The following is a 227,229-nucleotide window of genomic DNA, read 5'->3' as shown; positions in this document are numbered from 1 at the left end:
CGTCGCCCTCCTCCTCGTCCTCAAGGCCGTCACCCCGCTCTGAACCCGGTGGCGCCCGGACCGGCCCCCGGTCTACCGTCCTGCCCATGGCCAAACGTCGTTACGTGGCCCGGGGCGTCCCCGGCGGCTACCGGATCCGGGACAACAAGGCCGGCCGCTGGTGGGGCGACCACTACGAGCTCTGCCCCGACGCGCTGCTCGCCGAGCTCAACGGCGCCGCCGACCCGGCCCGCCTCACCGTCCTCCTCAGGGAGCACCGCGCCCGGAAGCGCTGACCGCCCCCTGCCCGCACCCTGAGTTGTCCCTGAGGTGCGGCCTCCGTGCGCGTAGACACACAGCTCAGCGGGCATCGGGGTCGTAGGGGGCAGTCGTCGCGCGTGAGAGGGTTGGGGATTGCCCGTCGGGGATCAGGATCACGCGGGGATCGACCCGACCCTCGATTCGCACTGGCGGCATGAGGTCGAGCACCGGCAGTGGTACGCGCTCCACCTCTGCGAGCGCCGCGTTCACCTTGGCCCAGCTTCCGTTTGTGGACCACTCGACGAAGTACTTGGAACAGGTACTGGTTGAGCCGTACTTCGTCTGGAAGTTGGGCCAGGAGAGGCCGGTCCGGGCCTTCGCGAAGATCGCGTCCACGGATCGGCGAACCCGCTCGCGGTAGCCCTGGGGCAGTAGGTGGCGGATCGACTCCCACTGCTTGTCGGAAAGATCGGCGGCCGGGATGTCCAGGCCAGCTGACGCGTACCAGGCCTGGACATTGCAGGGGGCGCCACCCCGACGGACCGGGACCGGGCCCTCGATGTGCACCTTCACGTCGAGCAGGGTCAGAATCTGCCCCTGCTGCCACAGGGGTATGTCCGTTAGCTGGTGGTGTGCCATCCCGGCGAGTGCCTTGAGATCGCGAGCGTGTTGGTCGGCCTCCTCTACCTCGGCCAGCCAAGCAGCAGCATCGGCCCGCATCTCCTCCAACTGGCGGAGTTCCTCATTCAGGGCCCTGGTGGCGGTCACGATGGCATCCGGAGGCTGCTGTTCCTTGGCCGAAGCGACGATCACAGCCGCGATCGACGCCTTCATGCTGTCGACCTGCTTGTCGAGGTCGGCAATCCGATCCGCGTGGGCCGTCCGGTCACCGTTGGACAGGCCGACCCATTCAGCGGCCAGCGCCGTCAGCCTCTGCGAATCACCGAATAGAGCGACCACCTCCGACCAGACGCGCTGTTCGACCACCTCCGCGTCGACATACGAGCAGTCGCAGACGGCCTCGCCAGGGATCCTGTCGTTCTTGCCGCTGCACCGATAGTTGCGGCGGCCAGCCGCGACGGACTCGCGACTGATCCCCGTGTACGGCGCTCCGCAGAGACCGATCAGCCGTCCGGAGAGTGAGTAGGTGGCGTGGTTGTGGCTGCTGGAGTTCTTCCGTGTACCGGACGCTCGGCGAAGAGCGGCGGCTTCGTTCTCGCCAAGGATGCGGGGGAGCGGGATGGCGACCGTCTCACCCCAGATCGGGTTGCCGTCGGCGTCCTTGATGGCGTGCCTTCCTCGGAATACGACCTCGCCGTCGAGGACGGCACGAGATAGGACGCGATCCCGGAGATTGGCCACCGACCAAGGCCTTCCCGAACGACACGTGTGTCCTGCCGCATTGAGTCGGATGGCAGCCTGCCGAAGGTTCAGCCCGGATTCCACCATGAGCCCATGGACGAGGCGGACCAAGCCGGCCTCGCCTTCGTCGACGACCAAGTATGAGCCCTTGAGCCCCTTGTCCTCGATCCGGTAGCCGTACGGGGGCCTGCCGCCGATGTGTGGTGATCCGCCCTCCTCCGCCTTCTCCTGGAGTCCTCCCTGCGTGCGGGAACGGATGTTCTCCCACTCGGTTTCCGCGTAGTCCGCCTCACGGCGCATCTGCGCGCGGCCCTCGGGAGTGGTGTTGTCGATGTTGCGGTTGGTGATGGCGACGAAGATGCCGATGTCCTCCAACGCCCAGACCCAGCGACAGAACGCCCGCCCGACCCGTCCGATCCGGTCGCCCCTCTCGACAACCACCACGTCGAACTCGCGGCGCTCGGCGTCGACCATCAGTCGGTCGAAGTCGGGTCGCTCACCCATCTCCTTGGACCCAGAGACACCTTCGTCTGCGTAGGTGCTGATGTGAGCCCAGCCCTTGTCCGCGATGTGACGGCTGTTCTTCCGGGCCTGACTGGCGATGCCGTAGCCGAGTCGCTGCTCCTCGGTGCTCACGCGGAGATAGTCGACCGCGCGGCGTTGGTGGGGAGCGGTCGCACGGCTCGTGACGTCAAGTGGCCCGAGCTCGCGCGTGATTGAATTAGTCATGTCGACTCCAGTAAGTCGGCCAAGCCCCGGGACGGTAGCCGCCGTCGCCGGGGTGCTTCTTGTATCGGCAGAGTAGCTCTGCGCCTGACGATTCAGCTGGTGCTTGGCGTTCTTTCCTTCGAACGAGCGCGCACGTCGAAGAGGATCCGCAGCAGGCGAGTTCGTACGGCCGGAGTCAGGTGCTTGTCGGACCTCCACGTGACCTTTGTGCCCGTCGCGACATGCTCGTCGAGTCGACTGAGATTTTCCGGAGGAGTTCACGGCTGATCCGGAGATCCTCCGCGATCCTGGTGGCGATGAGCGTGGCCCCGGCAGCCGAGTATGTGGGCCCAGGCTCGCAAGCGGAGGTCTGCCAGTCCGGGCAGACCGCCGAGGCGCCACGCCGTTGCAATGAGTCCCCGAATGTGAGGGGTGCCCGGCAATGCCCGGATCTCTGCCGCAGGTTCGATGCGGCGGTCGACGGTGCCACGGCTTCAACGCTCTTGCTCGTGTACTTGGCGACGCAGGCGGCCATGGCGTTGTCCCTGATCCGGCACCCGTCGCCGTGGTCAAGGGAAACTACGTCCTCGCCGATGTCGCCCAGGAGGCCAACACCACCGGGCGCCACGTCGCCCTCTTCCCTGTGCGCGAAGACTGGCACAAGGCCCGCGAGGACGCCATGCTGGAGAGCAGCAGCGCCGAGGACATCCACGGCGGCGAGCTGGAGGTATCCCAGCTTTGGCATGGTGCTCCGCGCCTGATGGGAGACGGTGTGGCGGGCGATGACCATTCGGGTCCCGAGCGTCCGCACTTGCTCACGCTCGGCATGGCCGGTTACACCGCCAACGGGATCGTCGGTCGGCCTTCGCTGGGCACCGCGGAGAAGGATAAGGCGATCCTGGAGAGCCTCTCCAGGTCGGCTGCGGCTCATCTCGCCATCATTACCAAGGGCTGAGATCGGGTCTCCCCCGTGAGGAGGGGAAGGACCCGGAGCGGTCCCTGAGGTGCGGCCTCCGAGTGAGTGGACACGCAGATAAGCGGGCATCGGTGGCCGTAGGGGGCAGTCGTCGGACATGAGAAGGTGCCGGACATGAAGGTGATCGACTTCGTTCTTAACGTGATCTGGCTGATCTTCTGCGGCATCTGGATGGCGATTGGCTACGTCATCGCAGGAATCATTTGTTGCGTTTTGATTATTACATTTCCATTTGGCATTGCCGCGTTCCGGCTGGCCGGGTTCGTGATCTGGCCGTTCGGGCGGACGGCCGTGGAGCGGCCGGACGCCGGGGCGCCGTCGTGCGTCGGGAATGTGATCTGGCTGGTGTTCGCCGGGTGGTGGCTGGCGCTGATGCACCTGGTCACCAGCATCCCGCTGTTCCTGTCGATCATCGGGATCCCGTTCGGGTGGGCGAACCTCAAGCTCATCCCGGTGTCGCTGATGCCGCTGGGGCGGGAGATCGTGTCGACGGACGAGCCGTGGGGCGGGCGGTAGCGGACGGAACGGAAAGGGCCGGCGGGTGTTCCCGCCGGCCCTTCCGCGTTCCGGGCGCCGGGTCGGGGCGCCGGTGTCAGGGCGCCGGTGTCAGGCGCCGGCGAGGGCGGTCAGGGTGGTGCGGGCGGTGCCGAGGGAGGTGGTGGCGAGGTCGCGGTAGGGGGTGAGGGCGGGGATGTCGGTGGCGCGGGTGAGTTCGGCGTGGACGAAGCGGAGGTGGGCGTCCGGGACGCCGAGGTGCTCGGTGAACCAGGCGCGCAGGTAGGGGGTCTGGAAGTCGAAGGGCTCGCGCGGGGTGCCGGGGCCGTAGCCGCCGCCCCGGGCGGTGACCACGACGACGCGGGTGGCGGTGAGGCGGCCGGTGTGGGCGCCGGGGAAGGTGATCCGGTCGATCCAGGCCTTGAGGGCGGCGGGGACGGTGAAGTTGTACATCGGGACGCCCAGCAGCAGGGTGTCGGCGGAGTGCAGCTCGGTGATCAGGGGGTGGGTCAGTGACCACTCGTGCTGTTCCTCGGGGGTCGTCGCGAGGGTGTGGACGTCGGACAGCGGGACGGGGACGGACCGGCGTTCGACGCGGATGCCGAGCGAGGCGTAGCCGGCGCCGACGAACGGGACCGGGTCGGCGGCGAGGTCGCGGTGGCGGTAGCCGGCGTCGGGGTGGCGGGCCTGCCAGGCGCGGGCGAAGCGGGCGGTCAGGCGGCGGCTGACGGACCGGTCGAGCGGGCTCGCGCTGGAGTCGAGGTGGAGCAAGGCGGGCATGGGAGGGCTCCTGGTCACCTTCGGGGAGTGGGCATCGTCAACCCCGTGACGAGGGTGCGGACGGAAAGGTGACCGATGGACGGGCGCGAGGAGCTGGCGGTGCGGTTCGAGGCCGAGCGGGGGCGGCTGGGGGCGGTGGCGCGGCGCATGCTCGGGTCGACGGCGGAGGCCGAGGACGCCGTGCAGGAGGCCTGGCTGCGGCTGGAACGGGTGGACGCGGCGGAGCTGGAGAACCTGCCGGGGTGGCTGACCACGGTGGTGTCGCGGATCTGCCTGGACGTGCTGCGGGGGCGGCGGACGGAGCCGGTCGTGGTCGAGGAGGCGGTGGACGGCCCGGAGGCGGAGGCGGAGCTGGTCGAGGAGGTGGGCCGGGCGATGCTGGTGGTGCTGGACCGGCTGGGCCCGGCGGAGCGGGTCGCCTTCGTGCTGCACGACGGCTTCGCGGTGCCGTTCGAGCAGATCGGGCCGATCGTCGGGCGGAACGCGGTGGCCGCGAAGAAGCTGGCGAGCCGGGCCCGGCAGCGGGTCCGGGGCACGGGGGAGGCGACGGGCGGGGACGCGGCGGGCTCGGCGCGGCGGGAGGTGGTGGAGGCGTTCCTGGCCGCCGCGCGCGGCGGCGACCTGGACGCGCTGCTCGCCGTGCTCGCCCCGGAGGTGGTGCGCCGGGCCGACCCGGCCGCCCTGCCCGCCGGGCGGCCGGTGCTGCTGCGCGGCGCCGGGGCGGTGGCCCGGGAGACGCGGGTGATCGGGCGGCGGGCGCGGTTCGCGGTGCCGGTGCTGGTGGACGGCGAGCTCTGCGCGGCGATCGCACCGGACGGGCGGCTGCGGCTGCTGCTGCGGTTCGAGGTCGCGGACGGCCGGGTGGCCGGGTTCGAGGTGGTCGCCGACCCGGCGCGGCTGGCGGCGCTGGAGCTCTCGCTGCCCGGCCGGGACGCGTCCTAGCGCGGCTCGTCGGCGAGCTGGACGATCATCTTGCCGGTGTTGGCACCCCTGAGCATGCCGCGGAAGGCGTCGACGACGTGCTCGAAGCCCCGGACGACCGTCTCGTCGGAGCGGACGGCGCCGGAGCGCAGGTGCGGGACGAGGAAGTCGTACAGCTCGGGGCGGGCGTCGAGGTGGTTCCGGACCAGGAAGCCCTCCAGGCGGAGGCTCTTGCCGACCACGTCGAAGAGGTTGCGCGGCGCGGGAGGCGGCGTCCGGAGGCTGTTGTACTGGGCGACCGCCCCGCACCAGGCGATCCGGCCGCCGTCGCGCAGGGTGTCGATGGCGGCCTCCAGGTGGTCGCCGCCCACGTTGTCGAGGTAGACGTGCAGTCCGTCCGGGGCGGCCTCGCGCAGCCGGTCGGCGATCGGCGCCTCGTGGTAGTCGAAGGCGGCGTCGAAGCCGAGCTGCTCGGTGAGGTGGCGGACCTTGGCGGCGGAGCCCGCGCTGCCGACGATCCGGCCGGCGCCGAGCAGCCGGGCGATCCGGCCGGCCGCGGTGCCGACGCCGCCCGCGGCCGCCGAGACGAAGAGCGTCTCCTCGGGCCGCAGCCGGGCGATCCGGGTCAGGCCGACCCAGGCGGACAGCCCGGTGCCGCCGAGGATGCCGAGGTGGGCGCTGAGCGGGACGCCCGCGAAGTCCGGCAGGACGGTCGCCTCGCCCGGGGTGACGGTCGAGAGGGTGCGCCAGGCCCGGCGGTGGTGGACGAGGGTGCCGACGGGCAGCGCGGGCGTCCGGGACTCGACGACCCGGCCCAGGGCGCGGCCCTCCAGCGGGGCGTGCAGCCGCCAGCCGCCGGTCTCGTCCATCTCCTCGCGCATGTACGGGTCGACGGACTGGTGGATGTTCTCGACCAGGGCCTCGCCGGTGGTGAGCGGCGGGACGGTCTCGTCGAGGAAGGCGAAGTTGTCGGCGATGGGCTCGCCGGTCGGGCGGGAGACGAGGTGGACGACGCGGGCGGTGGGGCGGGACACGGGGGCTCCAGGGGGTGCGGACGGGGCGGTGGCGATCACCGGGGCGGTGAAGATCACCGTAGGGAGCCGGCGGGCGGCCGGGCAGGGGCCGCCGTCGATGGACGGCCCTGTTCCATGAACGGAATCGATGGATCCGGTAGCGTCGCCGGTATGACCGATCTCGCCCCGCACGAACTGCGCGTCCTGGTCGCCGTGGCCGAGGAACGGGGCTTCACGGCCGCCGCCGCGCGCCTGGACAGCAGCCAGTCCGCCGTCTCGCACGCCGTGCGCGCCTGCGAACGGAAGCTCGGCGCGGTGCTGTTCGAGCGCGGGCGCCACGGTGCGCGCCCGACCGAGGCCGGGGAGCGGGCGGTCGCGTACGCCCGGCGGATCCTGCGGCTGCTGGCGGTGATGGGCCCGGAGGTGCGGGCGACCGGTGCGGGCGACCGGGCCGGGGAGGTCACCGGGACGCTGCGGATCGCCGCGTTCCGCAGTGTCGCCGCCCATCTGCTGCCGCCGGTCCTGGCCCGGCTGACCGCCCGTCACCCGGGACTGACGCCGCGGGTGCGGATCGTCCGGGAGATCGGCCGGGGCACCGCCGGGGAGGTCGCGGACGGACGGGCCGACCTCGGCCTCGCCACCCTCGACCCCGCCGCGCCGCCGGCCGTCCCCGGCCTGGTCGCGGCCCGGCTGTTCGAGGAGACCTACGCGCTCGCGCACCCGGCCGGGCACCCGGCGCCGCGCGGGCTGCCGCTGGTCGACTGGGACGAGAACTGCGGCTCCTACACCCGGGACTGGTGGGGACGGCAGGAGTGGATCCCGCCCTCGACCATCGACGTCGAGGACGACACGGTGGCCGTCTCCCTGGTCTCCCAGGGCCTGGGGATGGCGATCATGCCCCGGACCGCCCTGCTCGGCGCCCCGCCCGGGCTGGCCGTCACCGACCTCGGCCCGAATCCGCCGAGCCGGTACGTCGGGTACGTGACGACGCCGGAGCTCGCGGGCACGGCGGCGGTGCGGGCGCTGGTCCGGGAGCTGCGGGAGCTGCGCGGCGGGGCGCTGCCCGAGGGGCTGGCGGCGGCCTGAGGCGGGATCAAGCCCCGGGGTGCTCGACGTGCTCCGGCTCGACGCGCTCCGGCTCGACCTGCTCGGGTTCGACGCGTTCGGGCTCCGCGCGGTCCACCGCCGCGCGGAGCCCGGCGAACTCCGCCGCCAGCGCGTCCAGGGTGTAGTGGGCGTTGAGGCCGCTGGGGTTGGGGAGCACCCAGACGGCGGTGTCGCCGATGCCCTGCTCCTGCCGTCCGATCGACGCCGTCCGGCGGCCGAAGGCGGTGCGGTAGGCGCCGATGCCGAGGACCGCCAGGGCGCGCGGCCGCAGCCGCAGCACCCGCTCGACCAGCGCCGCCCCGCCCGCGCGCAGCTCCTCGGCGGTCAGCTCGTCGGCCTTGGCGGTGGCACGCGGGGCGACGTTGGTGATGCCGAGGCCGAGGTCGAGCAACTGCCGCTGCTCGTCCGGGCGGAACTGCCGGGGCGTGAAGCCGGAGCGGTGCAGCGCGGGCCAGAAGCGGTTGCCGGGCCGGGCGAAGTGCCGGCCGGTGGCGCCGGACCACAGCCCGGGGTTGATGCCGCAGAACAGGACGCGCAGACCGGGGGCGGTGATGTCCTCGATCGTGCTGTCACGGGCGGCGAGCAGCTGCTCGGCGGTCGGCTTGGCCACCGCGCCCGGCGCGGGGGCCCTGGTCGGCTTCTCGGTCACGGGTCCAGTCTGCCGGTGCGGACCGTCGCCCGGACGCCCGCCCCCGCGGCCGGAGTCGGAGCCGGCCCGCTCGCCGCCAGCGACCTGGTCCGCCGCCGCTCCCGCAGCCACCGCACGCCGTACACCGCGGCCGCCGCGTACGCCCAGCCGACGAAGACGTCCACCAGGAAGTGCTCCGCGCCGTACACCAGGGCGAAGGTCATCGCGAGCGGGTAGGCGACCAGCAGCACCCGCAGCCACCGGGCGGCGGTCGGCCAGAAGAAGAACAGCAGCATCGCCGGGTACGCCGAGTGCAGCGAGGGCATCGCCGCGACGTCGTTGGCGAACTGGCTGCCGTTCTCGAACACCGAGGCGGCCCGGGGCAGTCCGATCCCGCCGAGCACGTCCGAGACCACCCGGGTCAGGGCCGGCAGGTGCCCCTCCTGGGAGGCCAGCCACGGCGGCACCGCCGGGTAGAGGATGTACGTCGCGAAGCCGGCGAAGGTCAGCACCAGGTAGCAGGTGAGCAGGTGCCGGAACCGGTCGTGGCGGCGGCGCCAGAGCACCGCGAGCACCACGAAGACCGTGAAGAAGTGCGACATGTAGACGGTGACCGAGGCGTAGTCGTACCAGTGCGGCGAGCCGGGCGTGTACAGCCCGTGCTGGAGCCGGACCGTCAGGGTCTCCCCGAAGCCGAGGAGTTCGTCGGCGCGCTGCTGCGGCCACAGGTACGGGCCCCAGGGGGTGTGCGCGCCGTAGCCCCGCAGCAGCGAGTACGCCCAGACGACGGCCATCACCGGGACCCAGTCGCGCAGCACCAGCAGGAAGCCGCGCGGACCGTGCCCGCTGTGCACACCGGCGGCCAGCAGCGCGCCGATCAGCCACAGGAAGACCAGGTCATTGGTGTACGGCAGGCCGTAAGTACGCAGGTACCACAGCAGGGCGGCGAGGTAGAGCGGCCACGCCAGCAGCCGGAGACGGGCGGCGGCGCCGGTGCGCGGCCCGCTCCGGGAACCGGTGGCCGGACGCAGCCGCCCGGCGCTCGCGGACGGGGTGGGCGGCGCCGGGCGGAGCATTCTGGTCATGCCGGTCGAAGCTAGCAAGGCATTCTTGGAGAACTCTCGGTGCGAACGTCCGGTCCGTTCAGGAAGGGTTCAGAATTGCCCCGGTTGGTGCAGTGCGGGGAGGGCCGACCGGGTGGTCCCGGGTCGGCCTCAGGACACGATGCCCAACTCGTGCGGGGTGTTGTTGAACCGTCGGCCGCCCTGCTCGGTGACCGTGACGATGTCCTCGATCCGCACCCCGAACCGGCCCGGCAGGTAGACGCCCGGCTCGATCGAGAAGCACATGCCGGGCACGAGGGGCTGCTGCTCGCCCTCGACCAGGTACGGCGGCTCGTGCGTGGTGATGCCGATGCCGTGGCCGGTGCGGTGGATGAAGTACTCGCCGTACCCGGCCTCGGTGATGACCCGGCGGGCGATCCGGTCGATCTCCTGGCAGGCGATCCCGGGCCGGACGGCCTCGAACGCGGTCTGCTGCGCCTGCCGGACCACGTCGTGGACCTTCCGCACCTCGTCCGGGACGTCGGTGCCGACATGCACGGTGCGGGTGGTGTCGGAGCCGTAGCCGTCCTTGAGGCCGCCGAAGTCCAGGACGACGGTGTCGCCGGTCCCGATGATCCGCTCGCCGGCCTCGTGGTGCGGGTTGGCGCCGTTGGGGCCGGAGCCGACCACGGTGAAGTCGACCTGGCTGTGCCCGTACTGGATCAGCAGCGCGCTGAGGTCGGCGGCCACGTCGGTCTCCCGGCGGCCGGCGAACTCCACCTCCAGGATGCCCCGGTAGGCGGCGTCGGCGGCGCCGCCGGCCGCGGCGAGGCGCTCCAGCTCGTCGGGGCCCTTGACCGCGCGCAGCATCGGCAGGGTCTCGGTGAGCGAGGTCCAGCCGGTGCCCGGCAGGGCGGACTGGAGGCCGAGCAGGTGCATCGCCCAGGTGTTGTCGGAGACGCCGTAGCGCCCGGCCGGGTCGAGCAGCGGGACGGCGGCGGCGTACGGGTCCTGGCCGTCGGTCCAGTCGAGCAGCCGGACGGCGGGGGCGCCCTCGGCCCGCTCGGCGTCGGGGCGCTCCAGGGCGGGGACGATCAGTACGGGCTCGCGTCCGGCGGTGAGGACGAGGGCGGTGAGGCGTTCGGTGATCGCGGTCGGCCGGTAGCCGGTCAGGTGGACGAGGTCGGGGCCGGGGCCGACGACCAGTCCGGCGAGTCCGGCGGCGGTGGCCGCGGCGGTGGCCCGGTCGAGGCGGGTGCGGTAGTCCTCGGCGGTGAAGGGGCGGGGCATGCGGGACTCTCCAGGCGCGGGCATGCGGGTCTCCTGACTGTGCGGGGCGGTCGACGGGCGGGCCGGGTTGCGCGTCGACTCCAGCACGGGTGGTGCGTGTTCGTCACGGGCGCGGGTCGTTACGGGCGGCGCGAGTCGGCCACGGCCGGCGCGGGTTCGTCACGGCCGGTGCGATTGCGTCACGGCCGGTGCGAGTCGGCGTAGTGCCGGAGGAAGAGCGCCTCGACGTTGGCCATGTGCTCGATCTCGGAGGGGGCGACGCTCTCGTTGGGCGCGTGGATGAGGCAGCGCGGCTCCTCGACGCCCATCAGGATGATCTCCGCCTCCGGGAAGGTCCGGGCGAACACATTGCAGAGCGGGATCGAGCCGCCCTGCCCCAGGAAGGACATCGGCCGCCCGTAGACCTCCTGCATCGCCTTGTCGAGCGCCGTGTACGCCGGTCCGCCGGTGGCGGCGCGGAACGGCGAGCCGGTGCTCTCCGGGGCCACCTCGATCCGCACGCCCCACGGCGCGGCGGCCTCCAGGTGGGCGGTGAGCGCGTCCCGGGCCGTGCCCGGGTCGGTCCCGGGCGGGACGCGCAGGCTGACCCGGGCCCGGGCGGTGGCCGGGATCGCGGCGGCGGACCCCACCACCGGCGGGCAGTCGATGCCGAGCACGGTGACGGCGGGCCGGGCCCACAGCCGGTCGGCGACGGTGCCGGAGCCGGTCAGCCGGACCCCGTCCAGCACGCCGGCGTCGGTGCGGAACTGCTGCTCGTCGTAGCCGACCCCGACCCAGGTGCCGGTGCAGTCCAGCCCGTCGATCCGGGTGCCGCCGTCGGCGTCGCGCAGCGAGTCGAGGACCCGGATCAGCGCGGCCAGCGCGTCCGGGGCCGGGCCGCCGAACATGCCGGAGTGCATGTCGCCGCCGAGCGCGGAGACGGTGACCACCACGTTCGCCAGACCGCGCAGCGAGGTGGTGGCGGTCGGGACGCCGACGGCGGCGTTCCCGGTGTCGCAGACCAGCAGCGCGTCGGCGTGCAACTCGCCGGCGTGCGGTGGTACGTAGGCCTCCAGTCCGCCGGTGCCCTGCTCCTCCGAGCCCTCCACGACCAGCTTGAGGCCGACCGGCAGGTCGTCGCCGAGGGCCCGCAGCGCGGTGAGGTGCATGACGATGTTGCCCTTGCAGTCGGCGGTGCCGCGCCCGTACCAGCGGCCGTCGCGCTCGGTGAGCTCGAAGGGCGGGGAGGTCCAGGCGGCGTCGTCGAGCGGCGGCTGGACGTCGTAGTGGGCGTAGAGCAGGACGGTCGGCGCGCCGGGCGGCGGCGGGCGGTGGCCCACCACGGCGTGGCTGCCGTCCGGGGTCTCCTCCAGGTGGACGTCGCGCAGTCCGGCCTCGGTGAAGGCCGCCGCGACCCACTCCGCGGCCCGGCGGCAGTTCTCCGGCGGGTACTGGCGCGGGTCGGCGACGGAGGGGAGGGCGACCAGCTCGGCGAGGTCGGCCTTGGCCCGCGGCATCAGGTCGGCGATCCGGCGGGCGAGTTCGTCGGTCATGGGGGGCTCCTCCGGGAGCTGGGAGCTGGGAGCTGGGAGCTGGGGGCCGGGCGTCGGGCGTCGGGTGCGGACGGTGCCGTCAGTTGCGGACGGTGTCGTGGAGCTTGAGGTCGGCGATCTTGTCCTTGATGGCGGCGAGCTTGTCCGGGCAGTACACCGAGAGCACGATCGACTCGGCGAAGACCACCTCGCGGTCGGAGAGCACCGGGCGCTGGCCCGGGCCGCCCGCGCCGTTGGACATGCCGTACGTCCACTGCGCCTGCTTCAGCGCGTCGGCCGGGTCCTCGCAGACGGCGCCGCCGTCCTCGCCCAGGGTGTGCACGATCTGGTTCTGCGTCGGCACCGGGTAGCCGGCCGCGCTCAGTGCCGAACTCAGCTGCTCGGCCTTGCGGTTGGCCTCGTTGGTCTGGTGCAGCTGGGTGTAGGTGAGCAGGCCGGTGATCAGCATGCCGACCAGCAGGACGATCGCGCCGAGGTAGATCCAGCGGTGCCGGGAGGCCATCAGGCCGGTCATGCCGCACCTCCGTCGTTGCGGGGCCCGTCCGCCCCGGCTCCGCCGAGTTCGGCGGCCTCCTGGGCGGCGAGCTCGGCCTGCGCCTCGGGCGAGCGCCACTCGGGCTTGCGCAGCCGCAGGAACAGGTAGGGGATCAGCAGACCCAGGACCACCAGGCCGCCGCCGACGATCAGCACGTACGACCAGACCGAGCCGCTGCCGAACTGCGAGGACGGCACGAAGCCGATCGCCATCGCCGCCGCCGAGGCCACCAGGCCGGTGACGGCGATCGGGACCAGCGCCGGCGCGTGGTAGCCGCGCGGGTGGTCGGGCTGGGTGCGGCGCAGCCGGATCGCCGCCGCGAACATCAGCAGGTAGACGATCAGGTACACCTGGGTGGTGATCACCGAGAAGACCCAGTAGGCACTGGAGACGTTCGGGATCAGCGCGTAGGCGAGGGCGATGACGGTGGTGACCACACCCTGGGTGACCAGCAGGTTCTGCTGGACGCCCTCCTTGTTGAGCCGCTGCAGGAACGGCGGGAGGTAGCCCTCCTGGCGGGAGATCAGCAGCAGGCCCTTGGACGGCCCGGCGAGCCAGGTGAGCATGCCGCCGAGCGAGGCGGAGACCAGCGCCACGGCGATCACCGGGGTCAGCCAGCCGATGTGGAAGTACTGGAAGAAGGAGTCGAAGGCCTGCATCACACCGGCCGTCAGGCTCAGCTCGGCGGACGGCACCACCCAGCTGATCGCCAGCGCCGGGAGGATGAAGATCGCCAGCACCATCCCCGAGGCGGTGAACATCGCGCGCGGGAACTCCTTGGCGGGGTCGCGCAGCGAGGAGACGTGCACCGCGTTCATCTCCATGCCGGAGTAGCTGAGGAAGTTGTTGACGATCAGCACCAGGCTGGCCAGGCCGGTCCACTGCGGGAACAGGTGCGCGGCGTTCATCGGCGCGGCGGACTGGTTGCCCTGGCCGAGGAAGACCATGCCGAGCACGACGAGCAGCGTGCCGGGGATCAGCGTCCCGATGACCAGGCCCATCGAGGAGAGCCCGGCCACCGCCTTGGTGCCCCGGGAGGACACCCAGACGCCGGCCCAGTAGAGCACCATGATCACGATCGCGGTGTACAGGCCGTTGCTCGCCAGCGCGGGGTTGACGACATAGGCGATGGTCGAGGCCACGTACGCGAGCAGGGACGGGTAGTAGAAGATCGTCATCGCGAACTGGCACCAGACGGCGAGGAAGCCGAGCGGCTTCGACAGGCCCTCCGACACCCAGCGGTAGACGCCGCCCTCCCAGCCGGACGCCAGCTCGGCCGAGACCAGCGCGGTCGGCAGCAGGAAGACCACGGCCGGGAGCAGGTAGAGGAAGACGCAGGCGAGGCCGTAGACCGCCATGGTGGGCGCGGCGCGCAGGCTGGCCACCGAACTGGTGGTCATCAGGGCGAGCGTCAGCCAGGACATCCGGGGCGCGTTCGCGATCCTGGTGGCCACCGCACCGCCGCGCTCGCGGGCCGTCCGCGTCGAGGGGCCGTCCGGTGCGCCGCCGGACGGGCCGCCGGACGGGCCGCCGGGACTGCCCCGGCCGGACGACGGTATGTCCATGGAACTCATGGGTCCTCCTGGGGTGGCCCGACAGCACTGGTCCGGGGGTGGCCCCGGGGCGGGCCGTACCCGGCCAGTTCACCCGGTTGGCGATGCGGGCGCATGCGGCGTGCGTCCGCCCGGGTGAGCGGGGGTCAGGAGGGCGGTGGGCGTCGGTGTCCCGTGTCGGGGTCCCGTGTCGGGGTCACGCCGCCGTCCGGTCCGGCCAGGTGGCGCGGCGCAGCGTCCGGCCGGCCGTCGCCGGGGCCAGGCCCGCGGCGAGCAGCGCGGCCACCGTGCCGAGCGCGGCGGCGGGGGACAGATGGTCGAGCAGGAGTCCGCTGCCGACCATCCCGGCCGGCATTCCGATCGTGAACATCGTCATCGTCGCGGCGATCACCCGGCCCCGGAGGGCGTCCTCGACCTGCTGGAACACCAGGAGGTCGATCATCACCCGCAATGTCGGGACGCCCAGGCCCACCAGGAACAGCCCGGCGAAGACGGTGGCCGGTCCGCCGGGCAGCAGTGGGGCGAGGATCACCGGGACGGTCAGCCAGGACACCGCGAGCAGCAGCACCCCCGGTCCGGCCAGCCGGTGCAGCCGGCGCACCAGGACGGCTCCGACCAGCGCTCCGACCGCCTCGCCGGCCAGCGCCAGGCCGATCCCGGCGTCCGAGGTGCCCTGGCCGCGCAGGACGACCATCACCGGCAGCAGCATCGCGGTGCCCGCGAGGTTGATCAGCAGGACGACGGCGAGGATCGGGCGGAGCAGGGCGCTGCGCGCCAGGTAGCGGTAGCCGGCGAGGGCGGCGCCCTTGGCGGACCCGGTGTCCTCGGTACCGCCGGTGCGGTCGGCGGCGGTCGCGTCCCCGGCCTGGGATTCCGGACGGCCCGGGAAGCGGACCAGGACCGCCACGACCAGCGCGAGCAGCGAGGTGAGGGCCGTGCCGACGAACGGCGCCGCCCGGCCCAGCCCGAACAGCGCGCCCGCCAGCGGCGGCCCGATCAGGCCCGCGCCGCTCATCCGCGCCTCGTCCTGGGCCAGTGCCTGCCGCAGCTGCTCCGGCGGGACCACCGAGCGCACGGCGAGCAGCCGGACCGGCCCGGTGTAGGCGATGGTCGCGCCGATCACCACGGCGACCAGCAGGCTGTGCGCGACCGTGAGCCGGTCCAGGGCCATGGCGAGCGGGACGCTGGCGCAGGCGATCAGCCGGGTGCTGTCGCCGATGATCAGGATCCGACGGCGGTCGTACCGGTCGGCGACCGCGCCGCCGTGGATGCCGAAGAGCACGGAGGCGCCGATCTGCAGCGCCCCGAACGCGGCGGCGAGCGTGGAGGAACCGGTGAGCGCCAGCAGCAGCAGCGGGTACGCGGTGTCGATGATCTGCAGGCCGAGGGTGGAGCCGGCCTGACCGGCCCAGAGGGCCTGGAAGCGCCAGTTGCGCCGGAGCGGGACGGGCGGGGGAGGCAGGGGTGCTCGCGTCGCCCCGTTCGTGATCGCGCTCGTGGTGCCCGTGCTCATTCGCCCGCCCCTCGGTCGGTCGCCGATCACTGCGGCGTAACCATTCACGACATCGTGAATGATGGCGTGATGGTGAGTGCTTGCGCAAGGGTGAAAGTGTGATTGCCCGGAGCGTCGGCCATCTGCGAGGGTGAGGCCGTGGTCGAGAACGCCGAGAACGCCGAGAACGCCGAGAGCCTTGAGAACGACTTGAACGCTGCGGGCGGGCACGATGCCGGTCCCGCCGTGCTCAAGGAGCGCCGGGTGGAGGACGCCGCCACCCTCAAGGCCCTGGCCGACCCGCTGCGGCTGGCGATCCTCGACGTCCTGATGGCCGCCTCCGGAACCGGCCCGCTGGCCGCGAAGGAGATCGCGGCCGCGCTCGACGAGCCGCAGACCAAGCTCTACCGCCACATCAAGCAGTTGGAGAAGGCCGGGCTGATCCGGGTCGCGGGCACCCGGCTGGTCTCCGGCATCGTCGAGAGCAGGTACAGCGCGGCCCAGGAGTCGCTCCGGCTCGCCCCGGAGATCTTCTCGCCCGACTCCCCGACCCGGGTCGACGCCTACGACGCGATGCTCGCCGCGATGGACCGGGTCCGCGGCGACTTCCGCGCCGCCGCGACGGCCGGCCGGGTCGACTTCTCCCGGGACGACTCGGGCGCGCTGTCGGGTCTCTTCTCGCACTTCAGCTACCGGGTCGCCCCCGAGCGGCTGCTCCGGCTCCGCGGCCAACTCGCGGCGGTGTTCGACGAATTGCACGCCGAGGGGAACAGCACCGCCGAGGACGCGGTGGACGTGACCCTGTTCACCCTGCTGTACGGCGCCGGCCCCGCCCCGGCGGCCGGCGCGGCTCCTGCCCCGACCCCGACTTCGGCCCCTGCCTCGGCCCGGCCGCCGGTCGCCGGCTCCCGGAACGACGGCGGGCGGGGCACGGAATCGTAAACGCCGGGCGGACTGTCGGTGCCATGGTTCAGGATGACTGAATGTCATACGAACTTCAGGCGCTGATCGGCCCGGCGGAGCTGGTCGCGGTGGCGGCCGCCGAGGTTCCGGCCGCCCGCCCGCGGCCGCTCGCCCAGGGGCTGGCGCTGATACCGGCGACCCCCGAGTTCCTGGCCGCCTTCCGCGGCGGTGACGGAACTCCGTCCGGCCCGGGGGCCCCGTCCGCCGCGGCGGCTCCGCGCGCGGTCGGCACGGCCCCGTTCGACTGGTTCCCGGACGGTCTCGAACGCCGACTCGCCGCCTGGTCCAAGGCCGCGCCGATCGCCTGCGTCGAGGCCGACTACTTCGGCGGCACCGGCACCCAGCGCGCCGCCGTCTGGGCCGACGGCCGGCTCGACCTCGGCCCGGTCGCCAGCGGCGAGTTCGAACCCTTCCCGGCCGAGGGCAGCCCGATCTCCCAGGTCCTGCGGCGGCTCGGCGCCCGGGTGGGGGAGGGTGGCGGCGACCGCGACGAGTTCGACGCGGTCGGGCTCGGCGTCCACCGGGCCACGGCCTCCTGGGTCTCCGGCGGCTGACGCCCGGTCGGCCGGACGCCCTCCCGCCCACCGCGCGCTCTCCCGCCCACCGCGTGTCGTCGCGTGTCGCCGCGTGTCGTGCACCGTTCGGCGTACACGCGGTGGCTGGGCCAATGGGGCTGCCCCACGGTGTGAATCAGGCACGACGCCCGATCTCCGGATCAGGCCTGCCGCCCGATCTGTACCGAGAGGAAAGCATCCCCCATGCGCACCACCTGGATGGCCGCCGCGCTGACCGCAGCCCTCGCGCTGACCCCGGTCGCGACAGCCTCCGCCGCCGTCGGCAACGGAGCCGACGCCCCCCACCGCACCACCTTCTCCGTGACCCCCGTGACCGTCCCCGGCCTCCTCGACGTCCCGGCGCCCCCCACCGCCCCGATGTCCCTGGCGGGTCTCCCCGCACTGCCCGCACTGCCCGGAATGCCCGCAATACCTGCGGCGCCCGGGATCCCGCCGGCCCCCGGCGCTCCTGCGGCGCCCGCCGCCCCCGCCGCCCCCGCCGCCCCCGCCGCCCCCGCCGCCCCCGGAGCCCCCGGCGCGCCCGCCGCTCCTGCGGCTCCGGGACTGCCGGACGCCCCAGCGCTCCCCGCCGACGCCCCCGACCCGACCTCCGCCCTCGGCGGTGTCCTCGATCTCGTCGGCGGCCTGCTCTCGGCGGTCCCCGCCCTGCTCGGCGGAGTCGACCTCGGTGCCGTCCAGCAACTCCTCGCCTCGCTGGAGAGCACCCTCCAGGGCCTGCTCGGCCAGCTCCCGACGCCACCCACCCTCCCCACCCCGCCGCCGACCGTCACCGCCCCGGGCTTCGCACCCCCGGCCCTGACGCCCCCGACGGCCGCCACCCCGGCCCCGCCGGCCTCGCTGACGGACCGGCTCGCTGCCCTCCGGTCCCAGGCCAAGGCCCTCGGCGACGCGGCGGCCGCCGCCGCTCCCGCCCGCTGACAGCGACAGCCGCCTGTTGACGACGGCCCCGGCCGGAAGCCCACCAGGGCTCCCGACCGGGGCCGTCCGCTGCCCGGACTGCCCGGACCCTCCACCGCCGACCGGGATCAGGAGCGGTGCCAGCCCGCGTAGGCGCCGCCGGCGGCGAGGAGTTCCGCATGGCTGCCCACCGCCGAGACCCGGCCCTCCTCCAGCAGCACCACGCGGTCGGCCCGGGCCGCCGTCGACGGCCGGTGGGCGATCACCAGGGTGGTGGGCCGTCCGGTCGCGGCGAGGACGGCCGCCTCGGTCTCGGGGTCGAGGGCGCCGGTCGCCTCGTCCAGGACGAGGACCGCCGGATCGGTCAGCACGGCCCGGGCCAGGGCGAGCAGTTGCCGCTGTCCGGCCGACAGGTCCCGGCCGCCCTCGGCGAGGCGGTGCCCGTACCCGTCCGGGAGTCCGGTGATCATCGCGTGGGCGCCGACGGCCCGGGCCGCGGCCTCGATCTCGGCGTCACCGGCCCGGGGGCGCCCGTAGGCGATCACCTCCCGGACGGTGCCGGGCAGCAGGCTGTTCTCCTGCGGCACGATCGCCACCCGCTGCCGGTACTCGGTGACATCGAGGTCGCGGATGTCCGTCCCGTCCAGTCGGACGGCGCCGCCGGTCACGTCGTAGAAGCGCGAAACCAGCTTCGCCAGCGTCGACTTGCCCGCGCCGCTGGCGCCGACCAGCGCCACGGTCTCCCCGGCGCGGATCGTCAGCGACAGTCCGCGAAGCACCGGCGGCCGGTCGGGGGCGTACCCGAACTCCACCCGGTCGAGGACGAGTTCACCGGGCGACCGGGCCGGCAGCGGCAGCGGCCGGGCAGCCGGCGTCGGCGCGGTCGGCTCGGCCGCCAGCTCCCGGAGCCCGCGCAGGCCGACCGCCGCCTGCTGGTAGCCGTCCAGCGCCTGGACCAACTGCTGGACCGGCGCGAAGAGCAGGTCGAGGTAGAGCAGGCAGGCCAGCAGCGCGCCCGCCGACATCGAGCCCTCCCGCACTCGCTCACCGCCGACCAGCAGGACGAGTGCGGCGGACAGCCCGGCGAGCAGCTGCCCGAACGGCCAGAAGAGCGCCAGCGCCCGCTGTGCCCGGCCCCGGCTGCGCCGGTAGCCGTCGCTGTGTTCGGCGAACCGCGCGCGCCGCTCGTCCTCCCGGCGGAACGCCTGGGTCACCCGCATTCCCGCCAGGTTCTCCCGCAGGTCGGAGGTGACGGCGCCGGCCCGCTTCCGGGCGGCGCCGTACGCGCGCGAGGAGGCCCGCCGGAACAGCACGGTCGCCAGTGCCATCAGCGGCAGCATCGCGCACGCCGGCAGGCCGGCCGCCGGGTCGAGCGCGAGCAGGACAGCCACCGTACCGATCAGGGTCAGGCCGCCGATCACGGCCTGGACCAGGCCGTCCCGCAGGAACCCGGCGAACGCGTCCACGTCCGTGGTCGTCCGGGCCAGCAGCCGGCCCGCGCCCTCGCGTTCGTAGAAGGCCAGCCCGAGGCGCTGCAGATGGCCGAAGGCGGTGGTGCGCAGCCGGTGGAGCAGCAGTTCGGCGGTGCCGGCCGTGGTGCGGATCGACACCGACTGGATCCCCGCCCCGACCAGCACCGCCAGGGTGCCGAGGGCGGCGACGGCGGCGAGCACCTCCGGCCGGTCCCGGCTCACACCGGAGTCGATGCCGGTCCGGACCAGGAAGGGGGTCAGCAGGACTCCGGCGGTGTCGGCGGCGACCAGCAGCAGTGCGAGCAGCAGCGGTCGGCGCAGCGGCCGGAGCAGCAGGCCGAGGGTGAGTTCCCGGTCGGCGTCGGGCAGTTCGAGTACCTCGGGTCCGGCCGTCCGGTCCGGCGTGCCGGGCGCGGCGGCGGCCCGCCCGCCGCCGTCCGGTCCGGCCGCGTCGAACAGCCGGCGGAACAGCGGGCTGCGGGAGCGCAGTTCGGCCTCGGTGCCGAAGTCCGCCAGGCGTCCGCCGTCCAGCACCGCGATCCGGTCGGCGAGCGCCAGGGTGGACGGGCGGCGGGCGAGGAGCAGACCGGTGCGTCCGGCCAGGACGGTGCGCAGGGTGGTGTGGATCCCGGCCTCGGTCCGGGCGTCCACGGCGGAGGTGGCGTCGTCGAGGACCAGCACCGGAGGGTCGTCGAGCAGCGCCCGGGCCAGCACCAGGCGCTGCCGCTGGCCGCCGGACAGCGGCAGGCCGCCTTCGTTGAGGCGGGTGCGGTAGCCGTCCGGCAGGGCGGTGACGAAGTTGTGCGCCCCGGCGGCCCGGGCCGCGGCGGCCACCTGGTCCTCGGTCGCCTCCGGCCGTCCGTAGGCGATATTGGCGTGGATCGTGTCGGCGAACAGGAAACCGTCCTCCGGGACGACGCCGACGCCCGCGCGCAGTGAGCGGAGGGTCAGCGCGCGGACGTCCTCGCCGCCGACCCGCACCGCCCCGTCGTCGGCGTCGTAGAACCGGGTCAGCAGCGCGGCCAGCGTCGACTTGCCGGAGCCCGGCAGCCCGACCACGGCCACGGTGCTGCCCGCCGGCACCGTCAGGGCGAACCTGTCCAGGACGGGTTCGCCCGCGCGGTAGCCGAAGCGGACCCGGTCGAACTCCACGGCCGGCGCGGCGGAGCGGGGCAGCTCCACGGCGTCCGCGGCCTCCACGACCCCCGGGCGGGTGTCGATCACCTCGAAGACCCGCCCGGCACCGGCCCTCGCCTGCTGGACCGTGTTCAGCAGGCCCGCCATCATCCGCACCGGACCGACCAGGAGCGCGAGGTAGCCGGTGAAGGCGAGGAAGGCACCGAGCGACAGCCGGCCGTCCATCACCAGCCGGCCGCCGACCGCCAGCGTGCCCAGCTGCCCGAGCACCGGCAGGGCGCGCAGCCAGGGGTCGTAACGGGCCGTCAGTCGGATCGCGTGCCGCCGGGCCAGGAACAGTCGGTGCGCCGCCGCGTCCAGCCGGCCCAGCTCCCGCCGCTCCTGGCCGAACCCCTTGACCACCCGGACGGCCGCGACGGCGTGGTCCACCACCTCGGCCACCTCGCCGGTCAGCTGTTGGACCTTCCGGTCGGCCGGGAACAGCCGGCGCCGGGCCCGGGCGGCGGTGAACCACAACGGCGGGAAGGTCAGCGCGGTCACCGCGGTGAGCATTGGCGACAGGGAGGCCATCCCGACGAGTGCGCCGGCCGCCATCAGCAGGTTGCCGAGCTGGGTGGGGGCCATGGTCAGGAATCCCTGCACCAGGGCGGTGTCGCTGTCGGCCCGGGAGACCGTCTGGCCGCTGCGCAGCCGGTCGTGGCCGGCGCCGTCCAGCCGGGAGAGCGCGTCGAACAGCTCGGTGCGCAGGTCGTGCTGTACGGCGAGGGCGAGCCGGGACGAGTGCTTGCGGCGCTGGTAGGAGAGCAGGTAGACGGCGAACGCGAGCGCTGTCAGCAGGAGGACCAGCGGCAGCAGCGGCCTGCGGTCGGCGAGTACCGCCTCGTCGAGCGTGATCCGCTGCAACTGCGGCACGGTCACCATGACGGCCACGCCCGCGGCCGAGGAGCCGCAGGCGAGGGCCAGCCGTCCGGGGTGGCGCAGGCAGTGGCCGAGCAGGCGTCGGGCCCAGCCTCCCCGGCCGGTCGGGACCGTCACAGCAGCACGTCCGGGTCGGCCGGCGGGGCGGGGGAGGGCGCGGCGTCCAGCTGGACCAGCCCGCGTTCCGCCAGTTCGGCGAGGAGCCGGGCGACGGCCTCGGGCCGGGCGCCGAGGCGGTCCGCGACGGTCGCGGCGTCGGTGCTCCCGTCGGCCAGCCGGAGGCAGCTCTCGACGGCGCGGCCGATCCGGTAGACCCGGGTCTCCAGGTTGGGCAGCCGCTGCAGGAGCAGGCACAGGCCCTCCTCGCCGTCCGGTGTGCCGCCGGGCGCCGCCAGCCAGGTGTCGACGGCCTCCCGCACCCGGGGCAGGCCCTCGACGGAGACGGCCGCGGCCAGTTCGGCGGCGTCGAGCCGGAGCAGCCGCAGCTGGCCGCTGCGGACCGGGCCGGGGGCCGGTGTGCCGCCGTCCCGCGGGGCCGGGGGCGGCAGGTAGGGGGTGCCGCGGTGGTGGCCGAGGTCGAGACCCAGCCAGGCGGCGGCGGCCTGGATCCGCCACAGCACGGCCGGTACGCCGGGGCGCAGGGCAGGGCCGTGCTCCTGGACGTGGCGGGCGAAGGCGGCCGCCGTCGCGACCAGTCCGCGCGCGGCGGACGGGTGCCGGAGCGGAGCGGCGGAGCGGGCGCGCTCCTCGTGCGCGAAGCGGGTGTACTCCTCGTCGAATCCGGCGCCGAGGAGTTCGGCGGTCAGGGGCAGCAGCAGGCGGAGTTCCGCCGACGAGGGCCCGTCGGCGGCGGGGTCGGTGGACCGTCCGCCGCGCCGGGCGGCGTCCTGGAAGATCCCGGCGTACCGGTCGGCCCAGGCGTCGAGGTCGGTCTCGCCGTCGAGGAGTTCCCGACCTGCGGCGCCCACCCGGGCGGCCTCGGCCGGGTCGGCGCAGACCCGGCCGAGCAGGTCGGCGAGGCCGGTGCGGTCGGTGGGGTCCGCCACGACGTAGAGGTTGCGTCCGTGCTCGGCCCGGTCGCCGGTGCTCTCCTTGCGGATCAGTTCGCGGGTGGCGATCGCTGCGGTGCCGGTGGCGAAGCACTCGCGGAGCTTGGTGGGGATGTGCTGGCGGATCGGGAAGTCGTGTTCGAGGAGTGCGACGGCGGTGCAGGCCCGGAGGTAGCCGGGGACGCGCTCGACCGGGACGAAGGGCAGCAGCCAGAACCGGTCGGTCAGGCCCAGGGCGTCGATCCGGGCGCGGAGTTCGGCCGGGACGCTGCCGCCGACCAGGGCCGCGACGTACGGTCGGGGCCCGCGCATCAGGGCCATCGCCTCGACCAGGTGGCGCAGCCCGGTCCTGGCGTTGGCCTTCCCGTAGTACCCGATCACCGGGGTGCCGTCGCAGAGCCGCGCGGGGTCGGGGACGTCGGCGCCGGCGGCCGCGGCCCCGGCCGCCAGGGCGGCCAGGTCGAGCGGGGCCGCGCCGGGGTGGAACAGCTCGGTGGGGACGACGGGCTGGACGGCGCCGGTGAAGCGGGAGCGGTCCACGCCGAGGCCCGGCAGCGGGCCGGGGGCGGCGACGATCGCGGTGGCCCCGAGCAGGGCCTCCTTGTAGGTGGTCTGAAGGTCCCCGTGGTTCATCAGCCGGTTGCGGTCGGTACCGGCGGAGCGCAGGACGTGCGGCACTCCGGTCCACAGCGAGGCCAGGTGGGCGGCGACCCCGCAGGGCTCCAGGTAGTTGGAGTAGACCACCTCGCAGTCGTGCGCGCGGATCACCCGGGCGGCGGCGCCGGCGAGCCGGGAGACGGTCGCGTCGGTCTGCGGGATGTGGCGCATCGCGGTCGTCGGAGGGGTGAGCGGCACGACGGTGACGGAGGTCGCCGCGGCCGCACCGGCGATCCGGTACGTGTCGGCGACCTCGAAGGCGTTGGTCACCACGTGCACCTCGTGGCCCCGGCGGACGAGAGCCCGGGCCAGCAACGCCGCCCGGACGGCGACACCGCCCTGGGTGGGCGGGAATTTCACGACGAAACAGATGCGCATGTCAGCTCTCGGCGGGGAGGAGGACGTTGATGCGGACGAGCTCGGCGATCAGCCGGGCCGCGGCCGGGCCGTACTCGGCGAGTACGGCGGAGGCAGGTGTCCCGGCCTGGAGCCGGGCGACCGCCGCGTGGGCGCCGGCGGCGAGGCGGACGGTGGCGATGTCGGAGCGGCCGGTCCGCACCAGCAGCAGGTGGCTGGGGGTCGGGCGGCAGGTGAACGCGGCGGACTCGCCGGAGGCGGTCGCGGTCGACGGTGCGGTCCCGGTTCCGGTCGCGGTCCCGGTTCCGGTCGCGGTCGATGGTGCGGTCGCGGTCGCGGCGATGAGGGCCGGCAGGTCGCTGGCGTAGGAGCACAGCATCGCGTGGCCGGCCAGGTGGTGGACGCCGGGGCCGGGCGAGGTCGTACCGGCTCCGGCCGCCGCGGGGCCGGGGAGCGGTTCGGCCCGTCGGTGGGCCGGTCCGTCAAGGGCCTGGGCGAGGCGGGCCTGCGCCAGTAGCCGGCCGCGGTCCTCGTCGTGCCGGGCGGCCTCGGCGAGGCACTGTCCGCACGTGTCCCCGAGGCCGGGGGAGGCGGTCCGCAGTTCGTCGCGGAAGCGCCCCTGGTCGGCGAGGCCGAACGGGATGTCGAGCTTGGCGCGGTCGGTGTGCGCCCCGAGCGTCTCCACGATCCTGGTCAGGGTCGGGTACGGCGTCCGGGCCCGTGAGTACCGCTTGCGGGCGGAGATCCGTGCCGAGACAGCGATCCGGTCCGGTGCGACGCCGGCCCGGAAACTCCGGGCCTCGTCGGGGGTGAGCCCGCGTGCGGCGAGGTAGCCGTCGGGGTCGTCCTGGTAGCGCTCGCGCTCCTGGCGGGAGGCCATCAGCAGGGAGATGAGCTCGAATCCGATGCGGGTGTCCACCGGTCAGCCCTTCCGGCGCGGGGCGGTCGCGCGGCGCGGGTCCGTTGTCCGGCGCCGGTCGGTTGTCCGGCGCAGTTCGGTGGCCCGGCGCAGGTCGGTGGCGATCTCTTCGGTGCGGTCGAGCCGCTGGTCCCGTTCGAGCATCACCGCGGGCACCGGGTGGAACTCCAGCAGGGCGCCCAGCAGCTCCCAGACCGGCTCCGGCACCGGCATGGAGTGGGTGTCGAAGTAGGTGCCCTCCTCCTCGACCCCGCCCGCCAGATGGACCTGGACGACCCGCTCGTACGGGATCTCCCGGATGAAGTCGAGGGCGTCGAAGCCGTGGTTGCGCGCGTTGTAGGTCAGGTTGGTGAGGTCGAGCAGCAGGTGGCAGCCCGAGGCCTCGACGATCTCCGTCACGAACTGGGCCTCGGTGAGCTCGTCGCCCCAGCTGAAGTGGTAGGCGATGTTCTCCAGCAGGAACGGCCTGCCGACCCGCTCCACGGCCCGCCGGGCGCGGCGGGCGACGTGCCGGGCGCTCTCCCGGGTGCGGGGCAGCGGCAGCAGGGTGCCGAGTTCGGCCGTCGAGGTGCGGGTGAAGCAGAGATGGTCGCTGAACCACGGGGCGTCGAAGCCTTCGACCACCGCGGCGAGCTCCTCCAGATAGGCGTCCCACCGGCCGTCGTCCCCGACCGACCCGATGGACATCTCGATGCCGTGCGGGACGACCGGAATTTCCGGGATCCGCTCCAGCAGGGAATCGATGGATTCCCGCTTCCTGGTCGCCCCCATGTAATGCTCGGATATGACCTCGACCCATTCGACCAGCCCCGGGTCGGTGGCGATCTCGTGAATCGGTTCCCGGTACCCGATACCGGTCCCGAGTTCGGGCACCGCTGTACTCATGGCTGTACGGACCTCATTTCGGACTGAACGGTGGGGCGGGTGGCCCGCCGGTCCCCGAGCGGGACCGGCGGGCCACCCGGGCATGGGCTACCAGCACTCGCAGGAGCAGTAGCGGCCCATGTTGACGTCGATCGACGGCAGCTCCGGGAGCAGCTCGATCGTCAGGTCCAGCTCGTTCTCGACCTCGGTCGCCGGAGCGGCCTCGAGCAGGGTCGTCGCCATTTCCATCCCCTTTCGTACAGTCCTCCCGATCGGTCGGGCGACCGGCCGGGACGTCATTACCGTATGACATTGCACGGGTGGGGGCAATGGTTTTCCTGATCCGCCCGAAATTTCTTTCCAAAGCATTCAGAAGATTGCTCTGCTGGCTTTTCCGGGCATGCCGAAGAAATGCCCGAGGGGATCCCTGGGGCATGGCGCGAGAATGTCAAAAAATGAATACCAGAGAATTCGTCGAGGTATTACCGGGCGACCGGTGGGGCGTCAGTGCGCGGCGAGCCGGGCCGACCACGGGTGCGCGGGCGCGCCCGGCGGGGCGAGGCGCGGCGCGAGCCAGGCCCGCTGCTCCTCGTCGAGCAGCGGGGCGAGGTCGGCGAAGTCCGCATCGTCCTTGGGGCGCCCGTCGCGGGCCTTGAACAGGAGGACGACCTCGGGCGAGAGGTACGGCATTCCGCCGGGTGCGGTGCGGGTGAGCACTTCCAGTGGACGACGGGTGCGGCGGCCGCGGTGGAACACCCAGTCCGCGCCGTCCGCGGCGCCGAACACGATCTCGACGGGTCCGGTGTCCAGGGACAGCGTCTCGCGGCCCGGCTCCAGCGTTTCCCCCGGACTCCAGGGGCGTCGCGCGCCGTCCTGCTGGTCGGTCACGGTGAGCGGACGGTCCGCGAAGTGACGGGCGAGCAGCTCGGACTCCCGGGCCAGCACCAGTACGTCGACGTCCGCGTGGGCGCGCCGGACGCGCCCCACCTCCAGATCGACGGCCCATCCGCCGGCGATCCACCACGAGCCTTCGAAGCCGGCGAACAGCCGGCCCGCTTCCAGGAGTGGAGCAGATGCCTCGACACTCCTGTGATCTTTCCCCCGATTAATCACCGCTGTAACATATCACATGTCAAACACCTTCCGTCTCCTCCATCTCCTCCACCTCCCCGGTCACACCGGCCCCGGAGTGCGACGAGGGCGCGGTGACGAGGCTGTCCTCGTCACCGCGCCCTCGACACGATCGCCGCACCGGCGGCGCCCCGCGACTAGCGGTAGTTCACGTACTGGAGCGCGAAGTCCAGGTCCTTGCCCTTGAGCAGGGCCTGCACGGTCTGGAGGTCGTCACGGCTCTTCGAGGTCACCCGGAGCTCGTCGCCCTGGACCTGCGCCTTGACGCCCTTCGGGCCCTCGTCCCGGATGATCTTCGCGACCTTCTTGGCATCGTCCTGGGAGATGCCCTCCTTCACGTCCGCGAAGATCTTGTACTCCTTGCCGGACAGCTGCGGCTCCTTGGCGTCCAGCGCCTTGAGCGACAGGCCGCGCTTGATGAACTTGCTCTGCAGCACGTCCAGGATCGCCTTGACGCGCTCCTCGCCGTTGGCCTTCATCTCGATCGTCTCGCCGGAGCGCTTGATCTCGGCGCCGACGTTCTTGAAGTCGAAGCGCGTGGAGATCTCGCGGGAGGTCTGGTTGATCGCGTTGTCGACCTCCTGCCACTCGACCTTCGAGACGATGTCGAAACTGGAGTCGGCCATGGGTGTTGGTCTCCTTGATGTTCTGGCTGCACTGACACGGCCCGCCCCACCGGGCGCCCGCCGTCCCAGCCTATCCAGCCGACCCCCACCCCCGCCCGGGACGCCCGCACCGCACCCGCCCGTCCGGCTCCGCGGAACCGGGTGGCGAACCACCCCCCAGCATCGGGTAAGGTTTACCCAGTCGAACGGGGCAAGCCCCCGGGAGACAAACATCCTGGCTGGTTGCCCGAGCGGCCAAAGGGAGCAGACTGTAAATCTGCCGCGCAAGCTACGCAGGTTCGAACCCTGCACCAGCCACAGGATAAAGAGAGGCCCCCGATCTGCGGAGACGCGGATCGGGGGCCTCTCTCGTTTCGGTCCGGGAGCGGGGCGGCGATGCCGTGGCCGGTCGGGCTGCGGGCGGTGCCGAGGTGGCGGGGGTGGGGCCTTGACGCGCTGTGGGGCGCGATCGAGGGCCGGGGTGCCCCTGATGTGCTGGTGTGTTCGAGGGTGCTGCCCGGGTCCGGTCGGAGCTCTTCGACCGGGTGGCCGAGCCCCCCGAATCACGGGGACGTGAGCAGCAGGGTGGCGGCGGTGGGGGTGTCAGGGGCGGTGTGGGTGGGGGTGGGGTGGGTCGGGGGGAGGGGTGGGGGTGGGGTCGGGGTGATCCAGATGGAGCGGAGGCCGGTGGCGTGGGCGCCGCGGAGGTCGGTGGCGGGGTTGTTGCCGACCATCCAGTCGGTGGGGGCAAGGGTGCGGCCGAGGCGGGTGGCGGCGAGGTGGAAGATCGCGGGGTCGGGCTTGCGGGCGCCGGCCTCTTCGGAGACGACGACGGTGTCGACGGCGGGGAGCAGGCCGGTGCGGGTGAGTTTGGCGCGCTGGATGTCGGTGCAGCCGTTGGTGACGACGGCGATGGGCCAGCCGGCGGCGCGCAGGGCGGCGAGAGCCTCGGGGGTGCCGGGGAGCAGGTGGGTGCGGGCGGCCTCGTGGGCGACGTGTTCGTCCCAGAGGTCGGCGCCGGTGTGCGGGAGGCCGTAGCGGGCGGCGATCCGGGCGAAGCCGGTGGGGGAGCGGTCGGCGCGGAAGAGGGTGAAGACGGTGGGGGCGGCCTCGGGCGGGAGGCCGTGGGTGGCGCAGAAGGCCGGGGTCCAGGCGTCGGGGCCGCCGTCGCGTTCGACCAGGGTGTGGTCGAGGTCGATCAGGAGGAGGGGTGGTGGCGGGGAGTGGGTGGCCATGTGCGGAGAGTAGTGGATCACTCGGGGGTCGACTTATTGCGAACTACTTGCAATTACCTCAAGCAGGCAGCACAGTGGTGGGGCAGGGTGGGGTCGGACCGTTTCGGCTTGCCTGTCGAGCAGTCCCGGCCGTGCGGAAGCGCGCCGGGAGTCCTCCTTCACAGCTGATCGTCTTCCCAACCGGCGCCCGCCGGGACAGCGGTCCGCCCACCCCGCCCAAGCCCGCCTCCAAACCCGCCCCGGGTCCACTTCCGAGCCCGTTCCCGAGCGCGTCAAGAAGGCGTCAGGAGCGGTACGGGGAGCGTCAGGAACCCGTACGGACCAGCGGTGACACCGGGCACGGCCCGCAGGATCGGAGCAACCGATCGACTGCGGAGGTCCCGTCCGATGTCCAGCCCCCTCCCCCCGGCCCTCGCCGCCGAGCCCGAGCCGTCGGACACCGGCGCCGCGGCGTCCGACGGGAGCGGCGACGAGCGCCACCGGCTGACGGTGTCCGGCGGGCTGGCGGCGCTCTCCCTGGACGCGATGGCCTCGGTGGCCTACGGGCCGGAGTCGATCGTGCTGGTGCTCGCGGCGGCCGGGGCGTACGGGCTCGGGTTCACCCTGCCCGTCACGGCGGCGATCGCGGTGCTGCTGGCGGTGCTGGTGGCCTCCTACCGGCAGGTGATCGCGGCGTTCCCGGACGGCGGCGGCTCCTACGCGGTGGCGAAGGCGCACCTGGGTCGACGGACGGCGCTGACGGCCGCGGCCTCCCTGGTGATCGACTACGTGCTGAACGTCGCGGTGTCGGTGACGGCGGGTGTGGCGGCGCTGACCTCCGCGGTGCCGGGCCTGCACGAGGACCGGGTGTGGCTGTGCCTGGGCGTGCTGGCGCTGGTGACGGCGGTGAACCTGCGCGGGATCGCCGAGTCCGCCCGCTGGTTCATGGCGCCGACGGCCGTCTTCGTGCTGTCGATCCTGGCGATCGTCGTGGTCGGCCTGTTCCGGGACGCGCCCGCGAGTACCGAGGCCGCCGCCGGGCACGCCTCGGTGCTGACGGAGAACGCCACGACGGTCGGCGCGCTGCTGCTGCTCAAGGCCTTCGCGGCCGGCTGCTCGGCGCTCACCGGCGTGGAGGCGGTGGCGAACGCCGTCCCGTCCTTCCGCGCGCCGGGCGTGAAGCGCGCCCAGCGCACCGAGGTCGCACTCGGCGCGCTGCTCGGCGTGATGCTCATCGGACTGGCCGTGCTGATCGGCCGCTTCCACCTCCAGCCGGTCGAGGGCGTCACCGTGCTCGCCCAGCTCGCCGACGCCTCGCTCGGCCACGGTGCCGGCTTCTACGTGGTCCAGCTCGCCACCGTCGTCCTGCTCGGCCTGGCCGCCAACACCTCCTTCGGCGGCCTGCCCGTCCTGCTCCACCTGCTGGCCCGCGACAACCACCTGCCGCACGTCTTCGCGCTGCGCGCCGACCGTCAGGTCCACCGCCACGGCGTACTGTTCCTGGCCGCCGTCTCGGCCGTGCTGCTGGTCGCCTCCGGCGGCGACGTCAACAGCCTGGTCCCGCTCTTCGCGATCGGCGTCTTCGTCGGCTTCACGATCTGCCAGGTCGGCATGGTCCGCCACTGGGTGCTGGAGAAGCCGGCCCACTGGCAGGCCAAGGCCGCCCTCAACGGCTTCGGTGCGCTGCTCACCGGCACCGCCGCCCTGGTCGTCACCGGCACCAAGTTCACCGAGGGCGCCTGGGGCATCTGCCTGGCCCTGCCCCTGCTGGTCCTGCTCTTCGAAGCCGTCCACCGCAGCTACGCCCGGATCGGCGAGCGCCTGGAACTCGGCCGCGTCCCCGGCCCGCTCACCCCGCAGCGCAGCCTGGTCGTCGTCCCGGTCACCGCGATCACCCGCCTCACCCGCGACGGCCTCTCCGCCGCCCTCTCCCTCGGCGACGAGGTCATGGCCGTCACCGTCGTCCACGACCCCGCCGAGACCGAGACGCTGCGCCGGGACTGGGAACTGTGGGCCCCGGGCGTGCCACTGGTGGAGATCCCGGACGGCCACCGCCGACTGGGGCAGCCGATCGCGGACTTCGTCAACGAGCTCGCCACCGAGCACGCCTACGACCGCCTCACCGTCCTCATCCCCGAGGTCGAACCGGCCCGGCCCTGGCAGCGCGCGCTGCAGAACCGCCGGGGCGCCGTCATCGACCGGGCCCTGCGCCGTCACACCGACGCGGTGGTCTGCCGGCTCCGGATGCGGATGTGACCGGACGTGGATGCTCAGGACGCCGAAGCAACCGGACGCGGATGCGACGGGGGCAGAAGTACAGGGGGGCGAATTGATGCTTTATGCCCGTATGTAAGCGAGCCGATCGTCATATCTTGACGATGTCTTAACGGCCCCTCCGGCAGCCCCCGAAATGCCCCCGCCCCGCCCGGAACGCCCCACCCATAGCGGCTTCTACCTGCGGAAACACCCCGCCGCTCGGGCGTGCCGGGCGTCCCGCGCACGCCACGACGGCCCATTGCGCGCCCGGTGTGCGCCCTTACGCTCGCCCATGTGTTCAACCTGCCCCAGGCGCTCAAGCGCCTAGTGATCGGCCGGGCCATGCGCAGCGAGGAGCTCGGCGAAACGCTGCTCCCCAAGCGCCTGGCCCTGCCGATCTTCGCCTCCGACCCGCTCTCCTCGGTCGCCTACGCGACCCAGGAGATCCTGCTGGTGCTCACCGTCGGTGGCGCCGCCTTCCTCAACCTGACCCCGTGGGTCGCGGCCGGCGTGGTCGCGCTGATGGCGGTCGTGGTGATGTCCTACCGCCAGGTGGTGCACGCCTACCCCAGCGGGGGCGGCTCCTACGAGGTGGTGTCGCGCAACCTGGGTGCCAACTCGGGCCTGGTGGTGGCCGCCTCGCTGCTGGTCGACTACGTGATGACGGTCGCCGTCTCGGTGGCCTCCGGCGTGGACAACATCATCTCCGCGCTGCCCTCGCTGGCGGACCACCGGGTGGAGCTGGCGGTCGGCTTCGTCGTCCTGCTGATGGCGGTGAACCTGCGCGGTGTCCGGGAGTCCGGCAAGGCCTTCGCCGCGCCGACCTACCTGTTCATCGGCGGCATCCTGCTGATGGTGGTCACCGGGCTGGTCCGGGTGGCGCTCGGCGACGCCCCGGTGGCGGCCAGCGCCGCGTACGGGATCGTGCCGGAGGACGGCAAGGACACCCTGGCCGGGCTGGGGCTGCTGATGCTGGGCCTGCGCGCTTTCGCCTCCGGCTGCACGGCGCTGACCGGTGTGGAGGCGATCTCCAACGGCGTGCCGGCGTTCCGGGCGCCGAAGTCGAGGAACGCCGCCGCGACGATGGCCGTGATGGGCACCACGGCCGTGGTGATGTTCATCGGCATCACCGCGCTGGCACTGGTCTCCAAGGTCCACATCGCCGACAACGCCTGCCACCTCACCGGCTTCCCCGGGGACTGCGCGACCGCGCCGCAGCAGACCGTGATCGCCCAGCTGGCGGCGGCGATCCTCGGCGGGGACGGCAGTGTCCTCTTCTACTTCATCCAGGCGGTCACCGCGCTGGTGCTGATCCTGGCGGCCAACACGGCGTTCAACGGCTTCCCGCTGCTGGCCTCGATCCTGGCCGAGCACCGCTACCTGCCCCGGCAGATGCACACCCGCGGTGACCGGCTGGCCTTCTCCAACGGCATCATCGCGCTCGCGGTGGTGGCCGGCGGCCTGCTCTGGCTGTACGACGCCGACGTCACCAGCCTGATCCACCTCTACATCCTGGGCGTCTTCACCTCCTTCACGCTGTCGCAGATCGGCATGGTGAAGCACTGGAACCGGGCCCTGGCCACCGAGACCGATCCGGCGGTGCGGGGCGCCGCCCAGCGGTCCCGGGTGATCAACTTCTTCGGCGCGGTCACCACCGCGCTGGTGCTGGTGATCGTGCTGCTGACCAAGTTCACCCAGGGCGCCTGGCTGGCCGTGGTCGCGGCGGCGGTGCTGTGGGTGATGATGCGCGGCATCCGCCGGCACTACGACGGCGTCGCCGAGGAACTGGCGGTGGACGACCCGGAGGCCGAGTCGGCGCGGCCGTCCCGGGTGCACGGCATCGTGCTGGTCTCCAAGGTGCACAAGCCCACCCTGCGGGCGATCGGCTACGCGCAGGCGTTCGCGGCGGACTCGCTGGAGGCGCTCACGGTCGCGGTCGAGCCGGACGCCACCGGGGAGCTGGAGCGCCGCTGGGAGGAACTGGCCCTGCCGGTGCCGCTCAAGGTGCTGGACTCGCCGTACCGGGAGATCACCAAGCCGGTGGTCCAGTACGTGCGGGACCACCGGCGGACCAGCCCGCGGGACGCGGTGGCGGTGTTCATCCCGGAGTACGTGGTCGGGCACTGGTGGGAGCACCTGCTGCACAACCAGTCGGCGCTCTGGCTGAAGAGCCGGCTGCTGTTCACCCCGGGGGTGATGGTGATCAGCGTGCCGTGGCAGCTGACCTCCTCCAACCGGGCGAACCGGCCCTCGGGGCGGGCCCCGGGCGCGGTCCGGCGCGGTGAGCCGGCGGTGCGGCGCGAGCGGGAGAAGTTGCAGGCCCCCGAACACGCGTAGGCACCGAAGGACGAGGTACGAGGCCCCGGACAGCACCCCGCTGACCGGGGCCCCGCCATGTCCGGAGCGGGCCCGGTCACAGCCCGGACAAGCCCCCGTATGGAGCCCGTCAACAATCGAACGGGCGCCGTATGGAGAGCGTCAAGAACGCCGTTGACGCTCCGTGAGCGCGGTTGGCTGGGCCTTGCCGGCCTCTCCGCCGGCGCGCCGTGCCGGCACCTGAACGCGGGCCGCGGCCACCTCCGAACCACCGTGGTGGAGTCCATGTCCGATCTCATCTACGTCGTCGTCACGGTCGCCGTGTTCGGCGTCATCGCCCTGATCGCGCGGGGGGTGGAGAAGCTGTGAGCGCGGAGAACATCGCAGGTCTCATCGTGGCCGTGGCCCTCGTCGGCTACCTCGTTCTCGCGCTGATCTACCCGGAGAAGTTCTGACATGAGTTCGACTCTCGCGGGCTGGCTGCAGGTCCTCGCCCTGGTGGGCGCGCTGGCCCTGTGCTACCGCCCCCTGGGCGACTACATCGCCCACACCCTCACTTCGAAGAAGCACCTGAGAGCCGAGAAGGCGCTGTACAAGGTGATCGGCGTGGACGCCGACGCCGACCAGCGCTGGCCGGTCTACCTGCGTTCGGTGCTGGCGTTCTCGGCGGTGTCCGTCCTCTTCCTCTACACCCTGATCCGGGTGCAGCAGTGGCTTCCGCTGGGGCTGGGCGTCGAGCAGATGCCGGGCCACCAGGCGTGGAACACCGCGATCTCCTTCGTGGCCAACACCAACTGGCAGTCCTACAGCGGTGAGGCCGCGATGGGGCACCTGGCCCAGATGGCCGGTCTGGCGGTGCAGAACTTCGTCTCCGCGGCCGTCGGCATCGCGGTGGTCGCCACCCTGATCCGGGGCTTCACCCGCAACCGCACCGACCGGCTGGGCAACTTCTGGGTGGACCTCACCCGGGTCAGCGTCCGGTTGCTGCTGCCGGTCGCGATCGTGTTCGCGCTGGCCCTGGTGGCCACGGGCGTGGTGCAGAACTTCCACGGCTTCCACGAGGTGGCCACGCTGGCGGGCGACCCGCAGTCGGTCCCGGGCGGGGCGGTGGCCTCGCAGGAGGTCATCAAGCTGCTGGGCACCAACGGCGGCGGCTTCTACAACGCCAACTCGGCGCACCCGTTCGAGAACCCGACCGGGCTGAGCAACTTCCTGGAGATCTTCCTCATCCTGGTGATCCCGTTCGCGCTGCCGCGGGCGTTCGGCCGGATGGTCGGCGACAACCGCCAGGGCTACGCGATCGTCTCGGTGATGGGCCTGTTCTGGGTCGCCTCGGTGGCGCTGATGACCCTGGCCGAGTCGCAGCACGCGGGCTCCGCGCTGCAGTCGGCGGGCGGGGCGATGGAGGGCAAGGAGCAGCGGTTCGGCATCGCGGCGTCCAGCCTGTTCGCGGCCTCGACCACGCTGACCTCGACCGGTGCGGTGAACTCCTTCCACGACTCGTACACCGCGTTCGGCGGCGGGCTGACGATGTTCAACATGATGCTGGGCGAGATCGCGCCCGGCGGTGTGGGCTCGGGCCTGTACGGGATGCTGGTGCTGGCGATCGTCGCGGTCTTCGTGGCCGGTCTGATGGTCGGACGCACCCCGGAGTACCTGGGCAAGAAGCTGGGCGGGCGGGAGATGAAGTTCGCCTCCCTCTACATCCTGACCACGCCGACGCTGGTGCTGGTCGGCACCGGTGTCGCGATGGCGCTGCCGGGTCAGCGGGCCGGGATGCTGAACTCGGGTGCCCACGGCTTCTCCGAGGTGCTGTACGCGTTCACCTCGGGCGCCAACAACAACGGTTCGGCGTTCGCCGGCATCACGGTGAACACGGACTGGTACGACACCGCGATCGGGCTGGCGATGGTGTTCGGCCGGTTCCTGCCGATGGTCTTCGTCCTGGCCCTGGCCGGCGCGCTCGCCCAGCAGCAGCCGGTCCCCGCCACCCCGGGCACCCTGCCCACCCACAAGCCGCTGTTCGTGGGCCTGCTGTCGGGCGTCGTCCTGATCGTCGTCGGCCTCACCTACTTCCCGGCCCTGGCTCTCGGGCCGATCGCGGAAGGTCTCTCCTGATGTCGTCCACCATGACCGAAGAATCCGAGCGGGCCGGGAAGCCGGCCCCGCAGCCGGAGACGTCGTCCGCCGAGGCGCCGCACAGAGTGTCCGGCGGCCTGCTGGACCCGAAGCTGATCGTGGCGTCCCTGCCGGACGCCGTGAAGAAGCTCGACCCCCGGGTGATGGTCAAGAACCCGGTGATGTTCGTGGTCGAGGTCGGCTCGGTCGTCACCACGGTCGCCGCGATAGCCGACCCCAGCGTGTTCGCCTGGTCGATCACGGTGTGGCTCTGGCTGACCACGGTCTTCGCCAACCTGGCCGAGGCCGTCGCCGAGGGCCGGGGCAAGGCGCAGGCGGACACCCTGCGCCGGACCAAGACCGACACCATGGCCCGCCGCCTCACCGACTGGCCGCGCTCGCGGGCCGAGGAGGAGGTCGCCGGTACCGCGCTCGCGCTCGGTGACCACGTGGTGGTCGAGGCCGGCCAGATCATCCCCGGTGACGGCGACGTCGTCGAGGGCGTGGCCTCCGTCGACGAGTCGGCGATCACGGGCGAGTCCGCGCCGGTGATCCGGGAGTCCGGCGGCGACCGCTCGGCCGTGACCGGCGGCACCAAGGTGCTGTCGGACCGGATCGTGGTGAAGATCGCCTCGGAGCCCGGCAAGTCCTTCATCGACCGGATGATCGCCCTGGTCGAGGGCGCCGCCCGGCAGAAGACGCCGAACGAGATCGCGCTCAACATCCTGCTGGCCTCGCTGACCATCGTCTTCCTGGTGGCGGTCGTCACCCTGCAGCCGATGGCCACCTACGCCGGTGCCCCGCAGTCGATGATCGTGCTGGTCGCGCTGATCGTGGCGCTGATCCCGACCACCATCGGCGCGCTGCTCTCGGCGATCGGCATCGCCGGCATGGACCGGCTGGTCCAGCGCAATGTGCTGGCGATGTCCGGCCGCGCTGTCGAGGCGGCGGGCGACGTCAACACCCTGCTGCTCGACAAGACCGGCACCATCACCCTCGGCAACCGCCAGGCCGCCGAGTTCCGGCCGGCCGAGGGCGTGGGCATCGGGGACCTCGCGGACGCGGCGCAGCTGTCCTCTCTGGCGGACGAGACGCCGGAGGGCCGCTCGATCGTCGTCCTCGCCAAGACGGAGTACGGCCTGCGGGCCCGTGCCCAGGGCGAGTTGGAGCACGCCACCTGGGTGCCGTTCACCGCCCAGACCCGGATGTCGGGCGTCGACCTCGACGAGGACGAGGGTGTGCTCCAGGTCCGCAAGGGTGCGGCGGGCTCGGTCGCCAACTGGGTCACCGAGAACGGCGGAACGGTCGGCAAGGACGTCTCCGCCCTGGTCGACGGCATCTCCGAGGCCGGTGGCACCCCGCTGGTCGTCGCCACCAGGACCGGTGACGCGCCGGCCCGGATCCTCGGTGTGATCCACCTCAAGGACGTGGTCAAGGAGGGCATGCGGGAGCGGTTCGACGAGCTGCGCCGGATGGGCATCAGGACCGTCATGATCACCGGCGACAACCCGCTGACCGCCCGGGCGATCGCGGAGGAGGCGGGCGTGGACGACTTCCTCGCCGAGGCCACCCCCGAGGACAAGATGGCCCTGATCAAGAAGGAGCAGGCCGGCGGCAAGCTGGTCGCGATGACCGGCGACGGCACCAACGACGCCCCCGCCCTCGCCCAGGCCGACGTCGGTGTCGCGATGAACACCGGGACCATGGCGGCCAAGGAGGCCGGCAACATGGTCGACCTGGACTCCAACCCCACCAAGCTGATCGAGATCGTCGAGATCGGCAAGCAGCTCCTGATCACCCGCGGCGCGCTCACCACCTTCTCCATCGCCAACGACGTCGCCAAGTACTTCGCGATCATCCCGGCGATGTTCGCGGCGGTCTACCCGGGCCTGGACAAGCTCAACATCATGCAGCTGCACAGCCCCCAGTCCGCGATCACCTCGGCCATCATTTTCAATGCCCTGGTCATCGTCGGCCTGATCCCGCTGGCCCTGCGCGGGGTGAAGTACCGCCCCTCCGACGCCAGTTCCCTGCTGCGTCGCAACATCGGCCTCTACGGCCTCGGCGGCCTGGTCGTCCCGTTCGTCGGCATCAAGCTGATCGACCTGGTCGTCCAGTTCGTCCCCGGCCTCAACTAGCAAGAGAGGAGAACGCATCATGTCCAAGCCCCTGCCCACCGCCGTGCGCACCCACCTCACCGCGCTGCGCGCCCTGCTGGTCCTGACGGTGCTCCTCGGCATCGCCTACCCGCTGCTGGTCACCGGCATCTCCCAACTGGCCTTCGCCGACAAGGCGAACGGCTCGATCGTCAAGGTCGACGGCAAGGAGGCCGGCTCGAGCCTGCTGGGCCAGAACTTCAACCTCCCCAAGCAGAACCCGGACGACCCGGACGAGGCCCCCCGCCCCGACCCGCAGTGGTTCCAGCCCCGCCCGGGCGCCTACGACCCCAAGGCCTCCGGCGCCTCCAACCTGGGCCCCAACAGCGAGGACCTCGCCAAGAACATCGAGGACCGCCGCCAGGCCGTCGCCGCGTTCGACGGCGTCGACCCGGCGAGCGTCCCGGTGGACGCCCTCACCGCCTCCGGCTCCGGCCTGGACCCGCACATCTCCACCGCCTACGCCCAGGAGCAGGTCGAGCGGGTCGCCAAGGCCCGCAACCTGCCGGTGGACACCGTCCGCAAGCTGGTCGACAAGAACACCGACGGCCGCCCGCTCGGCTTCCTCGGGCAGCCGGGCGTCAACGTCGTCCTGCTCAACAAGGCGCTGGTGGAACAGAAGTGACGACAGATCGGCCGATCGGCTGAGACGGGCCGGTCCGGTCCGGGGCGAGTGCCCCGGGCCGGGCCGGCCCGCCGTCCGTCCCCCGTACGACCCGTCCCCCGTACGACGCAGAAGACGAAAGAGCAGCGCCCATGGCCCGCGACCTCACCCCCGGCACCGGCCACCGACGCGGTCGGCTGAGGGTGTACCTCGGTTCCGCTCCCGGTGTCGGCAAGACCTATCGGATGCTGGACGAGGCCCGGCGCAGACAGGACCGGGGCGCGGACGTCGTCGTCGGCTGGATCGAGTGCCACGGGCGCCGCCACACCGAGGCGATGCTCGACGGCCTGGAGGTCGTGCCGGGCGTCCACCGCGCCTACCGGGACACCGACTTCGAGGAGATGGACCTCGACGCGGTGCTGCGGCGGAAGCCCACGGTGGTCCTGGTGGACGAACTGGCGCACACCAACGTCCCCGGCGGCCGGCACGGCAAGCGCTGGCAGGACGTCGAGGAGCTGCTGGACGCCGGGATCGACGTCATCACCACGGTCAACATCCAGCACCTGGAATCGCTGAACGACGTCGTCCAGAAGATCACCGGCATCCCCCAGCGCGAGACCGTCCCGGACGAGGTGGTGCGCCGGGCCGACCAGATCGAACTCGTCGACATGGCCCCCCAGGCGCTGCGCCGCCGGATGGCCCACGGCAACGTCTACAAGGCGGAGAAGGTGGACGCGGCGCTCTCGAACTACTTCCGGGTCGGCAACCTCACCGCCCTGCGCGAGCTCGCCCTGCTCTGGGTGGCCGGGCGGGTCGACGAGGGCCTGCGCGACTACCGGGCCAGCCACAACATCGACCGGGTCTGGGAGACCCGCGAACGCGTCGTGGTGGCCCTCACCGGCGGCCCCGAGGGCGAGACCCTGGTCAGACGCGCCGCCCGCATCGCGGACCGGACGGCGGGCGGGGACCTGCTCGCCGTCCACGTCACCCGCAGCGACGGCCTGGCCGGCGCCTCCTCCGGCGCCCTCGCCCAGCAGCGGCAGCTTGTCGAGAGCCTCGGCGGCAGCTACCACGTGGTCGTCGGCGACGACATCCCCACCTCGCTGCTCGCCTTCGCCCGCGCCCACGACGCCACCCAGCTCGTCCTCGGCACCAGCCGCCGCGGGCGTGTCACCCGCTTCCTCACCGGCCCCGGCATCGGCGAGACCACGGTGGACGCCTCCGAGGACATCGACGTCCACATGGTCACCCACGAGTTCACCGGCCGGGGCCGGCTGCCCGCCCTCGGCCGGCGTCACTCCCGGCGGCGCACCGTCGCCGGCTTCCTGGCCGGCCTGATCGTGCCCTCGTTGCTGACCCTGGTCCTGTCCCAGTTCCACGACGCCGTCAACCTCACCACCGATGCCCTGATCTTCCAGCTCGGCGTCGTCGTGGTCGCCCTGCTCGGCGGCGCCACCTCGGCCCTGCTGGCCTCACTGGTCGCCTCGGTGCTGCTCAACTACTTCTTCATCCCGCCCGTCCACGCCTTCACCATCGGCGAGACCAACAACATCATCGCCCTGGTGGTCTTCGCGGCCGTCGCGCTGACCGTCTCCACCGTGGTCGACCACGCGACCCGCCTCACCGCCCGCGCCGCGCGCGCCACCGCCGAGGCCGAGACCCTCTCCACCCTGGCCGGCAGCGTCCTGCGCGGCGCCGACGCCCTGCCCGCCCTGCTGGAGAAGTCCCGCACCGCCTTCGGCATGAGCTCGGTGGCCCTGCTGGGCCGCACCGGCGGCGAGGTGCTCGCCTCCTGCGACACCGCCGCCGAGGCGAAGGACGCCGTAACGAAGGGCACCGGGACGAAGGGCACCGAGGCCGAGGACGCGGGCAGCGGCGCCGACGCCCCCGTCACCACCGAGGTCCCCGTCGGCGCCGACGCCGTCCTCGTCCTCACCGGCCGCCGGCTGCCCGCCGCCGACCAGCGCGTCCTCACCGCCTTCGCCGCCCACGTCGCCGCCGCCCTGGAACGCGACCGCCTCGCCGTCGTCGCCGCCGAGGTCGAACCCATCAAGGCCGCCGACCGGATGCGCACCGCCCTGCTCGCCGCCGTCAGCCACGACCTGCGCACCCCGCTCGCCGCCGCCCTCGCCTCGGTCGGCTCGCTGCGCAGCCCCGACGTCGAGTTCTCCCCCGAGGACCAGGCCGAACTCCTCGCCACCGCCGACGAGTCCCTCGTCAAACTCACCCGTCTGGTGGACAACCTGCTCGACATGAGCCGCCTCCAGGCCGGCGCGCTCACCCTCCACCTCGCCGAGACCCACCTCGACGAGATCCTGCCCCGCGCCCTCGACTCGCTCGCCGACCCGTACGCGCCCGTCCAGCCGCTCGACCTGGAGACCGTCCCGCCGGTGCTCGCCGACCCGCCACTGCTGGAACGCGTCCTCGCCAACGTCATCACCAACGCCCTGCGGTACAACGCCCCCGGCGCACCGGTCCTGGTCGCCGCCAGCCACCACGCCGGACGGGTCGAACTGCGGGTGATCGACCGCGGCCCCGGCATCGCCCCCGAGGACCGCGACCGGGTCTTCCTGCCCTTCCAGCGCCTCGGCGACACCGACAACACCACCGGCGTCGGCCTCGGCCTGGCCCTCTCCCGCGGCCTCGCCGAAGCCATGGACGGCAGCCTGGAGGTCGAGGACACCCCCGGCGGCGGCACCACCATGCTGCTCACCCTGCCCGCCGCCCCGGCCCGGCCGCTGCCCGCCGGTCCCCTGCCCGCCGTCCCGGTACCCGCCGGTCCCGTGCGCACCGGTCCCGGGCCCGCCCAGCACCCCGGGGAGGCCCCCGTATGAGCGAGATCCTGGTCGTCGACGACGAGCCGGCGCTGCTGCGCACCCTGCGGATCAACCTCGGCGCCCGGCAGTACGCCGTCCGCACCGCCGCCACCGGCGGCGAGGCCCTGGCCCGCGCCGCCAGGACCGCCCCCGACGCCGTCCTGCTCGACCTCGGCCTGCCCGACCTCGACGGCATGGACGTCATCCGCGGCCTGCGCAGCCGCAGCGCGGTGCCGATCATCGTGCTCTCCGGCCGGACCGACGCCGCCGACCGGATCGGCGCGCTGGACGCCGGCGCCGACGACTACCTCACCAAGCCGTTCCTGATGGACGAACTGCTGGCCCGGCTGCGCGCCGTGCTGCGCCGCCCGCCGGTCACCGTCGGCCCCGCGGCGCCCGTCCCGGTGATCGGCGACCACACCGTGGACCTCGCCGCCACCACCGTGACCGGGCCGGACGGCCCGGTGCGGCTCACCCCGACCGAGTGGCGGATCCTGTCCCTGCTGCTGGCCCACCCGGGCCGGCTGGTGCCCGGCCGGCGGATCCTGCGCGAGGTCTGGGGCCCGGCCCACGAGGAGCGGGGCAACTACCTGCGGGTCTACCTGGCCGGCCTGCGGCGGAAGCTGGAGCGCGATCCGGCCCGGCCGCGCCATCTGATCACCGAGCCGGGGATCGGCTACCGCTACGAGCCCTGAACGAACCCCGAACGGACCCGGGCCGCCGAGGAGCGTCAACGGCACGTCAGGAGCGGTGGCCCCGGCGCCAACAGGGCGTCAAGAACGGCCGGAGCGGCCGTCCGGGGGCATAGCGTCGGTGGTGAGGAAGCGGCCCCGCTCCGTGGGGGATGCCTGGGGCCGCTCCGCCGCTCCGGCGGCCACCCGGGTGGGGGAGGGGCGCGCGATGCCGGCATCGCGCGCCCCGATCACCCGTCCGGCGGACGCCCGGCCGGGCCGCGGCCCGGCACTCCCCGGCGCCGCCCGGTTGGCTTCAGCCCCCGTCCGTGCCGTCCGACTGCCGGGGCAGCGCCAGCGCCACCGTGTCGGCGAACTCCCGTACCGCGCTGGTCCGGCTGACGACCCGCCCGCTGTGCACCACCAGCCGGCTGTGCCCGCCCGCCAGCGCCCCGGACAGGCTGTCCCCGCGCACCGCCAGCAGCTCCGCCGGGAAGCCGGCGTCCACCCGCACCGGCGCCAGCCCGAGCGCCAGCCGCGCCTGGTTGGAGACCGCGTCGTACGCCGCGTCGGGGTCCAGCACCCCGGCCGCCGCCAGCAGGTACGCGGCCTCCAGCGGGTCGGCCCGACCGACCGGGTTGGCGCCGTCGCGCAGCGAGCCGCTGCCGGCCGCCAGCGGCACCCGGGCCTTCAGCAGGTCCCGCAGCGGCGCGGGCCGCAGCCCGCCCGCCGGGCCCTCCAGCCCCGAACAGCCGCCGTTCTGCGGCAGGCAGACCACCCTGACCCCGCTGTTGGCCAGCACCGTCGCGGCGCCCGGCGCGAGCGATCCGCAGGGGCCGACCACCACCCGGGGCCGCAGCGGGGCGAGCGCCCCGGCCAGCCGGGCCAGCTGCAACGGATCGGCCGCCGTGGTGTGCAGGTCCACCGGACAGTCCGCCTCCCGGGCGGCCTCCAGCAGCAGTTGGACGTAGCCGGCCGGGTCCGGGTCCAGCTCGGGGCAGCCGCCGGCGGCGGTGGCGCCCAGCTTGAGCGCCTCCCGCAGCTGGGCCCGGCCGTCCGCCCCGGCCCGGCCGGTGAGCAGCCGGGGCATCGCGACGGCCTGGAGGTCGGCGAGGCCGCGCAGCGCCTGCTGGGAGGTGAGGACCGCCTCCAGCCGGCGCAGCCCGTGCACGTCGCCGATCCGGACGTGGGTGCGCTGGGCGGTGGCGCCGTAGCCGAGCGAGGTCAGGGCGGCCTCGGTGACCCGCCGGGTGAGCTCGGCGGGGGTCTCCGGCGGCGGGGTGGGCAGCGCGGCGGAGTAGGCGACGTCGTAGTGCGCGTGCGCCTCGGCCGGGGCCGGCAGCAGCAGATAGCCGCGCAGGTCGATCTTGGCCCCGGTGGTGACGGTGGGGCCGCCGGGCACGGCCGGCAGGGGGCCCAGGCCGCCCGCGGTGCCGACGGCCTGGATCCGGTCGCCGCTGATCCGTACGTCCACCACCCGGCCGTCCGCCAGCCTGGCCCCGGTGAGCAGCAGGACGGGCCCGTGCCCGAGCGGGTTGGCGGCCGGTCCGGGTCCGGGGTGCGGTCCGTCGGCGGCTGCGCTGTCCATCGCCCGGCTCCTTCTGGCGTCCGGTTCCTGCTCGGGTCAATGAGCGACGAGCCTACGGCGGGCGGACCCGGGGCGCCGGGAGGCGGGCAATAGTCGTATCGGCTCGGGGCGCGCCGCCGGGGGGCGGGTCGAACGCCGGACCTTCGATCGCTCGCCCGTGCGCCCCGCCGACCTGCGGACTTCGCCGCGGGATACGGATTTCACCTCTGGGCGCGGAACGTGTAATCTCTTCCTCGTTCGCCCCTATAGCTCAGTCGGTAGAGCGTCTCCATGGTAAGGAGAAGGTCTGCGGTTCGATTCCGCATGGGGGCTCTGGTGAGAAGGAGTCGGCTTCGGCTGTGCTCCGGATCACTGTGGCGGTGTAGCTCAGTTGGTAGAGCAAGCGGCTCATAATCGCTGTGTCACCGGTTCAAGTCCGGTCACCGCTACCCCGCGTAGTCGGTCGGGGGATCATCTCCCGGTCGGCTACTGTTGTCTGTGTTCTTATTCATTGTCCAAGGAAGGCACTCCCGTGGCTGCCACCGATGTCCGCCCGAAGATCACGCTGGCCTGCGTGGAGTGCAAGGAGCGGAACTACATCACCAAGAAGAACCGGCGTAACGACCCGGACCGTCTTGAGATGAAGAAGCACTGCCCCCGCTGCAACTCGCACACCGCGCACCGCGAGACCCGCTGACCCTCTTGCAGGGCGACGGGCCTGTGTAACCAGGTCTACGACTCCGGGCCGCATCCCTCACTGGGGGGTGCGGCCCGGAGTCTTTTGTGTTCGAACCGTCTGTCCGCCGCGTTTCCTAGGAGCTGCCGATGGCACTCGACCCTTCCTTCATCGGGCGGACCTATCCGCCCACCGAGCCCTACGAGGTCGGCCGGGAGAAGATCCGCGAGTTCGCCGTCGCCGTGGGTGACGCCAATCCCGTGTACCGCGACCCGGAGGCGGCCAAGGCTCTCGGCCACCCGGACGTGATCGCGCCGCCGACCTTCCCGATCGTGCTCACCATGCGGGCCTCCGGCCAGGTGGTCCAGGACCCGGAGCTGGGCCTCGACTACAGCCGGGTCGTGCACGGCGACCAGAAGTTCAGCTACACCCGCCCGGTGCGGGCCGGCGACCGGCTGACCGTCTCGGTCACCGTCGACAACATCAAGTCGCTGGCCGGCAACGACGTGCTCACCGTGCGCGGCGAGGTGGCGGACGAGTCCGGCGAGCACGTGGTGACGTCGGTCATGACCCTGGTGGCCCGGGCCGCCGACGAGAAGGCGGGGGAGTGATCCCGATGGCGATCGGATACGACGAGGTCGAGGTCGGCACCGAGCTGCCGGCGCAGTCCTTCCCGGTGACCCGGGCCGCGCTGGTGCAGTACGCGGGCGCCTCCGGCGACTTCAACCCGATCCACTGGAACGAGAAGTTCGCGCTGGAGGTCGGCCTGCCCGACGTCATCGCGCACGGCATGTTCACCATGGCCGAGGCGGTCCGGGTGGTGACCGACTGGGTCGGCGACCCGGCCGCGGTGGTCGAGTACGGCGTCCGGTTCGTCCGTCCGGTGCCGGTGCCCAACGACGGCACCGGCTCGGTGGTGGAGGTCACCGGCAAGGTGGCCAAGCTGCTCGACGACCGCAGGGTCCAGGTCGACCTGCTGGCGACCTACCAGGGCCAGAAGGTGCTCGGCATGGCCAAGGCGGTCGTCCGGCTCGGCTGAGCCCGCGCCCCTTCCCGCCCCGCACCCCGGGGCACCCCGCCCGCTCCGGCCCGGCCCCGCCCCGGGTCGGGCGGGGGCGGGCTCCCCGTACCCTGGGGGCGTGCTGGAAGAACTCGACGCCCCCCTCGCCCCGCTGACCACCCTGCGGCTCGGCGGCCCGGCCCGCCGCCTGGTGACCGCGCACACCGACGACGAGGTGGTCGCCGCCGTCCGCGCCGCGGACGCGGCGGGGCAGCCGCTGCTGGTGCTCGGCGGCGGCTCCAACCTGGTGATCGGCGACGCCGGCTTCGCCGGCACGGTCCTGCGGATCGCCACCACCGGCTTCGCCCTGGACGGCACCGTGCTGGAGCTGGCGGCCGGCGAGGTCTGGGCCGACGCGGTGGTCCGCGCGGTCGGGGCCGGACTGGCCGGGATCGAGTTCCTGGCCGGCATCCCCGGCTCGGCCGGTGCCACCCCGGTGCAGAACGTCGGCGCCTACGGCCAGGAGGTCGCGCAGACGATCACCGAGGTGGTCGCCTACGACCGCCGCGCCGACGAGCTGGTCACCCTCTCCAACGCCGAGTGCGCGTTCTCCTACCGGCACAGCCGCTTCAAGGCGGACCCCGAGCGCCATGTGGTGCTGCGGGTCCGCTTCGGACTGGAGGACGCCGCCGGGCTCTCCACCCCGGTCCGCTACGCCGAGGTCGCCAAGCACTTCGGGGTGGCCCAGGACGAGCGGGTCGACCTGCGGGAGGCGCACGCGGCCGTGCTCGGGCTGCGGGCCGGCAAGGGCATGGTGCTGGACCCGGCGGACCACGACACCTGGTCGGCGGGCTCCTTCTTCACCAACCCGGTGCTGGGCCCCGAGCAGTACGCGGCCTTCCTGGCGCTGGCCGCCGAGCGCGAGCTGACCGCCCCCGCCTACCCGGCGCCGGACGGGCACACCAAGACCTCGGCCGCCTGGCTGATCGACCGGGCCGGCTTCGGCAAGGGCTACGGGAGCGGTCCGGCGACCCTCTCCACCAAGCACACCCTGGCGCTCACCAACCGCGGCGCGGCCACCACCGAGGACCTCCTCGCGCTCGCCCGGGAGATCCGGGACGGGGTGCGGGAGGCCTTCGGGGTGGAACTGGTGAACGAGCCGGTGATGGTCGGCGTCAGCCTCTGAGCCGCCCGGCGCCGCTGCCCGGCCCTCAGGCCGTCAGCCAGGCGTCGATGTCCGCCAGCAGTTCCTTTCGCACGCTGTCCGGCGCGACCGAGCCGCGCACCGACTGCCGGGCCAGCTCGGCCAGCTCGGGGTCGGAGAAGCCCAGCACGTCGCGGGCCAGCCCGTACTGGTCGGCGAGCCTGGCCCCGAACAGCAGCGGGTCGTCGGCGCCGAGCGCCAGCGGCACCCCGGCGTCGAACAGCCGGCGCAGCGGGACGTCCTCCGGACGCTCGTAGACGCCCAGCGAGACGTTCGAGGACGGGCAGACCTCGCAGGTCACCTGGCGGTCGGCCAGCCGCTGCATCAGCCGCTCGTCCTCGGCGGCCCGCACACCGTGGCCGATCCGGCCGGCGCCGAGGTCGTCCAGGCAGTCCCGGACGGACTCCGGGCCGGCCAGCTCGCCGCCGTGCGGGGCGGCCAGCAGCCCGCCCCGGCGGGCGATGTCGAAGGCCCGGTCGAAGTCGCGGGCCAGGCCGCGCCGCTCGTCGTTGGACAGGCCGAAGCCGACCACGCCCCGGTCGGTGTAGCGGACGGCGAGCCGGGCCAGGGTCCTGGCGTCCATCGGGGACTTCATCCGGTTGGCCGCGACCAGGACCCTGATGCCGACCCCGGTGGCGGCGGCGGCCTGCTCCACCGCGTCCAGGATGAGTTCCAGGGCCGGGATCAGTCCGCCCAGCCGGGGCGCGTAGGAGGTCGGGTCGACCTGGATCTCCAGCCAGCGGGAGCCGTCCCGCCGCTCGTCCTCGGCGGTCTCCAGGACCAGCCGGCGGATGTCCTCCTCGTCGCGGAGGACCGAGCGGGCGGTGTCGTAGAGGCGCTGGAACCGGAACCAGCCGCGTTCGTCGGTGGCCCGCAGCCGGGGCGTCTCACCGGAGCTGAGCGCCTCCGGCAGCCGGACCCGGTGCTTCTCGGCCAGTTCCAGCAGGGTGGCCGGGCGCATCGAGCCGGTGAAGTGCAGGTGCAGGTGGGCCTTCGGGAGGTCCCTGACGTCTCGCGGGTTCAGCAGGCGTTCCATTCACGAATCCTGCCGTATCGGGACCCCCTACGGGAACCGCCCTCTTTCCGGCCCCCGAAGGGGTGAAAAGAGGGCGGTCCGGTCAAGCGGTGTTGACGTCACGCCCGGGGCGCGTCGTCGGACCCGAGGGTTCAGCGGGCCTCGGCCAGCAGCTTCTGGATCCGGCCGACACCCTCGGCGAGGTCGGCGTCGCCCAGGGCGTAGGAGAGCCGCAGGTAGCCGGGGGTGCCGAAGGCCTCGCCGGGAACGACCGCGACCTCGACCTCGTCCAGGATCAGCGAGGCCAGCTCGGCGGAGGTCTGCGGACGCTGCCCGCGGATCTCCTTGCCCAGCAGCGCCTTGACCGACGGGTACACGTAGAAGGCGCCCTCGGGCTCGGGGCAGAGCACGCCGTCGATCTCGTTGAGCATCCGGACGATGGTGCGGCGGCGCCGGTCGAAGGCGGTGCGCATCTCGTGGACGGCGGAGAGGTCGCCGGCGACGGCGGCCAGGGCGGCGCGCTGGGCCACGTTGGAGACGTTCGAGGTGGCGTGCGACTGCAGGTTGGTCGCGGCCTTGATCACGTCCTTGGGGCCGATCACCCAGCCCACCCGCCAGCCGGTCATCGCATAGGTCTTGGCGACACCGTTGACCACGACGGTCTTGTCCGCGAGCTCCGGCAGCAGGGCCGGCAGCGAGACGAACTCCGCGTCGCCGTAGACCAGGTGCTCGTAGATCTCGTCGGTGAGCACCCACAGCCCGTGCTCCAGGGCCCAGCGGCCGATCGCCTCGGCCTCGGCCCGGGTGTACACCGCGCCGGTCGGGTTGGACGGCGAGACGAAGAGCACCACCTTGGTGTTCTCGGTGCGGGCGGCCTCCAACTGCTCGACCGAGACCTTGTAGCCGGTGGTCTCGTCGGTCACGACCTCCACCGGCACACCGCCGGTCAGCTGGATCGACTCCGGGTAGGTGGTCCAGTACGGCGCCGGGACGATGACCTCGTCACCCGGGTCGAGGATCGCCGCGAACGCCTCGTAGATCGCCTGCTTGCCGCCGTTGGTCACCAGCACCTGGGAGGCGTCCACCGCGTAGCCGGAGTCGCGCAGCGTCTTGGCCGCGATCGCCTCCTTGAGCTCCGGCAGGCCGCCGGCCGGGGTGTAGCGGTGGTTCCTCGGGTCGCGGCAGGCCTCGACGGCCGCCTCGACGATGTAGTCCGGGGTGGGGAAGTCCGGCTCGCCGGCGCCGAAGCCGATGACGGGCCGGCCGGCCGCCTTGAGGGCCTTGGCCTTGGCGTCCACGGCGAGGGTGGCGGACTCGGCGATCGCGCCGATCCGGGCGGAGACGCGGCGGTCGGCGGGACGGACGGAACGGTCGGGCTGCGGGGTGGAAGCGCTCATGCCTGCATCGTCGCAGACCGCACACCGCCCGGGCATGGCGGTTTCACGATATGTACGGGACCGTCCGGATGGCGGCCGGGTGGGGCCTCTGTGACGGCCCGAAAAGAAGAGGTTCGACCAAACGCCCTTCCACCCCGTACACTCACTGATCGACGGCCACCGAACGAACCGGAGCCTCCACCGCCGCACCGGAAACGGTGCGGGAATCGGCGGAAGATACGGTAGGTTGGTCGTCACTACTGGGGCCGCGAGGTTCCGTAGGGCAATAGCTCAATTGGTAGAGCACCGGTCTCCAAAACCGGCGGTTGGGGGTTCAAGTCCCTCTTGCCCTGCTGCTTGATCCGTACTCAGCCCGTTCGCTCCACAGAGCGAGCGGGCTTGATGCGGAGAGGGCGCCGATCAGCACCGCTAGCCGGCCGCTCGTGCCTCTTCGGGTACGCAGTCGACGCTCGGCAGGACCCGGATTCAGGTGAGGACGAGTGACGGAGACCACGGGCTCCACCGCAACGCCTGAGAGCGGCAACCCCGAGGGGGCCGACGGCGCTGCCGAGACCACCCCTGCGGAGGGTGATTCGCGCCGCAAGCGCTCTGGCGAGAAGAAGTCCGGCAAGCGGGCCAAGAAGGGCGTCTTCGCCCGTCTCGCCCTCTTCTACCGGCAGATCATCGCCGAGCTGCGCAAGGTCGTCTGGCCCAGCCGCAACCAGCTGGTGAGCTACACCTCGGTCGTGGTCGTGTTCGTCGTGGTCGTGATGGCGTTCGTCTCCGGCCTCGACTACGGCTTCTCCAAGGCCGCCCTCTGGATCTTCGGCTGACCAAGCCGTTCCACCTGTGCGTACAACCTCCCGACCCGGGCCGGTCCTCGGCCCGGGTCGAGCTGTCTGCGTCGGAGGTACGGGGCCGCTACCGTTGACTCGGTACTGTTGAAGTCTTCGAGGCGAACTTCCGGCGACCGCGTGAGCGGAGCGGAGTCGGAACGTCGCGGAGCGTGCCACCTTCACCATCTCCAGGAAAGAAGCAGCCACCGTGTCTGAGTCCCCCCTGTACGACGCCGACGAGACCGTCCTCGAGGCGGATGTCGCCGCCGAGGACGCGGCCGAGCTGGCTGACGCCGTCGAGTCCGACGAGCAGCAGATCGTGGACGCGGTCGACGCCGACGAGGACGAGGTCGAGGCGGACGACGAGGCCGAGGCCGGCGAGCCGGCCGAGGAGGTCGCGCTGCACGTGGAGACCGAGGAGGAGCTCGTCGAGGACGCCGCCGACGAGAGCACCGAGGACGACGAGGACGAGGCCGTCGCCGAGGAGACCGAGGACGCCGAGGAGGCCGCCGAGGAGGAGGCCGTCGAGGTCGACCCGGTCGCCAAGTTCCGCGAGGACCTCCGGTTCATGCCGGGCGAGTGGTACGTGATCCACACCTACGCCGGCTACGAGAACCGGGTGAAGCAGAACCTCGAGCAGCGCGCGGTCTCCCTCAACGTCGAGGAGTACATCTTCCAGGCCGAGGTGCCGCAGGAGGAGGTCGTCCAGATCAAGAACGGCGACCGCAAGACCATCCGCCAGAACAAGCTCCCCGGCTACGTCCTGGTGCGCATGGACCTCACCCCGGAGTCCTGGGGCGTCGTGCGCAACACCCCCGGTGTCACCGGCTTCGTCGGCAACGCCTACGACCCGTACCCGCTGACCCTGGACGAGGTCGTCAAGATGCTCGCCCCCGACGTCGAGCGCCAGGCGGCCAAGGAGGCCGGCAAGCCCTCGCCGGTCAAGCCCAGCGAGATCCAGGTCCTCGACTTCGAGGTCGGCGACTCGGTCACCGTCACCGACGGTCCGTTCGCGACCCTGCAGGCGACCATCAACGAGATCAACCCCGACTCGAAGAAGGTCAAGGGCCTGGTCGAGATCTTCGGCCGGGAGACCCCGGTCGAGCTCTCCTTCGACCAGATCCAGAAGAACTAGTCCCACAGTCTTCGGATTCGGGGCGGGCCCTCGGGGCCCGCCCCGAATCCGTTTTGTTCCAGCGACGCCTAGGCGTTAGCCTGGTCCGATGTGTGTGCTGGCGACCGGGTGTCGCCCCGTGTCCGCACACACCAGCAATCACCTCTCGGAAGGACCCGGAGAGACATGCCTCCCAAGAAGAAGAAGGTCACGGGGCTCATCAAGCTCCAGATCAACGCCGGCGCGGCCAACCCGGCGCCGCCGGTCGGCCCCGCGCTGGGTCAGCACGGCGTCAACATCATGGAGTTCTGCAAGGCCTACAACGCTGCGACCGAGTCGCAGCGCGGCATGATCGTGCCGGTGGAGATCACGGTCTACGACGACCGTTCCTTCACCTTCATCACGAAGACGCCGCCGGCCGCGCGCCTCATCCTGAAGGCCGCGGGTGTCGACAAGGGCTCCGCCGAGCCGCACAAGACCAAGGTCGCGAAGCTCACCGCCGCCCAGGTCCGTGAGATCGCCACGACCAAGATGCCCGACCTGAACGCCAACGACCTGGACGCCGCGTCCAAGATCATCGCCGGCACCGCCCGGTCGATGGGCATCACGGTCGAGGGCTGATCACCCTTCTCGTCCCCGTGGTAGGGCCCGCGCAGGCCCGTGACACCACAACTCCATTCACCATTCAGGAGCAGCTATGAAGCGCAGCAAGGCCCTGAAGGCCGCAGACGCCCAGGTCGACCGCGAGCGCCTTTACGCCCCCCTCGAGGCCGTCCGCCTCGCCAAGGCGACCAGCACCAGCAAGTTCGACGGCACCGTCGAGGTCGCCATGCGTCTGGGTGTCGACCCGCGCAAGGCCGACCAGATGGTCCGCAGCACCGTGATCCTCCCGCACGGCACCGGTAAGACCGCTCGGGTCCTGGTCTTCGCGACCGGCGAGCGTGCCGAGGCCGCGCGTGCTGCGGGCGCCGACATCGTCGGTGCCGACGAGCTCATCGACGAGGTCGCCAAGGGCAAGCTGGACTTCGACGCCGTCGTCGCCACCCCGGACCTCATGGGCAAGGTCGGCCGCCTCGGCCGCGTGCTCGGTCCCCGTGGCCTGATGCCGAACCCGAAGACCGGCACCGTCACCCCGGATGTCGCCAAGGCTGTCAACGACATCAAGGGCGGCAAGATCGAGTTCCGCGTCGACAAGCACTCGAACCTGCACTTCATCATCGGGAAGGCCTCCTTCACCGACGAGCAGCTGGTCGAGAACTACGCCGCCGCGCTGGACGAGGTGCTCCGCGCCAAGCCGTCCGCCGCCAAGGGCCGCTACATCAAGAAGACCGCGTTCTCGACCACCATCGGCCCCGGCATCCTGGTGGACCCGAACCGCACCCGTAACCTCCTCACCGAGGAGGACCCGGCCGCGGTCTGATCGCAGCCGACCTTCGTACGGCGGGCCCGTACCCCCTTCACCGGGGGTGCGGGCCCGCCGTCGTTTCCCGATCGATACCCCCTGCCGGGGGAACGGCCGCACGGTCCGTCGTACGCTCGGCCGGTCCGCCCGCGCGTTCCCGGCCGAGGGAGCCCGCCGCCGTCCGACCGCCGGAGTGTGCCGTGCCCGCCCTTCGCCCCGCCGCCAAGGGGGCGGCCCTGCTGCTGCTCGCCGCAGGCCTCACCGCGTGCAGTGTGCTGGCCGTCTCCGGCGACCGCACCCCGATCAGCGACCGGCCCACCGTCCGGCCGCCCCGGCAGGTGCTGCTGTCCGCCTCGCAACGGCTGGACGACGCGGGCGGGGCGAGGATCCAGGCGGTCGAGGAGGGCCCGGCGGGTCGGCGGAGCGCGAGCGGCGCGGTGTCCTGGGGCGCCCACGACTCGGCCGAGCTGACCGTGACCGACGAGCTGGGCACCGGCCGGTTGCGGGGCCGGGACGGCGCCCTGGACCTCGGATACACCGGCGCGGCGCCCCGGACCGCGGACCGGGACCGGGCGGAGTCGCTGGACCCGCGTGCCGTCGCGGGCGGACAGAGCGGCTGGTCCGGCGGCTGGATCACGGGCCTGCTCGCCAATCCGGGCGGGTCGGCGCGGCTGATGGCGCTGGCCGGCAAGCTCACCCCGCTGGGCGGCGAGGAGCTGAACGGCGGGACGGTCGCGCACTACCGGGGCGCCGCGCCGGTGGCGGACTACTTCGGCGCCGAGGAGGGCGTGAGCCCGGCCCGGCTGAACGAGAAGCTCGACTACTACGAGCGGCGCGGGGTCGCCGCCGTCGAGTACGACTTCTGGGTGGCGCCGGGGGACCGGCTGCTGCGGGTGCGGTCCACGGTCAGGGGCGCGTCCGGCGCCGTGGTCACCACCACGGACATCGCCGAGGGCGCCGAGCCGGCCGAGGGCGCCACCGACGCACCCGCCGAGGCTCCCGCCGCGCCGCCGACCCCGGCGGGCTGAACCGGCCGCCGAGGCCCGGTCGGTGCGGCCGAGTGGCGGGGGGTGCCACGGAGCCGCGCGGGACCGGGTGGCAAGGTGGGCGGGAGCGGACGGGCCGGCCTGGGTGGCCGTCCGCCGAGGACGGATCCGACGGGGAGGCCTGGATGGCGGTGCGGCAGCGGCTGGCGGCGGTGGTCGCCGTCGCGGTGCTGGCGGGCGGCCTGAGCGGGTGCGGCGGGGCGGACGGTCCGGCCCCGGGCGGCTCGCCGAGCGAGTCCGGTGCCCCGACGCCCACGCCCAGCAGCGCCTCCCCGACCTGGCCGGCCAAGCCGACCGACCGCTCGCCGCACGGCGTGCTGCTCTCGGCCCAGCTGGCCATGCAGACCGCGCGCCGGGCCAAGGTGAGCTACCGGCTGGGCTCGGACGCCGGCTCCGGCCCGCTGTTCTGGCAGCCGAAGACCGCGCTCCAGGTCAAACGTTCCACCCCGGCGGCGGCCGAGCAACTGATCGTCGTGGACACCGTCGCCTACGAGGGCGGCGACGCGGCCACCGCGGCCCGGCTGGGCGGGCGGCACTGGGAGCGGTTCTCCGGGGCACCGGGACCGGACGGCCACCGGGAGATCCCGTACGCCGGGCTGATCGACCTGCTCAACCCGGTGGTGGCGCTGGCCGCCGCGACCGCCGACGGGACCACGGCCCAGTACGTCGGCGAGGAGAAGTTCGAGGACTCCACGGTGGAGCACTACCGGGTGAGTACCGACGCGGCCCGCTACGCGGCGGCGCAGACCCAGCTGGGCCCGGCCCGCCGGGAGGGGCTGCGGACGGCGCTGGCGCCCGGCGCCTCGGCCTCGCTCACCCTGGACCTCTGGCTGAACGACAAGGACCAGTTGGTCCGGTTGCAGCGGACCGGGGCCGGCGACAGCGGCCGGCTGGACGACTCGGTGCTCTACACCGAGCCCGGCGGCCCGCTCTCGGCGCAGGCCCCGGCCGAGTCGGACACCGTGGACACCGGTACCCGCAGCATCCCGCCCACGGCCCGCTGAGCCGGTCCGGCCGCCCCCGCCAGGGGCGATTTGCCCCGGACGGCGGCGTCCGGCTACTGTGGCGGAAGCCAAAGACCGCTGGTTGTCGCGCTGCCCCCGTCAGGGAGTGCGTGACCGAAGGATCCGCGCCTCGTGCGCGGGCAGCCCGCGCAGGATTGTTTGGAGCTTCGATCTCCGGGTCGCGTGCCTCGCACGTGGACCCGTCGAGTTCACCAAGAGCCCCGTGCGCCTGCGCACCGGGGCTCATCTGCTTTTCCGCAGAGGTTCTCCTCCGTCCAGTGGTTCGAGGCGCGAATGGTCGACTCTCGCGGTCGGCCTGATTTCGACATCACGGAAGGAGGCGTAAGCCTATGGCTAGGCCCGACAAGGCTGCTGCCGTCGCCGAGATCACGGAGCTTTTCCGTGGCTCGAACGCTGCGGTGCTGACCGAGTACCGCGGTCTGACGGTGAAGCAGGTCAAGACCCTGCGTCGCTCGCTGGGCGAGAACGCCCAGTACGCCGTGGTGAAGAACACGCTGACCAAGATCGCGGCCAACGAGGTCGGGATCACGGAGCTGGACGACCTGTTCGCCGGTCCGACGGCTGTCGCCTTCGTCACCGGTGACCCGGTGGAGTCGGCGAAGGCTCTGCGTGACTTCGCCAAGGAGAACCCTGCTCTCGTCATCAAGGGCGGTGTCCTTGACGGTAAGGCGCTGTCCGCCGACGAGATCAAGAAGCTCGCGGACCTCGAGTCCCGCGAGGTGCTGCTCGCCAAGCTGGCGGGTGCCATGAAGGGCAAGCAGTCGCAGGCTGCCGCGCTCTTCCAGGCCCTGCCCTCGAAGCTCGTCCGCACGGTCGAGGCCCTTCGGGAAAAGGTCGAGCAGGGCGGTGCCGGTACGCCGGCTCCCGCCGCCGAGGAGACCGCGGCCGAGTAATCGGCCGAGGCCCTGCCTCGCTGCGGGCCCGTACGCCCGCCAACCCGTACATCCGGCACCACCTGCCGATTTAGTGGAAGGACGCCAATCATGGCGAAGCTGACCCAGGACGAGCTGCTCGCGCAGTTCGAGGACCTGACCCTCATCGAGCTGGCCGCGTTCGTGAAGGCCTTCGAGGAGAAGTTCGACGTCACCGCCGCCGCGCCGGTCGCCGTCGCCGGCATCGCCGGCCCGGGCGTCGCTGCCGAGGCCGTCGAGGAGCAGGACGAGTTCGACGTCATCCTGGATGGCCCGGGCGACAAGAAGATCCAGGTCATCAAGGAGGTGCGCACCCTGACCTCCCTCGGCCTGAAGGAGGCCAAGGACCTCGTTGACACCGCTGGTGCCAAGGTCCTGGAGAAGGTTGCCAAGGACGTTGCCGAGAAGGCCAAGGCCGCTCTCGAGGGCGCCGGCGCCAAGGTCACCGTCAAGTGACTCGCCGCCCCCTCTGAGGGGGCAGTGGGCCGGGCCGATCACCCTTGCGGGTGGTCGGCCCGGCTTTTTGCGTTTCCGGCGCCGTCCGGCCGCTTCCCGACCGGCGCCGGGCCGCGGTTCCGGGCCGCCGCGCCGGTGGCCGCCGGGCCCCGGACGGCCGGTCGGCGGCCGTCCGGCGGCCGCTCCCCGGTGCGTCCCGGGCCGGTCCCCGGCGGGTCGCCGGCCGGACGCGGCGGCGTGGCCGATCGGGCACTCGGCACTGTCGGTGCGGACGGGTATGGTGATCGCTGTCATCGGCTACGGCCCCGACCACGGCATCTGTAACGCCGGGGTGGCCCGGAGCGATGAAAGGGACGAGGCCCGCACCGGAGGCGGGCCCTTGACGAACCCGGCGGGCGCGCGCGATTCTCAAGGCGCGAGTCCGCCCCGGTTGGTCGACCGCCGGATGCATAACCGGCGGCTCCGGAGGGAAGTGACTCCACGTGAGTCGTGGGCCCGGACGAGTCCGGGCCGCTGCAGTACCCGGAGGGCGTTCGCGCCCGACGGCTACCGGGAGGAGTCTCCGATTCGGTCTCCGAATCAGAGCTGGACAGCAGTGTCGCCTTTGGCTACACTGTCCCTTTGCGCTGCCTGTTAGCTGCTCCGTGACTCGTCGCCCGGAGTTTGCGTTGCCCTGAAGGGGTCTGGCACCGCCTCCGCAAAGCGGCTCTGACCTGAGGTTTCGACCTCGGCGGAGGCCAGCGGCGAGGGAGGTGGGACCGAGCCACTGAAGGCCCGGCCGGTACGCGCGTAGTGAGCTCCGAGCCCTCGGAAGGACCCCCCTCTTGGCCGCGCCGCGCAACGCCTCGAACAATTCCGCCGCATCCACCGCCCCGCTCCGCGTCTCGTTCGCGAAGATCAAGGAGCCCCTCGAGGTCCCTAACCTCCTGGCCCTGCAGACCGAGAGCTTTGACTGGCTGCTCGGTAACGCGGCCTGGAAGACCCGGGTCGAGCGGGCGCTGGACAACGGTCAGGACGTCCCCACGAAGTCCGGTCTGGAGGAGATCTTCGAGGAGATCTCGCCGATCGAGGACTTCAGCGGGTCGATGTCGCTGACCTTCCGCGACCACCGTTTCGAGCCGCCGAAGAACTCCATTGACGAGTGCAAGGACCGCGACTTCACGTTCGCGGCCCCGCTCTTCGTCACGGCCGAGTTCACCAACAACGAGACCGGTGAGATCAAGTCTCAGACGGTCTTCATGGGCGATTTCCCGCTCATGACCCACAAGGGCACGTTCGTGATCAACGGCACCGAGCGTGTCGTCGTGTCGCAGCTCGTCCGCTCGCCGGGCGTGTACTTCGACTCCACCCTGGACAAGGTGTCCGACAAGGACATCTACTCCTGCAAGGTCATCCCCTCGCGCGGTGCCTGGCTCGAGATGGAGATCGACAAGCGCGACATGGTCGGCGTTCGCATCGACCGCAAGCGCAAGCAGTCGGTCACCGTGCTGCTCAAGGCCCTCGGCTGGACCAACGAGATGATTCTCGAGGAGTTCGGCGAGTACGAGTCGATGCGCGCCACCCTGGAGAAGGACCACACCCAGGGCCAGGACGACGCGCTGCTCGACATCTACCGCAAGCTGCGTCCCGGGGAGCCGCCGACGCGCGAGGCCGCGCAGACGCTGTTGGAGAACCTCTACTTCAACCCGAAGCGCTACGACCTCGCCAAGGTTGGCCGTTACAAGGTCAACCGCAAGCTCGGCAACGCCGAGTCGCTGGACTCCGGCGTGCTCACCGAGCCCGACATCATCGGTGCGATCAAGTACCTGGTGAAGCTGCACGCCGGCGAGGTGGAGTGGCAGGACGAGTCCGGCCGCGACATCGTCGTCGAGGTCGACGACATCGACCACTTCGGCAACCGCCGCCTGCGCAACGTGGGCGAGCTCATCCAGAACCAGGTCCGTACGGGTCTCGCCCGTATGGAGCGCGTCGTGCGCGAGCGCATGACCACCCAGGACGTCGAGGCGATCACGCCGCAGACCCTGATCAACATCCGGCCGGTCGTCGCCTCCATCAAGGAGTTCTTCGGCACCAGCCAGCTGTCGCAGTTCATGGACCAGACGAACCCGCTGTCGGGCCTGACCCACAAGCGCCGTCTGTCCGCCCTCGGCCCCGGTGGTCTGTCCCGTGAGCGGGCCGGCTTCGAGGTCCGTGACGTGCACCCCTCGCACTACGGCCGCATGTGTCCGATCGAGACCCCCGAAGGCCCGAACATCGGTCTGATCGGCTCGCTCGCCTCCTACGGCCGGGTCAACGCGTTCGGCTTCATCGAGACCCCGTACCGCAAGGTCATCGAGGGTGTCGTCACCGAGCAGGTCGACTACCTGACCGCCGACGAGGAGGACCGCTTCGTCATCGCGCAGGCCAACGCCCCGCTGACGGCGGAGCTGTCCTTCGCGGAGCCGCGTGTCCTGGTCCGCCGCCGCGGCGGCGAGATCGACTACATCCCCGGCACCGAGATCGACTACATGGACGTCTCGCCGCGCCAGATGGTGTCGGTCGCGACCGCCATGATCCCGTTCCTCGAGCACGACGACGCCAACCGCGCGCTCATGGGCTCGAACATGATGCGCCAGGCGGTGCCGCTGCTGAAGAGCGAGGCCCCGCTGGTCGGTACCGGCATGGAGTACCGCTGCGCCGTCGACGCCGCGGACGTCATCACCGCCGAGAAGGCCGGTGTCGTCCAGGAGGTCTCGGCCGACTACGTCACCGTGGCGAACGACGACGGCACGTACACCACGTACCGCGCCGCCAAGTTCACCCGCTCCAACCAGGGCACCGCCTTCAACCAGAAGGTGCTCGTGGACGAGGGCGCCCGGGTCGAGTCCGGCCAGGTGCTCGCCGACGGTCCTTGCACCGACGAGGGCGAGATGGCCCTCGGCAAGAACCTGCTCGTGGCGTTCATGTCCTGGGAGGGTCACAACTACGAGGACGCGATCATCCTGTCGCAGCGCCTCGTGCAGGACGACGTCCTCTCCTCGATCCACATCGAGGAGCACGAGGTCGACGCCCGTGACACCAAGCTGGGCCCCGAGGAGATCACCCGGGACATCCCGAACGTCTCCGAGGAGGTCCTCGCCGACCTCGACGAGCGCGGCATCATCCGCATCGGCGCCGACGTCGTCACCGGCGACATCCTGGTCGGCAAGGTCACGCCCAAGGGCGAGACCGAGCTGACCCCGGAGGAGCGCCTGCTCCGCGCGATCTTCGGCGAGAAGGCCCGTGAGGTCCGCGACACCTCGCTGAAGGTGCCGCACGGTGAGTCCGGCAAGGTCATCGGCGTCCGCGTCTTCGACCGCGAAGAGGGCGACGAGCTGCCCCCGGGCGTCAACCAGCTGGTCCGCGTCTACGTGGCCCAGAAGCGCAAGATCACCAACGGTGACAAGCTCGCCGGCCGTCACGGCAACAAGGGCGTCATCTCGAAGATCCTGCCGGTCGAGGACATGCCGTTCCTGGAGGACGGCACCCCGGTCGACATCATCCTCAACCCGCTGGGTGTCCCGTCCCGAATGAACCCGGGACAGGTCCTGGAGATCCACCTCGGGTGGCTCGCCAAGCAGGGCTGGGACGTCTCCGGTCTCGCCGACGAGTGGGCCCAGCGCCTGCAGGCGATCGGCGCCGACCAGGTCGACGGTGGCACCAACCTCGCCACCCCGGTCTTCGACGGCGCCCGCGAGGACGAGATCACCGGCCTGCTGGACCACACCACCCTCACCCGTGACGGTGAGCGCCTGGTGAACTCCACCGGTAAGGCCCGGCTGTTCGACGGCCGCTCCGGCGAGCCGTTCCCGATGCCGGTCTCGGTCGGCTACATGTACATCCTCAAGCTGCACCACCTGGTCGACGACAAGCTGCACGCCCGTTCGACCGGTCCGTACTCGATGATCACCCAGCAGCCGCTCGGTGGTAAGGCGCAGTTCGGTGGTCAGCGATTCGGTGAGATGGAGGTGTGGGCCCTCGAGGCGTACGGCGCGGCCTACGCGCTGCAGGAGCTCCTCACCATCAAGTCCGACGACGTCCTCGGCCGTGTGAAGGTCTACGAGGCCATCGTCAAGGGCGAGAACATCCCCGAGCCCGGCATTCCCGAGTCCTTCAAGGTGCTCATCAAGGAAATGCAGTCGCTCTGCCTCAACGTGGAGGTGCTGTCCTCGGACGGCCAGTCCATCGAGATGCGGGACTCCGACGAGGACGTGTTCCGCGCCGCCGAGGAGCTCGGCATCGACCTGTCCCGGCGCGAGCCGAGCAGCGTCGAAGAGGTCTGACGGAGGCCGGGCCGGCTGCTCACCGAGCAGCCGGCCCGCCCCCAGGCCCCCCTCAGACCACATGAACGACTCTCGACTTACGAAAGAGGGCTTGACGACCAGTGCTTGACGTCAACTTCTTCGACGAGCTCCGCATCGGCCTGGCCACCGCCGACGACATCCGCCAGTGGTCCCACGGCGAGGTCAAGAAGCCGGAGACCATCAACTACCGCACCCTGAAGCCCGAAAAGGACGGACTCTTCTGCGAGAAGATCTTCGGTCCGACCCGGGACTGGGAGTGCTACTGCGGCAAGTACAAGCGCGTCCGCTTCAAGGGCATCATCTGTGAGCGCTGCGGCGTCGAGGTGACCCGCGCCAAGGTGCGCCGTGAGCGGATGGGCCACATCGAGCTGGCCGCCCCGGTCACCCACATCTGGTACTTCAAGGGTGTGCCGTCCCGCCTCGGCTACCTGCTGGACCTGGCGCCGAAGGACCTCGAGAAGGTCATCTACTTCGCCGCCTACATGATCACCTGGGTGGACGACGAGCGCCGTCAGCGCGACCTGCCGTCCCTGGAGGCGCACGTCTCGGTCGAGCGCCAGCAGATCGAGAACCGTCGCGACTCCGACCTGGAGACCCGCGCCAAGAAGGCCGAGACCGACCTCGCCGAGCTGGAGGCCGAGGGCGCCAAGGCCGACGTGCGCCGCAAGGTGCGCGAGGGCGCCGAGCGCGAGATGAAGCAGCTGCGCGACCGCGCGCAGCGCGAGCTCGACCGCCTCGACGAGGTGTGGGCCCGCTTCAAGAACCTCAAGGTCCAGGACCTCGAGGGCGACGAGCTGCTCTACCGCGAGCTGCGCGACCGCTTCGGCACCTACTTCTCCGGCTCGATGGGCGCGGCGGCCCTCAAGGACCGCCTCGAGACCTTCGACCTGGCGGAGGAGTCCGAGCGCCTGCGCGAGATCATCCGCACCGGCAAGGGCCAGAAGAAGACCCGTGCGCTCAAGCGCCTCAAGGTCGTCTCCGCGTTCCTGCAGACCACCAACAAGCCCAACGGCATGGTGCTGGACTGCGTCCCGGTCATCCCGCCGGACCTGCGTCCGATGGTGCAGCTGGACGGTGGCCGCTTCGCGACCTCCGACCTGAACGACCTGTACCGCCGTGTCATCAACCGCAACAACCGCCTGAAGCGGCTTCTCGACCTCGGCGCGCCCGAGATCATCGTGAACAACGAGAAGCGCATGCTCCAGGAGGCCGTCGACGCGCTGTTCGACAACGGCCGTCGCGGCCGTCCGGTCACCGGCCCGGGCAACCGCCCGCTGAAGTCCCTCAGCGACATGCTGAAGGGCAAGCAGGGTCGTTTCCGTCAGAACCTGCTCGGCAAGCGAGTCGACTACTCGGCCCGTTCGGTCATCGTCGTCGGCCCGCAGCTCAAGCTGCACCAGTGCGGTCTGCCCAAGGCCATGGCGCTGGAGCTCTTCAAGCCGTTCGTGATGAAGCGCCTGGTGGACCTGAACCACGCGCAGAACATCAAGTCGGCCAAGCGCATGGTCGAGCGCGCCCGCCCGGTCGTGTGGGACGTCCTCGAAGAGGTCATCGCCGAGCACCCGGTCCTGCTGAACCGTGCGCCCACCCTGCACCGCCTCGGCATCCAGGCCTTCGAGCCGCAGCTGGTCGAGGGCAAGGCCATCCAGATCCACCCGCTCGTCTGCACCGCGTTCAACGCGGACTTCGACGGTGACCAGATGGCCGTCCACCTGCCGCTCTCCGCGGAGGCGCAGGCCGAGGCCCGCATCCTGATGCTGTCCTCGAACAACATCCTGAAGCCGGCCGACGGTCGCCCCGTCACCATGCCGACCCAGGACATGGTGCTCGGTCTGTTCTTCCTGACCTCGGACCGCGACAACGTGAAGGGCGCCGGCCGCACCTTCTCGTCGACCGCCGAGGCGATCATGGCCTTCGACGCCCGCGAGCTGGGCGTCCAGGCTCCGATCGACCTGCGCCTGCCGATCGGCACCGTTCCGCCGCGCGGCTGGACCCCGCCGCTGGAGGAGGACGGCCAGTCGTCCTGGTTCGAGGGCGAGTCCTTCCGTCTGAAGACGACCCTGGGCCGCGCGCTCTTCAACGAGCTGCTGCCCGAGGACTACCCGTTCGTCGACTACGAGGTGGGCAAGAAGCAGCTCTCCGCGATCGTCAACGACCTGGCGGAGCGCTACCCCAAGGTCGTCGTCGCGGCGACCCTGGACAACCTGAAGGCGGCCGGTTTCCACTGGGCCACCCGCTCGGGTGTCACCGTCTCGATCTCGGACGTCGTCGTCCCGCCGCAGAAGGCCCAGATCCTCGAGGGCTACGAAGCGCAGGCCGAGAAGATCCAGAAGCAGTACGAGCGCGGTCTGATCACCAACGACGAGCGCAAGCAGGAGCTCATCGGCATCTGGACCCGGGCGACCAACGAGGTCGCCGAGGCGATGAACGCCAACTTCGAGAAGACCAACCCCATCTTCATGATGGTGGACTCGGGCGCTCGAGGAAACATGATGCAGATGCGCCAGATCGCCGGTATGCGTGGTCTGGTGTCGAACGCGAAGAACGAGACGATCGCCCGTCCCATCAAGGCGTCGTTCCGTGAGGGCCTCACCGTTCTCGAGTACTTCATCTCGACCCACGGTGCCCGTAAGGGTCTGGCCGACACCGCTCTCCGTACCGCCGACTCCGGCTACCTCACCCGTCGTCTGGTCGACGTCTCCCAGGACGTCATCATTCGCGAGGAGGACTGCGGCACCGAGCGCGGCCTCAAGCTGGCGATCGGCACGGTCGAGAACGGCGTCCTGCGCAAGACGGACGACGTCGAGACCAGCGTCTACGCCCGCATGCTCGCCGAGGACATCACGGTGGACGGCAAGCTCCTCGCCACCGCCAACACCGACCTCGGTGACGTGCTGATCGACGAGCTGATCCGCCACGGCATCAGCGAGGTCAAGACCCGCTCGATCCTGACCTGCGAGTCGGCCGTCGGCACCTGTGCCTTCTGCTACGGCCGTTCGCTGGCCACCGGCAAGCTGGTCGACATCGGTGAGGCGGTCGGCATCATCGCCGCCCAGTCCATCGGTGAGCCCGGTACCCAGCTGACCATGCGTACCTTCCACACCGGTGGTGTGGCCGGTGACGACATCACGCAGGGTCTTCCCCGTGTCGTCGAGCTCTTCGAGGCCCGTACCCCCAAGGGTGTGGCCCCGATCTCGGAGGCCCAGGGCCGGGTCCGCATCGAGGACACCGAGAAGACCCGCAAGCTGGTCGTCACGCCGGACGATGGCACCGACGAGATCGCCTACCCGGTCTCGAAGCGTGTGAAGCTGCTCGTCAGCGAGGGCGAGGCGGTCGAGGTCGGCCAGAAGCTGACCATGGGTGCCACCAACCCGCACGACGTGCTGCGAATCATGGGCCAGCGTGCCGTCCAGATCCACCTGGTCGCCGAGGTCCAGAAGGTCTACAACTCGCAGGGTGTGTCGATCCACGACAAGCACATCGAGATCATCATCCGGCAGATGCTCCGCCGCGTGACGATCATCGAGTCGGGCGACGCCGAGCTGCTCCCGGGCGAGCTCGTCGAGCGCGGCCGCTTCGAGACCGAGAACCGTCGCGTGGTCTCCGAGGGCGGTCACCCCGCCTCCGGCCGTCCGCAGCTGATGGGTATCACCAAGGCCTCGCTGGCCACCGAGTCCTGGCTGTCGGCCGCCTCCTTCCAGGAGACGACCCGGGTCCTCACCGACGCGGCGATCCACGCCAAGTCGGACCCGCTGCTGGGCCTCAAGGAGAACGTCATCCTCGGTAAGCTCATCCCGGCCGGTACGGGTCTGCCCCGCTACCGCAACATCCGGGTCGAGCCGACCGAGGAGGCCAAGGCCGCGATGTACTCGGCCGTCGGCTACGACGACTACGACCTGTCGCCCTTCGGCGCCGGCTCCGGCCAGGCGGTCCCGCTGGACGACTACGACTACGGCCCGTACACCGGCTGAGTCGAAGGTTCCTGATCGCAGGGCGGTCACCCCGAACGGGGTGGCCGCCCTGCGGCGTTCCCGGGCTCCGTCGCGCGGGGGAGGGCGGGAGACCGGTCCCGCGGGGGAGGCGTCGCGGGGGTCGGGCGCGGCAGGCTCGGACCCGTCGGAACGAGGACGGGTGGAGGACGCGGGCATGGGCGTGCGACGGGTACTGGGGGCGGCGGCGATCACCGGGGCGGTGGCGTTGGGCGCGGTCGGCAGCTTCTGGGACCGGGAGGAGGGCCGCGAGCGGCTGACGGTCTCCTACGGGGTGGCCGGGCCGGTGGACGAGCTGGTGGTGGACGGGGGGACCGGCGGCATCGACGTCCGCGCCGGGGACACCCTGCGGGTGGTCGAGAAGCAGGACTTCCGCGGCGACCCGCCGCGGACCAGGCACTCGCTGGTGGACGGAACGCTCCGGCTGGCGTACGACTGCTCGGACTGCGGGGTCGGCTACGAGGTGACCGTCCCGGCCGGCACGGCGGTGCGGCTGAACAGCGGGACCGGCGGGATCCGGCTGCGCGGCCTGGCCGGGGAGGTGCGGGCCTCGGCCGGCGTCGGCGGGGTGGAGGCGAGCGGTCTGACCTCGGCGAAGGTGCGGGTGACCGCGGACACCGGCGGGGTCGAGCTCTCCTTCGCCGCGAGTCCGGTCTCGGTGGAGGCCCGGTCGGAGGTCGGCGGGGTCAGGGTCTCGGTGCCCGGGGGCGAGCCGTACGCGGTGGACGCCGGGACCGAGGTCGGCGGGGTCGAGGTGACGGTGCCCCGGCAGGCCGGCGCGGCCCGCAGCATCACGGCGCGGGCCGGGACCGGGGGCGTGGCGGTCGTCGGTGGCTGAGCCGGTGGCCGGGCCGGGGGCCGGGGTTGGGCCCGGGGCCGGGCCGGGACTGCCCACCGCGCTGCCGGTCGGGCATGATCTTCTCGGCGGGGAGGGGGTCCCCGGGTACGGGGGAGACGCTGTGGCGGGACGAGCGGCGCGGTGGCGCGCCCGGCTGACCGGGGTCGACCCGTACGTGGTCGACGGCCTGTTGGCGGTGGGCTCGGCGGCGGTCTCGCTCTGGTCGGTGTACCACGACGACACCGCCTGGGACTGGTGGGTCTACCTGCTGGCGTTCGGGACGGCCCTGCCGCTGCCCTGGCGGCGGCGGGCGCCGGTCACCGTACTGGTGATCAGCGGCGGGCTGTCGGCGGCGCTCTCGGTGCTCGCCCACTCGGCGATGCCGCAGCTGCCGCTGTACGCGGTGATCGCCCTCTACACGGTGGCCGACCGGGCCGGGGAGCGGCAGCGCTGGACGGTGCTGGCGGTGACGGTGGTCGCCAATGTGGTGGGCACCCGCTCGCCGAACGGCGCGCTGTTCTCGCTGCTCACCTCGGTCGGCGCGTTCGTCTTCGGCTGCTTGGTGCGGGAGTTGCGGCGGCTGGCGGCGGTGGAGGCGGAGCGGGCCCGGGAGGCCGGCCGGCGGGCGGCCAGTGACGCTGCCCGCGCGGTGGCCGAGGAACGCGCCCGGATCGCGCGGGAGATGCACGACATCCTGGCGCACGCCGTCTCGCTGATGGTGATCCAGGCCGAGGCGGGGCCGCTGGTGGTCCGCGGCGACCCCGAGCGGGCGATCAAGGTCTTCGACACCATCGCCGACTCCGGGCGGGACGCCATGGTCCAGCTGCGGCGGGTCCTGGGGGTCCTGAAGGAGGACGGCGCGGTGCCGGAGCTGGCCCCGCAGCCCCGGCTGGCCGAACTGCCCGCGCTGGCCGAGCGGGTGCGCCGCACCGGGGTGCGGGTCGAGCTGGAGGTCGACGATCCGGCCGGACCGCTGCCCGCCGACGTCGAGGCGGCCGGCTACCGGATCGTGCAGGAGGCGCTGACCAACACGGTCAAGCACGCGGAGGCCGGCCGGATCGAGGTCCGGGTGGTCCGGGAGGGGACGGAACTGGTGGTGCTGGTGTCGGACGACGGGCGCGGGGTGCGGCTGCGGCCGGACCGCGCGGCGGGCGGCCTCTCCGGCGGCCGGGGGCTGGTCGGCATCCGGGAGCGGGCGGCGGCCTGCGGCGGCCGGGCCGAGGCCGGTCCCGGGCCGGAGGGCCGGGGGTTCCTGGTGAGCGCCCGGCTGCCGCTGGGCGGCGGGAAGGGGGTGCGGGCGTGAAGCCGATCAGGGTGGTCGTCGCGGACGACCAGGAGCTGGTGCGGGCCGGGTTCGGGATGATCCTGGACGCGCAGCCGGACATCGAGGTGGTCGCCGAGGCGGCGGACGGGGCCGAGGCGGTCGAGGCGGTCCGCGTGCACGGTCCGGACGTGCTGCTGCTGGACGTCCGGATGCCGGTCATGGACGGTCTGGAGGCGGCCCGGCGGGTGTGCGCCGACCACCCGGGCACCAAGGTGATCATGCTGACCACCTTCGACATCGACGACTACGTCTTCGACGCGCTGTACGCGGGCGCCAGCGGCTTCCTGCTCAAGGACGTCCGCCGCGACGACCTGGCGCACGGCGTCCGGATGGTGGCCTCCGGGGACGCGCTGCTGGCGCCCTCGGTGACCCGCCGGCTGATCGGCGAGTTCGCCGCCCGCCGTCCCGGCTCCGGCGAGCGCCCGGCGCGGCCGCCGTCCCGGCTGCTGGAGCAGCTGACCGCGCGCGAGCGGGAGACGCTGGTGCTGCTGGCCCGGGGGCTGTCCAACGCCGAGATCGCCGCCGAGCTGGTGGTGAGCGAGCACACGGTGAAGACCCATGTCAGCAATGTGCTGGCCAAGCTGGGGCTGCGGGACCGGGTGCACGCGGTGGTGTTCGCCTACGAGGCGGGCGCGGTGGTGGCGGGCGAGGGCTGAGTACGGGGCCCGGTGCGCGGGGTGGTTCTCCCCCGCGCGGGGGAGCCGCCGGGTTCGCCGGTGCGGGCGATCCGCGACGAGGGCCCCGGCGGACAGGATCCGTGGTGCCGGCCTTCGCCGGAGCCGCCGGCCGGTCCGGCGGACCCCACCTCGTCAGGAGTGCCCGTGAACACCGTGCCGCCCGCCCGCCTCACCACCGTCGCCGTCGTCGCCGCCCCCGTGCTGGCGGGGCTGTACGGCGGCATCCGGCTGCTGGACGGATCGCGCGCCCCCGGCCCCGGCTGGCTGGTCGGCCACAGCCTGCTGCTGCTGGCCCTGCTGCTGTTCGCCCCGCTGCTGGTGGCGCTGGAACGGGCCCCCGGCCCGCGTCGGACGCCCGCGGCCCGGGCGGCCGGCCGGGTGGCGCTGGGTGCGGCGTTCACCGGGCTCGCCGCCTCGCTGGGGCAGATCGGGATCGACCTGTACGTCGGCGCGGTGGCGGTGGACAAGGCGGACCAGCACCGACTGTTCGATGCGGTCCAGAGCCGGCCGGGTGTCGAGCCGGTCTTCTACTCGGTGCTCCCGCTGCTGTTCCACCTGGGGCTGCTGGCGCTGCTGGTGGGCGCCTCGGTCGGTGCCGGGCGGGTGCTGCGCTGGTGGAGTCCGGTGCTGATGGCCGTCGGGACCGTGCTGACGGCGGCGGACCTGGCGTTCCTGCCGCTCGCCGCGGTCTGCCAGCTGGTGGCGCTGGCCCAGCTGGCCGGGTTCGGCCCGGGGGCCCGCCGGCCGGTCGCGGTCCGAGCTGCCTGATCTGCCTGAGCGGCCCGAGCTGCCTGATCTGCCGGAGCGGCCCGAGTGGCCCGAGTGGCCCGAGCGGCCGGAGCGGCGGGGTCCCGGGGCAGGGCGCCCCGGCCGGAGACCCGACGTCCGGCGGGGCGGTCCGGCATCATGGGCGGGAGATGCACGGGACCGTTCGTGGGACGAGGTAGGCGTGGGTAGGCGTGGACAGGGTGGCAACGGCGGGGGCGGGGACGTCGGGGTGCTGCTGGACACGGCGGTGCGCGGGGTGGTGACGGCCCCCGAGGAGGGGCTCGACCTCGCGCTGGACACCGGCGCCTCACTGCTGGCGGCCTCCGCCGGGTTGTGGCCGGCGGTGAGCCGGGCGGCGCTGGGCCACGCCGACACGGCGGTCGGCCGCTGCTGGTCGGCCGGCTGGCGCCCGGCGGACCTCGCCCGGGTGGTGCGGCGCGACCTGAGGCCGGTGCACCTGGCGCTCGCCGTGGACCTCATCGCCGCCGAGGGGCGTCGCCACCCGGCCGCCGCGCTCGACCGCCGCTGGCAGGAGCAGCTGCGGGAGCTGGAGGCCGAGGTCTGGTGGCCCTCCGACGAGGCGTACCTGTCCGGCTTCGCCCAGCGGCACCGGCTGGACCGGTTCGCGCTGGCCACCGCGCTGCTGGAGCTGCTGCGCAGCTGGGGCCGGCTGCCGCCGATCGCCCCGGTCGGCCCCGCCCCCGGGCACTCGGGCCACGCGGCCCGCCCGTCCCGCCCGGAGCAGCGGCAGCGCGGCCCGGTGGCGGGCGAGCCCCGGATGCTGTCGCGGATCCGCGCCCTGCTGGCGAAGGCCGAGTCCACCGACTTCCCCGAGGAGGCCGAGGCGCTGACCGCCAAGGCCCAGCAGCTGATGGCCCAGCACAGCATCGACGAGGCGCTGCTCGCCGTCGAGGGTGCCGACCCGCACGCCCCGGGCGCGCTGCGGATCGGGGTGGACAACCCGTACGAGGGCCCCAAGACGATGCTGCTGGACGCCGTGGCCGCGGCCAACCGCTGCCGGGTGGTGTGGGCGAAGGAGTTCGGCTTCTGCACCGTGATCGGCTTCGACGCCGACCTCGACGGCGTCGAACTGCTGTACACCTCGCTGCTGGTGCAGGCCACCCACGCGATGCAGCAGGCCGGGGCCCGGCAGCACCTGGACGGGGCCTCCCGGACCAAGGCGTTCCGGCAGTCCTTCCTGGTCGCGTACGCGGCGCGGATCCGGGAGCGGCTGACCGAGGCGACCGAGCGGACGACCAGCGACGCGGCGGCCGGCCGGCACCTGCGCGAGGACGGCACGGCGGAGCAGCTGGTCCCGGACGAGCGGCTGCTGCCGGCCCTGAAGGCGCGCACCGAGGCGGTGGACCACGAGGTCGGCCGGATGTTCCCCAAACTGGTGTCGCAGCGGGTGCGGGTCAGCGACGGCGAGGGCTGGGCGGCGGGCCGGGCGGCGGCGGACCGGGCGTCCCTGCGCGGCCGTTCGGGGGAGATCCGGGGCTGACCCCGGGGCCGTCCGCCCGGCGGGGAGCCTCGGCCGGGACCGGGCCGACTGGTACAACAGGGCACGGGGACAGACGAGGGGCGGGCAGTGTGAGCACGACGGGCAGTGTGAGTACGACTACGGACACGGGCTACCGGGACCGGGTGCGCGGCGCCCTGCTCGGCGGGGCGGTCGGCGACGCGCTGGGCTGGCCGGTGGAGTTCCAGCGGCTGGACCAGATCCGCGAGCGCTTCGGGCCGGACGGGGTGACCGGCCTGCCGGGCGGCGGGCTGGTCGCCGAGGTCACCGACGACACCCAGATGACGCTCTTCACCGCCGAGGGCCTGATCCGCGGCTTCGTCCGGGGCTGGTCCGGCGGCGGTGGTTCGGTGCCGGAGGCGGTGCACGGCGCGTACCGGCGGTGGCTGCTCACCCAGCAGCAGGGCGCGCCCGACCGCGAGCCGCTGCCCCACCCGTACGACGGCTGGCTGCTGCGCGAGCCGTTCCTGTACGCGCGGCGGGCGCCCGGCAACGCCTGTCTGACCGGGGTGCAGTACCACCCGGTGTTCGAGGCGCCGGTGGCGCTGGGGCAGCCGGGCCCGATCAACGCGCACTCCAAGGGCTGCGGCACGGTGATGCGCTCGGCCCCGTTCGGCCTCGGCCGGCTGGGGGCGGAGCAGGCGTTCGGACTGGCCGCGCAGTGCGCGCAGCTGACCCACGGGCACCCGACCGGCTACCTCGCGGCGGGCGCCTTCGCGGCGCTGGTGGAGCGGCTGGCGGCCGGGACGGAGCCCTGGGCGGCGGTCGGCGAGACCGTGGACCAGACCCGGGAGTGGCCGGCCTCCAAGGAGACGGTGCAGGCGCTGGCCCGGGCGGTGCGGGTGGCCCAGGAGTCCGGGCCGTCGGCGGAGGCGGTGGAGCGGGTCGGCCTCGGCTGGATCGCCGAGGAGTGCCTGGCGATCGCGGTGTACTGCCTGCTGGCGGGGGCCGAGGGCGCCGAGCCGGCCCGGACGGCGCTGCTGCTGTCGGTGAACCACTCCGGGGACAGCGACTCGACCGGCGCGGTCTGCGGCAATCTGGTCGGCGCCGCGTACGGCGCCTCGGGGCTTCCGGCCGACTGGATCGAGGCGGTGGAGGGCCGGGAGACGCTGCTGCGGACGGCGGACGACCTGCTGGTGCTGTTCGGCAGCCGGGAGCCGGGCCATCCGGCGCTCGGGGACCGCTACCCGGTCTGACCGCCGGGCTGTCGGCTGTGCCGCGGGGACGGTGACCCGGCTACGCCGCAGGGTCGGTGACCTGGCCGAGGAAGAGCGGCAGTCCGGTCGCGGTGTCCCGGACCAGGAACAGGAACGGCCGGTCGATGTGCAGCCGGGCCGGGTCCCGCGGCACCGGCGCGGCCATCGTATCCACCCCGACTCCGCTGCCGGCGGCCGCGACCGTGCCCTGCTCGTCGACCTGGACGGTGGCCTTCTGCACCACCGGGCCGATCCGCAGCCGCTCGGCGACGCCCGGCCCCGGGATGCCGGAGAGGTCGGCGTCCTCGAACGCGGCGGTGACGCCGAGGGCCTTCAGCACGGGCGTGAGCTCGTTCCCGCTGTCGAACCGGAACTTCGGCAGGGTGAGGTCGACCGTCCGCTCGGTGAGCGCGCCCAGCACGAGGTCCAGCTGCGCCTGGTCCAGCCCCCGGCGGAACGCGGCGAAGCCGCCCTGCGCGGGCACGATCAGGTCCATCGCCAGGGTGCCTCCCGCGTAGGGGAGTTCGACGGCCTGCCAGGGCTCGCCGAGGATGCCGCCGGAGCCCTCCGCGTAGCGCAGCGACTCGGTACCGGCCATGGTCGGCACGGGCGCCTCGGAGCCGTCGAGGCGGTGGAACGGCAGGCCGGTGGTCCGTCCGGCCTTGAACGGGCGGGCCCAGTCGGCCTTGAGGTACAGCGCGTCGGTGAGCGCGAGCCGGGTGTCCGGACTGATCTGCCCCTTGGCGAAGAGGTCCTTGATCCGGCCCTCGGTGGCCTTCTCGACGACGCCGTTGACGGCCTTCCTGGCCCCCTCCGGGTCCTTGCGGAAGTCGGTGGTGCGCACACCGGCGCCGAAGCCGGCGGCCAGCACCCCGAGGTAGTGCGGGTCGAGCGGGAGGTCGCGCTGGGCCCAGACATCGTCGGAGCGCCGCAGCACGGTACCGTCCTTGCCGCCCGCAGCGCCGGCGCGGTTCAGGGCGCCGGTGGCGAGCGCGTACTGCTCGGGGGAGAGCCCGGTGCGCAGGGCCTTGGCCAACTGCTCGGCGGTGGTGCCCCGGGCCCCGGGCAGCACCATCGCGAGGACGGTCGCCAGGCCGGACGGCGACAGCACCAGATTGCCGCCGGCCGCGCCGGGGTCGGCGGTGAGGGCGTGCAGCAGGTCGAGCCCGAACGCGGCGGTCGCCGTCGCGGTGGCGGCGACCGCCGCCGGGTCCGCGGGTGGCACCGAGGCGGATTCGGCCCGGACCACCCCGGCCCCGGCACCGGTTCCGGTGGAGCCGCAGGCGGTGAGCAGGGCCGCGCAGCAGAGCAGGAGCACCGCCGGGCGGCGGGTGCGGACGGTCGTGGCGGACATGGCTGACCTCGCCCGTGGGTCCCGGCACGGACCGGTGCCCGCACCTCGGTGCTGTTTCGACGCACCCCACCCGGACCGGGTTCCACCGGGAGGGCCGCCGTGCCGGGCGGTGGGCGGCGGTCAGTCCCGGAGCGCGCCGCTCCCTTCGTCCGTCACACCTCGACCAGCAGTTCCTCCAGTCCGCGGATCACGTAGCCCGGGCGCCACTCGGGCTCGCGGACCAGCCGCAGGCCCGGGGCGCGGCGGAGCAGGGTGCCGTAGGACTCGGTGAGCTCCAGTCTGGCAAGGGGGGCGCCGAGACAGAAGTGGATTCCGGCGCCGAAGGTGATGTGCGGGTTGTCGGTGCGGCCGAGGTCGAGGCGGTCGGGGTCGGTGAAGCGCTCGGGGTCGCGGTTGGCGGAGCCGAAGAGCAGGGCGATCTCGGCGCCGCGCGGGACGGTCACGCCGCCGATCTCGATGTCCTCCAGCACCCAGCGCTCGAACATCTGCAGCGGGGTGTCCCAGCGCATCAGCTCCTCGACGGCGGTGGGCAGCAGCCCGTCCACGTCGGCGCGCAGCCGGGCCAGTTCGGCGGGGTTGCGGAACAGCGCCCACCAGCCGTTGCCGGTGGTGTTGACGGTGGCCTCGTGGCCGGCGTTGAGCAGCAGGACGCAGGTGGAGACCATCTCCTGCTCGCTGAGCGCGTCGGAGCCCTCCTGGGCCTGGATCAGCGCACTGATCAGGTCGGTGCCGGGGGCGGTGCGGCGGTCGCGGATCAGGGCGCGGAGGTAGTCGGAGAACTCGGTGCTCGCGGTGACGGCCCGGCGGGCGGTCTCCTCGGACGGGTTGAGCTCGAACATCCCGGTGATGTCGGCCGACCAGGGGCGCAGCAGGTGCCGGTCGGACTCCGGGACGCCGAGCATCTCGGCGATCACCGCGACCGGCAGCGGCTCGGCGACGGCGGCGATCAGGTCGCCGCCGCCGGCCGCGAGCAGGTCGTCGACGAGTTCGCCGGCCAGCCGCCGCACGGTCGGGCGCAGGCCCTCGACCATCCGCGGGGTGAAGGCCTTGGAGACCAGGCGGCGGATCCGGGTGTGGTCCGGGGCCTCCAGGTCGAGCAGGCCGTTGTCGTTGAGGGTGTGGAACGGCTCGTGCGCCGGGTCGGGTTCGGGGCGGCCGAACTCCTGGTGGCTGAACCGGTGGGTGTAGGTGCGGCCGAGGCGGCGGTCCCGCAGCAGTGCGCCGACGTCGGCGTAGCGCGGGACCAGCCACTGGTCGGTGGGTTCGAAGTACGTCGCCGGACCCTGGGCGCGCAGTTCGGTGTACGCGTCGTAGGGGTGGGCCACGAACGCCGCGGACCAGGGGTCGAACTTCACCGTCGTCGTCATCGGTCGATCACTCCAGGCCGTGAGGGGGAGCCGGAAGGATCATCGTACGCACGCGCTCCGTCCGGCCCCAGGGGCGGAGGGCCCCCGCCCGTGGCTCTCGCGCCGGTCGTCAGTCCGGCCGCCGCAGCCGGATGCTGCCCCGGGGCGACCGGCCGTCGAACAGCCGCGGGTCGACCGGCCGGGACGGACGCGGCACCGCCGTGCCGGCCGGGGCGAGCGGGATGCTGCCCCGGCCGCCGAGCGCCAGCAGCCAGGCGGTCGGGTCCGGCCGGCTCCCGTACGGTCCGCCGGCCTGCTCCCAGACCCGGCGGGCCAGGACCAGCTGCCGTTCCGTCAGCACCCCGGGCAGCGGCTCGAACGGCGCTCCCGGCGCCAGGTACGGGTCCTGCGCCAGGATCCGCCCGACCAGCAGGGCCGTCTTGTAGCGGTCGCTGTCCGCCGAGGCGGCGCTGCCGTGCGGGGAGAGCGGGTCGGACCAGTTGGGGGTGTCGGCCTGCTCCAGCACCGGCGCCGCCCCGAGCCGGCGGATGCCGTCGCAGTCCAGCAGGTGCACCGCCGGTCCGGGCCGCACCGACCAGAGCACATTGGCGTGCGAGAGGTCGCCGATCACCAGCCCCAGGCGGTGCAGCCGGTCGATCAGCCCCAGCAGCTCCAGCACCAGGGCCGTCCGCTGCTCCGGGTCCGGGCGGACGACGCCCCGGGTGGCGGGCTTCTCCGGGTAGAGCAGGTACTGCGCCTCGGTGAGCCTGGAGCCTCCGGAGGCCGTCCGCCAGGTCATCGAGGCCGGTGCCTCGCGCATCAGGAAGCCGACGCAGCTCGGGCCGTCCACCACCCGGCAGAGCGGCCAGGCGGCCCGGGCGTCCAGCCGGTCGCGGTCGTCCGGCGGCAGGGTGAGCCGCAGCGCGACCAGCTCGGCCAGGGCCGGGCCGTGCACCCGTCCGGGCTCCAGGTAGCGCTTGAACAGCACGCCCGGGACGCCGTCCAGCCGGCGCACCAGGCCCTGGCCGCCGCGGCCGGCCTCGGGACCGGACGGCAGCAGGGCGAGGCCGAGGTCCGCACCGCCGGCCAGCGCGCCGGCGAGGTCCGGGGCGGTCATGCCGGTGCCTCCCAGAGGCAGACGACCGAGCGGTCGTCGTCGTAGCTGCGCACCCGGACCTGGGCCTGCCAGAGGAACTCGGCCAGGCCGGGTACTTCGCGGCCCCAGCGCCCGCCGAGGAACTCCCGCAGTTCGGGCTCCTTGACCAGGGGGAGGGCGAGGCCGTCGGTGCAGAGCACCAGGACGTCGCCGGGGCGGGTGTCGGTGATCAGCGCCGTCCGGGCGCGCTCGTACGCCTCCGGCAGGCAGTCCGTCCGGGTGCTGATCAGGGTGCCCGCGCCGTCGCCGCCGTCCCCGTCGGCGTCCAGGTTCTCCCAGCCGCCCGCGCGCAGGCGCAGCAGTCCGCCGTCGCCGACCGCGAGGAAGCCCCGGGCCGGGACCGCCGGGTCGGCCGGCACCAGCAGCGCCCGGAGGGTGGTCGACCAGGTCTTCGGCGGATGCCCGAACCGCTCGGCCTCCTGGGCGAGCCCCTCGGCCGAGGCGGCGACGAGCCGGCCGGTCAGGTCGGCGAAGTCCGCCGCGGCTCCGGTCCGCAGGAGGTCCAGCAGGGTGTCCGCCTTCGGCAGGACGTGCTTGGCCAGCAGCCGGACGATGCCGTTGGAGCCGTGGTGGGAGTGCGGCTGGGAGCCGACGCCGTCGGCGACCGCGACCAGCAGCAGGCCGCCGGCCCGGACCACCAGCGAGGCGTCCTGCCGGCACTCGGCCGCGTAGCGGTGCGAGTCGCCGCGGACGGAGGCGGCCCGGACGGTGACCGGGCCGAACCGGCCGCCGTCCACGACGGTGTCGGGCAGCAGGCCGCCGTAGAGGTCGCCGCCGCGGACGGTGGGGATGTCGGTCGGTTCGGCGGGATAGGCGGGGGCCTTGCGGCCGACGTGGGCGAGCGGTCCCGGGGGCCGGAACGAGGGCGGCCGGACGACCGGGTCGGCGGCGGTGGTGGCGGCGCCGCCGGTGGGCGCGCTCCCGGTGGGCGCGGTCGTTCCGGAGGGGGGTACGACGGCGGGTGCGGCCGGTTCGACCGGGCCGCCGAGCGGGGACACCGGGTCCGTCCACGGCTCGCGGACGGCGGCCGGGCCCTGGCCGATCGGCCGGGGCAGGAAGTCCTCGGGGGTCACCCGCCCGGGGGTGACGACGGGCCCCACGACGGCGTCGGCCGGCGCGGGCGCGGGCGCGGGCGCGGGACCGGGGTCCGGCGGCTTGAGGTCCCAGTCCTCGTAGACCGAGGCGGCGAGCTCGATCGGGTCGACCTTGCGGGTCGGTGCGTGCTCCGGCCCGGGCTCGGGCACCTGGCCGGCCGGCGGCGGGCTCTCGTGCGGATTCATTCGGCGGCCCGGCTCAGAGCTTGTCGAGCGAGACGGCGGTGAAGCCGGCCACCTGGTCGTCGACCTGGAGGCTCATACCGGTGCCGGCGGCGGTCGCCCCGCTCACCGAGCGCACGATCGACCGGGTCAGGCTGGCCGCGAACTCCCGCAGCGCGGGCGCCACATCGGCGTTCCCGTCCTCCTGCATGAAGGCCTTGAAGGTCGCGACCTGCGCGATCACCGTCCGGTCGGCGCCCTCGGTGATGCCGAAGGCGATGATGTGCGGCCGGAACGCGGCGGCGAGCAGGTCCTGGTAGGGCTGCTCCCAGTCGGTGTCGGTCGGCTCGCCGTCGGAGAGGAAGAAGACCACCGGACGGTAGACGTCGTGGCCCTCCGCCTTCAGCCCCTGCACGTCCCGCTCGATCGCCCGGCGGAGCAGGTCGAAGGCCCTGCCGTAGGACGTCAGGCCGGAGGCCTCCAGGGCCGGCAGCTCCTCGAGGTCGCTCAGGTCGACCAGCGGCTGGAGTTCATGGGCGTCGGTGGAGAAGCCGATCAGCCCGAACCGGGTCTTGTCGGCGACGGTCGGATTGGTGCTGATCTCCTGGTGGAGCTCGAACAGTGCCTTGTTGAGGGTGTCGATGTGCAAGGTCATGGACGAGGACTCGTCGCAGACGGCGTAGAACGGGAGGATCTGCACTGCACTTCTCCTTCGAACGGCAGGGCGTCGGCGGTCGGCGCCGGTGGAGCGGTCAACCGGTGTAGAAGTAGATCTCCAGCGAGGCGTGCCGGGGGTTGTCCGCGAGCGAGATGAAGTCCCGGGCGGTGGTGCCCCGGAACATCTCCGGACGGGCCTGCGCGAGCAGGCCGTTGACGGTGTGGGCGTAGGCCTGGCCGGCGCCCGGGTCGCGGTTGCTGCCGAAGGTGAGGACCACGGCGGCCTGGCGTCCGGCGTACGGCTCGGTGGCGGCGCGGATCTGCGCGGCCAGGCCCGCGGTGTCCGAGGAGTCCCCGGTCACGTCGACGGTGACCGGGTCGTGCTCGACCCCCCGCGGCCCGGTCGGGGTCGGGGTGGGGACCGGCGCGGCGCTCGCGGTGGCGCTCGCGCCCGGGGTGGCGGTGGGCGTCGCTGCGGCCCGTTCGGCGGCCACCGGGTCGCCCTGGTCGCCCATCGCGACCAGGGCGAGCACCAGCAGCATGTCGGCGAACAGCCAGCCGACCAGGTGGGTGCCGCGCGGGGCGGGCCGCGCGGTCCGGAACCGGCCCCTCATCGGCCCTGCCCGTGCACCGGCACCTCGTCCAGGTCCAGCAGCGTCCGGTCGTCCAGGTCACCGGCCGTACCGCCGGCCGTACCGCCGGCCGTACCGCTGCCCGAACCGCCGCCCGGGGCGGCGGTGGCGGCGCCCCGGGACCGGGCGGTGCCCTCGTCGGGCCCGGGGCCGGCGGAGGTCTTCACCATCACGATCCCCGGGGACCGGTCGTCCCGCCGGTCGGCCGCCGCGTCCAGCCGGGCCGCCGCGGCGGTGGCCGCCGAGGCCGCGGCGGCCACCCGGTCCGCCATCGCCACGACCTCCCGTGCCAGGCCGTCGAGCCGCTCCAGCACCTGCCCGCCGATGTCCGCGACGGTCTCCGCGCCGGTGGTGAAGCCGCGCTGGGCGACCGCGAGGTCCCGCACCGCGTCCTCCACCCGCTCCCCGGCGTCCGCGAGACCGGTACCGACCCGGTCGGTGGCCTGCCGGACCAGGTCGACCGCGTCGGCGGCCTGCTTCCCGCTCCGGTGGACCAGGCTGTCGGTGGCCGCCGCGCCGTCCCGGACGGTCTCGGCGAGCCGGTCCCCGCTGTCCTTCACCGCCCGGCCGACGCCGTCCACGGCCCGGCCGATGCCGTCGACCGCCTTCTCCACGCCGTCGACGGCCCGGCGCAGCGGGTCCACCGCCTCGCCCGCCTCGGCCAGCCGCAGTTCGGCCCCGGCGACCGAGCGCTCGACGGCCACTGCCGCCGCGCCCAGGTCGCGCTGGGTGTCGGCGGCCTGCCGGACGAGCCGTTCCAGGGTCTCCGCCGCGCCGGTGAGCTCGGCCGCGAAGCGCTGCGGCGTCGAGCGGCGGCGCTCGTTCAGTACCAGCTGGGCCCGGGTGAGCAGCGGCGCCAGCTCCGCCAGCAGGTCCTCCGCCTCGGCCTCGGCCGCCGCCTCGCGGCGTTCGGTGCCCGCCCTGCGCAGGCCGTGCGCGACGGACAGCGCCAGCAGCAGCGCGATGAACAGGGTCGCGGACCGCGCGATGTCGCCGAAGCCGGCCCAGCCGGGCAGCCGGCCCTCGAAGCCGGTCTGCCAGAGCTGGAGGAAGGGCCGCGCGGCCTGCCGGGGGTCCGCGCCGATCAGCGCCCGGTAGGCGCTGCTGGCCTGCATCAGCCCGCCCCAGGTGACCAGCAGGGGGACGAACACCAGCCCGCCGAGCGCTGCTTCGGCCCAGGCCCAGAACCTCGGCGCGGGCCGGGGCCGGACCGCGGCCCGAACGCTCTCCGGCCGGACGAAGCTGTGCACCAGGTCGAGTTCGGCCCAGCGGTCCAGGTCGCCCGCCCCGGAGAGCGCCAGGCCCAGTTCGCGGAGCTCCTCCTGGCGGTGCGCCAGTCCGGGGCGGTCGGCCAGCGCCCGCAGTTCGCCCCCGAGCGCGGTCCGGTCCAGCAGGCCTGGGGTCATGAGGGCTCCTTCGTACGCGCCGCCGCGGAGCGGGCACGCCCGTGCCCCGGTGCGGCGCGCGGGCGTGCCCCGCCCGCGCGGCCTCCCCCCGTGGCCGGAAACCGACCACGCCGCTCCGCGCGGCAGCGTAGCGCAGAACAGGCCGCCGGGACTTGGCAGTTCGGAAAGACCGCGACCCTCTGCGCGGTCGCGCCCGGCGTGCGCGGGCGGTCAGCCGGAGTGGGCGACCAGCCGTTCCACCAGGGCCGGCAGGGCGGTCGAGATCGGCTCCCGGACGACCTCCTCGGCGACCTCGTCGAGCGGCGTCGGCTCGCCGTTCACCACGATCAGCCGGGCACCGGCCCGCACCGCGTCGTACGGCAGCGCGGCCACCGGGTAGACCTGCAGACTGGTGCCGACGGCGATGAACAGCTCGCAGGCCGTGCTGATCGCCTCCGCCTGCCGGAGCACCTCGGTGTCCAGCTGCTCGCCGAACATCACGGTGCGCGGGCGCAGGATCCCGCCGCAGACCAGGCAGGCCGGATCCGGCTCGCCCGCCGCGACCCGCTCCAGGGCCTGTTCCGTCGGGCCGGTCGCACGGCAGTCCACGCACTGCACCTCCCGCGCGGTGCCGTGGAGTTCGAGCACCTTGCGCGGGGTCTGCCCGGCCCGCTGGTGCAGTCCGTCGACGTTCTGGGTGAGGACCCGCACCGGCAGGCCGGACCGCTCCAGCGCCACCAGCGCCCGGTGGCCGGCGTTCGGCTCGGCGGCGAGCGCGCCGGTCGCGGCCCGCAACCGCCATGCCTCGCGGCGGACCTCGGGATCGGACAGGTAGGGGCCGGCGGTGACCAGCCGCTGCGCGCCCGGGTCGCGCTGCCACAGGCCGTTCGGGCCCCGGTAGTCGGGGATGCCGGAGTCGGTGGAGATCCCGGCGCCGGTCAGGACGGCGATCAGCGGGCGCTTGGCGTTCATGCCCGGGACGCTACGGTCCCCGCCGACCGCCCGCCACCGAAAATCCGCCCGGCACCCCGGTACCCCTGCACCTTCGACCACCGGCGGGTGTCAGCGTTCGACGGCCTTGGCCAGGATCTCCGGGAGGCGCTCCAGCAGCCGCCCGGCGGCGAGGCGGAGCCCGAGGGCGGCGACGGCGGCGCCGTAGAGGGGGCCGGCGAACACCAGCGGCCAGGTGGCGGCGCCGGTGGCGAGGGCCCACACCAGGTAGCCGACGACCGGGGCGGCGACGAGGGCGCTGCCGAACATCGAGCCGAAGCTGTTCAGCATCACCAGCCCGCCCTGGCCCGGGGCGGCGTTGCGCATCGGGTTGTTGTCGGCGGGCATGGTGTACGGCGCGAGCACGCTGAGCACGGCGCCGATCGCGAGACCGCTGCCGAGCAGGGCGAACGCGACGCCGACGGCGGCCGGCAGCCCGGACCAGTCGCCGGTGGCGGCGGCCAGCACCAGGGCGAGCACCAGGGTGACCGGGACGGCGTAGGAGAGGACGGCGTACGCGCGCCCGCGCAGCTCGTCCCGGGCGTCCGCCGGGGTGAGCAGGGTGGCCGCGACCATCCAGAACGCGGAGCCGTCCATGCCGAACAGGTTGAGCATCTGCAGCCCGAGGAACATCCCGGTCATCGCCACCAGGTAGACCGTCGACCAGCCCTGGACGATCGACAGCACGCAGATCACCAGCGTCATCCCGATGCTGGTGAAGACGGCGGCCTTGGCCCGGGGCTCGCGCCAGGCGTAGCGCAGGTGGCGCTGCATCACCGCGCCGGCCCGGCCCTCCGGCAGGAAGCGCGGGCCGCGCCGCGCCCGCTGGACGCCGCGGACGACCTCCACCGTCGAGGCGTCCGCGATGACCATCAGCTGCTGGAGGCTGGCGCGCCACCACCGCAGCAGCAGGGCGAGCAACGCGGCGGTCGCGGCGAGCTGGAGCAGCGCGAGCGGCCACTGCCCCTCGCCCGCGGTGCGCGCCGCGTCGACGGCGCCGACCGGCGGGATCCAGCGCAGCACGGCGGCGAAGGGGGCCAGCGGGCCGAGGTCGGCGCCGTTCTCGCCGGCCTTGCCGAAGACGCTCTGCGAGCCGAGGTTGGCGATCTGCGCCAGCAGCGCGAAGAGCAGGCCGCCGAAGACGGCGAAGTCCTTGCCGCGGCGGCTGGAGAGCAGCCGGGCGTTGCCGGCGGCGACCGCGCGGGAGAGCGTCACCACGGTGAGCACCGCGAGCGGCACCCCGACCGCGCCGGCCACCGCCGAGGCGGCGCCGTGCGCGCCGGACAGCGCGGCGCCGGTGAGCAGCACCAGGCTGATCAGAGGTCCGGGGCCGAGCAGCGCGGCCAGCACCGAGCCGCGCAGCAGTGGTCCGGGCCGCAGCGGCAGCATGGTGAGCCGGGTGGGGTCGGAGCTCTCGTCGCTGGTGAAGAGGAACAGCGGGATCGCGGCCCAGGAGAGGGTGAGCGCGCCGGCCAGGACGACGCCCGCGTCACCGGCGGCGCCGTGCTCGACGTGGTCGTGGAGGACCGTCAGCAGCAGGGCGATGCCGGTCGCGAACAGCAGGCCGACGGTGGCGCCGAGCACGTAGAGGGCGGCGCGGCCGCGACTGCGGCGCAGCCCGTTGCGCAGCAGCCGGAGCTTGAGCGAGACCAGGGTGCGGACGACCGTCCGGTCGTCGGGGATCCCGGCCGCCGGGAGCGGGACGGGAGCCGGGAGCGGGGCCGGGGCCGGAGCCGGGGCGGGGGAGGAGCTCACCGCTCGCCCCCGCCGAGCCAGTCGAGCGACCGGCCGTCGTCCTCGCGGACGCCGATCAGATCGAGGAACGCCTCGTGCAGGCTGCGCCCGCCGCGGACGGTGTCGAGCGGGCCCTGGGCGATGACCCGGCCGGCGCTGATGACGGCGACCCAGTCGCAGAGCTGTTCGACGAGCTCCATCACATGGCTGGAGAAGACGACGGTGGAACCGGCCGCCGCGTACCGCTTGAGCACGCCGCGGATGGTCTGGGCGGAGACCGGGTCGACGCCCTCGAACGGCTCGTCGAGGAAGAGCACGTCCGGGTTGTGCAGCAGGGCGGCGGCGAGGCCGATCTTCTTGCGCATGCCGGTGGAGTAGTCGGCGACCAGCTTGTCGGCGTGGTCGGCGAGGTCGAGGACGGCGAGCAGTTCCTCGGCCCGGCGGTCGACCTCGGCGCCCGGCAGTCCGCGCAGCCGCCCGTTGTACTGGAGCAGCTCGCGGCCGCTGAGCCGCTCGAACATGCGCAGGCCCTCGGGCAGGATGCCGATCCGGGCCTTGGCGGTGACCGGGTCGGCCCAGACGTCGGCGCCGTGGATGAGCACGGTCCCCTGGTCGGGCCGGAGCAGCCCGGTGACCATCGACAGCGTGGTGGTCTTCCCGGCGCCGTTCGGGCCGACCAGTCCGATGAACGCCCCGGTCGGCAGCTCCAGGCCGAGCCCGGCGACGGCGGCCTGGCTCCCGAAGTGCTTCCACAGGCCCTGGATGGACACGGCCGAGGGAACGGCAGGGGGCACGGGGGCGGTCGGGTCGGGGGACGGCGGCGGCGCCGATGCCTGCATGGCGGCTCTCTCTGGTGGTGGTCGGACCGGTCGGGGCCGATCGTCGTTCCATGATCGAAACGGGCCCGACGACAGCCTGCCACCGCCCGGCCGGGCCTGTCTCCTGTGGCGATGCCCCAGGCGTGTCGGGACCAAACGGGTGAACGGTGCGGCGGGGGACGTCCCGCGGAACCGGAGGTGTACCGGATCGGGAGAATCGGCAACTACTCGGAGCCCCCGTTCGTCCTGCACTATGAGAGTCCGACGAACGGGGGGCTCCGTGGTCGCGCGGGGGTACCGGGAGGTGGCGGATGGCCGTTCAGCCGTGGGGTGAGCAGGAGTTCGGGGCGGCCCGGCCGCCGGTTCCGGGCCCGCCCGCGATGCCGTACCCCCCGATGCCGCCGGCCGCCGTGCCGCAGGTCGCGATGCCCCAGGTCGCGATGCCGCAGTCGGCGATGCGGGCGGCGACCGCGGACCGCGAGCGCACGGTGGACGTGCTGAAGGCCGCGTTCGCCGAGGGCAGGCTCAGCGCCGCCGAGTACGGCGAGCGCTTCGAGGCGGCCAGCACCGCGCAGACCTACGGCCAGCTCGCCCGGCTCGTCGCCGACCTGCCGGCCGGGCCGATGGTCGCCCCGCAGATGACGGTGGCGCAGGCCGGACCGGTCCTGGTCCCGGTGCCGCCGACCTTCCTGGCCCCGCCGCCGCCCCGGCCGACCAACGCCCTGGCGGTGACCTCGCTGGTCCTCGGCCTGCTCTGCGTGCCGACCGTCGGCCTGCTGGGGGTGCCGGCCGTGATCACCGGCCACATCGGACGCCGGCAGGCGGCCGAGCGGAACGAGGACGGCGACGGGATGGCCGTCACCGGGATCGTCTTCGGCTGGCTGTCGATCGCCTTCTGGACGACGATCATGCTGACGGTGGCCGTCTTCGGCTGACGGGGCCGGCGCCCGCCGACCCTCCCCGACCCTCCCCGAGGCCCCCGCGGACGGGGCGCGCCCGGCGTGTCCGGTCCGTCACCGTCCGCCGACTCCGGTCGGCCGAGCGCGGGACGAGTTGCGGGGCGCGCCGTGAGGGAGTGTGCTATAAGCATCGGCCGCGGCCTCGGAGGCCCTCGGGGACTCCGTCGCCAAGGCCACGACCTGCGATGTTCCATTTGTTTTGACCGAGCCCGATGCGCTAGGTACGCTCTGACCTTGTGCCTGGGGTGTCCCCGGGTCCTTGTGCGTGCATGCACACCGGTCGCCGCGCCGAGCCGGAGCGCCTTTTACGGCGCGCCGCGCGTGAAGCGCCGTCGCTGTACATCAGCCCACGGGATTCCGTGCCGGAAAAAACCCAACACACCCGACCGCGTGGGTCGAACCACGGGGCCGTGTGCGAGGGAACACCGCAGGTTAGTTCCACCAAGCCTTGGCACACAGAAAACGGAGAAACGGTGCCTACGATCCAGCAGCTGGTCCGAAAGGGCCGGCAGGACAAGGTCGAGAAGAACAAGACTCCCGCGCTGAAGGGTTCCCCGCAGCGCCGTGGGGTCTGCACGCGTGTGTACACGACCACCCCGAAGAAGCCGAACTCGGCCCTTCGTAAGGTCGCCCGTGTGCGCCTCACCAGCGGGATCGAGGTCACCGCTTACATTCCGGGCGAGGGCCACAACCTGCAGGAGCACTCCATCGTGCTGGTGCGCGGTGGTCGTGTGAAGGACCTTCCTGGTGTCCGCTACAAGATCATCCGCGGTTCGCTCGACACCCAGGGTGTCAAGAACCGCAAGCAGGCTCGCAGCCGCTACGGCGCCAAGAAGGAGAAGTAAGAATGCCTCGTAAGGGCCCCGCCCCGAAGCGCCCGGTCATCATCGACCCGGTCTACGGCTCCCCTGTCGTCACCCAGCTGGTCAACAAGATCCTGCTGCACGGCAAGCGCTCCACCGCCGAGCGGATCGTCTACGGCGCCCTCGAGGGCGTCCGCGAGAAGAGCGGCGCCGACCCGGTCGTCACGCTGAAGCGCGCGCTGGAGAACGTCAAGCCCGCCCTCGAGGTCAAGTCCCGCCGTGTCGGTGGCGCGACCTACCAGGTTCCGGTCGAGGTCCGCCCGGGCCGCGCCAGCACCCTGGCGCTGCGCTGGATGGTCGGCTACTCGCGCGCCCGTCGCGAGAAGACCATGACCGAGCGCCTGATGAACGAGATCCTCGACGCCAGCAACGGCCTGGGCGCTTCCGTGAAGCGTCGCGAGGACACCCACAAGATGGCCGAGTCCAACAAGGCGTTCGCGCACTACCGCTGGTAGTCCGTACCCCGTCACTAGACAGAGAGAGAACGAGCCACCATGGCTGCAACCTCCCTTGACCTCGCCAAGGTCCGCAACATCGGGATCATGGCGCACATCGACGCGGGCAAGACCACCACCACCGAGCGGATCCTGTTCTACACCGGTGTGTCGTACAAGATCGGTGAGGTCCACGATGGCGCTGCCACCATGGACTGGATGGAGCAGGAGCAGGAGCGCGGCATCACGATCACGTCGGCCGCGACGACCTGTCACTGGACCGTCGACGATGCCGACCACACCATCAACATCATCGACACCCCGGGTCACGTCGACTTCACCGTCGAGGTGGAGCGTTCGCTGCGCGTCCTCGACGGTGCTGTGACGGTGTTCGACGGTGTCGCCGGTGTCGAGCCCCAGTCCGAGACCGTGTGGCGGCAGGCCGACCGCTACGGCGTCCCGCGCATCTGCTTCATCAACAAGCTGGACCGCACGGGCGCCAACTTCTTCTTCTGCGTCAAGACCATCGTGGACCGCCTCGGCGCGACCCCGCTGGTCATGCAGCTGCCGATCGGTGCCGAGGCGGACTTCCAGGGCGTTGTCGACCTGGTCCGCATGAAGGCGCTGGTCTGGTCCGCCGAGGCGGCCAAGGGCGAGATGTACGACATCGTCGACATCCCGGCCGAGCTGCAGGAGCAGGCGGACGAGTACCGCGAGCAGCTGATCGACACCGTGTCGAACGTCAGCGACGAGATCATGGAGCTCGCCCTCGAGGGCGAGGACATCCCGGTCGAGCTGCTGCAGGACGCGATCCGCAAGGGCACCCTGAACTCGGACTTCACCCCGATCTTCTGTGGTACCGCGTTCAAGAACAAGGGCGTCCAGCCCCTGCTCGACGCCGTCGTCAAGTACCTGCCGTCCCCGCTGGACGTCGAGTCCATCGAGGGCACCAAGCCGGGCGACGACACGGTCAAGATCTCCCGCAAGGCCTCGGACGACGAGCCGCTCGCCGCGCTCGCGTTCAAGATCATGTCGGACCCGCACCTCGGCAAGCTCACCTTCGTCCGGGTCTACTCGGGCCGCCTGGAGTCCGGCACCTCGGTGCTGAACGCCGTCAAGGGCAAGAAGGAGCGCATCGGCAAGATCTACCGCATGCACGCGAACAAGCGTGAGGAGATCGACTCGGTGGGCGCCGGCGACATCATCGCCGTCATGGGCCTGAAGCAGACCACCACCGGTGAGACGCTGTCCGACGAGAAGCACCCGGTCATCCTGGAGTCCATGGACTTCCCGGCCCCGGTCATCCGCGTCGCGATCGAGCCCAAGTCCAAGGGTGACCAGGAGAAGCTGGGCGTTGCCATCCAGCGTCTCGCCGAGGAGGACCCGTCCTTCCAGGTCAACACGGACGAGGAGACCGGCCAGACCATCATCGCGGGTATGGGCGAGCTGCACCTCGAGGTGCTCGTCGACCGTATGCGCCGTGAGTTCAAGGTCGAGGCCAACGTCGGCAAGCCGCAGGTCGCGTACCGCGAGACGATCCGTCAGGCCGTCGAGCGCATCGACTACACCCACAAGAAGCAGACCGGTGGCTCCGGTCAGTTCGCCAAGGTGCAGATCGCGATCGAGCCGCTCGAGCAGGCCGAGGGCTACGAGTTCGTCAACCAGGTCACCGGTGGCCGCGTTCCGCGGGAGTACATCCCGTCGGTCGACGCCGGCTGCCAGGAGGCCATGGAGTTCGGTATCCTCGCCGGCTACCCGCTCCAGGGCGTTCGCGTGAAGCTCCTCGACGGTGCGGCGCACGACGTCGACTCGTCCGAGCTCGCGTTCAAGATCGCCGGCTCGATGGCCTTCAAGGAAGGCGCCCGGAAGGCCAAGCCGGTCCTCCTGGAGCCGATGATGGCCGTCGAGGTCACCACGCCCGAGGACTACATGGGCGACGTGATCGGCGACATCAACTCTCGCCGTGGCCAGATCCGGTCCATGGATGAGCGTCACGGTGCCCGCGTCGTCACGGCGCTGGTGCCCCTCTCCGAGATGTTCGGCTACGTCGGTGACCTGCGCAGCAAGACCTCTGGTCGCGCGAGCTACTCGATGCAGTTCGACTCGTACGCCGAGGTTCCGAGGAACGTCGCGGACGACATCATCGCGAAGGCCAAGGGCGAGTAACGTCCCGACTTTCGGGACGACAGCCACCCCTTAGGCTATTGGGAGGCAACTCGGGAGGATCCGGTCGGATCCTCCCGGGGCCTCCGGCCCCCCACCCAGTGGGACGGCACGGGGTGTCCTCCGGACAGCCCACACAAAACCGATCAAAGACCAACTGACGTCACCACGGCGTACAGAACTGTCCTCAGGAGGACTCAGTGGCGAAGGCGAAGTTCGAGCGGACGAAGCCCCACGTCAACATCGGCACCATCGGTCACATCGACCACGGTAAGACCACGCTGACCGCGGCGATTACCAAGGTGCTGCACGACGCGTACCCGGACATCAACCCCTTCACGCCGTTCGACCAGATCGACAAGGCGCCGGAGGAGCGGCAGCGCGGTATCACCATCTCGATCGCGCACGTCGAGTACCAGACCGAGGCGCGTCACTACGCCCACGTCGACTGCCCGGGTCACGCGGACTACATCAAGAACATGATCACCGGTGCCGCCCAGATGGACGGCGCCATCCTGGTGGTCGCCGCCACCGACGGCCCGATGCCGCAGACCAAGGAGCACGTCCTCCTGGCCCGCCAGGTCGGCGTCCCCTACATCGTCGTCGCGCTGAACAAGTCCGACATGGTGGACGACGAGGAGATCCTGGAGCTCGTCGAGCTCGAGGTCCGCGAGCTGCTCTCCGAGTACGAGTTCCCGGGCGACGACCTGCCGGTCGTCCGCGTCTCCGCGCTGAAGGCCCTCGAGGGCGACGCCGAGTGGGGCCAGAAGCTCCTCGGCCTGATGCACGCCGTCGACGAGAGCATCCCCACCCCGGCCCGCGCCGTGGACCAGCCGTTCCTGATGCCGATCGAGGACGTCTTCACGATCACCGGTCGTGGCACCGTCGTCACCGGTCGTATCGAGCGCGGCATCCTCAAGGTCAACGAGACCGTCGACATCATCGGCATCAAGACCGAGAAGACCACCACCACGGTCACCGGCATCGAGATGTTCCGCAAGCTGCTCGACGAGGGCCAGGCCGGTGAGAACGTCGGTCTGCTGCTCCGCGGCATCAAGCGCGAGGACGTCGAGCGCGGCCAGGTCATCATCAAGCCGGGTTCGGTCACGCCGCACACCGACTTCGAGGCCCAGTCCTACATCCTGTCGAAGGACGAGGGTGGCCGTCACACCCCGTTCTTCAACAACTACCGCCCGCAGTTCTACTTCCGTACCACGGACGTGACCGGCGTCGTGACCCTCCCCGAGGGCACCGAGATGGTCATGCCGGGCGACAACACCGGCATGACGGTCGCGCTGATCCAGCCGATCGCCATGGAGGAGGGCCTGAAGTTCGCCATCCGTGAGGGTGGTCGGACCGTCGGCGCCGGCCAGGTCACCAAGATCATCAAGTAATTGATGCTCTGACTCCTGACCCCTGGTCAGGATGGGCTTGGTGAGGATCCCAGGATCCTCACCAAGCCCTCTGTCTTTGTGCTCAAGACCGTCCACCGGGATCGCGGCACAACGCCGGAGCGAACCCGGGGGTCGGCCCGGACGGTGGGCCACCCACCGTCCGGCCGCGGGGCGCCACCCTTCCGAGGGCGGCGCCCCGTCGGTCTTCCCGAAAAGCGGCGGTCCGGCACCGGTTCGTCGGCCCGCCGGGGTGTCCAGCGCGTCTCATCGGGGCATCATCACCGGCTGCTATTGTCGGCGGCGATCGACCCCACCGGCGGAAAGCGGGAGCAATTCATGACGACGGCGCCCGAGTTGTCGGTGGTCATGCCGATCTACAACGAGCAGGACGCGCTGCCGCTGACAGTCGAGCGACTGCGGCCGATCCTCGACGGGCTGGGTGTCGGTTACGAGGTCGTCGGTGTCGACGACGGCAGCACCGACGCCACGCCGCTGCTGATGCAGAAGATCCGCCAGGACTGGCCCGAGTTCCGGATCGTCCGCTTCTCCCGCAACTCCGGTCACCAGGCGGCACTCAAGGCCGGGCTGCACCGGGCGTTCGGCGACTTCGTGGTGAGCATCGACGCGGACCTCCAGGACCCGCCGGAGAAGATCCCCGAGATGCTGGAGCTCGCCCGCGAGCGGAGCCTCGACATCGTCTACGGCGTACGCGGCGACCGGGGCACGGACAGCTTCTTCAAGCGGCGCACGGCCGGCGCCTACTACTGGCTGATGCGCAAGCTCGTCGGCAAGCGGATGCCGAACCAGGCCGGTGACTACCGGCTCCTCAGCCGCGCGGCGGTGGACGCGCTCAAGGCCCTGCCCGAGCACCAGCCGGTCTACCGGCTGCTGGTGCCGTGGCTCGGCTTCCCCAGCGGCGAGGTGGTCTACGTCCGCGAGGAGCGGGTCGCCGGGGCGACCCACTATCCGCTGGGCAAGATGGTCCGGCTGGCGCTGGACAGCGTGACGAACTTCTCCGCCGCCCCGCTGCGGCTGGCCACCTGGCTCGGTCTGTTCAGCTTCCTGGTCTGCCTGGTGCTCGGCGCCTACACCGCGATCGAACACGCGGTCGGCAACACCGTCCCGGGGTGGTCGTCGTTGTTCATCGGAATGCTGTTCATCGGCGCCGTCCAACTGATCTGCGTGGGTCTGCTCGGCGAGTACGTCGGCCGGATCTACTCGGCGGTCCAGGCCAGGCCCGCCTACTTCGTCGGCTACGACTCGGCCGAGGAGAGCACCGGAGCGGGGGCGGAGAAGCTCTCCGACTGTGTCCGCTAGCGCGCCGGCGGCGGCCCGGAACGTGCGAGGAGGCAGTACGTGGACGGCTACCGGACGACCGCGTCGGAGCGCGGCGCGGAGACGGCCGACGAGCGGGCCGGGTCCTCGGCACCGCTGACCGGGCGGTTCCGCGCGGTCCGGCTGCTGCCGGCCTCGGTCGCCCTGATCGCCGTCCTGGCGGTCCTGCTCGGCTGCGGCACACCGGTCGCGGACGTCGCCCGCTACGCCGGCTACGCGCTGTGGGCGGTGCTGCTCCCCGGCACGCTGGTGTTCCGCGCCCTGCGCCGCCGCCCGCACACCCTGGTCGAGGACCTCGCACTGGGGGCCGTCACCGGTCTGGTGCTGGAGCTCGCCGCCTGGGCCGTGACCGTCCGGCTCGGCCTGCAGTCGGTGGCCGTGCTCTGGCCGCTCGCCGTGGTCCTCCCGTTCGCCCTGGTGCCCGGGCTGCGCCGGCACTGGCGTCCGCGCGGGTACGTGCGGCCGCCGCTGAGCTGGTCGTGGACGGTCGCGGTCCTGGTCGCGCTGACGGCGGTCTACTTCGGCGAGGTCTTCCTGGCCCGGTACCCGATCCTGCCGACGGGGGAGTCGAGCCGGGTGTACGGGGACCTCCCGTACATGATCTCGCTCGCCGGGAACGCGAAGTACCAGATGCCGCCGACCTTCCCGCAGGCGGCGGGGGAACCCCTGCACTACCACTGGTTCACCTTCAGCCACATGGCGATGTCCTCCGTGGTCGGCGGCATCGACCTGCCGGTGGTCGCGATGCGGCTGATGGTGCCGGTGCTGAGCGTGCTCACCGTGCTCACCGTCGCGGTGGCCGCGCACCGGCTGAGCGGCCGGCTCTGGGCCGGGCCGGTGGCGGTGGTGCTGTTCATGGGGGTGGGCGAGTTCTCGGCGACCTACCCCAGCCCCATCGAGTCCTGGCTGTTCGGCGCGCCCGCCGTGGGGCTGCTGTCCTGGGCGAGCCTCTCGCTCGCCTACAGCCAGCCGCTGCTGGTCGCGCTGGCAGCCTCGGTCGGCGCGGTGCTGTGCGAGCGCGTCGGCGGCTCCGACCGGCGGGAGGTGCCTCCGCTGGGGCGCGGGGCCTTCGTCCTGGTGGGCCTGTTCGCGCTGGCCTCCAGTGCGGCCAAGGCCAGTACCCTGCCGGTCACCCTGGGCGGGCTGGCGGTGGCCGGCCTCGCCCTCGCCGTCACCTCCCGGCGGATCCCGCGGGCGGTGCTGCTGCTCGGCGCGATCCTGGTCGGGGCGCAGCTGTTCGCCACCGCGCTGGTCTTCGACTTCCAGAGCTACGGGCTGCAGCTCGGCCTGTTCGGGAACGTCCGGAAGTACTGGGCCGATCCCCAGCTGGGCCCGGCCCCGGTCCGGGCGGCGGTCGCGCTGTCGACGCTGGCGGCGTTCGTGCTCAACCACCAGCTGCGGCTGCTGGGCGCGGTGCCGCTGCTGTGGCGGCGGCGGATGCGTCTGGAGCCGGTGCAGTGGTTCCTGCTCGGGTCGGCGCTCGCCGGACCCGCGGCCTATCTGCTGATCGGCGGCTTCAACGCGAGCTACTTCACCATCGCCTCGGCGCCGTTCGCCGCGCTGCTCTCCGCCTGGGGCTGGTGCGAGCTGGCCGAGCGGGCCGCGCTGCCGCGCCGGGCCTCGGTGGCGCTGGTGGCCGGGGCGGTGCTGGCGGGCGCCGTCCTCACCTGGCTGATCCACCGGTTCTCGGACCGCTGGGCCGACTTCTCGGTCCGCCTGCTGGGCCGGGGCACCGGGAGCCGCGTCCACTGGCCGCTGCTGCCGGTGCTGGCCGCCGCGCTGGTGGTCGCGGTCGCGGCCGTCCTCGGCCTGCTGCTCTGGCGGGGGGCCGGCCGGGTGCGGCCCGCGCTGCGCGGCTCCGGCGGGGTCGTGCTGGTCACCGGTCTGTGCGTGCTGGGGCTGCCGGCGCTGCCGCTGGACGTCCTCCAGGGCCGGGAGTACGGCTGGGACTTCACCTGGGCGCTGTCCGGGCGGCAGATCGAGGCGGCCCGCTGGGTCCGGGCGAACAGCCGGCCCGCGGACGTGCTCGCCACCAACAGCCACTGCTGGCAGTTCGACGACTACGCGAACGACCAGGGGTGCTACAACTACCGCTCGCAGTGGCTCAGCGCGTACTCCGAGCGGTCCGTGCTGGTGGAGGGCTGGGCGTACGCGCCCCGGCTGGTGGCCCGCTCCGGCGGCGACGTGGCCGCCCGGGAGCCCTTCTGGGACCAGCGCCTGTTCGGGCTCAACGAGGACGCCGTGTACCGTCCTACCGCAGAGTCGATCGAGCGGTTGCGGCAGGAGCACCGGGTGCGGTTCCTGGTGGTCGACCGGAAGGCGGGCGCCGAGTCGTCCCGGCTGCGGGAGTTCGCCGAACCGGTCTTCGACAACGGACGGGTCGCCGCGTACCGGCTCCCCTGAGTGGACGGAACGGACGGGAACCCCGCGATGCTTTCGACGGACGACAGGAACGGGCCGCCGCGGGCGGACGGGCAGCCCGTGCGTCGGCAGCTGCCCTCGTTCCTGGTCATCGGTGTCCTCAGCACCCTCTTCTACCTGGGGCTGTTCGTTCTGGCCCGGCAGTTCACCGGGCCGCAGTCGGCCAATCTGCTCGCGCTGGCGGTCAGCGCGGTCGCCAACACCGCGGCGAACCGGCGCTTCACCTTCGGGATCACCGGCTCCGAGGGCGCGGTGCGCCACCAGCTCCAGGGCGCCGTGGCGTTCCTGATCGGGCTGGGGCTCAGCATGGGCGTTCTGGAACTGCTGGACCGCGCCGTGCCGCACGCCCCGCGCGCGGTCGAGGTGGCCGGGCTGGTCGTCGCCAACGGCCTGGCCACGGTGGCCCGGTTCGTGCTGATGAAGATCTGGGTGTTCCGCGGCCGCTGAGTCGGGCGGAGCCGGAACGTGCGGCGCCCGTCCGGAGGGACCGGACGGGCGCCGCGCGTTGCGGTACAGGGGTCAGGCGGAGACCCTGGGCGGCTTCTCGGCCGCCGGCGCCGACTCCGGCGACGGCGCGACGAGCGGGTCGTGGGCGGCGGCCCGGGCGGCGGCGCGCTCCTTGAGCTTGCGGACCGGCCACGGCGTCCAGTTCTTGGCCTTCATCAGCGGCGACTCCAGCAGGTGCCAGGAGAGCGCGGACAGCACCACGGTGCCGGCCATGGCGAGGGCCAGGTACACCGGCTTGCCGTGCTTGGCGTAGCCCAGCATGGCCAGCGCCTGCTCGACGGTGAAGCCGTAGATGTAGATGCCGTACGAGTAGTCGCGCTTGCGGCCGATCTTCTGGAACGGGCGCGGCAGCCGGATGGCCAGCCAGATCAGCAGGTAGGCGAAGGCGGGGTAGCCGAAGACGAAGAGGCCGCCGACCCACAGGCTGAGGCCGAGTACGGCCGCGCTGAGCACCGCCAGGCCGTCGTGGATGACGAGCCGCTCGCGGTAGAGCTGGAAGGTCGCGCCGATCATGAAGATGAAGATCAGGTGAATGATGAAGTGCATCGACATCGCACCGAGGAACGGCACGTAGACGACGGAGTTCATCTCGCCCGGGATGCCGCGCAGGGTGGGCATGTTCACCCAGTCGCGCAGGATGAGCACCCACAGGCCCAGGGCCAGCAGCGGCACGAACTTGCGGGCCCGCTGGAGCACGCCCGCCGCGCCCATCATCCCGATGACGATGTAGCAGAGGATCTCGTACTTCAGCGACCACAGGGCGCCGTTGACGCCGATGTCGAAGTTGGTGCCCCGGTTGCGGCCCTCGGCGATCACCCCGGAGATGTCCCAGCCGGTGCTGATCGAGGTGTTCCAGGTGCCCTTCAGGTAGTTCACCGGCCCCTGCGGGTGGTTCCAGTACCCGTCGAAGGTCCCGTGCTGCCAGTGCCACAGCAGCGGGATGATCACCAGGGCGGAGACCAGCAGCGAGCCCCACAGCCCGGGCAGGATGCGCAGCGCGCGGTGCCAGGAGTAGCGCCCGATGGGCGTCCGGGCACCACTGGCACTGATCATGAAGCCGGACAGCACGAAGAACCCGACGACCGCCATCTTGCCGAGGTCGGTCTGCTCCCCGCTCTTGATCCAGAGCGGGTCGAGGTGCCCCCACGCGATGGGGTACATGTGCGAGACGACCACCGCGGAGGCGAGCAGCAGCCGCAGCAGACCGAAGCTGTTGGCCCGGCCCGAGTACAGCTCGGCGAGGGTCCCGCGCCGGCCGGGCAGCACGGACAGCCACCCGCCGGGTCGGTTGCCGCGGGACTGGGGGGTACCCGACGAGGAGAGCCTGCGAGACATCGAAGCGATCATGCTTTCCTGGAAGTGGTGCCCAGGCGACGGCCTGGTGCACAGGCCCGGTCGGGTCCTTCTCGGATCCTACCGACGGCCGCCGATGGTCATCATGTGTGCTGATCGAATCGTTAGCGTGCGGAAGCGGCGTCGGCCGAGGCGGCCCGCCACAGTTCGGTGACCGCCGAGCGCAGGCTGCGGCTGGGCTGCCAGCCGAGGGCCTTGCCCGCCGCGGTGACGTCGAGCTGCTGCCACTCGGTCTCCGGGCCGGTGCCGTCGGGCGCCGGGACCTCGGTGACCTCGACCGGGACACCACTGGCCTCGATCAGCAGCTCGACCAGCTCGCGCGCCGAACTCGCCTTGCCGAGGCCGATGTTCAGTACGGCGGGGGAGTCCGGGTTGCTCGGGACGGCGGCGATGATCGCGTCCACCGTGTCCTGCAGGTCGACGAAGTCGCGCTGGGCCGTGAGCGGCTGCAGCGCGAGTTCCGCGGTGGTGCCGGCGGTCCGGGCGGCCACGAGCTTCCCGGCCATCACGCCGAGCAGGCTGTGCCCGGGCTGGTGGGCGCCGACCACGTTGCCCAGGCGGAGCACCACGGCGTCCAGGCCCTCGGTGCGCACGGCGTCCTCGATGAGCCGGGTCGCCTGCAGCTTCAGCTGCCCGTAGACCATGGACGGCTTCGGCTCGGAGTCCTCGCCCAGGCTCACGCCGATCGGGCAGAGGCCGTACTCGTGCACGGTGCCGAGGTGGACCAGTCGGGGGGCGGCGGGCATGCTCCGCAGCGCCTCCAGCAGGCGGCCGACCATGCCGACATTGGCGCCGACCATCTGCTCGTCGGTCAGGCCCCACATCCCGCCGGCCGCGTTGATCACCACGTCGATCCGGTGCTCGGCGAGCAGCTCGGCCAGCTCGGCCGGGGAGTCCTCGGTGAGGTCCAGCCGGGCGAACTCGCCGGGCAGCGGCTCGGCCGGTGCCTTGCGGGCGATGGTGAGCAGGTGGTGGCCCCGCTCGTCCAGGGCGCCCAGGATGGTGCGCCCGATGAAGCCCGTGCCGCCGAGGACGGCGATGCGGGGAAGGTCTGAGCTGCTCACGGCCATGGCCTCTGGTTCCGGTCTCGGTCGGGTGGGGCGCCGGGGCGTCGGAGGCGTCGGCCCGGCGGGGGAGTGGAGCGGCAGGGGGCGGAGCGGCCGCTCAGTAGCGGTCGTTGCCGGCGACGTGCCGCAGCAGGGTCTTGGCGCCCGAGCCGTTCCGGCCCTTGACCGCGCCGGGGACCATGGTCAGCGCGTGGATCCGGGAGGACAGGTGCAGGCGGGAGGCCTTGGCGGCGTTCGACCAGCCGTGCGCGTCCAGGCGGTCGGCGACGTCGCGGAAGAAGCGGTTGGCCTCCTCGAAGCGGATGCCGGAGGAAGCCTGTGCCGAGGAGATGCTGACCGCGTGCCGCCGGTACTGGAAGCAGGTCGTGTCGCTGATCATCATCTGCTCCCCGGCCTGCAGCAGGTCGATGACCAGCGCGAGGTCCTGGGTGACCTCCAGGTTGTCCCGGAAGCCGGCCGCGCGGACGGCCTCGGTGCGCCAGCAGATCGACGGGAAGAACAGCCAGTTGCCGCGCAGCAGGCTGATCGCGAGCTCCTCGCCGCCCATCAGCTTGCGGCCGTTGACCTTGGGCGCGTAGATGCGCTTCTTGGCCTGGTCGACGAGGCCCTCGGCGGGCCGGTCGTTGCCGTCGATGACCTGGACGCCCGGCTGGACCATGCCGATGTCCGGGTTGTCCTTGAGCACGCCCCGGACGGTGGCGACGTAGTCGGGCAGCATGATGTCGTCGGTGCCCATCATGACGAAGTTCTCCTCGCGCACCAGGCCGAGGCACTTCCGGTAGTTGCCCGTCACGCCGAGGTTCTGCTCGTTGCGCTGGTAGGAGACCCGGGCGTCCCCGAGCTGGGCGAACCAGCCGGGGACGTCCGGCTCCTTGCCGTCGTCCACCACGGTGAGCCGCCAGTTGGGGTCGCTCTGGGCCAGGATGCTGCGCACGGCGGCCTGCATCAGCGCGACGTTGCCGTAGTAGGGCAGCATGATGTCAAGAGTTGTCATGGACGGCACACCAGGTTCTGGGATAGTGGGGACGGCGGGAAGGCTACTGACCGCTGAGCGACCGGCGGAACCGCAGGCACTCCTCGTAGTCCGGCAGCAGGCCGGTCTCCAGGGCCTGGGCCAGCGTCGGCGCGGCGTCGTCGCGGGCCGACAACTGGGGCGCGTCGGTCGGCCACTCGATCGCGAGGTCCGGGTCCAGCGGGTGCACCGCGTGCTCGCCGGTCGGGTTGTAGGTCTCCGAGCAGACGTAGGACAGCGTGGCGTCGTCGGTCAGCGCGCAGAAGCCGTGGCCGAGGCCCTCGGAGATGTACACCGAGCGACGGTCCACGTCGTCGAGCCGGACGAACTCCGAGTGGCCGAAGGTGGGGGAGCCCACCCGCAGGTCGACGATGACGTCGAGCACCGCGCCGCGCACGCAGCTGACGTACTTGGCCTGTCCCGGCGGGACGTCGGCGAAGTGGATGCCGCGCACCACGTCCTTCGCGGACACCGAGAGGTTGCCCTGGGCCATCCGCAGCGGGTGGCCGACCACCTCGGAGAGGTGGTCGAAGCGGTACCACTCCATGAACAGCCCGCGGGGGTCGCCGTGCTGCTGCGGCGTGACCTCCCAGGCGCCCTCGATGGACAGCTCGCGGAACTTCATCGCGCGGCCTCCTCGTCGAGCAGGTCCACCAGGTACTGGCCGTAGCCGCTCTTCAGCAGCGGCTCGGAGAGCTCCCGCAGCTGCTCGGAGGTGAGGAACCCGGCCCGCCAGGCGGCCTCCTCGACACAACCGATCTTGAAGCCCTGGCGCTCCTCGATGACCCGGACGAACTCCGAGGCCTGGACCATCGAGACGAAGGTGCCGGTGTCCAGCCAGGCGGTGCCGCGGTCCAGGACGGTGACCTGCAGCTCACCCTCCTTCAGGTACGCCTCGTTGACGGCGGTGATCTCCAGCTCGCCACGGGCGCTCGGGGTGATGCTGCGGGCGATCTCCACCACGCGGTTGTCGTAGAAGTACAGACCCGGCACCGCGTAGCGGGACTTGGGCGTCTCCGGCTTCTCCTCGATCGAGATGACCTGGCCGGCCTCGTCGAACTCCACCACGCCGTAGGCGGTCGGGTCGGCGACCGGGTAGGCGAACACCATGCCGCCATTGGGGTCGGTGCGCTGGGCGAGCCGGGTGCCGAGGCCACTGCCGTGGAAGATGTTGTCGCCGAGGATCAGCGCGACGGGCTCGTCGCCGATGAAGTCGGCGCCGAGGACGAAGGCCTGGGCGATGCCCTCCGGCCGCTCCTGCACGGCGTACTGCAGGTCGAGGCCGAGCTGCGAGCCGTCGCCGAGGAGCCGCTCGAACTGCTCACGGTCCTGCGGAGTGGTGATGATCAGAATCTCGCGGATCCCCGCCATGATGAGCGTGGAAAGCGGGTAGTAGATCATCGGCTTGTCGAAGACCGGGAGAAGCTGCTTGGAAACGGCCCGGGTCAGGGGCCAGAGGCGGGAACCGGTGCCGCCCGCAAGAAGAATGCCGCGCATGGCGCACACCTTACGTGGCCCGGGTAACCGGGCGGCAACCAGGCGGTGCCGGGCCGTTCCGGCCCGGGGCACCTGGTGCGATGGGCGCTGCGCGCGCGCACTATACTCAGCCGCATTATGCGCATCCTCGTCACCGGCGGCGCCGGATTCATCGGTTCCCAGTTCGTGCGCGCGCTGCTGGCGGGGGACCCCGCGGCTCGTGTCACCGTTTTCGACAAGCTGACCTACTCGGGCGTCGAGGAGAACCTCGCGCCGGTCGCCGATCACCCCGGCTACTCCTTCGTCCGCGGCGACATCTGCGACGTCGACGCCGTCGACGCGGCGATGCCGGGCCACGACGCGGTGGTGCACTTCGCCGCCGAGTCGCACGTGGACCGCTCGATCGCGGGCGCCGGCCCCTTCGTCATGACCAACGTGGTGGGCACCCAGGTGCTGCTCGACGCGGCCCGCAAGCACGGCGTCGGCCGCTTCGTCCACGTCTCCACCGACGAGGTCTACGGCTCCATCACCGAGGGCTCCTGGACCGAGGAGTGGCCGCTCTCGCCCAACTCCCCGTACTCCTCCTCCAAGGCGGCCTCGGACCTGCTGGCGCTGGCCTACCACCGGACCCACGGCATGGACGTCGTGGTCACCCGCTGCTCCAACAACTACGGGCCGTACCAGTTCCCCGAGAAGGTCATCCCGCTCTTCACCACCAACCTGATCGACGGCAAGAAGGTCCCGCTGTACGGCGACGGCGGCAACGTCCGCGACTGGCTGCACGTCTCCGACCACTGCCGCGGCATCGACCTCGCCCTGCGCAAGGGCCGCGCCGGTGAGGTCTACAACATCGGCGGCGGCACCGAGGCCACCAACAAGGAGCTCACCGGGCTGCTGCTGGAGGCCGCCGGGGTGGGCTGGGAGATGGTCGAGTACGTCGAGGACCGCAAGGGCCACGACCTCCGCTACTCGATCGACATCAGCAAGATCCGCGAGGAGCTCGGCTACGAGCCGCAGGTCCGCTTCGAGGACGGCCTCGCCGAGACCATCGCCTGGTACCGCGAGAACCGCGCCTGGTGGGAGCCGCTCAAGGTGAGGGCCGCGCAGCAGTCGTGAACGACCAGGGCAGCAAGGCGCCGGAGCGCCGTTCCGCGCTGGCCAAGGCTCTCGGCGCCCTCCCCCCGGGCACCCAGCTGGTCATCGGGGGGACGGTGCTCCTCGGCGCCGCCTCCTACGTCCATCTCATGGCGGCCGGCTACAGCCTCGGCAAGCCGCAGATGGCCTCCGTCTCGCTGCTCTGGACGATCCTGATGTCCGTCGGGCTGGGGCTCTTCTTCCCGATCGAGCAGGAGCTCACCCGGATCGTGGCCGCCCGAGTGGTCGGCGGCCAGGGTGCGGGGCCGGTCGTCCGACGGATCCTGGTGGTCGCCGCGGTCGTGCTGGCGGTGCTGACCGTCGGCATGGCCGTCGCCGCCCGACCGCTGGCCGACACCTTCTTCGACGGGCGTCGCGGCATGGTCGCGGCGCTCGCCGCCGCGTTCGTCGCGATGGCCGCGGGCAACGTCACCCGCGGCGTGCTCGCGGGCCTCAACCGGTTCGGCGCGTACGGCACGCAGCTCGCGGTGGACGGCGCGCTGCGCATCGCGCTGGCCGTCGGCTGCGCGCTGGCGGACGTCCGCTCGCCGCTGGCCTTCGCGCTCGTCCTCACCGTCGCGCCGCTGGTGGCCGTGGTGGCCACGCTCAAGCCGCTGCGTGCCGGCCTCACGGCCGGGCCGCCGATCGGCTGGGGCGCGCTGGGCTCGGGTCTCGCCCCGCTGGTCGCCTCCACCCTGCTCTCGCAGGTCGTGGTCAACGCCGCGGTGGTCTCCACCCAGCTGCTCGCGCCGCACGACGCCGCGCTGGTCGCGGGCCTGCTGAACGCCGTGGTCCTCGCCCGGGTGCCGCTGTTCGTCTTCGGCTCGCTCCAGGCGTCACTGCTGGCCGGGCTGGCGAGCGCGGCAGCCGCCGGGGACCGGGCCGGTTTCTCGAAGCTGCTGGCACGCACCTGCGGCGTGGTCGTCGTGCTGGGAGTCGCGGGAGGCATCCCCGCCACGATCCTGGGCCCCTGGCTCATCCAGGTGCTCTTCAAGGCGGACGACGTGCTCGGTTCGCTCGACTTCCTCTGGATGTCGGCCGGCACGCTCTGCTACATGCTCGCGATGGTGCTCGGCCAGGCGCTGCTGGTCCTGCACCGCCACCGTCTCCAACTGCTCGGCTGGGCGTTGGGAACTGTTGGATTGGTCGTGACCACACTGGTACCTGGGGCCGTCGCGACCCGGGTTTGCCTCGCCTACACTATGGGTTCGTTGGCCGCGTGTGCGTGCATGGTCGCGGCGGTCTGGCTCACGTTCCTGCGTCGGCCCCCGCACGTTCGGTCCCGGGCTGACGAAGCCGCCACTCCCTCAATGGTGGATTCGCTGTGACGACCTCCGGCGCGACGGCGCGCCGACGTCGGAACCCGCACCCCGTTCCCCTTCGCACCCCGAAACTCGCGGCCGCCGGCTGCGGCATGGAGTCTTGATGTCCGACTATGACGACGTATGGCTGGTGATTCCCGCCTACAACGAGGGAACCGTCATCGCCGACGTGATCGAGAACGCCCGGAAGATCTTCCCGAACATCGTCGTGATCGACGACGGGAGCACGGACGACTCGGCCGAGACCATCATGACCACCGGCGCCCACCTGGTGCAGCACCCGGTCAACCTCGGCCAGGGCGCCGCACTGCAGACCGGTTTCAAGTACGCGCTCAGGCAGCCCGGCGCCAAGTACTTCGCCACCTTCGACGCGGACGGTCAGCACCAGACCCCTGACGTCGAGAAGATGGTGGCCCTGCTGCGTGCCGACGAGGCGGACGTCGTGCTCGGCTCCCGCTTCATCGAGCAGACCGGTGAGGTGCCGTGGATCAAGCGCGTGGTCCTGCGGACCGCCGCGACGATCAGCCCCACCGCGCGCAAGCTCAACCTCACGGACTCGCACAACGGCCTGCGGGTGATCAACCGCAAGGCTGCTTCCCAGCTCCGTATCACGATGAACGGCATGGCTCACGCCTCCGAGATCGTGGCCATGCTGGCCGCCTCGGACCTGCGGGTCATGGAGGTGCCGGTGGACATCCTGTACACCGAGTACTCCCGCTCCAAGGGTCAGTCGCTGATCAACGGCGTCAACATCCTCTTCGACATTTCGCTCAGGGAGCGTGGCCGCAAGTGAAGTACATCTGGATCCAGCTGCTGCTCATGGTCGGCACGGGCGTCCTCGTGCTCGCCTTCGTCCGCCGCTGGGACGCCGCGCACACCCGGGCCTGGAAGCGGATGGCGTTCTTCGCCTTCGTGGTGGCCAACGTGTACGCGGTGCTGCGTCCCCAGGACGTCACCTGGATCGCCAACAAGCTCGGCGTGGGCCGCGGCACCGACCTGGTGCTCTACCTGCTCGTCGTGGGCATGGCGTTCATGACCCTCAACACCTTCATGCGGTTCCGCTCGCTGGAGAAGAAGCTGACCGACCTCGCCCGCACCGTCGCCGTCAACGACGGTCAGCGGGTCAACGACGACCGGTTCGGCGACGAGGCGGAGCAGCTGCGGGCCGGGTCGGAGAAGGTTCTGCCGCGCTGAAGGGCCCGGGTCCCGGGGGGACTTCGACGGATCCGTAGCGCCCGATAGTCGGTTGGAGAACAAGGAGACATGTCAGTACAGGCCGACGGGCCTCGAATACGCCTGCCCAGGAGGCTGTGCCTGGCAGGAGTGGAGCTCGGCGCCGGGGCGGTGGTGGCCCTCGGGTTCACCAAGCTCTGCATGTCGATCGACGTGAATCCGATGCAGCGGGTGGGGCAGGTCAGCGGCCTCGCCGGCCTCCAACTCCGATTCATCGCCGTATTCGTGGTCCTGGCACTCCTCTGGTGGGCGTTCAGTCGTCGGCTGTCCCGTCCGCTGGCCCTCCGGCTGGCCTGCTGTTCTCTGGCCGGCCTGGCCACCGGCCTCTACGCGGGTGGTGTCGCGGTCACCCTGCGCGGCACCGCCCTGCCGCCGAACGGCGTGCTCGGTGACGCCGGCCAGCTCCAGCTCTGGGTCGCGGACATCCAGAACGGTCGGCCGATCTCCGGCGTCTACCCGCCGCTCTTCCCGCACCTGCTGACCTGGTGGACCGAGCTCTTCCACCCGGACCGGCCCGGCGCGGCCCTGAAGGTGCTCGGCCTGGTCCTGATCGCGCTCACCGGGCCCGCGGCGTACCTGGCCTGGCGGATGCTCCTGCCGCCGCTCTGGTCCCTGGGGATCGGCGTGGTCTCGGTCTTCCCGATCGTGCACGCCGCCAAACCGTACGTCGACATCGTCCTGATCATGCTGATCCCGGTCCTCGCCAAGTTCATGGCGGGACTGCTGGGGGCACGGGCGATGACCACCCGGACCCTGCTGCTGACCGGGGCCGGGTACGGGCTGGGCCTGTCGGCGCTGTTCCTCTGGTACTCGGGCTGGTTCGTCTGGTCGGCGCCCGGCGCACTCGCCGCGTTGGCCCTGCTGCTCTTCCGGCTCGGCAAGGAGGGCCGCACCCCCCTGCTGAGGGCGGCCGCCATGCTGGGCACCACGGCGGCCGTCTTCCTCGCCGTGAGCGGCAGCTACCTGGTCCGACTGCTGGGCATGGCGGGCACGCCGGACACGTACATGTACTTCGACACCTTCGTCGACCCGGCCTACTTCGCGATGTGGCAGGGCGACCAGCCCGGGCAGTTCGCCACGGCGGTCTGGCCGCTCCCCGGGGAGCTCGGCGGGGTCGGTGTCTTCGCGCTGCTGCTCGTGGCCGGTCTCGGCGTCGCCCTCTGGCTGGGGCCGACGCTGCCGGTGGTCCAGGTGGCCGGTCTGTGCATGCTCGGTGCCTTCGGACTGCGCTACTGGTTCGCCTCCCACATGGAGCGGGACCAGCTCGTCCAGCTGTACCCGCGCACCTCGGCGGAGCTGCTGTACTGCGCGATCGTGCTGTGCGGGATGGCCGGCTACCTGGTCAGCCAGAAGCTCACCGGCCGGTCGCCGCTCGCTCTGATCGGGGGACGCAAGGGGCCGGTCCCGGCCCTGCGGACCAGTGGAGCGGTGCTGTGCGCGCTGGCCTTCTTCTTCTCGATGGCGGGCTCGGCGACCGTGGACCGCTTCATGCCCCGACAGGACGGCTCCTGGGGCACGTTGACGTGGGTCGCCCAGACCACGGAACAACCCGGCGGAGGGTGCCCGCGCTATGCCCCCGAGGGCAAGTGCACCCCGTTGCGCGAGGCCTGGGCCAGGAGGTAGGGCCGCCGGCCCCGTCCTGGTCCGGCCGGCGGCGGCCGCTTCCGCCGGAGCGGTTCGCGATCCGTACCCGGTACCTTGGCTTCGGAGAACGCAGCGGAGACCCGTTTTCGCCAGTAGCTTCGGACCGCGCGCGTCCGCCGGCCGAGATGCCTGGCGGTGCCGTCTTCCGGTGAGAACACCTAGGAGAGACACCCGTGGATCAGAGCACAGCCGTCGCCGCAGAGGGCGGGACGGACACACGGCCAGGTCCGGCGCCCGCCGGTCCGGCCGACCGGGCGGTACACCCGGTCGTCGAGCGGCTGCGGGCGCTCACGGCACTGCGCTGGTTCTGGCCCGCCGCGCTGTTGGCGGGGTACGCCGCGCAGGTGGCGTTCCGGCTCTCGCTGTCGGTCGAGAACTACTACCCGTCGGTCCACGCGGACGAGGACTCCTACCTCGTCATCGCGCGCGTGCTGGCGGGCCACCCGACCACCGAGATGCCCGTCGGCGTGGTGATTCCCGGCGGTTATCCGCTGCTGCTCACCCCGGCGCTGCTGATCGCGAACAACGCCGCCAGCGCGTACCACATGATCATGGGCATCAACGGGCTGCTCAACGCGCTGGTGTTCCCGCTGGTGTTCCTGGCGGCCCGGCGCCTCGGTCTGGGCCGCGGGCTCGCGTTCGCGGTCGGCACCGCGGTGGCCCTGGTGCCACCGGTGATCTTCTACTCCCAGTTCGTGATGTCGGACACGGTCTTCCCGGTGATCCTGCTCTGCTGGCTGCTGGCCATGCACAGCTGGCTCTCGCCGGGCACGCTGCGGCGCCGGGCCCTGTACGCGGCCGGCACCGGCCTCGCCGCCGGGTACGCCATGGCCACCCACGACCGGGGCGGTGTGGTCGTGGCGGTCACCGCCGCGGTGATGCTGGTCGTGCTGGCCTTCGGCTGGGTGCAGCGGCTGGCCTCGCTCGCAGGCCTGGGCGGGCTCGCCGTGGGCGTCGGCTTCTCCAAGGCCCTGGCGATCTACGTCGAGGGCAAGTTCAAGGAGGCGCCGAGCACGGTCGGCACCCAGGTGATCGACAACCTGACCAACAGCGACCTGATCGGCACCACGCTCACCCGGTTCTCCGGCCAGCTCTGGTACTTCATGACCTCGTCGTGGGGCTTCGGCGCGGTCGCCTTCGTGCTCTGCGTGGTGGCCGTGTTCGGCCGCCGGTTCGAACTCGCCGACCGGGTGGTCGGGTTCTGCATGGTGGCCCTGCTGTGCGGGATCGCGCTGGCCTCGGCGGCCGGGCTCCCGGCCTCGGACAACCGGGTCGACAACTGGGTGTACGCCCGGTACGTCGCGCCGCTCGTCCCGATATTCCTGACGGTCGGCTTCGCCGCGCTGTACCGCTTCACCGCCGGCCGGCTGGCCCGGCTGGCGGCCGGCGCCGCGGTGCTCACGCTCGCGCTCGGCCAGGTGGTCCTGGGCTACGCCGGAAGCGACCTCAAGCGGTACGTGATCCCGTGGGGCGTCCCGGACGCGCAGTTCCTGGCCTCGCAGTGGGACGGCCTCCACATGGGCCGCACCACGCTGGCCGCGCTCCTGGTGCTCGGCGCCTGCCTGCTGCTGAGGTTCGCCGGCGGGCAGCGGGTGGTCTGGGCCGTGACGCTCTGCGTGGCGCTCTTCGCGACGTTCGCGACGCTCACCATCACCGACCAGATCGCCCAGCCGCACTACAAGTACCGCAAGTGGGAAGCGGTCGGGATCGTCAAGGACGCCGGTCTGAAGAAGACCGACAACGTCATCATGGACTGGGACCTCGACTGGAGCATCCGGATGTCGCTCCCGTTCGAGATCTACGAGGGCCGGGTCTGGACCAACAACGTCAAGGCCGGCAACGAGCCGCAGGGCTCGGCGAACGCGGTGCTGCTCCGGCTCTACAAGGACGTCGAGCCCGAGGAGAGCTGGCCGTCCTCGCCGGCCGGCTGGCAGCTGGCGAAGTACGACCAGAACAAGGAATGGGTGCTCTGGCGCAAGGGCTGAGCCGTCAGCGCGGTGCGTCCCCGACCGGGGCCGGTGAGGCAGGATGCCTCACCGGCCCCGATTGGCTTTCCGGCTCCCACCTGTGGCAGTATGTCCAAGTTGCTCGGTTGAGTGCCGATGCTGCGCGCCTCCCGCCGGGAGGACCGGAAGCGAGTCCCATCTACTCGTCGTTCCCGTGATGGCCGTCAAGCGTGTGTGTTACGCCACGGCAGCTGCGGGGCGAAAGTACGGGAATCTTCCGGGAAGCGTGTGCGGGGTATCAGCCCGGCCCCCCTTTTTCCCCAAAGTTTGAAACCGACGAGTCAATCGCCGGTTTTTTGCAAGCGCGAGTGCGACACGCCCGAGCGCGGGGGTCGGAGGAGGGTCGTGCAGCGACTTGACAGAAGGACTACAAGGTAGCCATGGCGGGACAGAAGATCCGCATCCGGCTCAAGGCCTACGACCACGAGGTCATCGACTCCTCGGCGAAGAAGATCGTCGAGACGGTGATCCGTACTGGTGCGCAGGTCGCAGGCCCGGTGCCGCTGCCCACTGAGAAGAACGTGTACTGCGTCATCCGCTCGCCGCACAAGTACAAGGACTCGCGCGAGCACTTCGAGATGCGCACTCACAAGCGTCTGATCGACATCCTCGACCCCACGCCGAAGACGGTTGACTCGCTGATGCGTCTCGACCTGCCGGCCGGCGTCGACATCGAGATCAAGCTCTGAGAGGCGCACCGAAGATGGCTAAGCAGATTAAGGGCATCCTGGGCGAGAAGCTCGGCATGACCCAGGTCTGGGACGAGAACAACCGGGTCGTTCCGGTGACCGTCGTCAAGGCTGGGCCCAATGTCGTGACCCAGGTCCACACCGCCGACAGCCCGGCCGGCTACGACGCCGTCCAGATCGGCTTCGGCGAGATCGACCCCCGCAAGGTGAACAAGCCCCTCGCGGGCCACTTCGCCAAGGCCGGTGTCACCCCGCGCCGCCACCTGGTCGAGCTCCGTACCTCGGACGCGTCCGAGTACACCCTGGGCCAGGAGATCACCGCCGAGCTGTTCGAGGCGGGTGTCAAGGTCGACGTGACCGGCACCTCCAAGGGCAAGGGCTTCGCCGGTGTCATGAAGCGCCACAACTTCCGGGGCCTCGGCGCCGGTCACGGCGTGCAGCGCAAGCACCGTTCGCCCGGTTCCATCGGTGGCTGCGCCACCCCGGGCCGCGTGTTCAAGGGCCTGAAGATGGCCGGCCGGATGGGTCACGAGCGTGTGACCACCCAGAACCTGACCGTGCACGCGGTTGACGCGGAGAAGGGTCTGCTCCTTATCAAGGGTGCGATCCCGGGCCCGAACGGCGGCCTCATCCTCGTCCGCACCGCGGCGAAGGGGCTGTGAAGGATATGAGCACCATTGACATCCTGTCGCCCTCGGGCGACAAGACCGGCAGCCTGGAGCTGCCGGCCGAGATCTTCGACGCGAAGGTCAGCGTTCCGCTGATGCACCAGGTCGTCGTGGCGCAGCTCGCTGCGGCCCGTCAGGGCACCCACAAGACCAAGACTCGTGGCGAGGTCCGCGGTGGCGGCCGCAAGCCGTACCGCCAGAAGGGCACCGGCCGCGCCCGTCAGGGCTCGACCCGTGCGCCGCAGTTCGCCGGCGGTGGCGTCGTGCACGGTCCCGTGCCGCGTGACTACTCGCAGCGGACCCCGAAGAAGATGATCGCCGCCGCTCTGCGTGGCGCGCTCACCGACCGGGCCCGCCACAACCGCATCCACGTCGTCACCGACGTGATCGCGGCCGAGGCGCCGTCGACCAAGGCCGCCAAGGGTCTGTTCGGCAAGATCACCGAGCGCAAGAACATCCTCCTCGTCGTCGAGCGCGCCGACGAGCTGGGTCTGAAGAGCGCCCGGAACCTGCCGCACGTGCACATCCTGGACGCCGGTCAGCTGAACACCTACGACGTGCTCGTCTCCGACGATGTGGTCTTCACCCAGGCCGCCTTCGAGCGTTTCGTGGCGGGTCCCGCCGCGTCCGCCAAGGCCGTTGCTGCTGAGGGCGAGCTCGAAGGGAGCGCCGCCTGATGGCTGCAGAGATCACGAGCAAGACGTTCACGGACCCCCGTGATGTCCTGGTGAAGCCGGTTATCTCGGAGAAGAGCTACTCGCTCCTCGACGAGAACAAGTACACGTTCGTCGTGTCGCCCGGTGCCAACAAGACCCAGATCAAGCAGGCCGTCGAAGCGGTCTTCTCGGTCAAGGTCGAGTCCGTCAACACGCTCAACCGTCAGGGCAAGCGCAAGCGCTCCAAGACGGGTTTTGGCAAGCGCAAGGACACCAAGCGCGCCATCGTGACGCTGGCTGAGGGCAACCGCATCGACATCTTCGGTGGTCCGACCTCCTGACGGAGGCCGTGATCGTCGATCAAGACGAGGACGAAAATGGGTATCCGCAAGTACAAGCCGACTACGCCGGGCCGCCGTGGCTCCAGCGTGGCCGACTTCGTCGAAATCACGCGGTCCACGCCGGAGAAGTCGCTGGTTCGCCCCCTGCACAGCAAGGGCGGCCGTAACAACGCCGGTCGGATCACCGTTCGCCACCAGGGTGGCGGGCACAAGCGCGCCTACCGTGTGATCGACTTCCGTCGTCACGACAAGGACGGCGTGCCGGCCAAGGTCGCGCACATCGAGTACGACCCGAACCGCACCGCGCGCATCGCGCTGCTGCACTACGCGGACGGCGAGAAGCGCTACATCATCGCGCCGCGCGGCATCACGCAGGGCGACCGGATCGAGAACGGCGCTGGCGCCGACATCAAGCCGGGCAACAACCTGCCGCTGCGCAACATCCCGGTCGGTACCACCATCCACGCGGTGGAGCTGCGTCCCGGTGGCGGTGCCAAGCTGGCCCGCTCCGCCGGCTCCGGCATCCAGCTGCTGGCGCGTGAGGGCAAGATGGCGCACCTGCGCATGCCCTCCGGCGAGATCCGCCTGGTGGACGCGCGCTGCCGCGCGACCGTCGGCGAGGTCGGCAACGCCGAGCAGTCGAACATCAACTGGGGCAAGGCCGGCCGTATGCGCTGGAAGGGCGTTCGCCCGACCGTGCGTGGTGTGGCCATGAACCCGATCGACCACCCGCACGGTGGTGGTGAGGGTAAGACCTCCGGTGGTCGCCACCCGGTCTCGCCGTGGGGCCAGAAGGAGGGTCGTACCCGTCGCCCGAAGAAGGCGTCGGACGCTCTCATCGTGCGCCGCCGCAAGACCAACAAGAAGCGCTAGGAGCAGGTCAGATGCCGCGCAGTCTCAAGAAGGGCCCCTTCATCGACGGCCACCTTCTCAAGAAGGTGGACGCGCAGAACGAGGCGGGTACCCAGAACGTCATCAAGACCTGGTCCCGTCGCTCCGTGATCTTCCCGGCCATGCTCGGCCACACGATCGCGGTTCACGATGGTCGCAAGCACGTCCCGGTGTTCGTCACCGAGTCGATGGTCGGCCACAAGCTGGGCGAGTTCGCTCCGACCCGCACCTTCCGCGGCCACGTCAAGGACGACCGCAAGTCGAAGCGTCGCTAGTCGCCTGAGCTTCACCGCCAGACCGACTCAATGACTTACTCCATTAAGGGGACAACCATGGAAGCCAGGGCCCAGGCGCGGTACATCCGCGTCACGCCCATGAAGGCCCGCCGCGTGGTGGACCTCATCCGTGGCCTGCCGGCCACGGAGGCCCAGGCCGTCCTGCGTTTCGCTCCGCAGGCCGCCACCGTGCCGGTCGGCAAGGTGCTCGACAGCGCCATTGCCAACGCCGCGCACAACTACAACCACTCCAACGTGGACGACCTCGTCATCAGCGAGGCGTACGTTGACGAGGGTCCGACCCTGAAGCGGTTCCGCCCGCGTGCCCAGGGCCGCGCCTACCGGATCCGCAAGCGGACCAGCCACATCACCGTGGTCGTCAGCAGCAAGGAAGGGACCCGGTAATGGGCCAGAAGGTTAACCCGCACGGGTTCCGCCTCGGCATCAGCACGGACTTCAAGTCCCGCTGGTACGCCGACAAGCTGTACAAGGACTACGTCAAGGAAGACGTTGCCATTCGTCGCATGATGACGAAGGGCATGGAGCGCGCCGGCATCTCCAAGGTCGAGATCGAGCGCACCCGCGACCGCGTCCGCGTCGACATCCACACCGCCCGCCCCGGCATCGTCATCGGTCGCCGTGGCACCGAGGCCGACCGCATCCGCGGCGACCTCGAGAAGCTGACCGGCAAGCAGGTCCAGCTGAACATCCTCGAGGTCAAGAACCCCGAGCTGGACGCCCAGCTCGTGGCTCAGGGCGTCGCGGAGCAGCTGTCCTCCCGCGTCTCCTTCCGCCGTGCCATGCGCAAGTCGATGCAGGGCACCATGAAGTCCGGCGCCAAGGGCATCAAGGTCCAGTGCTCCGGTCGTCTCGGCGGCGCCGAGATGAGCCGTTCGGAGTTCTACCGCGAGGGTCGTGTGCCGCTGCACACCCTTCGTGCGAACGTCGACTACGGCTTCTTCGAGGCCAAGACCACCTTCGGCCGCATCGGCGTGAAGGTCTGGATCTACAAGGGCGACGTCAAGAACATCGCCGAGGTCCGCGCTGAGAACGCCGCTGCCCGCTCGGGCAACCGCCCGGCCCGTCCCGAGGGTGGTCGTCCCGCCCGCGGTGGCGAGCGCCGTGGTGGCGAGCGCGGTGGCCGCGGCCGTCGTCCCGCCGCTTCCGAGGCCCCCGCGGCTTCGGGCAGCGAGGCTCCGGCTGCCGAGAACACCGGAACGGAGGCCTGACCGTCATGCTGATCCCCCGTCGGGTCAAGCACCGTAAGCAGCACCACCCCAAGCGCCGCGGCGCTGCCAAGGGTGGCACCGAGCTCGCCTTCGGCGAGTACGGCATCCAGGCCGTTACCCCGGCCTACGTGACGAACCGGCAGATCGAGTCCGCTCGTATCGCCGTCACCCGTCACATCAAGCGTGGCGGCAAGGTCTGGATCAACATCTACCCGGACCGTCCGCTCACCAAGAAGCCGGCCGAGACCCGCATGGGTTCCGGCAAGGGTTCGCCCGAGTGGTGGATCGCGAACGTGCACCCGGGTCGGGTCATGTTCGAGCTGTCGTACCCCAACGAGAAGGTGGCTCGTGAGGCGCTGACCCGCGCAGCTCACAAGCTCCCGATGAAGTGCCGGATCATCCGGCGCGAGGCAGGTGAGAGCTGATGTCGGCCGGCACCAAGGCTGCTGAGCTTCGCGAGCTGGACAACGAGGGTCTCGTTGCCAAGCTCCGTGAGGCCAAGGAGGAGCTGTTCAACCTCCGCTTCCAGGCGGCGACCGGGCAGCTCGACAACCACGGACGGCTCAAGCTCGTCCGTAAGGACATCGCGCGGATCTACACCCTGATGCGCGAGCGCGAGCTGGGCATCGAGACGGTGGAGAGCGCCTGATGACTGAGAACACCAACGAGACGCGCGGTTTCCGCAAGACCCGTGAGGGTCTCGTCGTCAGCGACAAGATGGACAAGACCGTCGTCGTCGCCGTCGAGGACCGCGTCAAGCACGCTCTGTACGGCAAGGTCATCCGCCGTACGAACAAGCTGAAGGCGCACGACGAGGCGAACGCCTGCGGCATCGGCGACCGGGTCCTCCTCGCGGAGACCCGCCCGCTGTCCGCGACGAAGCGCTGGCGCGTCGTCGAGATCCTCGAGAAGGCCAAGTAACGAAGTTGATGCGGTACGGCCGTATGTGCACCAGGTCCCTCGCGGGCGCTGGTGTGAGCAGCGGCCGGCCCGTCAGCTCTCGTTGACGATCAGGAGAAAGCTGTGATCCAGCAGGAGTCGCGACTGCGAGTCGCCGACAACACGGGCGCGAAGGAAATCCTTTGCATCCGCGTTCTCGGCGGTTCCGGTCGCCGCTACGCCGGCATCGGGGACGTCATCGTCGCGACCGTCAAGGACGCGATCCCCGGCGGTTCGGTCAAGAAGGGTGACGTCGTCAAGTGCGTCGTCGTCCGCACCGTGAAGTCGCGCCGTCGTCCCGACGGTTCGTACATCCGGTTCGACGAGAACGCCGCTGTCGTCCTCAAGAACACCGATGGCGACCCCCGCGGTACCCGCATCTTCGGCCCGGTGGGCCGCGAGCTGCGTGACAAGAAGTTCATGAAGATCATCTCGCTTGCGCCGGAGGTGCTCTAACTCATGGCGAACAGCATGAAGATCAAGAAGGGTGACCTGGTCCAGGTCATCACCGGCAAGGACCGCGGCAAGCAGGGCAAGGTCATTCAGGCCATGCCCGCCGAGAACAAGGTCCTGGTCGAGGGTGTCAACCGGGTCAAGAAGCACACCAAGCCGGGCCCGGGCACTCAGGGTGGCATCGTCACCGTCGAGGCCCCGGTGCACGTCTCCAACGTCCAGCTGGTCGTGGAGAAGGACGGCAAGAAGGTCGTCACCCGCGTTGGCTACCGCTTCGACGACGAGGGCAACAAGATCCGCGTTGCCAAGCGAACCGGTGAGGACATCTGATGTCTGAGACGACTGTTGAGAAGGTGACCCCCCGTCTCAAGGAGCGTTACAACTCCGAGATCAAGGGTCAGCTGCAGGAGCAGTTCTCGTACGAGAACGTCATGCTGACGCCCGGCCTGGTCAAGGTCGTCGTCAACATGGGTGTCGGCGAGGCCGCCCGTGACAGCAAGCTGATCGAGGGCGCGATCCGCGACCTCACCGCGATCACCGGCCAGAAGCCGGCTGTGACCAAGGCTCGCAAGTCCATCGCGCAGTTCAAGCTGCGTGAGGGCCAGCCGATCGGCACCCACGTCACCCTCCGTGGTGACCGCATGTGGGAGTTCCTGGACCGTCTGGTTTCGCTGGCCCTGCCGCGAATCCGTGACTTCCGCGGCCTCTCGCCGAAGCAGTTCGACGGCCGTGGCAACTACACCTTCGGTCTGACCGAGCAGGTTATGTTCCACGAGATCGACCAGGACAAGGTCGACCGTCAGCGCGGTATGGACATCACCGTCGTGACCACCGCTCAGACCGACGACGAGGGCCGGGCGCTCCTGCGTGCTCTGGGCTTCCCGTTCAAGGAGGCGTGAGCCAATGGCGAAGAAGTCCCTCATCGCAAAGGCCGAGCGGAAGCCGAAGTTCGGCGTCCGGGCCTACACCCGGTGCCAGCGCTGCGGTCGCCCGCACTCGGTGTACCGCAAGTTCGGCCTCTGCCGTGTCTGCCTCCGTGAGATGGCGCACCGCGGCGAGCTGCCGGGCGTGACCAAGAGCTCCTGGTAGTCCTCTTCACCGAGGAGAGCCAGGTGCCCTGGGCACCCAGCGAAGCAGAGGTGCCCGATCCCACACCGGCCCGTTTTGGGCCTGCCGTACGGAGTCCCGTAAGGTAGTGGGGTCGGGCCCCCTGCCACGGCTTCCCCATGGATGTCCGTGGCCCTCTTGCGAGAGGGCTCGCACCCAGTCTTACGACGTCGCAGGTCCCCTGCGCTTGTGCCCCTGACGAACTCGGAAGAGTCCGGCAGGGGGACCTGGCGCGGAGAAACCGCGGCGAGAGAGGCCTGAGGCCATCATGACCATGACCGACCCCATCGCAGACATGCTCACGCGTCTGCGTAACGCGAACTCGGCGTACCACGACTCCGTGGCGATGCCGGCCAGCAAGATCAAGGCGCACGTCGCCGAGATCCTGCAGCAGGAGGGGTACATCTCCTCCTACAAGGTTGAGGAGCCGGTTGAGGGCGAGGTCGGCAAGAAGCTGACCATCGAGCTCAAGTTCGGCCCCAACCGTGAGCGCTCCATTGCCGGCATCAAGCGCATCAGCAAGCCGGGTCTGCGCGTTTACGCAAAGTCCACCAACCTGCCGAAGGTTCTCGGCGGCCTGGGCGTGGCGATCATCTCCACGTCCTCCGGCCTCCTGACCGACAAGCAGGCCGCCAAGAAGGGCGTAGGCGGAGAAGTTCTCGCCTACGTCTGGTAATTCGGGAAACGGAGGTACAGCAATGTCGCGCATTGGACGGCTGCCCATCCAGGTCCCCGCTGGCGTGGACGTCACCATCGATGGCCAGACGGTCTCGGTGAAGGGTCCGAAGGGCTCCCTCACCCACGTCGTCGCCGCGCCGATCGAGATCGGCAAGGGCGAGGACGGCATTCTGGCTGTCACCCGCCCCAACGACGAGCGTCAGTCGAAGGCCCTGCACGGCCTGACCCGCACGCTGGTGGCGAACATGATCACCGGTGTGACCGCGGGCTACCGCAAGTCGCTGGAGATCAGCGGTGTCGGCTACCGAGTTCTGGCGAAGGGCTCCGACATGGAGTTCCAGCTGGGCTACAGCCACCCGATCCTCGTTGAGGCCCCCGAGGGCATCTCCTTCGTCGTCGAGTCGGCCACCAAGTTCCACGTGGACGGCATCGACAAGCAGAAGGTCGGCGAGGTCGCCGCGAAGATCCGCAAGCTGCGCAAGCCCGACCCGTACAAGGCCAAGGGCGTCAAGTACGCGGGCGAGGTTATCCGCCGCAAGGTCGGAAAGAGTGGTAAGTAAGCGATGAGTGTCTCTGTCAAGATCGGCAAGGGCAACGCCTACAAGAGCGCCGCTCGCAAGCGCCGCGCGATCCGCGTTCGCAAGCGCGTCGTCGGCAACGAGGTGCGTCCGCGCCTCGTCGTGACGCGCTCGAACCGTCACATGGTCGCCCAGGTCATCGACGACGCCAAGGGTCACACCCTGGCGTCGGCGTCCACCCTCGACGTGTCCATCAAGGGCGCCGAGGGCGACAAGACCGAGCTGGCCAAGAAGGTCGGGAGCCTGGTCGCCGAGCGCGCCAAGGCTGCCGGCATCGAGTCGGTCGTCTTCGACCGCGCGGGCAACCGGTACGCCGGCCGCATCGCCGCCCTGGCGGACGCGGCTCGCGAGGCCGGGCTCGACTTCTAAGCCGCTCGTCGACTCTGTCGGCGGACGTAATCGAGAGAGGTAATTCCAATGGCTGGACCCCAGCGCCGCGGTAGCGGCGCCGGCGGCGGCACCGGTGGCGAGCGGCGCGACCGTAAGCGTGACGACCGGGGCAACGCCCCCGCCGTCGAGAAGACCGCTTACGTCGAGCGCGTCGTCGCGATCAACCGTGTCGCCAAGGTTGTCAAGGGTGGTCGTCGTTTCTCCTTCACCGCGCTGGTCGTGGTGGGCGATGGCGATGGCACCGTGGGTGTCGGTTACGGGAAGGCGAAGGAGGTTCCGGCCGCCATCGCCAAGGGTGTTGAGGAGGCCAAGAAGAACTTCTTCAAGGTCCCCCGTATCCAGGGCACCATCCCCCACCCGATCCAGGGTGAGAAGGCTGCCGGCGTCGTGCTCCTGAAGCCCGCCGCCCCCGGTACCGGTGTTATCGCCGGTGGCCCGGTGCGCGCCGTCCTGGAGTGCGCCGGCATCCACGACATCCTGTCGAAGTCGCTCGGCTCGGACAACGCGATCAACATCGTGCACGCCACCGTGGCCGCTCTGAAGGGCCTCGTGCGCCCCGAGGAGATCGCGGCCCGTCGTGGTCTGCCGCTGGAGGACGTGGCCCCCGCCGCTCTGCTGCGGGCGCGTGCTGCTGGGGTGAGCGCCTGATGGCTCGCCTCAAGATCACGCAGACCAAGTCGTACATCGGCAGCAAGCAGAATCACCGTGACACCCTGCGTTCGCTTGGTCTCAAGCGCATGCACGACGTCGTGGTGAAGGAGGACCGTCCCGAGATCCGCGGGATGGCCCAGACCGTTCGTCACCTCGTGACGGTTGAGGAGGTGGACTGATCATGGGCGAGAACCCGATCAAGATCCACAACCTGCGTCCCGCCCCGGGTGCCAAGACCGACAAGATCCGCGTGGGTCGTGGCGAGGCGTCCAAGGGTAAGACCGCTGGTCGTGGTACCAAGGGCACCAAGGCCCGCTACCAGGTTCCGCAGCGCTTCGAGGGTGGCCAGATGCCGCTCCACATGCGTCTGCCGAAGCTGAAGGGCTTCAAGAACCCGTTCAAGATCACGTTCCAGGTCGTCAACCTCGACAAGCTGGCCGAGCTCTACCCGCAGGGTGGCGCGGTCACGGTCGAGGACCTGGTCGCCAAGGGCGCGGTTCGCAAGAACTCCCTCGTCAAGGTGCTCGGCACCGGCGAGATCTCGGTCGCCCTGCAGGTGACGGTCGACGCCGTCTCCGGCACCGCCACCGAGAAGATCGTCGCCGCCGGCGGCACCGTCACCGAGCTCGTCTGAGCCCGCTGACTTCGTGAGCCCCGCGTTTCCCGTTCAGGGAAGCGCGGGGCTCACGCCTTTTCCGGACTTTCCCCGCCCCGGGGCGGTCCGGATTGCGGCGAACGGCCCCTCGTTCTTTTGTGTGGCAAAACCGGGCATCCCGTACCCCATGAGTGGGGGAGAGGGCGTACGCGCTTCTTTCGAGTGGCCGTGCACTGTTAGAGTCCGTGGAGTTCCCTTGTAGGCTGCGCGCAGGCTCGCCTGTGCCGTCTGTACGGGGCCCGAACCGCAAACTCCCCATTCCAGGACCGACCCTCCCGCCGACGACGTGCGGGAGGCGCAGGAGGCACCGTGCTCAGTGCGTTCGCGCGGGCGTTCCAGACGCCCGACCTGCGCAAGAAGCTGCTGTTCACGCTGGGCATCATGGTGCTGTTCCGGCTGGGCTCGCACGTTCCCGTACCCGGGGTCGACTTCGAGGCGGTTCACGCCTGCATCAAGGAGACCAAGAACAACGGGCTCTTCGGCCTGGTGAACCTGTTCTCCGGCGGCGCTCTGCTCCAGTTGACGATCTTCGCCCTCGGCATCATGCCGTACATCACGGCGAGCATCATCCTCCAGCTCCTCACGGTCGTGATCCCACGACTCGAGGCGCTGAAGAAGGAGGGGCAGGCCGGCCAGGCGAAGATCACCCAGTACACCCGCTACCTGACCATCGCGCTGGCGGTCCTCCAGGGCACCGGGATCGTGGCGACCGCGTCCAGCGGCGCCCTCTTCTCCGGGTGCGTCTACGCCAACCAGATCGTCCCGGACACCGGGGTCTTCCGGATCGCCGTGATGGTCCTGACCATGACCGCCGGCACCACGGTGATCATGTGGCTCGGTGAGCTCATCACCGACCGGGGTATCGGCAACGGCATGTCGCTGCTGATCTTCACCTCGATCGCCGCGCAGTTCCCCACCTCGATGTGGGCGATCAAGCAGTCCGGCACCATCGGCGGCGGCTGGGTCGAGTTCCTCTCGGTCGTCGCGGTCGGCATCATCGTTGTGATGCTCGTCATCTTCGTCGAGCAGGCGCAGCGCCGGATCCCGGTGCAGTACGCGAAGCGGATGATCGGCCGTCGGGCCTTCGGCGGTACGTCGACCTACATCCCGCTCAAGGTGAACCAGGCCGGTGTCATCCCGGTCATCTTCGCCTCGTCGCTGCTGTACATCCCCGCCCTGGTGGTTCAGCTGACCAGCAGTCAGTCGAGCTGGGCGGTCTGGATCACCAAGCACTTCGTCCGCGGTGACCACCCGGTCTACATGGCCACGTACTTCCTGCTGATCGTCTTCTTCGCCTTCTTCTACGTCGCGATCTCCTTCAACCCCGAAGAAGTTGCCGACAACATGAAGAAGTATGGTGGGTTCATCCCGGGTATCCGGGCCGGCCGCCCGACGGCCGAGTACCTGAACTACGTGCTCACCCGCATCACGTGGCCGGGTTCGCTCTACCTGGGCCTGATCGCGTTGATCCCGATGATCGCCCTGGTCGCCTTCGGACAGCAGACCAACTTCCCGTTCGGCGGCACCAGCGTTCTCATCGTCGTCGGCGTCGGACTCGAAACTGTGAAGCAGATCGAGAGCCAGCTCCAGCAGCGCAATTACGAAGGGTTCCTCCGCTGATGCGTATCGTCCTCGTCGGACCCCCCGGGGCCGGGAAGGGTACTCAGGCGCACCTCCTCGCCAAGACCCTGTCCATTCCCCACATCTCGACCGGCGACCTGTTCCGCGCCAACATCAACCAGGGCACCCCGCTGGGTGTCGAGGCCAAGAGCTACATGGACGCGGGCCGCCTGGTGCCCGACGAGGTCACCATCGCGATGGCCAAGGACCGCATGGTCCAGGAGGACGCCGCCAACGGCTTCCTGCTGGACGGTTTCCCGCGGAACCTGGGCCAGGCGAAGGCGCTGGACGAGTTCCTCACCGAGCAGGGCATCGCGCTGGACGGCGTGCTGGACCTGGAGGTCCCCGAGGACGAGGTCGTCCGCCGGATCGCCGGCCGCCGGCTGTGCCGCAACGACGGCGGCCACGTGTTCCACGCGGTCTACAACCCGCCGAAGACCGAGGGCGTCTGCGACGAGTGCGGCGGCGAGCTGTACCAGCGCTCGGACGACACCGAGGAAGCGGTGCGGACCCGGCTGGAGGTCTACCACACGGAGACCGAGCCGATCATCGACTACTACCGCCAGCAGGGTCTGATCGCCACGATCCCCGCGCTCGGCAAGGTGGACGAGGTCACCACGCGCGCGATCGAGGCGCTGAAGCAGAACAGCTGATTTTTTTCAGCGACGTACGTACGGCCGCGCTGCCCGCCCATGGGCAGCGCGGCCGTACGGCGTCGTACGGTGGAACGAGTGCACGGCCGCCGGCAAGGACCGCGCGGGAACCCAAGGAAGGCGTGACCCAGATGGTGGAGATCAAGACCCCCGAGCAGATCGCGAAGATGCGAGCGGCCGGGCTGGTCGTCGCCGAGGCGCTCAAGGCGTGCCGCGAGGCGGTCGCCCCGGGAATCACCACCCAGGAGCTCAACGACATCGCGGACAAGGTCATCACCGGCCACGGTGCGACCTCGAACTTCCGGGCGGACCACGGCGGCCTGTGGTTCCCGGGCGTCATCTGCGCCTCGGTGAACAACGAGGTCGTCCACGGCATCCCCGGTGAGCGGGTGCTCCAGGAGGGCGACCTCATCTCGATCGACTGCGGCGCGATCCTGGACGGCTGGCACGGCGACGCGGCGATCTCGGTCGCGGTCGGCGAGGTGAGCCCCGAGGTCGAGATGCTGAGCCGGGTCACCGAGGGGTCGATGTGGGCGGGCATCGCCCAGATGCGCAAGAGCAACCGCCTGGTCGACGTCTCCAAGGCGATCGAGGGCTTCATCCGCCGCCAGCCGCTGCCGCCCAAGGGCAAGTGGGGCATCACCGAGGGCTACGGCGGCCACGGCATCGGCACCGCGATGCACATGGAGCCGCACGTGCTGAACTACGTCGAGCGCGGCCGGGGCAAGGGCATGAAGCTCGTCCCCGGCACCGTGCTGGCGATCGAGCCGATGGTCTCGCTCGGCACCCCGCACACCTCGGTGCTGGAGGACGACTGGACCGTGGTCACCAACGACGGTACCTGGGCCTCGCACTGGGAGCACTCGGTGGCGGTCACCGAGGAAGGCCCGCTGGTGCTCACCGCCTTCGACGGCGGCAAGGAGATGCTGGCCAGGCTGGGTGTCACGGCCGCGCCGGACCCGCTCGGTTCGTAGTCGACGGCGCCGGCCGACGGCCCGGCGAAGGACGCGAAGCCCTGGAGGTTTGGACCTCCAGGGCTTTTGTCCTATTTTTATGCGCTGGCAGTGGCTTCGAGCGAGGAGAGTGCAGTGTTCAAGGGATTCCGCGACTTCATGATGCGCGGCAACGTGGTCGACATGGCGGTCGGTGTCGTCATCGGTGCCGCGTTCACCGGTGTGGTGACCGGCTTCGTGTCCGCCTTCCTCACCCCGCTGGTGGGTGTGGTGGTCGGCGCCGCCGGCGACTTCGGCTCGTACAAGGCGACCATCGCCGGGGTGACCTTCCCGTACGGGCAGTTCCTCAACGTGCTGATCGCGTTCTTCATGACCGCCGCGGTGCTCTACTTCTGCGTGGTCCTGCCGGTGACCAAGGCGACCGCCCGGTACATGCCGAAGAAGCCGAAGACCCCGAAGCGTCCGTGCCCGGAGTGCCTGACCGAGATCCCCGAGGCCGCCCGCCGCTGCTCGGCCTGCACCGCCCACGTCGATCCGCTGGCCGTTCCGGTCGTTCCGGCCGCCGCGACCGGCCGCTGACCGGGAGCCCCGTTTTGGTGCATCCCTCGCGCTGGCGTAGGATGGACCGTCGGCTCACTCGTAGCGTGCTCCAGCACGCCCTCTTCCCCCTCGCCGGGGTCGGGGTGGACCCAGGTTCGCACGAGCGTGCCGCATACGGTAGCCGGTCCCGGAAGGTGGATCTCGCAGTTCATGGCTAAGAAGCAAGGCGCCATTGAGATCGAGGGCACCGTGATCGAGTCTCTTCCGAACGCGATGTTCAAGGTCGAGCTGCAGAACGGTCACAAGGTCCTCGCGCACATCAGTGGCAAGATGCGCATGCACTACATCCGCATCCTGCCGGACGACCGGGTCGTGGTGGAGCTCAGCCCCTACGACCTGACGCGTGGCCGGATCGTCTACCGCTACAAGTAAGAACGCCAGATCTAGACCCGGAGAACCTGAAGCATGAAGGTCAAGCCGAGCGTCAAGAAGATCTGCGACAAGTGCAAGGTGATCCGCCGTCACGGCCGGGTCATGGTGATCTGCGACAACCTGCGCCACAAGCAGCGCCAGGGCTGATCAGTTCCCCTCAGCATTTCTCGTAGTACTTCGCGCGACGCGAAAAACGTCATAAGCGGGCTGCCCGATCCGTCCTTCCGAGGACGGACTGCCACCCCCGGTCAGAGGCCGGGGCTCCATCGTCGAGAGGCGAAGGAGTAGGCAGCACGCGAGACCTCTGAAGAAAAACAGGAGCCTTGAATGGCACGCCTCGCCGGCGTTGATCTCCCCCGTGAGAAGCGGATCGAGATCGCCCTTACGTACGTGTACGGCATCGGCCGTACCCGCGCCCAGCAGACCCTCGCCGAGACCGGTGTCAGCCCCGATGTCCGCGTCCGCGACATCACCGAGGACGACCTCGTGAAGCTGGGCCAGTACATCGACGCCAACTTCACGGTCGAGGGTGACCTCCGCCGCGAGGTGGCCGCCGACATCCGCCGCAAGGTCGAGATCGGCTGCTACGAGGGCCTGCGTCACCGCCGCGGCCTGCCGGTCCGCGGTCAGCGCACCCACACCAACGCGCGTACCCGCAAGGGCCCGCGTCGCGCGATCGCCGGTAAGAAGAAGCCGGGCAAGAAGTAGTCCGTCCCGTAACCGGACATCCCTCCGGCCCGCGGGTCAGCGGACCGACCACCTCAGTAGGAGAACAGACTTATGCCCCCCAAGGGTCGTCAGGCTGCCGGCGCGAAGAAGATCCGCCGCAAGGAAAAGAAGAACGTCGCTCACGGCCACGCGCACATCAAGAGCACGTTCAACAACACCATCGTTTCGATCACCGACCCGTCGGGCAACGTGATCTCCTGGGCCTCCGCCGGCCACGTCGGCTTCAAGGGCTCGCGCAAGTCCACCCCGTTCGCCGCGCAGATGGCCGCCGAGGCCGCTGCCCGTCGCGCGCAGGAGCACGGCATGCGCAAGGTTGACGTCTTCGTGAAGGGTCCGGGCTCCGGCCGCGAGACCGCGATCCGTTCGCTCCAGGCCACCGGCCTGGAGGTCGGCTCGATCCAGGACGTCACCCCCACCCCGCACAACGGCTGCCGTCCGCCGAAGCGCCGCCGCGTCTGACGCAGCGCCTTCGGGCTCGCAGTCCACGTTTTAAACCTCGTACGGGGTCCTGTTTCCGACGGGACCCCGTACGCTGGTTCTGTTCGGCATCAAATAGTGGGTGCCGAAGATCAATGGAGGATCTGACCCATGCTGATCGCTCAGCGCCCCTCGCTGACCGAAGAGGTCGTCGACGAGTTCCGCTCGCGGTTCGTGATCGAGCCGCTCGAGCCGGGCTTCGGCTACACCCTCGGCAACTCCCTGCGCCGCACGCTCCTCTCCTCGATCCCGGGTGCCGCTGTCACCAGCATCCGCGTCGACGGCGTCCTGCACGAGTTCACCACCGTGCCGGGTGTCAAGGAGGACGTCACCGACCTCATCCTCAACATCAAGCAGCTGGTCGTCTCCTCGGAGCACGACGAGCCGGTCGTGATGTACCTGCGCAAGCAGGGCCCGGGTGTCGTCACCGCCGCCGACATCGCCCCGCCGGCCGGTGTCGAGGTCCACAACCCCGAGCTGATCCTCGCCACGCTGAACGGCAAGGGCAAGCTGGAGATGGAGCTGACCGTCGAGCGCGGTCGCGGCTACGTCTCCGCCGTCCAGAACAAGGCCTCCGGCCAGGAGATCGGCCGCATCCCGGTCGACTCGATCTACAGCCCCGTGCTGAAGGTCACCTACAAGGTCGAGGCGACCCGTGTCGAGCAGCGGACCGACTTCGACAAGCTGATCGTCGACGTCGAGACCAAGCCCGCCATGCGTCCGCGCGACGCCATGGCCTCGGCCGGCAAGACCCTGGTGGAGCTGTTCGGTCTCGCCCGCGAGCTGAACATCGACGCCGAGGGCATCGACATGGGCCCGTCCCCGACGGACGCCGCCCTGGCCGCCGACCTGGCGCTGCCGATCGAGGAGCTGGAGCTCACGGTCCGCTCCTACAACTGCCTCAAGCGCGAGGGCATCCACACCGTGGGTGAGCTCGTGGCCCGCTCCGAGGCCGACCTGCTCGACATCCGCAACTTTGGTGCGAAGTCGATCGACGAGGTCAAGGCGAAGCTGGCCGGCATGGGCCTGGCGCTCAAGGACAGCCCGCCCGGGTTCGACCCGACCGCCGCCGCCGACGCCTTCGGCGCCGACGACCTGGACGACGCGGGTTACGCGGAGACCGAGCAGTACTGAGAGACTTGACTGCGGGGGCGGTTCCCCGGAACCGCCCCCGTCGTCGTGAAAGTCGTGCGGGCACAGTGCCCGTACGCCCGCTGCGGTACCTGGTACGGCCGCAGTCGGAGATTCGAGGAGTAATTCCATGCCGCGTCCCACCAAGGGTGCCCGCCTCGGCGGCGGCCCGCACCACGAGCCGCTGCTGCTCGCCGGTCTGTGCCGTGAGCTGTTCCAGTACGGCCGCATCACCACGACCGAGGCCAAGGCCCGTCGGATGCGCCCGCTGGCGGAGAAGCTGATCACCAAGGCGAAGAAGGGCGACATCCACAACCGTCGCCTGGTGCGCAAGACCATCACCGACATCTCGGTGCTGCACACCCTCTTCACCGAGATCGCGCCGCGCTACGAGAACCGCCCGGGTGGCTACACCCGTATCACCAAGATCGGTCCCCGTCGTGGCGACAACGCCCCGATGGCCGTGATCGAGCTGGTCGAGTCGCTGACCGTCGCGCAGAACGCCGTCGGCGAGGCCGAGGCCGCCACCAAGCGCGCCGTCAAGGAGGCCGACGAGGCCAAGGTCGAGGCCCCCAAGGCCGACGAGGCCGAGGCCGCCGAGCAGGCCTGACACCCACCAGGTGTGTTGCGGGCCCGCTTCCCCATCCGTGGGGGAGCGGGCCCGTTCCTCTTTGTCCAGGTCCAGCTCCAGGGAGTGGGAGAGCAGTGGTCAACGATTGCGCCGAGCGGCCGCCGGTGAAGGACGGCCCGGCCGACGGGTACGTCCGGGTCCGGCTGGACCTCGCCTACCACGGCGCCGAGTTCTCCGGCTGGGCCCGGCAGAAGGGCGGCCGGCGGACGGTCCAGGAGGAGATCGAGACCGCGCTGCAGATCGTCACCCGCAGCCAGGAGCTCCACCCGCTCACCGTGGCCGGCCGCACCGACGCCGGTGTGCACGCCCGGGGGCAGGTCGCCCACGTCGACCTGCCGGCCGAGCTGTGGGAGGCGCACCGGGAGAAGCTGATGCGCCGGCTGGCCGGGCGGCTGCCCGGTGACGTCCGGATCTACCGGGTCGGCGAGGCCCCGGCCGGCTTCGACGCCCGCTTCTCGGCGATCTGGCGCCGCTACGCCTACCGGGTCGCGGACCACCCCGGCGGGGTCGACCCGCTGCTGCGCGGCCATGTGCTCTGGCACGACCGGCCGCTCGACCTGGACCGGATGAACGCCGCCGCCCGGCTGCTGCTGGGCGAGCACGACTTCGCGGCGTACTGCAAGAAGCGCGAGGGCGCGACCACCATCCGCACCCTGCTGGAGCTGCGCTGGGACCGGGTCCCGGTGGACGGCTACGCGTCCCAGGAGGGCTCGCTCGCGGTCGCCACCGTGCGGGCGGACGCCTTCTGCCACAACATGGTGCGCGCCCTGGTCGGCGCGATGCTGCTGGTCGGCGACGGCCACCGGCCGGTGGAGTTCCCGGGCGAGGTGCTGGCCGGCGGTGTGCGCAACTCCGCCGTCAACGTGATCCGGCCGTACGGACTGACCCTGGAGGAGGTCGGCTACCCGGCCGACGACCTGCTCGCCGAGCGCAACCGCGCCGCCCGCCGGATGCGCACCCTCCCCGGCGCCCCCACCGCCCCGTCAGGCCCCGGGCTCCCCTAATCCATTTGGGTCCGGGGCGGCGGCTTGGGACAATCTCCCCCATGGGACACGTCGAGATTTCGCACCTGGAGTACTACCTGCCGGACGGGCGGGTGCTGTTCGACGACGCGTCCTTCCGGGTGGGGGAGGGCGCGGCCGTCGCGCTGGTCGGCGCCAACGGCGCCGGCAAGACCACGCTGCTGCGCATGATCGCGGGCGACCTCCAGCCGCACGGCGGCTCGGTGACGATCAGCGGCGGGCTCGGCGTGATGCGCCAGTTCGTCGGCACCACCGGCCGCGAGGAGCAGAAGAAGGCCGGCGACGAGCAGGAGGGCCCGGGCGCGCTGCCCGCCGACGCCTCGGTCCGGGACCTGCTGGTCTCCGTCGCCCCCCTGCGGATCGCCAAGGCCGCGCGCGCTGTGGACGCCGCCGAGCTGGCGATGATCGCCCAGGACGACGAGAAGACGCAGATGGCCTACGCCCAGGCGCTCTCCGACTGGGCCGACGTCGGCGGCTACGACTACGAGACCGACTGGGACGTCTGCACCACGGCGGCCCTCGGGATGCCCTTCGACAAGGCCCAGTGGCGCGGCCTGAACACGCTCTCCGGCGGTGAGCAGAAGCGGCTCGTCCTGGAGGCGCTGCTGCGCGGTCCCGAGGAGGTCCTGCTGCTCGACGAGCCGGACAACTACCTGGACGTCCCGGGCAAGCGCTGGCTGGAGGAGGCCATCAGGGCCACCCCGAAGACCGTGCTGTTCATCTCCCACGACCGCGAGCTGCTGTCCCGCACCGCCGAGAAGATCATCAGCGTCGAGTCCGGCGCGGCCGGCTCCAGCGTCTGGGTGCACGGCGGCGGGTTCGACTCCTTCCACGAGGCCCGCAAGGCCCGCTTCGAGCGCTTCGAGGAGCTGCGCCGCCGCTGGGACGAGGAGCACGCCAAGCTCAAGAAGCTCGTCGTCAACCTGCGCCAGGCCGCCTCGATCAGCCACGACATGGCCTCCCGCTACGCGGCCGCGCAGACCAGGCTCAAGCGTTTCGAGGACGCCGGCCCGCCCGAGGCCCCGCCGCGCGAGCAGAGCATCACCATGCGGCTCAAGGGCGGGCGCACCGGAGTGCGCGCCTTCACCATGGAGCAGCTGGAGCTCACCGGTCTGATGAAGCCCTTCGACCTGGAGGTCTTCTACGGCGAGCGGGTCGGGGTGCTGGGGTCCAACGGCTCCGGCAAGTCGCACTTCCTGCGGCTGCTGGCGGGCGACGACACGGTGGCCCACAGCGGCTCCTGGAAGCTCGGCGCCCGGGTGGTGCCGGGCCACTTCCGGCAGACCCACGCGCACCCCGAGCTGCTCGGCCGCACCGTCCGCTCGATCGTCGAGGAGGAGCACGCGCTCGGCCGCGGCGCCGCTATGGGCGTGCTGCGCCGGTACGAGCTGGACCGGCAGGAGGAGCAGAAGTTCGAGTCGCTCTCCGGCGGGCAGCAGGCCCGGCTGATGATCCTCAAACTGGAGCTGTCCGGTGTCACCGCGCTGCTGCTCGACGAGCCGACGGACAACCTGGACCTGGAGAGCGCCGAGGCGCTGCAGACCGGGCTGGAGGCCTTCGACGGCACTGTGTTGTGCGTCACCCACGACCGGTGGTTTGCCCGGACCTTCGACCGCTTCCTGGTTTTCGGCGCCGACGGCCGGGTCTACGAGTCCCCGGAGCCGGTCTGGGACGTCAGCCGGGTCGAGCGGGACCGCTGATCAGGGGCCCGGGGGACCGTTCCGGCGGGGAGGATTTTGACCGTCCCCGTCCGGCCCGGTAGCCTGGGCGCTTGATGTGCGTATTGGCTCGCTCTATCTCACGTGAGAGGTCGGTACGCCGGAGACATCAGGTCGACGACCAGCGGCTCCCCCTTGAATTGCGTCCAAGGCGGCCAGGCTGATCCCTCCTCCAGGTGCTCCTGTCAGGACTCACTCACTGAAAAGCGAAGGCTACGACCGTGCGTACGTACAGCCCCAAGCCCGGCGACGTCCAGCGTCAGTGGCACGTCATCGACGCGTCCGACGTCGTGCTCGGCCGCCTGGCCTCCCAGGCCGCCAACCTCCTCCGGGGTAAGCACAAGGCGATCTACGCGCCGCACGTTGACACTGGTGACTTCGTCATCATCATCAACGCGGACAAGGTGCACCTGTCCGGTAACAAGAAGACCCAGAAGCTGGCCTACCGCCACTCGGGCTTCCCGGGCGGTCTGCGCTCGGTCCGCTACGACGACCTCCTGGCGAACAACCCGGAGAAGGCCGTCGAGAAGGCCATCAAGGGCATGATCCCCAAGAACACCCTGGGTCGTCAGATGCTCTCGAAGCTGAAGGTCTACTCGGGCGACCAGCACCCGCACGCTGCGCAGCAGCCGGTGCCGTTCGAGATCACCCAGGTCGCGCAGTAATTCCGGCCACCAAGCCCCCCATCACTGAAAAGAGCTGAGGAACACCGTGGCCGAGACCACCGAAACCCTTGAGGTCGAGTTCGACGAGACTGTCGTCGAGGGCGAGTACACCTCCGAGGAGTACACCTCCGAGTCCCTGGCCGGTCGCTTCGGCGAGGCCGTCCCCGGCGCCGGCCTCGGCCGTCGCAAGGAGGCGATCGCCCGCGTGCGCATCGTCCCGGGCACCGGGCAGTGGAAGATCAACGGTCGCACCCTGGAGAACTACTTCCCCAACAAGGTGCACCAGCAGACCGTGAACGAGCCCTTCAAGCTCCTTGAGCTGGACGGCCGTTACGACGTTGTCGCCCGCATCTCCGGCGGCGGCGTCTCCGGTCAGGCCTACGCGCTGCGCCTCGGTGTCGCGCGTGCCCTGAACGAGGCCGACGTGGACAACAACCGCGCCGCCCTCAAGAAGGCCGGCTTCCTGATGCGTGACGCGCGTGCCGTCGAGCGCAAGAAGGCCGGTCTCAAGAAGGCCCGCAAGGCGCCGCAGTACAGCAAGCGCTAATTGCGCCCCGGGGGCGCGTACCGCCCTGGTGGTGCACGCCCCCGGATGCGCTCCACACGCCCCGGAGTACCCCGTGTACTCCGGGGCGTCGTGTTACCCGGCCATTGTGCGGAGGCCGGGGATTCGATCGGATTCACTGCAAGGCATTGCGGCGATGTGAGGACGGGACAATGGGACGACTCTTCGGTACGGACGGTGTGCGCGGCGTGGCCAACCAGGGGCTGACGGCGGAGCTCGCGCTCGGCCTGTCGGTCGCGGCGGCGCACGTGCTCGGCGAGGCGGGGGCCTTCGACGGCCACCGGCCGGTCGCGGTCGTCGGCCGTGACCCGCGCGCCTCGGGCGAGTTCCTGGAGGCCGCGGTCATCGCGGGCCTGGCGAGCGCCGGCGTCGACGTACTGCGGGTCGGAGTGCTCCCCACCCCGGCGGTGGCCTACCTCACCGGCGCGCTCGGCGCCGACTTCGGCGTGATGCTGTCCGCCAGCCACAACGCCATGCCGGACAACGGCATCAAGTTCCTCGCCCGCGGCGGCCACAAGCTGGACGACCGCATCGAGGACGCCATCGAGGCGCACTTCCACAAGCACGCGGCGGGCGGTGAGGACTGGAACCGTCCGACCGGTGCCGCCGTCGGCCGGGTCCGCGAGTACACCGAGGGCTTCGACAAGTACGTCGCCCACCTCATCGGCGTGCTGCCCAACCGCCTGGACGGCATCCGGGTCGTCATCGACGGCGCGCACGGCGCGGCCGCGTACGTCGCCCCCGAGGCCTTCGCCCGGGCCGGCGCCGAGGTCGTGCACACCCTGGGCGCCGAGCCCACCGGCCTCAACATCAACGACGGTGTCGGCTCCACCCACCTGGACCGGCTGCGCACCGTCATGCGCGAGCACTCGGCGGACCTCGGCATCGCCCTGGACGGCGACGCGGACCGCTGCCTGGCCGCCGACGCGGCCGGCGACGAGGTCGACGGCGACCAGATCATCGCGATCCTGGCCGTCGCCATGAAGGAGGCCGGCACGCTGCGCCGCAACACCGCCGTCGCCACCGTGATGTCCAACCTGGGCTTCAAGCTGGCGATGGAGCGCGAGGGCATCGACCTGGTCGAGACCTCGGTCGGCGACCGGTACGTGCTGGAGGCGATGAAGGAGCACGGCTTCGCGCTGGGCGGCGAGCAGTCCGGCCACGTCATCCTGCTGGACCACGCGACCACCGGCGACGGGACCCTGACCGGTCTGATGCTGGGCGCCCGGCTGGCCGCCACCAAGCAGCCGCTGGCGGACCTGGCCGCCGTGATGACCCGCCTGCCGCAGGTGCTGATCAACGTCAAGGGCGTCGACAAGAGCCGGGTCGGCACCAGCGAGGAGCTGGCCGCCGCGGTGGCCTCGGCCGAGGCCGAGCTGGGTGCCACCGGCCGGGTACTGCTGCGTCCGTCGGGCACCGAGCCGTTGGTCCGGGTGATGGTCGAGGCCGCCGACGAGGCGCAGGCGCAGTCCGTCGCCGAGACGCTCGCCGAAGCCGTCCGCAGCTCGCTGGGCTGACGGCCCCGAACGCCGGAAGGCCCCCGCCGCGATCCTCCGCGGCGGGGGCCTTCGGCGTTCCCTCAGAGCTTGCGCAGCAGCGCCCGGCGGACCTTGTGGTCCGAGCCCTTCTGCAGGACCAGGGTGGCCCGGCCCCGGGTGGGCCGCACGTTCTCCAGCAGGTTCGGACGGTTGATGGTGCGCCAGACCTGGCGGCCGTACTCCATCGCCTCCTCCTCCGGCACCTCGGTGAAGCGGCGGAAGTAGGAGCTCGGGTCCTGGAAGGCGGTCTGCCGCAGCTTGCGGAACCGGTCCAGGTACCAGCTCTCGATGTCGTCGGTGCGGGCGTCGACGTAGATCGAGAAGTCGAAGTAGTCGGCCACCGCGAGGCGGGTGCGGCCGTCGCTGCCGGGCAGGGCCGGCTGGAGCACGTTCAGGCCCTCGACGATGAGGATGTCCGGACGCTCCACGGTGAGCCGCTCGTCCGGCACGATGTCGTACACGAGGTGCGAGTAGACCGGCGCGGTGACCCGCTCCTTGCCGGCCTTCACGTCCGCGACGAAGCGCGTCAGCGCCCGGCGGTCGTACGACTCCGGGAAGCCCTTGCGGGCCATCAGGCCGCGCCGGCGCAGCTCGGCGTTGGGCAGCAGGAACCCGTCGGTGGTGACCAGCTCGACCCGGGGGTGCTCCGGCCAGCGGGCCAGCAGCGCCTGGAGCAGCCGGGCGGTGGTGGACTTGCCGACCGCGACCGAACCGGCCACCCCGATGATGAACGGGGTGCGGGTGCGCTCGGTGTCCGGGGTGTCCAGGAAGGTGCCCAGGGCGCCGCGCAGGTCGTGCGTGGCGTGGATGTAGAGGTTCAGCAGCCGGGACAGCGGCAGATAGACGTCCCGGACCTCGTCGAGGTCGAGTGCGGTGCCGAGACCGCGCAGCCGTTCCACCTCCTCCGCGGTCAGTGGCAGCGGCGTACGCTCGCGCAGCGCGCTCCACTCGGCCCGACTGAGGTCCACGTAGGGGGACGGCGAGGGGCCGGGCGTGATGTCGCCCCGCGTACAGAGTTCGGTCAGCACATGCTCCATTGTGGGCCGTAGCGCCGTTCGTGGTGGCTGTGGTGTCGGTCACGGCCGGTGGGCGAACCGTGCGAATGGGGCGTCCGGAGCGCCCTTATGCTGGCACGCATGTGCGGAATTGTTGGATACGTGGGCTCCCAGCCCGCCCTTGACGTTGTAATCGCAGGCCTGCAGCGACTGGAGTACCGGGGTTACGACTCCGCCGGTGTCGCGGTGCAGGTGCAGGGCTCCGACGGGCAGTGGAGCCTCGCCACCGACAAGCGGGCCGGCAAGCTCGCGAACCTGGAGAAGTCGCTCGCCGAGACCCCTCTTCCCGGCGGCACCACCGGCATCGGCCACACCCGTTGGGCCACCCACGGCGGCCCGACGGACGCCAACGCCCACCCCCACCTGGACGACGCGGCCAAGGTCGCCGTGGTCCACAACGGCATCATCGAGAACTTCGCCCAGCTCCGGGCCGAGCTGGCCGAGCGCGGCCACACGCTGCGTTCGGAGACGGACACCGAGGTCGTCGCGCACCTGCTCGGCGAGCTGTACGAGGGCGACCTCGCGGAGGCCATGCGCGCCGTCTGCCGCCGGCTGGAGGGCGCCTTCACCCTCGTCGCCGTGCACGCCGACGCCCCGGACGTGGTGGTCGGCGCCCGCCGCAACTCGCCGCTGGTGGTCGGGCGCGGCGAGGGCGAGAACTTCCTCGCCTCCGACGTGTCCGCGTTCATCGCGCACACCCGCGAGGCGATCGAGCTGGGCCAGGACCAGGTCGTCGAGCTGCGCCGCGAGGGCGTCACGGTGACGAACTTCGACGGCACCCCGGCCGACGTGACCGAGTACCACGTCGACTGGGACGCCTCGGCCGCCGAGAAGGGCGGCTACGACTACTTCATGCTCAAGGAGATCGCCGAGCAGCCGAAGGCCGTCGCCGACACCCTCCTCGGCCGGATCGGCACCGACGGCCGGCTCACCCTCGACGAGCTGCGGATGTCGGACGCCGACCTGCGCGCCGTCGACAAGGTCGTCATCGTCGCCTGCGGCACTGCCTTCCACGCGGGCATGATCGCCAAGTACGCGATCGAGCACTGGACCCGGATCCCGTGCGAGGTCGAGGTCGCCTCGGAGTTCCGCTACCGCGACCCGATCATGGGCCCGGGCACGCTGGTCATCGCCATCTCGCAGTCCGGCGAGACCATGGACACCCTGATGGCGCTGCGCCACGCGCGCGAGCAGGGCGCCAAGGTGCTGGCGATCTGCAACACCAACGGCTCGACCATCCCGCGCGAGTCGGACGCGGTGCTGTACACCCACGCCGGCCCCGAGGTGGCGGTCGCCTCGACCAAGGCGTTCCTGACCCAGCTGGTCGCCTGCTACCTGGTCGCGCTGTACCTGGGCCAGGTGCGCGGCACCAAGTGGGGCGACGAGATCCTCGCCGTCATCAAGGAGCTCGGCGACGCGCCGAAGCAGGTCGAGCAGGTCCTGGAGACCATGGAGCCGGTGCGCGAGCTGGCCCGCTCCCTCGCCGACGCCAAGTCGGTGCTGTTCCTCGGGCGGCACGTGGGCTTCCCGGTGGCCCTGGAGGGCGCGCTCAAGCTCAAGGAGCTGGCGTACATGCACGCCGAGGGCTTCGCCGCCGGTGAGCTGAAGCACGGCCCGATCGCGCTGATCGAGGAGGGTCTGCCGGTGGTGGTCGTCGTGCCGTCGCCGCGCGGCCGGTCGATCCTGCACGACAAGATCGTCTCCAACATCCAGGAGATCCGGGCCCGCGGTGCGCGGACCATCGTGATCGCGGAGGAGGGCGACGAGGCGGTCGTCCCGTACGCGGACCACCTGATCCGCATCCCGGTCACGCCGGTGCTGCTCCAGCCGCTGGTGGCCACCGTGCCGCTGCAGGTCTTCGCCTGCGAGCTGGCCACGGCCAAGGGCCACGAGGTCGACCAGCCCCGCAACCTGGCGAAGTCGGTCACCGTCGAGTAGTCCGACCCCGCTCCGTCCCGGGGCCCCTGCGGTGGCTGCGTCCTACCGCAGGGGCCCCGTGTCGAGCGTGAACGAGAACGGGGCGGGCAGGTCCAGGGGCTTGCCGAACTCGACGTGGGTGTGGACGGTGTAGTCGTCGCCCTCCGGGCTGGTGAACAGGACGACCTTGCGCTCGCTGCGATCGACCAGCAGGTAGCAGGGGATGCCGGCAGCGGCGTAGCCGTGGCGCTTGGGCCCGCGGTCCTTGTCGGGATTGGTGGAGGTCACCTCGAACACCAGTATGACGCCGGTCGGCAGAGCCCAGGGATCCGCGTCGATGAAGTGCTCGACGGGGCTCACGGTGCCGTCCGGAATGTACCGTCCCGTCGGTGTGATCAGGCCCTTGTTGGGCGCGAGATCGAGGTCGACCGCAGCCTTGCGGTAGAACTGCCTGGCGAGCAGCGAGAACGTCGTCTCGTGCGATCCGTCCGGCGGTGGCGTCACGACGATCTCCCCTTCGATGAGCTCGGCCTTGAAGCCGGGCGGCGTCTCCAGCGCCAGGAATGCCTGGAGGACGTCGTCCCGACCCAGCGGGTGCTCGACTGCCGGCATGGCGACCATGGCCCTTCTCCCTCCTGCTGGTCCGTATCGAGCGACACGGTGGGCACACGGACCGGGGCCGGTGGGGGATCGAAGTGGGTGTCACCCGAAAGTGTGCCGCAGCCCCGGCCCCCGTGGGGCGGTGGCGCGGGCTAGCGTCGGTGGCAGCCGACCGCTGAAGGAGCTCCTCATGCGTCACGCCCATCGCGTCGAAGTCGTCCGCGCCGCCGAGGCGGAGCTGATGGCCCGGCTCCCGGAGGGCACGCTGATGCAGCGGGCCGCCACCGGGCTCGCCGTGACCTGCGCCCGGCTGCTGGCCCGCCGGCGCGGCCGGGTGTACGGCAGCCGGGTGGTGGTGCTGGCCGGCAGCGGCGACAACGGGGGCGACGCTCTGTACGCCGGTGCGGAGCTGGCCCGCCGCGGGGCGCGGGTGACGGCGGTGCTGCTCGCCCCCGGGCGGGCGCACGGCGGCGGGCTGGCGGCGCTGCGGGCGGCGCGCGGGCGGGTGGTGGTGGAGCAGGAGGCCGGCCTGGCCGACTTCTCGTGCGCGGACCTGGTGCTGGACGGCATCGTCGGCATCGGGGGCCGGGGCGGACTGCGCCCGGAGGCCGAGCCGTACGCGCGGGCCGCGCGGACCGGGACGGTGGTCGCCGTCGATGTGCCCAGCGGGGTGGACGCCGACACCGGGGAGGTCGCGGGAGCGGCGCTGCGGGCGGACGTCACGGTCTGCTTCGGCACCTACAAGCCCGGGCTGCTGATCGACCCGGGTGCCTCGTACGCCGGAGCGGTGCAACTGGTGGGGATCGGACTCGAACTGCCGCCGGCCGGGGTGACGGCCCTCCAGCACGCCGACGTGGCCGACCTGCTGCCGGTGCCGGGCGGGGAGAGCGACAAGTACCGGCGCGGTGTGGTCGGGGTCGCCGCCGGTTCGGCGCGGTACCCGGGGGCGGCGCTGCTCGCGGTCGCCGGCGCGCTGCGCGGCGGCGCGGGCGCGGTGCGGTACGTGGGGACGGCGGCCGAGGAGGTGGTGCGGCGGTTCCCGGAGACGCTGGTCACCGAGGGCGGTCCGGCCGGGGCGGGCCGGGTGCAGGCCTGGGTGGTCGGACCGGGCGGCGGCGAGGGCGCGGGACGGGCGCTCGCGGAGGCGCTGGCGGCCGATGTGCCGGTCCTGGTCGACGCGGACGGGCTGACCGAGCTGGCCCGGCTCGGCCCCGGCGCGCTCGCCGGGCGGACGGCGCCGACGCTGCTCACCCCGCACACGGGGGAGGCCGCCCGGCTGCTCGCCGGAGCCGGGGCCGGGGCCGGGGCCGGGGGCGGGGGCGACGGCGGCACCCGTTCGGAGCAGACCCGCCCGCCCGCCGCCGACGAACTGGCCGCCGCCCGGCTGGCCACCGCGCGCCGGCTCGCGGCGGCGTACCGGGCGACGGTGCTGCTGAAGGGCTCGACCACCGTGGTCGCCGACCCTTCCGGTGCCGTGCGGGTGAACCCGACCGGGACGGCGTGGCTGGCCACGGCCGGCAGCGGGGACGTCCTGGCCGGGCTGGCCGGCTCACTGCTCGCCGCGGGCCTGTCCGCGCCGGACGCCGCCGCGGTGGCGGCCTATCTGCACGGGCTCGCCGCCCGGCACACCGCCGCCGTCCCCGGCGCCCCCGTCACCGCCTCGGAGGTGGCGGCCGCGCTCCCGGCGGCCTGGAACGACGTCCGGGCCGGGGCGGCCCCGGAACCGCGTTCCGGGAGGACGGGTGGAACCGGCCGCTGATTCGTGGGCGTCCGGAAGGGGGTGGCGGGTCGCGGGGGGTCCCGGGCGCGGGCGGCCCGGGGCGGCGAGCCGAAGGGCCGTTCGGCAAGGACCCCGGGACGTCTGGGAGACTGACCCTGATGACAACTGCGAAGACGCCCGTGATGGCCGGCCTCACCGAAGGCGTACGGGCCGAGGCGACCATCGATCTCGCCGCCCTGCGCGGCAACCTCGACGCGCTGCGCGAGCGCATCGGCGGGGCCACGGTGATGGCCGCGGTCAAGGCGGACGCCTACGGCCACGGCGCGCTGCGCTGTGCCCGGGAGGCGGTCGCCGCGGGAGTCGGCTGGCTGGGCACCGCCACGCCGGAGGAGGCGCTCGCCCTGCGCGCCGGCGGTGTGGGGCCCGAGCAGGCACGCATCCTCTGCTGGCTGTGGACCCCGGGCGGGCCCTGGCGGGAGGCGCTCTTCGCGGACCTCGACATCTCGATCAGCGGCGACTGGGCGCTCACCGAGCTGCTCGCCGCCGTCCGCGCCACCGGCATCCCGGCCCGGGTCCACCTCAAGGCCGACACCGGCCTCGGCCGCAACGGCTGCCAGCCGCACGACTGGCCCGAGCTGGTCGCCGCCGCCCGCCGCGCCGAACTGGACGGCCTGCTGACCGTGGTCGGCGTCTGGTCGCACTTCGCCGCCGCCGACGAGCCGGGCCACCCCTCGATCCAGTTGCAGCTGGACGCCTTCCGGCTGGCCCTGGCCTCCGCCGAGGCGGCCGGGCTGCGCCCCGAGGTGCGCCACCTGGCGAACTCGCCGGCCGCCCTGCTGCTGCCGCAGTCGCACTTCGACATGGTCCGCACCGGCCTCGCCATGTACGGGCTGTCGCCGGTCCCCGAGGTGGGCTCGCCGTCCGACTTCGGCCTGCGCCCGGTGATGTCGCTGACCGCCCGGCTGGCCCTGGTCAAGCACGTGCCCGGCGGCCACGGGGTCAGCTACGGCCACCACTACACCACCCCGGGGCCGACCACGCTGGGCCTGGTCCCGGTCGGCTACGGTGACGGCATCCCGCGGCACGCCAGCGGCATCGGTCCGGTGCAGGTCGACGGCAAGTGGCGCACGGTGGCCGGCCGGGTGGCGATGGACCAGTTCGTGGTGGACCTCGGCGGCGACACCCCGCCGATCGGCGACGAGGTGCTGGTCTTCGGCAGCGGCGACCGGGGCGAGCCGACCGCCGAGGACTGGGGCCGCGCCTGCGGCACCATCTCCTACGAGATCGTGACCCGGATCGGCTCCCGGGTGCCGCGCCGCTACGTCGGCGGTCTGGACGAGGGCCTGCTCGGATGAGCGGGCCGAGCGACACCGCCCCGGTCGCGACCCTCGGCCGGGCGGCCCGGGCCGTCAGGGCGGCCGAGGCGGCCACCGGGGTGAGCCGGGCCGGGCTGATCGGCATCTCGGTCGGCGTGCTCGCGGCCGGCGCCGCCGCCGGGGTGGCGATCGACCGGCTGACGGTCGGCCGGAGCACCCGCCGCCGGGCCCGCGCCGAACTGGACGCCGAAGCCCCGTACGGCTCGCTGCGCGGCCGCCCCCGCACGGTGGCCGCCGCCGACGGCACCGAGCTCTACGTCGAGCTGGACGGCCTCGACCTCCCGGAGGAGGAGCGGGACGGTACGGCCGAGCCGCTGACCGTGGTCTTCTGCCACGGCTACTGCCTCAACCAGGACAGCTGGCACTTCCAGCGCGCCGCCTTCCGGTCCGGCGCCCGGCTGGTCCTGTGGGACCAGCGCAGCCACGGCCGCTCCGAGCGCTCCCGCTCCTTCCTGGCCGGCGAACCCGCCGGCATCGACCAGCTGGGCGGCGACCTCAAGGCCGTGATCGACGCCGTCGCGCCGACCGGCCCGCTGGTCCTGGTCGGCCACTCGATGGGCGGCATGACGATGATGGCGCTGGCCGACCAGCACCCGGAGCTGTTCCGGGAGCGGGTCGCGGGGGTCGCGCTGATCGGCACCCTGGCCGGGAACTGGGACGCCGTCACCTTCGGTCTGCCCGTCGCCGGCGCCAAGCTGTTCCGCAGGGTCGCGCCGGGCATGATGAAGCTGCTCGGACGCCAGGTGGACCTGGTGGAGGCGACCCGCCGGCTCGGCGCGGACGTCAGCGCCGTCTTCTACCGGCGGTACTCCTTCGGCGCGAAGGACGTCGACCCGGGCGTGGTCCGGTTCGCCGAGCAGATGCTGGACGCCACCCCGATCGACGTGGTGGCCGAGTTCTACCCGGTGTTCTCGGCGCACGAGAAGACCGAGGCGCTGGCCGCCCTGCGGGGCATCCCCACCCTGGTGCTGACCGGCACCAAGGACCTCCTCACCCCGCCCGGCCACGGCGAGGCGATGGCCGAGCAGCTTCCGGGGGCCGAACTGGTCCTGGTCCAGGACGCCGGGCACCTGGTGATGCTGGAGCGCCCGGACCTGGTCGACCACCACCTGGCCGACCTGCTCGACCGGGCCGCCCGCTTCCGCGGCGCGGCCCCGCTGCCGCCCCAGGTCGGCGAACCGGCCTAGACCGGGCGCAGGCCGGGCGCAGGCCGGGGCCCGCGTCCGGGCCCGGCGCGGGCGGTGCCGGGGATGTGGCACCGTAGCGGGGGCGCCCGAGGACCGGTGCGCCGCCGTACGGACCGAAGGGCTTGATTCGCGCATGGGCTCCCACGCCTCTCTCACCGTCGCCACCCCCGACCGGATGGGCCGGCTCGGCCGGGAGCTGGCCGCGCTCCTGCGGCCGGGGGACCTCGTGCTGCTCTCCGGCGAGCTGGGGGCGGGCAAGACCACGCTGACCCGGGGCCTCGGCGAGGGGCTCCAGGTGCGCGGGGCGGTCACCTCCCCGACCTTCGTGATCGCCCGGGTGCACCCCTCGCTGGTGGGCGGCCCGGCGCTGGTGCACGTCGACGCGTACCGGCTGGGCGGCGACCTCGACGAGATGGAGGACCTCGACCTCGACGTCTCGCTGCCCGAGTCGGTGGTGGTGGTCGAGTGGGGCGAGGGCAAGGTCGAGCGGCTCTCGGAGAACCGTCTGGAGGTCCGGATCGGACGCGCGATCGGCGCCGAGGCGGCCGCGGACGACCTCGACCCGCGCCAGGTCGAGCTGACCGGGATCGGCCCCCGCTGGGACGGCACGGACCTGACCACGCTGGCCTGAGCAGGCCCGGACCGCGCCGGAGCGCCCCGGACGGCGTTGCCGGGGCGGCCCCGTCGTGTCACGGTTTGCCGACAGGGTGTCGGGAAGATGTTGCGATCGAGGACCCGGGCGTGGTGGGATGGTTCTTGAGGTTAGGTCTGCCTAACTAGGAGGCGCCATGCCGAGCACCACGCCCGCCCCGGAGCGCGCACCGCGCGGGACCGGGGCCGAGGAGCCCGCCCGCCGTGCCGCGGGGGAGCCGATGCGGGCCCTGCTGGCCGCCTGTGCGGCGGCGGAGGCGGTCTCCACCCCGCCCGAACGCCGTCCGGCCGCCCCCGTGCTCGGAGACGGCCCCGGGGCGCCCGGACCGTCGCCGTCGAGCGGCGGCGCGCACGAGACCCGCCGCGCCGCCTGAGAGCTGTCCTCCCCGGTCAGGGGACCACGACGACCTTGGTGTCCTTCGGCGCGAAGTCCCAGAGCAGCTGCCCGTCCGCGCGGCTGCTGCGGATACCGCCGGTCTTGCCCGCCGAGGCGGCGGGGGAGGACGCGGCCGAGGTGGGCGCCGGGGCGGCGGGCGGAGCGCCGGTGCCGCCGTCGACGTTCGCGCCGAAGCCGAACACCACGCCGTTCTGCTGCGCGAAGCGCACCACGTGCTCGATCTGCTTGCCGTCGGTGCCGGTCCCGGACTGGGTCCGGCTGTAGACGGGGTAGCTGCCGGGGGCCGGCTCGACCGTGCCCGGGGTCACCGGGAAGGTGGCCACCACCTGCGGGGTCTTCTTCGGGTCGATCAGCCAGACGTAGTGGGTGCTGACCGAGTAGACGACCCGCAGCCCGGTGCCGGTGCCCGCGGTGGGCAGGGCGGGGGCGGTCGGCGTGGGTGTGGCGGTCGGGGTGGCCGAGGCGGCCGGTCCGCTGGAGGTGGCGGCCGTGCTCGTGGCCGGGTTCGCGGCGACCGCGCGGTCCTGCGCGCCGTTGGCCTGGAAGGCCAGCAGGCTCACCACCGCCAGGGCCCCCAGGGTCAGCCCGGTGACCACCACTCCAGGACCCATCTTCGCCACGTGCCGCTCCCACCGCCGTCCCAAAACCGTCGGCCCCATCGTGCCAGGTTCGCCCGTCCGGTCCGCATCGTGTCGGACGTGTGTTCCGGGGCCGGTCCGATTTTCGGTCGGGCGGAGCACGCGCCCCGGCGTCGCGGCCCCGGCAAGGATCCAAGAGACAGGGCCTAACCTTGACCCGTGCTGCTGCTCGCGTTCGACACCGCTACCCCCGCCGTCACCGCCGCCGTCCACGACGGATCGGCCGTCCTCGCCGAGACCGACCAGGTCGACGCCAGGCGCCACGGCGAACTCCTGATTCCCGCGATCGACCGGGTGCTCCGGGAGGCCGGTGTGGACCGGCACCGGCTGACCGACATCGCGGTGGGCGTGGGCCCCGGCCCGTACACCGGCCTGCGGGTCGGCCTGGTGACCGCCGCCGCGCTGGGCCACGCGCTCGGCCTGCCGGTGCACGGCGTCTGCACACTGGACGCGATCGCCCACGCGGCCCGCGCCGAGGGGCTGGCCGGCGAGGCGTTCACGGTGGCCACCGACGCCCGCCGCAAGGAGGTCTACTGGGCCGCGTACGACGCCGAGGGCCGGCGGACCGAGGGTCCCTCGGTGGACCGTCCGGGCGAGCTGACCCCGCCGGCGCGGTCGGTCGGCGCCGGTGCGCTGCTCTACCCGGACACCTTCCCGGGCGGGCACGGCCCCGAGCACGTCTCGGCCGGCGCGCTCGCCGCGTTCGCCGCAGCCGAGCTGGCCGCCGGCCGGGACCTGCTGCCCAACGCCCCGCTCTACCTGCGCCGCCCGGACGCCCAGGTGCCCGCCGGCTACAAGGCGGTGCTCCCGGCGTGACCGGCCCGAGCACCACCGGTCCGAGCACCACGGGCCCGAGCGCCACCGGCCCCGGTACCGCCGGTCCGGCCCCGGCCGACCGGGCCCCCGCCGCCCGGCTGCACCCGATGCGCTGGTGGCACATAGCCCCGGTGCTGGCGCTGGAGCTGGAGCTGTTCCCGGAGGACGCCTGGTCCGCCGGCATGTTCTGGTCCGAGCTGGCCGAGGCCCACCCCGGCGGCACCCGGCACTACACCGTCGCCGTCACGCCGGACGGCGCGGTCGTCGGCTACGCCGGGCTGATGGCCGTGGGCGGCGACGGCGACGTGCAGACCATCGCGGTCGACGGACGCCACCAGGGCACCGGGCTGGGCGCTGCGCTGCTCACCGACCTGGTCCGGGAGGCCGCCCGGCGCGGCTGCGCGGACCTGCTGCTGGAGGTGCGGGTGGACAACACCCGCGCGCAGCGGCTCTACGAGCGCTTCGGGTTCGAGCCGGTCGGCATCCGGCGCGGCTACTACCAGCCGGCCGGCATCGACGCGCTGGTGATGCGGCTCGACCTCGCGGCCGCCCCCGCAGCCCCCGTCGCCCCTGCCGCCCCCGCCGCGGCCCCCGAAGACCTCGACGAACCCGCGGACCACCCGCGACCGGATGTGAAGAAGGACACCCCCCATGGCTGACGAACCGCTCGTCCTCGGCATCGAGACCTCCTGCGACGAGACCGGCGTCGGCATCGTGCGCGGCACCACCCTGCTGGCCGACGCGGTGGCCTCCAGCGTCAACGACCACGCCCGCTTCGGCGGCGTCGTCCCCGAGATCGCCAGCCGCGCGCACCTGGAGGCGATGGTCCCGACCATCCAGCGCGCCCTGGACACGGCGGGCGTCAAGGCGAGCGACCTGGACGGCATCGCCGTCACCGCCGGGCCGGGCCTGGCCGGTGCGCTGCTGGTCGGCGTGAGCGCCGCCAAGGCCTACGCGTGGGCCCTCGACAAGCCGCTGTACGGGGTCAACCACCTCGCCTCGCACATCTGCGTGGACCAGCTGGAGCACGGCCGGCTGCCCTCGCCGACGATGGCCCTGCTGGTCTCCGGCGGGCACTCCTCGCTGCTGCTGAGCGAGGACATCACCACCGACGTCCGCCCGCTCGGCGCGACCATCGACGACGCGGCCGGCGAGGCCTTCGACAAGGTGGCCCGGGTGCTCGGCCTGGGCTTCCCGGGCGGCCCGGTGGTGGACCGCCGCGCCCGCGAGGGCGACCCGAAGGCGATCGCCTTCCCGCGCGGCCTGACCGGCCCCAAGGACCCGGAGTACGACTTCTCCTTCTCCGGCCTGAAGACCGCCGTCGCCCGCTGGGTGGAGGCGAAGCGCCGGGCCGGCGAAGAGGTGCCGGTCGCGGACGTCGCGGCGTCCTTCCAGGAGGCGGTCACCGACGTGCTCACCCGCAAGGCCGTCAAGGCCTGCAAGGCCAACGGCGTCGACCACCTGATGATCGGCGGCGGTGTCGCGGCCAACTCCCGGCTCCGTGAAATGGCCCAGCAGCGCTGCGACCGGGCCGGCATCCGGCTGCGGGTGCCGCGTCCGGGCCTGTGCACCGACAACGGCGCGATGGTCGCCGCGCTCGGCAGCGAGATGGTCTGGCGGGACCGCGCGCCGTCCTCGCTCGACCTGTCGGCGGACTCCTCGCTGCCGGTCACCGAGGTCCACGTGCCGCACACCGACTTCCACGGGCAGGCCTACCAGGCCCTGACCGGGCAGCAGCAGTGAGCGCCACCACCGCCGCGATGTGGGAGGCCAGGGCCGCCGCCGGCCGGGGCGCCGAGCTCTCCGGCTGGGTCCGGGGGACGGCGCTGCCCGCGCTGCGCGGTTCGGCCGGGCTGCTCCGGACCGAGCTGCTCGCCGCCCCCGGGGACCGGGTGCTGCTGATCACCTGGTGGTCCGGCGAGCCGGTCCCGGTCCCGGAGCCGCCCGCCGCGCTGCTGGGCCGTCCGGCGCACCGCTGGGCCTTCACCAGCGAGCACGTGGAGTAGCCGTTCGCACGCCCGGTCGGGAACCGAACGCCGGGCCGTTACCGTGCTAGCGATCGAGGTCGCTGAACGGGAGCGGGGAGCACGGCGCGGTGAACAGGCGGGTACGGAGCAGGACGACGGTGTGCGCGGCGGGGGCGCTGGCCCTGCTGGCCGCCGTCACCGGGTGCACGAGCGGCGGCGACAGCGGTGCGGCCTCGGCCGCGCTGGTCCCGGCGAGCGGTTCCCCGACGAGCGGTTCCCCGACGTCGGCCGCCCCGTCGCGGTCAGCCGGCCCGTCGCCGACCGCGTCCCCGGCCGGGGGCGCCCCGGCCGCCGGGGACGCCGCCGCGTGGGCGAAGTGGCACCTCACGCCGCTGCCGCCGGCGCCGCCCGCACCCGCCGACAAGCCGGTGAAGCTCGCGCGGACCGGGCCCGTCCCGGTGTTCAGCGAGGTGAAGACCCCCGACAAGGTCGTCTTCGTCACCATCGACGACGGTGCCGAGAAGGACCCGAGGTTCGTCGAGATGCTGACCGACCTCAAGGTGCCGGTGTCGATGTTCCTGACCCGCGACATCGTCAAGGACGACTACGGCTACTTCAAGCGCCTCCAGGCGCTCGGCAACCACGTCCACAACCACACCGTGGACCACGCCCAGATGAGCAAGGTGCCGCCGGAGAAGCAGAAGTCCGAGATCTGCGACGCCCAGGCTGCGCTCACCCAGCAGTACGGCACCCCGCCGCTGCTGTTCCGGCCGCCGTACGGGGACGGCGCCAACACGCCGGCGCTGAACACCGCGGTGCAGCAGTGCGGGCCGAGGGCGGTCGTGCTGTGGCGCGAGTCGATGCAGATACACGACATGCAGTACCAGGCCGCGGACAAGAAGCTGCGGGCCGGCGACATCGTGCTCGCCCATTTCCGGGGTCCGAAGGACCTCAAGGGCGAGACGATGACGCAGATGTTCGGCGAGCTGCTGGCCCGGATCCAGGAGCAGGGCTTCGCGGTGGCCCGGCTGGAGGACTACATCGAGGCGCCGGCCGCCTGAACGGCCGCGGCCGGTCCGGTGACGGGGTGGCCGAGCATCATCAGCGGGCCGTTGTCGGTGCGGCTGAGGACCACCGTGACGGCGTTCGGGCCGGAGGGCCGCAGCTGCCGGCGCAGTTCCTCGGGGGTGATCGCCATCCCGCGCTTCTTGATCACCACCGTGCCGACCTTCCGCTCGCGCAGCAGCGCCTTGAGCTTCTTGATGTGGAACGGCAGGACGTCGGTCAGCTCGAAGGCGTGCGCGTACGGGGTGTCGACCAGCTCGTCCGAGGTCAGGTAGGCGATCTTCGGATCGATCAGCCGCCCGTTCACCAGCCCGGCCACCTCGGCGACCAGATGGGCGCGGATCACGGCGCCGTCCGGCTCGTACAGGTAGCGGCCGACCGGTCCGGCCGGGGGGTCGGGCAGGTCGCCGCCGGTGAGGCCGGCCCGCTGCGGCAGCAGGGTGGCGCGGTGCGGGTGCCCGGCCCGGGTGCCGAACCAGAGCACCGCCTCCTTGACGTCGCCGTGGTCCGAGACCCACTCGGCCTCGGCGTCGGCCGGCACGGCCTCGTGCGGGATGCCGGGCGCCACCTTGAGCGCGCCGACGGGGGCCCGTCGGCCGGCCTCGATCGCCCAGGACAGCGGCGGGGCGTACGCCTCGGGGTCGAAGACCCGGCCGCGCGCGGTGCGCCGGGCGGGGTCGGTGAAGACCGCGTCGTAGCCGGTGACGTCGACCTCGGCGACGTCCGCGCAGCGCACCTCGACCAGCTCGGCCAGGCCCAGGGCGGCGGCGTTGGCGGCGAGGGCGGCACAGGCCGCCGGGTCCCGGTCGACCGCGAGCACCTCGATCCCGGCCCGGGCCAGGGCCAGGACGTCGCCGCCGATGCCGCAGCAGAGGTCGGCCAGCCGCTTCACCCCGAGTCCGGCGAACCGTTCGGCCCGCCACTCGGCGACCTCGCGCCGGGTGGACTGCTCGACGCCGTTGGGCGTGAAGTACATGAGGTCGGCGTCGGCGCCGAACTTGGCCCGGGCCCGCTGCCGCAGCCGGGCCTGCCCGAAGGCGGCCGACACCAGCTCGGCGGGGTGCTCCTTGCGCAGCCGGGTGGCGAGTGCCAGCTCCTCCTCGGGCGCGAACTCGCGCAGTTCGGCGAGCAGGGCCTGGCCCCGCTCGGTCAGCAGGGGCCGCAGGTCGTCGTTCTCCACCCGCTCATTCTCCCCGGTCACGGGCGGGCGCGGGGCGCCGGCCCCGCGAGCGGGAGCGCGCCGCCACGGGTGCGTCCGACAGGACCGGCCCGCGTGGCGTTGGCACTCTGGTTGACTGAGTGCTAACGGCGGCCTATGGTCATCACTAGCACTCACCACCGGGGGAGTGCTAACGCGACAATGCGTCTCTGACCCCCGCGACGGCAGATTCGTGAGTTCGCCCCTACCCGTTAGAAAACCCCGTAATCTCCGAAGGGGAGCTCGGACGTGACCACCAGCAGCAAGGTTGCCATCAAGCCGCTCGAGGACCGCATTGTGGTCCAGCCGCTCGACGCCGAGACCACCACGGCCTCCGGCCTGGTTATCCCGGACACCGCCAAGGAGAAGCCCCAGGAGGGCGTCGTCCTGGCTGTCGGCCCGGGCCGCTTCGAGGACGGCCAGCGTCTGCCGCTCGACGTCGCCGTGGGTGACATCGTCCTGTACTCGAAGTACGGCGGCACCGAGGTGAAGTACCAGGGCGAGGAGTACCTGGTGCTCTCCGCGCGCGACGTTCTCGCGATCATCGAGAAGTAAAAGCGTTCAGCCACGCCCCGGATCCGTGTCCCTAGTGACAGGGGCCGGGGCGTGGCTGTTGGTTCACGTAGTCGAGCGGCCGGCGACGGCCGCACCCCGAAGGAATAGGGAACATGCCGAAGATCCTGCAGTTCGACGAGGACGCCCGCCGCTCGCTCGAGCGCGGTGTCAACAAGCTGGCCGACACCGTCAAGGTGACCATCGGTCCCAAGGGCCGCAACGTCGTCATCGACAAGAAGTTCGGTGCCCCGACCATCACCAACGACGGTGTCACCATCGCCCGTGAGGTCGAGCTCGACGACCCGTACGAGAACCTTGGCGCGCAGCTCGTCAAGGAGGTCGCCACCAAGACCAACGACGTCGCGGGCGACGGCACCACGACCGCCACCGTGCTGGCCCAGGCCCTGGTCAACGAGGGTCTGCGCAACGTCGCCGCGGGCGCGGGCCCGGCCGCCCTGAAGAAGGGCATCGACAAGGCCGTCGCCGCCGTCTCCGAGCACCTCCTGTCGGTCGCCCGCGAGATCGAGGGCAAGGACGACGTCGCCGCCGTCGCGAGCCTCTCCGCCCAGGACACCCAGGTCGGCGAGCTGATCGCCGAGGCGATCGACAAGGTCGGCAAGGACGGTGTCATCACCGTCGAGGAGTCGAACACCTTCGGCGTGGAGCTGGACTTCACCGAGGGCATGCAGTTCGACAAGGGCTACCTGTCGCCGTACTTCGTCACCGACGCGGAGCGCCAGGAAGCGGTCCTCGAGGACCCGTACATCCTGATCAACCAGGGCAAGATCTCCTCCATCCAGGAGCTGCTGCCGCTGCTGGAGAAGATCCTGCAGGGCGGCACCTCCCGCCCGCTGCTGATCATCGCCGAGGACGTCGACGGCGAGGCGCTGTCCACCCTCGTGGTGAACAAGATCCGCGGCACCTTCAACGCGGTGGCCGTCAAGGCCCCGGGCTTCGGCGACCGCCGCAAGGCGATCCTCGGCGACCTGGCCGTCCTCACCGGCGGCACCGTGATCTCCGAGGAGGTCGGCCTCAAGCTCGACCAGGCCGGTCTGGACGTGCTGGGCTCGGCCCGCCGCGTGACCGTCACCAAGGACGAGACGATCGTCGTCGACGGTGCCGGTGACTCCGAGGCCGTGACCGGCCGCGTTGCCCAGATCAAGGGCGAGATCGCCAACACCGACTCGGACTGGGACCGCGAGAAGCTGCAGGAGCGCCTGGCCAAGCTGGCCGGCGGCGTCTGCGTCATCCGTGTCGGTGCCGCCACCGAGGTGGAGCTGAAGGAGCGCAAGCACCGCCTGGAGGACGCCATCTCGGCGACCCGTGCCGCGGTCGAGGAGGGCATCGTCGCCGGTGGTGGCGCCTCCCTGGTCCACGCCGCCAAGGTGCTGGACGGCGGCCTGGGCCTGTCCGGCGACGAGGCCACCGGTGTCGCGGTCGTCCGCAAGGCGCTGCACGAGCCGCTGCGCTGGATCGCCCAGAACGCCGGCCTGGAGGGCTACGTCATCACCTCCAAGGTCGCCGAGCTGGAGCTGGGCCAGGGCTTCAACGCCGCCACCGGCGAGTACGGCGACCTGGTGAAGGCCGGCGTCATCGACCCGGTCAAGGTCACCCGCTCCGCCCTGGAGAACGCCGCCTCGATCGCCTCCCTGCTTCTCACCACCGAGACCCTCGTGGTGGAGAAGAAGGAGGAGGACGCCGACGCCGGTCACGGCCACGGCGGCCACGGCCACTCGCACTGAGGCCCGAAGCACTGACCGGAGGCCCGGTCCGCGCCCCACTGGGGGTGGCGGGCCGGGCCTCCGGCGTTGCGGCGCGGACCGGGTCCGGGCCCGGCCGCGACGGTGTGCTCCATCCTTCAACTATCAGTTGAATTTTGCTTGTTGCAAAGAATGCCTTATATCTTGGAGGCATGATCGAGGCCCGCCATCTGCGCGTCCTGCGTGCCGTCGCCCGCACCGGCTCCTTCTCCGCCGCCGCTCGTGAGCTGGGCTGCACCCAGCCCGCGATCAGCCAGCAGATGAAGGCCCTGGAGAAGTCCGTGGACACCCCGCTGGTGGTCCGTTCGGGCCGCGGCATGCAGCTCAGCGAGGCCGGCCGGGTGCTGCTCAAGCATGCCACCGGAATCCTCGCCGGACTCTCCGCCGCGGAGGAGGAGGTCGCCGCGATCGCCGGGCTGCGGGCCGGCCGGGTCCGGCTGGTGTCCTTCCCGACCGCGAGTTCCACTCTGGTGCCGCCTGCCGTCGCCCGGCTGCGGGGCACCCATCCGGGGGTCCGCGTGTCGCTGGTGGAGGCGGAGCCGCCGGAGTCGCTGGCGATGCTGCGCGGCGGCGAGTGCGAGGTCGCGCTCGCCTTCCGCTACCCGCAGGCCACCGGTTCCGTCGCCGCGCCCGCGCACGGCACGCCCCGGGAGGCGCGCGCCGAGGCCAATCTGGAGGCCCAGCAGCTCAGCGCCGGCGCCGACTGGTCCGACCTGGTGGCCACCCCGCTGCTGGACGACCCGCTGGTCGGCCTGCTGCCCGCCGGGCACCGGCTGGCCGGGCGCGGCGGACCGGTGGAGCTGGCCGAGCTGGCCGAGGAGCAGTGGATCGCCGGCTGCCCGCAGTGCCGGGGCCACCTGGTGGAACTGTGCGCGGGGGCCGGCTTCGAGCCGCGGATCGACTTCGCCACCGACGACTACCCGGCGGTGGTCGGGCTGGTGGCGGCCGGGCTCGGGGTGGCGGTGCTGCCCGGACTGGCACTGGAGTCGGTGCGCCCGGACGGGGTGGCGACGGTGGCGGTGCACGCCGCCTCGGGGGCGCCGGCGGTACGGCAGGTGGTCGCGCTGACCCTGCCGGACCTCGCCGAGGTGCCGGCGGTGGCGCTGATGCTGGAGCGGCTGGCCGGGGCGGCCACCGGTCGCTGACGCCGCCGTCCCGCCCGCCCGGCCGCCGGAGGGGCGGGCCGCCGGGCGGGACCCGGCCGACGGGGCCGGGGGCGCAAGGGGGCGGGGAGGGCCGCTGGAGGCCCGTGAAGGTCGGTGGGGGCCGGTTGGGGGTTGTGAAGAAACGTTTCTTCACGCCGGCGCGGAGCCGGCCGTCTACTGCTGGGACATGCCCGGAGCGACCAGCGGCACCTCCACCAGGCGGTGGCGCGAGCGGCCCATCAGCTCCTCGCGCTCGTCCTCGGTGAGACCTCCCCACACGCCGTACGGCTCGCGGACCGCCAGCGCGTGCGCGGCGCACTCGGTGCGGACCGGGCAGCGGGTGCAGACCTCCTTGGCGCTGGCTTCGCGTGAACTGCGGGCGGCGCCGCGCTCTCCCTCGGGATGGAAGAAGAGGGAGCTGTCCACGCCGCGGCAGGCTGCGGAGAGCTGCCAGTCCCAGAGATCCGCGTTGGGGCCGGGGAGGCGGGAGAAATCTGCCATGGCTCATTCCCTTCAGAGGTCGTCGACCGCGGGCCGGTCACCAGCGGGTCGCGGTGGATTCGGCTCGGCGGGGCGTCCGGCGCGGTGTGGACACCTGGAAATATGACTTACGGCAACTACATGGACAAGTCACCCACAGAGTTGCGCAACAGTCAATGACCATACAAAAGCTCTAAAAGCGGGCAAAGTGGGCATGACTGTCGAGCCGACAGTCGCCCGGCGCAAGCGTGGCAATCGGGTGGCCGACCGGCGCGCGGAGTGTCGCGCGGGTGTGCGGGTTGTACGCCGACCGCGCCCGAGCTGCGCAAAAGAGCGGCGTGTGCACCGCGATGCGGCTGATCGGTAACGGGTTGGCCACGTACAGTGGTGGAGATGGCCCTGAAGGCCGTAACTCATTCGAGTGACGGTCGTTGGAAGTGCGGAGGCGGTTAGCGGACGCCGGACGTCGGGAACGATCGCGGGGAACCTGGGCGATCAGCACGGAGTCTGACGCCGATGGGCCGTGTCGGAGAGGTTCGTACCAGCCAGGAGGCTCAACGTGACGCGGATCAGCTGCGGAGGACGACAGTCATGACTTCCGTTCTCGTTTGCGACGATTCCCCGCTCGCCCGCGAGGCGCTTCGCCGCGCGGTCGCGACCGTACCCGGTGTCGATCGGGTCACCACCGCGACGAACGGGGAGGAGGTCCTCCGCCGCTGGGTGGCCGACCGCTCCGATCTCGTCCTGATGGACGTCCGGATGCCCGGCCTCGGCGGGGTGGAGACGGTCCGGCGGCTGCTGTCCGCCGACCCCGGTGCCCGGATCATCATGCTCACCGTCGCCGAGGACCTCGACGGTGTCGCACTCGCGGTCGCCGCGGGTGCGCGCGGTTACCTGCACAAGGACGCCTCGCGCGCCGAACTGCGGGCCACCGTGACCCAGGCCCTCGCCGACCCGACCTGGCGGCTCGCCCCCCGCCGGCTGCGCAGTCCCGACATGGGGGCCGCGCCGACCCTGACGGCACGTGAGATCCAGGTGCTGGAGGGCATGAGCCACGGCCGCAGCAACGCCGAGATCGGGCGTGAGCTGTTCCTCTCCGAGGACACCGTCAAGACCCACGCCCGGCGGCTGTTCAAGAAGCTCGGCGCCTCGGACCGCGCGCACGCGGTGGCCCTGGGCTTCCGGTGGGGCCTGGTCCGCTGACCGCCGGCGCCGCCGCCGGTCCCGGCCCGCTGCTCGCGATTGTCCGTGCGGAGGCGTGTGACGTTACGGCCCCGAGGTTGCACCATGGAGGAGTGGAGCACCTCGGGGACCAGCGGACAGGAACTGCGGCGAACCACGCAGCCGCAGGAGACTCGGCGGACGGCGCCGCGGACGGTGCCGTCTGCGGCGGCGGCGGGGCGGGAGGCGGTGCGGTGCAGGAGGGGCCGGTGGTGCGTACCGGAGCGGCACCGCATAACGTTCCGGTGCACAACTCCGGACGCGGTGCCGCGTTTTCCCGCGCGACCAGGCACCATGGACCGATGCGTGACGACGTGACGGGGTCTCCCGGTGAGGCGGACCCGGTGGAGGCCGAGCCCTCCGCGCCCGGGCCCGGCCCGGCGTACGCGGATCCGGCCGACGGGCCGGGCGCGCTCGCCGCGCTGGTCGCGGCCGCCGTCCGCGGCGAGGGGCCGGCGATCGACGCCCTGCTCGCCCACGTCCACCCGCTGGCGCTGCGCTACTGCCGCGGCCGGCTGGTCCGGCTGCCCGGCGGTGCCCGGCACCACGTCGACGACATCGCCCAGGAGGTCTGCGTCGCGGTGCTCTGCGCACTGCCCCGCTACCGGGACCTGGGCCGCCCGTTCGAGGCCTTCGTCTACGGGATCGCCGCGCACAAGATCGCCGACCTGCAGCGGGCCGCGATGCGCGGGCCCGGATCCACCGTGGTCCCGCAGGACGACCTGCCGGAGGTGCCGGACGACGCGCTCGGCCCGGAGGAGCGGGCGCTGCTCAGCAGCGACGCCGCGTGGGCCAAGGAACTGCTCTCCAACCTGCCGGCCCGGCAGCGCGAGCTGGTGCTGCTGCGGGTGGCCGCCGGACTCTCGGCGGAGGAGACCGGCGAGGTGCTCGGCATGTCGCCGGGGGCCGTCCGGGTCGCCCAGCACCGCGCCCTGAGCCGCCTGCGCGCGCTGGCGGAGGAGTCCTCCTAGCTGGCTGCTTCCCGCCCCGGGGGCGAGCGGGCGAATCATGGAATGGCTCATGGTGGGGCGGTGTTGTCAAGGGCAGCACGAGGTCCCGTTCGCCGTGCCAGTACGATGGGGTATCGGCGTCTGGGCGGGTCGCCAAAGTTCCGACGGTGCGCATGGGGTTCCCCTGGAGGATCCTCCAGTGGACACCGGGCTTGGGCGGTCCGAGTGAGCTGATGACTGCGCCCCCACCCTCAGGGCGTGAGCGGATTAGGCCGGCCACGGAAGGTACCCCCGAAATGTCTTACAACGCCGCAGGCGTCCCCGAGAAGTTCGCGATGCTCGGGCTCACGTACGACGACGTCCTGCTGCTGCCGGGGGCGTCCGAGGTGCTGCCGAACCAGGTCGACACCTCCTCGCGGGTCTCCCGCAACGTGCGGGTGAACATCCCGCTGCTCTCGGCCGCGATGGACAAGGTCACCGAGTCGCGGATGGCGATCGCGATGGCCCGTCAGGGCGGCGTCGGCGTCCTGCACCGCAACCTGTCGGTCGAGGACCAGGCCAACCAGGTCGACCTGGTGAAGCGCTCCGAGTCCGGCATGGTCACCGACCCGATCACGGTCGGCCCGGACACCACGCTGGCCGAGGCCGACGCGCTGTGCGCGAAGTTCCGCATCTCCGGTGTGCCGATCGCCGACGAGGGCGGCAAGCTGCTCGGCATCGTCACCAACCGCGACATGGCCTTCGAGTCGGACCGCAGCCGCCGCGTCCGCGAGATCATGACCCCGATGCCGCTGATCACCGGCAAGGTCGGGATCTCCGGCGTCGACGCGATGGCGCTGCTCCGCCGGCACAAGATCGAGAAGCTGCCGCTGGTCGACGACGAGGGCCGGATCAAGGGCCTCATCACCGTCAAGGACTTCGTCAAGGCCGAGCAGTACCCGAACGCCGCCAAGGACGCCGAGGGCCGTCTGCTGGTCGGTGCCGCCGTCGGCGCCAGCGCCGAGGCCTTCGACCGCGCCCAGGCGCTGGTCGCGGCGGGCGTGGACTTCCTGGTCGTCGACACCTCGCACGGCCACAGCCACAACGCGCTGTCCTGGATCGCGAAGATCAAGTCGGCCGTCGGGATCGACGTGGTCGGCGGCAACGTCGCCACCCGCGACGGTGCCCAGGCGCTGATCGACGCCGGCGTGGACGGCGTCAAGGTCGGCGTCGGCCCGGGCTCCATCTGCACCACCCGCGTGGTCGCCGGCATCGGCGTCCCGCAGGTCACCGCGATCTACGAGGCGGCCCTGGCCTGTCAGGCGGCCGGCGTGCCGGTCATCGGCGACGGCGGCCTGCAGTACTCCGGCGACATCGGCAAGGCGCTCGCCGCCGGTGCCGACACCGTGATGCTCGGCTCGCTGCTGGCCGGCTGCGAGGAGTCCCCGGGCGAGCTGCTGTTCATCAACGGCAAGCAGTTCAAGTCCTACCGCGGCATGGGCTCGCTGGGCGCCATGCAGACCCGCGGCCAGGCGCGGTCCTTCTCCAAGGACCGCTACTTCCAGGGCGAGGTGACCTCCGACGAGAAGCTGATCGCCGAGGGCATCGAGGGTCAGGTCCCCTACCGCGGCCCGCTGTCCGCGGTGCTGTACCAGCTGATCGGCGGCCTGCGCCAGACCATGGGCTACGTGGGCGCCGCCACCGTCGCCGAGATGGAGAGCAAGGGCCGGTTCGTCCGGATCACCTCGGCGGGCCTCAAGGAGAGCCACCCGCACGACATCCAGATGACCGTCGAGGCGCCGAACTACACCAGCCGCGGCTGATCCGCTGTCCGGCCGGAGGGCCCGCCATCGACCGGTGGCGGGCCCTCCGGGCTGTCCGGGTGCCGGTCCGCAGCTGGTCGACAGCTGGTCCGTGGCCGCTCCGGGGAGCGGGGCGGCGCCGTGCGGCCGCCGGGGGGTACGGGATACTGGGGGGCGGCCGGGGTGACCCGGCCGGCATGAGCAATACCAGCAGAAGGGCTCGAAGTGACTGAGATCGAGATCGGGCGTGGCAAGCGCGGCCGCCGGGCGTACGCCTTCGACGACATCGCCGTCGTCCCCAGTCGCCGTACGCGCGACCCGAAGGAGGTCTCGATCGCCTGGCAGATCGACGCCTACCGTTTCGAGCTGCCGTTCCTGGCCGCGCCCATGGACAGCGTGGTCTCCCCGCAGCAGGCCATCAACATCGGCCGCCTCGGCGGCCTGGGCGTGCTGAACCTCGAGGGCCTGTGGACCCGCTACGAGGACCCGCAGCCGCTGCTCGACGAGATCGCCGCGATCACCGACGAGGCCGCCGCCACCCGCCGTCTGCAGGAGATCTACTCGGAGCCGATCAAGGCCGAGCTGATCAAGCACCGGATCCAGGAGGTCCGCGACTCGGGCGTGGTCACCGCCGCCGCGCTCTCGCCGCAGCGCACCGCCGAGTTCTCCAAGGCCGTCGTGGACGCCGGGGTCGACGTCTTCGTCATCCGCGGCACCACCGTCTCGGCCGAGCACGTCTCCGGCGCCGCCGAGCCGCTCAATCTGAAGCAGTTCATCTACGAGCTGGACGTCCCGGTCATCGTCGGCGGCTGCGCCACCTACACCGCCGCCCTGCACCTGATGCGCACCGGCGCGGCCGGCGTGCTGGTGGGCTTCGGCGGCGGCGCCGCGCACACCACCCGCAACGTGCTGGGCATCCAGGTCCCGATGGCCACCGCCGTCGCCGACGTGGCCGCCGCCCGCCGCGACTACATGGACGAGTCCGGCGGCCGCTACGTGCACGTCATCGCGGACGGCGGCGTCGGCTACAGCGGCGACATCCCGAAGGCGGTCGCCTGCGGCGCCGACGCGGTGATGATCGGTGCCGCGCTGGCCCGTGCCACCGACGCGCCCGGCAAGGGCTACCACTGGGGCATGGAGGCCGTGCACGAGGAGCTGCCGCGCGGCAAGCGGGTCGACCTCGGCACCGTCGGCACCACCGAGGAGATCCTCACCGGTCCGTCGCACACCCCGGACGGAACCATGAACCTGTTCGGCGCCCTGCGCCGGGCGATGGCGACCACCGGGTACACCGAGCTCAAGGAGTTCCAGCGGGTCGAGGTGACCGTCAACCCGGCGCTCCACCACCGCTGAGCCGGACGCTCCCGCCCGAGGCCCCGTCGCACCGCGCGCGACCGGGGCCTCGCGCCGTTCCGGGCGGGCCCGCTACTGGCGGGTGGCGGCGCGGCGGGTCAGCAGGAAGCCGCCGATCACGGCGATGCCGTAGAAGACCAGGTCCAGGGTGCGGCGGTCGGTGCGCCAGAGCGGGAGGGCGTCGCGGAGCAGCTCGCCGTACCCGGTGCCGGCCAGGTGGTGCAGCCGCCGGGTCTGCCCGAGCAACTGGCCGAGGAACAGCGCGCCGGACGCCAGCACGGCGCCCAGCGGCGGCAGCAGCCGGCCGGGGCCGCCGAGCCGGCCGAGCGGCCAGGCCACCGCGGCCGCCGGGGCGATGGCCAGCCAGCCGACGGTGGCGTGCGCGCGGATCGGCGCGGAGCCGAGGGCCGCCGCGCCGACCAGCATCGCGAGGACGGCGATCGCCACCGCGGAGCCGGGCCGCCCGTGCTCGCGCCGGCGACGACGCCCGGGGGCGTTCGGGTCGGGCGTCGCGTCGGCCGCCGGGGCGGGATCGGCCGGGTCGACGGGGTGGTAACCGGCCACCGGGGCACCGGGCATACCGGGGGCGACGTACCCCTCCGGGGTCTCCGGTTCCGGTGCGACCGAGAAATGCCGGGCGGTGGGCGGCCGGTTCGACTGCCCGTCAGCGCCCGGTGCGGATGCGGTCATGGACGTCCTTTTCCCCCCGGAAAGACGGTGAGCTGCCGAACGGTAGCAGTGGCCGGAGCCGGCCGGACAGAGTTTTCGATCACAGATCGGGCACGGAGCGCCCCCCCTGTCCGGGGTGCGGACCAGGGTGGCCGGGGGCCGGGTGGCCGGGCACGCGCGGGACAGGGGATGATGGAGGCTTGGGCGTTCGGGCCCGACGCCGGTCCGACGTGCCGTCATCACGACCGCCAGCAGCACATGGGGGAACGTTCCGAATGACCCAGGCGCAGGGTTCCACCGGCCGCCTCCTGGCCGGACGCTACCGGCTGGACGCGGTGCTCGGTCGTGGTGGCATGGGCACAGTGTGGCGCGCCGAGGACGAAATGCTGGGCCGGACGGTCGCGGTCAAGGAACTGCGGATGAACGCCAGCGTGGACGAGGACGAGAAGCACCGGCTGATCGTCCGCACCCTGCGCGAGGCCAAGGCGACGGCGCGGATCCGGCACTCCTCGGCGGTCACCGTCTTCGACGTGGTCGAGGAGGACGACCGGCCGTGGATCGTCATGGAGCTGGTCGAGTCCCGCTCGCTCGCGGACGTCATCCGGGAGGACGGCCCGCTGGCGCCGGCCCGGGCGGCGGAGATCGCGCTGGACGTGCTCGGCGTGCTGAGCGCCGCCCACGCGCACGGCATCCTGCACCGCGACGTCAAGCCGTCCAATGTGCTGATCGGCGAGGACGGCCGGGTCGTGCTCACGGACTTCGGCATCGCCAGCGTCGAGGGGGACTCCTCGGTGACGTCGACCGGGATGCTGGTCGGCGCGCCCTCGTACATATCCCCGGAACGCGCCCAGGGGCAGAAGCCCGGACCGCCGGCCGACCTGTGGTCGCTGGGCGGCACGCTGTACGCGATGGTCGAGGGCAGGCCGCCGTACGACCGGGGCTCGGCGCTGGCCACCCTGACGGCCGTGATGACGGAGGAGCTCACCGCGCCGGTGAACGCCGGTCCGCTGCGGCCGGTGGTCGAGGGGCTGCTGGCCAAGGACCCGGCGGAGCGGCTGACCGCCCCGCAGACCCGGTCGATGCTCAAGCGGGTGGTCGCGGAGGCGACCGCGCGGGCCGAGTCGACCACCGAGCACGCGGTGCCGGTGGCGGGCGCGGGAGACGACGCGGGCAGTGGCTCCGGCAGCTCCAGCGGCACCGGCTCGGGCGGCGGCAAGGGCAAGGGCAAGGACGCCGGCAAGGGCGGGAAGCCGCCGGTCGGCGGACTGCTCGGGACGGTCCGGGTGGGCAGCCGGGCCGGGGACGCCGCGAGCGGGGAGACACCGGTGGCACCGGGCACCCCGGAGGTGCCGGGGGACGGGCCGGCACCGGAGGGGGCCGCGGAGACCTCGGCCGAGGCGGCCAGGCCGGTCACCAGTGAGTGGACGCTGGGTGCGACCCAGGCCGCCGGGGCCGACCCGCGCACCGGCCGGCGGCGGCTGGCCGTCGCGACGGCGGTGGTGGTGCTGCTGCTGATCGCGGGCCTGATCGTGCTGCTGCAGGCGTTCGGCGGTTCCGAGGACGGCTCGCCCGAGGGCGCGCGCGGCACCGCGCCGGTGGCGGCGGTCACGGACGGCGGCACGGACAGTGCCGCGCCGGCGACGGCCCCGGAGAGCACCGGTCCGGGGGAGGCCGCGGCGCCCGCGCCGACCGAGGCCCCGGCCGCCGTGCCCACTCCGACGCCGACGCCCACGCCGACTCCCAGTGCCACGCCGACGCCGACGCCGACCGGGGCCGTCGTGCCGGCCGGGTACCACGAGTACAAGGACCCGTCCGGCTTCTCGATCGTGCTGCCCGACTGGCTGCAGCCGACGGGCTCGGACGCGAACCGCCGCACCTTCAAGGGCAACGGCAGCACCCTGCGGGTCGAGTGGACGACCACGCCGGGGGCGAGCGCGCTCGCCGACTGGCAGGCCTCCGAGCCCGGGCTGCGCGGGCAGGTGAGCAACTACCAGCGGGTGCAGCTGCAGTCCGTCGCCTACCGGGAGTGGACCAACGCGGCCGACTGGGAGTGGACCAACGGCACGCCCAGGACGCACTCGCTGAACCGGGGCTTCGTCACCGGCTCCCCGGCCAAGTACGGCTACGCGATCTACTGGACCACGCCGGACGCGGACTGGTCGGCGGCGCCGAACGCGCAGGCGCGGCAGACGGCGTTCGACACCTTCCAGCCGACTCCATAGCTCGCCCGCTCGCCTCCGGGGCGCTTCTGTCCGGTGCCGACGGTCGGCGCTCCGATGCCCCTTCGTTCCTCAGGGGCCTCCTCGCGCTCTCCCTTTCGGCACCGGCGCGCCCCTTCGGCTCGGGGCGGGTCGCCCGCTTCGTGTGGGAGCCCTGAGCGGGGGCGCTTGGCGGGTGCCCGTTCGGTCAGCCGATGAGGCGCTGTTTGGCGCGGGTGAACTCCTCGGCGGTGAGGGCTCCGGCGGTGTGCAGGGCGGCCAGCCGCTCCAGCTGGTCGAGCAGCTCGGCGCCGGTGGAGACGGGGGCCGCCGGGGCGGCGGCGACCGGCTCCTTCCGGGAGCCCTCGCGGGCCAGCCGGGCGGCGGCCCGGAGCTGCTCGGCGAACACCTCGGCCTTGACCACGTCCTCGAAGCGGTGCGAGCCGGTCAGCGCGACCACGAGCAGCACCTCGCCGTTGATCCGGGTCCTGGTGACGGTCGCGTCGGTGACCGCCGGGAGCGGAACCGGGACCGGGGGCTTACCGTCCTTGAGGAAGAGCAGCCGGTGGGTGGTCAGGACCAGGACGCCCTTGCGGAAGTGGTCGGGGTGGCGTCCCGCCGTGGAGGCGATCGGCTTCTCGTCGGGGGCGACGTTCGCCTCGATCGTGCGCAGGGCCGCCGCCCGGTGGTCACTGCTGCTGTTGCCGGCCACGTCGAAGGCCGTGTCGATGAGATCGCTCCAGTCCATGGAGCGAGGGTAATCCGGGGGACCCGGGCGGCGCCTTCCGCGGGGAACTAGGCTTGGCGGCGAGCGGAGAGGAACACGCATGCGAGCGGGCCCGGGGCAGGTGCTGGCGGGGCGTTATCGGCTGACGGACCACCTGGAGGCGCTGGGCGCGTTCGCCGCGGACGAGCGGACCGGTGACGTCGTACGGCTGCGCGCGCTGGAGCTGCCCGCGGTGCTGATCGGGGATCAGGAGCCGGACGGCCCCGGCGCGGAGCCGGGGGAGCGGCTGGTGCGGCGGGTGGCCGAGGTCGGCGCCGCGGCGCCCCGACACGCCCGACTGCTGCAGGGCGCGGGGGCGTTCGTCGAGGGCGACCTGCTGTGGACGGTCGAGGAACGGCCCGCCGGGCAGCCGCTGGACGCGCTGCTCGGGGCCGGCCCGCTGCCGCCGTACCGGGCGGCGGAGGTGGCGGCGGACCTCGCCGGGGCACTGCGGGCGCTGCACGGGGCGGGTCTGGCGCACGGGAACGTGACGGCCGCCTCGGTACTGGTCGGCGAGGACGGCGCGGCCCTGCTGGGCGGGCTGCTCCCCGGGGTGGCCGAGGAGGCGCTGGCCGAGGAGCTGGGCGGTCCGGGCGGGCGGCGGCGCTACGAGGTGCGGGCCGCGCTGGTCGGGCCGGTGGCCGAGCGGTGGCCGCTGGACGGCGGCCCGGCCGGTGACTGCTGGGCGCTCGGGGTGCTGCTGCACCGGATGGCGACCGGACGGGCGCCGTACCCGGAGAGCGGGGTACCGGAGCTGGTGACGGCGGTGCGGGAGGGCCGGCGGGTCCCCGCCGGAGCCTGCGGGCCGCTGGGGCCGCTGGTGGAGCGGCTGGTGCAGTCCGATCCGGCGCTGCGCCCGACGGCGGCGGAGATCACGCTGGAGCTGGCGGAGCTGCTGGCGCGCGCGCCGGAGCCGGTGGAGGGGCCGGGGGCGGCCGGTGCGCCGGGGGTTCCGGGGCCCCGCCCGGCGGGACCGGTCCGGCGGCGCCGGGCGAAGGGCGCCGCTGCCGCGGGCAGCTCCCGGGACAGGCGCGGGGCGAAGGCGGGAACGGCCCCGGCGGAGGCGGCCGGAGCGGCCCGTCCGCCGCGGATCCCGCCGGCGCTGCTGGGGCCGCTCCTGGTCGGCGGAGTGTTCCTGCTGCTGGTCCTCGGCGTGGCGGCCGTGGTGCTGTTCGCAGGCTGACGGGACCGGTGGGAACATGGTCGCCGGAACGGTGGGCGGGGGAGATTACCCGGGGGCACCCCGGACGCCTAGGGTGTCCGTGGAATCTGTTCGATTCAGTGGTCTGCACCGAGTGGTCTGCACCGGGCCCTCCGTCGCGTGACGGCAGGTGAATGAGGGGGAGCGGTCGCGGATGGGCGCGCAGGACCGGCCGGGGTCGGCCGAGGGGGAGCGGCTGCTGGTCGGTCGCTACGAGCTGGGCGAACGGCTCGGCCGCGGCGGGATGGGCACGGTCTGGCGGGCCCGGGACCGGATGCTGGACCGTGAGGTCGCGGTCAAGGAGCTGACCGTCAGCCACCTCCCCGAGGAGGAGGTGGAGATCCTGCACGCCCGGATGAAGCGGGAGGCCGCCGCCGCCGCCCGGATCAAGCACCCCGGCGTGATCACCGTGCACGACGTGCTGGAGCAGGACGGCCGGCCGTGGATCGTCATGGAGCTGGTCGACGGCCGTTCGCTGGCCGATGTGATCAGCCAGGACGGCACCCTGCCGCCGCGTGCCGCCGCCGAGGTGGGCGGCCAGGTGCTGGCCGCGCTGCACCGGGGCCACCAGCTGGGGGTGCTGCACCGGGACGTGAAGCCGGCCAATGTGCTGCTGGAGCACGGGACGGGGCGGGCGGTGCTGCTCGACTTCGGCATCGCGACGTACGAGGGCTCGGCCGAGCTGACCCGGCCGGGCGACCTGGTCGGTTCGCCGGACTACCTGGCGCCGGAGCGTGCCCAGGGCGAGCGGCCGGGCCCGGCCTCCGACCTGTGGGGCCTGGGGGCGACGCTGTACGCGGCGGTGGAGGGCGACTCGCCGTTCCGCCGCACCTCGCCGCTGACCACGCTGGCCGCGGTGGTCGGCGACCCCCTGCCGGAGCCGCGCCGGGCCGGGCCGCTGGGTCCGGTCCTGGCCGCGCTGATGGCGAAGGACCCGGACGAGCGGCCGAGCGCGGACGAGGCGGCCCGGATGCTGGCCGAGGTGCAGGCCGGGCACACCGTCGGGCTCAAGCCGGTCGCGCCGGTGCGGATGCCGACCCAGTCGGTGCCGGTGGTGGACCGGGCGGGCCAGCAGGAGGAGGCGTCGGAGGACCGCGCCGAGGACCGGTCGGAGACCGGGGACGAGGCCGGGGCCGCGTCGGCGGAGGGCGCGGAGGCCGTCACGGTGCCGCGCGCCCGGGCGGCTTCGGACCCGACGGCTTCGGACCGGGCGGCTTCGGAGTGGGTGGCTTCGGACCGGGCGGAGGAGCCCCCGACGGAGCCTTCCCCCGGGACCGGCCCGGCGCGGGAGAGCGACGAGGGGGCGCCCACCGGGCCTGTCACGCCGGTGTCGTACACCGATGCGCCCGCGCGCGGGCCGGCCAGGCGCCGGACGGTGCTGCGGGTGCTCGCGATCGTGGTGGGCCTGGCGGTGCTGGCCGCCGGGGCGCTCTACCTGGTCCAGCGCCAGCGCGCCGCGGACCCCGGCCGGTCCGCGCCGACCCTGGCCCCGGGCTCGGTCGGGCCGCAGCCGACGGCCCCGGTGGACGGCACCCCCGCGCCCAGCGGCTACCAGTGGGTGGACGACCCGGCGGGCTTCCGCTTCCCGTTGCCGGTGACCGTCCCGGCCTGGCAGCGCTCCAGCACGCCGGACAACCAGATCTACTACAGCCCCGACAACAAGGGGCACTACCTGCAGTTCGCCGTCACCGTGGGCCAGTCGGTCCGGCCGCTGGAGCACATGCGGCAGATGGAGAGCACCGTCTCCAAGTCGTTGAAGGAGTACAAGCAGCACCGGCTCACCGGCGTCGCGGTGAACGGCCACGAGGCCGCGGTCTGGGAGTTCAGCTACCTGGCCAAGGAGGGCGGGCGCCGCCGGGCGATCGAGGCCGAGTTCATCGACGAGGACGGCACCAGCTACGCGATCTACTCCTCCAGCTTCGACCGGGGCAACGAGTGGAACGAGGCCGAGCAGCGGTTCAACGCGGTGCTCCACTACTTCACCCCGACCCGCTGACCGCCACTGACCGCCACTGACCGCCGCTGATCCGCAGGGGGCGCACCCGCACGGGGGTTTCTTGTTACCGACGGGTACCGCACCGGCCGCCGAGCGCCTAGGCTGCGCCCTATGTCGGACCTCACAGCAGCTGCCGCGGCCACCGATCCCGCCGGCCCCGGCGCGCCGGGCCGCAACCCCGCCGCCCCGGGCGGCGGGCGTACCGTCGCCTCGGCCGTGCCCCCGTCACTGGTCGACCGCCTCGCCGCCGGGGTCACCGCCACCGGCGAGCCCAGCGTGGTGGAGACCGTCGCCCCGCTGACCGGCGAACGGCTGGCCGGCCTGCCCCGGTCCACCCCCGCGGACGTCGAGGTCGCCTTCGAACTCGCCCGGCGCGCCCAGCCGTCCTGGGCCGCGCTGCCGGTCCGCCGGCGCGCCGCCGTCCTGCTGCGCTTCCACGATCTGCTGATCAAGCGGCAGGACGAGGTGCTCGACCTCATCCAGGCGGAGACCGGCAAGGCCCGGCTGCACGCCTTCGAGGAGGTGCTCGCGGTCGCGATCGCGGCCCGCCACTACGGCCGCTCCGCGCACGGCTACCTGCGCGACAAGCGGCACCTCGGTGCGGTCCCGCTGTTCACCCAGGCGGTCGAGGCCCGCCGCCCCAAGGGCGTGGTCGGCCACATCTCGCCGTGGAACTACCCGTTCGAGCTGTCGGTCGGCGACGCGCTGCCGGCCTTCGTCGCGGGCAACGCGGTGGTCAACAAGCCGGACACCCAGACCGCGCTGACCGCGCTCTGGGCCCGCGAGCTGCTGATCGAGGCCGGACTTCCGGTCGACCTGTGGCAGATCGTGATCGGCGACGGCCCGGTGATCGGCCCGGCCGTGGTCGAGCACGCCGACTACGTCTCGTTCACCGGCTCCACCCGCACCGGCCGCGAGGTCGCCCGGCGGGCCGCCGAGCGGCTGGTCGGCGCCTCGCTCGAACTCGGCGGCAAGAACGCCCTGCTGGTGCTGGCCGACGCGGACCTCGACAAGGCCGCCGAGGGGGCCGTCCGGGCCTGCTTCTCCTCGGCCGGCCAGCTGTGCATCTCGATCGAGCGGCTGCTCGTCCACCGCTCGGTGGCCGACGAGTTCCTCGCGAAGTTCGCCGCCCGTACCCGCGCGCTGCGGCTCGGCGGCGGCCTCGCCTACGGGGCGGACATGGGCTCGCTGGTCTCGGGACGCCAGCTGGAGGCCACCACCCGGCACGTCGAGGAGGCGGTCAAGGCCGGCGCCACCGTGCTCGCCGGCGGGAAGGCCAGGCCGGACCTCGGCCCGTTCTTCCACGAGCCGACCATCCTGGAGGGGGTCACCCCGGACATGGCGGTCTGCGGCGAGGAGACCTTCGGCCCGGTGGTGTCCGTCTACCGCTTCGACACCGAGGAGGAGGCGGTGTCCGCCGCCAACTCCACCCCGTACGGGCTCAACTCCAGCGTCTGGACCACGGACGTGCGGCGCGGGCGGGCGATCGCTGCCCGGCTGCGCACCGGCACCGTGAACGTCAACGAGGCGTACGGCGCGGCCTACGGTTCGGCCGCCTCGCCGATGGGCGGCATGGGCGACTCCGGGCTCGGCCGGCGGCACGGCGCCGAGGGCATCCTGCGGTTCACCGAGGCGCAGACGATCGCGAGCCAGCGGCTGCTGCCGCTCGCGCCGGCGTTCGGCCAGGACGACAAGCAGTACGCGGCGATGATGACCGCCGGGCTGCGGATCCTGAAGGCGCTGCGCGTCAAGTAGCCGGGCCCTCGGGCCGTCGGCCCCCCGTTTCGTGAACGACTTCCGAAGGAGCAGAGGCAGATGGTGGGTTCGGCTGACGGCCGGGAGTTCGACTACGACGTGGTCGTGGTCGGCTCCGGCTTCGGCGGTTCGGTCTCGGCGCTGCGGCTGACCGAGAAGGGGTACCGGGTCGCCGTCCTGGAGGCCGGGCGCCGCTTCGACCGCGACGAGCTGCCCAGGAACTCCTGGGACGTCGCCAACTACCTGTGGGCGCCGAAGCTCGGCCTGTACGGCATCCAGCGCATCCACCTGCTGGCCAATGTGCTGATCCTGGCCGGCGCCGGGGTCGGCGGCGGCTCGCTGAACTACGCCAACACCCTGTACGTGCCGCCGAAGGCGTTCTTCGAGGACCGCCAGTGGCAGCACATCACGGACTGGCAGGAGGAGCTGGCGCCGTTCTACGACCAGGCGCGGCGGATGCTCGGGGTGCGGCTCAACCCGACCGTCACGCCCTCGGACGTCCACCTCCGGGCGGCCGCCGAGCGGATGGGCGTCGGCGACACCTTCCACATGGCGCCGGTCGGGGTGTTCTTCGGCGACGGCAAGGACGCCGACGGCACGGCGAAGGCGGCGCCCGGCGAGGAGGTGCCGGACCCGTACTTCGGCGGCGCCGGCCCGGCCCGGCGGTCCTGCGTCGAGTGCGGCGAGTGCATGACCGGCTGCCGCCACGGCGCCAAGAACATGCTCACCGAGAACTACCTGCACCTGGCCGAGCGGGGCGGCGCCGAGATCCACCCGCTCACCACGGTGGCCCGGATCCGGGAGTGGGGCGAGGGCTTCGCGGTGGACGTCCGGCGCACCGACGCCCGCTCCACCACCGACCGGGTCAAGGCCGGGGCGCGGACGATCACGGCCGCCCGGGTGGTGGTCGCGGCCGGCACCTACGGCACCCAGAACCTGCTGCACCGGATGCGGGCGGGCGGCCACCTGCCCGGGATCTCCGCCCGGCTCGGCGAGCTGACCCGGACCAACTCCGAGGCGCTGGTGGGCGCGCAGACCACCGACCGGCGGTACGGCGCCCGCGCGGACTTCACCAAGGGCGTGGCGATCACCTCCTCGATCCACCCCGACGAGAACACCCACATCGAGCCGGTCCGCTACGGCAAGGGCTCCAACGCGATGGGCGCGCTCTCGATCGCCCAGGTGCGGGGCGGCGGGCGGCTCCCGCGCTGGCTGCGCTACCTCGGCAACTCGGTCAAGCACCCGGTGACCTTCGGCCGCTCGATGAACCAGCACCGGTGGTCGGAGAAGACGATCATCGGCCTGGTGATGCAGTCCCTGGACAACTCGATCACCGTCTCGCTGAAGGAGAAGGGCCTCGGCAAGGGCACGCTGACCTCCCGCCAGGGCCACGGCGCGCCCAACCCCACCTGGATCCCGGCCGCCGAGCAGGGGGCGCAGGCACTCGCCGAGGAGATCAACGGCTTCGCGGGGAGCAGCGCCGGCGAGATCTTCGACATCCCGCTGACCGCCCATTTCCTCGGCGGCTGCGCGATCGGCGACTCCCCGGAGACCGGCGTGGTCGACCCCTACCACCGGCTCTACGGCTACCCCGGGATCAGTGTGGTGGACGGTGCGGCGGTCTCCGCCAACCTCGGCGTCAACCCGTCGCTGACCATCACGGCGCAGGCCGAGCGGGCGATGTCGATGTGGCCCAACAAGGGCGAGGAGGACACCCGGCCGGCCGCCGGGGAGGCCTACCGCCGGGTCGCCGCGGTCGCGCCCGTCGCACCGGCGGTGCCCGAGGACGCGTTCGGCGCCCTGCGGTTGCCGCTGCTGGCGGTGCCGGAGGTGCCGAAGAAGCGGGACTGAGCCCGGCCCGAGGGCCGCGCCGCCGGAGCGCGGCGCGGCCCTCCGGCGTCTCCCGGTCCGGTCCGTGGACCGTGACCGGTTGACAGCTGTCCGTGCCCGATGAAAGAAAGGGGCGCCCTGGGGGGACCAGGCGATCGTTCGTTCGGACGGGGGACGCGGCCCATGGCCATCTGCGCATCCTGCGGCGCGGCTTCGGCGGAAGGGGCGTCGGTCTGCGCGTCCTGCGGGCGGCCGGCGGCGCCGCCGCCGCTCCTGCCGCCCGCTCCTCTGCCGCCGCCGGTTCTGCCGCCCGCGCCGCCCGCGCAGCCCGCCGAGCCGCCGTCCGCACCGGCCGCCGCGTCGTCGGCCCCGCCGCTGCCGGACCTGCCGCCGCCGGTGCTGCCCCCGCCGCCGCCGGACCTGCCGCCCGCTGCGGGGAGCTGGGGTGCCGGGCGGCCGTACGACCCGGCCGGAGCCCGGCCCGCCGCCCTGGCGTGGCTCACCGGCGCCGACTGGCGCCCGGCCCTGCGAGCGGTCGTCGCGCCGACCGCCGTCCTGCTGCTGGCCGCCCTGATCGCCGCCGTCCCGGAGAGCGACTACTACTCCGCCCCCTTCCACGCGCCGTCCTTCGGCAAGCGCCTCGGCAGCTCGCTGGCGATGGCGCTGGGCGCGCTCGGCGCGCCGTACCGGTTGAGCCTCGCGACCTCCTGGGACGAGAGCTCGTCGGTGTTCCGCGCCCTGCCGATGACCGTCACCGTGCTCTGGCTGCTCGCGCTCTGGCTCGGCCTGCGGGTCGGCGCCCGCCGCCGGCAGCAGCGCACCGGCGAGCAGCAGACCCGTCGGCAGGCGGCCGCCGAGGCCGTGCGCACCGCCGTCGTGGCGGCCGCCGCGACCCTGCTGCTCGGTCTGGCCTGCGGCGCGCGGTGGCACCCCGGGGGAAGCGGCCTCGGCATGGACTCCGAGGCCGCGGCCCAGGAGCTCGGCCGGACGACCTACAGTGCCTCGGCCGGCTGGTGGGAGGCGGTCGCCTGGACAGCTCTGCTCGCCGGTCTGGTCGCCTTCGCCGTGTACGGCACGGACGCGCTGCGCTGGGCGGCCTGGCGCAACCGGGCGGTGCGCGGCTGGGCGGTCGCGGGGCTGGCGGCCGGGCGCGCGCTGGCGGTTTCGGTGGCACTGGCGGCGGTGGCCGGTTTCCTGGTGGTCGCCGTCCGGGTCGACGGTGATCTGACCGGCGCCGCGGTCGCCTTCCTGCCCAACCTCGGTCTGCTGCTGCTCGGGGTGGGCTCCGGAGCGGTGTTCCGGGCCAGCAGCTCCATCGCGTCCGACGGGGCGCCGGACTGGCGGACGGAGCCGCACGACACGAACGAGTACTCCTTCTTCGACCCGGGCACCGCGGGGACCGACTGGCGCTGGTCCGTCCTGCTCGCGCTGGTCTCGGCGGCGGTGCTGGGCCGGACGGCGTTCCGGCGACGGCTGGACCCGGCGGACCGGCTGCGGCTGGCGGCCGTGTACGCGGTCGGGCTCAGCCTGCTGATGCTCGTCCCGGGGACGCTGGTGTCCACCGAGTCCGTGGTCGGCCCGCTCGTGCGCTCCCGGGACTTCGGCTCCGAGGACTCGCTCGCCCTGGTGCCCTGGACGCTGCTGGTGGCCAACGCGGTCTGGGCGGCCGTCGGCGCGCTGGCGGTGCCCCCGCTGCTGGCGGCCCTCGACCGGCGGCCGGCGCCGCCGGCGGACCGGGACCCGGGGGAGCCCGGGGGGACGCCGATGGTGCTGGAGGTGGTCGACTCGGAGGACCGTCGGCACCCGGCCGGGCCGGTGCCGGGGGACGACGGCCCGGTGGACCCGAGCGTGTGGAGCCGACGGGCCTAGCTGCCGGGCCGGGAACGGAGCCCGGACAGGGCAAAGGGCCCCGCGGGGGAACGGGGCCCTTTGTCGCTCAGCACCCGGCGTCAGGGCCGCGCCGGTGCTGGGGTGACGGCGCCGGGGGAGGAGCGCCGTCCGGTCAGTCGGTCGATGGGTCGCGCGTCGGCGGCGGTTCCGGCGGGGTGGGCCGGCGCGCGCGGGCGCACAAGGCCGTGGCGGTGGTCCCGGACGCAGGCCTGCGTCGAGCCTTCGCTCACGGAGCGTGAGGTGATAATCGTTGCCACCGCGGGTCTCGGCGGCACCGACCGGCACTCCGCGGATGGCGCTCGGGCCATCGGGAGAACCTCTTCCATGCAGCATCGTGCTGGACGAAGGGCTTGCTCTGCAACCGATTCGGCATGATTCGGTACAGGCCGATTCCGGCCGGGCCGGTTGTCGGGCCGGGGCGGGGCGGTCCCGTCGGGTGCCGGACGGGGTGACGGCGGGGTGGCATCGATGATCACGGTGTGTAGTGGCGCCGGTCGGGGCGCACGGAGACGCGCGTAGCGGCGCGGGGGCGGGGACCGGGGTGCGCCGGGATCGCACCGGGTGCGGCGGTCGGTACCGGGCGTCCCCGGCGGCCGACCGCCCCACCTCCTTGGTCCAGTCGCGGCCGGGTTCGCTGTCCCCTGCTGACCGGCCGCAGCACCCGCGCACGGTCCCACGGCGCGCCGCTCCCCGGTCCGAGCCGGTTCCGCGACAGCGCCACGCGCGCCGGTGGACTGGGTTGAGCTCCACGCGTGGTCCTGCACTGCCGTACGGGCGCCCTGGCCGGGGCGGGGTGACGCGTCTGGCGGACGCGGCGCGGTCGTACGGTCCGCCCGGAGCAACGAACCGGCCGCCGCGACGGTCACGGCCGCGGGGGCGGGCAGACGAGTGAAACCGGCCAGCCCGGTAGACTCGACGGCAGACCCCCGCCTGTCGCCCGGGCGCACACCCTCCGAGGGGCGCGCCGGGTGCGACACCTTTCGTACCGCTGCCGGAAGGCCGTCTGTGTCCTCTGCTACTCCCGTCCAGTCCGTACCTGAGACCGACACCGTCCTGGTCGTCGACTTCGGTGCCCAGTACGCCCAGCTCATCGCCCGACGGGTGCGTGAGGCCAGGGTCTACAGCGAGATCGTGCCGAGCAGCATGCCGGTCGCCGAGATGCTCGCCAAGAACCCGAAGGCGATCATCCTCTCCGGCGGCCCCTCCTCGGTCTACGAGGACGGCGCCCCGCAGCTGGACCGCGCGATCTTCGAGGCCGGCGTGCCGGTCTTCGGCATGTGCTACGGCTTCCAGCTGATGGCCAAGACGCTCGGCGGCACCGTCGACAACTCCGGCGCCCGGGAGTACGGCCGCACCCCGCTGGTCGTCTCGCGCACCGGCTCGACCCTGTTCGAGGGCGTTCCGGCCGAGCACTCGGTGTGGATGTCGCACGGCGACGCCTGCTCGGCGGCCCCGGCGGGCTTCACCGTCACCGCCTCCACCGACGTGGTGCCGGTCGCGGCCTTCGAGAACGACGAGGCCCGGCTCTACGGCGTCCAGTACCACCCCGAGGTGCTGCACTCGGACCACGGCCAGCAGGTCCTGGAGCACTTCCTGTACCGCGGCGCCGGTCTCGCCCCCACCTGGACCACCGGCAACGTGGTCGAGGAGCAGGTCGCGCTGATCCGCGCCCAGGTCGGCGACAAGCGCGCCATCTGCGGTCTGTCCGGCGGTGTCGACTCGGCGGTCGCGGCCGCCCTGGTCAACAAGGCCATCGGCTCCAAGCTCACCTGCGTCTACGTCGACCACGGTCTGATGCGCAAGGGCGAGACCGAGCAGGTCGAGAAGGACTTCGTCGCCGCCACCGGCGTGCAGCTGAAGGTCGTCGACGCCAAGGAGCGCTTCCTCACCGCGCTGAAGGGCGTCAGCGACCCGGAGGAGAAGCGCAAGATCATCGGCCGGGAGTTCATCCGGGTCTTCGAGCAGGCGCAGGCCGAGATCGTCGCCGAGGCCGGCGAGCACGGCGAGTCGGTCGACTTCCTCGTCCAGGGCACCCTGTACCCGGACGTGGTGGAGTCCGGCGGCGGCACCGGCACCGCCAACATCAAGTCCCACCACAACGTCGGCGGCCTGCCCGAGGACCTCCAGTTCTCGCTGGTCGAGCCGCTGCGCAAGCTGTTCAAGGACGAGGTCCGGATGGTCGGCCAGGAGCTCGGCCTGCCGGAGGAGATCGTCCAGCGCCAGCCGTTCCCGGGCCCGGGCCTGGGCATCCGGATCGTCGGCGAGGTCACCGAGGAGCGGCTGGACCTGCTCCGCGAGGCCGACGCGATCGCCCGCGAGGAGCTGACCGCGGCCGGCCTGGACCGCGAGATCTGGCAGTGCCCGGTGGTCCTGCTCGCGGACGTCCGCAGCGTCGGCGTCCAGGGCGACGGCCGTACCTACGGTCACCCGATCGTGCTGCGTCCGGTGTCCTCCGAGGACGCCATGACCGCCGACTGGTCGCGCCTGCCGTACGACGTGCTGGCCCGCATCTCCACCCGGATCACCAACGAGGTCCGCGACGTCAACCGCGTCGTGCTGGACTGCACCAGCAAGCCGCCGGGCACCATCGAGTGGGAGTGAGCACTCCCCGCCCCGGCCGGTCCTGAACCGGTTCTGAACGACCGTGCCGCCGCTCCCGTACCGGGGAGCGGCGGCACGGTCGTTCCGTGTCCACGGGCACCCGGCGGGTGGGCCCTCCCACCGAAAGAGGTCACGACCGGGCAGAATGCGTCCGGACCTGTCAGGCGGTGACGGGCCGGCGAGGAAGGTGTGGGGAATGTCGGAGGCCAGCAGCTCCGTGGCGGCCGGGGCGGGTCCGGCCGCCGGCATCGGCGACGGTACGGCCGGACCGCCCCCGGGCGCCGGCGAGGGTTCGGGACCGGCGGGCAGAACCGGGCGGGTCGCCGCCTGGAAGGCGGCCGGCTCGCGGCTCGCGCTGCTGCCGCTGCGGCTCTTCCTCGGGGTCACCTTCGTCTACGCGGCGCTCGACAAGCTCTCCGACAGCCACTACCTGGCCGGCGGCGGCGACCCGGCCTCCTTCGTCTCGCAGACCCGCGCCGCCAAGGGCTCCAGCCCGATCTCCTTCCTGCTCGGCCCGGCCCTCGACCACCCCACGCCGTTCGCCCTGCTGGTCGCCTTCGGCGAGCTGGCGGTGGGTCTGGGCACCCTGCTCGGCCTCTGGGGCCGGCTCGCCGCCGCCGGCGGGGCCGCGATCGGCCTCAGCCTCTGGCTCACCGTCAGCTGGAACGTCTCGCCCTACTACCTCGGCAACGACCTCGTCTACCTGATGGCCTGGACGCCGCTGCTGCTGGCCGGCACCCCCTACCTGTCGGTGGACGGCTACCTCGCCCGGCGGTCCGGCCGGGACCGGCTCCGCGGCCTGCACGAGGACCACGTCCGGCGGCGGGCCCTGATGGACGGCGGCATCGCGGCCGTCGCGATGGGCGGGGCCGGTCTGCTCACCGGCTCGCTGACCGCCACCTTCGGGCGGGACGAGCCCGCCGCGAAGGCGAAGCAGCCCGCCGCCCCGGCGCCGGCCGGCCCGCCCGTCACGGTGGACGCCGCGAGCGTCCCGGTCGGCGGCTCGGCCCAGGTCAAGGACCCGGCCAGCGGTGACGCGGTCTACGTGGTGCAGCCCAAAGCGGGCCAGTACTGCGCGTTCTCCTCGGTCTGCACCCACTCCGGCTGCGCCGTCGACGCGCCGAAGAACGGCCAGCTGTACTGCCCGTGCCACGGCTCCCGGTTCGACGCGGCGACCGGGGCGGTGCTGAACGGGCCTGCCACCAAGCCGCTGCCGAAGTACCGGGTCACCAAGGAGGGCGACAAGCTGCGGCTGGGGCCGCCGGAGAGCTGACGGCCCGCCGGGGGCCTGCCCGGCGGGGGGTCAGTCCTGTCGGGGCTCCTCCGGCCGGGACCGGCGGACCGCCGCCGCCACCGCCCCGGCCAGGCCGCCCAGGCCCAGCACGATGAAGGTCACCGGGATGACGATCCGGCCGTTCACCGAGACGTCGTTCACCGCCGCCACCAGGTAGAGCACCGCGATCACGGTGAACAGGCCCCCCGCGATCAGCGAGAAGAGATCGAGCTGGTGCTTCCTCACTTCTGGACCACCTTGATGTTGCCGAGCCCGATCCGCAGCGCGAGGTCGAGCGTTCCCTTGGATGTCTGTCCGTTCGCCGGCAGCACCTGGTAGCTGCGCTTGCCCGGGCCGTCGTCGGGGCCGTCGAGGCCCGGCATCCGGACCTGGCCCAGGCCGACCTCGGTCCGTACGTTCACCGTCACGTCCGACGGCACCGTCACGGTCAGGTCCCCGGCGCCGAGTTCCACCTCGGTGGCCAGGGACGCGCCGGCCGGGTCGAGCCCGCCGAGGTCCAGCCGTGCCGAGCCGATGCCCAGCGTGTACTTCGGCTCCAGCTCGACCGCCGAGACGGCCGACCAGGAGCGCTCGCCGAGCAGGTTCTGCGCCGAGACCGAGGACTGGCCGATCGCGGTCAGCGCGACCGTCAGCAGCACACCCGGGACCACCAGCCGGCGGGCCCGGCCGAACTTGGCCCCGAGCAGCAGGGTCAGACCGATCACCAGCAGCGCCGCCGCCAGCACGGTGTCGGCCGCCGCGGCCGCCCCGCCGTCGGCCGAGGCGGACCAGACCGCGCTGGCCGCGCCCACCGCCAGCAGCAGGCCGATCAGGCCGAGCGGGGAGCGCTCGCGCCGGTGCACCACCACGGGCGGGCGCGGCGCGGGCGGCGGGGTCGGGCCGGTCCCCTTGCGCAGCGGGTCGCCCTGCGGCAGGTCGCTCCGCTGCCACCAGGGCCGGGCCGGGGTCCCGTACGGCGGGGTCGGGGTGCCGTACGGCGGCGCCGGCGGTGCGGGCGGTGCGGGCGGGGTCGGGGTCTCCCCGCCGTACGGGTTGCGCTCGGGGTGGCGCGGGTCCCACAGGTAGCCGGTCGGACCGGCGTGCGGGGTGTCGGAGGGGACGGTGCCGGCGGCCCGCTCCCGGGCGTGCCGGGCGCGGGCGTCCTCGTCGTCGTCCTCCGGCGGCCAGCGGTAGCCGCTCGCGGCGGCCCCGGCGGCCGTCCCGGCGTCCGGGAACCAGCGGTCGTACGGGCCGCCGGTCCGGCCGCCCGCGCCGTGGGCGTCCGGGTGCCCGAAGTCGTGGCCGCGGCGGCGGTTGCGCCGGCCCCGGATCCGGCCGCGCCGGCGCTCCGGGTCGTAGCGGACGGCGAGGAACACCATCCCGCCGAGCAGCAGCAGCGGGAACAGCTGGTCGCCGTCGCCCATCGAGGAGAAGAAGACACCGGTGCCGATCACGGTCAGCAGCACCGCGCCGACCGACTGGCCGTCCACCCGCCCGGTGAGCACCCGCTGGAGCTCGGTGCGGCCCGAACGCCCGCCGCCCTTGCCGTCCGCGCCCGGCTCGGTCGGCACGATCAGCCAGGCGAGTCCGTAGAGGAAGAGGCCGAGGCCGCCGGAGAGGCAGAGCACGACCGTGACGACGCGGAACACCACCGGGTCGATGTCCAGGTGCCGGCCGAGACCGCCGCAGACGCCGGCGACCACGCGGTGGCGCTCGGCCCGGGTCAGCGGCGGCCGGTCGGGGGCGGTCCGGGTGCCCGGCCCGGCCTCGTGGAGCTCCTCGGTGCGGTGGTCTTCGGTCATGCCACCATCCTGGTGGGTGCCGGAGCCGGGCCCAACCGGTCCCGCCCCTGCTCGGACCCTGACTTGTCCCTGAGAAGGGTCAGGGCTTCACCCTGATGCGTGCGGGTCCGCCCGCGTGGAACGATCGGTGCCGTGGCAGCACCCGGTTCCGATCCCCGTTCCCTCGCCCCCGAGCCCGCGTCGGCCGGGGGTGCCGACCCGTCCGTTCCCGGTGACGGGAAGCCGCCGTACCGCCGGCTGTACCGCAGCCCGCAGGGGCGGATGCTCGGCGGCGTCGCGCACGGACTGGCCGTGCACCTCGGACTGCCCGTCAGCTGGGTGCGGATCGCCTTCGTGGTGCTGTTCTTCGCGCAGGGGCTCGGCGGACTGCTGTACGCGGCGTTCTGGTTCGTGGTGCCGATCGGCATCGGCGAGCCGGCCCCGCGCGGCGGCGGCCCGCACTGGCTGTACGTCAACGGCACCTTCGTCCCGGTGGGTGCCGGGACGGTGGGCGGCGGGGAGCTGAGCAAGGGCGGCGGCCGGCGCGGCGGGGAGCTGAGCAAGGACGGCGGTCGGCGCGGCGGGTGGATCGGCCGGATGCGCGAGGTGCTGCAGCACACGCTGCGCGGCGAGCCCGTCGAACTGGGCGAGGCGCCGACGACCGGTACCGCGTCCAGCCCGGCGGGGACGGGCACGGGCACGGGCACGGGCAGCGGGACCGGCAGCGGCCAGCGGCAGGGCGGCCTCGGCCAGCTGGCCGCCCTGGTGATGCTGGTGATCGGCGTGATCGCGCTGCTCAACGCGCTCAATGTGCAGACCGCCAAGCCGTACACCTGGCCGCTGCTGGCGATCGGCGTCGGCGTGGCGCTGGTCTGGCGGCAGGCCGACGACTCGCGCTGGCAGCGCTGGTTCGGCCTGGAGGAGGGCGAGAAGCGGCGCGGCGCCTACACCCGGGTCGGCGCGGGCGTGCTGCTGGTGGTGGCCGGCATCATCGCCTTCCTCGCCACCCAGGGCAGCGGCTCGACCATCGGCTCGGTGGTCGAGGCCTCGCTGGCGGTGCTCGCGGGTGTGCTGGTGCTGGTCGGCCCGTACGCGCTGCGGATGTGGCAGGACCTCGGCGCCGAGCGTACGGCCCGCATCCGGGCCCAGGAGCGCGCCGAGATCGCCGCCCATGTGCACGACTCGGTGCTGCACACGCTGACCCTGATCCAGCGCCGGGCCGAGGACCCCAAGGAGGTGCTGCGGCTCGCCCGCGCCCAGGAGCGCGAACTGCGGCTGTGGCTCTACCGACCCGAGGCGGTCGCCGAGGCGGCGCCGGACACCATGGCGGAGAGCCTGCGGGCGGTGGTCGCCGAGGTCGAGGACCGGCACGGCGTCCCGGTCGAGGTGGTGGTCGTCGGCGACTGTCCGATGGACGACCGGATCGCGGCCCAGATGCAGGCCGCGAGGGAGGCGACCGTCAACGCGGCCAAGTACGGTGGCGGGGGACCGGTCCAGGTCTACGCCGAGGTCGAGGGGAGGACCGTGATGGTGTTCGTCCGCGACCACGGACCCGGTTTCGACCCGGACACGGTGCCGGAGGACCGGATGGGCGTACGCGAGTCGATCCTCGGCCGGATGAAGCGCAACGGCGGCACCGCACGGGTGCGGCCCGCGCCGGACGGCGGGACCGAGGTCGAGCTGGAGATGGAGAGGGCCAATGACTGAGGCAGCGCCGGAGCGCCGAGCGAGGGTCGTCCTGGTGGACGACCACCGGATGTTCCGGACGGGGGTACGGGCCGAGATCGGGCGCACCGAGACGACCGGCATCGATGTGGTGGGCGAGGCCGACGACGTGGAGTCCGCGGTCCGGGTGGTGGCCGAGACGCGGCCCGACGTGGTGCTGCTGGACGTCCACCTGCCCGGCGGCGGCGGGGTCGAGGTGCTGCGGCGCTCGGCCGGGCTGATGGGCGACCCGGGCGGGGTGCGCTTCCTGGCGCTCTCGGTCTCGGACGCGGCGGACGACGTGATCGGCGTGATCCGCGGCGGCGCCCGCGGCTACGTCACCAAGACCATCACCGGGACCGACCTGGTCGACGCGATCTTCCGGATCTCCGACGGGGACGCGGTCTTCTCGCCCCGGCTGGCGGGCTTCGTGCTGGACGCCTTCGCGGCGACCGACACCCCGCCGGTGGACGAGGACCTGGACCGGCTCACCCAGCGCGAGCGCGAGGTGCTGCGGCTGATCGCCCGGGGGTACGCGTACAAGGAGATCGCCAAGCAGCTGTTCATCTCGGTGAAGACGGTGGAGAGCCATGTCTCGGCGGTGCTGCGCAAGCTCCAGCTGAGCAACCGGCACGAGCTGACCCGCTGGGCGACCGCCCGCCGGCTGGTCTGACCCCGGACGGTCCGGCCGACGGCCGGTCCGCTCCGTTCCGCCCTGCCCCACCCGGTCCTGTCGAGGGCCGGGCGGGGTTGTCGGTGGGTGGCCATAGACTCGTCATTGCCATGAATAGCCTCTTTGACGACCTCCCGCTCCCCGGTTTCGAGGCCCCTGCCGCCGGGTCGAAGCAGCCCGCGCCGCCGATCGACGAGGAGCCGCCGCCGTACGAGGACGACGTCCCGTACGACGCCTTCGAGGAGGCGATCCCCGAGGGGCTGTTCCACACCGACCACGCCGCGCAGGCCGAGCGGGACGCCTTCTACCGCAACGGCGCCGCCCGTCCGGTGATCGACCCGGCGGCGCTGCTGGAGGGCATGAACGACCCGCAGCGCGAGGCCGTGCTGCACGCCGGCTCGCCGCTGCTGATCGTGGCCGGGGCCGGCTCCGGCAAGACCAGGGTGCTCACCCACCGGATCGCCCACCTGCTCGGCGCCCGTGGCGTGCAGCCCGGCGAGGTCCTGGCGATCACCTTCACCAACAAGGCGGCCGGCGAGATGCGCGAGCGCGTCGAGCAGCTGGTCGGCCCGCGCGCCCGGGCGATGTGGGTGTCCACCTTCCACAGCGCCTGTGTGCGGATCCTGCGCCGCGAGTCCAAGCTGCTCGGCTTCACCTCGTCGTTCTCGATCTACGACTCGGCCGACTCGCAGCGGCTGATGGCCCTGGTCTGCCGCGACCTCGACCTCGATCCGAAGCAGTACCCGCCGAAGTCCTTCACCTCGAAGGTCAGCAACCTCAAGAACGAGCTGATCGACGAGGAGACCTACGCCGACCAGGCCGCCAACCCGATGGAGAAGAAGCTCGCCGAGGCGTACTTCCTCTACCAGCGGCGGCTGCGCGAGGCCAACGCGCTCGACTTCGACGACATCATCATGACGACGGTGAACCTGCTCCAGGCCTTCCCCGACGTCGCGGAGCACTACCGGCGGCGGTTCCGGCACATCCTGGTCGACGAGTACCAGGACACCAACCACGCCCAGTACATGCTGGTCCGGGAGCTGAGCGGCGGCGCGGTCGCCGCCAAGCCGAAGCGCACCGTCGACGGCGACCTCGTCGACCCGGCGGCCGGCCGGCCGGCCGAGGTGCCGCCCGCCGAGCTGTGCGTGGTCGGTGACGCGGACCAGTCGATCTACGCCTTCCGCGGCGCGACGATCCGCAACATCCTCCAGTTCGAGGAGGACTACCCGAACGCCACCACGATCCTGCTGGAGCAGAACTACCGCTCCACCCAGACCATCCTGAGCGCGGCCAACGCCGTCATCGAGCGCAACGCCAACCGGCGCGCGAAGAAGCTCTGGACGGCCGGGGACGACGGCGAGAAGGTCGTCGGCTACGTCGCGGACGACGAGCACGGCGAGGCCCAGTTCATCGCCGACGAGATCGACCGGCTCACCGACGCGGACGCCGCCAAGCCCGGGGACGTCGCGATCTTCTACCGCACCAACGCGCAGTCCCGCGTCTTCGAAGAGGTGTTCATCCGGGTCGGCCTGCCGTACAAGGTCGTCGGCGGAGTGCGCTTCTACGAGCGCAAGGAGGTCAAGGACGTCCTCGCCTACCTGCGGGTGCTGTCCAACCCTGAGGACACCGTGCCGCTGCGCCGGATCCTCAACGTGCCCAAGCGCGGCATCGGCGAGCGCGCCGAGGCGATGATCGACGCGCTGGCCGCGCGCGAGCGGATCTCCTTCGCGCAGGCGCTGCGCCGGGTCGACGAGGCGTACGGCATGGCCGCGCGCTCGGCCAACGCGGTGAAGAAGTTCAACGAGCTGATGGCCGGGCTGCGCCAGGTCGTCGAGTCCGGGGCGGGCCCGGCCGCGGTGCTGGAGGCGGTGCTGGAGGAGACCGGCTACCTGGCCGAGCTCCAGGCCTCCACCGACCCGCAGGACGAGACCAGGGTGGAGAACCTCCAGGAGCTGGCCTCGGTCGCCCTGGAGTACGAGCAGGACCCGGGCGAGCGCCCGGACGCGGGGGAGGACGGCGCGCCGCCGGTCGGCTCGCTGCCCGACTTCCTGGAGCGGGTCGCGCTGGTCGCCGACTCCGACCAGATCCCGGACGGGGACGACGAGGGCCGGGGCGTCATCACGATGATGACCCTGCACACCGCCAAGGGCCTGGAGTTCCCGGTGGTCTTCCTGACCGGCATGGAGGACGGCATCTTCCCGCACATGCGGGCGCTCAACCAGGTCAAGGAGCTGGAGGAGGAGCGGCGGCTCGCCTACGTCGGGCTCACCCGGGCGCGGCAGCGGCTCTACCTGACCAGGTCGGTGCTGCGCAGCGCCTGGGGGCAGCCGGCGTACAACCCGGCCTCGCGGTTCCTGGAGGAGATCCCGGAGACGCTGGTGGAGTGGAAGCGGACGGGGGGCGCACCGGCGCCAGCCGCGCGCGGCTTCTCCTCGGGGTCGTCCTGGGGCGGGCGGTCCTCGGGCGGTTCGGGCGGCTCGGGCGGTTCGTCGCGCGGGGGCTCCGCGCGCGGTGCGGCGGCGGCCTCGCCGAAGGCGGGCTGGGGGCAGTCGGCGCGCCGTGCGGGCGCGGCGGTGGAGCGCGAGGTGGTCGCGCTGGCGGTCGGCGACCGGGTCACCCACGACACCTTCGGCCTGGGCACGGTGGTGGCCACCAGCGGGGTCGGCGACAAGGCGCAGGCGACCGTGGACTTCGGCACGGAGGGCCGCAAGCAGCTGCTGCTTCGCTACGCGCCGGTGGAGAAGCTCTGAGCCGATCGTCCGGCCGGGTGACCCGGCCGGCGACCTGGCCCGCAATCCGGACGGTGACCTGGTCTGCGACCTGGCCCGTGGCCTGATCGGGGTTGCTCGGCCCGCGCTGCCTCAGCGCGGGTCGAGGCCCTGGGCGAGGAACCAGGGCAGGGGGTCGACGGGGGCGCCGCCGTCGGCCGGGCGGATCTCGAAGTGCAGGTGCGGGCCGGTGCTGTTGCCGCTGCTGCCGACGAAGGCGATGACGTCGCCCGCCTTCACCGCGCCCTTGCGGATCTTGTACGACCGCAGGTGGCAGTACCAGGCCTCGGTGCCGTCGGCCATCTTGAGTATCGTCATGTAGCCGTACGAAGGGTTCCACTGGGTCCGGATCGTGCCGTCCGTGACGGCCATGACGGCGGTGCCGCCGTCCACCGGGAAGTCGATACCGGTGTGCCGCTTGGACCAGTGGGTGCCGGCCGCGCCGAAGACCTCGCCCAGGCCGTGCTGGGCCACCGGCATCGCGATCCTGGGACGCTCCGGCGGGGCCTGGTCGGTCGTGGTGACCTGGGCGGCCGTCTGCCCGGCGGGGTCGGCCGCGCCCTGGGTGCCGGTGAGCGGCTGGCGGGCGTCGCCCCGGGAGGCCTGGGCGCCGCCGCCGGAGGCGAGCGCCTGCTGGGCGGCCTGGGCGGTGTCCGCGGCGCCGGCGGCGGTGGCCTGCTCGGGGATCCGGCCGGTCGCCTGGGCCCGCTGCTGGTCGGCCTCGCCCTGGACGGTGACGGCGGCCGCGGCCGCGACACCGAGCGCGGCCACCGAGGGCAGCGCGACCCGCAGCAGCGCCGTCCGGGTGGCGGCCTTGGCGGCGTCGCGGCGCTGGGCCCGGGACTGCTCGCGGGCGGCGACGCGCAGTTCCGCACGGGTCGGGCGAGGTGCGGCTTCGGGAGCCATCGCGGCTGCCTCCTCGGGCGCGTCGTCGGGCGAGGGGGTAAACGACCGAGACTGTAGCCGCAAGCCCGACATCCGGACAAAAGTCCGGTTGTCAAGAGGCTGTGGGCGTGCGGTTGGCGGGTAGAAGCCGGGGAAGGGCGGTGGGCGCCTGTGATTTTCCCCTCCTCTTGAGGGGCGGCGGGCCCAACCGGGACGGGTGGCGCTAACCTCCCCTCAGATTGGTTATTGCTCGTTAACTCCGCTCCATGCCCACAAGGCCCGGCGGGGGATGGACGACGAGGTCCAGGAGGCAGTGATGGGTGTGTCAGGACCGATCCGCGTGGTGGTCGCCAAGCCGGGACTGGACGGGCACGACCGAGGCGCCAAGGTCATCGCGCGCGCCCTGCGCGACGCTGGCATGGAGGTCATCTACACCGGCCTGCACCAGACGCCGGAGCAGGTGGTCGACACCGCGATCCAGGAGGACGCGGACGGCATCGGCCTGTCGATCCTGTCCGGCGCGCACATGAGCCTGTGCACGCGGGTGCTGGAGCTGCTGAAGGAGCGGGACGCGGCGGACATCAAGGTGTTCTGCGGCGGGATCATCCCGCCCGAGGACATCGTCGAGCTGAAGGCGATGGGTGTCGCCGACATCTTCACCCCGGGCACGCCGACCACCGAGGTCGTCGCCTGGGTCACGGCCAACCTGCGCGCCGCCGGCTGACAGCCGGGCCGGGGCCGGGCGCGGCGTCCGGCCCCGATCCGTTCCGCCCTCGCTGCATCGCCCGGGCCGGGTCGGGTCCGGGTCAGGCCGCCAGCTCGGCGAGCATTGCCTCGCGGAAGCGCAGTGTCCCGGCCAGCCGGGCGAAGGTCTCGCCCCAGGCGGTGGCGGGCGCGGCCCCGGCGGCCAGTTCCTCGACCGCTCCGGCGGCCGTCGGCGAGAGCGCCCGCTCGGTCATGCCGAGCACCCCGCTGTGGCTCCACGGGTAGGCCCCGGAACCGGCGGCCCGGGCCAGGGCCCCGACCACGGCGGTGGAGAGCGGTGGCGTCCACGGGGTGGCGCAGGCCCCGAGCAGCTGGAAGGCGTCCCCCAGGCCGTGCGCCTCGACGAAGGCGGCCGTCCAGACGGCCCGTTCGGCGGGCGGCAGCACCGCGAGCAGCTTGGCCGGGGCACCGGTGGCGCGGGCCGTCCGCCCGGGACCGGCGACCGGCGGGGGGCCGAGCAGGGCGCGCGCCCAGTCCGGGTCCTGCTGGCGGACGGCGGCCCGGGCCCAGGCCTCGCGCAGGTCGTCGGCCCAGGTGCTGCTGGTCTCGTCGATGGCGTCGCCGACCCGCAGGCCGAGCAGCCGCTCGGGCGTCAGACCGGTGTGCGCGGACCAGAGGGCCAGCGGCGCGGCGGCGATCACCTCGCCGAACCACCAGGCCCGTTCGCCGCGCCCGGTCGGCGACTTGGGCGGTATGCCGTCGCGCTGCATGGCCGGGTCGCAGGCGGTGGGCGGGGTGACCAGCAGATGGGTGCCGTGCTCGGAGAGCCGGACGGCGGCGCGGGCCCGCTCTCCCATCCGGGCGGCCAGGGCGGAGCCGGGCAGGGTGGAGAGCAACTCGGCGGCGGTGGCCCGGACGTTCTTGCTGCGGTCGCCGAGCGCGGCCTCCAGGAACGGTTCGTCGGCGGGCGAGAGGCCCTCCTGGAGGGCGTCCAGGAACAGCAGCCGGTCCTCGGCCCGCTCGGTGGGCCAGGTGCCGCGCAGCAGCGCGAGGCCGGCCGCCGGGTCGCGGCGGCGGAGCAGGGTGAGGTGGGTGACCCGCTCGGCGAACAGGCCCTCGTGCCAGAGCCGGTCGCCCTCGGCGGGGGCGGTGTCCGCCGCTGGGGACGGCGTCCGGGCGGCGCGCTGCACGAACCGCCAGTCCGGGTTGCGCTCGGCGAGCCAGCGGCCGAGCGGACCGGCCAGCGCGACCGCGTCCGGGCGCAGTTCGCTGCGGGCGCGGGCGGCGTCCAGCAGGGCGGGGACGCTCGCGGCGGGCGCGCGGTAACCGCGGTCGCGGGCGGTGGCGAGCCACTGCGGGAGCAGTTCGCCGTGGTTGGCGAGCACGCCCCCGCCGGTGCCGCGGGTGGAGAGCAGCAGCGAGAGCCGGCGGGCGGCCGCGGCGGGCAGCTCCGCCCGGGGGTCCTCGGCGGCCGGGGCGGCGGGCGGGCCGTCCGCGGGGGCGGGCAGCGCGCCGGCCCGGCGGCGGACCGTCTCCAGGGCGGCGAGTTCGAGCAGGGCGGTGGCCGGGTCGGCGCGGTCGACGGCGCCGTCGTAGGGGGCGGCCGGGCCGGGCGCGGGGAGCGGCCGGCGGTCGGTGCCCAGCAGGGCGGCGGTCTGCAGGGACTCCCAGGGGTCGGGCACGGGGCCTCCTCCTCCGGTGGAACGGGTCGGGTCGGGCGTCGGCCCGGACGCCGGGTCGGACGTCCGGCCGGGTCGGTCGGGCAGTTCGGACCGAGTGGGTCGGACCGGGTCGAGCGGGTCGGGTCGGGTCGGACAGGTCGGGCGGGCCGCGCGCGGGTGGGCCGGTTCAGGGCGCGGTGAGGCCGATCGGGCGGCCGTCCGCGCCCCAGGCGGTGACCGGGGCGAAGCCCTGGTGGCCGTACTCGCCGAAGACGGTGAGCGGCCGGCCGGTGGAGACGGCGGCGAGCCGCCAGAGCGCGGCCTCGGTGACGGCCGCGCGGTGCACCGGGGCGGTGTGCCGGCCGTCGGTGAGCTGCCAGCCCTCGGGGGAGAGCACCGGCACGACCCCGGTGAGCACGGTCGGCCAGGCGTCCAGCCACGGATCGTCGGCCACCGCGGTGCCGTAGCCGGCCACCGCCTCGGCGACGGTCAGACCGGGCGGCGGACCGTCGGGCGCGGCCCCGGGAGCGCCGTAGCGGGTGCCGAGGGCGGCCCGCAGCGGTCGGGCGCCGGGGTGGAAGGCCAGCTCGGCCTCGACCACCTGGCCGGTGGGCAGGGCGAGTTCGGGCGCCTGCCCGGGGCGGCCGAAGGCGATCAGCAGGGCCTGGCGGCCGGTCTTGGCGCCGCGCAGCCAGAGCCGACGGGTGGTCAGCCGCTCGTCGGCGCCGCCCTCCATCGGCGAGGTGCGGCTGCCGAGCACCTGCCAGCGGTCCCGGACCGTCGGGCCGGCCAGCAGCTCGGCGGTCTCGGTGGTGTAGCCGACCCGGGTGCGCACGGTCGCGGCGAGCGGCGCGGGCAGCTCGCCGAGGCGGGTCGCGGCGGTGGCGAGCAGGTGGAGCATCGCGTACTCCTCCAGCAGTCGGTGCTGCGGCAGCGCGTCCAGCTCCCGGACTCTGGTGGCCAGGCCGGGCGCCTGGGCGTCGACCATGCGGGCCGCGACCTCCTCCCAGGGGCCGGCGGTGGAGCGGTCGGCGAGGCCGTGCCGGACCCGGTCGGCGAGCCGCAGCCGCAGCTCGGCGGCGCCGGCCGCGACCCGGGCGGAGCGCTTCCCGGCGCGCCGGAGGGCGGCGGCCGGGTCGGCCGGGGCCGCGGCGCGCCCGGCCCGTTGCCCGGACCGCTCCTGGCGTTCCTTCAGCCACTCGGCGGCCCAGTCGGCGGGCTCGGCGCCGTCCGGCACGGCGTCGGGGGAGCCGCTCCAGAGCAGCAGCAGTCCGAGCGCGTGCTTGCACGGGAACTTCCGGCTCGGGCAGCTGCACCGGTAGGCGGGCGCGGCGAGTTCGACCACCGTGCGGTACGGCGTGCTGCCGCTGCCCCGGCACTCGCCCCAGACCGCGTCGCCGTCGGTGCCCGCGGCCGACCAGGACACGGACGTGGAGAGCTTGCCCGCGGCCTTGCGCGAGGCGGCGTCGGGCGCCAGGGACAGGACGTGTTCGGTGCTCCAGCGTTCCTCCATGCCGACGACGTTAGGCGCCGGCACTGACAGTCGACCCGGCCACCGGGCGGCCCGAACTGAGGTCCGGTCAGGATTGTCAGTGGTCCGGTGCAGGCTGGTTGTCGCAGGCCGGGACGCCGATCCGGCTCCCCCCGACCACCCCGCCGCCCGGGCATCCGTGTGCCCGGAGGGCCGACCCGAAGGGGCCCCGATGACCGACCTCGTGACCGATGTCCTGCGGCAGCACGCGGAGGACGCGTTCGCCGAAGAGCTGGCCGCGCTCGCGGCCCGGGACGACCGTCCGCGTCCGGAGCGCTGGCGGCTCTCCCCGTGGGCCGTCGCCACCTACCTGCTGGGCGGCGAACTGGACGACGGCACCGTGATCACGCCCAAGTACATCGGCCCGCGCCGGGTGGTGGAGGTCGCGGTCACCACGCTCGCCACCGACCGGGCGCTGCTGCTGCTCGGGGTGCCGGGCACCGCCAAGACCTGGGTGTCCGAGCACCTGGCGGCGGCGATCAGCGGCGACTCCACGCTGCTGGTGCAGGGCACGGCGGGCACCCCGGAGGAGGCGGTCCGCTACGGCTGGAACTACGCCCGGCTGCTCACCGACGGGCCCAGCCGGGAGGCGCTCGTCCCCTCGCCGCTGATGCGGGCGATGGCGGACGGCCGGATCGCCCGGGTCGAGGAGCTCACCCGGATCCCGGCGGACGTCCAGGACAGTCTGATCACCGTCCTGTCCGAGAAGACCCTGCCGATCCCGGAGCTGGGCACCGAGACCCAGGCCGTGCGCGGCTTCAACGTCATCGCCACCGCCAACGACCGCGACCGGGGGGTCAACGAGCTGTCCAGCGCGCTGCGCCGCCGCTTCAACACCGTGGTGCTGCCGCTGCCGGGCTCGCTGGAGGAGGAGGTCGAGATCGTCACCCGCCGGGTCGAGCAGCTCGGCCGCTCGCTCCAGCTGCCCGAACTGCCAGGCGGCGCCCAGGAGATCAGGCGGGTGGTGACCGTCTTCCGGGAGCTGCGGGCCGGTCTCACCACCGACGGCCGGACGAAGGTGAAGACCCCGAGCGGCACCCTGTCCACCGCCGAGGCGATCTCGGTGGTCACCAACGGCATGGCGCTCGCCGCGCACTTCGGCGACGGGGTGCTGCGGGCCGGCGACGTCGCGGCCGGGGTGATCGGCGCCGTGGTCCGCGACCCGGCCGCCGACCAGCAGATCTGGCGCGAGTACGTCGAGGGCGTGGTCCGCGAGCGGGACGGCTGGCAGGACTTCTACCGCGCCGCCCGTGAGAACGCCCGCTGAGCCGTACGACCGCAGGAACATACGACTGCGGGAACGCACGAACGCAGGAATCGCCGACGACAGGGGGGAGGGCGCGATGAGCGCAGAGGTGACGCTGCTGGGCGTACGGCACCACGGGCCGGGCTCGGCCCGCGCGGTGGCGGCCGCGCTGGAGCGGCTGCGGCCGGACGCGGTCCTGGTGGAGGGGCCGCCGGAGGCCGAGCCGATCCTCGGGCTGGCCGCCGCGGAGGACATGGTGCCGCCGGTCGCCCTGCTGGCCCACGCGGCCGACGACCCGGCCCGGGCCGCGTTCTGGCCCTACGCCGAGTTCTCGCCGGAGTGGGTGGCGATCCGCTACGCCGTCGACCGAGGTGTGCCGCTCCAGTTCATCGACCTGCCGGCCGGGCACTCCTTCGCCGAGGGCGGGGACGGCGGCGCCGAGGAGGAGGACGCCGCCCTGCCGCGCGACCCGATCGCCCGGCTCGCCGAGGCGGCCGGCCACGACGACCCCGAACGCTGGTGGGAGGACGTCGTCGAGCACCGCCGCCCCGCCGACGGCGAGGACGCGCTCGCGCCGTTCGCGGCCGTCGCCGAGGCGATGGCGGTGCTGCGCGAGGACGGCGGCGCGAGCCTGCGCGACCGGCAGCGCGAGGCGTACATGCGCGGCCGGATCCGCGCCGCCCGCCGGGCCGGCCACCGCCGGATCGCGGTGGTCTGCGGGGCCTTCCACGTCCCCGCGCTGGCGGAGTCGCCGACCGTCGCCCAGGACCGGGCGCTGCTCGCGGGGCTGCCGAAGAAGGTGCGGACCGAGGTCACCTGGGTGCCCTGGACGCACCGCAGGCTCTCCCAACTGGCCGGCTACGGCGCCGGGATCGTCTCCCCGGGCTGGTACCACCACCTGCACCGGACGGACGGTGACCCGCTGCCCGGCTGGCTCACCCGGGCCGCCGGTCTGCTCCGCGCCGAGGACCACCCGGTCTCCTCCGCGCACGTCATCGAAGCGGTCCGGCTGGCCCGCGCCCTCGCGGGGCTGCGCGGCCGCCCGCTGGCCGGGCTGACCGAGACGCTGGACGCCGTCCGAGCGGTGATGTGCGAGGGCTCGGACGTCGCCCTCGCACTGGTCCGGGACCGGTTGGTGATCGGCGACGCGCTCGGCTCGGTGCCCGAGGACGCGCCCGCCGTCCCGCTCCAGCGCGACCTGGCCCGGCTCCAGCGCACCCTGCGGCTCAAGCCCGCGCCCGAGCCGCGCGACCTCGACCTCGACCTGCGCAAGGAGACCGACGCGGCCCGCTCCCGGCTGCTGCACCGGCTGCGGCTGCTGGGCGTCGACTGGGGCGTGCCGGTCCGCTCCCAGGTCGCCTCCACCGGCACCTTCCGGGAGAGTTGGCGGCTGTGCTGGCAGCCCGAGTTCGCCGTCCGGATCGCCGAGGCCGCCCAGTGGGGCACCACGGTCGAGCGGGCGGCGGTCGGCAAGGCCGTCGGCACCGCCCGGGCGGCGGCCGAACTCGCCGAGCTCACCGGACTGGTGGAGACCTGCCTGGTGGCCGACCTGGCCGAGGCGCTGCCCGCCGTGATGCGGGTGCTCGCCGACCTCGCCGCGCTGGACACCGATGTCGCCGACCTGGCCCGCGCCCTGCCCGCGCTGGTTCGCGCGCTGCGCTACGGCGACGTCCGGGGCACCGACCACGGCGCCCTCGGCGAGGTCGCCGCCGGGCTCGCCGACCGGATCCGGGTCGGCCTGCCGCCCGCCTGCACCGGCCTGGACGCGGCCGGCGCCGCCGCGATGCGCACCCACCTCGACGAGGTGCACGGCGCGATCGGCCTGCTGGCCGGGGGCGACGGCCTCGCCGACCGCTGGGCCGGCACGCTGCGGGCGCTCGCCCGGCGCGAGCCCTCCGGCGGACCGGCCACCGGAGTGCCCGGGCTGCTGCGCGGGCGGGCCGTCCGGCTGCTGCTGGACGACGGCCGGCTCGACCCGGCGGAGGCCGGGCGGCGGCTCGGCCTGGTGCTCTCCACCGCCAACAGCCCTGCGGACGCGGCCGGGTGGATCGAGGGCTTCCTGTCCGGCGGCGGCACGCTGCTGCTGCACGACCCCCGGCTGCTGGGCCTGCTGGACGCCTGGCTGACCGGCGTCCCGGCGGAGGTCTTCACCGATCTGCTGCCGCTGCTGCGCCGCACCTTCGCCACTCTGGAGGCCGGGGTCAGACACACCGTCGGCAGCCGGGTAGCGGCCGGTCCGCTCGACTCCGGCGGCGCCGAACCGGCGGCGGAGGCCGCCGAGGTGGACGTGGCCCGGGCCGACGCGGCGCTGCCGGTGGTCGCCCTGCTGCTCGGCCTGCCGGCCGGCGCTGCGGCCGGGGCCGCCGCCCCCGCAGTCGCTGTCGGGGCCGACCGCCCGAGGATCCCCCGGCAGGCCGGGGGTCGCGACACCTGACGGCCACCGGCCGCCCCCTCCCGTCCCGCAGACCGCAACCAGAGGAGCCCCCGATGGCCGCCGGCACCCCCCTGCCCCCCACCACCCCCGCCGACGAGCGGCTGCGCCGCTGGCGGCTGGTCCTCGGCGGTGAGGCCGACGGCACCGGCCGAGCCCTGCACGGCCGGGACGCCGCGATGGACGGCGCGCTCGCCGCGCTCTACCGGGGCGCCCCCGAGGAGGGCCGGGCCGGGCAGCCGCGCTCCGGGCGCCGCTCCGCCAGCCTGGGCGGCTCGGCCCCGCAGGTGGCCCGCTGGCTGGGCGACATCCGCGAGTACTTCCCGGCCACCGTCGTCCAGTTGATGCAGCAGGACGCGATCACCCGGCTCGGGCTGGAGCAGCTGCTGCTGGAACGGGAGATGCTGGAGGCCGTCGAGCCGGACGTCCACCTGGTCGCCACCCTGCTCTCGCTCAAGCACGCGCTGCCCGAGACCACCCGGGAGACCGCCCGCGCGGTCGTCGGCACGGTGGTCGCCGAGCTGGAGCGCAGGCTGGCCGACCGGACCAGGGCCACCGTCGGCGGCGCGCTGGACCGCAGCGCCCGGGTCGGCCGCCCGCGCCACCGCGACATCGACTGGGACCGCACCGTCCGGGCCAATCTGGCGAACTACCTGCCCGAGCACCGCACCGTCGTCCCCGAGCGGCTGGTCGGCTACGCCCGGGCCGGGCGTGCGGTGAAGAAGGACGTCGTCCTCTGCATCGACCAGTCCGGCTCGATGGCCGCGTCCGTCGTGCACGCGGCGGTGTTCGGCGCCGTGCTCGCCTCGATGAAGAGCCTGGACACCCGGCTGGTGGTCTTCGACACCTCGGTGGTCGACCTCACCGAGCAGCTGGCCGACCCGGTCGACGTGCTCTTCGCGACCCAGCTCGGCGGCGGCACCGACATCAACCGGGCGCTGGCCTACTGCCAGTCCCGGATCACCCGGCCGGCCGAGACGGTCGTCGTCCTGATCAGTGACCTCTACGAGGGCGGGATCCGGGACGGGATGCTCAAGCGGGTGGCCGCGATGAAGGCGGCGGGGGTCCAGTTCATCGCCCTGCTGGCGCTCTCCGACGAGGGCGCGCCGGCCTACGACCACGCGCACGCCGCCGCGCTGGCCGCCCTCGGCGTCCCGGCCTTCGCCTGCACCCCCGACGCCTTCCCGGAGATCATGGCGGCGGCGATCGGGAAGCGCCCGATCCCGGTCCCGGACCAGGGGGTGTGAAAAGCCGTCGGACGGCGGCTGTGACCGGAGATGTCCCCCCGGCGCGCGCCGCCCTCACTCGTACGGGGGAACATGGGGCGTGGACGAGCAAACCCGCCGGTCCGAGCGCCGGGCGCACGCCCTCCGGGCTTTCTGTGACGGTTCTCACCAAAGACTGGCAGGCCCCGGGCGAAACAGGCCCGTCCGGCGGGGATAACCTGCCAGACGGACGTGACGCGCGTGTGAATTGACGTGTGCGCCCGTGGCTGTGTGGGCCGCAAGGCCGTACCTCTGCGTACCCGCACCGCCTCGACGACCCGCAGCGAAGATCCTGCCGTGGCACGCTCGTAGAGACACAATCCGCGACCACGAACAAGGACAAACACGTGGACCTGTTCGAGTACCAGGCGAGGGACATCTTCGCCAAGCACGGTGTTCCCGTGCTTGACGGCGATGTCATCGAGACCCCCGAAGCGGCTCGCGCCATCGCCGAGCGCTTCGGCGGCCGCGCCGTCGTCAAGGCTCAGGTGAAGGTGGGAGGCCGAGGCAAGGCCGGCGGCGTGAAGCTGGCCGCCGACCCGGCCGACGCTGTCGCCAAGGCCGAGCAGATCCTCGGCATGGACATCAAGGGCCACACCGTGCACAAGGTGATGCTGGCCCAGACCGCGGACATCAAGGACGAGTACTACGTCTCGTTCCTGCTGGACCGCACCAACCGCACCTTCCTGGCCATGGCCAGCGTCGAGGGCGGCGTGGAGATCGAGGTCGTCGCCGAGGAGAACCCCGACGCGCTCGCCAAGATCCCGGTCGACGCCAACGAGGGCTGCACCCCGGAGAAGGCCGCCGAGATCGTCGCCGCGGCGAAGTTCCCGGCCGAGGTCGCCGACCAGGTCGCCGACGTCCTGCAGAAGCTGTGGACCGTCTTCATCAAGGAGGACGCCCTCCTCGTCGAGGTCAACCCGCTGATCAAGTCCGGCGAGGGCAAGATCATCGCGCTCGACGGCAAGGTCTCCCTGGACGAGAACGCCGAGTTCCGCCAGCCCGAGCACGAGGCGCTCGAGGACAAGGCCGCGGCCAACCCGCTGGAGGCCGCCGCCAAGGCCAAGGGCCTCAACTACGTCAAGCTCGACGGTGCCGTCGGCATCATCGGCAACGGCGCGGGTCTCGTCATGAGCACCCTCGACGTGGTCGCGTACGCCGGTGAGAAGCACGGCAACGTCAAGCCCGCCAACTTCCTCGACATCGGTGGCGGCGCCTCCGCCGAGGTCATGGCGAACGGCCTGGAGATCATCCTGGGCGACCCCGACGTCAAGTCGGTCTTCGTCAACGTCTTCGGCGGCATCACCGCCTGTGACGCGGTCGCCAACGGCATCGTGCAGGCCCTCGCGCTGCTCGAGGAGAAGGGCGAGGCGGTCACCAAGCCGCTGGTCGTCCGTCTCGACGGCAACAACGCCGAGCTCGGCCGGCAGATCCTGACCGACGCCAACCACCCGCTCGTCGAGCAGGTGGACACCATGGACGGTGCGGCCGACCGCGCCGCCGAGCTGGCCAACAAGTAAGGAAGGGGACTTTCACACCATGGCTATCTTCCTTACCAAGGACAGCAAGGTCATCGTCCAGGGCATGACCGGCTCCGAGGGCATGAAGCACACCCGCCGCATGCTCGCCTCCGGCACCCAGATCGTCGGCGGTGTCAACCCGCGCAAGGCCGGTACCACCGTTGACGTCGACGGCACCGAGGTGCCCGTCTTCGGCACCGTCGCCGAGGCCATCGAGAAGACCGGTGCCGATGTCACCGTCATCTTCGTGCCGCCGAAGTTCACCAAGGACGCCGTCGTCGAGGCCATCGACGCCGAGATCGGCCTGGCCGTCGTCATCACCGAGGGCGTCCCGGTGCACGACACCGCCGCCTTCTGGGCCTACGCCGGCTCGAAGGGCAACAAGACCCGGATCATCGGCCCGAACTGCCCGGGCCTGATCAGCCCCGGACAGTCGAACGCCGGCATCATCCCGGCCGACATCACCAAGGCCGGCAAGATCGGCCTGGTCTCGAAGTCCGGCACCCTGACCTACCAGCTCATGTACGAGCTGCGGGACATCGGCTTCTCCTCGGCCGTGGGCATCGGCGGTGACCCGGTCATCGGCACCACCCACATCGACGCCCTCAAGGCGTTCCAGGAGGACCCGGAGACCGAGCTCATCGTCATGATCGGTGAGATCGGCGGCGACGCCGAGGAGCGTGCCGCGGCCTACATCGCCGAGCACGTCACCAAGCCGGTCGTCGGCTACGTCGCGGGCTTCACCGCCCCGGAGGGCAAGACCATGGGCCACGCCGGCGCCATCGTCTCCGGCTCCTCGGGCACCGCCCAGGCCAAGAAGGAGGCCCTCGAGGCCGCCGGTGTCAAGGTCGGCAAGACGCCGTCCGAGACCGCCCGCCTGGCCCGTGAGCTGTACAAGGGCTGACGCCCCCCGCTCGCGCACAGCGCCCCCGTACCGGCCTCGCCGGTGCGGGGGCGCTGTCGTTCCCGGAGCCGCCCGGAGCTGCTCGGAGCCTGCTCCCGTGCCGCTCCGATGCAGGGGTCAACGCGGTTGCAGGTGCTCCGCCGGGCAGGGGCGCAGCACCCAGGACGCGCAGCCGGGCGGCTCCGGGGCCACCGCCGCCGGCGGCGGCAGTGCCACCCCGGCCCGCCCGCCCGCCGGCGGCCGGTACGGCCCGTCCGTGCGGGGCGGCGGCGGATCCACGACGACCGGCTCCAGCCCCGGCGTCGGCGAGCACCAGAGGCTGTGGATCCCGGACGGCGCCCCTGCCTGGAGCAGCGGCAGCAGGGCATCGGGCTCGGTCGCGAGTGTCGGCACCGGCGCGCAGAGCACCGGCGGCGGCGGGTCCGACGGCCGGAACAGCTCGCCCGGCCCGCCACCCGCCAGCGTCGCCGCCACCGCGCCGCCGACGGCCACCGTCAGCAGGGCCGCCGCTCCCGTCCGGCTCACGTGCACCAGCCCCTGCCGGGCCCGCAGCAACGGCACCGGGGGCCGGTGCGGCTCCGGCACCCCGCGCACCGCGGCCCGGTGCAGCAGCCCGGACAGCCGGTCCGCGAACCCGTCCGCCGTCGGATCCGGCCCCACCAGGTCCGGGACCCACTGCGCCAGCGCCGCCCGCGCCGCCCACACCCGCCCCTGGGCGGCCGCGACCGTGGACTCCACCTCCACCGCCACGGCGTCGGCCGGCAGCCCCAGGCCGTCGTGCAGCACCAGCGCCCGGCGCTGCGGGCGGGAGAGCCGGCGCAGCGCCTTGAGCAGGGCCCGGTCCCGGTCGGTGAGGCGGTCGTGGTCCGGCAGTACCGCCTGGGCCTCGTCCGCCGGCCGCACCTTGATCCGCCGGTGCGGCAACCGCCACGCGTGCGCCCGCCGGGGTCCGCCCCGGTGCCAGGGGGACAGCGCCAGTTCGAACGCCCGCATCCGCACCCACTGCTCGGGCCCGGCCCCGGCGGCCGGCTCCGGCCAGTGCCGCCGCGCCTCGCCGAACGCCCGTCCGACGCAGTGCACCGCCCGGTGCTTGCACGCGGTGAGCAGGAACACCTGCTGCACCAGCCGGGTGTGCCCCGCCTCGTACACCTCCTCGAACACCGCCGGCGGGCGTCCGGCGGCGGGGGCCGGTGCTGGCCCGGACCGGGCCTCGGTCTCGGCCGCCTTGCCCGTCGGGCGGGCTTCGGTGCCCCGGTCCGTCCGGCCCGGGCGTCCGGCGGTGGCGGGGGTGGGGCCGGTCGCGGTCCTGTCGGCGGCCGGTGCGGGTGCGGACCGGGTTCCGGACTCGGCCGTCACGCCTGTCGCCCGGGGCTCGGGACCCCTGCCCGTTCTCGTCGGCCGCGTGGGCGCGGACGCGGATGCGGTGCCGGGCGGCTGTGCGGCGGTGGCCTCGGCCGCGCCGACCGCGTCCGGCCGGGTCCGTGCGGGCTTCGGACCCGGGACGGGCGTCACGGGCGTGCCGGCCGCAGCGGGCCGGGCCGCGGCCGGGCCGGTGCGCGCGGGCCCGGCCGTCGGCGCGGCGGCTGCCGGTCGGGACCGGACGGCCTTCAGGCCCGGGGCGTCCCCGGGCGCGGCCGGTCGGCGGCCGTCGCCACCCGCACCGGCTTTCGCCGCGGCCGCAGCTGACGCCGGATCCGCAGCCCCGGCCCCAGCCCCAGCCGAAGCCGAAGCCGGAGCCGAGGCCGGAGCCGAGTCCGACGCCGGAACCGACGCGGCCCCCGCGCCCGCCCCCGGCGGCGCCGGCAGCAGCGCCGCGAGGGCGGCGATCTCGGCCTGCGTGCGGGTGCCCAGCTTGCGCAGGGCGCGGTGCTGGTAGCTGCGGGCCGTGGTGGGCGTGACGCCCAGTGCGGTGGCGGTCTCGGCGAGGTCCCGGCCGGCCGCGAGGTGGGCGAAGGCCTCGGCCTCACGGGCCGTCAGTCGGCGGAGCAGTGCCGCCGCGTCCGCGCCCGGCCTCCCTCCGCCGTTCTGCGCGGCCCCGGCCGTCCCGGTGGTGGTGCCGGTCCGGTCCCGGCCGCCCTTGCGCTTGCCGGGGCGACCCTTCCCGCCGCGGTTCGGCGGGGGGGACGCGGCGGCGGGTGCGGCGGGAGGTGCGGGCTGGGGGCCGGTGCGGGCGGCGGTCGGGGGCTTGGTCATCAGACGCTCCGGGCCGGATCGGTCGCGGCGGTGAGAGGGCATGGTCTGAAAATGCGCATAAGCCAATAATCTGGGACACCCCGGCCGTTTGCCTCTTCACGGAGCATGGCGAGTCGTCTTGGCACGATGAGGCCCATGACGCAGCTGACGGGTCGTCCGATTCTGGAAGCGCCGGGCGAACTGGGGGCCAGGCCCGTCCTCTCCGCCCTGCTCGCCGGGGTCCGGACGGCCCTGCTCGGGCTGTCGGTGGTCACCGTTCCGGTGCTCGGGCTCTGGGTGGTGACCCCGTTCGCGGACGACGGCGCGGCCGGGGCGCTGCGGCTGGCGTCCGCGTTGTGGCTGCTGGGGCACGGTGCGCCGGTGCTGCGCGGGCCGGCCGGGGTGCCGCTCTCGGTCGCGCCGCTGGGGCTCGGGCTGCTGGCGGTGGGCCAGTTGTACCGGGCGGCGGGCCGGGTGGCGGCGCGCGGCGTGGGACGGCCGGTGGGCCGGGGCGGGGTCCCGGCGGTCTGGGCGGGCTACTGCGCGGTGGCGTGCGCGGTGGTGGCGCAGTGCGCGGGGGCGGGGGAGTTCCGGGCCCGGGTGGTGGCCGACCTCTCCATGGTCGCCCTGGTGGCCGGGGCGGCGGTGGCGGCCGGTGCGCGGCGGCCGGGGGCGGCCCCGGTCGGGGCGGAGATCCTGGAACGGGCCCTGGCCGGATTGCCGGAGCGGGTTCGGCCGACCGGCGGCGCGCCGGTGGTCCGGGTGGCCGCGCTGGCGGCCGGGGCGGGGCTGCTGGCGGCCGGCGGGCTGGTGGTCGCGGTGGCGGCGGTGCTGACCGCGGTGGGCGGGGGCGCCGGGTCGGCGGCGTTCGCGGGTGGGCCGGCGGCGGTGGCCGGGGTGCTGCTGCTGACCCTGGTGCTGCTGCCGAACACGGTGCTGTGGGGCGCGGCGTACGCGCTCGGGCCGGGGTTCGCGGTGGGCGCGGGGACGGTGGTGTCGCCGGTGCGGACGGCGCTGGGCCCGGTGCCGGAGTTTCCGCTGTTCGCCCTGCTCCCGGAGTCGGGGGCGGGCGGCTGGCGGCTGGCGGTGTGCGCGCTGCCCGCGCTGGCGGGTGTGGTGCCGGGGCTGCTGCTGGGCCGGGCGGCCTCGGTGGCCGGCGGGCGGGCGTCCGGGCCGGTGCGGCCGGGTGCCCCGTGGCCGGTGGCGGCGACGGTGGTGGCGGCGCTGGCGTCCGGGCTGCTGGTCGGCGGTGCCGCGGCGGGGCTGGGGTGGCTCGCCGGCGGGGCGCTGGGGGCGGGCCGGATGGCGGAGCTGGGGCCGGTGCCGTGGTGGACGGCGCCGGTGGCGGCGGGCTGGGTCGCGGTGGTGTCCGCCCCGGTGGCGGTGCTGGCGCGGTCCCGGGCGCTGCGGGTCGCGGCGGGCGGCCCGGACCGATCGTGGCGGTCCGGCGTCCTGCTCGTCCCGGGGGCGCTCGCCGTGACCGCCCGCCGGGGCGCACTCCTGCTGCGCGCTCGCGCGTACAGCGTGGTCACCCGCCTGGCGGGAGCCCCCGGTGCCCCGAAGGCTCCGGATGCCACGGACGCCACCGACGCCCCCGACGCCCCCGGCGCTCCCGGGGGCCCGGCGCGGTGACCCGGCTCAGTCGCTCTTCGTGGTGATGTCCACGTACCACTGCGGAGCGAGCCGGTCGCAGCCGTCGGCACCGCTGGAGGTCAGCGAGTCCTGCACGCAGGTCACGTAGTCGTTGTAGTACAGCGCGAGGCCGAGGACGGAGGAGACGAAGACCACCGTCATCGCGCCGGTGAGGATGCCCGCCAGCGCGGCCGGGGTGAGCGGGTTCTGCGCGCCGGTGCCGGGGCCGGTGCCGGTGGCGGCGGACGCCGGGGTGCCGCCGTCGGCGGCGGAGGGCCGCGGGGCGCGCATCGCGGAGACGCCCCAGACGATGGCGAGCGCGCCGACGAACAGGGCGACGTAGTGCAGCGCGGCGAACGCGCAGACCAGCGCGGCCATGCCGGCCAGCGCGGCGTTGCGGGCCTTGCGCTGGGCGGGGTCGCTCGGGTCCAGCCGGGGCGGCTGCGGCGCGGGCGGGCGGGGGTGCCAGCCGCCGCCCTGGTGGCCGGGGCTCCACGGGTGGGGCGGCGGGACGACCGGACGGTCGTCCTGGTCGCCGTCCTGGCCCTCGGGCCGGTCGGGGTCGCCGGTGGGGTGGGGAGCGCGCGGGCGCCACGGCTGCTCGGGGGCATCCGCCGGCGGCGGCGCGAAGGGGTTGCGCTCGCCGGTGTCGTCACCGCTGCTCATGGTTCGGCCATTCCTTCTCGGTCGGTGGGGCGGGTGCCCGCGCCACCCTATGTTCCCGCGGGCCCGAGTGGGGGGTCCGGGCACGTCCGGCGGCCCGGGAGTCGGCGGTCCGCCGGGGCCCGGTCCCGGCTCCGGACGGCCGGCGAGATCCCGGTCTCAGCTACGCGCGTAGCCCCGGGCGGTGTTTCGGAGGCCGTCCGACCAGCCGTTATGGTGGTGACGGTCAGCAGCTCCCACGGGTTCCCCGGGGCCCGCGTCGCGGCGGGTTCTCCTGGAGTTCCTCCTCGCTCGACCTGCCGTTCGTAGTGGCCCCACCGCCGGTGGATGTACCAGCGGGCGGCGCCCGACCTACGGAGAATCGCGCAGTGGCCGCCGCCCCCGCTCAGCTCTTCCCGCCCCGCACGCCCGGACCGGCCCGTCTGGTGGTGCTGGTCTCCGGCTCCGGCACCAACCTCCAGGCGCTGGTCGACGCCGTCGCCGACCCCGCGTACGGGGCGGAGATCCTCGCAGTGGGCGCGGACCGGGACGGCATCGCCGGGCTGGAGCGCGCCGAGCGGGCCGGTCTGCCGGTCTTCGTGCACCGGGTGAAGGACCACGGGGACCGGGCGGACTGGGACCGCGCGCTGACCGCCTCCGTCGCCGGGTACGAGCCCGACCTGGTCGTCACGGCCGGGTTCATGAAGATCCTCGGCCCGGGGTTCATCGAGGCCTTCGCCGGACGGATCGTCAACACCCACCCCGCGCTGCTGCCCTCCTTCCCCGGCGCCCACGGCGTCACCGACGCGCTGGCGTACGGGGTGAGGGTCACCGGTTGCACCGTCCACCTGGTCGACGCCGGCGTCGACACCGGGCCGATCATCGCGCAGGGCGTCGTGGAGGTCCACGACGCCGACCACGCAGATGGCGGCGAGGCGCTGCACGAACGCATCAAGACTGTCGAGCGCAAGCTGCTCGTCGACGTCGTGGGCCGGCTGGCCCGCGAGGGTCACCGCATCGAGGACCGAAAGGTATGGATTCCGGCATGAGCGCCGCTCCCACCACGCCCCCTGTCTCCGAGAACGTCCGGCCGATCCGCCGCGCGCTGATCAGCGTGTACGACAAGACCGGTCTGGAGGAGCTGGCCCAGGGCCTGCACGCCGCCGGGGTCGCCATCGTCTCCACCGGCTCGACCGCCGGCCGGATCGCCGCCGCGGGCGTCCCGGTGACCGAGGTCTCCGAGCTGACCGGCTTCCCGGAGTGCCTGGACGGGCGCGTGAAGACCCTGCACCCCCGCGTGCACGCCGGCGTCCTCGCCGACCTGCGGCTGGAGTCGCACCGCGCGCAGCTGGCCGAGCTGGGCGTCGAGCCCTTCGACCTGGTCGTGGTGAACCTCTACCCGTTCAAGGCGACCGTCGCCTCCGGCGCCACCCCCGACGAGTGCGTCGAGCAGATCGACATCGGCGGCCCGAGCATGGTCCGCGCCGCCGCCAAGAACCACCCCTCGGTGGCCGTCGTGGTCGACCCGGCCCGCTACCAGGACGTGCTGACGGCCGTCCGCGGCGGCGGCTTCGACCTGCTGACCCGCAAGCGGCTGGCCGCCCAGGCCTTCTCCCACACCGCCGCCTACGACGTCGCGGTGGCCAACTGGTTCGAGGAGTCCGGCTACACGGAGACCGAGGACGCGTTCCCGGCCTTCCTGGGCTCGGCCTTCGAGCGCCAGAACGTGCTGCGCTACGGCGAGAACCCGCACCAGGGCGCCGCGCTGTACACCGACGGCAGCGGTGGCCTGGCCGGCGCGCGTCAGCTGCACGGCAAGGAGATGTCGTACAACAACTACGTCGACACCGACGCCGCCCGCCGCGCCGCCTACGACCACGCCGAGCCGGCCGTCGCGATCATCAAGCACGCCAACCCGTGCGGCATCGGGACCGGCGCGGACGTCGCCGAGGCGCACCGCAAGGCGCACGAGTGCGACCCGGCGTCCGCGTACGGCGGCGTGATCGCGGTCAACCGCCCGGTCACGGTGGCGCTGGCCGAGCAGATCGCCCCGATCTTCACCGAGGTCGTGGTGGCCCCCGGTTACGAGGACGGCGCCGTCGAGGTGCTGGCCCGCAAGAAGAACCTGCGGGTGCTGCTCGCCCCCGAGGCCCCGGCCAACCGCCAGGAGCTGCGCCCGGTCTCCGGCGGCGTGCTGCTCCAGGATGCCGACCGGATGCACGCCGAGGGCGACGACCCGGCGACCTGGACCCTGGCCTCCGGCGAGGCGCTGTCCCCGGCCGAGCTGGCCGAGCTGGCGTTCGCCTGGCGGGCCTGCCGGGCCGTCAAGTCCAACGCGATCCTGCTGGCCAAGGACGGTGCCTCGGTGGGCGTCGGCATGGGCCAGGTCAACCGCGTCGACTCCTGCAAGCTCGCGGTGGAGCGGGCCGGCGAGCGGGCCAAGGGCTCGTACGCGGCCTCCGACGCCTTCTTCCCGTTCGCGGACGGCGCGGCGATCCTGATCGCGGCCGGCGTGCGGGCGATCGTCCAGCCCGGCGGCTCGATCCGGGACGAAGAGGTGGTCGCGGCCGCCACCGAGGCCGGGGTGACCATGTACTTCACCGGCACCCGCCACTTCTTCCACTGACGCGTCCGCCGGCGGCGCGGCGCCGCACGGTACGTCGCTGAACAGCACGGAACGACGGAACGGCCCGGCTCCCTCCACCGAGGGGGCCGGGCCGTTCCGTCGTACGGGGTAGCGCGTTACTTCTTGATCACCAGGGTGCCGGCGGCACGGTCGTGCCAGCCCTGCAGCTTCCCGGAGTTGTCGAAGAACGGCGACAGGTAGACCAGCAGCGCGCCGATGTAGCAGAGGATCGCGCCGACGATCGGGATGATGAAGCGGATGAAGCCGCCGCCCAGACCCGGGTTCTGACCGGTGCTCTCCTTGACCACGCGCAGGCCCATGGCCATCTTGCCCAGGGTGGCGCCGGCGAAGGAGACCAGCAGCCACTCGTAGAGCAGGTTGAACACGGCCAGCACGCCGATCATGATCATCATGGTGGCGACGATGCCGCTGGCGGCGTCGGTCTGCTGCTGGAGGCAGTTGCTGTAGGCCGAGCTGCCGTAGGTGTAGCTCGTGCAGTCGTCGGTGTCCTTGACGATGCCGAGCGTGCCGGCCAGGCCGAGGGCCATGACCAGGGCGATGATCGCGCCGACGGCCAGGCCGTCGATCAGCCGGGCCAGGAAGCGCTGGCCCATGGTCGCCAGCTTGACGGTGCCGAGCTGGGCGATGTTGATGTAGCCGTTGTTCGCCTGGAGGGTCCCCGGCGCCGGCGCGTACCCGTAGGCCTGCTGCTGCGGAACGCCGTAGCCCGGCTGCTGCGGGGGCTGCTGCGGGTAGCCGTAGCCGGCGGCCGGCGGAGCCTGCTGCGGGTAGCCGTAGCCGGGCTGCTGGGGCTGCTGGGGCTGGTTGTACGGGTTGTTGGGGTCGGGCGGGTAGCTCATCGATGCCTCCGGGCATTGGGACAAGTGGGGACGGGACAGCGGAGGCCCCGGAACGGGCCGGCTGGACGGGTAGCCGGTCGGACGGGACGTTAGCGGAGCACACTGACACCGGGGGCGTGGGCCGACCGGTGCGCGCGCCCGCTCAGGGCCGTGGGAAGCGTGCGAACGGAAGCCGTGACGGCCCGGTGGCGCGCGGCAACCCGCGTCGGCGGTCGGTCGTCGGCGCGGTGCGGTCTGGTCGGCTCACTTCGTTCTTCCCCCGATGTACGCCCCGCCGGGTCTGTCCGTCGGCCCGTCACCGGGCCGGATTCGGCGGGGAATGCCTGCTCATCGTCGACCGGACGGCAGTACCGTGTCCAGCCGCGTCCGCACCTCGGGCCGGACTGTGGCGCAACCGCAATAAGAGCCGAACGTTCCGCATCCGTCCGGACCGCCGCCCGGACCGCCCCTGCGGCCCCCGCCCGGCCTCCGTCCGGAGCCCGGGACCGGTGGCACGGATGCCCGCCCCGATCCGGGAGAATGGGGTCATGACTGCGCAGATTCTCGACGGCAAGGCGACCGCGGCCGCGATCAAGTCCGAACTCGCCACCCGCGTGGCGGCCCTCAAGGCCAAGGGCATCACCCCCGGCCTCGGCACCGTCCTGGTCGGCGACGACCCGGGCAGCCGCTGGTACGTCAACGGCAAGCACAAGGACTGCGCGGAGATCGGCATCGCCTCGATCCAGCGCGAGCTGCCCGCCACCGCCTCCCAGGAGGACGTCGAGAACGTCGTCCGGGAGCTCAACGCCGACCCGACCTGCACCGGCTACATCGTCCAGCTGCCGCTGCCCAAGGGCCTCGACCCGAACCCGGTCCTGGAGCTGATGGACCCGGACAAGGACGCCGACGGCCTGCACCCGACCTCGCTCGGCCGCCTCGCCCTGGGCATCGAGGGCCCGCTGCCCTGCACCCCGCTCGGCATGGTCGAGCTGCTGCGCCGCCACGGCGTGCCGATCGACGGCGCCGAGGTGGTCGTGGTCGGCCGGGGCGTGACCGTCGGCCGCTCTATCGGCCTGCTGCTCACCCGCCGCAGCGAGAACGCCACCGTCACCCTCTGCCACACCGGCACCCGCGACCTCGCCCACCACCTGCGCCAGGCGGACATCATCGTCGCCGCCGCCGGTGTGCCGCACCTGGTCAAGCCGGAGGACGTCAAGCCCGGCGCGGCCGTGCTGGACGTCGGCGTCAGCCGCAGCGAGGGCAGGATCGTCGGCGACGTGCACCCCAACGTGGCCGAGGTGGCCGGCTGGATCTCCCCGAACCCCGGCGGCGTCGGCCCGATGACCCGCGCCATGCTGCTCAACAACATCGTGGTGGCGGCCGAGCGCCGCGCCGGCGTCTGACCGCCGCGCCCGACCCGCCGGGGCCACGCCCGGCCCCGACCCATCCGATCGACGATCCCGAAGGACGGGAAGCCATGAGCGAACCGCGCCGGACCAGGCGCAGGCCGGTGAAGACCACCGGCACTCTGCCCCCCGAGGGCTCGGCGGCCGCGCTCGGGCGCGACCACGCGCTGCCGGTCCGGCAGTGGCCGATAACGGTGGTCCTGCTGGTGGTCGCCGCCGGTCTCGCGGTCACCTGGTTCGCCGACTTCCAGGACGGCTTCAAGTACGGGCTGCTGATCGTCGGCGGCGGTGTGCTGCTCGGCGCGCTGCTCCGGCTGGTGCTGCCGGAGGTCGGCATGCTCGCGGTGCGCAGCCGCTTCACCGATGTGATCGTGCTGACGTTCCTGGGCCTGTCGATCGTGCTGCTGACCCTGATGGCCCAGCCCAACCCGTGGTTGGAGTTCCCGCTGCTGGACAACATCGGCCAGCTGATCGGCCGTCCGCGCCGCTGACCGGGACCGGCCGACGGCCCCCCCGCCCGACGCCCGGGCGGGGGGCCGTCATCGTCTGTGACCGAGCAGTCACGACCGCGACCGAGGCGTACGCTTCCCTTTGCGATACCCTGACGCCGGTTCTCTCGATGTCGAGAGACCGTCCTCGGCTCCAGAGCGCCGACGTGCCTGGGGCACCTGGCGATTTGCTGGAGAAGGTAGAAATGACCCGCACCCCCGTCAATGTCACCATCACCGGAGCGGCCGGGCAGATCGGCTACGCGCTGCTCTTCCGCATCGCCTCGGGCCACCTGCTCGGCGCCGACGTCCCGGTGAACCTGCGCCTCCTGGAGATCCCGCAGGGCCTCAAGGCCGCCGAGGGCACCGCGATGGAGCTCGTGGACTGCGCCTTCCCGCTGCTGCGCGACATCACCATCACCGACAAGCCGGCCGAGGCCTTCGACGGCGCCAACGTGGCGCTGCTGGTCGGCGCCCGTCCGCGCACCGCCGGCATGGAGCGCGGCGACCTGCTGCAGGCCAACGGTGGCATCTTCGGCCCGCAGGGCAAGGCCATCAACGACCACGCCGCGGACGACATCAAGGTCCTGGTGGTCGGCAACCCGGCCAACACCAACGCCCTGATCGCCCAGCGCAACGCCCCGGACGTCCCGGCCGAGCGCTTCACCGCGATGACCCGTCTGGACCACAACCGCGCCGTCGGCCAGCTCTCGCTGAAGACCGGCGCCCTGGTCTCGGACATCAAGCGCGTCACCATCTGGGGCAACCACTCCGCCACCCAGTACCCGGACATCTTCCAGGCCGAGATCGCCGGCAAGCCGGCCTTCGAGGCCATCGGCAGCGACCAGGCCTGGCTGGAGAACGACTTCGTCCCGACCGTCGCCAAGCGCGGCGCCGCCATCATCGAGGCCCGCGGCGCCTCCTCGGCCGCCTCGGCCGCCAACGCCGCCATCGACCATGTGTACACCTGGGTCAACGGCACCGCCGAGGGCGACTGGACCTCGATGGGTGTCGTCTCCGACGGCTCCTACGGCGTCCCGGCCGGCCTGATCTCCTCCTTCCCGGTCACCACCAAGGACGGCGAGTTCTCGATCGTCCAGGGCCTGGAGATCTCCGACTTCTCGCGCGGCCGCATCGCCGCCTCGGTCCAGGAGCTGACCGAGGAGCGCGACGCGGTCCAGGAGCTCGGCCTCATCTGAGCCGGCCCCGACGCCTCCACGACGGCCCGTCGTCCCCGTTCCGCGGGGGCGGCGGGCCGTCGTCCTACACTGACCCGCTGTGAACGAAACCATCGAGGACGCCGCGCTCGTCCTCGTCTTCATCGTCCTGGGCGGTCTGTTCAACGTCGCCGAGATCTCGCTGATCTCGCTGCGCGAGGGACAGATCCGGACGCTGGAGGCACGCGGCACCCGGCGGGCGGCCCGGGCCGCGCACCTCGCCGCCGATCCGAACCGCTTCCTGGCGGCCGTCCAGGTCGGCGTGACCTGCATGGGCTTCCTCTCCGCCGCGTTCGGCGCCGACACCCTGGCCGGCAAGGTGGCCCCGCTGTTCGTCCGGGCCGGGCTGTCCGAGGGCGTCGCCGACGCCACCGCCCTGGTCGGACTGACCCTGGTGATCAGCTACGTCTCGCTGGTGCTCGGCGAGCTCACCCCGAAGCGGATCGGCCTCCAGCGGGCCGACTCCATCGCCGTGCTGGCGGCGCCGGTGGTCGACGTCATGTCGGTGGTGCTGCGCCCGGCGATCTGGCTGCTCGGCCGCTCCACCGACCTGATGGTCCGGCTGTTCGGCGGCGACCCGGCCGCCGGCCGGGGTTCGATGAGCTCGGAGGAGCTCCGCGGCCTGGTCGCCGCCAACACCGAACTCGGGAACGACGAGCGGACGCTGATCGCCGATGTGTTCGCCGCGGGGGAGCGGCAGCTGCGCGAGGTGATGGTCCCGCGCACCGAGGTGACCTTCCTGGACGCCGAGCGCCCGCTCGCCGAGGTGCGCGCCCAGGCGGAGTCCTCGCCGCACTCCCGCTACCCGGTGGTCGAGGGCAGCTACGACGCGGTGACCGGCTTCGTCCACGTCCGCGACCTGTACGGCGCGCGCGGCGAACGGGCCGCCAAGGTCCGCGACCTGGCCCGCCCGATCAAGCTGCTGCCCGGCACCAAGCGGGTGCTGGCGGCGATGGGGGAGATGCGCCGGGAGGGCCACCACCTGGCGATCGTGGTCGACGAGTACGGCGGCACCGCCGGCATCGTCACCCTGGAGGACCTGGTCGAGGAGGTGATCGGGGAGATCAGGGACGAGTACGACACCCCGGAGTCCTCCCCGACCCGGCGGCTGGCCGGCGGCGGAGTGGAGCTCGACGGCCTGCTCAACCTGGCCGACTTCGTCGAGGAGACCGGCGTCACCCTGCCCGAGGGCCCGTACGAGACGGTGGCCGGCTGCCTGGTCGCCGCGCTCGGCCGGCTGCCCGCCGACGGCGACCGGGTGCGGATCCCGGCCGGTCCCGGCGAGGAGGTGCTGCTGACGGTGGCCAAACTGGAGGGCCGGCGGATCGCCCGGGTGAGGGTGAGTGCGGTCACACTGGCGGAACCGCCGGGGCAGGAGGTTTCCTGACCGGTCGGTGGAACTGGAACAATGGCCCGCATGGTCAACGCAGCGGTCACTGGTCCGGTCAAGGACCGTCCCCGGGTGCTCTCGGGCATCCAGCCCACCTCCGGGTCCTTCCACCTCGGTAACTACCTGGGCGCGGTGCGCCAGTGGGTCGACCTGCAGAAGGAGAACGACGCCTTCTACATGGTCGTCGACCTGCACGCGATCACCGTGCCGCAGGATCCGGCGACGCTGCGCCAGAACACCCGGATCTCCGCCGCGCAGCTGCTCGGCGCCGGTCTCGACCCGGAGCACTGCACCCTCTTCGTCCAGTCGCACGTGCCCGAGCACGCGCAGCTCGCCTGGGTGATGAACTGCCTCACCGGCTTCGGCGAGGCCTCCCGGATGACCCAGTTCAAGGACAAGTCCTCCCGGTACGGCGCCGACAGCACCACCGTCGGCCTGTTCACCTACCCGATCCTGCAGATCGCGGACATCCTGCTCTACCAGGCGGACGCCGTCCCGGTCGGCGAGGACCAGCGCCAGCACGTGGAGATCACCCGCGACCTCGCGGAGCGCTTCAACTCCCGCTACAGCCCGACCTTCACGGTCCCGAAGCCGTACATCCTCAAGGAGACGGCGAAGATCCAGGACCTCCAGGACCCGGCCGTGAAGATGAGCAAGTCCGCGTCCTCCCCCAAGGGCCTGGTCAGCCTGCTGGACGAGGCGAAGGCCAGCGCGAAGAAGATCAAGAGCGCCGTCACCGACACCGGCACCGTCGTCAGCTACGACGAGAAGGAGAAGGCCGGCGTCTCCAACCTGCTGCGGATCCACTCGGCGCTCAGCGGGCAGTCGGTCGAGCAGCTGGTCGCGCACTTCGAGGGCAAGATGTACGGCGCCCTGAAGACCGAGCTGGCCGAGCTCTTCACCGAGTGGGTGCTGCCCTTCCAGGAGCGCACCAGGACCTTCCTGGACGACCCGGCCGAGCTGGACCGCGCCCTCGCGGTGGGTGCCGAGAAGGCCCGCGCGGTGGCGTCCGAGACGCTGGCCACGGTGTACGACCGGATCGGCTTCCTCCCGGCCTCCGCGCGGTGACTCCGCTGACGAGCCTGCCCGGTGGTCAGGAGCTCCCCGAGTTCCTGACCATCGGCGTGTCCGTCACTGTCCCGGATCCGTACGGCACGGCGATCCAGGACGCGCGGGCCGGGCACGGCGATCCGCTGGCCCGGTCGATACCCACGCACGTCACCCTGCTGCCGCCCACCGAGGTGCCGGCCGAGGCACTGCCGAAGATCGAGGAGCACCTGGCGGCGGTGGCCGCCGCGCACCGGCCGTTCCGGATGGTGCTGCGCGGCGGCGGCAGCTTCCGCCCGGTCTCCCCGGTGGTCTTCGTCCGGGTGGAGGAGGGCGAGCGGGAGTGCCGGCTGCTGGAGGCGGACGTCCGCTCCGGCCCGCTGGCCAGGGAGCTGGCCTTCCCGTACCACCCGCACGTGACGGTGGCGCACGGTCTGGAGGAGCACGTGCTCGACCGGGCCCAGGAGCAGGCCCGGTCCTTCCACGCGGCGTTCCCGGTCCCCGGGTTCAGCCTCTCCCGCTTCGACCTCGACGAGGTCTGGCGGCCCTGGCGGTCCTACACCTTCTGCTGACCCCCGGGGCGGCCGCCGAGCTCCAGCATCCGGTCGACCACCCGGCGGGCCGCGGCGCCGTCGTCCAGCACGCAGTGGGTGTCCCGGAAGCGCCGGTACCGCTCGGCGTACCCGGCCGGCAGTCCGTCACCGCCGTCACCGCCGTCGTCTCCGTCTCCGTCGCTGCCGTCCGCGAGCGCGCGCAGTGCCGTGACCAGGCCGGCCGAGTCGTCGAGCAGCGGCCCCGGGGCCTGGGCCTCGAAGTCGAAGGCGAAGCCGCGCAGGCCGTCCCGGTAGTGCGCCAGGTCGTAGGTGAAGAACAGCACCGGCCGGCCGGTGACCGCGAAGTCGAACAGGATCGACGAGTAGTCCGTCACCAGCACGTCGGCGATCAGCAGCAGTTCCTGGACGTCCGGGTAGTCGGCGCAGTCGATCGCGAAGCCGTCCCCGGTGCCGGTCAGCGGCTCGCGGACGTGCGCGTGCGGACGCAGCAGCAGCACGTGGTCCCCGCCGAGGGCCTGCCGGGCCCGGTCGAGGTCGAGCCGCAGGTCGAGCCGGAAGCCGTCACCGTCCGGGCGCGGCCGGTCCTCCCGCCAGGTCGGCGCGTAGAGCACCACCCGGCGGCCCGCCGGGATCCCCAGCCGGCGCCGGACGGCGTCCGCCCGGCGCGGGTCGGGGCGGGCCAGCACGTCGTTGCGCGGGTAGCCGGACTCCAGGATCTCGCCCCGGTAGCGGAAGGCCCGGCGCAGGATCGGGGTGGCGAAGGGGCTGGGGGAGAGCAGCAGGCTCCAGTGCGGGGTCTCCCGGTCGAGGGCCGCGAGGTAGCCGCGGTCGGCGAGCCAGGGGTTGTCGACGTCGTGGGCGATCCGCTTGAGCAGGGCGCCGTGCCAGGTCTGCACGACGACCTGGCCGGGGCGCCGGCGCAGGAAGTCCGGGAAGTGGGTATTGCCGACGAGGTAGCGGCTGGTGGCGAGCGCCCGGTACCACTCGGGGCTCCAGACCCGGACGGCGCGGACCCCGGGCGGCAGCTCGGCCTGGGCGTCGTCGACCACCCACAGGTGCTCCAGCGGCGCGCCCCGGCGGGCGAGTTCGGTGTGCACGGCGCGCGGTGAGTCGGCGTAGCCCCGGCCGCCGAACACGTCGTAGAGCACGGCCTCGCGCAGCGGTTCGCGGCAGGCGGCCGGGTAGCCGGCGGTGCGCTGGCGGGCCTGGGTCCAGGCGCTGCGTTCGGCGGCGGTGAGCACGGGGGTGGAGTCCAGCAGCAGGGTGTCGTGCCAGCGGCGCTCCAGCAGGATCCGTTTGCCGCCGGCCAGGGTGGCGGCGGGCAGCGCCGCCAGGACGGCGGGCGAGGCGGTCAGCGGTCGGGCCGGTCCCGGCCGGCCGACGGGTTCCAGGGTGGCTTCCCACAGGCCCTTGCGCAGGGGAAGCGCGGTGCCGTCGGAGCCGGTGCGGGTGGCGGGCAGCCGGACGGTGAACCGTCGGCCGGGGCCGGTCCGGACCGGGTGGCGGACCTCGCCGCCGGTGCCGTTGTGCCGCAGGACGAGCTCCAGCGGGCCGTCGGCGGCGCAGTGGCCGGTGAGTTCGAAGCCGCCGGCCCGGGCGGTGAGCCGTTCGACCCAGCCGGCGGCGGGCCGGACGCAGAGCTGGAGCCGGCCGTCGGCGAGGTGCTTGAGGTGCAGGGCCCGGTCCTCGGCCCCGGGCAGCGGGTGCTGGCCGGAGACCGGCCCGCCGCGCTCGTCCAGGACGAGCGGCTCGGCGGTGCCGTCGGGGTGGACCAGCGCGGCGTCCCAGTGCTCCAGTTCGCCGGTGCCGCGCCTGTCGGCGGTGAACGGCGCGTACGGCAGGCGGACGCCGCGGGTCCGTCCGGTGCCGGTGGCGGGCCGGATCAGGACGGTGCCGCTCTCGCGGTGTCGGAGCCGGAACGCGGTCCGGTCCGGGAGCGGATCGGCGGCGGTGAGGTGCAGGTCGATCCCGTCGGGGCCGGGGACGGCCCGGGTGAGCCGGACGGCGGGGCGTTCGAGCCGCACGGCGAGCCGGCCGTCGGCGAAGTGCGGCTGGAGCCGCACGTCGTGGTCGACCCAGCGGGCGGGCGGGTATTCGCCGGAGCCGCACCAGTGCGGGGCGAGGCCGCCGTACTGGCGGCGCAGCCGGGTAGGGCGGGCGAGGGTGAACAGGGTGGCCTCGACGGTCCAGTCGCCGATCAGCCAGCCGTCGGCGGTGCGCAGCCGGCGCGGCTCGACCAGGGCGGTGAAGCCGGCCCAGTCGTGGTTGTGCTCGGGCCGGGCGCTGTCGTCGGTGATCTCGGGGAGCCGGCGGGGCCTGGTGGGGAGGTGGAGGGGCGGGCCGTCGTCGCCGGGGCGCAGGGTCAGCCAGGTCCAGGCCGAGCCGGGGCGGGCGGTGGACCGGTCGTCGGGGCGGGCGAAGCCGGTGAGCTCCAGGCCGCGGGAGGTCCAGCGGGCGCGCAGCAGTCCGAAGGCGGCGTGCTCCTGCTCGCCCGCCGGCGGGGTGCCGAACCGCGGGTCGCCGAACCGGGGGGCGGCGTGCGGGAGGACGAACCGGGTGAGGACAGCCATTTCCACGGACCTTTCTCGGCGAGAATTTCCATCTCAGCGGGAAAAGTATGCGAGGTCAATTTGAGAATTGACTGTGAATTAGCTGGCGAGTTCGTTCGGGAAACTCCAGTTCGAAATACTGGAAATGCGGGGGCGGAGAATGCGAAAGGCGCCCGACGCGGAATGTGCGTCGGGCGCCCTCCACCGGGCGGGAATTCCCGGTCAGGCCTCGCGGCTCAGCATGGCGTCCACCGCCCGGGCGGCGGCGTGGCCGTCGTCCAGGTCGCAGTACTTGTCACGGAACGCCGCGTACTTCCCGGCGTACTCGGCGGTGACCTCGTCCACCCGGCCGAGCGCGGCCACCAGCTCCTCGGACGTGGCCAGCAGCGGGCCGGGCGCGTCCGCCTCGAAGTCCAGCGAGAAACCGCGCAGGTTGTCGCGGTAGTGCGCCAGGTCGTAGGTGAAGAACAGGATCGGCTTCCCGGTCACGGCGAAGTCGAAGGTCGCCGCCGTGTAGTCGGTCACCAGCACGTCGGCGGCCAGCATCAGCTCGCCCAGGTCCGGGTAGCTGCTGACGTCCCAGACGTAGCCGTTGCCCGCGGCCGGGATCTGCTCGCGGACGTTGGCGTGCCGGCGGACCAGCAGCACCTGGTCGTCGCCCAGCGCGGCCTGCGCCGCCTCCAGGTCCAGCTGGAGGTGCAGCTGGTAGCCGCCGTAGTGGCGGCGCCGGTCCTCGCGCCAGGTCGGCGCGTACAGCACGACCTTCTTGCCCTCGGGCAGGCCGAGCCGCTCGCGCACCCGCTCGGCGGTCTTCTCCTTGTCGGCGGCGAAGAACACGTCGTTGCGGGGCAGGCCGCTCTCCAGGATCTCGCCCTTGAAGTCGAAGGCGCGGCGCAGCACCGGGGCGGACCAGGTGCTGCCGGCCAGCAGCAGGCTCCAGTTCGGAACCTCCTTGGCGAGGCCCTTCAGGTAGTGCGCGTCGGTGAACCAGACCTTCTCGAAGTCGTGGCCGATCTGCTTCAGCGGCGAGCCGTGCCAGGTCTGCAGCACGATCTGGCCGGGCCGGCGGACGAAGAAGTCCGGCAGGTGCGCGCTGGTGACGATGTACTTCGCGGTGGCCAGGGTCTCGAACCACTCCGGGCTCCAGAGCCGGACCGAGCCCGCCGACTGCGGCAGGTCCGCCTGCAGGTCGTCGGTGCCCCACAGGTGCTGCAGCGGCAGGTCGCGGCGCACCAGCTCCTCGTGGATCGCCCGCGGCGAGTCCGAGTAGAGGCCGCCGAGCGCGACGTTGTAGAGCACCGTGTCGCGCAGCGGCAGCCGGCGGGCGGCCGGGTAGTCGGCCGTCCGCAGCTTGCGCTGGCGCCAGCCGCTGCGCTCCTCCGGAAGCAGTATGTTCTCGGACTCCAGCTGCAGGCCGTCGTGGTGGCGGCGCTCCAGCACGATCCGCTTGCCGCGGGCCTCCACCTCCAGCGGCAGCGTGTTCCAGCACTCGGGCGCGATCAGCACGTACGAGGCCATGTCCGGGTGGAAGACGGCGCCGACCGGGCGGAACGAGACGTTCCAGCCGCCCTGGGCCAGCGGCACGTTGCCCGCGAAGGAGGCGGTCGGCACGGCCGGCAGCGCGGTCCGGAACCGGCCGTCCGCGATCTCCACCGGGTAGACGTGCTGCTCCTCGCCCCAGTGGTGGCGCACGACCAGCTCCCAGCGGTGGGTGCCGGGCAGCGGGAAGGTGCCGCTGAGCAGGTAGCCGTCCGCGCCGCGCGCGGTCACCTCGTGCACGATCGGCTGCAGCAGCTGGTCCAGGAACTGCAGGTAGCCGCCGGGGGAGGGCTTGGAGTAGAGGGCGCGCCGCTCCTCGGGCGCGGCGTCGGGGTTCAGCACCAGGTTGAGCTGCTCCGGCGCGTTCCGGTCGTCCCAGACGAGCGGGGCGGTGGTGCCGTCGGCCAGCTCCAGGGTGGTGTCCCAGCGGTCGCGGGCACGCTCCACGGCGATCGGGTCCAGCTCGGCCCAGGACTCCCGGACCTCGGTCAGCTCGGCGATCGGCACGGCGGCGTGGAACTGCTGGAGGCTGCCGACCGGAGTCCCGACGGTCACGGGGAAGGTCAGCTCGCGCTCGGACTCCACGTGGGTCATCCGCAGCCGGGCGCCGGCCAGCCGGACGCCGGAGCGGGCGGCGCCGGACACCTCGACCGTGTCGCCGTTCGCGGCCAGCCCGGTCACCCGGACCTTGGCGTTCTCGACCCGCAGGTAGACGCTGCCGTCGCGGACGAACGGGACGATCCGCACGTCCGGCTCGACCCAGTGCGAGGGCTGGTAGAGCGCGGTGTCCGCCCAGCCGGCCCAGATCCGGCCCTTGTAGACGCCGCCCTTGCCGGCACCGGCGACCAGGACGCGCCAGTTGCCGTCCTTCCACTGGCCGCGGTGCTTGAGCTTCTCCGGGTCGAGCGCGACGGAGAAGCCGGCCCAGTCGCAGTTGTAGAGGTCGTGGTGGTTGGTGGCGGTGGCCTCGGGGCTGTACTGGGTCTTCATCGGCACGGCGATGACCCGGCGGCCCTTGGCCTCGCGCAGCACCAGGGTGCGCACCATGTCGTGCTTGTTGGCCGCGCCCAGCTGCTCCGGGTACGCGTGGCCGGTCAGCCGCAGCCGGCCGGCCTCCCAGCGCGCGTCGTAGAGCCGGCTGCGGATGACGGTGGAGTTGCGCAGGCTGAGCAGGCCGGCCGGCACGCTCTTGCGGCCGCCGCGCAGGAACGGGTAGTCGGCGTACGGGCGCAGCAGGCCCTTGGCGACGACACCGCCGTTGCTCTCGCCCTCGTACTTGATCTGCTCGACGAACTCGTCGATCCGGCCCTGGAGGGTCAGGTGGTACTTCAGCCGCAGCGGCGCGCGCAGCTTCTTGACCTGCTCGGGGCCGATCGCCCGCAGCAGCCGGCTGACGCTGGTGATGTACGCGTCCCGGTACTCCTTGTCGCCGTCCACGACGGACCAGAAGAACATCGGGATCTCTTCGACGAGGGTGTTCTCGTCGTAGGTCTTCAGGTACTCGGCGAAGCGCGGCTCGGTCTGCTTCCGCAGCCAGGCGCGGACCAGCTCGACCGAGGCGACCCGGTCGACCAGGCCCTTGGGGTTGGTGCGCATCTGAGTGATCGACATCTCGCCGACCTCGCGCTCGCGCCAGTGGTAGATCGGCTCGGAGAGCACGTCCACGCTCTTGGCGAGGTAGTGGTGCGGCACGCTGACCGGGGCGTCCTCGTACAGGATGCCCTCGGGGTAGATGATCCCGGCCGCGTCGAAGAAGGAGCGGCGGTACACCTTGTTCCACGCGGTGCGGTCGGTGACCAGCGAGGGGATCTCGGTGATGTGCGTCTTGAGCACGGTCTTGGCGAACGGGCGGCTGTGGCCACCGGACTGGTAGTAGCCGATCGCGCGGAAGCGCAGCACGTTGCCGGTGGCGAAGTCCGAGCCGGTCTCGTCCAGGGTGTTGATCATCAGCTCGTACGCACTGGGCGGCATAGAGTCGTCGCTGTCGACGAAGCACAGGAACTCGGCGTCCGGGTCGATGTGCCGGATGCCGGTGTTGCGGGCCGCGCCGAGGCCCTTGTTGACCTGCCGGACCAGCCGGAACCGGGAGTCCTTGGCGGCGTACGCCTCGGCGAGGGCGGCACTGTCGTCCTTCGAACCGTCGTCGACCATCACGCACTCGAAGTCCGTGAAGGTCTGGGCGGCGATCGAATCGAGGCACTCCACGAGGTAGCGCTCGACGTTGTAGATCGGGACGACGATGGAGAGGCGGGGAGCCATCGGCTACGCAGGCCTTTCTGGGAAGGAGCGTGGCAGCCCCCTCGGGGTCTGACCGCACTTTGATTCGGTGCGTACGTGCGCGTCGAATCCTACCCCCGGCACATGGCCCCGCCGGGGGCCGTCCGGGGGCCCCCGGACAGGCCCACTACCCTGGGGACATGCCCCGCTTCAGTGTGATCGTCCCGGTCTACCGGGTCGAGGATTACCTCGCCGAGTGCCTCGCCTCGGTGCTCGGCCAGGACGGCCCGGACATCGAGCTGATCGCGGTGGACGACCGCTCCCCGGACGGATGCGGCGCGCTGCTCGACACGGCCGCCGCCGAGGACCCCCGGGTGCGGGTGCTCCACCTGCCGGAGAACGTCGGCCTCGGCCCGGCCCGCAACGCCGGCCTCGCCGTCGCCACCGGCGACTACGTGCTCTTCCTCGACAGCGACGACACCCTGACCCCCGGTCTGCTGAAGGCCGTCGACGACCGGCTGCGGGCCGTCGGCGACCCGGACGTCCTGGTCTACGACTACGCCCGCACCTACGCGGACGGCCGGACCGTCCGCGCCGCCTCCGCCAAGGTCTTCGGCGCCCCCTCCCGGGAGGTCTTCGACCTCGCCGAGCGCCCCGAGCTGCTCGAACTGCTCCAGGTGGTGTGGAACAAGGCCTACCGCCGCGACTTCGTCACCGCCCAGGGCCTGACCTTCCCGGCCGGGTACTACGAGGACACCCCCTGGACGTACCCGGCGCTGCTCGCCGCCCGCGGCATCACCCTGCTCGACCGGGTCGGCGTCCACTACCGGCAGCGCCAGGAGGGCGGCAACATCCTGGCCACCGCCAGCCGCAAGCACTTCGACGTCTTCGACCAGTACGACCTGGTCTTCGCGTTCCTCGACGGCCGCCCCGAGCTCGACCGCTGGCGCCCGGTGGTCTACGGCCGGATGCTGCACCACCTCAACACCGTGGTCTCCCGGCCCGGCCGGGTCCCGCCCGGCGACCGCCGGGAGTTCTTCCGCCGGGCCGCCGAGCACTGCGCCCGGCTGCGCCCGGCCGGCCACCGGATGTCCGGCGGGGTGTCCGGACTGCGCACCGAACTGCTCGGCCACGGCCGGTACACCGCCTACCAGGCGGTCCGCACGCTGGCCCGGGCCCGCCGGATGGTCCGCCGCTGACGGCCGGTCCGACGGCCGGTCTCGCGGTGGGTCTGGCCGCCGGTCTGACGGCGGGCCTGACGGCCGTTCGGGGGACGGGCCGGTATAACCGGACGGTGGACTTCCTGACCCGTCTCCCGGTGATCGGCCCGATCGTGACGCGGGTGCTGCGCAGCCGCCCCTACCGCGCCTACGAGCACTTCACCGCGCTGCGCGGCAACCGGCTGGCTGGCGCGGTCACCTTCTTCGGCTTCCTCGCGCTCTTCCCGCTGCTGACGGTGGCGCTGGCGATCGCCGTCGCGACCCTCAGCGACAGCCGGGTCGACGACATCCAGAAGCACGTCTCCGACCAGCTGCCGGGCATCTCCGACGCCCTCAACCTGCCCTCGCTGGTGGCCAACGCGGGTGCGGTCGGACTCGTCAGCGGCGTCCTGCTGGTGCTCTCCGGCCTCGGCTGGGTGGACACCATGCGGACCTCGATCCGGGACCTCTGGCAGCTGCCCGACGAGGAGGGCAACCCGCTGCTGCGCAAGGGCTGGGACTTCGTGGTCCTCGGCGGCCTCGGCCTGGTCTCGCTGGTCTCGCTCGGCGCCTCGGCGGCCGGGACGACGCTGGCCGGCCGGATCGCCGACTGGATCGGCCTGGGCTCGGGCGGGTACCTGCTCACCGCGGCCGGACTGCTGATCGCCGTCGGCTGCGACATGCTGCTCTTCGCCTACCTGCTGGCGCCGTTTCCGCGGATCGCGCACCAGCACCGGCGGGACGTCCTGAAGGCCGCGCTGATCGGCGCGGTCGGTTTCGAGCTGCTGAAGATCCTGCTGGCCTCGTACCTCGGCTCGGTCGCCGGGAAGAGCCTCTACGGCGCCTTCGGCGTGCCGGTGGCGCTGCTGCTGTGGATCAACTTCGTCTGCCGGCTGCTGATGTACTGCGTGGCCTGGACGGCGACCGCCGACCCGGTGGCGGCCCGGGAGCGGGCCCGCGAGCGCGCCGCCGCACTGGTCGCGGCCGCGGACGCGGCGGAGGCGGTCGCCGAGAAGGGGACGGTCGCCGAGGAGGGGACGGCTGCCCGGACGGAGGCGGCCGCTACGGAGCGGGCGGCCGACGGGGAGGACCGGCCCCGGCCCCGGCGCTCCCCGGACGGGGAGGGCTGAGGCCGGGAAGGGGCGTCCCCGCGGAGCGCGTTCAGCGGGCGGCCGCGCGCCGCCGGTTCAGCAGCAGCACGGCACCCGCGCCGCCCGCCGTCAGGACCACCCCGACGACGACCCAGCCGACCGGCCCGAGGCCGTCGTCCCCGGCGGGGTCCGCCGCCCGTGCGGTCGCCGGGGCGGACCGGTCGGTCGCGGTCGGCGAGGGGTGCGGCGGCGGGGCGGGCACCCCGGCGGCCCCGCCCGCCTGTCCGGTCGGCGTCGGCGCGGCGCTCTCGCCCTCCTCCACCAGCTTCCCGACCGGGGCCACCTTGCCGGCCGCGGCGAAGCCCCAGTCCAGCAGCGCGGCCGTCTCGTCGTACACCTTCTGGTAGGTGGTCGGGTGCATCACCGTCACCAGCAGGGTCCGGCCGTCCCGTTCGGCGGCGCCGACGAAGGTGGAGCCGGCGTTGGTGGTGAAACCGTTCTTCACCCCGATCAGGCCCGGGTACTTGCCGAGCAGCCGGTCGGTGTTGGCGATCCCGAAGCTCCCGCGCTGCCCGGTGTTCTTGTCCACCGCGCCCGGGAACTGCGCGTCGCGGGTCGCGCAGTAGCTCCGGAAGTCCGGGTTGCGCAGCCCCGCCCGGGCGAACAGGGTCAGGTCGTAGGCCGAGGACACCTGGCCGTCCGAGTCGTAGCCGTCCGGCGAGACCACCCGGGTGTCCCGGGCCTGCAGCGCCTCCGCCCGCGACTGCATCTCGGCCACGGTCTGCTGCACGCCGCCGTTCATGTGCGCGAGGACGTGCACCGCGTCGTTCCCCGAGCTCAGGAACACCCCGCGCCAGAGGTCCTCGACCCGGTAGTCCAGGTCCTCCTTGATGCCGACCAGGCTGCTGCCGGCGCCGATCCCCTGGATCTCCTCGGGCGCGACCCGGTGCACGGCGTTGCGGTCGAACTTCGGCAGCACGGTGTCGGCGAAGAGGATCTTCAGCGTGGAGGCCGGGGCCAGCCGCAGATGCGGGTTGCTGGCCGCCAGCACCTCTCCTGACGTGGCGTCGGCGACTATCCAGGACTGCCCGGTGAGGTCCCCCGGCAGCGCCGGGGCGCCCGCCAGCGGATCCACCTGGACCCCCGGGAGCCCCAGCCGGTCTCCGCCGACCGAGGCCGACGGCGGCGACCCGGGCGGGGCCGCGACGGCCACCGGGGCGGCGAACAGGAGCGGAAGGGCCGCGGCGGGCGCGGCGATCAGACGTGCGAGCTTCGAGCTAGTGGGCACCAGCAGACGGTACCCACTCGGGGCCCCCGCCGTCCGCCTCTCCGCCCCGGTCCGCCGCAGGAGGGGGCCGCCGTACGCCGAACGGACGCCCGCGCATACTGGGGAAGCACACCGCCTTCACCTCCCCGCCCCACCGAGGACCGCCCCATGAAGCTCAGCCGCCGCACCTCCTGGTTCCTGACCGCCTTCGGAGTCTGGTCCCTGTTCATCTGGACCACCTTCGTCAAGAACCTCTGGAAGGACTCCGGCGGCCAGGCCTTCACCGGCGGCGACCACTCCCAGCCCACCGCCTTCTTCTGGGTCCACCTCCTCCTCGCCGTCACCTCCCTCGCCCTCGGCCTCGCCATCGGCACCCTCGGCGTCCGCGGCCTCCGCGCCGCCCGCCGCGAACCGGCCACCGGCTGAGCTGCGAAAACTCGTTGCCCGGCGGCGGCCGCTCTGGCAGGCTCCCTCTGCTCGATCGTGATCGAACGCGTGTTCGTTCTTCGAAGACAGAGGGGTGGGTCCTCATGAAGCCTGCGCAACTCCGCCGACTCGGCGCCGCCGTCGCCGTCGCACTGACGGCGGGTCTGTTCGCCGCACCGGCCGCCGTCGCCGACACCGACGTGACCGCTCCCCGGGTCGCCGTCTCCTCGGCCGACTTCCCGGCCGCGGGCTCCGGTTCCACCGCGGCCAAGTACGCGGGCGAGACCGGCACCTTCCTGCTCACCGGCACCGACCCCGCCCCCGCGGGCGGCACGTCCTCCGGCGTCGCCTGCTTCCGGTACGCGCTGAACACCACCGTCGGGGTGTCCGGCGGCTGCGGCGACGGCGCGCTCGGGGCCGGCCCCGACGGCACCGCCACCCTCGCCCTGCGGGTCCTGCGGTGGGGCACCAACACGCTCACGGTCCGGGCCGTCGACAACGCGGGCAACACGAGCGCGCCGACGGTGCACACCTTCTACGCCCCCTGGGACCCGCGCCCCAGGCCGAGCGCCCCGGGCGACGTGGACGGCGACGCCGTCCCGGACATCCTGCTCCCGGACACTGCGGGCAACCTGCAGATCATCAACGGCCGGGCGAACGACACCACCCCGACGTCCGTGATCCCGGCCGGCCTGGCCCCGGGTGCCAAGGACTGGAACAAGTACCGGGTACTGCACCGGGGCTGGACCATGGCCCCGGCCGACGACCTGATCGTCCGGGAGAACGGCACCGGCACCGTCCACAGCCTGCAGAACCAGTACGGCACCGGGGACTTCTCCGACTCGGGCTCGACGATGGTCTCCTGGCCGGACTGCGTCGACGTCTTCGACTGCCCGCCGGACTACGGCACCGACTGGCAGGACGCCCAGCAGCAGGTGCTGCTCGGTGCGGTGAACGGCGCCGACCAGTCCCGTCCGGCGATGCTCACGCTGCAGAACGGCGACCTCTGGGCTGCGGACGCCGGGGCGAACGCGTACTGGTTCGACGCCCGGCGGCTGACCACCGGCGGCCTGTGGACCGGCTACGACCTGGTCGCCCCCGGCCCCGACGCCGCCGGGAACCTCGCCCTGTGGGCGCGCGAGCGGGCCACCGGCGCCCTGCACGTGTACGCGCTCCCGAAGCAGGCCGACGGCACCGTCGACTTCTCCGCCCTGGCCGACCCGACGGCGGGCGTGGCCGCCACCGGCTTCACCGTCGACGCCTACCCCACCCTCGACAGCCAGGGCGACCTCGACGGGGACGGCACCGCCGACCTGTGGGCCGTCACCGCCGACCGGCACCTGCTGACCTACCGCGGCCTCGCGGACCCGAAGGACCTCGGCCTCCTGCGCTGAGCAACGCGAAGGCCCCCGTCCGGAGCGGACGGGGGCCTTCGGCGTGGGGCCCTGGATCAGAAGCGGCGGGTGACCAGCGCGCGCTTCACTTCCTGGATCGCCTTGGTGACCTCGATGCCGCGGGGGCAGGCCTCGGAGCAGTTGAAGGTGGTCCGGCAGCGCCAGACGCCCTCACGGTCGTTGAGGATCTCCAGCCGCTGCTCCCCGCCCTCGTCGCGCGAGTCGAAGATGAAGCGGTGGGCGTTGACGATCGCGGCCGGGCCGAAGTACTGGCCGTCGTTCCAGAACACCGGGCAGGACGACGTGCACGCGGCGCACAGGATGCACTTGGTGGTGTCGTCGAAGCGCTCGCGGTCCTCGGCGGACTGCAGGCGCTCGCGGGTCGGCTCGTTCCCCTTGGTGATGAGGAACGGCATGACGTCCTTGTACGCCTGGAAGAACGGGTCCATGTCCACGATCAGGTCCTTGAGGACGGTCAGGCCCTTGATGGCCTCGATCGTGATCGGCTTCTCCGGGTTGACGTCCTTGAGCAGGGTCTTGCACGCCAGCCGGTTGCGGCCGTTGATCCGCATGGCGTCGGAGCCGCAGATGCCGTGGGCACAGGAACGGCGGTAGGTGAGGGTGCCGTCCTGCTCCCACTTGATCTTGTTGAGCGCGTCCAGGACGCGCTCCTTCGGGTCCATCTCCAGCTGGTAGTCGACCCACACCGGGTCCGGGTGCTCCTCCGGGTTGAACCGGCGGATCCGGACGGTGACGGTGATCAGCTTCGTACCGCCGGCCTCGGCCGCGTCCAGAGCGGCCGAGTGCTTCTCCATGGTCGGAGTGCTCATCAGTACTTACGCTCCATCGGCTGGTAGCGGGTCGTGACGACCGGCTTGTAGTCGAGGCGGATGGAGGTGCTGCCGTCGGCGGCGACCTCCTGGTACGCCATGGTGTGCTGCATGAACTTCACGTCGTCACGGGTCGGGAAGTCCTCGCGGTAGTGACCGCCGCGCGACTCCTCGCGGGCGAGCGCGGAGACGGCCAGGACCTCGGCCAGGTCGAGCAGGTTGCCCAGCTCGATGGCCTCCAGCAGGTCCGTGTTGTAACGGAAGCCCTTGTCCTGGATCGAGACGTTCTTGTAGCGCTCCTTCAGCGCGGCGATGTCCTCGACCGCCTGCTTCAGGGTGGCACCGGTGCGGTACACCATCGCGTTGGCGTCCATGGACTCCTGGAGCTCCGCGCGGATCCGCGCCACGGACTCGGTGCCGGTGGACTCGCGGAGCGAGTCGACCAGGTTCTGGACCAGCTGCTCCGGGTTCTCCGGCAGCGGCACGAAGTCGTTGGCGTCGGCGAAGCCCGCGGCGGCGAGGCCGGCGCGACGGCCGAAGACGTTGATGTCCAGCAGCGAGTTGGTGCCCAGACGGTTGGCGCCGTGCACCGACACGCAGGCGACCTCGCCGGCCGCGTACAGGCCCGGGACGACGTCGGTGTTGTTGCGCAGCACCTCACCCTCGACGTTGGTCGGGATGCCGCCCATGGCGTAGTGCGCGGTGGGCTGGATCGGGATCGGGTCCGTGTAGGGCTCGATGCCGAGGTAGGTGCGGGCGAACTCGGTGATGTCCGGGAGCTTGGCGTCCAGCTGCTCCGGCGGCAGGTGGGTCAGGTCCAGGTAGACGTGGTCGCCGTCCGGACCGCAGCCCCGGCCCTCGCGGATCTCGGTGTAGATCGCGCGGGAGCAGACGTCACGGGACGCGAGGTCCTTCATGACGGGGGCGTAGCGCTCCATGAAGCGCTCGCCGTCCTTGTTGCGCAGGATGCCGCCCTCGCCGCGGGCGCCCTCGGTGAGCAGGATGCCCATCCGCCAGATGCCCGTCGGGTGGAACTGGAAGAACTCCATGTCCTCCAGCGGCAGGCCGCGGCGGTAGGCCACCGCCTGGCCGTCACCGGTGAGGGTGTGGGCGTTCGAGGAGACCTTGAACATCTTGCCGGTGCCGCCGGAGGCGAACACGACGGCCTTGGCCTGGAAGACGTGGATCTCGCCGGTGGCCAGCTCGTAGGCGACGACGCCGGCCGTGCGGCCCTCGTTGATCAGCAGGTCCAGGACGTAGAACTCGTTGAAGAACTCGACGCCGTGCTTGACGCAGTTCTGGAACAGCGTCTGGAGGATCATGTGACCGGTGCGGTCGGCCGCGTAGCAGGAACGGCGGACCGGGGCCTCGCCGTGGTTGCGGGAGTGGCCGCCGAAGCGGCGCTGGTCGATCCGGCCCTGCTCGGTGCGGGAGAAGGGCAGACCCATCTTCTCCAGGTCGAGGACCGCGTCGATGGCCTCCTTGCACATGATCTCGGCGGCGTCCTGGTCGACCAGGTAGTCACCACCCTTGACCGTGTCGAAGGTGTGCCACTCCCAGTTGTCCTCCTCGACGTTGGCCAGGGCGGCGCACATGCCGCCCTGGGCCGCGCCGGTGTGGGACCGGGTCGGGTAGAGCTTGGTCAGGACCGCGGTGCGGCTGCGCTGCGTCGACTCGATGGCGGCGCGCATCCCGGCGCCGCCGGCGCCGACGATGACGGTGTCGTACTGGTGAATCTGCATGGGGGGTTAACTCGCCTCTGGCCTCTGCCGATGTCCGATGTGGATGCTGTCGGCTCAGATGTTGGGATCGAAGGTGAAGATCACCAGGGTGCCGAGCAGCACGGTGAAGACCGTGGCGGTACCCATGAGGCCCTTCAGCCAGAGCCGGGTGGAGTCCTTCTCGGCGTAGTCGTTGATGACCTGACGCATGCCGTTGGCGCCGTGCAGCATGGCGAGCCAGAGCATGGTGAGGTCCCAGACCTGCCAGAACGGCGAGGCCCAGCGGCCGGCCACGAAGGCGAAGCCGATCTTGGAGACGCCGCCGTCGAGCACCAGCATGATCAGCAGGTGGCCGAGGATCAGCACCACGAGGACGATGCCGGACAGGCGCATGAAGAGCCAGGCCAGCATCTCGAAGTTGGTACGGGTGCGGCGCGGGGTCTTCTTCGACCGCTGCCTGGCCGGTTCGATCACGAACGCGTCGGCCGGGTTGCCGGTGCCGAGACCCTTGGCGGTGTGCGCCTGGGCGGAGGGGACCACCACAGCGTCGGAGATTTCCGTGGACATGTCTCAGATCACTTCCCGAACCAGGAGGTCAGCGTGTGCTGCAGGATCGGGTAGAAGGCGCCCGCCATGAGGACGACCCAGACTCCGACCACGGTCCAGAGCATCTGCTTCTGGTACTTCGGGCCCTTGGACCAGAAGTCGACGGCGACGACGCGCAGTCCGTTCAGGGCGTGGAACAGGATGGCGGCCACCAGGCCGTACTCCATCAGGTTCACGAGGGGCGTCTTGTACGTCTGAATGACGGTGTCGTACGCCTCGGGCGACACCCGCACCAGTGCGGTGTCCAGGACATGGGCGAACAGGAAGAAGAAGATGAGGACGCCGGTGACTCGATGAGCCACCCAGCTCCACATGCCTTCCCGGCCGCGGTACAGCGTTCCAGCCGGCACGGAAAAACCCTCCGGAAGCGATTGGGGGCTCGGCCGGCTTCGGTGTCGGTCAGCCCGGCCGGGTACGGTCCACCGGCCGCGAGCATCCTATCGACGCCTTGTCGGGAACCGCCTCCGGGGGTCCGAGGTGTGATCAATCAGGCACGACTGGCCTAGTCGGACGGGAACCCGGGCATCGATCGCTACGCAGGGTGACTACATGGGTGCTCCGCGTCGCGCTACGGTGGCCCACCCGTTCGCCGCCGACACCCCGCCGAGGCCCCCGTGCCGCACCGCGCCCCGCGTCCCGCCCGCACCCCGCGTCCGTCCCGCCTTCCCGTCCCGCTGCTGGTCGGGGCGCTGCTGCTCGCCGCCGGCTGCGCCGCCCCGGCGGGCGGCTCGGCCGACCGGGCCGCCGCCGCCCCGGCCCGGGAGCTGTCCGCCGCCGAACTGCGCGCCGCCGCGGTCACCGACGCCGAACTGGGGCCCGGCTTCACCGTCACCGTGATCGCCCCCGGCCACGGCGAGACCGGCCCGGACGGCGGCCGGGAGACCGCCGACAAGCCGGTCTGCCAGCCGCTGCTGGACGCGGTGGCGCCGGCGGCGGGCCCGGCGAAGGCCGCCCGGGCCTCCGCCTCCCCGGCGCCGGTGTCGGCGGTGCCGTACGCGGAGACCGATCTGAGCGTGGCCCTGGCCGCCGACCCCTCGGGGAGCCTGTACGGCGGACTGCTCGGCTACCGGGGCGACCGGGCGGCCCGGCTGCAGGCGGAACTGGAGGGACTGTTCGGTCCGTGCGCGGAGTTCTCCTCGACCGCGCCGCCGCCCCCGGCGGACCGGAGCCGGGGAGCGACCCGGACCGGGCACCGGCTGAGCCGGAACGACACGCCCACGCCCGAGGGAGCCGACGCGGCGACGGGTTTCACCCTGACGAATGAATCCGGTGCGGTGGTGCTCGCGCAGCGTGCGGTCCTGGCGCGGGTCGGACCGGCCCTGGTGGTGTTCAGCACGGTGGGTGTCGGCGCCGAGCCGGCCCCGGTGCCGGACGAGCGGGTCGTCCGGCGTCAGGTGGCCAAGCTGCGCGCGGCCCAGAAGGGCTGAGCCACGGAAGGGCCGAGCCACGGAAGAGCTGAAGCCCCGGGCGCCGAGGGCGCCCGGGGCGGGGATCAGCGGGCCCCGGCCCCCGAATGGGTGGCGACCAGGTGCTCCAGCCGGGTGAGGGCGATCCGGCGCAGCTCGTCGGCGGCGACCAGGCGCTCCTCGTCGGGATCGTTGGCGAGACGGGTGCGGATCGAGCTGAGCACGGCGTCGAGCATCTCCTCGGGGTCGATGCCCTCCAGGCAGACCACGAAGACATGGCCGAACCGTGCCTCGTAGGCGGCGTGGGCCGCCCGCAGCGCGGTGTGCGCCGCCTGGCTGCCGGGTGCGCGCATGCCGAGGAGCGGTTGCGGCATCCAGCTCTCGTCCGCCAGCGCCTCGGCCAGGTCGGCCGGACGCAGGTCGTACGAAGCCTCGCTGGCGGCGGCGCGCAGGGACTCTATGTCGGGGTAGGGCCGGTGGGCGGTGAGCCGGAGGGCCCACCGGTGGCTGCCGCAGCAGGCGAGCAGGGCTTCCTCCGCGGCTCCGGCGTCGGCCTCGTTGAAACGGTGCAACCCGAGGAGGGTCGGCTCGTCCCTGGGGTCGAGCCTCGGTGACGGAATGTCGCTGGCCAGCGGGTCCTCCTCGTGAGGGCGGGAAGGGGCCGGTGAAGTGGCGGTGACGGCAAGTGAAGTATCAGGCTGCGGAACGGCGTCCAACGCCCGCCCGGCAGCGGCTCAACGGTAGTTGAGCCGTCATCAGTTGGGGAGGGCGCACGCGGATTTCATCCGAACGAGCTATCAAGTTGTGACGTTGACACCTTCGTGTCAGCGCCCTCCCCTTCTTCGTCTGCTACGCCGCCCCGCCTCCGGTGCGGCTCCCGCCGCCGCTCCCGTCGCCCGGTGCCGGGTCAGAGCTCGCGGTGGACCTTGTGGTTGGCGGCCTGGGCGCGGGGGCGGACCACCAGGAGGTCGATGTTGACGTGCGGGGGCCGGGTGACGGCCCAGGCGACGGTGTCGGCGATGTCCTCGGAGTCGAGGGGCTCGGCGACACCGGCGTACACGGCGGCGGCCTTCTCCTCGTCGCCGCGGAAGCGGGTCACCGCGAAGCCCTCGGACTTCACCATGCCCGGGGCGATCTCGATCACCCGGATCGGCTCCCCGCACAGCTCCAGCCGGAGCGTCGCGGCGATGGTGTGCGCGGCGTGCTTGGCCGCGACGTAGCCGCCGCCGCCCTCGTACGCGGCGAGCGCGGCGGTGGACGACATGACCAGGACGGTGCCGTCGCCGCTCGCCCGCAGGGCCGGCAGCAGCGCCTGGGTCATGTGCAGCACGCCGAGCACGTTGACCTGGTACATGGCGAGCCAGTCGGCCGGGTCGCCGTGCTCCACGGTCTCCGCGCCGATCGCGCCGCCGGCGTTGTTCACCAGGACGTCCACCCGGCCGAGCCCGGCCGCGAAGGCGTCCACGGCGGCCCGGTCGGTGACGTCCAGGGTGTGGGCGCGGCCCCCGATCTCCTTGGCCAGCGCCTCGATCCGGTCGGTCCGGCGGGCGGTCAGCACCACCTCGAAGCCCTCGGCGGCGAGCCGGCGGGCGGTCGCCGCGCCGATCCCACTGCTCGCACCGGTGACGACGGCCACCTTCTGCTCGGTCATTGCCACTCCTGGGATAGCCCGGTCGGTTCGGCCGATCATCTCAAGACCGCCGAGGAGCGGCGCAGGGGCGGGGCCCCGGAGGGCCGGTCGAACACTTTGAGCCATGATTCGAACGGCCGGGGGCCGGGTGCCGCCGCCCGGAGCGTTCGCGAACCGCCCGGCCGGGAGCGGCGTTACCGCCGCCGCCGATGGTCGTTGCACTGGGCAGGCACCATGGGGAAGGCGGCTGAAACAAGATGTCATACCCACCGGCGCGGCCGGTATGCGCCCATCCGGGCAGTGATTTTCGGGAAGTCAGGCCAAATCCCCCCAACGGGCCTACCCTTGTTGAGATGAACCGTCGTGAGTCCGCCCAGTCGGCCGTCACCCTCACCGCTGCACGCCCCGCCGCCGGTCTCCGTGACCGGGTACGCGAGCTGGAGCCCGAGCTGATCGCCTTCCGGCGGGACCTGCACCGGCACCCGGAGCTGGGCCGCCAGGAGTTCCGTACCACCGGCCGGCTGCGCGACCGTCTGGTCGCCGCCGGCCTCGCCCCCCGGATCCTCCCGGGCGGCACCGGAATGCTCGTCGACATCGTTCCCGAGTCCGCCCCGCGCGGGGCCGAGTTCCTCGCCTTCCGCGCCGACATCGACGCCCTGCCGATCGACGACGCCAAGACCGATGTGCCCTACCGGTCGAGCGTCCCCGGCCGGGCCCACGCCTGCGGCCACGACGTGCACACCTCGGTACTGCTCGGCACCGCGCTGGTGCTCGCCGAGGCGGCCCGGAGCGGGGAGCTCCGCCGCCCGGTCCGGCTGGTGTTCCAGCCCGCCGAGGAGGTCATGCCCGGCGGCGCCCTGGACGTGATCGCGGCCGGCGGCATGGAGGGCGTCGGCCGGATCTTCGCCGTGCACTGCGACCCCAAGGTGGAGGCGGGCCGGATCGCCCTGCGGGTCGGGGCGATCACCTCGGCCTGCGACCGCCTGGTCCTGCACCTGGACGGCCCCGGCGGCCACACCGCGCGGCCGCACCTGACCACCGACCTGGTCACCGCGATCGCCAGGACCGCCGCCGAGCTGCCGGCCGCGCTGGCCCGCCGGATGGACCCGCGCTGGGGCGTCTCGCTGGTCTGGGGCCGGATCGCCGCCGGCTCCGCGCCCAATGTCATCCCGCAGCACGCCGAACTGGAGGGCACCGTCCGCTGCCTGGAGCTGGACGGCTGGCGGCAGGCGCCGGACCTGCTGCACGAGCTGATCGCCCGGCTCGCCGAGACCCACCGCGCCAAGTGGACGCTGGACTACCACCGGGGCGTGCCGCCGGTGGTCAACGAGGCGGGCTCGGTCGGCCTGTTGGAGGCCGCGATGACCGCGCGCTTCGGCGGGCCCGGGGCGACCGTGGTGGAGGACACCGAGCAGTCGCTCGGCGGGGAGGACTTCTCCTGGTACCTGGAGCACGCCCCCGGCGCGCTGGCCAGGCTCGGCGTCCGCACCCCCGGCGACACCGCCGTCCGGGACCTGCACCAGGGCCGCTTCGACGCGGACGAGCGGGCGATCGCGGTCGGGGTGGAGCTGTTCGCCGCACTGGCACTGGAGCCCGGGACGCCCTGACGGCACCGGCGCCCGGGAGGCCCTGACACACTCCCTCGTAACGACCTGAACCGGACACCCACAGAGGGTGTCCGGTTTGTCGCAATACCCCCTTTATTTCGGGTTACGTACACTGGGACGGGCCAGTTCCAATCACCCTCAGTGAAGGGGAAAGGAGTGTCGGGTGGACCGTGAGACCACGGTTTGATAACAACCCGAATGCTCCGGCGGCCCGTAACCCAACCGTGTTCTACGCGCGTTACGGTGGCGTCCGACCACGCTAAACGGGTGCGTGTGAGAAGGAGATATTCCCTTGCGCCGTTCTACCAAGCTCGCTGCGGTTGTGCTCTCGGGTTCCCTGGGCATCGCCTCGCTCGCCGCATGCGGCGCAAAGAGCAATGACACTTCCGCCTCCTCCGGCGCCTCCGACGGTGCGCTGAAGGTCGGTATGGCCTACGACATCGGCGGCCGTGGCGACCAGTCGTTCAACGACTCCGCCGCCCGCGGTCTCGACCAGGCCAAGTCCCAGCTCGGCGTCGCCGTCACCGAGGCCGACGCCAAGACCGGCGAGGCCGAGGCCGACAAGGAGACCCGTCTCAAGAACCTGGTGACCGCCGGTTACAACCCGGTCATCGCGGTCGGCTTCGTCTACCAGGCGGCCGTCGAGAAGGTCGCCAAGGAGAACCCGAACACCAAGTTCGCGATCATCGACTCGGCGTCGGACACCCAGCCGAGCAACGTCACCTCGCTGACGTTCTCCGAGCAGGAGGGCTCCTACCTCGCCGGTGTCGCCGCCGCCCTCAAGACGAAGACCAAGCACGTGGGCTTCATCGGCGGTGTGCAGACCGAGCTGATCAAGAAGTTCGAGGCCGGTTACCGCGCGGGCGTCAAGTCCGTCGACCCGAACATGCCGGTCGAGGTCACCTACCTGACCACCCCGCCGGACTTCTCCGGCTTCGCCGCCCCCGACAAGGGCAAGGAAGCCGCGCAGGGCCAGCTCGACAAGAAGGCCGACGTCGTCTACACCGCCGCCGGCTCCTCCGGCAACGGTGCGATCGAGGCCGCCGCCGGTGCCAACGCCCTGGCCATCGGTGTCGACTCCGACCAGGCCGCGCAGCCCGCCCTGGCGAAGTACAAGAACAGCATCATGACCTCGATGGTCAAGAACGTGGACAAGGCCGTTTTCGCCTACATCGAGTCCGCCAAGAAGGGCCAGGTCTTCACCGGTGTGAAGAACTTCGACCTCAAGTCCGACGGTGTCTCGCTCGCCACCACCGGTGGCAAGATCGACGACATCAAGAGCAAGCTCGACGAGGCCGCCGCCAGCATCAAGAACGGCGCCATCACCGTCCCGACCGACCCGTCCAAGATCTAAGGGTCCACGGTTCGACCGGACGTCGTTGCCGCTGCCGCCTGCCCGGCAGCGCGATGATGGACGCAACATCAGGGAGGGGCCCGGAAGGGTGCGCTCAGTGCGTACCCCCGGGCCCCGTCCCGTCCCCCCAGCCTTTTCGCTTTTGGCCCTCCAGCGCAACGACGCGCCTCCAGACCACCAGGAGATCGCCATCACCGCATCCGACCCCGCCCCGACCACGGGCGGCAACCCCAGCGCGGGGACGGCGACACCGGCCGTCGAACTGCGCGGCATCACCAAGCGCTTCCCCGGCGTCGTGGCCAACCACGACATCAACCTCACCGTCCGCACCGGCACCGTGCACGCCCTCATGGGCGAGAACGGTGCCGGCAAGTCGACGCTGATGAAGATCCTCTACGGCATGCAGAAGCCGGACGAGGGCACCATCGCGATCAACGGCGAGCTGTGCGAGTTCAACACCCCCGGCGAGGCCATCGCGCGCGGCATCGGCATGGTGCACCAGCACTTCATGCTCGCCGACAACCTCACCGTGTGGGAGAACGTCGTCCTCGGCGGCGAGCACCTGTACGGCATCGGCGGCAAGGCCAAGACGAAGATCAAGGAGATCTCCGACCAGTACGGCCTGGGCGTGCGCCCCGACGCCCTGGTCGAGGACCTCGGCGTGGCCGACCGCCAGCGGGTCGAGATCCTCAAGGTGCTCTACCGCGGCGCCAAGATCCTGATCCTCGACGAGCCCACCGCGGTGCTCGTCCCGCAGGAGGTCGACGCCCTGTTCGACAACCTGCGGGAGCTGAAGTCCGAGGGCGTCACCGTCATCTTCATCTCGCACAAGCTGCACGAGGTGCTCTCGGTGGCCGACGCGATCAGCGTCATCCGCCGCGGCACCACCGTCGGCGACGCGGACCCGAAGAGCGTCACGGCCCGCCAGCTCGCCGAGCTGATGGTCGGCGCCGAGCTCCCCTCCCCGGAGAGCCGCGAGTCCACCGTCACCACCGACGAGATGCTGCGCGTCGACGGCCTGCGGATCGCCAAGACCGACGCCGAGGGCATCGAGCGCGTCGTCCTGGACGACATCTCGCTGCGCATCCACAAGGGCGAGATCCTCGGCATCGCCGGTGTCGAGGGCAACGGCCAGGCCGAACTGGTCGAGGCCGTCATGGGGATGCTCCCGCTGGACGGCGGCACCGTCACCCTGGACGGCAAGGACCTCTCCGGTACCCTCACCCGGGCCCGCCGCGAGGCCGGCATCGGCTACATCCCCGAGGACCGCCACCGGCACGGCCTGCTGCTGGAAGCGCCGCTCTGGGAGAACCGGATGCTCGGCCACGTCACCGAGCGGCCCAACTCCAAGGGCGTGCTGCTCGACCCGGCCGGCGCCCGCAAGGACACCCAGCGGATCGTCGAGGAGTACGACGTCCGCACCCCCGGCATCGAGGTCACCGCGGCCTCCCTCTCCGGCGGCAACCAGCAGAAGCTGATCATCGGCCGCGAGATGAGCCACCAGCCCCGGCTGCTCATCGCCGCCCACCCCACCCGCGGTGTGGACGTCGGCGCCCAGGCGCAGATCTGGGAGCACATCCGGGTCGCCCAGCGGGCCGGCCTCGCCGTGCTGCTGATCTCGGCCGACCTGGACGAGCTGATCGGCCTCTCCGACACCATCCGGGTGATCTACCGGGGCCGGCTGGTCGCCGACGCCGACCCGGCCACCGTGACCGCCGAGGACCTCGGCACCGCGATGACCGGTGCCGCCCAGGGCCACATCGAGTCCGAGCCGGAAGCGGTCGCCGAGGCACAGGCCCTGGCGGCCGAGGGCACCGAGGCGCAGTCCGCGGCCCCGACCGACACCGCCCCCACCGACACCGCCGACGACCAGCAGGCGGGGGAGTAGCCACATGACCAGTCCCAACCCCACCGCCGGGCCCGCGCGGGCGAAGCGGTTCGACGGCGAGAAGATCGTCCTCGCCCTCGCAGCGCCGGTGCTCGCCGTGCTGCTGTCCGTCGTGATCTGTTCCGTCCTCCTGGCGACCTCGGGCAAGAACCCGTTCGACGCCTGGAACGTGATGATCACGTACGCGACCAAGTCGGACGGCCAGGTGGCCATCCTCAACCGGTCCACCACGTACTACCTGGCCGCCGCGGCCGCCGCCTTCGGCTTCCGGATGAACCTCTTCAACATCGGTGTCGAGGGCCAGTACAAGCTCGCCGCGCTGTTCACGGCCTACGTCGGCAGCCAGCTCGACCTGCCGTCGTTCATCCAGATCCCGCTGCTGCTGATCACCGCCATGCTGGTCGGCGGTCTGTACGCGAGCATCGCCGGTCTGCTGAAGGTCTTCCGCGGCGTCAGCGAGGTCATCTCGACCATCATGCTGAACGCCATCGCGATCGCCATCGTCGGCCTGCTGCTCGTCCCCGGCATCTTCGCGCCGGAGAAGAGCGGCACCAGCAACTCGATCCAGACCGCCCCGGTCTCGGAGTCCAGCCACTTCTTCGCGATCAACACCGACGGCGGCCCGCTCTACGGCTTCCTCTTCATCGCGATCCTGGTCGGCGTCGCCTTCCAGTTCACCCTGACCCGCACCCGCTTCGGCTTCGACCTGCGCGCCACCGGCCGCTCGGAGAGCGCGGCCACCGCGTCCGGTGTGAACGTCAAGCGCATGGTCGTCATCTCGATGGTGGTCTCCGGCGCGCTGGCCGGTCTGATCGGTCTGCCCGAGCTGCTGCAGAACTCGTACAACTACGGCCAGAGCTTCCAGGCGGGCCTCGGCTTCCTGGGCATCTCGGTCGCCCTGCTCGGCCGCAACAGCCCGATCGGCATGGCCTTCGCGGCGGTGCTGTTCGCGTTCCTCGACGCGACCGGCTCGCAGCTGCCGCTGCCGCAGAACGGCGGCTTCCCGTTCGAGATCGTCCCGGTCATGCAGGGCACCATCGTCATCTGTGTCGTCGTCGCCTACGAGCTGGTGCGGCGCTACGGCCTCAAGCGCCAGCAGCAGAAGGTCGGCGCCGAGCTCGCCGCCCAGGCCGCCGCGGCCGCCGAGAAGAAGGAGGTGTCCGCATGAGCACGGCCACCGCTGCCCGCGCCAAGGCGCCGGGCGCTCCCGCCAAGAAGCGCAAGATGTCCTGGCCGGTGGTGCTGCTGCTGATCGCGGGCGCCCTGGTCCTCTTCTCGGTCGTCGGCGTCATCACCGGCAACCACTCGCTGACCTCCTCCGGCCAGGTCACCGCCGCGCTCAGCGCCGCCGTGCCGATCGGCATGGCCGGTCTGGGCGGTCTCTGGTCCGAGCGGGCCGGCGTGGTCAACATCGGCCTCGAAGGCATGATGGTCGCCGGCACCTTCTGCGGTGCCTGGGGCGGCTACCTGGTCAGCCCGTGGTTCGGCCTGCTGGCCGGCATGCTCGGCGGCGCGCTCGGCGGTCTGCTGCACGCCGTCATCACGGTGACCTTCGGCGTCGACCACATCGTCTCCGGTGTCGGCGTCAACCTGCTGATCCCCGGCATCTGCGCCTACGTCAACCGGATCTACTACAAGGACTACATCTCCGTCGGTGCCGGCGCGAACCAGTCCCCGCCGGCCGATCCGCTGCCGTACATCACGATCCCCGGCCTCTCCTCGGGGCTGAAGGACATCGAGGCGCACCACTGGTTCGTGGTCTCGGACGTCGCCGGTGTGCTCGGCGGCCTGGTCACCAACATCTCGGTGGTCGTGCTGCTGGCCGGCGCGCTGATCGTGGCGAGCTACTTCGCCCTCTGGCGCACCGTGTTCGGCCTGCGGTTGCGCTCCTGCGGCGAGAACCCGACCGCGGCCGAGTCGCTGGGCGTCAACGTCTACAAGTACAAGTACCTCGCGGTCATCATGTCCGGCGCCTTCGCGGGCCTCGCCGGCGCGTACCTCTCGCTGGTCGCGGCGCACTTCTACAAGGACGGCCAGACCAACGGCCGGGGCTTCATCGGCCTCGCGGCGATGATCTTCGGTAACTGGATGCCGGGCGGCCTCGCCATGGGCGCCGGTTTGTTCGGCTTCACCGACAGCCTCCAGCTGCGCGACCCCGAGTCGGTGCACGCGCTGATCCTGGTGGTCGCCATCGCGATGGCGCTGCTGGCGGCCTGGCACCTGTACCGCCGCAAGTACACCGCGGCCGTGATCTCGCTGGTGGTCTCCGGCGGCCTGTTCGCCTGGTACTTCACCACCGACGAGGTGCAGCGCCCGCTGATCGTCGCCACGCCGTACGTGATCACCCTGGTGGTGCTCGCGCTGGCCTCGCAGCGGCTGCGCCCGCCGAAGGCGGACGGTCAGATCTACCGCAAGGGCCAGGGCAAGTGACGTCCGCGGCCGGGGCGGCCGGAGCGGTCGACTGGGACGGGCTGCGGGCGGCGGCCCGCGAGGCGATGAGCCACGCGTACGCGCCGTACAGCAAGTTCCCGGTCGGCGCCGCCGCCCTGGTGGACGACGGCCGGACGGTCACCGGCTGCAATGTGGAGAACGCCTCGTACGGCCTGGCGCTGTGCGCCGAGTGCGGCCTGGTCTCCATGCTGCACGCGACCGGCGGCGGCCGGCTGACCGCGTTCACCTGTGTGGACGGGGCGGGCGAGCTGCTGATGCCGTGCGGCCGCTGCCGCCAGCTGCTGTACGAGCACGGCGGTCCGGACCTGCTGGTCGAGCTGCCCTCCGGGGTGCGGCCGATGAGCGAGGTCCTGCCCGACGCGTTCGGGCCGGAGCGCTTGTAGGCGCGGCTCTGGCAATGCCGTTTGTTACGCGCGTAGAGTGTCGCGAGTGGGGCCCTTTCGGGTCGACTCGCGGCACTCTTCGCCTTTTGTACCTCGCATGTTGAACCTCTCTTGGAGCAATGGAGCATCCATGGACGCCATCTCCGTCATCAGGACCAAGCGCGACCGCGGAGAGCTGAGCCATGCTCAGATCGACTGGGTCATCGACGCCTACACCCGCGGGGAGGTCGCCGACGAGCAGATGTCCGCGCTGGCCATGGCCATCCTGCTGAACGGCATGAACCCGGGCGAGATCAGCCGCTGGACGGACGCGATGATCCGCTCCGGAGTCCGGATGGACTTCTCCTCGCTGGCGCAGCCCACCAGTGACAAGCACTCCACTGGCGGCGTCGGCGACAAGATCACCCTGCCGCTCGCCCCGCTGGTCGCCGCCTGCGGTGCCGCGGTCCCGCAGCTGTCCGGTCGCGGTCTCGGCCACACCGGCGGCACCCTCGACAAGCTGGAGTCCATCCCCGGCTGGCGCGCCCTGCTCTCCAACGAGGAGATGCTCCAGGTGCTGCGGGACGCCGGCGCGGTCATCTGCGCGGCGGGCGACGGCCTCGCCCCGGCGGACAAGAAGCTGTACGCCCTGCGCGACGTCACCGGCACCGTCGAGGCGATCCCGCTGATCGCCTCCTCGATCATGTCCAAGAAGATCGCCGAGGGCACCGGCGCGCTCGTCCTGGACGTCAAGGTCGGCTCCGGCGCGTTCATGAAGAATCTCGACGACGCCCGTGAGCTGGCCCGCACCATGGTCGGCCTCGGCACCACCGCCGGCGTCAACACGGTCGCCCTGCTCACCGACATGTCCACCCCGCTCGGCCTCACCGCGGGCAACGCGCTGGAGGTCCGGGAGTCGGTCGAGGTGCTGGCCGGCGGCGGCCCCGCCGACGTCGTCGAGCTGACCCTCGCGCTGGCCCGCGAGATGCTCGCCGCCGCGGGCGTGCACGGCAAGGACCCGGCCGACGCGCTGCGGGACGGCTCCGCGATGGACCACTGGCGCCGCATGATCGCCGCCCAGGGCGGCGACGTGGACGCCCCGCTGCCGGTCGCCCGCGAGCAGCACGTCATCCCGGCCCCGGCCTCCGGCGTGCTCACCACCCTGGACGCCTACGCCGTGGGCGTCAGCGCCTGGCGCCTCGGCGCCGGCCGCGCCCGCAAGGAGGACCCGGTGCAGGCCGGCGCCGGCGTCGAGATGCACGCCAAGCCGGGCGACACCGTGGTGGCCGGCCAGCCGCTGCTGACCCTGCACACCGACACCCCGGAGCGCTTCGAGTACGCGATCGAGGCCCTGGCCGGCGGCATCGAGGTCTCCCCGGCCGGCACCGCGTTCACCCCGAACCCGATCGTGCTGGACCGCATCGCCTGACCACCGCTCCTGCGCACGTGCGCCGCTCAGGCGTACGTGCGCAGGACACCGGTGTCGAGCGTCCACGGGCCCACGGTGATCGTGTCCCCGAAGGCGAACTCCTTGCGCGAGGTGTAGCCGGGTTCGTCGTGGACGATGCCGGTGCCCTTGCAGGGGTCGACCAGCAGGTAGAGCGGGATGCTCATGGCCGCGTAGTCGCGGACCCTCGCGCGACAGCCGTTCCCCGGGGCGGACTTCGGGACGATCTCCACGACCAGCAGCACCTCGTGCGGCAGGAGCACGGATTCACCGCCTTCCAGTGCCGCTTCGGCGAACACCATGAGGTCGGGATTCCGGAGTCTGCCCCGGGCGGCGTCCTCCAGGTCCGCACCGGTGTGGGCGATATGGCCGGGGTGGGTGCGGGGAAGCTGGGCGTTCAGTTGCCGTGCGATGCCGACGATCGCCGACATGTGCTGCTCGACCGGTGGGAGTGCCAGCGTGATCATGCCGCCAGCGATCTCGATCTTCCCGATGCCGGGAATGCGCGGCAGCCGATCGGCGCTCTCCCGCAGCCGCGCGTACGCGGTGGGATCGATGCTCATGGCCGGAGCGTACCGGGACAGCTGCTTCAACCGATGGCCGTGAGGGCGAGCTTCAGGAGTTCCTCGGGGGCCTCGCGGACGAGGTCGTGGCCGACCGGGAGGGTGTGGACGGTCCAGGCCGGGTCGGTGCGCAGGCGGGCGACGGTGTCGAGGAAGGGGGTGTCCTCGAAGCGCTCCGCGTGCAGGTAGACCCGGGGGACGTCCAGGGTGTCCACGGCGCCGGTGAGCCGGATCCGCTGGAGCAGGGTGGCCAGCGGGTGCACGGTGGCGCGCGGGTCGAGGGCCGGGTGCAGGCCGACCAGGGTGCGGCCGCCGCCCGCGGCGGCGCCGGCCAGGTAGCGCTGCTTCCAGACGTCGTTGACGATGTCGTACGCCGACTCGCCGTCGCGCGGGACGAAGGCGTCCGCGTACACCAGCCCGGCGATCCG

The 227,229-nt window shown here is 72.5% G+C and carries 206 protein-coding genes, 4 tRNA genes and 2 pseudogenes (2 of these 212 cut by a window edge); 149 read left to right on the top strand and 63 right to left on the bottom strand.

The features are described from left to right. Both OG715_RS19110 and OG715_RS19105 read left to right on the top strand, forming a co-directional pair. Window positions 1-43, top strand: partial view of a M48 family metalloprotease gene (locus tag OG715_RS19110; RefSeq protein ID WP_266269997.1) — the 3' end only. 908 nt of this gene lie to the left of the window's left edge; only the last 43 of its 951 coding nucleotides appear in the window; its start codon lies off the left edge, out of view; the stop codon is at window positions 41-43. A 43-nt stretch (window positions 44-86) separates the two neighbouring features. Then, window positions 87-275 (top strand): hypothetical protein, encoded by a 189-nt coding sequence (locus OG715_RS19105; RefSeq protein ID WP_266269996.1) that lies wholly within the window; start codon window positions 87-89, stop codon window positions 273-275. A gap of 64 nt (window positions 276-339) precedes the next feature. On the opposite strand, the gene OG715_RS19100 is transcribed toward OG715_RS19105, so the two are convergent. Both OG715_RS19100 and OG715_RS42435 read right to left on the bottom strand, forming a co-directional pair. Next, window positions 340-2,331 (bottom strand): recombinase family protein, encoded by a 1,992-nt coding sequence (locus tag OG715_RS19100; protein ID WP_266269994.1) that lies wholly within the window; start codon window positions 2,329-2,331, stop codon window positions 340-342. A 257-nt stretch (window positions 2,332-2,588) separates the two neighbouring features. After that, a pseudogene (locus tag OG715_RS42435) lies at window positions 2,589-2,786 on the bottom strand (replication initiator); the annotation flags it as partial. A gap of 89 nt (window positions 2,787-2,875) precedes the next feature. Here OG715_RS42435 and OG715_RS19095 point away from each other — a divergent pair. After that, the gene (locus OG715_RS19095; RefSeq protein ID WP_266269992.1) at window positions 2,876-3,265 is read left to right on the top strand and encodes a creatininase family protein; all 390 of its coding nucleotides are present in this window, start codon (window positions 2,876-2,878) and stop codon (window positions 3,263-3,265) included. A 135-nt stretch (window positions 3,266-3,400) separates the two neighbouring features. Next, a complete protein-coding gene (locus tag OG715_RS19090) occupies window positions 3,401-3,802 on the top strand; it encodes a YccF domain-containing protein (RefSeq protein WP_266269991.1) in 402 nt (133 codons plus the stop codon). A gap of 90 nt (window positions 3,803-3,892) precedes the next feature. Here OG715_RS19090 and OG715_RS19085 read toward each other — a convergent pair whose 3' ends face one another. Then, window positions 3,893-4,561 (bottom strand): FMN-dependent NADH-azoreductase, encoded by a 669-nt coding sequence (locus tag OG715_RS19085; protein ID WP_266269990.1) that lies wholly within the window; start codon window positions 4,559-4,561, stop codon window positions 3,893-3,895. A gap of 75 nt (window positions 4,562-4,636) precedes the next feature. On the opposite strand from OG715_RS19085, the gene OG715_RS19080 reads away from it, so the two are divergent. After that, window positions 4,637-5,503 carry a sigma-70 family RNA polymerase sigma factor gene (locus OG715_RS19080; protein WP_266269988.1) on the top strand — a complete coding sequence of 289 codons (867 nt, stop codon included), beginning with the start codon at window positions 4,637-4,639 and terminating at the stop codon, window positions 5,501-5,503. On the opposite strand, the gene OG715_RS19075 is transcribed toward OG715_RS19080, so the two are convergent. Beyond that, complete coding sequence (locus OG715_RS19075) at window positions 5,500-6,516, bottom strand: NADP-dependent oxidoreductase (protein ID WP_266269987.1); 1,017 nt, start codon at window positions 6,514-6,516, stop codon at window positions 5,500-5,502. The genes OG715_RS19080 and OG715_RS19075 overlap by 4 nt on opposite strands. A 150-nt stretch (window positions 6,517-6,666) precedes the next feature. On the opposite strand from OG715_RS19075, the gene OG715_RS19070 reads away from it, so the two are divergent. Then, the gene (locus OG715_RS19070) at window positions 6,667-7,581 is read left to right on the top strand and encodes a LysR family transcriptional regulator (protein WP_266269985.1); all 915 of its coding nucleotides are present in this window, start codon (window positions 6,667-6,669) and stop codon (window positions 7,579-7,581) included. 7 nt (window positions 7,582-7,588) lie between these two features. Here OG715_RS19070 and mug read toward each other — a convergent pair whose 3' ends face one another. The 7 genes from mug to OG715_RS19035 form a co-directional block, all read right to left on the bottom strand. Then, window positions 7,589-8,251 carry a G/U mismatch-specific DNA glycosylase gene (mug, locus tag OG715_RS19065; RefSeq protein ID WP_266269983.1) on the bottom strand — a complete coding sequence of 221 codons (663 nt, stop codon included), beginning with the start codon at window positions 8,249-8,251 and terminating at the stop codon, window positions 7,589-7,591. Beyond that, window positions 8,248-9,315 carry a phosphatase PAP2 family protein gene (locus tag OG715_RS19060; protein WP_266269982.1) on the bottom strand — a complete coding sequence of 356 codons (1,068 nt, stop codon included), beginning with the start codon at window positions 9,313-9,315 and terminating at the stop codon, window positions 8,248-8,250. The genes mug and OG715_RS19060 overlap by 4 nt, the downstream gene beginning before the upstream one ends. A gap of 129 nt (window positions 9,316-9,444) precedes the next feature. Continuing rightward, complete coding sequence (locus OG715_RS19055) at window positions 9,445-10,587, bottom strand: aminopeptidase P family protein (RefSeq protein WP_266269981.1); 1,143 nt, start codon at window positions 10,585-10,587, stop codon at window positions 9,445-9,447. A 155-nt stretch (window positions 10,588-10,742) separates the two neighbouring features. Continuing rightward, window positions 10,743-12,095 carry a dipeptidase gene (locus OG715_RS19050; RefSeq protein WP_266269980.1) on the bottom strand — a complete coding sequence of 451 codons (1,353 nt, stop codon included), beginning with the start codon at window positions 12,093-12,095 and terminating at the stop codon, window positions 10,743-10,745. A 79-nt stretch (window positions 12,096-12,174) separates the two neighbouring features. Beyond that, window positions 12,175-12,609, bottom strand: a complete 435-nt coding sequence (locus tag OG715_RS19045; RefSeq protein WP_266269979.1) for a hypothetical protein — start codon at window positions 12,607-12,609, stop codon at window positions 12,175-12,177. Continuing rightward, the gene (locus OG715_RS19040) at window positions 12,606-14,054 is read right to left on the bottom strand and encodes an APC family permease (protein WP_266271735.1); all 1,449 of its coding nucleotides are present in this window, start codon (window positions 14,052-14,054) and stop codon (window positions 12,606-12,608) included. Before OG715_RS19040 ends, OG715_RS19045 begins: the two co-directional genes overlap by 4 nt. Before the next feature lie 325 nt (window positions 14,055-14,379). After that, window positions 14,380-15,696, bottom strand: a complete 1,317-nt coding sequence (locus OG715_RS19035; RefSeq protein ID WP_266269978.1) for an MFS transporter — start codon at window positions 15,694-15,696, stop codon at window positions 14,380-14,382. Between the two features lie 102 nt (window positions 15,697-15,798). On the opposite strand from OG715_RS19035, the gene OG715_RS19030 reads away from it, so the two are divergent. The 3 genes from OG715_RS19030 (at window position 15,799) to OG715_RS19020 (ending at window position 18,131) form a co-directional block, all read left to right on the top strand. Next, window positions 15,799-16,617 carry an ArsR/SmtB family transcription factor gene (locus tag OG715_RS19030; RefSeq protein ID WP_266269977.1) on the top strand — a complete coding sequence of 273 codons (819 nt, stop codon included), beginning with the start codon at window positions 15,799-15,801 and terminating at the stop codon, window positions 16,615-16,617. Between the two features lie 41 nt (window positions 16,618-16,658). Next, the gene (locus OG715_RS19025; RefSeq protein ID WP_266269976.1) at window positions 16,659-17,192 is read left to right on the top strand and encodes a hypothetical protein; all 534 of its coding nucleotides are present in this window, start codon (window positions 16,659-16,661) and stop codon (window positions 17,190-17,192) included. Between the two features lie 204 nt (window positions 17,193-17,396). After that, the gene (locus tag OG715_RS19020; protein WP_266269975.1) at window positions 17,397-18,131 is read left to right on the top strand and encodes a hypothetical protein; all 735 of its coding nucleotides are present in this window, start codon (window positions 17,397-17,399) and stop codon (window positions 18,129-18,131) included. 107 nt (window positions 18,132-18,238) lie between these two features. Here OG715_RS19020 and OG715_RS19015 read toward each other — a convergent pair whose 3' ends face one another. From OG715_RS19015 to OG715_RS18985, 7 genes are all read right to left on the bottom strand, one after another. Then, the gene (locus tag OG715_RS19015; protein WP_266269974.1) at window positions 18,239-21,754 is read right to left on the bottom strand and encodes an ABC transporter ATP-binding protein; all 3,516 of its coding nucleotides are present in this window, start codon (window positions 21,752-21,754) and stop codon (window positions 18,239-18,241) included. Next, the gene (locus OG715_RS19010; protein WP_327064152.1) at window positions 21,751-23,721 is read right to left on the bottom strand and encodes a glycosyltransferase family 4 protein; all 1,971 of its coding nucleotides are present in this window, start codon (window positions 23,719-23,721) and stop codon (window positions 21,751-21,753) included. Before OG715_RS19010 ends, OG715_RS19015 begins: the two co-directional genes overlap by 4 nt. A gap of 1 nt (window position 23,722) precedes the next feature. Next, a complete protein-coding gene (locus OG715_RS19005) occupies window positions 23,723-24,619 on the bottom strand; it encodes a hypothetical protein (RefSeq protein ID WP_266269972.1) in 897 nt (298 codons plus the stop codon). A 3-nt stretch (window positions 24,620-24,622) separates the two neighbouring features. Beyond that, window positions 24,623-25,504: a DUF692 domain-containing protein gene (locus tag OG715_RS19000; protein WP_266269971.1), complete on the bottom strand. Its 882-nt coding sequence runs from the start codon at window positions 25,502-25,504 to the stop codon at window positions 24,623-24,625. Window positions 25,505-25,591: 87 nt separating this feature from the next. Further along, entirely contained in the window at window positions 25,592-25,726 is a 135-nt protein-coding gene (locus OG715_RS18995; RefSeq protein WP_266269970.1) for a hypothetical protein, read from the bottom strand. Between the two features lie 261 nt (window positions 25,727-25,987). After that, on the bottom strand, window positions 25,988-26,596 hold the full coding sequence (locus OG715_RS18990; protein WP_266269967.1) for a nucleotidyltransferase domain-containing protein: 609 nt from the start codon (window positions 26,594-26,596) through the stop codon (window positions 25,988-25,990). A gap of 155 nt (window positions 26,597-26,751) precedes the next feature. Further along, the gene (locus OG715_RS18985) at window positions 26,752-27,240 is read right to left on the bottom strand and encodes a YajQ family cyclic di-GMP-binding protein (protein WP_030393881.1); all 489 of its coding nucleotides are present in this window, start codon (window positions 27,238-27,240) and stop codon (window positions 26,752-26,754) included. A gap of 216 nt (window positions 27,241-27,456) precedes the next feature. On the opposite strand from OG715_RS18985, the gene OG715_RS18980 reads away from it, so the two are divergent. Next, window positions 27,457-27,537 (top strand) — tRNA-Tyr (locus tag OG715_RS18980). A gap of 245 nt (window positions 27,538-27,782) precedes the next feature. On the opposite strand, the gene OG715_RS18975 is transcribed toward OG715_RS18980, so the two are convergent. Further along, a complete protein-coding gene (locus OG715_RS18975; RefSeq protein WP_266269966.1) occupies window positions 27,783-28,454 on the bottom strand; it encodes an HAD family hydrolase in 672 nt (223 codons plus the stop codon). 387 nt (window positions 28,455-28,841) lie between these two features. On the opposite strand from OG715_RS18975, the gene OG715_RS18970 reads away from it, so the two are divergent. The 9 genes from OG715_RS18970 (at window position 28,842) to OG715_RS18930 (ending at window position 41,394) form a co-directional block, all read left to right on the top strand. After that, complete coding sequence (locus OG715_RS18970; protein WP_266269965.1) at window positions 28,842-30,689, top strand: APC family permease; 1,848 nt, start codon at window positions 28,842-28,844, stop codon at window positions 30,687-30,689. A gap of 342 nt (window positions 30,690-31,031) precedes the next feature. Then, entirely contained in the window at window positions 31,032-33,026 is a 1,995-nt protein-coding gene (locus tag OG715_RS18965; protein WP_266271734.1) for an APC family permease, read from the top strand. Window positions 33,027-33,179: 153 nt separating this feature from the next. After that, on the top strand, window positions 33,180-33,374 hold the full coding sequence (locus tag OG715_RS18960; RefSeq protein ID WP_093861677.1) for a hypothetical protein: 195 nt from the start codon (window positions 33,180-33,182) through the stop codon (window positions 33,372-33,374). Further along, window positions 33,371-33,460: a K(+)-transporting ATPase subunit F gene (kdpF, locus tag OG715_RS18955; protein ID WP_043470777.1), complete on the top strand. Its 90-nt coding sequence runs from the start codon at window positions 33,371-33,373 to the stop codon at window positions 33,458-33,460. The genes OG715_RS18960 and kdpF overlap by 4 nt, the downstream gene beginning before the upstream one ends. Window position 33,461: 1 nt before the next feature. Continuing rightward, the gene (gene kdpA / locus OG715_RS18950; protein WP_266269964.1) at window positions 33,462-35,123 is read left to right on the top strand and encodes a potassium-transporting ATPase subunit KdpA; all 1,662 of its coding nucleotides are present in this window, start codon (window positions 33,462-33,464) and stop codon (window positions 35,121-35,123) included. Next, entirely contained in the window at window positions 35,123-37,261 is a 2,139-nt protein-coding gene (gene kdpB, locus OG715_RS18945) for a potassium-transporting ATPase subunit KdpB (RefSeq protein WP_327064151.1), read from the top strand. The genes kdpA and kdpB overlap by 1 nt, the downstream gene beginning before the upstream one ends. 19 nt (window positions 37,262-37,280) lie before the next feature. After that, entirely contained in the window at window positions 37,281-37,904 is a 624-nt protein-coding gene (kdpC, locus tag OG715_RS18940; protein ID WP_266269961.1) for a potassium-transporting ATPase subunit KdpC, read from the top strand. Between the two features lie 131 nt (window positions 37,905-38,035). After that, window positions 38,036-40,717, top strand: coding sequence for a sensor histidine kinase (locus tag OG715_RS18935; RefSeq protein WP_266269960.1), 2,682 nt, complete (start codon window positions 38,036-38,038; stop codon window positions 40,715-40,717). Next, window positions 40,714-41,394: a response regulator gene (locus tag OG715_RS18930; protein WP_266269958.1), complete on the top strand. Its 681-nt coding sequence runs from the start codon at window positions 40,714-40,716 to the stop codon at window positions 41,392-41,394. Before OG715_RS18935 ends, OG715_RS18930 begins: the two co-directional genes overlap by 4 nt. Window positions 41,395-41,686: 292 nt before the next feature. Here OG715_RS18930 and OG715_RS18925 read toward each other — a convergent pair whose 3' ends face one another. Continuing rightward, window positions 41,687-42,958, bottom strand: a complete 1,272-nt coding sequence (locus OG715_RS18925; RefSeq protein ID WP_266269957.1) for an amidohydrolase family protein — start codon at window positions 42,956-42,958, stop codon at window positions 41,687-41,689. A gap of 239 nt (window positions 42,959-43,197) precedes the next feature. Between OG715_RS18925 and OG715_RS18920 the strand changes: the two genes are divergently transcribed. From OG715_RS18920 to OG715_RS18895, 6 genes are all read left to right on the top strand, one after another. After that, a tRNA-Thr gene (locus OG715_RS18920) sits at window positions 43,198-43,270 on the top strand. Window positions 43,271-43,313: 43 nt separating this feature from the next. Further along, a tRNA-Met gene (locus tag OG715_RS18915) sits at window positions 43,314-43,386 on the top strand. Between the two features lie 83 nt (window positions 43,387-43,469). Next, window positions 43,470-43,634: a 50S ribosomal protein L33 gene (gene rpmG / locus OG715_RS18910; protein WP_006604855.1), complete on the top strand. Its 165-nt coding sequence runs from the start codon at window positions 43,470-43,472 to the stop codon at window positions 43,632-43,634. 128 nt (window positions 43,635-43,762) lie between these two features. Continuing rightward, entirely contained in the window at window positions 43,763-44,224 is a 462-nt protein-coding gene (locus tag OG715_RS18905; RefSeq protein ID WP_093861683.1) for a MaoC family dehydratase N-terminal domain-containing protein, read from the top strand. A gap of 5 nt (window positions 44,225-44,229) precedes the next feature. Continuing rightward, complete coding sequence (locus OG715_RS18900) at window positions 44,230-44,652, top strand: MaoC family dehydratase (RefSeq protein WP_030393244.1); 423 nt, start codon at window positions 44,230-44,232, stop codon at window positions 44,650-44,652. A 103-nt stretch (window positions 44,653-44,755) separates the two neighbouring features. Continuing rightward, window positions 44,756-45,799 (top strand): UDP-N-acetylmuramate dehydrogenase, encoded by a 1,044-nt coding sequence (locus tag OG715_RS18895; RefSeq protein ID WP_266271733.1) that lies wholly within the window; start codon window positions 44,756-44,758, stop codon window positions 45,797-45,799. Window positions 45,800-45,824: 25 nt separating this feature from the next. Here the strand turns inward: OG715_RS18895 and OG715_RS18890 are convergent, their stop codons facing one another. Together OG715_RS18890 and OG715_RS18885 are read right to left on the bottom strand one after the other, a co-directional pair. After that, complete coding sequence (locus tag OG715_RS18890; protein ID WP_266269956.1) at window positions 45,825-46,853, bottom strand: adenosine deaminase; 1,029 nt, start codon at window positions 46,851-46,853, stop codon at window positions 45,825-45,827. Window positions 46,854-46,984: 131 nt separating this feature from the next. After that, complete coding sequence (locus OG715_RS18885; protein WP_266269954.1) at window positions 46,985-48,229, bottom strand: pyridoxal phosphate-dependent aminotransferase; 1,245 nt, start codon at window positions 48,227-48,229, stop codon at window positions 46,985-46,987. A gap of 259 nt (window positions 48,230-48,488) precedes the next feature. On the opposite strand from OG715_RS18885, the gene OG715_RS18880 reads away from it, so the two are divergent. The 17 genes from OG715_RS18880 (at window position 48,489) to OG715_RS18800 (ending at window position 69,631) form a co-directional block, all read left to right on the top strand. Further along, window positions 48,489-48,561: transfer RNA gene (locus OG715_RS18880), tRNA-Trp, on the top strand. A 147-nt stretch (window positions 48,562-48,708) separates the two neighbouring features. Then, complete coding sequence (secE, locus tag OG715_RS18875; protein ID WP_266269953.1) at window positions 48,709-49,041, top strand: preprotein translocase subunit SecE; 333 nt, start codon at window positions 48,709-48,711, stop codon at window positions 49,039-49,041. Between the two features lie 211 nt (window positions 49,042-49,252). Continuing rightward, on the top strand, window positions 49,253-50,179 hold the full coding sequence (gene nusG, locus OG715_RS18870) for a transcription termination/antitermination protein NusG (protein ID WP_407660996.1): 927 nt from the start codon (window positions 49,253-49,255) through the stop codon (window positions 50,177-50,179). A gap of 165 nt (window positions 50,180-50,344) precedes the next feature. Then, window positions 50,345-50,779 carry a 50S ribosomal protein L11 gene (gene rplK, locus OG715_RS18865; protein WP_266269952.1) on the top strand — a complete coding sequence of 145 codons (435 nt, stop codon included), beginning with the start codon at window positions 50,345-50,347 and terminating at the stop codon, window positions 50,777-50,779. Window positions 50,780-50,855: 76 nt separating this feature from the next. After that, entirely contained in the window at window positions 50,856-51,578 is a 723-nt protein-coding gene (gene rplA, locus OG715_RS18860; RefSeq protein WP_266269951.1) for a 50S ribosomal protein L1, read from the top strand. Between the two features lie 182 nt (window positions 51,579-51,760). Next, window positions 51,761-52,588 (top strand): hypothetical protein, encoded by an 828-nt coding sequence (locus OG715_RS18855; protein WP_266269950.1) that lies wholly within the window; start codon window positions 51,761-51,763, stop codon window positions 52,586-52,588. A gap of 143 nt (window positions 52,589-52,731) precedes the next feature. Next, window positions 52,732-53,610: a hypothetical protein gene (locus OG715_RS18850; RefSeq protein WP_266269949.1), complete on the top strand. Its 879-nt coding sequence runs from the start codon at window positions 52,732-52,734 to the stop codon at window positions 53,608-53,610. Between the two features lie 350 nt (window positions 53,611-53,960). After that, window positions 53,961-54,524 carry a 50S ribosomal protein L10 gene (rplJ, locus tag OG715_RS18845; protein ID WP_030393254.1) on the top strand — a complete coding sequence of 188 codons (564 nt, stop codon included), beginning with the start codon at window positions 53,961-53,963 and terminating at the stop codon, window positions 54,522-54,524. A 90-nt stretch (window positions 54,525-54,614) separates the two neighbouring features. Beyond that, window positions 54,615-54,998: a 50S ribosomal protein L7/L12 gene (gene rplL / locus OG715_RS18840; protein WP_266269947.1), complete on the top strand. Its 384-nt coding sequence runs from the start codon at window positions 54,615-54,617 to the stop codon at window positions 54,996-54,998. Between the two features lie 824 nt (window positions 54,999-55,822). Further along, window positions 55,823-59,299 carry a DNA-directed RNA polymerase subunit beta gene (gene rpoB, locus OG715_RS18835; protein ID WP_266269946.1) on the top strand — a complete coding sequence of 1,159 codons (3,477 nt, stop codon included), beginning with the start codon at window positions 55,823-55,825 and terminating at the stop codon, window positions 59,297-59,299. A gap of 101 nt (window positions 59,300-59,400) precedes the next feature. Then, window positions 59,401-63,291, top strand: coding sequence for a DNA-directed RNA polymerase subunit beta' (locus tag OG715_RS18830; protein ID WP_266269945.1), 3,891 nt, complete (start codon window positions 59,401-59,403; stop codon window positions 63,289-63,291). Window positions 63,292-63,466: 175 nt separating this feature from the next. After that, window positions 63,467-64,147, top strand: coding sequence for a DUF4097 family beta strand repeat-containing protein (locus tag OG715_RS18825; protein WP_266269943.1), 681 nt, complete (start codon window positions 63,467-63,469; stop codon window positions 64,145-64,147). Between the two features lie 121 nt (window positions 64,148-64,268). Beyond that, a complete protein-coding gene (locus OG715_RS18820) occupies window positions 64,269-65,450 on the top strand; it encodes a sensor histidine kinase (protein ID WP_266269942.1) in 1,182 nt (393 codons plus the stop codon). A 56-nt stretch (window positions 65,451-65,506) separates the two neighbouring features. Further along, on the top strand, window positions 65,507-66,127 hold the full coding sequence (locus OG715_RS18815) for a response regulator (RefSeq protein ID WP_266271731.1): 621 nt from the start codon (window positions 65,507-65,509) through the stop codon (window positions 66,125-66,127). Window positions 66,128-66,292: 165 nt separating this feature from the next. Then, window positions 66,293-66,916 carry a hypothetical protein gene (locus OG715_RS18810; RefSeq protein WP_266269941.1) on the top strand — a complete coding sequence of 208 codons (624 nt, stop codon included), beginning with the start codon at window positions 66,293-66,295 and terminating at the stop codon, window positions 66,914-66,916. 181 nt (window positions 66,917-67,097) lie between these two features. After that, window positions 67,098-68,417 (top strand): DUF2786 domain-containing protein, encoded by a 1,320-nt coding sequence (locus OG715_RS18805; protein WP_266269940.1) that lies wholly within the window; start codon window positions 67,098-67,100, stop codon window positions 68,415-68,417. 107 nt (window positions 68,418-68,524) lie between these two features. Next, entirely contained in the window at window positions 68,525-69,631 is a 1,107-nt protein-coding gene (locus OG715_RS18800; RefSeq protein ID WP_266269939.1) for an ADP-ribosylglycohydrolase family protein, read from the top strand. Between the two features lie 40 nt (window positions 69,632-69,671). On the opposite strand, the gene OG715_RS18795 is transcribed toward OG715_RS18800, so the two are convergent. The 10 genes from OG715_RS18795 to OG715_RS18750 all read right to left on the bottom strand — a co-directional run bounded on the left by OG715_RS18795 (window position 69,672) and on the right by OG715_RS18750 (window position 80,980). Beyond that, complete coding sequence (locus OG715_RS18795) at window positions 69,672-70,985, bottom strand: serpin family protein (RefSeq protein WP_266269938.1); 1,314 nt, start codon at window positions 70,983-70,985, stop codon at window positions 69,672-69,674. Between the two features lie 152 nt (window positions 70,986-71,137). After that, entirely contained in the window at window positions 71,138-72,352 is a 1,215-nt protein-coding gene (locus OG715_RS18790) for a cytochrome P450 (RefSeq protein WP_266269937.1), read from the bottom strand. 109 nt (window positions 72,353-72,461) lie between these two features. After that, window positions 72,462-73,448, bottom strand: a complete 987-nt coding sequence (locus tag OG715_RS18785; RefSeq protein WP_266269936.1) for a hypothetical protein — start codon at window positions 73,446-73,448, stop codon at window positions 72,462-72,464. Further along, a complete protein-coding gene (locus OG715_RS18780; protein WP_266269935.1) occupies window positions 73,445-74,767 on the bottom strand; it encodes a protein phosphatase 2C domain-containing protein in 1,323 nt (440 codons plus the stop codon). The genes OG715_RS18785 and OG715_RS18780 overlap by 4 nt, the downstream gene beginning before the upstream one ends. 13 nt (window positions 74,768-74,780) lie before the next feature. After that, complete coding sequence (locus OG715_RS18775) at window positions 74,781-75,443, bottom strand: vWA domain-containing protein (RefSeq protein WP_266269934.1); 663 nt, start codon at window positions 75,441-75,443, stop codon at window positions 74,781-74,783. 52 nt (window positions 75,444-75,495) lie between these two features. Continuing rightward, entirely contained in the window at window positions 75,496-76,014 is a 519-nt protein-coding gene (locus OG715_RS18770; protein WP_266269933.1) for a hypothetical protein, read from the bottom strand. After that, window positions 76,011-77,438 carry a methyl-accepting chemotaxis protein gene (locus OG715_RS18765; protein ID WP_266269931.1) on the bottom strand — a complete coding sequence of 476 codons (1,428 nt, stop codon included), beginning with the start codon at window positions 77,436-77,438 and terminating at the stop codon, window positions 76,011-76,013. Before OG715_RS18765 ends, OG715_RS18770 begins: the two co-directional genes overlap by 4 nt. Before the next feature lie 210 nt (window positions 77,439-77,648). After that, window positions 77,649-78,389: an SIR2 family NAD-dependent protein deacylase gene (locus OG715_RS18760; protein ID WP_266269930.1), complete on the bottom strand. Its 741-nt coding sequence runs from the start codon at window positions 78,387-78,389 to the stop codon at window positions 77,649-77,651. A gap of 90 nt (window positions 78,390-78,479) precedes the next feature. Then, on the bottom strand, window positions 78,480-80,162 hold the full coding sequence (locus OG715_RS18755) for a transporter (RefSeq protein ID WP_266269929.1): 1,683 nt from the start codon (window positions 80,160-80,162) through the stop codon (window positions 78,480-78,482). Then, window positions 80,159-80,980, bottom strand: a complete 822-nt coding sequence (locus OG715_RS18750; RefSeq protein ID WP_266269927.1) for an ABC transporter ATP-binding protein — start codon at window positions 80,978-80,980, stop codon at window positions 80,159-80,161. Before OG715_RS18750 ends, OG715_RS18755 begins: the two co-directional genes overlap by 4 nt. 290 nt (window positions 80,981-81,270) lie before the next feature. Between OG715_RS18750 and OG715_RS18745 the strand changes: the two genes are divergently transcribed. The 8 genes from OG715_RS18745 (at window position 81,271) to OG715_RS18710 (ending at window position 90,975) form a co-directional block, all read left to right on the top strand. Further along, window positions 81,271-81,894 (top strand): DUF1707 and DUF4190 domain-containing protein, encoded by a 624-nt coding sequence (locus tag OG715_RS18745; protein ID WP_323182137.1) that lies wholly within the window; start codon window positions 81,271-81,273, stop codon window positions 81,892-81,894. Between the two features lie 497 nt (window positions 81,895-82,391). Further along, window positions 82,392-82,763, top strand: coding sequence for a 30S ribosomal protein S12 (gene rpsL / locus OG715_RS18740; protein ID WP_014144289.1), 372 nt, complete (start codon window positions 82,392-82,394; stop codon window positions 82,761-82,763). A 2-nt stretch (window positions 82,764-82,765) separates the two neighbouring features. After that, window positions 82,766-83,236, top strand: a complete 471-nt coding sequence (rpsG, locus tag OG715_RS18735; protein ID WP_030393278.1) for a 30S ribosomal protein S7 — start codon at window positions 82,766-82,768, stop codon at window positions 83,234-83,236. A gap of 39 nt (window positions 83,237-83,275) precedes the next feature. Beyond that, entirely contained in the window at window positions 83,276-85,381 is a 2,106-nt protein-coding gene (gene fusA / locus OG715_RS18730) for an elongation factor G (protein WP_266269926.1), read from the top strand. A gap of 197 nt (window positions 85,382-85,578) precedes the next feature. Next, window positions 85,579-86,772, top strand: coding sequence for an elongation factor Tu (tuf, locus tag OG715_RS18725; protein WP_266269924.1), 1,194 nt, complete (start codon window positions 85,579-85,581; stop codon window positions 86,770-86,772). A gap of 336 nt (window positions 86,773-87,108) precedes the next feature. Further along, complete coding sequence (locus OG715_RS18720; protein WP_266269923.1) at window positions 87,109-88,089, top strand: glycosyltransferase family 2 protein; 981 nt, start codon at window positions 87,109-87,111, stop codon at window positions 88,087-88,089. A 39-nt stretch (window positions 88,090-88,128) separates the two neighbouring features. Further along, the gene (locus tag OG715_RS18715; protein ID WP_266269922.1) at window positions 88,129-90,510 is read left to right on the top strand and encodes a hypothetical protein; all 2,382 of its coding nucleotides are present in this window, start codon (window positions 88,129-88,131) and stop codon (window positions 90,508-90,510) included. 78 nt (window positions 90,511-90,588) lie between these two features. Then, window positions 90,589-90,975, top strand: coding sequence for a GtrA family protein (locus OG715_RS18710; RefSeq protein WP_266269921.1), 387 nt, complete (start codon window positions 90,589-90,591; stop codon window positions 90,973-90,975). 72 nt (window positions 90,976-91,047) lie between these two features. Here the strand turns inward: OG715_RS18710 and OG715_RS18705 are convergent, their stop codons facing one another. The 5 genes from OG715_RS18705 to rfbA all read right to left on the bottom strand — a co-directional run bounded on the left by OG715_RS18705 (window position 91,048) and on the right by rfbA (window position 95,964). Continuing rightward, the gene (locus tag OG715_RS18705; protein WP_266269920.1) at window positions 91,048-92,370 is read right to left on the bottom strand and encodes an acyltransferase family protein; all 1,323 of its coding nucleotides are present in this window, start codon (window positions 92,368-92,370) and stop codon (window positions 91,048-91,050) included. Window positions 92,371-92,492: 122 nt separating this feature from the next. Next, window positions 92,493-93,452 carry an NAD-dependent epimerase/dehydratase family protein gene (locus OG715_RS18700; RefSeq protein WP_266269919.1) on the bottom strand — a complete coding sequence of 320 codons (960 nt, stop codon included), beginning with the start codon at window positions 93,450-93,452 and terminating at the stop codon, window positions 92,493-92,495. A gap of 100 nt (window positions 93,453-93,552) precedes the next feature. Beyond that, complete coding sequence (locus OG715_RS18695) at window positions 93,553-94,449, bottom strand: glycosyltransferase family 2 protein (RefSeq protein WP_266269918.1); 897 nt, start codon at window positions 94,447-94,449, stop codon at window positions 93,553-93,555. A gap of 43 nt (window positions 94,450-94,492) precedes the next feature. Then, window positions 94,493-95,092: a dTDP-4-dehydrorhamnose 3,5-epimerase family protein gene (locus OG715_RS18690; RefSeq protein ID WP_266269917.1), complete on the bottom strand. Its 600-nt coding sequence runs from the start codon at window positions 95,090-95,092 to the stop codon at window positions 94,493-94,495. Beyond that, the gene (rfbA, locus tag OG715_RS18685) at window positions 95,089-95,964 is read right to left on the bottom strand and encodes a glucose-1-phosphate thymidylyltransferase RfbA (RefSeq protein ID WP_266269916.1); all 876 of its coding nucleotides are present in this window, start codon (window positions 95,962-95,964) and stop codon (window positions 95,089-95,091) included. The genes OG715_RS18690 and rfbA overlap by 4 nt, the downstream gene beginning before the upstream one ends. A gap of 117 nt (window positions 95,965-96,081) precedes the next feature. On the opposite strand from rfbA, the gene rfbB reads away from it, so the two are divergent. The 42 genes from rfbB to glmM all read left to right on the top strand — a co-directional run bounded on the left by rfbB (window position 96,082) and on the right by glmM (window position 126,135). Next, window positions 96,082-97,059, top strand: coding sequence for a dTDP-glucose 4,6-dehydratase (gene rfbB, locus OG715_RS18680; protein ID WP_266269914.1), 978 nt, complete (start codon window positions 96,082-96,084; stop codon window positions 97,057-97,059). Next, the gene (locus OG715_RS18675; protein ID WP_266269912.1) at window positions 97,056-98,405 is read left to right on the top strand and encodes a polysaccharide biosynthesis protein; all 1,350 of its coding nucleotides are present in this window, start codon (window positions 97,056-97,058) and stop codon (window positions 98,403-98,405) included. Before rfbB ends, OG715_RS18675 begins: the two co-directional genes overlap by 4 nt. Before the next feature lie 97 nt (window positions 98,406-98,502). Beyond that, window positions 98,503-99,192, top strand: a complete 690-nt coding sequence (locus OG715_RS18670) for a glycosyltransferase family 2 protein (RefSeq protein ID WP_266269911.1) — start codon at window positions 98,503-98,505, stop codon at window positions 99,190-99,192. Beyond that, window positions 99,189-99,593, top strand: coding sequence for a DUF2304 domain-containing protein (locus tag OG715_RS18665; protein ID WP_266269910.1), 405 nt, complete (start codon window positions 99,189-99,191; stop codon window positions 99,591-99,593). The genes OG715_RS18670 and OG715_RS18665 overlap by 4 nt, the downstream gene beginning before the upstream one ends. Window positions 99,594-99,662: 69 nt before the next feature. Next, window positions 99,663-101,255, top strand: coding sequence for a hypothetical protein (locus OG715_RS18660; RefSeq protein ID WP_266269909.1), 1,593 nt, complete (start codon window positions 99,663-99,665; stop codon window positions 101,253-101,255). A gap of 194 nt (window positions 101,256-101,449) precedes the next feature. Then, window positions 101,450-103,261, top strand: coding sequence for a hypothetical protein (locus tag OG715_RS18655; RefSeq protein ID WP_266269908.1), 1,812 nt, complete (start codon window positions 101,450-101,452; stop codon window positions 103,259-103,261). A gap of 401 nt (window positions 103,262-103,662) precedes the next feature. Next, the gene (gene rpsJ / locus OG715_RS18650; RefSeq protein WP_012785157.1) at window positions 103,663-103,971 is read left to right on the top strand and encodes a 30S ribosomal protein S10; all 309 of its coding nucleotides are present in this window, start codon (window positions 103,663-103,665) and stop codon (window positions 103,969-103,971) included. 14 nt (window positions 103,972-103,985) lie between these two features. After that, window positions 103,986-104,633 (top strand): 50S ribosomal protein L3, encoded by a 648-nt coding sequence (gene rplC / locus OG715_RS18645; protein WP_266269907.1) that lies wholly within the window; start codon window positions 103,986-103,988, stop codon window positions 104,631-104,633. A 5-nt stretch (window positions 104,634-104,638) separates the two neighbouring features. Next, window positions 104,639-105,316 (top strand): 50S ribosomal protein L4, encoded by a 678-nt coding sequence (rplD, locus tag OG715_RS18640; RefSeq protein WP_266269906.1) that lies wholly within the window; start codon window positions 104,639-104,641, stop codon window positions 105,314-105,316. Further along, window positions 105,316-105,636: a 50S ribosomal protein L23 gene (gene rplW, locus OG715_RS18635; protein ID WP_030393296.1), complete on the top strand. Its 321-nt coding sequence runs from the start codon at window positions 105,316-105,318 to the stop codon at window positions 105,634-105,636. The genes rplD and rplW overlap by 1 nt, the downstream gene beginning before the upstream one ends. 36 nt (window positions 105,637-105,672) lie before the next feature. Next, the gene (rplB, locus tag OG715_RS18630) at window positions 105,673-106,509 is read left to right on the top strand and encodes a 50S ribosomal protein L2 (RefSeq protein WP_030393297.1); all 837 of its coding nucleotides are present in this window, start codon (window positions 105,673-105,675) and stop codon (window positions 106,507-106,509) included. Between the two features lie 11 nt (window positions 106,510-106,520). Beyond that, window positions 106,521-106,802: a 30S ribosomal protein S19 gene (rpsS, locus tag OG715_RS18625; protein WP_030055821.1), complete on the top strand. Its 282-nt coding sequence runs from the start codon at window positions 106,521-106,523 to the stop codon at window positions 106,800-106,802. 57 nt (window positions 106,803-106,859) lie between these two features. Then, window positions 106,860-107,207, top strand: coding sequence for a 50S ribosomal protein L22 (rplV, locus tag OG715_RS18620; protein WP_030055822.1), 348 nt, complete (start codon window positions 106,860-106,862; stop codon window positions 107,205-107,207). Beyond that, window positions 107,207-108,031 (top strand): 30S ribosomal protein S3, encoded by an 825-nt coding sequence (gene rpsC / locus OG715_RS18615; RefSeq protein ID WP_266269905.1) that lies wholly within the window; start codon window positions 107,207-107,209, stop codon window positions 108,029-108,031. The genes rplV and rpsC overlap by 1 nt, the downstream gene beginning before the upstream one ends. A gap of 5 nt (window positions 108,032-108,036) precedes the next feature. Further along, window positions 108,037-108,456 (top strand): 50S ribosomal protein L16, encoded by a 420-nt coding sequence (rplP, locus tag OG715_RS18610; RefSeq protein WP_030055824.1) that lies wholly within the window; start codon window positions 108,037-108,039, stop codon window positions 108,454-108,456. Continuing rightward, entirely contained in the window at window positions 108,456-108,680 is a 225-nt protein-coding gene (gene rpmC / locus OG715_RS18605) for a 50S ribosomal protein L29 (protein ID WP_030393300.1), read from the top strand. The genes rplP and rpmC overlap by 1 nt, the downstream gene beginning before the upstream one ends. Continuing rightward, window positions 108,680-108,952, top strand: a complete 273-nt coding sequence (gene rpsQ / locus OG715_RS18600; protein WP_030055826.1) for a 30S ribosomal protein S17 — start codon at window positions 108,680-108,682, stop codon at window positions 108,950-108,952. The genes rpmC and rpsQ overlap by 1 nt, the downstream gene beginning before the upstream one ends. A gap of 102 nt (window positions 108,953-109,054) precedes the next feature. Next, the gene (gene rplN / locus OG715_RS18595; protein WP_030393301.1) at window positions 109,055-109,426 is read left to right on the top strand and encodes a 50S ribosomal protein L14; all 372 of its coding nucleotides are present in this window, start codon (window positions 109,055-109,057) and stop codon (window positions 109,424-109,426) included. Between the two features lie 15 nt (window positions 109,427-109,441). Then, on the top strand, window positions 109,442-109,753 hold the full coding sequence (gene rplX, locus OG715_RS18590) for a 50S ribosomal protein L24 (protein WP_030055828.1): 312 nt from the start codon (window positions 109,442-109,444) through the stop codon (window positions 109,751-109,753). Beyond that, window positions 109,753-110,322, top strand: coding sequence for a 50S ribosomal protein L5 (gene rplE, locus OG715_RS18585; protein WP_030393302.1), 570 nt, complete (start codon window positions 109,753-109,755; stop codon window positions 110,320-110,322). The genes rplX and rplE overlap by 1 nt, the downstream gene beginning before the upstream one ends. A 4-nt stretch (window positions 110,323-110,326) precedes the next feature. After that, window positions 110,327-110,512, top strand: coding sequence for a type Z 30S ribosomal protein S14 (locus OG715_RS18580; RefSeq protein ID WP_030393303.1), 186 nt, complete (start codon window positions 110,327-110,329; stop codon window positions 110,510-110,512). Between the two features lie 286 nt (window positions 110,513-110,798). Further along, window positions 110,799-111,206, top strand: coding sequence for a 30S ribosomal protein S8 (gene rpsH, locus OG715_RS18575; protein WP_030055831.1), 408 nt, complete (start codon window positions 110,799-110,801; stop codon window positions 111,204-111,206). A gap of 22 nt (window positions 111,207-111,228) precedes the next feature. Beyond that, window positions 111,229-111,768, top strand: coding sequence for a 50S ribosomal protein L6 (rplF, locus tag OG715_RS18570; protein ID WP_030393304.1), 540 nt, complete (start codon window positions 111,229-111,231; stop codon window positions 111,766-111,768). Between the two features lie 3 nt (window positions 111,769-111,771). Beyond that, window positions 111,772-112,155 carry a 50S ribosomal protein L18 gene (gene rplR, locus OG715_RS18565; protein WP_030393305.1) on the top strand — a complete coding sequence of 128 codons (384 nt, stop codon included), beginning with the start codon at window positions 111,772-111,774 and terminating at the stop codon, window positions 112,153-112,155. A 48-nt stretch (window positions 112,156-112,203) separates the two neighbouring features. Continuing rightward, on the top strand, window positions 112,204-112,824 hold the full coding sequence (gene rpsE, locus OG715_RS18560) for a 30S ribosomal protein S5 (RefSeq protein WP_030393306.1): 621 nt from the start codon (window positions 112,204-112,206) through the stop codon (window positions 112,822-112,824). Beyond that, entirely contained in the window at window positions 112,824-113,006 is a 183-nt protein-coding gene (gene rpmD / locus OG715_RS18555; protein ID WP_030251557.1) for a 50S ribosomal protein L30, read from the top strand. The genes rpsE and rpmD overlap by 1 nt, the downstream gene beginning before the upstream one ends. Window positions 113,007-113,008: 2 nt before the next feature. After that, window positions 113,009-113,461, top strand: coding sequence for a 50S ribosomal protein L15 (gene rplO, locus OG715_RS18550; protein WP_266269904.1), 453 nt, complete (start codon window positions 113,009-113,011; stop codon window positions 113,459-113,461). A gap of 330 nt (window positions 113,462-113,791) precedes the next feature. Then, window positions 113,792-115,102, top strand: a complete 1,311-nt coding sequence (gene secY / locus OG715_RS18545) for a preprotein translocase subunit SecY (protein ID WP_266269903.1) — start codon at window positions 113,792-113,794, stop codon at window positions 115,100-115,102. Further along, a complete protein-coding gene (locus OG715_RS18540) occupies window positions 115,102-115,755 on the top strand; it encodes an adenylate kinase (RefSeq protein ID WP_266269902.1) in 654 nt (217 codons plus the stop codon). Before secY ends, OG715_RS18540 begins: the two co-directional genes overlap by 1 nt. 131 nt (window positions 115,756-115,886) lie before the next feature. Then, window positions 115,887-116,729 (top strand): type I methionyl aminopeptidase, encoded by an 843-nt coding sequence (map, locus tag OG715_RS18535; RefSeq protein ID WP_266271729.1) that lies wholly within the window; start codon window positions 115,887-115,889, stop codon window positions 116,727-116,729. Between the two features lie 114 nt (window positions 116,730-116,843). Further along, a complete protein-coding gene (mscL, locus tag OG715_RS18530) occupies window positions 116,844-117,287 on the top strand; it encodes a large conductance mechanosensitive channel protein MscL (RefSeq protein WP_266269901.1) in 444 nt (147 codons plus the stop codon). A 171-nt stretch (window positions 117,288-117,458) separates the two neighbouring features. After that, on the top strand, window positions 117,459-117,680 hold the full coding sequence (gene infA, locus OG715_RS18525; protein ID WP_003956442.1) for a translation initiation factor IF-1: 222 nt from the start codon (window positions 117,459-117,461) through the stop codon (window positions 117,678-117,680). Between the two features lie 33 nt (window positions 117,681-117,713). Then, a complete protein-coding gene (rpmJ, locus tag OG715_RS18520) occupies window positions 117,714-117,827 on the top strand; it encodes a 50S ribosomal protein L36 (protein WP_003956441.1) in 114 nt (37 codons plus the stop codon). Between the two features lie 180 nt (window positions 117,828-118,007). Further along, window positions 118,008-118,388, top strand: a complete 381-nt coding sequence (gene rpsM, locus OG715_RS18515) for a 30S ribosomal protein S13 (RefSeq protein WP_266269900.1) — start codon at window positions 118,008-118,010, stop codon at window positions 118,386-118,388. 72 nt (window positions 118,389-118,460) lie between these two features. Further along, a complete protein-coding gene (rpsK, locus tag OG715_RS18510) occupies window positions 118,461-118,868 on the top strand; it encodes a 30S ribosomal protein S11 (RefSeq protein WP_014136257.1) in 408 nt (135 codons plus the stop codon). Between the two features lie 129 nt (window positions 118,869-118,997). Next, window positions 118,998-120,020 carry a DNA-directed RNA polymerase subunit alpha gene (locus tag OG715_RS18505; protein WP_030393313.1) on the top strand — a complete coding sequence of 341 codons (1,023 nt, stop codon included), beginning with the start codon at window positions 118,998-119,000 and terminating at the stop codon, window positions 120,018-120,020. 127 nt (window positions 120,021-120,147) lie between these two features. Then, entirely contained in the window at window positions 120,148-120,627 is a 480-nt protein-coding gene (gene rplQ, locus OG715_RS18500) for a 50S ribosomal protein L17 (protein ID WP_266269899.1), read from the top strand. Between the two features lie 95 nt (window positions 120,628-120,722). Next, on the top strand, window positions 120,723-121,652 hold the full coding sequence (truA, locus tag OG715_RS18495; RefSeq protein WP_266269898.1) for a tRNA pseudouridine(38-40) synthase TruA: 930 nt from the start codon (window positions 120,723-120,725) through the stop codon (window positions 121,650-121,652). A gap of 41 nt (window positions 121,653-121,693) precedes the next feature. After that, window positions 121,694-123,370, top strand: coding sequence for an ABC-F family ATP-binding cassette domain-containing protein (locus OG715_RS18490; protein ID WP_266269897.1), 1,677 nt, complete (start codon window positions 121,694-121,696; stop codon window positions 123,368-123,370). Between the two features lie 239 nt (window positions 123,371-123,609). Then, window positions 123,610-124,053 carry a 50S ribosomal protein L13 gene (gene rplM, locus OG715_RS18485; protein WP_266269896.1) on the top strand — a complete coding sequence of 148 codons (444 nt, stop codon included), beginning with the start codon at window positions 123,610-123,612 and terminating at the stop codon, window positions 124,051-124,053. Window positions 124,054-124,099: 46 nt separating this feature from the next. After that, a complete protein-coding gene (gene rpsI / locus OG715_RS18480; protein WP_266269895.1) occupies window positions 124,100-124,600 on the top strand; it encodes a 30S ribosomal protein S9 in 501 nt (166 codons plus the stop codon). Between the two features lie 170 nt (window positions 124,601-124,770). After that, entirely contained in the window at window positions 124,771-126,135 is a 1,365-nt protein-coding gene (glmM, locus tag OG715_RS18475) for a phosphoglucosamine mutase (RefSeq protein WP_266269894.1), read from the top strand. A gap of 62 nt (window positions 126,136-126,197) precedes the next feature. Here glmM and coaA read toward each other — a convergent pair whose 3' ends face one another. After that, window positions 126,198-127,193 carry a type I pantothenate kinase gene (gene coaA, locus OG715_RS18470; RefSeq protein WP_045937803.1) on the bottom strand — a complete coding sequence of 332 codons (996 nt, stop codon included), beginning with the start codon at window positions 127,191-127,193 and terminating at the stop codon, window positions 126,198-126,200. A 99-nt stretch (window positions 127,194-127,292) separates the two neighbouring features. Between coaA and glmS the strand changes: the two genes are divergently transcribed. After that, entirely contained in the window at window positions 127,293-129,149 is a 1,857-nt protein-coding gene (gene glmS / locus OG715_RS18465; protein ID WP_078896134.1) for a glutamine--fructose-6-phosphate transaminase (isomerizing), read from the top strand. A 42-nt stretch (window positions 129,150-129,191) separates the two neighbouring features. Here the strand turns inward: glmS and OG715_RS18460 are convergent, their stop codons facing one another. Continuing rightward, window positions 129,192-129,740 carry a Uma2 family endonuclease gene (locus OG715_RS18460; protein WP_266271728.1) on the bottom strand — a complete coding sequence of 183 codons (549 nt, stop codon included), beginning with the start codon at window positions 129,738-129,740 and terminating at the stop codon, window positions 129,192-129,194. A gap of 178 nt (window positions 129,741-129,918) precedes the next feature. Here OG715_RS18460 and OG715_RS18455 point away from each other — a divergent pair, with 178 nt between their 5' ends. From OG715_RS18455 to OG715_RS18435, 5 genes are all read left to right on the top strand, one after another. After that, the gene (locus tag OG715_RS18455) at window positions 129,919-131,487 is read left to right on the top strand and encodes an NAD(P)H-hydrate dehydratase (RefSeq protein WP_266269892.1); all 1,569 of its coding nucleotides are present in this window, start codon (window positions 129,919-129,921) and stop codon (window positions 131,485-131,487) included. A gap of 119 nt (window positions 131,488-131,606) precedes the next feature. Next, window positions 131,607-132,803 (top strand): alanine racemase, encoded by a 1,197-nt coding sequence (gene alr, locus OG715_RS18450; protein ID WP_266269891.1) that lies wholly within the window; start codon window positions 131,607-131,609, stop codon window positions 132,801-132,803. Beyond that, window positions 132,800-134,011, top strand: coding sequence for an alpha/beta fold hydrolase (locus OG715_RS18445; protein ID WP_266269890.1), 1,212 nt, complete (start codon window positions 132,800-132,802; stop codon window positions 134,009-134,011). Before alr ends, OG715_RS18445 begins: the two co-directional genes overlap by 4 nt. 133 nt (window positions 134,012-134,144) lie before the next feature. Continuing rightward, complete coding sequence (tsaE, locus tag OG715_RS18440) at window positions 134,145-134,642, top strand: tRNA (adenosine(37)-N6)-threonylcarbamoyltransferase complex ATPase subunit type 1 TsaE (RefSeq protein WP_266269889.1); 498 nt, start codon at window positions 134,145-134,147, stop codon at window positions 134,640-134,642. A 157-nt stretch (window positions 134,643-134,799) separates the two neighbouring features. Continuing rightward, the gene (locus OG715_RS18435) at window positions 134,800-135,036 is read left to right on the top strand and encodes a hypothetical protein (protein WP_266269887.1); all 237 of its coding nucleotides are present in this window, start codon (window positions 134,800-134,802) and stop codon (window positions 135,034-135,036) included. A 16-nt stretch (window positions 135,037-135,052) separates the two neighbouring features. Here the strand turns inward: OG715_RS18435 and OG715_RS18430 are convergent, their stop codons facing one another. Continuing rightward, a complete protein-coding gene (locus OG715_RS18430; RefSeq protein WP_266271727.1) occupies window positions 135,053-135,670 on the bottom strand; it encodes a hypothetical protein in 618 nt (205 codons plus the stop codon). A gap of 186 nt (window positions 135,671-135,856) precedes the next feature. Here OG715_RS18430 and tsaB point away from each other — a divergent pair, with 186 nt between their 5' ends. From tsaB to OG715_RS18405, 5 genes are all read left to right on the top strand, one after another. Continuing rightward, entirely contained in the window at window positions 135,857-136,513 is a 657-nt protein-coding gene (tsaB, locus tag OG715_RS18425) for a tRNA (adenosine(37)-N6)-threonylcarbamoyltransferase complex dimerization subunit type 1 TsaB (RefSeq protein ID WP_266269886.1), read from the top strand. A gap of 107 nt (window positions 136,514-136,620) precedes the next feature. Beyond that, the gene (rimI, locus tag OG715_RS18420; protein ID WP_266271726.1) at window positions 136,621-137,172 is read left to right on the top strand and encodes a ribosomal protein S18-alanine N-acetyltransferase; all 552 of its coding nucleotides are present in this window, start codon (window positions 136,621-136,623) and stop codon (window positions 137,170-137,172) included. Next, window positions 137,165-138,256, top strand: coding sequence for a tRNA (adenosine(37)-N6)-threonylcarbamoyltransferase complex transferase subunit TsaD (gene tsaD, locus OG715_RS18415; protein ID WP_266269885.1), 1,092 nt, complete (start codon window positions 137,165-137,167; stop codon window positions 138,254-138,256). The genes rimI and tsaD overlap by 8 nt, the downstream gene beginning before the upstream one ends. Next, entirely contained in the window at window positions 138,253-138,519 is a 267-nt protein-coding gene (locus tag OG715_RS18410; protein ID WP_266269884.1) for a hypothetical protein, read from the top strand. The genes tsaD and OG715_RS18410 overlap by 4 nt, the downstream gene beginning before the upstream one ends. An 89-nt stretch (window positions 138,520-138,608) precedes the next feature. Continuing rightward, a complete protein-coding gene (locus tag OG715_RS18405) occupies window positions 138,609-139,541 on the top strand; it encodes a polysaccharide deacetylase family protein (protein WP_266269882.1) in 933 nt (310 codons plus the stop codon). On the opposite strand, the gene OG715_RS18400 is transcribed toward OG715_RS18405, so the two are convergent. Beyond that, complete coding sequence (locus tag OG715_RS18400) at window positions 139,517-140,725, bottom strand: THUMP-like domain-containing protein (protein ID WP_266269881.1); 1,209 nt, start codon at window positions 140,723-140,725, stop codon at window positions 139,517-139,519. The two genes, OG715_RS18405 and OG715_RS18400, sit on opposite strands and share 25 nt — an antisense overlap. Window positions 140,726-140,992: 267 nt before the next feature. On the opposite strand from OG715_RS18400, the gene groES reads away from it, so the two are divergent. The 3 genes from groES to OG715_RS18385 all read left to right on the top strand — a co-directional run bounded on the left by groES (window position 140,993) and on the right by OG715_RS18385 (window position 144,203). Further along, complete coding sequence (gene groES / locus OG715_RS18395) at window positions 140,993-141,298, top strand: co-chaperone GroES (protein WP_014136232.1); 306 nt, start codon at window positions 140,993-140,995, stop codon at window positions 141,296-141,298. A gap of 113 nt (window positions 141,299-141,411) precedes the next feature. Further along, window positions 141,412-143,040 carry a chaperonin GroEL gene (gene groL / locus OG715_RS18390; protein WP_266269880.1) on the top strand — a complete coding sequence of 543 codons (1,629 nt, stop codon included), beginning with the start codon at window positions 141,412-141,414 and terminating at the stop codon, window positions 143,038-143,040. A gap of 170 nt (window positions 143,041-143,210) precedes the next feature. After that, window positions 143,211-144,203: a LysR family transcriptional regulator gene (locus tag OG715_RS18385; protein ID WP_266269879.1), complete on the top strand. Its 993-nt coding sequence runs from the start codon at window positions 143,211-143,213 to the stop codon at window positions 144,201-144,203. 174 nt (window positions 144,204-144,377) lie between these two features. Here OG715_RS18385 and OG715_RS18380 read toward each other — a convergent pair whose 3' ends face one another. Next, complete coding sequence (locus OG715_RS18380) at window positions 144,378-144,704, bottom strand: WhiB family transcriptional regulator (protein WP_266269878.1); 327 nt, start codon at window positions 144,702-144,704, stop codon at window positions 144,378-144,380. Window positions 144,705-145,274: 570 nt separating this feature from the next. On the opposite strand from OG715_RS18380, the gene OG715_RS18375 reads away from it, so the two are divergent. From OG715_RS18375 to OG715_RS18360, 4 genes are all read left to right on the top strand, one after another. Next, window positions 145,275-145,886: a response regulator transcription factor gene (locus tag OG715_RS18375; RefSeq protein ID WP_014136228.1), complete on the top strand. Its 612-nt coding sequence runs from the start codon at window positions 145,275-145,277 to the stop codon at window positions 145,884-145,886. 320 nt (window positions 145,887-146,206) lie between these two features. Next, window positions 146,207-146,875 (top strand): RNA polymerase sigma factor ShbA, encoded by a 669-nt coding sequence (gene shbA, locus OG715_RS18370; RefSeq protein WP_078896129.1) that lies wholly within the window; start codon window positions 146,207-146,209, stop codon window positions 146,873-146,875. 275 nt (window positions 146,876-147,150) lie between these two features. Beyond that, complete coding sequence (gene guaB / locus OG715_RS18365) at window positions 147,151-148,656, top strand: IMP dehydrogenase (RefSeq protein WP_266269877.1); 1,506 nt, start codon at window positions 147,151-147,153, stop codon at window positions 148,654-148,656. A 204-nt stretch (window positions 148,657-148,860) separates the two neighbouring features. Continuing rightward, window positions 148,861-149,988, top strand: a complete 1,128-nt coding sequence (locus OG715_RS18360) for a GuaB3 family IMP dehydrogenase-related protein (protein WP_266269876.1) — start codon at window positions 148,861-148,863, stop codon at window positions 149,986-149,988. A gap of 72 nt (window positions 149,989-150,060) precedes the next feature. Here the strand turns inward: OG715_RS18360 and OG715_RS18355 are convergent, their stop codons facing one another. Beyond that, window positions 150,061-150,678, bottom strand: coding sequence for a hypothetical protein (locus tag OG715_RS18355; RefSeq protein ID WP_266269875.1), 618 nt, complete (start codon window positions 150,676-150,678; stop codon window positions 150,061-150,063). A gap of 254 nt (window positions 150,679-150,932) precedes the next feature. Here OG715_RS18355 and OG715_RS18350 point away from each other — a divergent pair, with 254 nt between their 5' ends. Beyond that, complete coding sequence (locus OG715_RS18350) at window positions 150,933-152,879, top strand: serine/threonine-protein kinase (RefSeq protein ID WP_266269874.1); 1,947 nt, start codon at window positions 150,933-150,935, stop codon at window positions 152,877-152,879. Window positions 152,880-153,063: 184 nt separating this feature from the next. On the opposite strand, the gene OG715_RS18345 is transcribed toward OG715_RS18350, so the two are convergent. Beyond that, window positions 153,064-153,603: an SHOCT domain-containing protein gene (locus tag OG715_RS18345; protein ID WP_266269873.1), complete on the bottom strand. Its 540-nt coding sequence runs from the start codon at window positions 153,601-153,603 to the stop codon at window positions 153,064-153,066. 79 nt (window positions 153,604-153,682) lie between these two features. Here OG715_RS18345 and OG715_RS18340 point away from each other — a divergent pair, with 79 nt between their 5' ends. The 8 genes and pseudogenes from OG715_RS18340 to OG715_RS42425 all read left to right on the top strand — a co-directional run bounded on the left by OG715_RS18340 (window position 153,683) and on the right by OG715_RS42425 (window position 166,167). Next, the gene (locus OG715_RS18340) at window positions 153,683-154,804 is read left to right on the top strand and encodes a protein kinase family protein (RefSeq protein WP_266269872.1); all 1,122 of its coding nucleotides are present in this window, start codon (window positions 153,683-153,685) and stop codon (window positions 154,802-154,804) included. Window positions 154,805-154,976: 172 nt separating this feature from the next. Further along, entirely contained in the window at window positions 154,977-156,818 is a 1,842-nt protein-coding gene (locus OG715_RS18335; RefSeq protein ID WP_266269871.1) for a serine/threonine-protein kinase, read from the top strand. 111 nt (window positions 156,819-156,929) lie between these two features. Further along, on the top strand, window positions 156,930-158,573 hold the full coding sequence (locus tag OG715_RS18330) for a succinic semialdehyde dehydrogenase (protein ID WP_266269869.1): 1,644 nt from the start codon (window positions 156,930-156,932) through the stop codon (window positions 158,571-158,573). A gap of 60 nt (window positions 158,574-158,633) precedes the next feature. Next, window positions 158,634-160,424, top strand: a complete 1,791-nt coding sequence (locus tag OG715_RS18325; protein WP_266269868.1) for a GMC oxidoreductase — start codon at window positions 158,634-158,636, stop codon at window positions 160,422-160,424. Between the two features lie 162 nt (window positions 160,425-160,586). Next, entirely contained in the window at window positions 160,587-162,272 is a 1,686-nt protein-coding gene (locus OG715_RS18320) for a hypothetical protein (RefSeq protein ID WP_266269867.1), read from the top strand. A 1,026-nt stretch (window positions 162,273-163,298) separates the two neighbouring features. Beyond that, the gene (gene guaA / locus OG715_RS18315; protein ID WP_266269866.1) at window positions 163,299-164,894 is read left to right on the top strand and encodes a glutamine-hydrolyzing GMP synthase; all 1,596 of its coding nucleotides are present in this window, start codon (window positions 163,299-163,301) and stop codon (window positions 164,892-164,894) included. 196 nt (window positions 164,895-165,090) lie between these two features. Then, window positions 165,091-165,684, top strand: a pseudogene (locus tag OG715_RS42430) (DoxX family membrane protein); the annotation flags it as partial. A 42-nt stretch (window positions 165,685-165,726) separates the two neighbouring features. After that, entirely contained in the window at window positions 165,727-166,167 is a 441-nt protein-coding gene (locus OG715_RS42425) for a QcrA and Rieske domain-containing protein (RefSeq protein WP_375971172.1), read from the top strand. A gap of 30 nt (window positions 166,168-166,197) precedes the next feature. On the opposite strand, the gene OG715_RS18305 is transcribed toward OG715_RS42425, so the two are convergent. After that, window positions 166,198-166,413, bottom strand: coding sequence for a hypothetical protein (locus OG715_RS18305; RefSeq protein WP_045937775.1), 216 nt, complete (start codon window positions 166,411-166,413; stop codon window positions 166,198-166,200). Continuing rightward, the gene (locus OG715_RS18300) at window positions 166,410-167,969 is read right to left on the bottom strand and encodes a PspC domain-containing protein (protein ID WP_266269865.1); all 1,560 of its coding nucleotides are present in this window, start codon (window positions 167,967-167,969) and stop codon (window positions 166,410-166,412) included. Before OG715_RS18300 ends, OG715_RS18305 begins: the two co-directional genes overlap by 4 nt. A gap of 132 nt (window positions 167,970-168,101) precedes the next feature. Between OG715_RS18300 and OG715_RS18295 the strand changes: the two genes are divergently transcribed. The 3 genes from OG715_RS18295 (at window position 168,102) to pcrA (ending at window position 173,075) form a co-directional block, all read left to right on the top strand. Next, window positions 168,102-169,655: a PspC domain-containing protein gene (locus OG715_RS18295; RefSeq protein WP_407660995.1), complete on the top strand. Its 1,554-nt coding sequence runs from the start codon at window positions 168,102-168,104 to the stop codon at window positions 169,653-169,655. Next, the gene (locus OG715_RS18290) at window positions 169,648-170,325 is read left to right on the top strand and encodes a LuxR C-terminal-related transcriptional regulator (RefSeq protein WP_266269864.1); all 678 of its coding nucleotides are present in this window, start codon (window positions 169,648-169,650) and stop codon (window positions 170,323-170,325) included. The genes OG715_RS18295 and OG715_RS18290 overlap by 8 nt, the downstream gene beginning before the upstream one ends. A 110-nt stretch (window positions 170,326-170,435) precedes the next feature. After that, window positions 170,436-173,075 carry a DNA helicase PcrA gene (pcrA, locus tag OG715_RS18285; RefSeq protein WP_266269863.1) on the top strand — a complete coding sequence of 880 codons (2,640 nt, stop codon included), beginning with the start codon at window positions 170,436-170,438 and terminating at the stop codon, window positions 173,073-173,075. A gap of 111 nt (window positions 173,076-173,186) precedes the next feature. On the opposite strand, the gene OG715_RS18280 is transcribed toward pcrA, so the two are convergent. Further along, complete coding sequence (locus OG715_RS18280; RefSeq protein ID WP_266269862.1) at window positions 173,187-173,999, bottom strand: M23 family metallopeptidase; 813 nt, start codon at window positions 173,997-173,999, stop codon at window positions 173,187-173,189. A 295-nt stretch (window positions 174,000-174,294) separates the two neighbouring features. Here OG715_RS18280 and OG715_RS18275 point away from each other — a divergent pair, with 295 nt between their 5' ends. After that, the gene (locus OG715_RS18275; protein WP_030393356.1) at window positions 174,295-174,702 is read left to right on the top strand and encodes a cobalamin B12-binding domain-containing protein; all 408 of its coding nucleotides are present in this window, start codon (window positions 174,295-174,297) and stop codon (window positions 174,700-174,702) included. Window positions 174,703-174,784: 82 nt separating this feature from the next. Here OG715_RS18275 and OG715_RS18270 read toward each other — a convergent pair whose 3' ends face one another. Both OG715_RS18270 and OG715_RS18265 read right to left on the bottom strand, forming a co-directional pair. Then, the gene (locus tag OG715_RS18270) at window positions 174,785-176,365 is read right to left on the bottom strand and encodes a DUF5691 domain-containing protein (protein WP_266269861.1); all 1,581 of its coding nucleotides are present in this window, start codon (window positions 176,363-176,365) and stop codon (window positions 174,785-174,787) included. Between the two features lie 166 nt (window positions 176,366-176,531). Next, window positions 176,532-177,857, bottom strand: coding sequence for an SWIM zinc finger family protein (locus OG715_RS18265; RefSeq protein WP_266269860.1), 1,326 nt, complete (start codon window positions 177,855-177,857; stop codon window positions 176,532-176,534). A gap of 190 nt (window positions 177,858-178,047) precedes the next feature. On the opposite strand from OG715_RS18265, the gene OG715_RS18260 reads away from it, so the two are divergent. The 5 genes from OG715_RS18260 (at window position 178,048) to sucD (ending at window position 185,241) form a co-directional block, all read left to right on the top strand. Beyond that, a complete protein-coding gene (locus OG715_RS18260) occupies window positions 178,048-179,142 on the top strand; it encodes an ATP-binding protein (RefSeq protein ID WP_266269859.1) in 1,095 nt (364 codons plus the stop codon). Between the two features lie 76 nt (window positions 179,143-179,218). Beyond that, complete coding sequence (locus tag OG715_RS18255) at window positions 179,219-181,555, top strand: DUF5682 family protein (protein WP_266269858.1); 2,337 nt, start codon at window positions 179,219-179,221, stop codon at window positions 181,553-181,555. 53 nt (window positions 181,556-181,608) lie between these two features. Continuing rightward, a complete protein-coding gene (locus OG715_RS18250; protein ID WP_266269857.1) occupies window positions 181,609-182,799 on the top strand; it encodes a VWA domain-containing protein in 1,191 nt (396 codons plus the stop codon). A 365-nt stretch (window positions 182,800-183,164) separates the two neighbouring features. Continuing rightward, a complete protein-coding gene (gene sucC / locus OG715_RS18245) occupies window positions 183,165-184,337 on the top strand; it encodes an ADP-forming succinate--CoA ligase subunit beta (RefSeq protein ID WP_266269856.1) in 1,173 nt (390 codons plus the stop codon). A gap of 19 nt (window positions 184,338-184,356) precedes the next feature. Next, the gene (gene sucD / locus OG715_RS18240; protein WP_266269855.1) at window positions 184,357-185,241 is read left to right on the top strand and encodes a succinate--CoA ligase subunit alpha; all 885 of its coding nucleotides are present in this window, start codon (window positions 184,357-184,359) and stop codon (window positions 185,239-185,241) included. Window positions 185,242-185,358: 117 nt separating this feature from the next. On the opposite strand, the gene OG715_RS18235 is transcribed toward sucD, so the two are convergent. Beyond that, window positions 185,359-187,434 carry a LuxR C-terminal-related transcriptional regulator gene (locus OG715_RS18235; protein WP_266269854.1) on the bottom strand — a complete coding sequence of 692 codons (2,076 nt, stop codon included), beginning with the start codon at window positions 187,432-187,434 and terminating at the stop codon, window positions 185,359-185,361. A gap of 135 nt (window positions 187,435-187,569) precedes the next feature. Between OG715_RS18235 and OG715_RS18230 the strand changes: the two genes are divergently transcribed. Continuing rightward, window positions 187,570-189,045, top strand: coding sequence for a cell division protein PerM (locus OG715_RS18230; RefSeq protein ID WP_266269853.1), 1,476 nt, complete (start codon window positions 187,570-187,572; stop codon window positions 189,043-189,045). A 6-nt stretch (window positions 189,046-189,051) separates the two neighbouring features. Here the strand turns inward: OG715_RS18230 and OG715_RS18225 are convergent, their stop codons facing one another. Beyond that, window positions 189,052-189,711 (bottom strand): hypothetical protein, encoded by a 660-nt coding sequence (locus tag OG715_RS18225; RefSeq protein WP_266269852.1) that lies wholly within the window; start codon window positions 189,709-189,711, stop codon window positions 189,052-189,054. 365 nt (window positions 189,712-190,076) lie between these two features. Between OG715_RS18225 and purN the strand changes: the two genes are divergently transcribed. Both purN and purH read left to right on the top strand, forming a co-directional pair. After that, window positions 190,077-190,736 carry a phosphoribosylglycinamide formyltransferase gene (gene purN / locus OG715_RS18220; protein WP_266269851.1) on the top strand — a complete coding sequence of 220 codons (660 nt, stop codon included), beginning with the start codon at window positions 190,077-190,079 and terminating at the stop codon, window positions 190,734-190,736. Beyond that, window positions 190,733-192,313 carry a bifunctional phosphoribosylaminoimidazolecarboxamide formyltransferase/IMP cyclohydrolase gene (purH, locus tag OG715_RS18215; protein ID WP_266269850.1) on the top strand — a complete coding sequence of 527 codons (1,581 nt, stop codon included), beginning with the start codon at window positions 190,733-190,735 and terminating at the stop codon, window positions 192,311-192,313. The genes purN and purH overlap by 4 nt, the downstream gene beginning before the upstream one ends. 116 nt (window positions 192,314-192,429) lie before the next feature. Here purH and OG715_RS18210 read toward each other — a convergent pair whose 3' ends face one another. Next, window positions 192,430-193,173, bottom strand: a complete 744-nt coding sequence (locus OG715_RS18210; protein WP_266269849.1) for an RDD family protein — start codon at window positions 193,171-193,173, stop codon at window positions 192,430-192,432. 527 nt (window positions 193,174-193,700) lie between these two features. Here OG715_RS18210 and OG715_RS18205 point away from each other — a divergent pair. The 6 genes from OG715_RS18205 to OG715_RS18180 all read left to right on the top strand — a co-directional run bounded on the left by OG715_RS18205 (window position 193,701) and on the right by OG715_RS18180 (window position 199,272). Beyond that, window positions 193,701-194,555 (top strand): bifunctional methylenetetrahydrofolate dehydrogenase/methenyltetrahydrofolate cyclohydrolase, encoded by an 855-nt coding sequence (locus tag OG715_RS18205; protein ID WP_266269848.1) that lies wholly within the window; start codon window positions 193,701-193,703, stop codon window positions 194,553-194,555. A gap of 74 nt (window positions 194,556-194,629) precedes the next feature. Then, window positions 194,630-195,049: a DUF3017 domain-containing protein gene (locus OG715_RS18200; protein ID WP_053643287.1), complete on the top strand. Its 420-nt coding sequence runs from the start codon at window positions 194,630-194,632 to the stop codon at window positions 195,047-195,049. 203 nt (window positions 195,050-195,252) lie between these two features. Beyond that, window positions 195,253-196,245 (top strand): malate dehydrogenase, encoded by a 993-nt coding sequence (locus OG715_RS18195; protein ID WP_266269847.1) that lies wholly within the window; start codon window positions 195,253-195,255, stop codon window positions 196,243-196,245. A gap of 79 nt (window positions 196,246-196,324) precedes the next feature. After that, window positions 196,325-197,650 carry a hemolysin family protein gene (locus tag OG715_RS18190; RefSeq protein WP_266269845.1) on the top strand — a complete coding sequence of 442 codons (1,326 nt, stop codon included), beginning with the start codon at window positions 196,325-196,327 and terminating at the stop codon, window positions 197,648-197,650. A 30-nt stretch (window positions 197,651-197,680) separates the two neighbouring features. Then, on the top strand, window positions 197,681-198,721 hold the full coding sequence (gene trpS, locus OG715_RS18185) for a tryptophan--tRNA ligase (RefSeq protein WP_266269844.1): 1,041 nt from the start codon (window positions 197,681-197,683) through the stop codon (window positions 198,719-198,721). Further along, window positions 198,718-199,272 (top strand): 2'-5' RNA ligase family protein, encoded by a 555-nt coding sequence (locus OG715_RS18180; protein WP_266269843.1) that lies wholly within the window; start codon window positions 198,718-198,720, stop codon window positions 199,270-199,272. Before trpS ends, OG715_RS18180 begins: the two co-directional genes overlap by 4 nt. Here the strand turns inward: OG715_RS18180 and OG715_RS18175 are convergent. Both OG715_RS18175 and OG715_RS18170 read right to left on the bottom strand, forming a co-directional pair. Then, the gene (locus OG715_RS18175) at window positions 199,257-201,824 is read right to left on the bottom strand and encodes a CDP-glycerol glycerophosphotransferase family protein (RefSeq protein WP_266269842.1); all 2,568 of its coding nucleotides are present in this window, start codon (window positions 201,822-201,824) and stop codon (window positions 199,257-199,259) included. The two genes, OG715_RS18180 and OG715_RS18175, sit on opposite strands and share 16 nt — an antisense overlap. Before the next feature lie 201 nt (window positions 201,825-202,025). Beyond that, entirely contained in the window at window positions 202,026-205,601 is a 3,576-nt protein-coding gene (locus OG715_RS18170; protein WP_266269841.1) for a bifunctional glycosyltransferase/CDP-glycerol:glycerophosphate glycerophosphotransferase, read from the bottom strand. A gap of 158 nt (window positions 205,602-205,759) precedes the next feature. Between OG715_RS18170 and OG715_RS18165 the strand changes: the two genes are divergently transcribed. Then, window positions 205,760-206,758: a glycosyltransferase family 2 protein gene (locus OG715_RS18165; RefSeq protein WP_407660994.1), complete on the top strand. Its 999-nt coding sequence runs from the start codon at window positions 205,760-205,762 to the stop codon at window positions 206,756-206,758. Window positions 206,759-206,853: 95 nt separating this feature from the next. After that, window positions 206,854-207,888 carry a YihY/virulence factor BrkB family protein gene (locus OG715_RS18160; RefSeq protein ID WP_266269839.1) on the top strand — a complete coding sequence of 345 codons (1,035 nt, stop codon included), beginning with the start codon at window positions 206,854-206,856 and terminating at the stop codon, window positions 207,886-207,888. 31 nt (window positions 207,889-207,919) lie between these two features. Here OG715_RS18160 and OG715_RS18155 read toward each other — a convergent pair whose 3' ends face one another. Continuing rightward, window positions 207,920-209,137, bottom strand: coding sequence for a D-alanyl-D-alanine carboxypeptidase family protein (locus OG715_RS18155; RefSeq protein WP_407660993.1), 1,218 nt, complete (start codon window positions 209,135-209,137; stop codon window positions 207,920-207,922). Between the two features lie 147 nt (window positions 209,138-209,284). Here OG715_RS18155 and OG715_RS18150 point away from each other — a divergent pair, with 147 nt between their 5' ends. Together OG715_RS18150 and OG715_RS18145 are read left to right on the top strand one after the other, a co-directional pair. Beyond that, window positions 209,285-209,542 carry an SCO4848 family membrane protein gene (locus OG715_RS18150; protein ID WP_266269838.1) on the top strand — a complete coding sequence of 86 codons (258 nt, stop codon included), beginning with the start codon at window positions 209,285-209,287 and terminating at the stop codon, window positions 209,540-209,542. A gap of 104 nt (window positions 209,543-209,646) precedes the next feature. Beyond that, the gene (locus OG715_RS18145) at window positions 209,647-210,936 is read left to right on the top strand and encodes a hypothetical protein (protein WP_266269837.1); all 1,290 of its coding nucleotides are present in this window, start codon (window positions 209,647-209,649) and stop codon (window positions 210,934-210,936) included. A 56-nt stretch (window positions 210,937-210,992) separates the two neighbouring features. Here OG715_RS18145 and OG715_RS18140 read toward each other — a convergent pair whose 3' ends face one another. From OG715_RS18140 to sdhC, 4 genes are read right to left on the bottom strand one after another with little or no spacing between them, the layout of a single operon-like run. Beyond that, the gene (locus OG715_RS18140; RefSeq protein ID WP_266269836.1) at window positions 210,993-211,766 is read right to left on the bottom strand and encodes a succinate dehydrogenase iron-sulfur subunit; all 774 of its coding nucleotides are present in this window, start codon (window positions 211,764-211,766) and stop codon (window positions 210,993-210,995) included. Next, window positions 211,766-213,508, bottom strand: coding sequence for a succinate dehydrogenase flavoprotein subunit (sdhA, locus tag OG715_RS18135; RefSeq protein WP_266269835.1), 1,743 nt, complete (start codon window positions 213,506-213,508; stop codon window positions 211,766-211,768). Before sdhA ends, OG715_RS18140 begins: the two co-directional genes overlap by 1 nt. 54 nt (window positions 213,509-213,562) lie before the next feature. Continuing rightward, window positions 213,563-214,054 (bottom strand): succinate dehydrogenase hydrophobic membrane anchor subunit, encoded by a 492-nt coding sequence (locus tag OG715_RS18130; protein WP_266269834.1) that lies wholly within the window; start codon window positions 214,052-214,054, stop codon window positions 213,563-213,565. Between the two features lie 8 nt (window positions 214,055-214,062). After that, window positions 214,063-214,443 carry a succinate dehydrogenase, cytochrome b556 subunit gene (gene sdhC / locus OG715_RS18125; RefSeq protein WP_037779669.1) on the bottom strand — a complete coding sequence of 127 codons (381 nt, stop codon included), beginning with the start codon at window positions 214,441-214,443 and terminating at the stop codon, window positions 214,063-214,065. Between the two features lie 264 nt (window positions 214,444-214,707). Between sdhC and OG715_RS18120 the strand changes: the two genes are divergently transcribed. Next, window positions 214,708-215,520 carry a hypothetical protein gene (locus OG715_RS18120; RefSeq protein WP_266269832.1) on the top strand — a complete coding sequence of 271 codons (813 nt, stop codon included), beginning with the start codon at window positions 214,708-214,710 and terminating at the stop codon, window positions 215,518-215,520. 65 nt (window positions 215,521-215,585) lie between these two features. Here the strand turns inward: OG715_RS18120 and OG715_RS18115 are convergent, their stop codons facing one another. Together OG715_RS18115 and OG715_RS18110 are read right to left on the bottom strand one after the other, a co-directional pair. Beyond that, complete coding sequence (locus OG715_RS18115) at window positions 215,586-216,131, bottom strand: 2-oxo-4-hydroxy-4-carboxy-5-ureidoimidazoline decarboxylase (RefSeq protein ID WP_045937742.1); 546 nt, start codon at window positions 216,129-216,131, stop codon at window positions 215,586-215,588. Window positions 216,132-216,406: 275 nt separating this feature from the next. Continuing rightward, window positions 216,407-217,150: an SDR family oxidoreductase gene (locus OG715_RS18110; protein ID WP_043468366.1), complete on the bottom strand. Its 744-nt coding sequence runs from the start codon at window positions 217,148-217,150 to the stop codon at window positions 216,407-216,409. Between the two features lie 332 nt (window positions 217,151-217,482). Here OG715_RS18110 and OG715_RS18105 point away from each other — a divergent pair, with 332 nt between their 5' ends. From OG715_RS18105 to OG715_RS18075, 7 genes are all read left to right on the top strand, one after another. Beyond that, window positions 217,483-218,736, top strand: coding sequence for an amidohydrolase (locus OG715_RS18105; protein ID WP_266269831.1), 1,254 nt, complete (start codon window positions 217,483-217,485; stop codon window positions 218,734-218,736). A gap of 292 nt (window positions 218,737-219,028) precedes the next feature. Continuing rightward, window positions 219,029-220,090, top strand: coding sequence for a BMP family lipoprotein (locus OG715_RS18100; RefSeq protein ID WP_266269829.1), 1,062 nt, complete (start codon window positions 219,029-219,031; stop codon window positions 220,088-220,090). A 97-nt stretch (window positions 220,091-220,187) separates the two neighbouring features. Further along, window positions 220,188-221,978, top strand: a complete 1,791-nt coding sequence (locus OG715_RS18095; RefSeq protein ID WP_407660992.1) for an ABC transporter ATP-binding protein — start codon at window positions 220,188-220,190, stop codon at window positions 221,976-221,978. Window positions 221,979-221,982: 4 nt separating this feature from the next. After that, window positions 221,983-223,146, top strand: a complete 1,164-nt coding sequence (locus OG715_RS18090; RefSeq protein WP_266269828.1) for an ABC transporter permease — start codon at window positions 221,983-221,985, stop codon at window positions 223,144-223,146. Further along, entirely contained in the window at window positions 223,143-224,408 is a 1,266-nt protein-coding gene (locus OG715_RS18085; RefSeq protein ID WP_266269827.1) for an ABC transporter permease, read from the top strand. The genes OG715_RS18090 and OG715_RS18085 overlap by 4 nt, the downstream gene beginning before the upstream one ends. Beyond that, entirely contained in the window at window positions 224,405-224,812 is a 408-nt protein-coding gene (locus OG715_RS18080; protein WP_266269826.1) for a cytidine deaminase, read from the top strand. Before OG715_RS18085 ends, OG715_RS18080 begins: the two co-directional genes overlap by 4 nt. A 130-nt stretch (window positions 224,813-224,942) precedes the next feature. Next, complete coding sequence (locus OG715_RS18075; RefSeq protein WP_266269824.1) at window positions 224,943-226,220, top strand: thymidine phosphorylase; 1,278 nt, start codon at window positions 224,943-224,945, stop codon at window positions 226,218-226,220. Between the two features lie 26 nt (window positions 226,221-226,246). Here OG715_RS18075 and OG715_RS18070 read toward each other — a convergent pair whose 3' ends face one another. Together OG715_RS18070 and OG715_RS18065 are read right to left on the bottom strand one after the other, a co-directional pair. After that, entirely contained in the window at window positions 226,247-226,801 is a 555-nt protein-coding gene (locus OG715_RS18070) for a Uma2 family endonuclease (protein WP_266269823.1), read from the bottom strand. Between the two features lie 26 nt (window positions 226,802-226,827). After that, window positions 226,828-227,229 carry the 3' portion of an alpha/beta fold hydrolase gene (locus OG715_RS18065; RefSeq protein WP_266269822.1) on the bottom strand. The gene runs 276 nt beyond the window's last position, so the window shows 402 of its 678 coding nt (coding positions 277-678); its start codon lies beyond the right edge, outside the window; the stop codon is at window positions 226,828-226,830.

This window comes from Kitasatospora purpeofusca (assembly GCF_036010405.1).
In the GTDB taxonomy this organism is placed as follows: Bacteria; Actinomycetota; Actinomycetes; order Streptomycetales; family Streptomycetaceae; genus Kitasatospora; species Kitasatospora purpeofusca.
This window is presented reverse-complemented; position numbering and strand designations above follow the sequence as displayed.

Coding starts and splice junctions, on each gene's coding strand:
- rfbB (WP_266269914.1), top strand. CDS start 96,082: ATGCGCATCCTCGTCACCGGCGGCGCCGGATTCATCGGTTCCCAGTTC.
- OG715_RS19045 (WP_266269979.1), bottom strand. CDS start 12,609: ATGACCGGCCTGATGGCCTCCCGGCACCGCTGGATCTACCTCGGCGCG.
- OG715_RS18200 (WP_053643287.1), top strand. CDS start 194,630: ATGAGCGAACCGCGCCGGACCAGGCGCAGGCCGGTGAAGACCACCGGC.
- rpsJ (WP_012785157.1), top strand. CDS start 103,663: ATGGCGGGACAGAAGATCCGCATCCGGCTCAAGGCCTACGACCACGAG.
- rplR (WP_030393305.1), top strand. CDS start 111,772: ATGAGTGTCTCTGTCAAGATCGGCAAGGGCAACGCCTACAAGAGCGCC.
- rplJ (WP_030393254.1), top strand. CDS start 53,961: ATGGCTAGGCCCGACAAGGCTGCTGCCGTCGCCGAGATCACGGAGCTT.
- OG715_RS18350 (WP_266269874.1), top strand. CDS start 150,933: ATGACCCAGGCGCAGGGTTCCACCGGCCGCCTCCTGGCCGGACGCTAC.
- OG715_RS19100 (WP_266269994.1), bottom strand. CDS start 2,331: ATGACTAATTCAATCACGCGCGAGCTCGGGCCACTTGACGTCACGAGC.
- rplD (WP_266269906.1), top strand. CDS start 104,639: ATGAGCACCATTGACATCCTGTCGCCCTCGGGCGACAAGACCGGCAGC.
- rplE (WP_030393302.1), top strand. CDS start 109,753: ATGTCTGAGACGACTGTTGAGAAGGTGACCCCCCGTCTCAAGGAGCGT.
- OG715_RS18255 (WP_266269858.1), top strand. CDS start 179,219: ATGAGCGCAGAGGTGACGCTGCTGGGCGTACGGCACCACGGGCCGGGC.
- OG715_RS18110 (WP_043468366.1), bottom strand. CDS start 217,150: ATGACCGAGCAGAAGGTGGCCGTCGTCACCGGTGCGAGCAGTGGGATC.
- rpsC (WP_266269905.1), top strand. CDS start 107,207: ATGGGCCAGAAGGTTAACCCGCACGGGTTCCGCCTCGGCATCAGCACG.
- OG715_RS18435 (WP_266269887.1), top strand. CDS start 134,800: ATGCCGAGCACCACGCCCGCCCCGGAGCGCGCACCGCGCGGGACCGGG.
- OG715_RS18085 (WP_266269827.1), top strand. CDS start 223,143: ATGAGCACGGCCACCGCTGCCCGCGCCAAGGCGCCGGGCGCTCCCGCC.
- OG715_RS19070 (WP_266269985.1), top strand. CDS start 6,667: ATGACCGATCTCGCCCCGCACGAACTGCGCGTCCTGGTCGCCGTGGCC.
- OG715_RS18170 (WP_266269841.1), bottom strand. CDS start 205,601: ATGGCTCCCCGCCTCTCCATCGTCGTCCCGATCTACAACGTCGAGCGC.
- OG715_RS18105 (WP_266269831.1), top strand. CDS start 217,483: ATGAACCGTCGTGAGTCCGCCCAGTCGGCCGTCACCCTCACCGCTGCA.
- OG715_RS19105 (WP_266269996.1), top strand. CDS start 87: ATGGCCAAACGTCGTTACGTGGCCCGGGGCGTCCCCGGCGGCTACCGG.
- rimI (WP_266271726.1), top strand. CDS start 136,621: ATGCGCTGGTGGCACATAGCCCCGGTGCTGGCGCTGGAGCTGGAGCTG.
- OG715_RS18750 (WP_266269927.1), bottom strand. CDS start 80,980: ATGCAGGCATCGGCGCCGCCGCCGTCCCCCGACCCGACCGCCCCCGTG.
- OG715_RS18130 (WP_266269834.1), bottom strand. CDS start 214,054: ATGTCCACGGAAATCTCCGACGCTGTGGTGGTCCCCTCCGCCCAGGCG.
- OG715_RS19090 (WP_266269991.1), top strand. CDS start 3,401: ATGAAGGTGATCGACTTCGTTCTTAACGTGATCTGGCTGATCTTCTGC.
- OG715_RS18430 (WP_266271727.1), bottom strand. CDS start 135,670: ATGGGTCCTGGAGTGGTGGTCACCGGGCTGACCCTGGGGGCCCTGGCG.
- OG715_RS18935 (WP_266269960.1), top strand. CDS start 38,036: ATGGCCCGCGACCTCACCCCCGGCACCGGCCACCGACGCGGTCGGCTG.
- purH (WP_266269850.1), top strand. CDS start 190,733: ATGAGCGCCGCTCCCACCACGCCCCCTGTCTCCGAGAACGTCCGGCCG.
- OG715_RS18815 (WP_266271731.1), top strand. CDS start 65,507: ATGATCCTGGACGCGCAGCCGGACATCGAGGTGGTCGCCGAGGCGGCG.
- trpS (WP_266269844.1), top strand. CDS start 197,681: ATGGTCAACGCAGCGGTCACTGGTCCGGTCAAGGACCGTCCCCGGGTG.
- OG715_RS18320 (WP_266269867.1), top strand. CDS start 160,587: ATGGCCATCTGCGCATCCTGCGGCGCGGCTTCGGCGGAAGGGGCGTCG.
- pcrA (WP_266269863.1), top strand. CDS start 170,436: ATGAATAGCCTCTTTGACGACCTCCCGCTCCCCGGTTTCGAGGCCCCT.
- kdpC (WP_266269961.1), top strand. CDS start 37,281: ATGTCCAAGCCCCTGCCCACCGCCGTGCGCACCCACCTCACCGCGCTG.
- tsaD (WP_266269885.1), top strand. CDS start 137,165: ATGGCTGACGAACCGCTCGTCCTCGGCATCGAGACCTCCTGCGACGAG.
- OG715_RS18140 (WP_266269836.1), bottom strand. CDS start 211,766: ATGAGCACTCCGACCATGGAGAAGCACTCGGCCGCTCTGGACGCGGCC.
- OG715_RS42425 (WP_375971172.1), top strand. CDS start 165,727: ATGGACGGCGGCATCGCGGCCGTCGCGATGGGCGGGGCCGGTCTGCTC.
- OG715_RS18355 (WP_266269875.1), bottom strand. CDS start 150,678: ATGACCGCATCCGCACCGGGCGCTGACGGGCAGTCGAACCGGCCGCCC.
- rplP (WP_030055824.1), top strand. CDS start 108,037: ATGCTGATCCCCCGTCGGGTCAAGCACCGTAAGCAGCACCACCCCAAG.
- OG715_RS18445 (WP_266269890.1), top strand. CDS start 132,800: ATGAGCGGGCCGAGCGACACCGCCCCGGTCGCGACCCTCGGCCGGGCG.
- alr (WP_266269891.1), top strand. CDS start 131,607: ATGACAACTGCGAAGACGCCCGTGATGGCCGGCCTCACCGAAGGCGTA.
- OG715_RS18795 (WP_266269938.1), bottom strand. CDS start 70,985: ATGTCCGCCACGACCGTCCGCACCCGCCGCCCGGCGGTGCTCCTGCTC.
- OG715_RS18340 (WP_266269872.1), top strand. CDS start 153,683: ATGCGAGCGGGCCCGGGGCAGGTGCTGGCGGGGCGTTATCGGCTGACG.
- tsaE (WP_266269889.1), top strand. CDS start 134,145: ATGGGCTCCCACGCCTCTCTCACCGTCGCCACCCCCGACCGGATGGGC.
- rpmC (WP_030393300.1), top strand. CDS start 108,456: ATGTCGGCCGGCACCAAGGCTGCTGAGCTTCGCGAGCTGGACAACGAG.
- OG715_RS18345 (WP_266269873.1), bottom strand. CDS start 153,603: ATGGACTGGAGCGATCTCATCGACACGGCCTTCGACGTGGCCGGCAAC.
- OG715_RS18300 (WP_266269865.1), bottom strand. CDS start 167,969: ATGACCGAAGACCACCGCACCGAGGAGCTCCACGAGGCCGGGCCGGGC.
- OG715_RS18490 (WP_266269897.1), top strand. CDS start 121,694: ATGGGACACGTCGAGATTTCGCACCTGGAGTACTACCTGCCGGACGGG.
- OG715_RS18165 (WP_407660994.1), top strand. CDS start 205,760: ATGCCCCGCTTCAGTGTGATCGTCCCGGTCTACCGGGTCGAGGATTAC.
- OG715_RS18540 (WP_266269902.1), top strand. CDS start 115,102: ATGCGTATCGTCCTCGTCGGACCCCCCGGGGCCGGGAAGGGTACTCAG.
- OG715_RS18970 (WP_266269965.1), top strand. CDS start 28,842: ATGTCCAGCCCCCTCCCCCCGGCCCTCGCCGCCGAGCCCGAGCCGTCG.
- rplX (WP_030055828.1), top strand. CDS start 109,442: ATGAAGATCAAGAAGGGTGACCTGGTCCAGGTCATCACCGGCAAGGAC.
- OG715_RS18780 (WP_266269935.1), bottom strand. CDS start 74,767: ATGAATCCGCACGAGAGCCCGCCGCCGGCCGGCCAGGTGCCCGAGCCC.
- OG715_RS18375 (WP_014136228.1), top strand. CDS start 145,275: ATGACTTCCGTTCTCGTTTGCGACGATTCCCCGCTCGCCCGCGAGGCG.
- OG715_RS19085 (WP_266269990.1), bottom strand. CDS start 4,561: ATGCCCGCCTTGCTCCACCTCGACTCCAGCGCGAGCCCGCTCGACCGG.
- OG715_RS18235 (WP_266269854.1), bottom strand. CDS start 187,434: ATGACCAAGCCCCCGACCGCCGCCCGCACCGGCCCCCAGCCCGCACCT.
- OG715_RS18760 (WP_266269930.1), bottom strand. CDS start 78,389: ATGAACGCCAAGCGCCCGCTGATCGCCGTCCTGACCGGCGCCGGGATC.
- OG715_RS18210 (WP_266269849.1), bottom strand. CDS start 193,173: ATGAGCTACCCGCCCGACCCCAACAACCCGTACAACCAGCCCCAGCAG.
- rplV (WP_030055822.1), top strand. CDS start 106,860: ATGGAAGCCAGGGCCCAGGCGCGGTACATCCGCGTCACGCCCATGAAG.
- OG715_RS18825 (WP_266269943.1), top strand. CDS start 63,467: ATGGGCGTGCGACGGGTACTGGGGGCGGCGGCGATCACCGGGGCGGTG.
- OG715_RS18195 (WP_266269847.1), top strand. CDS start 195,253: ATGACCCGCACCCCCGTCAATGTCACCATCACCGGAGCGGCCGGGCAG.
- rpsE (WP_030393306.1), top strand. CDS start 112,204: ATGGCTGGACCCCAGCGCCGCGGTAGCGGCGCCGGCGGCGGCACCGGT.
- rpsH (WP_030055831.1), top strand. CDS start 110,799: ATGACCATGACCGACCCCATCGCAGACATGCTCACGCGTCTGCGTAAC.
- rplB (WP_030393297.1), top strand. CDS start 105,673: ATGGGTATCCGCAAGTACAAGCCGACTACGCCGGGCCGCCGTGGCTCC.
- OG715_RS18765 (WP_266269931.1), bottom strand. CDS start 77,438: ATGACCCCAGGCCTGCTGGACCGGACCGCGCTCGGGGGCGAACTGCGG.
- OG715_RS18885 (WP_266269954.1), bottom strand. CDS start 48,229: ATGAGCGCTTCCACCCCGCAGCCCGACCGTTCCGTCCGTCCCGCCGAC.
- rpmD (WP_030251557.1), top strand. CDS start 112,824: ATGGCTCGCCTCAAGATCACGCAGACCAAGTCGTACATCGGCAGCAAG.
- OG715_RS18145 (WP_266269837.1), top strand. CDS start 209,647: ATGAAGCCTGCGCAACTCCGCCGACTCGGCGCCGCCGTCGCCGTCGCA.
- rpsS (WP_030055821.1), top strand. CDS start 106,521: ATGCCGCGCAGTCTCAAGAAGGGCCCCTTCATCGACGGCCACCTTCTC.
- rplW (WP_030393296.1), top strand. CDS start 105,316: ATGGCTGCAGAGATCACGAGCAAGACGTTCACGGACCCCCGTGATGTC.
- OG715_RS18995 (WP_266269970.1), bottom strand. CDS start 25,726: ATGGCGACGACCCTGCTCGAGGCCGCTCCGGCGACCGAGGTCGAGAAC.
- rplA (WP_266269951.1), top strand. CDS start 50,856: ATGAAGCGCAGCAAGGCCCTGAAGGCCGCAGACGCCCAGGTCGACCGC.
- OG715_RS18230 (WP_266269853.1), top strand. CDS start 187,570: ATGACGCAGCTGACGGGTCGTCCGATTCTGGAAGCGCCGGGCGAACTG.
- OG715_RS18770 (WP_266269933.1), bottom strand. CDS start 76,014: ATGAGGGGCCGGTTCCGGACCGCGCGGCCCGCCCCGCGCGGCACCCAC.
- OG715_RS18965 (WP_266271734.1), top strand. CDS start 31,032: ATGCGCAGCGAGGAGCTCGGCGAAACGCTGCTCCCCAAGCGCCTGGCC.
- OG715_RS18670 (WP_266269911.1), top strand. CDS start 98,503: ATGTCCGACTATGACGACGTATGGCTGGTGATTCCCGCCTACAACGAG.
- OG715_RS19050 (WP_266269980.1), bottom strand. CDS start 12,095: ATGACCGACGAACTCGCCCGCCGGATCGCCGACCTGATGCCGCGGGCC.
- groL (WP_266269880.1), top strand. CDS start 141,412: ATGCCGAAGATCCTGCAGTTCGACGAGGACGCCCGCCGCTCGCTCGAG.
- OG715_RS18850 (WP_266269949.1), top strand. CDS start 52,732: ATGGCGGTGCGGCAGCGGCTGGCGGCGGTGGTCGCCGTCGCGGTGCTG.
- OG715_RS18785 (WP_266269936.1), bottom strand. CDS start 73,448: ATGACCGCCCCGGACCTCGCCGGCGCGCTGGCCGGCGGTGCGGACCTC.
- OG715_RS18790 (WP_266269937.1), bottom strand. CDS start 72,352: ATGACGACGACGGTGAAGTTCGACCCCTGGTCCGCGGCGTTCGTGGCC.
- kdpA (WP_266269964.1), top strand. CDS start 33,462: ATGAGTTCGACTCTCGCGGGCTGGCTGCAGGTCCTCGCCCTGGTGGGC.
- rfbA (WP_266269916.1), bottom strand. CDS start 95,964: ATGCGCGGCATTCTTCTTGCGGGCGGCACCGGTTCCCGCCTCTGGCCC.
- OG715_RS18205 (WP_266269848.1), top strand. CDS start 193,701: ATGACTGCGCAGATTCTCGACGGCAAGGCGACCGCGGCCGCGATCAAG.
- OG715_RS18455 (WP_266269892.1), top strand. CDS start 129,919: ATGCGTCACGCCCATCGCGTCGAAGTCGTCCGCGCCGCCGAGGCGGAG.
- rplK (WP_266269952.1), top strand. CDS start 50,345: ATGCCTCCCAAGAAGAAGAAGGTCACGGGGCTCATCAAGCTCCAGATC.
- OG715_RS18250 (WP_266269857.1), top strand. CDS start 181,609: ATGGCCGCCGGCACCCCCCTGCCCCCCACCACCCCCGCCGACGAGCGG.
- OG715_RS18260 (WP_266269859.1), top strand. CDS start 178,048: ATGACCGACCTCGTGACCGATGTCCTGCGGCAGCACGCGGAGGACGCG.
- OG715_RS18280 (WP_266269862.1), bottom strand. CDS start 173,999: ATGGCTCCCGAAGCCGCACCTCGCCCGACCCGTGCGGAACTGCGCGTC.
- OG715_RS18265 (WP_266269860.1), bottom strand. CDS start 177,857: ATGGAGGAACGCTGGAGCACCGAACACGTCCTGTCCCTGGCGCCCGAC.
- guaB (WP_266269877.1), top strand. CDS start 147,151: ATGTCTTACAACGCCGCAGGCGTCCCCGAGAAGTTCGCGATGCTCGGG.
- OG715_RS18330 (WP_266269869.1), top strand. CDS start 156,930: ATGTCGGACCTCACAGCAGCTGCCGCGGCCACCGATCCCGCCGGCCCC.
- map (WP_266271729.1), top strand. CDS start 115,887: ATGGTGGAGATCAAGACCCCCGAGCAGATCGCGAAGATGCGAGCGGCC.
- rplL (WP_266269947.1), top strand. CDS start 54,615: ATGGCGAAGCTGACCCAGGACGAGCTGCTCGCGCAGTTCGAGGACCTG.
- OG715_RS19060 (WP_266269982.1), bottom strand. CDS start 9,315: ATGACCAGAATGCTCCGCCCGGCGCCGCCCACCCCGTCCGCGAGCGCC.
- OG715_RS18985 (WP_030393881.1), bottom strand. CDS start 27,240: ATGGCCGACTCCAGTTTCGACATCGTCTCGAAGGTCGAGTGGCAGGAG.
- OG715_RS18660 (WP_266269909.1), top strand. CDS start 99,663: ATGTCAGTACAGGCCGACGGGCCTCGAATACGCCTGCCCAGGAGGCTG.
- OG715_RS18325 (WP_266269868.1), top strand. CDS start 158,634: ATGGTGGGTTCGGCTGACGGCCGGGAGTTCGACTACGACGTGGTCGTG.
- OG715_RS18900 (WP_030393244.1), top strand. CDS start 44,230: ATGGCGATCGGATACGACGAGGTCGAGGTCGGCACCGAGCTGCCGGCG.
- OG715_RS18690 (WP_266269917.1), bottom strand. CDS start 95,092: ATGAAGTTCCGCGAGCTGTCCATCGAGGGCGCCTGGGAGGTCACGCCG.
- rplO (WP_266269904.1), top strand. CDS start 113,009: ATGGGCGAGAACCCGATCAAGATCCACAACCTGCGTCCCGCCCCGGGT.
- OG715_RS18275 (WP_030393356.1), top strand. CDS start 174,295: ATGGGTGTGTCAGGACCGATCCGCGTGGTGGTCGCCAAGCCGGGACTG.
- sdhA (WP_266269835.1), bottom strand. CDS start 213,508: ATGCAGATTCACCAGTACGACACCGTCATCGTCGGCGCCGGCGGCGCC.
- OG715_RS18150 (WP_266269838.1), top strand. CDS start 209,285: ATGAAGCTCAGCCGCCGCACCTCCTGGTTCCTGACCGCCTTCGGAGTC.
- OG715_RS18890 (WP_266269956.1), bottom strand. CDS start 46,853: ATGGAACGCCTGCTGAACCCGCGAGACGTCAGGGACCTCCCGAAGGCC.
- OG715_RS19035 (WP_266269978.1), bottom strand. CDS start 15,696: ATGAGCACGGGCACCACGAGCGCGATCACGAACGGGGCGACGCGAGCA.
- OG715_RS18460 (WP_266271728.1), bottom strand. CDS start 129,740: ATGCCGGCAGTCGAGCACCCGCTGGGTCGGGACGACGTCCTCCAGGCA.
- OG715_RS19055 (WP_266269981.1), bottom strand. CDS start 10,587: ATGCCCGCGCCTGGAGAGTCCCGCATGCCCCGCCCCTTCACCGCCGAG.
- OG715_RS19040 (WP_266271735.1), bottom strand. CDS start 14,054: ATGTCCTGGCTGACGCTCGCCCTGATGACCACCAGTTCGGTGGCCAGC.
- OG715_RS18335 (WP_266269871.1), top strand. CDS start 154,977: ATGGGCGCGCAGGACCGGCCGGGGTCGGCCGAGGGGGAGCGGCTGCTG.
- OG715_RS19080 (WP_266269988.1), top strand. CDS start 4,637: ATGGACGGGCGCGAGGAGCTGGCGGTGCGGTTCGAGGCCGAGCGGGGG.
- rpmJ (WP_003956441.1), top strand. CDS start 117,714: ATGAAGGTCAAGCCGAGCGTCAAGAAGATCTGCGACAAGTGCAAGGTG.
- infA (WP_003956442.1), top strand. CDS start 117,459: ATGGCTAAGAAGCAAGGCGCCATTGAGATCGAGGGCACCGTGATCGAG.
- glmM (WP_266269894.1), top strand. CDS start 124,771: ATGGGACGACTCTTCGGTACGGACGGTGTGCGCGGCGTGGCCAACCAG.
- OG715_RS18290 (WP_266269864.1), top strand. CDS start 169,648: ATGACTGAGGCAGCGCCGGAGCGCCGAGCGAGGGTCGTCCTGGTGGAC.
- OG715_RS18905 (WP_093861683.1), top strand. CDS start 43,763: ATGGCACTCGACCCTTCCTTCATCGGGCGGACCTATCCGCCCACCGAG.
- OG715_RS19020 (WP_266269975.1), top strand. CDS start 17,397: ATGCGCACCACCTGGATGGCCGCCGCGCTGACCGCAGCCCTCGCGCTG.
- rpsQ (WP_030055826.1), top strand. CDS start 108,680: ATGACTGAGAACACCAACGAGACGCGCGGTTTCCGCAAGACCCGTGAG.
- coaA (WP_045937803.1), bottom strand. CDS start 127,193: ATGGAGCATGTGCTGACCGAACTCTGTACGCGGGGCGACATCACGCCC.
- kdpB (WP_327064151.1), top strand. CDS start 35,123: ATGTCGTCCACCATGACCGAAGAATCCGAGCGGGCCGGGAAGCCGGCC.
- sucD (WP_266269855.1), top strand. CDS start 184,357: ATGGCTATCTTCCTTACCAAGGACAGCAAGGTCATCGTCCAGGGCATG.
- OG715_RS18695 (WP_266269918.1), bottom strand. CDS start 94,449: ATGACAACTCTTGACATCATGCTGCCCTACTACGGCAACGTCGCGCTG.
- OG715_RS18975 (WP_266269966.1), bottom strand. CDS start 28,454: ATGGCCACCCACTCCCCGCCACCACCCCTCCTCCTGATCGACCTCGAC.
- rplC (WP_266269907.1), top strand. CDS start 103,986: ATGGCTAAGCAGATTAAGGGCATCCTGGGCGAGAAGCTCGGCATGACC.
- rplQ (WP_266269899.1), top strand. CDS start 120,148: ATGCCGCGTCCCACCAAGGGTGCCCGCCTCGGCGGCGGCCCGCACCAC.
- OG715_RS19000 (WP_266269971.1), bottom strand. CDS start 25,504: ATGAGTACAGCGGTGCCCGAACTCGGGACCGGTATCGGGTACCGGGAA.
- OG715_RS19010 (WP_327064152.1), bottom strand. CDS start 23,721: ATGCGCATCTGTTTCGTCGTGAAATTCCCGCCCACCCAGGGCGGTGTC.
- OG715_RS19025 (WP_266269976.1), top strand. CDS start 16,659: ATGTCATACGAACTTCAGGCGCTGATCGGCCCGGCGGAGCTGGTCGCG.
- OG715_RS18070 (WP_266269823.1), bottom strand. CDS start 226,801: ATGAGCATCGATCCCACCGCGTACGCGCGGCTGCGGGAGAGCGCCGAT.
- glmS (WP_078896134.1), top strand. CDS start 127,293: ATGTGCGGAATTGTTGGATACGTGGGCTCCCAGCCCGCCCTTGACGTT.
- rpsG (WP_030393278.1), top strand. CDS start 82,766: ATGCCTCGTAAGGGCCCCGCCCCGAAGCGCCCGGTCATCATCGACCCG.
- OG715_RS18505 (WP_030393313.1), top strand. CDS start 118,998: ATGCTGATCGCTCAGCGCCCCTCGCTGACCGAAGAGGTCGTCGACGAG.
- shbA (WP_078896129.1), top strand. CDS start 146,207: ATGCGTGACGACGTGACGGGGTCTCCCGGTGAGGCGGACCCGGTGGAG.
- OG715_RS18075 (WP_266269824.1), top strand. CDS start 224,943: ATGGACGCCATCTCCGTCATCAGGACCAAGCGCGACCGCGGAGAGCTG.
- OG715_RS18580 (WP_030393303.1), top strand. CDS start 110,327: ATGGCGAAGAAGTCCCTCATCGCAAAGGCCGAGCGGAAGCCGAAGTTC.
- OG715_RS18930 (WP_266269958.1), top strand. CDS start 40,714: ATGAGCGAGATCCTGGTCGTCGACGACGAGCCGGCGCTGCTGCGCACC.
- fusA (WP_266269926.1), top strand. CDS start 83,276: ATGGCTGCAACCTCCCTTGACCTCGCCAAGGTCCGCAACATCGGGATC.
- rpsK (WP_014136257.1), top strand. CDS start 118,461: ATGCCCCCCAAGGGTCGTCAGGCTGCCGGCGCGAAGAAGATCCGCCGC.
- OG715_RS18090 (WP_266269828.1), top strand. CDS start 221,983: ATGACCAGTCCCAACCCCACCGCCGGGCCCGCGCGGGCGAAGCGGTTC.
- OG715_RS18385 (WP_266269879.1), top strand. CDS start 143,211: ATGATCGAGGCCCGCCATCTGCGCGTCCTGCGTGCCGTCGCCCGCACC.
- OG715_RS18925 (WP_266269957.1), bottom strand. CDS start 42,958: ATGGACAGCGCAGCCGCCGACGGACCGCACCCCGGACCCGGACCGGCC.
- rplF (WP_030393304.1), top strand. CDS start 111,229: ATGTCGCGCATTGGACGGCTGCCCATCCAGGTCCCCGCTGGCGTGGAC.
- OG715_RS18705 (WP_266269920.1), bottom strand. CDS start 92,370: ATGTCTCGCAGGCTCTCCTCGTCGGGTACCCCCCAGTCCCGCGGCAAC.
- OG715_RS18720 (WP_266269923.1), top strand. CDS start 87,109: ATGACGACGGCGCCCGAGTTGTCGGTGGTCATGCCGATCTACAACGAG.
- OG715_RS18225 (WP_266269852.1), bottom strand. CDS start 189,711: ATGAGCAGCGGTGACGACACCGGCGAGCGCAACCCCTTCGCGCCGCCG.
- rpsM (WP_266269900.1), top strand. CDS start 118,008: ATGGCACGCCTCGCCGGCGTTGATCTCCCCCGTGAGAAGCGGATCGAG.
- OG715_RS18175 (WP_266269842.1), bottom strand. CDS start 201,824: ATGGCTGTCCTCACCCGGTTCGTCCTCCCGCACGCCGCCCCCCGGTTC.
- OG715_RS18380 (WP_266269878.1), bottom strand. CDS start 144,704: ATGGCAGATTTCTCCCGCCTCCCCGGCCCCAACGCGGATCTCTGGGAC.
- OG715_RS18745 (WP_323182137.1), top strand. CDS start 81,271: ATGGCCGTTCAGCCGTGGGGTGAGCAGGAGTTCGGGGCGGCCCGGCCG.